We start from the raw sequence: 229,008 nt of genomic DNA on the forward strand, positions 1-229,008 counted from the left end.
GCCCCCCGTCCTTCCGGGAAAACAGCGGGGGCGGGGAAAGGATGACGAACCATGACCCGTAGACGGAGAGAACGGACGCGCGGCGACCTTTATGAGGAGGTTACCGCCCGGATCATCGCACAGATGGAGGAGGGCACGGTCCCTTGGGTTCAGCCTTGGACCAGTAAGGGACCGGGCAGCCCGGCCCTTGGCCTACCCCAGAACGCTGCCACACGGCGCCCCTATTCCGGGATCAACATTCTGCTCCTCTGGGGGGCGGCGCAGGAGCAGGAACGGGAAAGCCAGCTTTGGCTCACCTTCAAACAGGCCCTCGCCTTGGGCGGGGCAGTGCGCAAGGGCGAGAAAGGCACCACCATCGTCTATGCCGACCGGTTTACGCCTCAGCGCGAAAAGCAAAAGGCGGAAGAGAGCGGCGGGGCCGCGCGGGAAGTCGCCTTCCTAAAGCGGTACACGGTCTTTCACGTAGACCAGTGCGACGGGCTTCCCGACGACGCCGTCACAGGCCGGGTGCCCCTGCCCCCACGGCAGATCGAGCCCGACGCGGAAAGGCTGATCGAAGCCACGGGCGCGGATTTTCGGGTGGGGGGCGACCGCGCCTACTACGTGCCGTCGCAGGACTTTATTCAGGTCCCGCCGCAAGCGGCGTTCCGGGACCAGATCAATTATTACCGCACCTGCTTTCATGAGCTTGGCCATTGGACGGGCCACGCCACGCGGCTGGCCCGGGACCTCACCACCAATTTCGGGACCAAGGACTATGCCCGCGAGGAACTAGTCGCCGAAATGGCGAGCGCCTTCCTCTGCGCCGAAATGGGCATCGTGCCGACCGTGCGGCATGCGGACTATCTGGCAAGCTGGCTGGACATTCTGCGCGAGGACAAGCGGGCGATCTTTCGCGCCGCATCCCTCGCCTCGAAAGCCGCCGACTTCGTTCTGGCCTTCCGTACACCGCAAGAGACCGATCAACGCGCCGCCTGAGCGGCGCGCCCTTCTTCCCCATTCAATATAGAGGCCTTCCCATGACCTATGAGCCCTATCCCCTTTTCGCCCTCGCCATCGCCGCAGAAAATGTCCGCCACGCCTCGCTGCCCGATGACGGCATCCCGGCCTTGGCCCAGCTCATCGCGGATAGCGGCCTGCAGCAGCCGCTCTGCGGCTACAGGAAGGGGCGCACCAAGCTCCTCATCTACGACGGGCGGCGGCGCTTGCTTGCGCTCCAGCATCTCGCCAGTGAAGACCGTCTGCCCAAGGACTGCCTTAACGGCATTCCCTGCCGGATCGGCTCGAAGGCCGAAGCCCGCGCCGCGAGCCTCGGGGCGGGACTTGGCACCAAAGGCTTCCACCCGACCGAAGCCTTCCGGCAATTCGCGGCGCTGATCGAGGAGGGCCAGACCGTGCCCGACATCGCCAAGCGCTTTTCCTTGTCGGAGCGCGAGGTCGAACAGCGCCTGCGGCTCGCAAGGCTCGCCCCGCCGATCTTCGATGCCTTCGCGGAGGACGCAATCACCTTGGAGCAGGCCATGGCCTATGCCCTGATCGACGATCCCAACCGCCAGATGCGCGTCTTGGAGACGGGCGGCGCCGATCTATCGGCCCGGATGATCCGGCGCCAGCTGACGGACGGCGAAACACCGGGAACGGACAAACGGGTGCGCCTGATCGGCCTTGCCGCCTATGAGGCGGCGGGCGGACGCCTGCGCCGCGACCTCTTCGCCGATGAGGACGACCTCTCTGGCGTGACCCTGCTCGACGCAGCACTTCTCGATGACCTGACCCACGCGCGGCTGCGGGAGGCCGAGACCGCCCTCAGGGCCGAGGGCTGGTCATGGGTGAGGGCCTCGGTCCATGCCGATTACGACCTCTATCAGACCCACGGCCGGGTGCGGCCCGAACGCCAGCCCCTGCCTGAGGACGCACAACAAGAGCGGGACACGCTGGTGGCGCGCCGCGACGCCCTTGCCGGAACGGCGGAGCATGAGGACGAACTCGACGACGAGACATGGGCGGAGATCGAACGGCTCGATGCGGCCCTCGAAGACCTCGACGCACAGCATACGGCTCATTCCCCCGAGGACCTCGCGCGCGGCGGGGCCGTGATCTCCATCAGACCCGATGGCAGCCTCGACATCGTGTGCGGACTCGTCCCCCGCAAGGCGCTGACCCCCAAGGCCGAGAAGCCCGCTTTGCCCCACGCGGTGCACCGCCAGCTGACCGAACGGGCGAGCGAGGCCCTGGCGCGCGACCTCGCCAGCCATGCCGAAACGGCGGACCTCCTCGTGACGGCGGCCATGGCGCAGGCGGCATGGTCCTATGGCCCGATCACTGGGATCGGCCTCAGCGGAGAGATGCCCCGCTTCACCGAGGGCGGCACCTTGCCGCCCGACGAAGCCCTTGCCGCGCGCATCGATGCGGCGAAGGCGCGGGTGGGCCGATCCTTGGCGGAGACCGTGGAGAACGTCGCGGCGCTCGACGACGATCAGCGCGCGGGCCTCCGGCAGCTGGCCCTCTCCAGCCTCCTCGATCTGAGCGAGATACGCGGGGACACCCGCTCCGAGGACGGACGGTCCTTGGGCACCTTTCTCGCCCGGCGGATGGGGACGGACCTCACCCGCCACTGGCAACCGGATGAGGTCACTTTCGGGCGGCTGTCCCGGGACCAGATCCTCACGGCGCTGACGGAGATGGGCGTCCCGACCAAGGGGCTCGAGAAGGCGAAGAAGGCGGACCTCGCCCTCCTCGCCGCGCGGAAGGCACAGGAAGCAGGCTGGCTCCCCGAGCCCTTACGGTTCGCCCACGCCCCGGACGGGGCGGCGGGGTGACGACAGGCGAGCGGGAGGACGTGGCCGTTCTTCCGCCGGGCCCCGTCCGCCAGGGCGAGGGCGAGGAGGTCGCGGCCCCCGGTCCCAATCGCTTCCCTGAGGATGACAGCGCCGCGGCGTGAGGGCCGATCCTCCCGGTGTCCATGGCGGGCCGAGGACCCTGCCGAGGCGACCATGGACCTATGGCAGCCGCCGGGACCGCCGAAACCTCGGGCGGCGAAAGATTTCCCCTGCCGCGGCGTCCTTTGTCGCGCGATCCGGGCGGCGAACTGGTTCCCGTTTCGCCTGATCGCGCGGTCCGCACGCGGCATTCCTCGCGAAACAAATCTTCCGCCCCCTTCGGTCCGCCGCTGCGCTTCGGCCGTGAACGGTTCAGCGGCCCGGACGCCCGCCATGGCCGGTCCGTCGCCGGCAGGGATCAGCCCCGCCGGGTAACCCGAAAGGACCACCACCACCATGTCAGCCATCGGCTATGTCACCCACAATGAAGAGCGCGGCACCTATAAAGGCACGCTCCGGACCCTGACCATCGCGACCGGCATCGAGCTGGTGCCCAATGGCGAGAAGACCGACGAGCGCCAACCCGACTTCCGCATCTTCACCGACGAACGCACCGAGATCGGGGCGGGCTGGCACCGCAAGGGAAAGACCTCGGGCCGCCCCTATGTCAGCCTCACCTTCGCGGCGCCGGAACTCGGGCCCCGGAAGCTCTACGCCAATCTCGGGCCCGCCGCAGGGCAAGACGACCCTGCCGTCTTCGCGATCATCTGGAACCCCGAAGGTTGAGCCCGAAGGCGCTCGCCAGTCCCCTTCTGGCGGGCGCCACGGCCCCTTCTCTTCCCCACGGAGAGATCATCATGGACCTGATCCTGCCCGAGCAGGCGTCGCGCCTGCGCACCCAATTCGAAGACGAGAGCGTCGACCAGCCGCCCCTCGTCAAGCTCTTCTGCCCCTGGGGCGCCGGAACCTGGCTCCTCTCCGGGCTCACCGAGGACGACGCTCTCGGCTTAGGCCTCTGCGATCTGGGGCTGGGCTTCCCCGAACTCGGCTATGTGTCGCTCGACGAGCTTCGCCGCATCAAAGGCCCCTTCGGCCTCACCATCGAACGGGACCTCTCCTTCGAGGCCCTCACCACCCTCACTGTCTATGCCGAGGCCGCCCGCATGGCCGAAGGCGTGGTCGAGGACCGGGCTTCCTTGGAAGCCGCCTTCGCGAGACTCGAGCGCCGCGCCAAGGAGGACCGACGGGTCCTCAAAGCCCGGATGCTCTGACCCCCTGTAGCGGGCCGGGTCACCTCGGTCCGCTGCACGCCGCGCACTGCATCGGAGCCATCAACGCAGGGCGCCGTATTGCAATGTCATGCACTCTGCACTACATATCGGCGATCAGGAGGCCACCATGCTCGACATCGATCTGTCCGATCTCAGCCAGGACAAGGGCGCGCGGACGACCCAGCTGCGCCATGGCGACCGTTTGGCGGATCTCATCGACCGGGCCGTCGCGGCCCTCGGCATCGAAAAATCGACCTTCCTCCGGGCCGCCATCGCCAAGGAAGCCCAGCGCATCCTCGAGGAGAGCAGCCACCATGTGATGAGCGCCGAGGACGCGGCCAGATTCGAGGCCGCCCTTGACCGGAAGCCGACGGTCACGAGTAAGGCCAAGGCTGCCGCCAAGGCCTATCGCGCCCGGGTGGTGCATGCCGACTGAGCGGAGCGCGCCGCTTCGCATCGAACGCTTCGACCCCGCGCGGCATGACCGGTCAGGGTTCTCCTGCGGGGTGCCGCGCCTCGACAATTTCCTCCAGCTGACCGCGAAGAAGCAGCAGGCCGCCGACATGACCCGCGTCTATGTGGTGGTCGAAGACGGCGACACCCGCATTCTCGGCTATCACACCATCGGCATGGGGATGATGGAAGCCAGCCTCCTCAAGAAACGGCCGCGCGGCTCTCCCGACCATGGCGAACTTCCGGTCCTCTTCCTCGGTCAGGTCGCGGTGGATGAGCGCGCCCAAGGACAGGGCCTTGGCGGCATCCTGATGCACCATGTCTTCGAGAAGGCCAGATTGGTGGCCGATGAAGCTGGATGCTTCGCCCTCCTCCTCGACGTTATGACCGATGGCGGCGAGGAGGCGTTCGAGCGGCGTCGGGACTGGTACGCGGGGTTCGGGTTCGAACCCTTCACGAGCCGTCCGGCGCGCATGTTCCTGACCCTGAAGGATATGCGGGCGATCTTGGAACGATAGCGTGGAGGCTCGCAAGGTCGCGCGTCCCTGTTGGGGCTAAGCTCGTTAGACAACCGCAAAAGGTCTCGGCCCCGACACAGCCTCTGCTTCGGCTACGAAGCTTCGACCTTCTTCTTCTCGGAGGTTTCGAAGGCTCGAAATGCCGCCGTTTTCGTATGCTCGAATTTCCCGATCAATTTCGTCTAGTTCATCCTTGAACAGAACCCGCCGTGTGAACTGGCCCCCGTTTCGACCGGACAGTTGGCGTAAGCAGGAGGGCTTGAGGCTATCCTCAAGCACAGGCTTATGTCTGACGATTATCGCCGGATCGAAGTGATCACGGGAACGGCGCGGCGGCGCTACTGGTCCGCCGACGAGAAGCTGTCGATTGTGGAGGAGACCCTGCAGCCGGGACAGACGGTTTCGTTGGTCGCCCGTCGGCATGGCATGGCGCCGAACCTGGTCTATCGTTGGCGCCGCTTGATGAAGGAAGGGGGAGCGGTCGCCGTGGGATCGGATCAGAACGTCGTCGGCGAAGTGGCCGTCAAAAAGCTCGAGGCCCGCGTGCGCGAGCTCGAACGGATGCTGGGCAAGAAGACGATGGAGGTCGAGATCCTTCGTGAGGCCCTCGACCAGGCGCGGTCAAAAAAACCGATCTTGCAGCTGCAATCGTATCCGCAGGACGGTTCCCGATGAGCGCGGTCGCCAGGGCCATGGGCGTGGCGCGATCCCATCTTTACGACCGGACAAAGGAGAGCGGCAGCCCCAGCGGCTCCTATCGAAAGGACGGCGACACCGAACTGCTCGCCGCGATTGCGGCGGTGACGGACGAACGTCCCCACCTATGGCTATCGCCGTGTCACGGCGATCGTCCGGCGGCAGTTCGTCCGCGACAATAAGCCTTCGCCCAACCACAAGCGGGTCTATCGCCTGATGCGTCAACACGGCCTGCTCCTGCAGCCATGCACTGGCCGCCGCGAGGGCCGAGTGCATGACGGCAAGGTTATCGTCATGCGCTCCGACCTCCGGTGGTGTTCGGACGGCTTCGAGTTCGCCGCCTGGAACAGCGAGATCGTCCGCGTGGCGTTTGTCATGGATGCTCACGACCGGGAGGCTATCGCCCATGCCGCCGTCGCGAACTGCGGAATCAGCGGATCGGATGTGCGCGACATGATGCTGGAAGCTCTCAAGCGATGCTTCCGTACCATCAGGGCACCGCATCGCGTCGAGTTCCTGTCCGACATTGGCTCGCCCTATACCGCGAAGGCAACACGGCACTTCGCCATCAGCCTCGGACCGAAGCCCCGCTTCACGCCCGTTGCCAGCCCGGAGAGCAACGGCATCTCCGAAGCCTTCGTTAAAGCGTTCAAGCGCGATTACGTGCGTGTCCGGCCGATCCCGGATGCCCGAACCGCGTTGCCACAGATTGCCGGATGGTTCGAAGACTACAACGAAAACCATCCTCATTCCGGACTGAAATGGAAATCACCCAGAGAATTCCGTAACGTCCATCAACCTAGCCGACTGTCCGGTGAAACGGGGGCCACTCCACCGTGTAAGGCGAAGTACGACTAGGATGACGAACCCAGAGCCAATGAAGGACGCCGCACTGCGTTGGAGACCGGCCGCAATTTCAACCGCGAGCCCACCCTCGAATTCGATACTCTCGATCAGCTGCGTGGTGAAAAGGCTCTCAAAAATGCGACCGACATTTTCGAGTGCCGCGACCAGACCATCCTGAACTGAAACTTGCGCGAGCTGCGCCTCGAGGCCGGCGACCATGCCGGTCACGCCGATGACCGCAAGTATCCCGAAAACCACGTACTCCCTAAAAACGGTTCCCCAGAACTTCGAAGTGACACCCTGAATGACCTCTCTGACGTTTCTGAGTTTCGCCACATAGGCCTCCGCCGCACCAGAAGCCTTGGTATCGTCGCCCGAAGAGATTTGTGCCTGTGGATAGTTCTTTCGACGAAGCCGGCCACTCGGAGTAACGGTCACGATATCCGAGCCTTCTGATTGATCAAAATACTTCTCTGCGAGCCGCTGCAAGACTGTGGGACGCCGAAGGGCCGCAATCCTCCAGATCGAGAACGCGCAAACAATCGTTGACAAAGAAGCTACGAGTAGGTTGGTGCTCATCCCAGATCCCCAAGCTGCCCCTACACGTTAGGTGAAGAGGCGCACGGTTCCAACGTTCAACAATCTTGGCCAAGCCTGATTACTTGCCAACCCTCAAACACGCGCGTACTGTAGTCGGGCTTTCCAAGACGACGCGTTCCGGTCTCCCGCTCCGGTAGGAGACATTCCGTGAACCACGTGCATCTCATCGGTCGGCTCGGCGCCGACCCACTTTCCACCCCCTATGCCAGTGATCTCGGTCGGGACGATCCGAAGATCCTCGTCCGCTTCGACCTCGCGGTTGGTGCGGCGAGCAGCCGAAAGGCGGAGGAGACCCCGCCCATCTGGGTGCCGATTGTCCTCTTCGACGGGCAGCCCGCGCGCTTCGCCGCCGAGCATCTGACCAAGGGCGATCTCGTTGCCCTGTCGGGACGGCTCGACCTCCGCCGCTGGACCGATGAGGACGGCAGAGCCATCCGTCGCCTCCAGGTCATCGCGAGCGAACTGCGGAAGCTGACCCCGCGCCGGTCGCCTGACGACGAAGGCGCCGATCCTCCGCCAGAAGACGACATCTCGGCCACCAATGTGGTGCCCCTCAGCCATGAGCGGACCCAGCGGCGGGAGCGTCTGCAATGACCGCTGCCGTTGGCTCTTTCACCTCCCCGTTCGGCGACGATGCCGGACGGGTCGGAACGGCTTTGGCGTCGGACCGATCCGGTCCCTGTTCTGCAAGTCTCGCCAGCCCCGCCCGCAATTGTTCCGGGGTCCAGCTGTCGAGCCCGGCCTCCATGACGAGGCTTCCGAGATACCGCGCCGCTTCGTCCTGCAGGGCCTTCTTGCGTTCTTTGAGTTCCGCTTCCCTGGCTTCGAAGCCCTTGAGTTCGGCGAGCGGGTCTTTCTTCCGTGGCATGATGGCCTCCTTCCGGTGTGGATGGGACCATCGTGACGGGCAGCGCTCGTCCCGTCGCGGGCTACAATGGGGCTCGATCGCGCGAAAGGGTTCCGGCGTCGGTGGAGCCGTCATCGCGGGAGCCCGGTCTCCCCGAAGAGAGGGAACCGGGATGGTCCTTCAGGGCCCGGAGGGCCTGACTTGCCCTATCACACACGACGCACAGGGTGCCGGGGCGGCTCTAGGCCAGTCTTCATGCGGGGTTGCGACCAAGTCCGGAAAAACCGGCTTCTTGCAGGGGCGGGCTACGGCGCCCCTCGAACCCCAGCGTCTACGGAGGGTTGCGGGTAGCCCCCAGGACGACAGCTGTATCCGATCGCGCAACACCTCTGCGGAAACGGTGTTTTTCCGAGGTCTGGACCTCCCCTCCATCACCGGGAGGATCGCGCCATGACCGCGTCCTTCCGGGTGCAGTTCCGCCTCAGCAAGGCACGGACGCAGGCGCTGAGAGACCTCGCCGAGACGGAGGGCGTGTCCCCCAACCTCATGGCCAAATCGCTCTGCGAGACCGCCCTCGGCCAGCAGGAACCCGACCCGAAGTCGGTCGAGCGGGATCTCCTCATCATCCGCGCCGGGATGGAGCAGCTCTTCCGCCGGTCCGGCCGAGAAAGCGAACTCGATGCCGCCATCGATGCGCTTGAAAAGCACCGAACGGCCACCGCCCGCACCGTGCAGCGGGGAGGCCTGTCATGAGCGGGAACGCATCGGGCCCCTTCAAGACCTTCCTGCGCGGCGGGCAGGTCACCCTCCACACGCTCCGCATGTTCGGTCAGGTCATGCGGTTTCTGAGCTTCGCCATGGTCTCGCTGATGCTGGTCATCGCTTGGGCGGGCGTCATGGTGAACACCGCGCCCGAGGACCGCCATTATGCGATGAAGCGATATGAGGCCTGGGCGTACCGGGCCGCCGGGTTCCGAGAGAGCCTCGAGCTCAACATGCGGACAGCGGACGGGAGCCATGCGCCCTTCCCCATCGGCACCATCCTCACCCATCCGGCCGTGGCCGAGCATGAGAAACGGTTCCGCCGTCAGCTCTTCGTCTGGGGGCGGATCGGCGGGCTTGGCGGGGGCTTCGGTTTCCTCCTTCTGACCGGCCTTTTCGTTGGCCGGGGCAGCACCCTGACCCGCACCAATGTCAAACGCGGCGCCGCCATGGCGTCCGCGCAGGAGCTCAAGGCGCAGATCGGTGCCCACAACCGCTGGACCGCGATGAAGCGGAAAGAGCTCCGGGGGCGGCCCCGCTATGCCCTTGCCGGCATCCCCTATCCGGTCGGTTCGGAGGTCCAGCATACGGGGATCTCCGGCACCATCGGTTCGGGCAAGACCCAGGCGATCGCCGCCCTTCTCGACCAGATCCGCAAGGCCGGTGACCGAGCCGTGGTGTTCGACCTGACCGGCGGGTTCATCGCGCCCTTCTACCGCGAGGATCGCGACACCATTCTCAACCCGCTCGACCGGCGGGCCCCCGCCTGGTCGGTGTTCGACGAGGCGAAGACCAAGGCGGGGTTCGACGCCATCGCAGCGGCCATGATCCCCCGGGCCCAGAAGGCCGATCCGGTCTGGGCCGACTCGGCGCGGATGGTGTTCTCCACCGCCGGTCAGCTTCTCCTGGGGGACGGCCGGGCGAGTAACAAGGAGCTCGTCGATCTCCTGCTGAATGCGGAACTCAGGACGCTGGCGCCCTTCTTCGCCGGGACCCCCGCGGCGTCGATCATCTCGGCAGACACGCCGCGCATGACCAATTCCGTGCGGATGATGCTGTCGACCTATCTCGACGGCTTGCGGCTCCTCCCGAGCCGGGGCGACCGCTTTTCGATCACCGAGTGGATCGAGAACGACCGCGCGGGGTCGACCCTCTTCCTCTCCTCAAGAGCGGACATGCACGAGACCCTGAGGCCGCTTCTCACCGTCTGGATGGACACGGCCGTCAGAGCGCTGATGTCCCGACCGCGCGACCCGAACAGGCGGATCTGGTTCATCATGGACGAGGTCGCCGCGCTCCAGGAGCTTCCCTCCATCATGGACGGGTTGGCGCGGGGCCGTCAGTTCGGGGCAGCTTTCGTCCTCGGCATCCAGGCGCAATCGCAGCTCAGGGACATTTACGGGCCCGACGGCGCGCAGACCCTTTCCTCGGTCTGCCGGACCAAGTTGATCCTCGCCGCCTCCGACGCCGACACCGCCAAATGGTATGCGGACTTTCTCGGGCGGCAGGAGACCTCCCGCTCCAACGAGAATGTCTCCTTCGGCGCGAACACCATCCGGGACGGGGTCATGCTGGCCCGGCAGGAGCGGATCGAGCATCTCGTCATACCCGAAGAGATCATGAATCTCCGTTCTCTCGAGGGCTATCTCAAGATGCCCGAGGGCTTCCCCCTGGCGAAGGTGAAGGTGCCGCTGGTCCTGCGCGAAGACCGGGAACCGGCTTTCCTGCCGCGAGAGGATCAGGGCCTCCTCATCACCCGGGCGCGGGCGCCGCACACGGTCAAAGCCATGCAGGCCACCGCGCACCGACCTGGCAGCGAGGATGGCCAGCGGGACATGTTCAGCGAGGCCGAACGGGACGGCATCGACGAGTTGATCGATCCCGACACCGGCGAGGTGTCGGCGACGACGCGAGTGGAAGGCGTGGCGCAGGACGGGGCCGAAGGGGCCGATCCCCCCTCACCGCCCGATCGTCCACGCCCCCGTGACATCGGCCAGGACTTTCCCGATTGGGGGTTTGAGCCCTGATGGTCGCCTCGATCGCCGCCGTCTCCTCGGCCTCCGCCGGGGCGGCCTATTACGGCAAGGACAATTACTACGCGAAGGGCGGGGACGCGCCCGAACCCTCGTCCTGGTTCGGCAAGGGCGCCGCCAGCCTCGGCCTCAAGGGCGGGGTCGAGACCGAAACCTTCGAACGGGTGCTGAACGGCGAGACGCTCGACGGTCGCCGAGTCGGTCAACGCGAAGGCGAGACCGCCGAGCAGGCCCAGGCCCGCGCCCACCGGCCCGGCATCGACCTCACCTTTTCGCCGCCCAAGGATGTTTCCCTCCTCCTCTATATCGGTGGCGACAAGCGCATTCTCGGCGCCCACCGGGCGGCGGTCGACCAGACCCTCAAATGGGCCGAGAGAAACCTGGCGGGGACGCGGATCCGGACGGGGCCCAGTGCGACCCCAGCGGTAAAGACCGGCAATCTCGTCATCGCCAGGTTCGAGCACGACATCTCGAGGGACAAGGACCCGCAGCTCCACACCCATGCCGTCATCGCCAATATAACGAAGACGGATGACGGGCGCTGGCGGGCGCTCCACAATGATCCCTTCTTCGCCCATCGGAAGACTCTGAGCCTCGCCTATGACGCGACCTTGCGGAACGCCCTGCGGGAACTCGGCTATCGGGTGAAGCTCGAGGACGGCAAGTCCGGGCGATATTCCGTAGACGGTGTTCCCGACGGGGCACGAGCCGAGTTCTCGAAAGGCAAGGACCGGATCGACAGTGCCGCCGTCGGACTCAAGCACCCGACGCCGTCCGCCCGGGACAAGCTCGCGGTCAAGACGCGGCCCGCCAAGGACGAACTCCGCCAGGAGGAACGTGTGGCCCTTAGGGAAACCCGCGGGGCGCCCTGGAAGGCGACGTTGGAGCACACCGTCGCCGTATCAGTAGAGCGACAGGCGCAAGGCCATCTACAACGACCGCTCGATGACCGGGCCGTTGGGCGCGTCGGCATGGAAGGTCTCGCGCGGCGGATGGCGCAGAACCTGTTCCGGCCGACCAAGACCCTCCGCCTTTCCGAGAACGATCCGTACAAGCTCGAACGCGCCGCCTCCGAGAAAGGTTATTCCGCACGCGCTGCCGTCAGCTTCGGCCTGCGCCACCACGAAGAGCGGGAAGCCGCCTTCTCTCTCCACCATGTCCGGCGCACCGCGCTCGAACACGCCGCCGACGGGGTCACCTTGCGCGACATCGACAGGGAGCTTCGTTTCCTCAGGGCGAACCGAAAGCTGCTGGTGAACGCGAAAGACCCGAACGCGGAGAGCACGACGAAGCGGAGCCTGACCCATGAGGAGCGCACGCTCTCGCTCTTGCAGGATGCCGGACGCACCGGTCCGCTGGTTCCCGAGCAGACCCTGAGGAGCGCTCTCGAGAGCACCCATCTTACCGGTGGCCAGAAAGCCGCTATCGGCCTGATCCTCGGCGGTCCAAACCGGCTTGTCGGCGTGCAGGGCTATGCTGGGACGGGCAAGACCACCATGATGCGCCAGACGGCAGCGCTCGCCCGCGACCTCGCGCCGCTCGCGAAGAAGGACGGCTATAAGGTGCTAGGCCTCGCCCCTACCCATTCGGCAAGGAAGACGCTCGAGGAGAGCGGCGGCTTCGACAGCCGGACCGTTTCGGCCTTCCTAAGGGAGGCAGGGGGCGGGACGCTTCCGCCGGACATTAAGAACACCATCGTCCTCATCGACGAAGCGTCTTTCCTCTCCACCCGGAACATGAACGCGCTCCTCGAACGCCTGATCGCCCTGAAGCCTGCCAAGATCGTCCTCTCGGGTGACCGGCGGCAGCATGGCGCGGTGGAGGCCGGGCGGCCCTTCGACATCGCGCAGCGGGCGGGCCTACCGACCGCGATCATGAAGGATATAGTCCGCCTGCCGAAGGACGAAGGGCACCGCGATCAGCGGGCGGCGGTGGAAGCGGCAGCGCAGGGCAAGGTCGCCGTCGCCATGAAGCGGCTGGGGGCCAACATCGTCGAGCGACCCGGCAACCTTGCCGGCGGTGCCGTCGAGGCATGGCGCGCCCTGCCGAAGGACAAACAGGACAAGGCGCTGCTCGTCGCCCCGAGCCACCGCCTGCGAGAGGCGATCAATCAGGGTATCCGATCGGAGCTGATCGCCAATGGACGGCTGAGCGCGGAGACAATGACCATCTCGGTGCTGCGGTCAAAAAACCTGACCCGGGCCGAGGCGATGAGCCCGCGCAGCTATGCGGCTGGCGACATCCTCCAATTCCATGCCCGGCTCGATGCCATCAACGCGAAGAAGAATACGCGCCGGCTCGTCACCGCAGTTGACGAAGAGCGCGGCCGCCTCACCTTGCGCAATGCCCGCGGAAAGGATCAGACGGTGCCGCTCTCGCGCCTTCAGGGTCGCTATGAAAACACCCCCTACTCGCTTCATCGGGAGGAACCGCTCGAGCTGCGCCGCGGCGACAGCGTGATGTTCACAAGGTCCAATCCTGACGCGGGCCTGTCCGCGATGGACGCGGCGAAGGTGGTCGGCTGGGACCAGGAGAGGGTTTCGTTGAATGTGAGCGGAACGCAGCGCCAGTTCGGGCGCGACGATCCAGCGCTCCGCTCACTGACCCATGGCTATGCGATGACCTCCCATGCCGCTCAAGGCCGAACGGCGAAAGACGTGGTCGCCGTGATGGATTCGAAGGAACGGGCACTCACGAGCCAAGTCGGGTTTTACGTGTCGATCAGTCGGTCAGCCGATACCCTTGCGCTCATTGTGAATGACAAAGAGCGTGTACTGAACACGATGCAGCGACAGACGGGACTGAAGACGTCGGCGATGGAGACGGAAGGACGGATTGGGGATTTGACCGATCTCGGAACGCATCAGGGCACGGGCACGACAAGCAGTCTGTCGGTGCCTGCCTTAGCAGCCGACCAGAGAAACGAGGCAACCGGCAACGAGCAAGACAGCTCTCTCGATCAAGGTCTGTCGCTCTGATCACGTTTGGAAACGCCACCTCATTGCACGACCAAACCGATCGTAGATTTCAGGTTTCGGCCGAAGCCCCTCGTGTTAGATGCTGTTCAGTATCTCTCCAGCAAGAGGCGGCAGAGCTCCCAGGTTGAGCCGCGACGATTTTGCATCCGCCAACAGAAGATCTCGACTTAGGTACGGATGAAATTTCTCGAAGCTGAGCGCTGTAGCTTGGTCACTGAGGTCAATGGTCCCGCCCGCGCCGAGGAAGTCGAGCACGTCCCTCACCTCACGTTTGGTGTCCCGTCCGTCGATCTCAAGAAATCCATCGTAGACCGACCATTTGAAACCCTCGGCGCCGAAAGCGAGGCCTAAGGACCATGTCTTCGCCGTTCCGCACCAAGTCGCGAGAAGCGCGCTGTTGTCGCCAGTATCGATGATACGTTTCTTGCCCAACTCGCTGCGCGCAAAAGCGGTGCGAGCATCCGTGAGAAGCTCCCCCGCCGTGTCGTCCAGATAAATCGGCAGCTGGTCATCAGTGAAGAGCACGCGCATTCGGTCAATGACCTCATCGTGGATATCACCCGGATCCCCGCCGAAAAGCGGCGCAACGCCAGCGTGGGACTGCCTCACCGATATGACTTTCTCCAAGTCATCGACTTCAATCACCTCCCATCGGCGGCCGGAAAAGATGATTGTCATGCCGGGGGCGAGGACATCGTCTACCGGCAAGGTACCGAGGTCGCGTCCTTCCGCGAGGATACGGTATTCTTCAGGCGTCATAAACACCGCATAGAAACTGTAGTGTTCAACGAGCTTCTCACCCACCTTGCCGAGAAGGATGGAGCCGTCTTCGCTTTGCTCGATCAGGCTGACATCAGGATGCCCCAGCTGTCTAAGAACCCGAGCGAACAGATCAGGTGTTACAGCCGAAAACGGGCCTTTCTCGCAAAGGGTGACGAAAAGGCGCCTCGCGCTCGCCCCGCCTCGTTCCGCGATCACGGACAAAATCTGATGAACGAGCGTTGAAAGGTGCAAGCTTTGAGCCTTGGGCGGTTCGCACCATCCCTCGAGCAGGAGCTCGATCATGGCCACGCTTCGCACGAGGCTCAGTTTGAGTCGGTCGACTAACGCGCTCTGGTGGTCGGTTGCTTCTTCAATGGCATACTGACGAAGTATCGCCGGATGACCGGCCCGCCGACCCGATCGCCCAAGGCGCTGGCGAAGCGCAGCAACCGTGAAGGGGGGGCCGATCTGCGCAACACATGCGACATCGCCAATATCGATGCCAAGCTCGAGAGTGGACGTACAAACGGCCGTGGTCGGCAATCGATCGTCTTTCAGTCGCTGCTCAACGAACTCGCGATGCTCCTTCGAAAGGCTCGCGTGGTGGGGATAGAACTCCTGCGGCAGGTGCATCTCCTCGGTCATCCGCCGCAGACGATCGGCATAGACCTCGACTGAACCGCGAGAGCCCGCGAAAACTAGGTTGTCCCGTCCTCGTAGTTTCTCGAAGAGATGCGCCGCGACGGCCTTCTCAGCCGCGTCATCTTCTGACCCGCCCTTCAGATAACCACGCAGCTGAAGTTGCAGTTCGGCATTACCCCCGTCGGCCTTCACTACGGTGACGCCCTCCTCCGCACCGGGACGAAGGTACGCCCGCGCAAGGTTCATATCACCCAAGGTCGCCGAAAGGCCCACCCTGCGGATACTTCGGCCAACGGCAAGCTCAAGACGCGCAAGCAGCGACCTGAGGTGTACGCCCCGTTCCGTATCGAGCAGAGTATGCAGCTCATCAATGACGACGGCGCGGACGCCGCCGAACAGTTGCGGGATCGTCTGTCCACGCCGAATAAAGAGCGCTTCGAGAGATTCAGGCGTGATGAGGAGAACACCCCGAGGGCGCTTGATAGCCTTGGCCTTCACCGAGACCGCCACATCGCCATGCCAAGGCGTCACAGCGAGTTCTGTTTCTAAGCAAAGCGACTCCAGACGCCGCTGCTGGTCGTTGATCAACGCTTTGAGCGGAGCAATATAGACAAGATCAAAGCCGGCATCCCGCGATACTTCGAGATTAAGGATCTCCGACAACAAGGGGAGGAACGCGGCTTCGGTCTTCCCACCTGCGGTCGCCGCGGCGATGATTGCGTCGTCGTTGCCACCGAGCAGCGCTTCAATCGCTTCGGATTGCACCGGACGCAGCTCGGACCAGCCTTGCATCCGGATCCATTTCTGGATCGGTCGGGCCAATCGGTTGAAGCTGCTCACTAGAGCTTGAAGCTGGAGAGATCATCGTCGGGGGTCGTTGCTGCATTGCCCGTGGAGCCGAGATCTTCGATGTCGCTTAAATCGTCGCCGCCGTCGACCTCGATGTCTATGGCCTCAATGAGGTCTTGCCACGCTGCGCCCGGATTTTGTTCGATAACAGACAGAAGGTCGACAAAGGCTGTGACCGTATTGCGGGGCGTCCGGAAGTAAGCCTCGCCGATCCGAGCAGCACAATGGTGCATGAACGCTTCGATCGCTTCGTTAGGAACGCTCTCCTCATGTTTCATGACCCGGCGTACGTTCTTGAGAAGGACGAAAAGATCTTCGGGGCTAAGATTCGCGAGGCGGACTACAGGTCCAGACAGATCGACAAGACCGTCCCGAGCGAAACTATTCTCGGCTAGGCGACTTTGCAAAGCTTCATAGCTGTAGAGCCCCCGCCGGGTATGCATCAGGAAGTCCGGTGTGCCGCCAAAGAGAAAGCCCAAATGGGCAGCGGATCCTTGAAGCACATCGTTAAGAATACGCAAGATTTGCTCATAGTTCGCGTTTCGCGCTTGCGACGACGTCAGCTTATAGAGATTGACCATTTCATCGAGTGAAATGACGAGCCCTTTGTAGCCAGCTTCGCAAACGAATGCGGCCATCAACTTGAGGTGGTCGTAGACGCTCGCATCGTCGATGATTGTTCGCACACCAAGGGCTTTGCGTGCATCCGTTCGGGTTGCGAACTCCGCCCTTAGCCATCTCAATGCCGATGTCTTGAGATCCTCATCGCCAGTCTCATGGCCCTCCCAATACTTTCGAACAACCTCAGAGAATTCGAAGCCGCCGGTCAGTTCCTCTAGATGCGCAAGCCGTTCACGAATAACCTCACCAACGCTGCGATCCTCTTCTTCCGCGGTGCGATAGGTCTGCGACACAAAACGTTCGACGACGCTTGCCAGGGCTCCACCATCCGGTTTCGTCCGTGTGGCGCAATTGCGCGCCATTTCGGCATAAAGACTTCGGGCCTGCCCACCGGTGGCATGAAGTCGACGATCGGGGGCCAAGTCGGCGGACATGACAACAAGGCCCTTTTCGAGTGCCACCAGACGAATGAGATTGATAAAGAACGTCTTGCCCGACCCGTAATCACCGATGATGAACCGGATCGCAGCGCCGCCCTCGGCGATCCGCTCCATGTCCTTGACTAGTTCCTCGATCTCCCGAGCGCGCCCGACTTGGATGTGCTGGAGCCCAAGGCGCGGTACGACGCCGGCCCGCAGAGCTTGGATGATTGTGTCCCGTTCCCGTCGCTTAATCTCTACCATTATGAGTGCTCCGCCATTCTCTCCTTAAGGGCCTCGGCAATCGCTCCGTTGACGTCGTACCCATCATACTCTTCGATTAGCGCATCGTCGAAATGCTTAAACGCCCATTCATTGATGGCTTCGAGTCCTCCTTGCATCATCAGGCCACGGCGCGCAGCTAGGGCAGCAATCTCGTCTTCCGCCCAATGCGGACGCTCAAGAAGTTCCGTAGCCAACGAGGCATGCTTTGGATCGAGCCCATCGAAGATACTCGTCTCCTCCTCTTGTAGCGCAAGATCTTCATCGTCGGCTTCATCCCCACCCAGGATACTCCCCAAGACCTTCGATGCCTGTTCCGTTTGTCGAGAGATCTCGGCGATCCTGCTTCGATCAAGAACAAGGCCCGTGCGGTTCGAGGTCTCGGGAGGAATAGTTTCGCCGGCCGGCGCAGAGACAGCTGGGCGCACAGAGACGGGTTCGTCAGCCATCGCACCCACATGAAGATCGCTGTAAACCTCGCTCGGGTCTAGGCCCATGACGCGGTAAATCTTCTCGATGCTCGCAATCTCGTCGCGATGGATAACGCCGTCCGCGTTCGCAATCGCCACAATAATTCGTCTTACGACGGCGACCTCGCCATTGGCAGCCTCCTTTAGGCGTTTGCGAAACAAGCTAAAATCCGGTGGGACGCTTAGCAACCAGTCGAGATTAGCTTGGAGTCGGGCACGCTCATGCTCGTCAAGCTGGGTATTGCCGTGGATGGTCTCAGCGAGAGCAGTCTTCTCGGCCGGCGCGATGGTCCCATCTGCGTGAGCAATGAGCGCCGCCAGGCCGAGTTCGAGAAGGGCTGCTTTGTAGGCGTCGCTCGCCCCATCCGCGAGATCATATCCCTCTGGCAAGGGAAAAAGGATGACGGGCTCATTGATTTTCGGTGGGCGGAGCGCATAGCGCGGGTCGGGAGCCAACCCGTAACCGATGAGCGCTAAGGCATCGGCGGCCCCGGTCAAATGGCGCCGGGTGACCTTCTCAGGACGATTGCCTTCAAGACGAACCAAGAGGTCGCCCAGCGACACACCGCCCTGTTTTACGGTTTCGCCTGCCCAAGCGCGAAGCCGTTCAATATCCGCAGAACCATACAGAGGTCTGATGGATGGCGGAAGAAGCGCAAGCCCCTCCAGGGTGCCACGTCCCTCTGGATTGCGGCCCAGAAGCCGGCTGTACTTGTCGAGGGCGTCCATTGCCTCGTCTGCCACTACTTGGATTGCCCGAACCGGCGTCTTAAGACCCGAGACATCTGGAAGCGATCCCTGCGCGTCAGACATTGTAATGGTCGCGCTAAATTCCCCGGAAGCGGCCTGATAGGAGGGCGTTAGCTCGCGTTTCGGGCGGCGGACCGGCAGTCCCTTCGGATACCTGTCTGCGAATATCTGTTCGAACACGGCCCTAAATTCCGGCGCGCAGCGGCGGGCCGGTGTCCTGAGCTGACGTTCCGGGTGGCAAAGAAGCCAACTCAAGGCCCAATCGCTGGGGATGTTCTCGCCATTGGCAACTCGAAGGCCGAGCGCGACGGACAGAGACAGGGGGAGGTCGAACCCCTTGTGATCGAAGATCGGCTCGAGATCGCCCTCGGCTTGGAGCACCCGCCCGATGTCCAGAAACGCAGATAGGTAGCGGTGAGCCGAGTGATTGCTACCGAACAACCCGAGGAGCCGATCGACCTCGTCAAGGATCTGGGTCTTTTCCTCTGTATCGGGACTGTCTTTGAAGAACCTTCTTTCTAAGCCATAAAAGTATAAGAACATGTAGCCGACGTTGGCGCGCGTATCTGATCGTCCGGAAGCCAACCAGTCGAGGTAAGTTGCACGTGACGTGGCTGTGATCTCGTGGTACTTTGGCCAGTAGCCCATCCCTTCCCCAGCGAAGTCGTCACCGCGCCTTGCGACACTTAGGGACGGATCGATGAACGCACCGGATCGCGTGCCGTAACCATCCAAGCGTGGCGCAACTCCAACATAGACCATCCCACCAATCTCGCGGCCTGCGACTTTGCGCGACCCTCCCTTGGGCACCCAGCCGGACTTTGGGTCCGACGAGAGGACCTCGCGGTCGGGTCTGTGGGGCGTCTGTCGAGGAGCATCGCTTTCGAGCTCTCGCGCGTTTTTCAGCCGAAATCGTTCGGCACTTGAACGATCTACCGCTTGCGGTGAAGAAAGCGCCTGATTGGAGACGTTCCGAGCAGTGTCCTCCAGATCTCTCGCATTCTTCAGTCGGAACCGGTCTGAGGACGATCTTACGACAGAATGAGGAGACGACGTTGGCTTTTCAGGATCGCGCTTGAAAGCCGCTGCCACCGCCTCGCGCGTTGGCGACAAATGAGAATTGATGGCTGCACGTGATTCAGTCATGGAGCTAGATCCCGAGCTCATCGCGCGGCGCTGAGACCGGCGGGCGAACCGGATGCTACCGACAGCAGCGATCGCGACCAGCAGGCCAAACGCGGTCCAGGCACCCTCCGCGGGCAACGATGGCGCCTTGGCGGACGGCGCCGCAGAGGTTTCATAGTCTATATCCGGCAAAGGCGCCGGGGCGACGGAAGGCGCCGACAGCCGCGCGACAGTCTGGTCATCGAGCTCGCCCGACACAACCAGGTCTTGGTCCCGTTGGAAGGCCTCAATCGCGGAGACGGTGCGCGGCCCCGAAAACCCGTCAGCAGGGCCAGGCTCGTAGCCACGCTCGAGAAGTTGCTCTTGAGCAGATCGAATCGCTGGGTCCTGAGCTGATGCGGTCGGCATCATGGCTACGGCTGCAATTAGTACAGCTGTCGCCGCGATGACCCGCTTTGCTAGGATGTAGCAGACCACCCCTGCCCCTTTTGTGAGTACCACTTTAGCGCCCCCATAAATTCTCGCTCGGTCCTACAGGTTGTTGGTCCTCCGGAACACCCGACTTGAGCGACCGGTTTCTGCAGATACACGGAAAATCAGGCAGCGCGACACGACCCGTTTTTGGTGCACGGCCGCGTTCGCGGTTAGCCGCCACCCGGCATTACATCGCCAAAACATTCCGCAGGAGCTCATGAGCGACCTAGCCGAGCGGTAGCGACGTGACCGGTACGCCGAATCTCAGCACTTCGAACAAAGCAAAAGCGGCAGAGAAATAGTAAGCGTTAATCAGCAACCCCCTTCCGTCGGAGGACGGACTCCGGGCAGGAAAGACAAAGGTTCTTGTGGGCTCAGGATATTTCGATCCGAATGGAGACGTTGAGTTAGGATATCACTAGTGCCAAAGGTTTGTGACACTACTCTGGGGCAGTGCAGCCGCAACTCGCAGATGGGCGCGTACCTTACGTGTGAGATAAGAAACACGATTCTTGCTGCAAAGACGATGGAAGCGATGAGCGCGGGTGCGCCAGGAATACGATGAAATTCGTCGTCAAATTCCTGTCGGGCGAGTCACCGGCCACAAAGCGTTACCCGCACGCGGTGCTTACACAGAACAACTGGGACGACTACGGCTACAAGACCACGTTTCAAGTCACCCTGCACGTAACGGCTGACGAACGCCATCACCTCGGCAATATCAAGATCATCGAAGCCCATCGCACTGGGGGCTACACCGAAATGCCGGAGAAACCCTTCAGCCGATTGTCGGCGGGCCATGCTTCGCTTGCCGCAGAGCTCGACTACTATGAAACGCTCTATAAACTAGGACGAAGCATCTACGAACCCTTCCTGAAAGGCCTGCGAGACGTCGCATTCGATGACGAGATAAAGGCCGAAGTCGAGGATAGCGAGGCGTTTGAGGTTTCCCTGCTACGCTTCGTTGGAGCGAAACGAACACTCGCTGATGCCGCTCGGTTGTTTCGAAAAGATGGGCTACCGGCTAAGCGGCGAACCAGGGGATTTAAGGTTAAGTTCAAGACGCGAACAGCGCGCACATCCGATTCGTTTGTGATTGAGTTCGACTTTCGGCGCCAAGGACGGCTGCCTAACCGGATCAACGCTCTGATTGGATATAATGGGACAGGTAAGACCCGAATACTCTCCAACCTCGCTATCGTCGCGAGCGGTTATGGCTACGGCAGCAAGAGAGAGATTCTTGAGAATGCTGCAGGGCGGTTCGTCGGTAATGCCCCACCGTTCAAGACGGTCGTCGTGGTATCGTACAGCGCGTTCGACACCTTCGTCATTCCGGGAAGCACGGAACAGGAAAAGGAGAGGCTTGAGGATAGCGGCGAGATATTTGGATATGTCTATTGCGGTCTTCGTGTGCGCTCTGGCGACGAAGATGCCTCCGCCAACGAGCGGCCGTATCGATTGCGCACACCGCTGGAGGTCGAAGCAGAATTTCTGGATGCTCTGAATCGCGTTCGAAAAGCTGAACGGTTGGAGACCTTACTGGAGGTGCTGAAGCCGCTCCTTAGGGACCCATCGTTCCAACGGATTGGGCTAACACAGTTCTACACTAATCGCGATGACGATGCATTGGCGGAGCTCTTCCGGGGACTGAGTAGCGGCCACAAGGTCGTCTTGAAGATCGTTACCGAGCTAACCGCACATATTTCGGGTTCCGAACCCACACTGGTTTTAATCGATGAACCTGAAACCCATCTCCATCCTCCCCTGCTCGCTGCGTTTCTGAAGAGCATCCGGGCTTGCCTTGAAACCTTTGACGGCTACGCGATTATGGCGACCCATTCACCCGTCGTATTGCAGGAAACCCCCGCGAAGTACGTACACGTTTTGCGTCGACATGCTGACGAGTCGCGAGTCGTATCACCGAGTGTCGAAACCTTTGCAGAAAGTATCGGCGTCATCACGCAGGAAGTATTCAATCTCAACGATGGATCGACAGACTGGCACGAAACACTGCAGGAATTGGCCCGTCGAAACAGCCTCGAGGAGATCGAAGAGGCATTCGGACGGAAGTTAGGCTTCGCAGCACGGTCCTACGTCCTAAGTGTTCGCGATGAGATGGAGGGCTAGCGGAATGCGCTCCATCCCGCTTCTCGCCGTCGACGCGACAGGTGTGTTCGACGAAATCGCCGCCGCAAAACGTCAGCCTAGGCGGCAACGGATCCAAGCCGTGCGCAGTAAAGTGCTAACGGCATACGAAGCGTACAATAACGTCGTTCCGGAGGTCGGTGGGCTTGCTAAGGTGCAGATGACCGACAAACAGAAGCACGCTATGCGCCACGCCTATACGGTAGAGACCCAGCCGATGACAAAGCTCCGCGGAGAGCTTTTGGAAAGGACAATTGTTGCACGATGCCCCTTCTGCGGGATCGGCGAAACTTCGACACTGGATCACTATCTTCCGAAGGAGGAATATCCGGAGTTTTCGGTCTTCCCGAACAATCTCGTCCCGAGCTGCTCTGTATGCAACACGCACAAACGAGTTTTGATCGTTGACGAAGGGACGAGTGTGAGGATGTTTTTACATCCCTGCTACGATTCGATACCGGACGAGAATTTTCTGTCGGTGCGCGTACGAATGGAGGCGGACGCGCTGATTCTGTCGTATGGCCTGCGCCAGCCAATCGGTATGGCGCTGGTTGTATTCCAACGTCTTAGAACGCATTTCAGCGAACTCAAACTGGCGAACCGCTACCGGCGCATGGCCTTTGAGCACTTGGGAGGACAGTACCGCTCCCTTCGGCGAACCTATGGACCAAACAAGAATCCCAAGCGCGTGGCTGAGCAATTAATCGAGGGTGCGGGCGATTTCGAGGACCGGTTCGGTCCAAACTACTGGCTGGCCAGATTATACCGAGCGCTAGCAGCTGATGCCGAGTTTTGTGGTGGAGGCTTTGAAGCCCTCCAAGTTCATGCTCAGCAGCAGTAGGCCTCCAGGTATCGATCTGCGAGACCGTCAAGCTCTCTTAAAGCGTCAATGACGTTCCTTTGTGGCCGGGGTTCAGAGATCGGAGTGCTCGCCCGACGAATAAATAGGCGCGCCGGCCAGAAGATCTCTGGCTCATGCAGAAGCGTCGAACACTTTGATAGAGCGAAAGCCGTTCAAACGAAGGCTTCCGCACAGTTGAATACTTGCTGGTAAAACGCACCCTTACAGGAATTGCGAACCGGATCGAGCGCGAGAATGGTTGGTTCCGAATCGCAAGAACATCCACAACGTTTAAAAAGCGTCCGTATGCGAGACGTAGAAAAAATTGGTCGAGGCGACCGGTGTGCTGTCATCAGCATACGCAACTCGTATTCTGCAAGGCGAAGGCAACCATATTCTAACTTAAGAACCGCAACTTATACGCGGGCATGCTCATACTAGGTCACGCGGGAGTCGGTAATACCGTTAGTTTACTCGAGGTCGAAGTCGAGGAGGAACTAGCACTAATGCAATGGAATTAAGCTGTAGCTGCCGTCAACCGGAACCGACATAACCGGCCTGCGACAACTGTCGGGAGGGAAAATCAAGTCCGCGCTTTATCCCAAGAATCTGTGATATTCTGCTTTCGCCTTTCGTAAACACCCGTTTGCGGAATAGGCGCAGCCTCGACAGCAGCGTTGTAGTCGCCAAGAATCAACATCAGATCAGCGGTCTTGTTCGGCTTGCCTTTCAGCGCCTCAAGCCGTTCAAGGACGAGACACACTTCATGCTGCGCCATCGAATAGTTGAAAGCGTCGCCGAGCACTTCGCGTGACACAAGAACAGTCATCACCACCAGAAAAATCCGTGAGAGGATGATATCCAGATCTTCCGAAAGAAACGGTACAATTGTGACAATCACGAGGATGGCAGCGAACGCTAGCCCGGCAAATCGTACCCAGGCTGTCCTCGCGCTGTACTTGAACAAATCGGCGGACCAGAAGGCGCTCTCATAAAGATTTTCGATCAGCCGATCCTCGCCTGGCGGTAGCCTACTTGCATAGTAATTGGTGTCGGCTTTGGCAGTGGCGCGTTTGCGGTCGCCGCCAAACGTCGCTTCGATGCTCTGATACTCATGAGCTGAGAGCTCATGCCCAAGGCCCTTCGCCAGTAATGTCGCCCGACGAACGCGCTCACCGTATCGGCGAAACCCTTGCTGCCGAAAACGGAGGCACGCAATGGCTGCTGCACCAACCAGTGACAGGCCCGCAGCCACTATGGCCAACTCCTGACCGGGCAGGAACACAGCGACGACTGCGATAACCGCCAAAACCCATTGGAGCCTTGAACTCCATCCCTGTGCCGTCTGCGCCGTATCGAACGCCTCGCGCGAAAACCCGATTAAATCCGTCAGTTTCTGGTCGACATCCGCCATCCGAATCACCTCTATTGTGCCGTAAGGCGCATTTTGTTGCGGACCGGCGTTGAACAAGATATGCTGAGAACACATATAGAACTATCGCTATATAGTGTGTTTTTCGGCGATCGCCCGTTCGGTCGCAATTTTTCTCGCGAGCTCGAACATGATCGATTGCCACAAGCATGTCGTCGCCTACCATAACGACGAAATCACCCTTCCTGAAGCTGAACGCGGCGAAATGCGCAACCGCCGGAACGCCAACCGAAACCGGATCAAGACCCGGCTGAAGGCGAACGAAAAGCCCGCGCCCGCGTTTTTTGCGAGCCAGGGCTCCTATGCCGATAAGACGATGGTTCAATATCCGGACAAGGACTACGACATCGACGACGGCGTCTATTTCCGCAAGGAAGACCTCCTAGGCCCCAACGGCGGTGAGATGACCGCCTTGCTGGCTCGCAAAATGGTCTTTGACGCAATCAATGACGGCTCGTTCAAGACCCCACCCGAGTTGCACACCAACTGCATTCGTGTCCTCTACGCCGCCGGCTACAATGTGGACGTGCCCGTCTATCGGATCGTCACAGAGACCGATATCTTCGGAAACGAGACCGCATATGTCGAACTTGCAGGAGCCGACTGGATTCGCTCGGACGCGCGCGACGTCTCTACATGGTTCGACGACGTCAACCAGTCCCGCAGTCCCGATACCGAAAACGGACGGCAATTCCGGCGTATCGTCCGGGATATCAAGAAACTGACCAACAGCCGTAAAAGCTGGCGCAAGCGTATTCTCTCCGGATACGGCGTCACGATCCTGGCCGCCGAATGCTACGTTCCGTTCGCCGGACGCGACGATTATTCTCTGCACGCCACTTTGCGCGCCATGCATAATCGGCTCAAATTCTCACTCGCCCTTCAGAGCCCGGTCGAGCCCTACGACCACGTCGCGGACCATGACGACGCCCGGTCGAAATATTTCAGGGCCAGGCTCGACGATCTGGAAAGCTGTCTCGACGACATCGCGGCGGCCGAGACCGAAGACGAAGCGCTTGACGCCTGGTCGGACCTTTATGGCGACGACTATTTCTCCGATCGCAAAGCAAAAGCGCAGACCGAAGCCCTTGAGACCAAGTCCGCGGATGGCTCCCTTCTCGGTCTTGGTCTTGCCGCCGCGGGAATCGCCGCCGGCGCTGCGGCTCTTTCAGCCGCCCGCGCCAAACCGTCATGGGAGCCCAGCCAAGCTGTCTCCAAGGGCGGCGGACGCACCAATGCATGACGGCGGGCGGAGTTATCAGCGAAGCGCGCACGGCGCTCGCCGACAGGCTCGGCGCCTATCTCCTGTCTGCCTTTGACGCTCAGCCCTTCAGCGCATCCGATCTTCAAGCCTATAACGGAAAAAAGGTCGATCGCGGCTGGCGCCTTCCGGGCGATCCGCCGCTTCATCTCTTGCTCGATCCCGAGTTTCCCTATGCGCCGCCCAGGATCGCGCTCCCTGACGAAACTCAACGTCTCCTCTGGCCGCATGTGGAAACCGCAGGTCTTCTCTGCGTCTTTCCCACCCAGACCAATATTGACGCCTTTGAACCGGAAAAAGTCGCCACCGCTCTGATTACAGACGCACGCGACTTGATTACCCGTAATCAGTCCGGCGATCTCGATGAGGAATTCCGAAAAGAGTTCCAGTCCTATTGGACCCTCGCGATCGATGACAAAGCTCCCTTCTATCGGTCACTCGTCGTGCCGCGCGGCCCGACGCGAAAGGTCAGGGTCTGGCGCGGCCAACAGAAATCCAAACTTATCCGTATTTTTGGCGACACCGATGAGGCGCTCAACTTGTGGCTCTCGAACGCATACGGATCGCCACCCAAGGAGGGGTGGCGCTTATACGACGCGTTGCTGATATGGCTGGAGCGTCCCCTCATACCGTCAGAATATCCCAATTCCGCGCGCGACATCGAAGCGTTGTTATCGTCCAGCGCGCCTCGAGCCGGTGACATCCTGCCCCTGCTTGATATCTCTCAGTCTACTGACGTGTTGATCGGAGCGCCTTCTGAGGTCGGCGCCTGTTTCGGCGCCGTCCATCTCGATAAACCCGATGCCAAAGCAGTTCAGAAAGGCTTTCGTCCAGGTCGTGCGCCGGCTGCACACGTAAAACGTCACGCCACCTCCCCCGCCCGAAAAGCTCGCAAGGGCATGGTTGAGCGGGTCGATAGTTCCTGGGTTCACGGTCGAGACTACAATGAAGATATCAAACGCCTGACTGACACTAACGTGATAGTCATTGGCTGCGGCGCTCTTGGCGCCAGTGTCGCCGTTCTGCTTGCTCAAGCCGGCGTCGGGAAGATGCGCCTTTTTGACGGCGAGAAGCTCGACCGTCCAAACACCTCAAGACATCCGCTCGGCGCGCGTCAGATTGGCGAAAACAAGGCCAATGCGCTCGCCGAACATATCTCTGGGCGGTTTCCGCATATGCGCAAAATCGAAGCTGTCCCCGAAGACTTGGTGGCGACCAATATCGATATCTATGCGGATATCAGCGAGGCCGATCTCGTGGTTTCCGCGACCGGCGAGTGGTCGTCGATGAGCCTCATCGCCGATGCCGCAGGCTTCTGGGGCGCGCCCTTGCAAACGATCTGGCAAGAGCCGCAGGCGCTTGCCGCCCATAGCGTTGTCACTTTTCGCAAAGGCCCCTGCCTGAGATGCGGTTTCAATCTGCTCGGCAAACCTCATTTCGAAGCAATCTTTCAGAATGAAGCAGATGTCTGGCGTCAGATTCCCGCCTGCGGCGGCGCCTTCACGCCTTATGGTGCGACGGATCTTGCCTACACCAGCGGCTTCTGCGCGGCTGAAAGCCTCAAACTTCTCAGCGCGACCCCCGTCAGAGCCCGCCATGCCCTATGGGCCGCCAGCGAGGATCGCCTCGCCCAAGTCGGCACTCGTTATACAGAGAATCTCATTGCGGCTTTCCATCCCTCCCCGCAGGGAGGCGTTTTGACTCGCGACTGGCCCGAATCCGCCTCGTGTCGGGTGTGCGCTGCATGACCTTTCCTTCCGCAATGTACGATCTGCCAAAACGGGCACTGGGCCCGCACGCCAAACGCCTCATCTTCACCCCCAAAACTTTGAAGGTATTGTATTCGGAACGCCAGTTGAAGCCGTATCAAAGCGAATCCGGTGGGCAGCTTTTCGGCGAATTCGCGAACGACGTTGTCACTGTTACAACCGCGTCCACGCCGTCACCCAAAGACCAGCGTAGCCGCTACAGATTCACGCGATCCCGCAATACGGAACAAGCAGAGATCGATCACGAGTTTTCAAATGGGCTTCACTACATCGGCGATTGGCACACTCACCCAGAACCAAGACCGGCACCGTCTTCTAAGGATCACTCCGGGGCCAGACGTCTCTTTCGAACATCTCGGCATGAATTACCGAATTTCCTCTTGGTAATAGTTGGGACAAGTGATGACCCTGCGGATCTGTACGTGGCTCTGGTGAACGGTCGCAGGTTAAAACAGCTTAGCTGAGCGCTTTCGAACGGGTCCAGACTGCCTCCGTGCGCAGGCAGCAGATGCACCTGGCCAGCGACTGCGCTACAATAACGTCCATGGCGCAGGATAATTCTCAACACGGCCGCCAATTCTTGACGGCGCACCAACCTGAAATCGAGCAAACGCTCGAAGGCGTCTACGCGTGGAATTCAGAGACCGCGAAGTACGGCGTCCTCTGGGTCTTCCTGACCTGGACATTCAGAGCTGCAGCTCTCATCGGGGCGCTTACCTCGACAGCAATGGCGCTCGTGCTCCTAATTTTGGGTAGCGACATTCAAGTTTTCGCCTTTGATCCCATTCGCCACCACACCTGGTTTCTTTGGGGTGCTGCGAGCATGGCATTTCTCGTCGGTTTTACGTTTTTCTCGCTAATCCACAGCGCAGTTCGCAAGTCCCACCAAGTTTCAATTGAGCTAAGCAAGCGGCGCTAGCAAACACGATTAGTCAGCCGTGAGACGGTCGGCGCCCGTCTTGAAATGTTCAATCTGACCGAAGGGTTGAAAATCGGGCATTCGTTCTTCATCTGACCGCTGCTGCTCTCCATCCACCGGCGTACTTCCCACCCCCGGAGACCGCTTCGCCTTCCGCCAGATATTCGCCTCGTCCTCCGACATCTCGTCGGGATCCTGCCGCGCGAACTCGTCCCACTCGGCATCACGGCTGTCCTGAACGCGGGACTGGACCGTCAGTTTGCGCAACCGCGCCAATTCTTCGTCATCACCCCGCATGGCCGCAACGCTCTGCTCGTGACGTTGGCCCGTCCAGTAGGCAGTGCCTTCGATTTGCTCCGCTCGAGCGGCGTTGAAAGTGACGTCCGATTGTGCCTCCGCGTCGGATCGATACTCAGCCCCCACCTGATCGATTGCTTCAAAGTCTGAGGGGCTTCCACCGGGACCCTCCGGCATGCGGAAACCTCCGAGTTCCGGCCGATCGAGAAGATGGGCTGCCTGATCCTCAATGAAGTTTCTTGCCTCGGCCTCCACCCACATGCGATCGGCGAGGTCGCCGCTGGTCCAGCGCCGGGCGGCTTCGTTGACGCCGATGACATGTCCGTCGCCACGCTCCTGGGTGGCCATGTGGTTGAGGAAGGCATTGTCCCAATTCGCGGTGAAGCCGGAGCCTTCGCGTTCGATATGGCTTGCGAGGTTTCGGGCGGCATCGGATCTGGCCTGGTAGTGTTCGAGGTCGCGGCTGGCGGTCTGGGACTCCTGGAGGTTTGCGGCGAAGGCTTCCCGCCAGGCATTGGTCTCCTGCCCGCTTTCGGAGGAAGAGCCCCGCTCGAAGGTCGAGACCACATCGTCGTATGTGTCCTGACTGCCATCGGTGCGGACGGCTTCCCGCGCGGCCTCGTAGATTTCCGAACGGCGCGCTTCCCAGGCGGCGGAGGCCTTCCCGCCCGCCTCGACTTTGGCCGAACCAAGAAGCGGGACGGTCACCCCCTTGCTTGCGGATGCCGCGATATAGGCCTCTATGGCCATGCGCGTGTCCTTGCCTTCGGCGAAGCGCTCGGCGAACCGGCTGGCATTGGTGAGGAGCTTGCTCGCCGATTCCGCCATGCGGGTGTCCTGACCATAACCGGTCACGTCCTCGAAACTCCGTCCCTCGTTCATCTGCCAGGTGAGGTCGGCGACGTTATGGGCGAGTGCCGTGCGGGCCTCGCTCGAGCGGTTGGCGGCGGCGTCCCGCTGCTCGAGGGACCAGCTCGCCTCGGATTGAAGCGCCGTCGAGAGACCGCCCTGGTAGTCGACATGGGTCGCGCCGCGGGAGATGGCACCCATGCCGTCATAGACCCGCGCCCCGCCAGCAGTCATCCGCATACGGCCGCCTTCGGGGGTGTTCCAGCTCCCCTCGCCCGTATCAACGAAGCTCGACGTCGCCAGCCGGTTCCCGTCCACGGAGTTGAACCGGTGGGTGTCGAAGCTCGTATTGCCGAGGCTCATATTGCCGGTGGAGGTTTCGCGAGCGGCGGACTGCGCCGCCATCTGCGCTGGGTGCAAGAAGCTCTGGCTCAGCCCCGCGAACGCCATGGCGCCGCGGCCGAGCGCGCCAGCGGCGAAGGGCACCATCAGGGTCATGTAGCCCGCGATCATGGCGATGTCGGAATGGACGGTCTCGATCCCCGTCTGGGTGACCAGCGTAATCGCCTCCCCCGAGGTCGGCGTGTAGGCGGCGCCGGCCGACCGAAAACCTGCCGTGCCCATCATGATCCGATGGAGGATCACATAGATCGGTCCCCAGGCCATGAGGGTGACGAAGCCCCCGACATAGCCGCGCAGGAACCGCTCGCCGATCGAGGGCAGGAGGAAGATCGGGAACAGGACCGGGAAGAGACCGTAGAAAAGCGCCTCGGCCACGGTCCGGAAGAGCGGCACGAAGCGTTCGGCGAGGCGTGAGCCCTGCCGGATGGCGTGCGCCATCTCGCTCTCCATGCGCGCCTGGCCATAGGCATCGAGCAGTGCGTCGGCACCAAGCTCCGCCCCCTGATCGCGCACCGCCTTGTCGATGAGATTGCCAAGGGTCGCCTGACGAATCTGGTCGGAGGCCGACCGGGCAGAGCCAAGGAAGAAGTCATGGGCTTCGGCGAGGGAGCCGAGAATCAGCGCCTGCGCCGCTGCCTCGGTGAGGTTGGGCGCCACCTGCTTGCCGTAGATCTGCGCGATCCGGTTCGCCTCCCCCGCCCAAAGGCCGTCGAGGGTCGTCGCCGCCTCATCGCAGGATTTGACCTCCGTCGCGCCGGGGCCAGTGACATATTCATAGAAGCGGGCCGGGTTCGGTGGCTGCGTGACAGTGACAAAGGTCCAGAGATCGTCCGTCTCCCGCAGATCCGTCACCGAATAGCGGTGCTCGAGAAGGTCGTAGAAGACGCAAGTCCGGATGAAGCCCGAAAGGTTCTGGCCGAAGGTCGCGTCGGTCACCCGGAAAGACATCGAATCCTTGAAGAGCTTCGAGCCATAGATGAAGCCGTTCTCCTGATATTCGAGGTCGGTGGGAAGCGCGAAGGCGGTCTCGGTCACTTCGGTGAACCGGTCGCCGACGGTGGTGGTGAGGCTCGCAATAAGCGCGAGACCGAGGGGCACATTGGCAACGGTCGCACCGGGCAGCCCGGGGTCGAAGCGGTCCGTGATCTGCACTTCCACCTTCGGAACGAGGAGGCAGAGATAGATGATCAGGCTGGTGACGAACCAGCGGATGGTCGTCCAGAAATTGAGCGAGAAGGCGGTCTGGAAGAGAACGAAGAGAAGGCCGAGGACGAGGGACAGCCTGAGGGCCGAGGCGAAGGCGCCCATGCCGACCACGGCCGCAACGGCGTTGAACATGTCGCGGATGAACTCGCCGCCGCCATAGGTGATGACCTCCATTCACCGCTCCCCTAATAGCTCGCGTTCCGCGAGAACTGATACGCGTCAGCGAGATCCTTGGAGAGCCGCCCGGCGAGCTGACGCTCGATCGCCTGGGTTCTGGCGATCACCTGTTCGATGACCTCGACGCGCGCATTGTTCTCGAGCTGATACTGGAGCAGGAATTCGCGCTGGCGGGTCAGCTGCTCCTTCCAGGCGACCACGCTGTCCCTGGCGCCCGACGTCGCCGTCGAGCCCGCCTCGCTGAGCATTTCGGCATAGCCTTCGAAGAGGCCGTAGAGGAGATCGATAGCGATGATCTCCGCATAGGACTGAATGGTCTGATCGGCGAAGACGCCTTCATAGGCGGCATGGACGTTGATCATCTTGTAGACCGGCAGGCTCGTCACATTGAGAAAGGCCTGCTCATCCGCCGTGAGGGCCGTCCGGGTCCGGACCTTGCCCATGATGTCGGCCAGCATCTGGCTGACCCGGGCTCTAAGTCCGTCACTTGAAGCGATGGTCACACTGCCGCCGGTCGTCGGCGCGAGACAGAGATCGTCCGGGTCCGTTTCGCATTCATAGATATCGATGGTGCCGCCATCGAGGAAAGCGGAGATGACCCCCGGATCGAGCATTTTGGACGGCAAGAACTGATAGCTTTGCGCCGCGTCGTCATCGGCGCCAGCGGTCAGGATCTCCGTGCCCGACAGGGTCATCAGGAACTGCATCAGTTCCCGGTCGCCGGAGATCACGGGGTGCTTCTTCAGTGCATCCCAGGCGATGTTGATGTTCTGGGGGATCGACGCCTTTTCCTCGACGCTCGCGCCGGCCAGCACATTCGACCGCTCGCCTTCCGAGCCGCACCCATGGCGAGCGGCGACCCAGTCGGGATAGAGGCCGCGACGGGACGCTGACGCCTCGCAGATGACACGGCTCGCCTGATCCGATTGGGGCCAGACAGCCGCGACGGCCAGCTGACCGCTCTCACAGGAATTGATCGCCATCTGATTGATCCGTTGGGCGACGGACTGAAGCTCGCCCACCTTCTCCGCGATGACGGGGCTGATGGTTTCGAGCGCCACCTGGAAGGCGAAGCTCGCCGCATTGTTCGCGACCGACTTCATGAAGGCGACGAGTTCGGCGGAGTTCACATAGGAGAAGCCGCCGCCATAGATGTCGATGCCGCCGCACCCCGCCCGGTAGCCGGGCATCTGGATGTTGACCGGTGACAGGCTCCGCTGCGGCGTCCGCACATAGACATTGCCGAAGGTGTAGTAGCCTGCCCGCTGGCCTTCGAAGCTCGACGGACCGGTGACATTGGCCGCGACGCCGAGATCGTTCCAGAACTGGTTCATCTCAGCATTGACGTCGGCGGCGGCGCTTGTGGGCATCGAGAGGCCGTACACGAAAGAAGCGACAGCAGCGGGCAGTTTCAGGAAACGGCGCATGGCAGGATCTCCTCGGGTTCAAGAGTGCGTTCGCCAAAGGCATCGACGAGGGCGAAGCCTTCGGCATGGATGAAGTCCGCCATGTCGCGGACATGGGCGCCGCGGCAGGCCGAGACGGCCGGTGCCAGGGACCAGAGGGCGACGAGGCGCAGGGCCCGGCGGCGCGGCAGGTCGCCCTTAAGGAGAAGCCGCAGCCGCGCGGCATCCCGTTCCTCGCGCGATATGGGCACGAGCGCGACGCCCTTGCTCGTCAGCCACGCCTCGGCCGCAGTTTCGAGATCAAGGAGCGTCATCAATAGTCCTGCCCCATCTCTTTCTGGGTGAGGACGAAGATCCGGTCTTCGAGCTCAGCATGGGACACGATCCCGAAGGCGACCGGCGTCACGGCCCTCGTCTCGGTGTCGAAGAGCACAAGGGCGGGCGTCGGCGAGCCTGCCAGACCGAGCCGCTCCATCTGCCCCCGATCGATCACAGCGTCGGGGAAGGACGGGTTCGGCCCCCCATCGAAGCTGACGGCCTTCACCGTCAGGTGATGGGTATCGGCAAAGGCGCGCAGGATGGGCGAGAACTCCGTGCACGCCGAACAGCTCGCCGCGTAGAAATAAAACAGCCCGTAGCGGTCCCTGAGATGGGCGAGGGTTGCCCGACGATCTTCCTTCCGCCCATCGAGCCAGGCCTGCTTGGCGATACCGCTGACAGGCCTCAGGAGATTGTAGTCGAGGCTGGGATCGGTCCAGAGGAGCCGCCGCCAGACGTCCGAAAAGGTGCTCGCCCGGTCGAGCTGCTCGCGCTGATAGACGATATAGTCGCGGACGGCCGCTTCGGTGGGACGCAGCACCGCTTCGGCGCGCAGTTCCTCGAGCCGCTCCCGCACGCCCGCCATTTCCTCGATCGCCGAGACGGGTGCCGCCGGTGCATCAGGTGTGGCGCGCTCGGGTTCCTCGGGCCGCTCACAGTAGAAATAACGACCCAGCTGGCGCTCTGCGCAATAGAGCGGATCCTCCTGCGCTACGGCGGACGCAAGCAACAAAGCGGCGGCCAGCGCCGCCTCAGCAATTGGGCGGGCACGCAAAGGCATCGATGATCCGTGTAGTGATGGCAGCAGAGGTGGCGTCCGTGTCCGGCCCGACAAAGGTATCGAGAACGCCGTCATAGAATTCGGAGAAGTCCATGAGGCTGAGATCCAGGGATTGGAACAGGGCGACGGTGTAGCCGGAGCAGTCGGGCGTCTTGGTGCTGCCCCAATCCCATCCGACCTGCGGCCGTCCCTGCTCGTGAATGAGACGGGCAAGGACATTGTTGAAGCAGCAGAAGGTCTTGCGCTTTTTGAGGCAGATCCCGAACAGCGTCCGGTCGCTGCAATAGGTGCCAACATAGTGGCAAAGGCCGGCGGATTGCTTGTTGGCGAGCGCCCGATCATCGGCGGAGCAGTCGAAGCCGATATCGGTCAGGAACCCGTCATCTCGGCAACAATTCTGGAGCCCGGCGATGGCCTTGTCGCATTTGTGGTACTCACCGGGAAAGATGGTGAGGGTGGCGTCATCGACATCATCCTGAAGCTGACCCATCATCGAGAGCGCAGAGACGGCTTCGGGGAACTCGTCATTCTGCGGACGGGTCAGGGTCTCGCAATCCCCATCGATGCAATAGACATCCTCTTCGCAATAGCCGACCGCCCCGCCCGGTGCGCCCGCCGTCTCGCAGACATATTGATACTCAGTGGCCCGGCACTCTCCGGTCAGGTCGTCCGTGGAGAGACAGGTTGACCCCTCGAGGATGCAGCCCGCCGGCACATCGCAATCGGTCACCTCGCCGCCCAGGCTCGAACAGGTATAGGTTCGTTCATAAGCCCAGCAGTCGCGGGTGATGTCGACGCCGCCGATCGCCCGGGTCTCGGGTCCCTCCACGCAGGTCTCGCCGAGAAGCGTGCAGTTCGGGTCGGCCGTGTTCGCGTCGCAGGCAGCTGTGTTCCACGCCTCGACGGGCGTGCCTGGCACTGTGCGAACAGGCGACCGGCCGTCGATCAGATCGATGTCGCAGGTCGTACGGAAGCGGCGCGGTGTGCAGATCGTGACGCCCGTCTTCCAGTCCGGGAGGCAATCGCCGCCCCCGTGAAAGGCGAGCGGGCCGCAGGACGCCTCACTGCCGAGGGTTGCGCAGAAGGGCTCAGGCTCCCAAGAGAGGTCGCCGTCCAGGAACGTCCACAAGCATTCGAATTCATGGCGGCTCGGAACCGTGACGTCGAGCGGGACCCGGCAGCGATCTTCAAAGCTCAGAAGCGTCTCACCGGAATTGCAGCTGTAACGGTAGCGCGCCCCGCCGGTCCCGCCCGAGACGGTCACCGTGCAGTCGCCATAGGTGCCGGAATATTCCGACACAATGCTGGTCGCATCGCCTTCGATGGCGAGTCCGTTGGCCGTCCAGGTGGCAAGCTCCGCCAGGGTCACCACCGGACGGGAGACGATCGCCGTGCTGACGACCTGACCCTCCTCATGAATCGCGAGGGAGCTGAGCCCGGCGGATTCGAGACCTTCGGGGTTGGAATAGTGGCCCGTCTCCGCCGGATCGCCCGTGACAAAGCTCGGCACACTGTCCGCATCGACCGTTTGCGTGGCGCTGGCTTTTACCTCTCCTTCGAGACCCGCCGCGAGGTCTTCGGCTTCCGCCCTGGCCTCGTCGCGGGTCATGTCCTGGGCGCTGACCGTGGCGGGCACGACAAAAAATAGGATGGCCCCGGCGACGCCGATCATGATCTTGGCGAAGGCCGCCGTCGCCGGCCATTTGGGAAAGGCCTGAAGCCAGAGCGTTATGCCTGCCGCAATCGTCGACAGGCAGCAAAGACCCAAGGGGCAGAGATAGACGCTCATGGCTGTGCCTCCCATCGCTTTAGGGAAGCACGCGCCTGAAGCGCCGCGTCGGTGCCCTCGGATGCGAGCGCCGACAGGGCCGCGCCCAGTGACATGTTGCCGGCGATCCGGTCATGGGGCGGCGGAGGCGCGTCGCAGTCGAGACCATCGCAGTCGGGGAGTGGCGCCCTCGTCGCGATGAAGGCCGGGACTTCGGTCACCCGGAAGATCCGGAAGGCCCGCGGATCGATCACAACCCCGCCGAGAAGATCCTGTCCTGTGTCGGCCCCGAGCAGTGCTCGCATGCGGGTGGCGGTCTCCTTGAGGGAGCCGCCCACGAAGCCCTGAAGCAGCACCGGCACCTGGGCCTTGTGCGCGTCGAGCACCAGCTGGCGGAGACTTTGCTCGGGCATCGAAAAACTGACGAAAACGAGGACGCCAGCAGGGCCTGACGTCTCCTGCCGCGCGGCACTGACCACACCGGCATCGGCCACCATTGCGTCGAGGTCTACCGGCTCTGTCGTGTCACTGGGCGCAGCCGCCTCGCCCCATCGTCCGTGGACGGTCTCGGTGAGCGCCCTCGCCTCCTCGGCATAGGCCTCGGCCCGAGCGGCGACTTCAGCGGCGAAGGCCGCCGCTTCGGCTTCAGCGTTGCGAACTGCCTCCTCGATCGCCTTCCGATCGATCCCATCCTGCGCCTGACCCGGAGCCACGGACATCAGCGAGGCGCAGAGGATGGCCATCCCTATCCGGTCAGAAGACACAGCAATTCTCCTTCTGCCAGACGAGAAAGCCGTAATCCTCTCCGATCACCGGGATGGTCCTGCCGATCTCGTAGAGGACGTTGGAGGCGCCCAGGGTGGGGCAGGCCCACCGCCCGGCGACGTTCGGCACAGGATTGACCAGCTGAAGTCTGTATTCGGACTTCTTGATCATCGGGTTCGGCCAGTTCTGGCAGACATGGCCGGAGCCCGAATGCTGCCAGCCGATCCCCTGGCGATGGAGCTTGTAGAGAAACCGTTCGGCCGCGAGGCTCGCCCCTTGGACATGGCCGTATTCTGCGGCGATGTTGCCATCCATGGGGTACATCGAGCCATGGCACCCCGCGCACCAGAAGAGCTGGTCCACCGGCAGATGGGCTGACGCGGCGACACAGTCGGCGGCGCAGGCCGCCTGAGCGATCGGGTTGGCGAAGACGACCGCTTCGGGGTTGAGGAGAAAGGTCAGCTCGTCATTGTTCCAGAGGGGATCGATCTCGGTCAGATAGAGAAGATCGAAATCGGCCGTCTGCATGCACCCGAAATCGGTCAGGAGCTCGAGCCAATAGATCAACGGATACATGTAGTAATGGACGTGCCAGGAGCCGACATCGTCCTCATTGTCGGACTGACCTGAGGACTTCGCACCGATGGAGAGGCCAAGGTCGATCCGTGTGCCGCCGAGATTGGCGAAGCAATAGGGCTTTTTGGTGACGTCCATCAGTCGGACGGGCTCCCAATAGCCGATGGAAAGCCCGATCCGGACAAAGGGCGGCAACGGGATCGGACAGGTGCAGATGGGGCTCGGCGGATTGGCCGTGTCGGGCCGCGAGGACGGCCAGATCGGCGCCGCACCGAGGGAGATCGGGAAAAGACACGACCAGCAGATATCCGTGATCGGATTGACGAAGGTGCCGCCGCAGGTGGGAGCATCGGCGCGCGCCGGAGGCGTCATAAGGTACGCGATCGCAGCGAGGATCAGAGCCGGCCGTCTCATGGCATCACCTCCTCGACGAGGAGCAGGTCGCCTTCGCGGGATACCCGGGCGGGAACTTGCGTGATTCCAAAACGGGTGGTCAGCGTCCCGCCCTGATCGAAGAAAATCTGCCGTTCCCAGTCCCGGGTCAGCTCGAGCACAGGTCCGGCGACGAGGATGAGCGAGAGGAGCGCCTCTCCGTCGTGCATCCGATCTTTCGCCCAGGCGACCTGCCGCTCGTCATCGCCGTCGAAGAAGAGAAGCGTCTGCCGCATCGGCACATAGTCGAGCGGATTGAACCGTTCCCCTGCCCGCGCGATCACCTGACCGTCCGGCGTGACGATATCGTCGAGCACCGTGATCGTCGGGTCGACATGGAAGCGGCGCGGGGTGTCCGTCCGGGTCAGGCCGGGCACGGGTGACGGTCGCTCGGCGGAAGCCAAGGCTCGCTGACGGAGCCTCTCATTGATCCGATCGATCTCGCCCGCCGCCTCGAGCCGCGCGAGCTTACCGGCAATTTCGGCGAAGAGGTCTGGTTCGGTGACGGGGAAGACTGCGCCCCTGACCCCGAGATCCTTCGCGGTTGCCTCAGAAGAGAGGGCGAGCCACGCCGCGAACGCGATCGCGCGGTACATAGCCAATCTCCTGATAGCGAGAGTCGAAGGAATCCTTGTGAGGTGTCAGGACGAAATAATGCCCGTCCGGCACCACCCCGCAGGGGCCGAGATGGAGGATATCGCCGGCTTGGCTCACCTCCTTGGCGAGGGCGATCTCACGGCCCTCAAAGAAGAATCGGCGGCCGTCGCAGGTGATCAGATCGCCCGGTCCCGCCACCACCTGCTTCACAAAGGCAATGTCGTCATAATACGGATTTTCCGGCGGCCAGAAGTCGATATAGTCGCCGACTTGCGGCTCAGCCCGCTTGTCGACGACGAAGGCCCAGAAGGGCAGAGACTCCGTCCAATTGATCGAGACATACCAGCCGCGGTCCCAGGCCAGCGCCGCTCTGGTCATGGCGAGGAGGAGGAGAAGCAGGGCCAACAGCCCGAGCTGCCGCCAGCGCTGATTGGTCTTCATCCGGCGCGGTAGCGCGCTCATGGTCTTTCCTCCGCTGGCGGACGGAGGTTGGCGGCAACGGCCAGCGCGTCGAGGTCGCGTTCCATCCCTTGAAGAAGCCCGGTGGCGCCAGCGCCATCATAGGTCGGCGGCATGGCGCCCCGGCGCGCGGCGAGATCGGCCGCATAGGCACGGGCCCGCAGGCGCACCTCCTCGGTGAAGTCGGGGACCTGCGCGCCGAGGACGGCTTCCGACGCAAGAACAATTACCCCCTCCTCCGCGGCGAGTTCGCCAATCGCCACATCGAGGGCGCGGGAGAATTCCGCCGTACGGGTCTCCGCCTCGAAGGGCGTCACCTCCGGGCCAAGGGTCGAAAGCATATGCTCCTGGACCAGCGACCGCAGGGACACCGAGATGAAGACCGGCGGATCGGGCTGACGCAGCGTGAGGGTCAGGGCTGCGGTGCTCAGCGAGACCGCGACAGCCATCCCAGCAAGCACTAGACGCTTGGTGGTTTTGTCCGTCTCGCGGATGAGGATGGCGGGCGGCGTCGCATCAGCCATGACGCGCCCTCCTCTTGGTCATCCGATCGCCCCAGCGGACGATCAGCACGCTCGTCAGATTGATCCCGAAGACAAGCGTCAGAAACTGCGTGAACGCGCGCTGGCGATCCGGCTCGGCGCTCAGCATACGGCCGGTATAGTTCTCCACGAAGAGCGCCGTCGAATGGGCATTGAAGCCGTTCAGCAGCAAGACCAAGAGCACCATCACTCCGAGCGCGAGAAGCACCGCATGCAGCCCCTCGCCGAGGACCGTCCCGGTCACGCGGCGTACGCGCCGGAGGTGCCGAGTCGCTTCACTCCGCGGCATGGCGCACCTCCTTGTCTTGATGGCGGAAGGCGACGCGCTCGACGGCCTCCGCTACTGTGAGACCCTGGGCTTCCAGCGCCTCGATCTCGGCAAAGGTCCGGGCATCGGACGAGAAAAGGGTCGCCGAGAAGGGATCGAGCACCAGCCGGCCCACATGGCGGCCATGGGGTCCCATGATCAGCATTTCGGAATATTCGCCTGCGGAAACCGACAGGGAGCGGATGATGTCGGCGGTGTGCGCGTCGATCGACAGGCGCTCGGATTTGAGGACCAGAGCAATCGCCTCGGGTTTCAGTTTGAGGACGATGCACCAGTCGGAGTTCTCAAAGGCTGCCTTGGCCCCTTCGGTGCGGTAATAGTCGTCGATCCCTTGGGTGCCGGTGATGATGGCGCCGCCATATTTGCGGCAGCGACGGGCGAACCCCGCGATGAACTCTCCGGCAGCCCCGCGCCCGAGAAGCGCCCAGGCCTCGTCGATCACCAGCGCCATCTTCTCGCGCCGATCCGCCATCATGCGCTGATTGATCAGGAACATGAGCGCCAGCATGACAACGGCGCGCAGTTCGGGCTTGGCCTCGAGATCCTTCATCTCGAAAACCGCCAGCGGGTTGTCGATGACGAGGCTCGCCTCGCCGTTGAAAAAGGGGCCGTAGAGCCCGGCCGTCGTGTAAGGACGAAGGGCGTTGGCAAGCTTCACCCCTTCGGCGCCCTGCTCCTTCAGTGCCGCGGCGACATCGTCGATCCCGGCGAGGATGCCCCTCGCCTTCCAGACCTCGGCCACGGCACTGTCGATGAGACCCCGCTCTTCGGCCGTGGCGCGCTCCTCGCCCTTGGCCATCTGTTCGATCATGGCGCGAACGAGGGTCAGGCTCTCGGTGGCGTAGTCGCCGTCTTCCTTCGCCTTTCGCTCGTCGAGCAGCGAGAATGGGTTGAGGCAGACATCAGCCTCGAGGGTGAACTTCACATGCCGTCCGCCAAGGGCCTCGCACATATGCTTGAAGCTCTCGCCATCGTCGATGACGGTGACATTGGTTCCTGCGCCTCTCAGCCCGGTCACCAGTTCCTGCATCAGGACCGATTTGCCGGACCCGGAGGATCCGATGATCGCGACATTGTGGTTGCCCGCCCCCTGATTGCCGAAGGGCGACCAGAAGAAGGGCTGGCCCCGCCGCCCCAGAAGCATGAGGTCCGGGGTGGACATACCGAGATATTCGCCCTGGAGCGGCGCAATCTGGACGCAGGTGTCGGTGACCATGAAGCGAAGACGCCGAAGCTTCTGAAGGTCCGCGCCGAGCCCGTCGGCTAGGGTCAGGGGCAGACAGGCGCCCAGGGTCTGGGTGGCGACGAACCGGTCCTTGGCGAGTTCCCACCCCATACCGCGATAGAGGGAGCGGACGGCCCGCTCGGCGGCTTCGGCCTCGCCTTCGGGTGCCACCATGATCAGGAAAGATCCGGCGCGCACGAGCCTTGCGCCATCGCGCACCCGCTCGCGGACCCATTTCCAGTCGTCAGCCTTGTCTTTGAGCTCGGGCAGGAAGCGGACCATATTGGTCGCGGCCTGCTGCTCCGCCCGCCCGAACTTCGCCGCCGCGAGATCGTTCGAGCTCTCCTTCGACCCGAACGCGATAGCGAGGCAGGAGAGCACCGGACAGGGAAGCCGCAATTGATCATTGAGCGGATGGCCGATGGCAAGGGCCATCCCGCCCTGGTCGAAGCGCTCTGGAAACTTCCGCGCCGAAAAGGCCCGCACATCGAAGCGCCCGGTTCGGTAGTCCTCGAGCTGGGTGGTGCCTGGCGCTTCGAAGGGGGACCGGTCGGCCGGCGCGATGGTCTCGAAGAGGAGGCGGTCGGCCTCCACCCGGAGGCTCGTGTCGGGCCTGACGATCTGCCGGTCGAGGAGCTCGGCCGGATCGTAGCCAGCGCTTGCCCGCGTCACCGCGAATTGCGGGTTGAGGACCTCGTCGAGAAACCGGATCAGACCGTCCGGTGCGACAGGCCGTGATGCGACGCCCAAGGATTTGAGGGCCTGGGCGACATTGCTCCTAAGCCCCTCGAGCTGGTGGCGCACCTCCGGTGACGCATCGCCCTCCACGCCCAAGGCGACGAACACCCGGAACTGCCGTGCGAGGAAGGGGGCGTGGGCGGACAAGGAGCGGAAGGCGCCGCGGCGCAGATGATCGACCCGGTGGAGGGCCAGCGTCTTGAAGACGCCCGCCTCGCCGCCCCTTGCTGTCGCCCAGCTATCGAGGACAGGTCCGATCCGCGGGCTCGCCCAGTTCAGGATCTGAAGATAGGCATTGTCCGGAATGCCGTCGGAGAACATCTCGGCCAGCACCGAGACCACCGTCTCGTCGGCGCCTAAGAATGGAACGACCTCCAGGATCCAGCCCGTGGACGCGGCATTGAGGTAGAGCGCTTTTTCTTCGTCCCAGAGCCGGTAGGGCAGCATTTCCGAGAGCCGGTCGAGGCTGGTCTCGCGGCGGACGCCATCGAAGAGCGAGCCTTCGCCCGTCAGCGCCGCACCGACGCGATTGATGAGACCGAGCGGATCAGTCGTCACGATCCCCTCCTTCGGAGGCGAGCCGCGTGCGCGGCTCCGTCGGCAGCGGCGCGGTCGCAGCAATGGAGGTGGCCTCCGGCCTGGCGACCGGCGTGCGCGCCCATCCCCCCGTGCTCATGACGGCATAGATCACACGGCTCGCATGATAGTGGCCATGGGCGTCGATCATCGGCGCCAGGACGATCCGCGCCACCTCATCCCCGGTGCGGGTCAGGGCCATGCCGTCCTCTTCCAGGCCGACGGTGACGAGGGGTGAGGACGGTGTGGCGGGGCCACGGATCGGCAACGGCCCGGTCTCGCCAACTACGCTGCGGTCGATCGCGGCAATGTCGGCGCAGACGCCATCGACCCGCGGACAGCTCCACGTGCCGGCAACATTCTCGAGGCGCATGGTGCTGGAACAGCCTGTCACAGCGAGAGCGAAAAGCGGGATGATCAGGGCACGGGTCATTGGACCGTCTCCTCGGCCTGCCCTTCGGCGATCCAGGCGCGCAAAGTATCGATGTCGCGGAAGCCGGCCGTCACCGCGCCGTCAGGCCTTAAAAAGGTCGGCGTGCCGGTGAGACCGATGCGCTGGGCCGCTTCTCTCGCTGGCGCGACGATATCCCGGTCGCAGCTCCCGGCAGGAAGGCTGCGCGCGGCATAGTAAGCCGCGAGCGCGGCTTCGGGATCCTCCGCGCAGCCAATGGCGCGGCTTGGGCCTTCCGACTGCGCCATGCCGACCAGAAACTCATGGGCTTCGATATCCGGGGCGTCGTGCAGCGCCGCGGAGAGGCGCTGGCAGTAGCCGCAATGAAGGTCGGAGAAGACGGCGACCTTCAGCGCACCGCCTTCATTGCGGATAATGGCGCTGTCCCAAGGCAAATCGGCCCAGCGGAGCCCGACGGCGGGCGCCCCCTCGATGTCAGCAGACGGCGCAATCACGGCGAGGGTCCGCTCGGTCAGGTCGACCTTGGCCTCGAGATCATAGACGCGGCCGATAAAAGCGTGCCGCACCGCCTCGTCGACATAGAAGACAGTCCGACCGGCGATGACCTGGCAGAGCGGGCCGAAGCCCTCGCAGTCGACCGCATCGACCGCCGTATCGGTAAAACGCTTGGCGACCTTGCCCTGAACGTCCGGCGTCTCCTGCGCGAGGCTTGGCGAGGCCAGCGTTACCGCAGCGATCATCACGCCGCCTACGGACAGATTATGTCTCAGACTTCCCATTCGGTCCTCCATCCTCTCGAAGTCTTTGCGGCGAGGACGACGGTCGCGCCGCGGTGGAAGGCGCGCTGCACATCGGCAGGCGCGGGGCCTTGCCGACCGAGCCTGACGATGAGGGCGCCCATGAAGGGTTGCAGAATGCGCCGGACGGGTCCGGGCGTGGGGAGCGGGCGCCCGGTGGGGGCAAGGCCAGCCGGCGCATTCTGCAATGGGGTGCGACGGAAGCGGATCATTGCGTCCCTCGCGCATAGAAGCCGGACAGGAAGACGATCTCGACATCGATGCCGGTCGGCATCTCGATCACCGGCTGGTACTGCTCGGCGCGATCGATGAGGTAGTCGGAGACCGTGTCGGCTGCCGTGGCGAGCCCTTCGCCAAAGCCGCCCGCGGCGATCTCCCCGGCCGACAGATTGTCCTGACCGATGATGGTCGATCCGCCCGCGGTGCCCGCCGCGAAGATCTGATCCGTGTTGCGCGCGATGCCGCGGCCAAACCCGCCAACGACGCCAGCCACGAGCGCCTTGGAGACGATGTCCCCTTCCCGCGAGACCACCCGGCCCCTGACCCCAACCTTGCCAAGCTGGGCAATGTACCCTTCGACCGGGCTCTCGGCGACTTCGCCGTCACCCCGGTCACAGGTGATCTTCTGGAGCTTCACATAGACCCGCTCGGAGGACAGCTCCGCATGGGCCGCCCCATTGACGAGACAGCCGGTGAGATCGACGTCCAGTTGGCGTCCGTTCTGCAGCACAGACCGCGCTGGCCCGGTAATCCGTAAAAGGACGGGTTTGGGATCGGCGGAAAGACGGACGCCGGTCGACATGTCGACGCCCACCAGCACATGTGCCGGGGCATAGGCGTTGGGCGGGACGTAATCGCCCTCATCGAGCCGGAACACCGCGGGCTCGAGGACCCGTGTGTCGAGGGCTTCCGTCGCCGCCGCGAACTGCAGGACCTGCACGGTCCGCGGGATGACCGGCTCGACGCTCAAGGGTTGGGGCGCCGCGCCCGAAGGCAGGACGCCCCGCCGCCCGAAGGGATCGCCGATGGCAGAGGGTTCGGACGTCGGCAACCCCAAGGCGGGTTCGGTGCGGGTGCTGACCGAGGCAACGCGGCCCGCCATGTCCTCCACCATGGCGGCGGCATCGTCGCGGGTCTTCTGGAGGTCGGCGCGGGTCGCGGCGAGTTCGAGGTCGCGGGAGCGCAGGGCCTCCTTGAGGGATGTGTTGTCGGCCTCGAGCCGGGAGATGGCGCCCTCCACGGCGGCAAGCCTTGTCCCGGTTTCGGAAAGAAAATCGTCCGCCATGCCAGGCGGGTTGATGACGTCGGTCATCGCCTTGCGCCGCCGTAGATCCTCCGCACGGGTTTGATTATCGGCCCCGTCGCCGGAGAAGATCCAGACGCTGGCCGCCGCGACGGCGGCCGCGCCGGCGCCGTACATCAGGAGCCGTTGCCGGGTGAGGCGCTTCTTGTTCTCCTCGCTCACGGCTGCCCCCGATCGACGATGAGGACGGGGACGGATGCGCCGGGACCGAGAACACGCGGTCCTTGGATGGTCACCGCCGCAACGCCCGGCGCCAGGAACAGGCTTTCCTCGATCGCCACGTCACCGCGGCTCGGATTGCGGGCAATCAGCACACGTCCCTGAAGCGCGTCGCTTTCATAGGTTGCCCGGACCGCGAGGCGCAGCGTCCCGGCGGCCCGCTCGCGAACAACCGGCCGCTTGATCTCATAGCCGTCGAGCAATGCACTGGCCCACATGGCGCGGGTCAGGGCGACGACTTCCTCATCGAGCGACGTTTCGGCAAGCGCCCGTTCCGTCTGGCGGCGGGCAAGGTCAGGGTTTCGCACCTCGATCTGGGTGGACGGCGTCGCCTTGGCCGCAAGCTCGACCTGATAAGTGTATCCTGCCCGCGTTGTGACGAAGAAGCTCGCCGCGCCGACGGCCTCGCCCTGGCGGGGCAGCCGACCGAGGGTCAGATAGAGATCCCCCGTGGCGGGCTCGTGCTGGATCGAGAACCCGGCCCCCTCTCCGCCTTCGGCCATCTGGACCGACGCCGCGGCATCGCTCGTAAAGCGCAGCCGCGTGATCCCACTGGCGCTCACATAGCCGGTGACGACACCGCCATCGGAGGCTTCGACGATTTGTTGGGCATGGGCCGCCGCGCTAAGACAGGCCGCACTGGCGGCGGAGATAAGGAGGGTCCGAATCATCGCGTCGTCTCCGCTTTGATAAGCGGCGCCTTGGGCGCGCGCGCCTCGTCGGCCGTGATGGGATAGAAATCCTCGAGCCAGAGCCGCATGGCCTCGAAACGCCAGTCGGCGGCATAAAGCGCGGGATCGGAGGAGACCCGCTCGGGGCCCAGATAGGTGTGAAGCTCGCCGCGGATTTCGGAATAGAGCGTCAGCGGATCGACATAGATCTCCGCCGGATAGAAGACCGTCGCCGTCTTGGTGGCGATCAGTCGCCGTTCGGTCTCCATCAGCGCCGACTCGATCTCGCCATGGGTCGAGGGGTGCGCGAGGCGGAGAATGTTCTCTCTGAAGTAGGAGAGATTATGGGGGTGCCGGTTGAGGAACAGCCCGGCCACGTCGCGGGTCACCTGTTCAAGATATTCAGGCGACGGTGCACGGGCGCTGATCGCCGTATCGGACAGCAGCGTCGGCGTCAGGATGACATGCCGGTCGCGCGTCGCGATGAGATAGGTCTGAAGAAGGCCGGTGACGCCGAGGAGCAGCGTGAAGACAGCCAGGACGTTCCGTTGGCGGAGGGCCGTCTTGAGGCGGGTATAGGAGACGTTCGTGTCCATGGTCAGCCCGCCAGGTCCCGCTTGTAGGAGGACAAGGTCCGCTTGAAGGCGAAGAGGCTTGAGGGCAGCACCCAATAGGCAGCGTATCGTAAGAGGTTGAGGCTCTCGCCCTTCTTGAACTTCTTGAGCGCCCAGACACCGACAAAGCCGGCGAGGATCCCTTCGACGAAGCGCGACAGGACGATCCCGAGCATGAAGCCGCCGATCAGGACGATAAATTCGTCGATCGTCCAGAAGGCGAGCTTTTCAGGCTCGTCGAGGGTCGCCGGGATACGGGTTCTGTCCGTCTGCGCCATGATACTTGCTGCCGGATGCCGGATGTCGGATCGAGCACGCCCCCTCTGCCATCTGGCCCGGCGCCCTCTTTGCTTTCCGAGATGAAGCGTCCGATCTCGCTCCTTTGGTTCTAGGGTTGATGAAGGATCAGATGAGCGCGGTGACCGAGGACTGGACGATCGGTCCACCGATCCCGGCCGAAACACCGACGGCAATGGGCACGCCGACATGGCCGAGCGACCAGCCGCTCGTTGCCATACGGACGATGCCGTAGCCGAGGGACACAAGGGCCGCGAGCTTGCCAGCCGAGCCGTTGATGTAACCGGTGATGGTCGTGACCGCCGTGTCAAAGGTGGTATCGGCACCGGCAAGGGCCGGTGCCGCCATCACCGCGGCGGCGGCGACCAGCAGCGCGCCGGCGACGACGGTCTGGGCCGCCCTCTCCGTACGCTGATGGGAAACGAAAGACTGCATGGATGGGTTTCCTTATGATGACGCCGGAACCGTTCCGGCCCGCTCATCAAGAAACAGAATTCCCAGACGATCAAACTGTTTTGTCTACGGAATATATGGCCTGAACGGCCACGATCTGGCCGTCTGGGCAAGGCGTTCACGTAAACCGGGCCGTGAAAATCGGACCACACGCTGAACGCGAAAATACGGGGCGTTTGCGGCGTTTCGTCTTGCCGCCACGGCAAGACCCTTTCGCTCAGCGAAAGGTGCTGGCCCTCACCGCCTCATCACAAATCATTACAGAGCCGTCGGCGTGCGGAACGGCGCAAGCTGCGCTAGGATATGGCCGGGTACGCGACATGAGAGAAAGAATCGCGGCCTATGGAAACGTCCAGACTGGAAAGGGCATCGCGCCCATGGAGACCCATCAGATCCGCCTGTCCGCCGACGGGGACTTTCAGTCCTGTCTCCAGGCGGTGCGGCGGCGGGCCTGCAGCCTCGGGGTCTCGACGGGAAAGATCACGGACATCGTGCGAGCAGCGCTTTTGAGCGCGTCGGGGCCCGAGCTGATCCGCTTTGGGAAGCGGCATGACTGCACCTCTCTAACCGCGCCAGCTCGCGCCCCGAAAGCGGCATCGGTCGAAGTCTCTGGACCGTCGGCCATGAAGCTCAAGCAGCTCCTGGGCGAACTCATCGGCGAAGCGCCCTTTGACGCATCCCTCCGGGTCGTTGTTCATGCGAGCGTCCGCCTGCTCGCCGAGCGCGACGATGACGCCTTCCGATCTGCCTTCACGCGCAAAACCTGATTCAGCGGACTTTGCTGATTCTACTTGTCAAGATTTTGTTTTCCCCAGATACTTTGCGGCGAAGCAGGGTTGAGGGATGGAAGGACCAGCCGATATTTGCCCAAGCGCGGCGCGCATTGCCCAGAGACTGGGAAACAGACTTCTCATGGCGCGCCTTCGCCGCGGGCTCTCGCAAACCCATCTGGCCGAGATGGTCGGGATCGGTTCTGGGTCCACCATTGCCAAGTTTGAAGCTGGCAAACGTCCCCCCTCTCTTCCTACACTGATCAAGCTCGCGGCCGCGCTCGAGATCGAGACCCCTGCGCTCCTTGACGGGCTCGACGACCGACAGCTTCCGGCCGAAGACCCCTCTCCTCTCGACGGCGCGATCGTGCTGGAACTCATCCGTAGGCGCGCGGTCACCCTCGAGAGCCCTCACATCCGAAAGGTCGTCTACAGCAATCTCGACAAGCTCGATGACCGGACACTGCGGCGTCTCCTTGAAGATCTAGCGGGCGGTGGGCCTGGATCGAACGATGGCAGCCACGCCGCCTAGGCCGACCCGTGGTCAGGGCATTGCGGACAGGGCGAAAGGTGCACACGCCTCTTCGCGACCTTGCGCTTGCCGACCTCGTCCCTCGAAAGGATCGCAACCTCGTAGTAGATCGGCGACCAATTATAGACCTTGCCGATCAGCCGGCAGGGCTCGCCGGGGATCGGCTCCCGCGCGATCGGTGCCTGAAGGCCCTGATATTCTTGCGGCGTCGCTGGCTTGGAGGAGCGACGCATCGAAGGGGTCGGGTCCGGCATGCCGGATCGGTCGTCGGGCACACCGGTCTCTCCCCGTGTTGAACAAAGGCCACTCGCGCTAAAATTGCGCTCATCCGTTGATAAAGCACGGACCAAACCGGACGGATTAGGGCGTCGGCATTTACCAAGCCGGTAGCCCGCGACGCGACGGACCCGTCTCCATAGGATCGCACGGCTTTCCTCGCTGCGTCCGCTCGACGTCGTCATGCCGCGCGAACCCGACAGTCTTGAGCGCCTCTACGAAGCCCGGCGCATTGCTGCCCATGTGGTCCGCTGTTGCGGCCCCAGCTATCGCGGCCTTTTCCAGCGCCTCGACCAGGAAATCGCCCAGCGCGAAGAGGAAGAGACCCGGCTCATGGCCTGCCTCAGCGCGACGCGACCTCATCATCGAGCCGCTCGAAGATCTCGGGCGAGAACGGGTGGGCGATCTTGAGAAGCTCATCCCGCCGATAGGCGAGTGAACCGCCATCACCGTAAACGGGCCGGGTCGTCTTATGCCCCATCAGGAGGCAACGCAGCCCATAGTCGATATTGGCCTCCTGCATCCGCTTCTCGAAGGCGTGCCGGAACGAATAGATGACATGATCCGGTGTCGGAAAAAGACCGCGGCGTCGAAATCCCTTCATCATATTGGCGGAGAAGAGCTCGCTCTTGTCCTGATAGCGGGGGAAGCCGCCCCGGGCACGCTTGGCCGCCTCCAACGCGACACCGACCAGCGGAATCTCGCGGGCCGAGGTCAGCGTCTTGATCTCGCGGCTGGTCCGGGCCCGGATGGCGATGTGAGGCACAGCCGCCTCGAGCACGATATCCTCCAACTGCAGATTGATGATCTCGCTCGGGCGACATCCGGTTTCGATCAGCATATAGGTGATGACCTGGAGGTCGAGATTGAGACCGAGCAGCGCACCTGGCTTCAGGATCCGGCTCCGGACCCAGTCATTCTCGAAGGGCGGCACTTCGGTCCGCGACTTCGCCTTGAAGTGGATGCCGCGAAAGGGGTTCGGACGCTCTTCCTCGCCGATATGCTTGAAATAGGACGTGTACAGCGTCCGGATATTGCCGATATGGCGGTTCGCCGTGTTCGGTGCCACGGGCTTGGCCTTGGGATCGGTGGGCTTCACCTGGGCCGACCACCAGCGCTGATAATCGAGGGCATGGTCTCTCGTGATCTCGGTGAGGACGAGATCGCCGACCTGGTCGATGAAGTAGCCGATTGAGGTGCGCTTGGTCTTCTCCCAGCTGTAGCGCTGGCGGGGTGACTTGTAGAGGGTGTCGTTGAAGGCGATCTCACGCAGATAGATCTCGAACGCATCGGAGACCCTGACCGGCGGCTGCGGGGCACCGCCCAGAAGCGCCTCGGCTTCCCGCGGCGCGATGTCATCGCTGTGGCTCCGCTCCCGGACGGCGAGCAGCCGCTCGACCAGGTCGTCGAGGTCGGGGGTCGCAGCGAGGCGGTCGACTGTCCGGTAGGTGAAGCCCGCCGCCAGCGCCCGGGTCTGGGCGGCCTTGTGCCGCTGACGCAGCGCCCCCAGGGCCTCGGCTCCACCCTCCCCGGCAGCGGCCAGGGCCAGCCCTTGCCAATAGGCATCGTCGGCCTCGGCCAGATGGTCACGGCGCAGGCGAGCCACTTCCAGAGAGTCCGTCCCCAGACTTTCTCTGATTGTGCCGCGGGTATCGAGATGGGCAAAACGGGTCGGGACGCGGCGGCAATACCACCATCTCCGGCCGCGTGATTTGAGGTAGCGATCGGCGTCGGACCGGCTCACCATGAGCAGCGGTGTAGCACGTTTTGTAGCCATTTTGTAGCACGATTTCCCCGGTTGGGGCGCGCCACTCACGCGGAGCAAACGAGAAAACCGTTTGCTTTCAATACTTTGGCCAATTTCTGATTAGCAGAAAATGGCGCGAGTGACGGGGCTCGAACCCGCGACCTCCGGCGTGACAGGCCGGCACTCTAACCAACTGAGCTACACCCGCGCATTGCACCTTCGTGCGAGAGCCGAGTGCTAATGATCGCGGCCTCTCAGGTCAAGCGGGATCTCGCGCGTTTCTCGCCCCAAATCAAAGGCCCCCCAGCCGCCCCTATCGGACCACCAATAAGGGTCTCCCGCCGTGGGGGGGCGCCTTTCCATCTGGCGGGCCTTCTTTACAGCGATCGTTATAGGCCCTAGGGGGCTGACACTATCGGCGCGTCCTTTGCGACGCTCTCCTGTTCAAAGACTTTTCGCTGGTTTGGGGACCAAAGGCCTTCCTCTTGCACAGACAGCGTCGTGACCATGCCTTAGATAAACCGTGACCGAAAACGACACCGATCAATCGCCCAAGACGACACCGACATTCTCCGAACTTGGTCTCGATACCAAGATCCTGGAGGCGTTGACGGAGTCCGGCTATACGCATCCGACCCCGATCCAGGCCGACGCGATCCCCGAGGCCCTCCGCGGTCGCGACGTGCTGGGTATCGCGCAAACAGGGACCGGAAAAACGGCCTCCTTTGTCCTGCCCGTCATTCATCGACTGGCCAGGGGGCGGGCCCGGGCGCGTATGCCACGGTCGCTTATTCTCGCGCCAACCCGAGAACTCGCCGCCCAGGTCTCTGAACAGTTCGAGAAATACGGGAAGAACCATAAGCTGAGCATGGCGCTGCTGATTGGCGGGGTCTCGTTCGCCGATCAGGACGCCAAGCTGACCCGTGGCGTCGATGTGCTTATCGCGACCCCCGGCCGACTGCTCGACCATCATGAGCGGGGCAAATTGCTGCTCACCGGACTAGAGGTGATGGTGGTCGACGAGGCTGACCGCATGCTCGATATGGGGTTCATCCCGGACCTTGAGCGGATCTTCAAACTGACCCCCTTTACGCGGCAGACCCTGTTCTTCTCCGCCACAATGCCGCCGGAGATCCAGAGACTGACCGACCAATTCCTGTCGGCCCCGGCGAGGATCGAAGTGGCAAAGCCCGCCACCACCGCCAAGACGATTACCCAACGGATCGCCCGCCTGCCGAGCGGGGAGGACAAGCTGAAGCGCGCCGCCCTTCGGCATCTGGTGGAAACAGCCGAAAATCTCAAAAACGGTATTATCTTCTGCAATCGGAAGAAAAATGTCGATGTCATCGCCAAGTCTTTGCAAGAGCATGGCTTCGATGCGCGACCGATCCATGGCGATTTACCGCAAAGTTTCCGCACGGAAACCTTACAGATGTTCCGCGATGGGGGGCTGAAGCTGCTTGTCGCATCGGATGTGGCGGCCCGGGGGCTCGACATCCCCGATGTCAGTCACGTCTTCAATTTCTCGGTGCCGATCAATGCTGACGATTATGTCCATCGCATCGGACGGACAGGACGCGCCGGCCGCCTGGGTCACGCGGTCATGCTGGTCACCCCAGACGATGGAAAAGCGTTCGATGCCGTCCTGAAGGTCACCGGTCTCGACAAGATCGAAGAGCACGATATCAGCGCGCTGCTCGACGATTGGAACGGCGCCGCGCGCCCCCCCGAAAAGGGCCGGAACAACCGGCGCGGCGGCCCCAACAAGAAAGAGGCGAGCAGCAGTCGCCCGACGAGCAATAAGGGGCGTGACCGACGGGATGACCGTCACGACGATGGACCCGCCGACCCGGTCGTTGGCTTTGGCGATCACACACCGGATTTTCTTCTGAAAGAAATGTCCTAACGGCGCCCCTGGCCGCCCCCCAATGCCTCGTTGAGAGCGTTGGCCGAGGCCGATTGCGGCCATGCCGAGAACTGATTGTTGAACCAGGTGGTTTGGCGCTTCACCAGGCGGTGGGTGGCCGTCACCGCCGCCGACACGCCCTCCTCGAGGGACCATTCCCCCGCCAAGACCTTGGACAGCTCCCGCACCCCGACCGCCTTCATGATCGGCAAGGACAGCGACAGATCCCTGGCCAACAGCGCCGCCACTTCTCCCATAGCGCCCCTCTCCACCATGGCGGCGAAACGGTGCGCAGAGCGGGTCCGCAAGGTTTCGCGATCTGGCATCAATACGCCCCGCGCCCACTCAATCGTGAGAACCGGCGTCGGGGGCACCCGCTGCCATTCACTCAGCGGCGTCCCCGTGGCGGTCGCCACGGTCCAGGCGCGCAAATGGCGCTGTCGGTCCGCCGGCGCCAAAGCCTCCATCGCAGGATCGAGGTTAAGCACCTCACGGCGGAAGTCCTCCGGCCCCAATTGCGCCCAGCGCGCCGCCGCCGCTCTCCCATAGCTATCGTCGATGGGGGGGATGGGGGACAGGCCGTCGGTCAGCGCCTTCAGCCACAGGCCAGTGCCACCGACCACGATTGGGCGCCGGCCCCGCGCCAGAATATCGTCGCAGAGGGCCGCCGCCTTGCGGGCGAAGAGACCAGCCGACCACCGCTCCTCCCCCGGGACACAATTATAGAGGTGGTGGGGAATTTGGGCCCGGTCGACAGCGCTCGGCGAGGCCGTCAGGATCGGCAGCTCGCGATAGATTTGCATCGCATCGGCATTGACGATCTCGCCGTCGAGCGCGGCAGCGATCTCCAAGGCCGCGGCGGATTTGCCGCTGGCCGTGGGTCCGGCGATGATCACCCCTTCCATCTGTGTCTTCCGCCCAATAGCTCTAGGAATTCGCGTCACGCCGCTTAGGTGATGAACTGAAGACACCACCCACGAGGAGAGTACACCATGACCGCATCCGCCCGAGAGGAAATCGACTCGGCCATCAAGTCGAACGACATCATGCTGTTTATGAAGGGAACGCCGCAATTCCCCCAATGTGGATTTTCAAGTGCAGTGGTGCAGATCCTCGACTATCTCGGCGCCGACTATGGATCGATGAACGTTCTTGAGGATCAAGAGATCCGGCAGGGGATTAAAGACTATTCCGATTGGCCGACGATCCCCCAACTCTACGTCAAAGGGGAGTTTGTGGGCGGCTGTGACATCATCCGCGAGATGTTCGAGCAAGGCGAACTTCGGCCTTTCCTCGCAGAAAAAGGGCTTATCACCGCCGAAGCGTAAGGCCCGCCCACGAAAAAGGCGCCGCTGATCGCGGCGCCCATTTCTCGATTTGCGATGGCCTGCACCATTTGGCGGTCGCGCCGACGCGCGGCCCCCGCGTTCTTAGGAAGCGTAGTACTCAACGACGAGGTTCGGCTCCATCGTCGCGGCGTAGGGCACATCGGAGAATTCAGGGACCCGAACCAAGGTTGCAGTCATTTTCTTTGGGTCGACATCCACATAATCGGGGATATCACGCTCAGGCAGTTGGAGGGCCTCAAGGACGAGGGCCATATTCTTGGATCGTTCGCGAACTTCCACGACATCGCCGGGCTTCAGGCGGTAGGAAGGGATATTCGTCCGCACTCCATTCACCTTGACGTGACCGTGGTTCACGAATTGCCGCGCGGCAAACACAGTGGGCACGAATTTCGCCCGATAGACCACGGCGTCGAGCCGGGATTCCAAAATGCCGATCATCAGCTCGGCGGTGTTCCCCTTCCGCTTCGCCGCCTCGTCATAGATCCGCTGGAACTGCTTTTCGGAGATGTTGCCGTAATAGCCCTTGAGCTTCTGCTTGGCCATCAATTGCTGGCCAAAGTCGGACATCTTGCCGGCGCGGCGTTGGCCGTGCATCCCGGGCTTATATTCACGACGATTGAAGGGAGATTTCGGGCGACCCCAAATATTTTCGCCGACCCGACGGTCGATTTTATACTTTGCGTTCTGACGCTTTGACATTCTCGTACTCTGTTTTCCGCGCGGTCCGGTCCGGTGGACACCCCACCGGACGATTGCAACGGCGGTGATCGCGCGCCCCGTCATGAAGCGGCGGCCTCTAATCCAAGCGCCTCTCTCTGTCAATCAAGGCCGCCGTCGGGCGCCCCCAAAAAGGTCGGCAGCGTTAGAACCGATACGGCGTCCGGAGACGTTGGATATAGAGTGGGGTGCGGCTCGGCTGCATCTGGATTTCCCAAACGGGATTGGCGCCGCGTTGCGCCTCGAACCGCTCTTCGGTGATCTGATAGCCCTCGATCTCGATACGGGCCGCGAGGGACAGCGTGTCACGACCGGGAACGCCCGGCAAACTGGTCGAGAAGTACATCGCATTATCGCGGTAATCGACTTCGGCGCCGGAATTGCGGAACAAATTATAGGTCGTCCGGGTGCCTTCGACGTTAAGGCGCCCACGGAGCCCCCCTTGGATCGCCATTTTCGAGATGTCTTTGGAAATCCCGTTCGGCAGCACAACTTTGATCCGCAACTCATAAGCGCGAGCGCGATTGGTCTCGGCGTCCGTTGTCGTGGATTGCGTCTGTGAAAAGGTCAGGGGCACCAAGCGCGCCCCGCCATAGGGGCGGAATGAGATCTCATCGGTGGCGATGTTTCCGCCATCCCCAGCAGGGGGCAGATCATCGATGAAGTTCGAGGTCGGCAGGGCCCCGGTCAGCCCCGGCAGGGGAGCCCCCATATCGGACGGGGCAATCGTCATGATCGCCGCTAACGCGCCAAACCCTTGGGCAAAGGCGCCCCGGAAGGTGATGGGCTGAAAATAGAAGATCGACAGGGCCCCAATCAGCATGAGGAGCAAAACGACGACATAAAGAGGAATAGGGCCGAGACCGACGGCATTACTGATCCTGGTCACCCATTCGCCGAATAAAAACAAAGCCGACGCCTCGTTCGACTGCGTCATATCGATGAAAGTTGCGACAGCGATGCCCAGAGCCGCGGCGATACCGAAGCCGAATTTGTCAAAAACCCCGTACCCACCGTCAAGACGGTGCGTTTTGCGATCACCATATGCCATGGCCGATATTTCCCCAAAGACCTCGATCGAACAATATCACGACGGTTAACGCCCGACAATCAAGCCGGCGCGCCCTGTGGTCGGGCGCCGTCGAAATCGATATCGAAGAGATGCTCGAGACTGGTTTTCCGCAGTCCCGCTTTCGAAACATCATAGGCCGTGACATTGACCGCCTTGATGATGGTGCGCGTGATCTCGACCCCGCCATGCGTGTCTGTCACCACGTCGAAATCGAGGACATTGATACACGCCAGATCCTGCTCGAACGCGCCGACCCCCTTGAGCCCGGCCCCGCTGACCCGGGACAGCAGCAAGCGATTGATCCCGTCATGGGCGACCAACAGCGCCTGGCGCCAGCGATAATCGGTAATGAGCGAAGAGAGGCCACGGCCACTGCGCTCGAACGCGTCGGCGAAGGACTCTCCCCCCGGCAAAAAGGTTGCGTCTTGGTCAGCCGCCGCTTCGAGGCTGAAAGCCAGCCAGGCAGCCAGTTCCTCACGGGATTTTGCCACGACCTTGCCGCCGGCAAGCTCCTCGAAGGTCGGCATATTGATCGGCGTGGGCCCGGCCCGGTCATTCTGCTCAAGGACGAGCCGCGCGGTTTCCTGGGTCCGCGGCAAGCCTGAGGTAAAGACCGCATCAAAGGAGATGTCGGATAAAAGAACTCCAGCCGCCCGCGCCTGCGCGCAGCCATGCTCGGTCAGCGGCACTTGGCGAAAATCGGTCAGGCCCGGCGCGAAATAATCCACATGGCCATGGCGCATGAGATAAAGTCGGCGTCGACCGATCATGGGCAATTGAGGATCGTCTTGGGTCATAATGGGCGGCGGTCCGGCACTTCAATTGCTCTTTCGATTGAGGCGCGATAGCCTACTTATCGCTAGGATGCGACGGCTAGAGCCGCCAAAGTGGCGCATGCCCCGTGGGAGCGGTGGTCTGACCTCGTGGGCCCTATGCAGGCGAAGGCCTGCGCAAGGGGAGCCCTCGGCGGACCGAGTATGGGGCAATGAGGGGGAGCGCAAAGGTGCGACGCAGCGGACGGGAGATACTCGCCCTCTTTCTGTTGATTGCGTCAGGGGTTTACGGCCTTGGCTTTTGGAGCCTCGTCACCTTCGACCCCGACAGCGCATGGACCCGATATGAGCTGCTCGATGAGAGCGGCCGCACGGCGAGAGCGGCATGGCACGGCAGTAAAGCGATCGCGCTGCGCCTCGAAGACGGGCTGGACGGGCCTGAGACGCAGAATATGCAGCTCATCGTGGCAGGGGCGCACGACCGCGCCGGCGATCCCGATGAGGCGATCCGGCTTTATCGAGCGGTGCTCGAGGGCCCCATGGGGGAAGAAATGCGCCCCGCCGACGAGATGGCCATCGTCTACCGGATAGCCGATCTTCATCTCACCCAAGGCCGGGTCGTCGAGGCGGCCTCCCTCGCCGTTCGGATTGTCGAGGCCGCAGGGGCCGGTCACGTTGCCCATAGCCGCGTGCCAGACGCAGAGACCGCTCTCTACACAGACTATCTTGACAGGTTATCGACTGACCTCCGGGGGCTCCTGCCCCCGAATGATCGTCGCCCCCCCATAGCGGGTGAGACCCCCGATTTGCTGGTGGCCGCGGAAAACATGACTACCCTCGGCGCCTATTATGCCGCAAGGGGCACGCCCCCGGAAACCGCGGCGGGGCTTTTGTCCACCGCCTATGACCTCAGGGCCTCTCTGTTGGGCATCGATCATCAAGATACGATCCATTCTGCCCTGCTTCTCGGTCCCGTGTACGAACGGATGGGACAGGTCGACAAAGCCGTGCCGCTCTATCTCGACGCTTTCCATGCCCAAGAGAGGACCTATGGGGCCAATCACCCCGTCCTGAGCCTATATATCCGTCTTTTGGTATCCGCTTACGAAGAGCAGGGCCGAATGACAGAGGCAGAGGCGCTGAACCTCCATATGCGGAATATCTTCAGTGATGCCTTTGGCGCGAGGCGCTACGCTGCCAACCAGGACCGGGACCGCACAGCGGACATCAACCGGCCCGTGTCCGAGGCGTTTCCCCTCCCCGCCTCTTACAAGCCCGACGATTTGGTGGCCGCGGGCGCCGAGGCAATCCCCCTATCGAAACTGCCCCATCTCGACGAAATGAAAATCCGCATGGCCAGCATCGACGAGACGACATCGATGCCGGCTTCGCTCTCGGCTCTCCTTTCCCAATGCGAACAGCCGGGGGAAGCGCTTTCCTTACGGTCCGGCTATCGCAGCTACGATACCCAGGCGCAGCTCTATCGCCGCGCCGGACCCAAGGGCCGGGTAACGCCGCCAGGCACCTCCGAGCATCAATTGGGCTTGGCGGCCGATATCGATGTCAACGGACGGTTCATGCGCGCCAGCGATCGGGCCTATCGGTGTTTTGAGGAAAATGCGTTCCGCTATGGGTTCATCCTCACCTACCCCCAGGGCAACGATTATTTGGGCGCGGATGACGGGTTCGAGCCGTGGCATTGGCGGTTCGTCGGCCCCCGCACGGCCCTGCTCTATCGAGAAATCGGTCCCTTGGGGAAACCGCAGGAGTTTCTTGCCGCCCTCCCCTGCTATGAAGAGCGAGCGATGTCGGGTCTGTTCTTGAGCGTCGAGGGGCGTGATGTATGTCTCGATACCCTTGCATCGGAGACGACAGCGCAAGATGATAAGGCAAAAGGGCGGGGAGAAACCGGTTAATTTATGGGACATCAGGAATATCTCCGCCGCACAGCCTTTGTGCGATGCCTCTTCATTGAGCCGCCAAAGGATGTGGTCCGCGCCGCGGCAGACCACCCAATAGAGTTCGTCGGAAGCGAACGTCAGCCCGATATCGTTCTGGCCGATCTCCGCGAGATCCCCGACGAGCAGCTCGCGGGGCGGATCGCGACGGCCCAACAGGCCGCAACCGGCACGCCCCTCCTGTTCTTGATCGGCGGGGACCAACGCCGCGCCGCGCCGATCCTCTCGGCCGTCTCAATCGACACCGTCGTGATGAGCGCACCGGGAGAGGCTTTCCTGATGACGGCGATCAAACGGCGGGTTTTGCAGGCTGATCGCGCCGAAGAAGTCGCCCTTCGCCTTGAGGCAATGGCGGCCCTGGGACGCGGCGCCCTACCCGTCCCCTGCCTGCGGCCTCAACCTCGCGCGCTCTTCGTCGGGTTGCCAGGGGCGTTGAGCCTCAAAACGCTGACCGGATTGACCCGTCTGACACCGACAGGGGCCGCCCTCAGCCGGCATCAGGCCCTCACGCTGTTGGAGATGAAGGCTGCGGACCGCGTCTTTATTCAGCCCCACAAACAACGGCGCCAGATGACCGGTCTTGTCCGGCTGATCCGTCGGCATTCCGAGCTCAGCTCTCTCCCGGTCATCGTCCTTGAGAAACACGCCAAGGGGCGACATCGCGCCTTTTGGGCCACGGCAGGGGCCAATGCGGTGGTTGAAATCGACGACCTGCCCCTGGCGGTGGGCATGGCCGAACAGCTCAGCCGGGAAAGCCAGCTTGCCAAATCGGTCGAGGACAACCTCGCCGATCTCAGCTTTACCGATGACGGCACTCAAAGTCGTCTCTGCGGCGGGCGCTTTTTTGAAGCCGTTCTCGCGCAACGCTGCCGCTCGGCGCACGCGCCCTTTTCCCTTGGCGCCGTGCGGCTGATCCCCCAGTCCTTGGGGACACCGCATCCAGCCATCTTCTCCGAGCCTGCCGTCTATGCGGCCATGGGCGCGACCAACACCGATCTCATTATGCGCGCAGCGCCCGATCTTCTGCTGATCAGCCTCCCGGGCAGCGACCGGATCGCCGCGCGACGGACCCTCCGCCTTTTGGCGACCCTCATCAGTGATCTGAAATTTGGAGCGACCGAGGAGGCTCGAACCTTCGCCACCCGCACCGCGGTGGTCTCTGCCCGTCAAGGGGCGGACCCCAAAACGCTTATCCGTCAATTGGTGGCCGCAGTGGGCGAAGAGCGCGCGGAAACAAGAGAGCTCGCCTGACCCTCAGGCGTCTTCTTCGGCAATTTTCGCAAGGATCGTCAGGATTTTTCGGCATCCTTTCAACCGAAAGGTCTCGTTCGGCCATTCCTGTTTGAACACAAGTTTCTGGTCGGCCCTGACCTTGAGGTCGAGGGGACTTGAACTGAGATAATTGACGAGGCCGATCGGATTGGGAAAGGCTTCTTTGCGGAAGCCGATGACTGCCCCCTTCGGCCCGGCATCAATCTTCTCCACATTCGCCCGCCGACAGAGCATCTTGATGCCGACGATCTGGAGCAAATGGTCCACCTCGCTCGGCAACGGCCCGAACCGGTCGATCAGTTCTGCGGCGAAAGCTTCGATCTCTTCGGACGCCGTTAAATCCGAGAGCCGACGATAAAGAGACATTCGGACGTCCAGATCGGCGACATAATGATCGGGGATCAGGACCGCGGTCCCAATATTGATCGTCGGTGACCAGGTCTCATCCGTCTCGTCATTCCCGTCGCGCAGATTGGCGACCGCCTCTTCCAGCATATGCTGATAGAGTTCGACGCCCACATCTTTGACATTGCCCGATTGCTCTTCCCCCAAAAGGTTGCCCGCCCCACGAATATCGAGGTCGTGACTGGCGAGAGTAAATCCCGCCCCCAGCGTATCGAGGCTCTGAAGCACTTTCAGTCGCTTTTCGGCGCCCTCGGTCATCTTCTTTCGCGGTGACGTCGTCAAATAGGCATAGGCCCGCTGTTTCGAGCGGCCGACCCGCCCCCGGATTTGATAGAGCTGAGCGAGGCCGAACATATCCGCACGATGGACGACGAGGGTATTCGCCGTAGGCACATCGATACCGCTTTCGATAATCGTCGTTGCCAGCAGCACATCGAATTTGCCGTCATAGAAGCCGTTCATCACGTCTTCGAGTTCCGTCGCGGACATCTGCCCGTGGCCGATTTCAAACTTGATCTCCGGCACTTGATGGCGAAGGAAGTCTGCTACCGTGTCGATATCGGAAAGTCTGGGCACCACATAAAAACTTTGCCCCCCGCGATAATGCTCACGCAACAAGGTCTCCCGCGCCACGACCGGGTCAAAGGGGCCGATCGTCGTTCTGACGGCCAAGCGGTCCACCGGCGGGGTGGCAATCAGGGACAGATCCCGAATCCCCGCCATGGAGAGTTGCAAGGTCCGGGGGATCGGCGTCGCCGTCAGGGTCAAGACATGGGTGTCGCCGCGAAATTCCTTCAGACGCTCTTTGTGCTTCACCCCAAAATGCTGTTCTTCATCGATAATCAGGAGGCCGAGATCGCGAAACGCCACGTGCTTGCTCAACAAGGCATGGGTCCCAATCACGATATCGACATCGCCATTCTTGATGCCCTCGCGCGTGGCGCTCGCCTCCTTGGCGCTTACGAAGCGCGACAACTGCCGAATCTTGACCGGAAACCCCTGAAAACGTTCGACGAAACCGCGAAAATGTTGACGCACCAACAATGTCGTCGGGGCGATGACCGCCACTTGCCGACCGCTCATGGCGGCGACAAACGCCGCCCTTAAGGCGACTTCGGTCTTCCCGAACCCGACATCACCGCACACCAATCGGTCCATGGGTCGTCCGCGGCTGAGATCGCTGATGACATCGTCGATGGCGTTCAATTGATCGTCGGTTTCGGTATAGGGAAAGCGAGCGGCAAATTCGTCGTAAGCCCCCGAGGGCGGCGCGAGCTCCTCGGCCCGGCGGGCGGCCCGTTTCGCAGCGATGGCAATCAATTCCTCCGCCATCAGCCGGATACGCTCGCGCATTTTCGCCTTGCGCGACTGCCAGGCCCCCCCGCCCAGGCGGTCGAGGGGATGACTTGGGTCATCAGAGCCGAAACGGCTCAACAACTCGATGTTCTCCACCGGGAGGAAGAGCTTGTCTCCCTTCTGATAGGTGAGGATCAGACAATCATGGGGCGCGCCGCCAACCTCAAGGGTTTCAAGCCCGTCATAGCGACCGATCCCGTGATCCACATGGACGATCAAATCACCGACGGACAGCGATGACGCTTCGGTGAGGAAATTATCCGCCCGCTTTGTCTTGCTTCGTCGAACGAGGCGATCGCCGAGAATGTCTTGTTCGGCGATAAAGCACAAATCATCCGTCTCAAAACCGTTTTCGAGGGGGAGAGCGACAACCGGCAAAGGCTGGTCCTTGGCCTCCGGCCAGGACAGGGCGGACGTCATGCCGTCGACGTCGTGATCGGCCAGAACGCTTTTCAGTCGGTCCGCAGACCCAGCGGTCCATCCCGCGATAATGACCTTCCGGCTTTTTCGCATGGCGGCGATATGCGCCGCGACGGCTTCGAAGACATTTTGTCCCGCAGCCCTCTCGGCGGTAAAGGGCCGTCCCTTCTTGGCCCCAAAATCGAAGGCTCTCTTCCCCTCGGGCGCCGAAAAGGGCGTTAACGGACGAAGGCGGGTTGCCGTCAATGCCGCATCCCATTCCGCCGGGGTGATATAGAGCCTATCCGGCGGCATCGGCCGATAGGGCACGATATCGAGGCCGCCCTTTTGGTCCTCCCGCGCGGTCATGTCCTCGCGGCGGGTCTCATAATAATCGGCGATTTGATCGAACCGCTCGCGCGCCGCCTCGTCCCCCAGATGGTCAACGAAGACGAGGGCGTCGCCGAGGTGATCGAAAACCGTTTCGAGACCGTCATAGAACAGCGGTAACCAATGCTCCATCCCCGCCTGACGGCGACCGGCCGACACCGCTTCATAAACGGGATCGTCCCCTGGGGCACCGAATTGCGCGAGATAGCCGGAACGAAATCGCGAAATCGTCTCATCATTCAGCAACGCTTCGGAGGCCGCCGAAAGGTGCACATCCTGTCGCTGATGCGTCGTCATCTGCGTATTGGGATCGAAGGCGCGGATCGTCTCCAGCGTATCGCCGAAAAAGTCGAGACGAAGGGGCTCGTCCGTTCCCGGCGGGAACAAATCGATCAATCCCCCCCTTACGGCATAATCACCAGGCTCCCTGACCGTCGAGGCGCGGGCATAGCCGTTCATCGTCAGGAAACTGATCAATTCGTCCATTGAGACGGATGCGCCGGGACGGGCCGAGAAGCTGGCCGTCGAGATCAATGCCTGGCTGGGCACCCGCTGGGTCATCGCGTTCACAGTCGTCACGATGACCAGCGGCGTCTTGCCATTATGGGCATTGAGGGTCGAAAGCGCCGCCATTCGGGCCGCCACAATCTCCGGCGACGGCGACAGCCGATCATAGGGCAGACAATCCCATGCGGGAAAGCGCACAATCGGCACCTGCGGCGCGAAAAAAGCCAGGCTCCCCGCCAAAGCCGCCGCACGACTGGCGTCCCGCGCAATATGCACGATAAGCCCCCCCGCCTGAGACACCGCCTGCGCGATGATCAAGGCGTCGGCGCCCTCCGGGGCGCCATGGACGGTAAGGGGCCCCGGTTCCTGCCACGCCCGCTCGGCGGAGATAGAAGACGTCGCCGAAACAAGCGCCATGGTCATTCCTTCCCGACAGAAAAGCGCCCAAGGGAGGATTTCGCTCCCTCAGGCGCTCACCTGATTTAAACGGCGTGACTGATAGCTAGCCCCCGCCGCGGCGACAAGGGAGGAGCGACGCTTAGTCGTCGATAGAGCTTTTCAGCATCCACCGCATTTTTTCGTGCGCGGCGATCAAGGTACTGAGCAAATCCTCGGTCCCCGTGTCACCCACATCGGAGGCTTCGTCGAGGGCGCCTTCCGCATCCTCAAGCCATGTTGTGTGATCTGAGACGAGGTTTTGCAGCATCGTGTCGGCGCTCGGCACCGCGTTATCGTTCTCCTTGATCGACGAGGCTTCGGCCATTTCCCGCGTGGAGAGCGGCGCTGTCACGCCAAGCGTGCGAATCCGCTCGGCGATATCATCGAGGCTCTCCCACATTGCGCGATAATGTTCCTCGAACAAATTATGCAGAGCGTGGAAGCGCGCGCCGGTCACATTCCAGTGATAGCTGTGGGTCTTGCCGTAGAGCACATAGGTGTTGCCAAGCACCTGAAGCAGTTTTTGGGCGATGGTTTCGGTCGTAGCCATGGTCAACCTCCTTATCGGTCGAAATCACTCCTCCAATGTATGGGGATTGCCGAACACCGCCGCAATTCAGTCCGTCAGCATGGCGTTTCGATTATTTCGGTGGAACAGCATGGTCCATGACCTCAGGCGCAAAAGCGTTTGAGACGTCCCATTGCCTCCTCAAGGACGCTATCGGCCGCGGCAAATGACAGGCGGACAAATCCCGGCGCCCCAAAGGCGCTCCCCGGCACGAGGGCCAGCGCCTCCTCATCTAATAGGGCCGTGCAAAAGGCCGTGTCATCCGCCAGCCCCTTCCGCTTCACAACGCCGTTGATATCCGGAAAGACATAGAACGCCCCGCTGGGGGAAAGGCAGCTGATCCCCTCAATCCGGTTGAGCGTGCGAACGACGAGGTCGCGACGGGTCCGCAACGCCGTCCGCCAATCGGTCAAGAAGGAAGGCTCCATCCCAAGCGCAGCGACAGCCGCGGCTTGACTGATCGAACAGGGGTTCGAGGTTGTCTGTCCCGCCACCCGGCGGATCGCCGCCATAAGGGGGGCAGGACCGGCGCCGAAGCCGAGACGCCAGCCCGTCATCGCATGGCTCTTGGAAACCCCGTTCACCGTCAGCGTCCGCTCGCGCATCCCCTTCATCTTCGCAAAGAGCGGACCGGGCGGCGATGCGTCAAACCGGATGAGTTCATAGATATCGTCACTCAGAACCAGGGCCCGGGGGTGCGCCTCGATGACCTCGGCAAGGGCTGCCGCATGCTCAAGAGGAAGGGTCGCGCCGCTGGGATTGTTGGGGAAATTGAGAAGAATCCAGCGCGTCTTCGGCGTCATGGTCGCCTTAAGGGTCTGGGGATCGGGCAAAAACCCCTGCCCCGCTTGGGTGGCAAGGATTACCGGCACGGCCCCGCACATCCGGACGATCCCGGGATAGCTGACCCAGTAGGGCGACGGAATGATCACCTCATCGCCAGGCTCTAACGTCGCCCGGAGAGCGGCATAGATCAGGAATTTGCCGCCGGTCGTGGCGACGATTTCCTCGGGCGAAAGGAGAAAATCGTGATCTCGCCGATATTTTTCCGTGATCGCCGCTTTGAGCGCAGGTGTCCCGTCCACGGCCGTATAGCGGGTCTCCCCCGCCGCAATCGCCGCGATCGCGGCCTCTTTGACCGGCGCAGGCGTCTCAAAATCGAGCTCCCCCATCGACAAGGTGAGGACATCTCGCCCCGCCGCTTGGAGATCTCGTGCTTTTTGCGTAACCGCCATTGTCGCCGATGGGCCGACACGCGCTATGTCGCCGGAGAGAGATATTTCCATGGTGGGTCGTCAATGCGGCGACTGCATCGCCCTGACAAGCGCCGAATGGCCGGGAACCCCCCTGTCCTCGTCGCTTGTTGGGTAAACTGTTGAGAAATGGCGGGGAACATTCATGCGGTTTCACCTGATTCAAGCCCAGGCGGATCCTTCAGTAACGGTTGACGGCGTGGTGTCGTCCGTCACCCAATCGGCGCAGGAGACCTGGTCGTGGCTTCTTGGGTCCGGCACGCAATGGGCCATCTGGGCGGCCGTCGCGGTGGGAATCTTCCTCGTCTTGCGCCTATTGCGGTCGATTCTCTCTGGCATTTTCCAGTCGTCAAAATTGCCGCAGAAATCGGTCCGCAACATTATCTCACGCCTATTCGCCGCAACGAATTCGTTGTTCTTGCTGGTTTTTTCATTCGTCGTCACCCGCCCATTCTTTATCGATGATTTGTCAGACCGCTGGTCTGCCGTCATCGGCTATGTCTTCATCATCGCAGCGGCGCTCCAGGTGGCCTTCTGGGCACGGGTGATCGTCAAGGCGCTGCTGAACAGTCTCGTTGCCAATACCGCCGAGGAAGAATCGACCCTCGAAAACGCCCGGTCGCTGATCACCCTCTTCGCGAATTTTGCGATCTTTGCCATTGCGGTCATCTTCATCCTCCAGAATTTGGGGCAGGATGTTGGCGCCTTGATCGCCGGCCTCGGGGTTGGGGGGCTTGCCATTGGTCTTGCGGCCCAGAGCGTCTTTCGGGACCTCTTTGCGAGTCTGTCGATCATCCTCGACAAGCCCTTCGTGAAAGGGGATTTCATCGCTTGGTCGGGCTTTCTGGGGACGGTTCAAAAGATCGGTCTTCGCACGACCCGGCTGACCTCCCTGTCGGGAGAGCAGCTTGTCGTCTCGAACGACGACCTGCTTTCCAATGTGATCAAGAATTTCCGTCGCATGAATGAGCGGCGGGTCGTGCAAACGCTTGGCGTGACCTACCAAACCCCTCGGCGGGTGCTCGAGATTTTGCCGGAGCGACTGCGTGAGCTGTTGGAAGGACGGGAAGGCGTGCGCTTCGATCGCAGCCATATGTCCGGATATGGCGACAGCGCGATCACATTCGAAACGGTCTATTACGTGCTCTCCCGTGATTACGCCCAGCACATGGATCTTCAGCAGGATATCCTCCTCGACATCCACAAGCTTTTCGAGGACCTCGGCGCAGAATTCGCCTATCCGACGCAAACCCTCTTTATCGAAGGGGAATGGGCGACCGGGCAGAGCACCTGACCCCGCGATAAGGCGCCGCAATTTTGTGGGGCCATCCCTTTTCAGAAGGCGCCCCGTTTAAGGGGAGACAGCGGCCCGAGAGCTCTTTGGGAAGAGGAAGGGAACCGTAAGCGCCGGGCCGCTGCCATGGAGGATGCGTCCTCCGGGTACCGGTGGGGCTGAGGAGGGCAAGGCACGAGGGGAGCTGCCTTTGATCCCTACCACCGATATATGTAGAATAATGACCACAATCTTTACGAGTGGTTAATCGCGCAAAAGGTGCTCCCGAAAAGCGCTTGTCCTCGCAGCGTTTTTTTGCTTCACCCCGCCTTCGCATGAGCGGCGGTCGCTTCCCACCGGGATGGTCCCAACGGGTATGTCGAGCCGAAGGCGTCGCGCGGCCCTCCAGCCCCGATGTCTCCGCCGCCAGAAAAGGAGTGACCATGCCTCTATACGAGCATGTCTTTGTTGCGCGTCAGGATATCAGTCCGGCCCAGGTTGAGGCGCTGACCGACGAATTGCAGACTATCATTCGCGAAAACGGCGGCGAGATCCGCAAATCCGAATATTGGGGTCTGCGGAACCTTCAGTACAAGATCAACAAGAACCGCAAAGGCCATTACAGCCTGATGAATATCGACTCTCCCTCCGAGGCGATCGTCGAACTTGAGCGGCAAATGCGGATCAAGGAAGATATTTTACGCTTCATGACCCTGAAGGTCGAAGAACATGACGATGAGCCCTCGCCGGTCATGTCGCGACGCGACCGCGATTAAGGGAAAGGACCTCCAAAATGGCTAAAACATTTTTCCGTCGTCGGAAAACCTGCCCCTTCTCCGGTGAGAAAGCGCCGAAGATCGACTATAAAGATCCCAAGCTGCTCGGCCGCTATATCTCGGAAAAGGGCAAGATCGTGCCCTCCCGGATTTCCGCCGTCAGTGCCAAGAAACAGCGCGAGCTGGCCCGTGCCATCAAACGGGCGCGGTTTCTCGCCCTTCTCCCTTACACGACGGAGTAATCCATGCAGGTCATTCTCCTAGAGCGGGTTGAAAAGCTCGGCTCCATCGGCGACGAAGTGAGCGTCAAAGATGGGTTCGCCCGAAATTTTCTCCTTCCCCGCAAAAAAGCGCTTCGCGCCACGGACGCCAATCGCAAGGTCTTTGAGGCACAGCGCGAAGCCATTGAGCAAGAAAACGCCGAGGCGCGCGAGAAGGCCGAACGCCTGTCGTCGTCCATCGCGGACAAAACCTTTGTCGTCATCCGGTCCGCGTCGGACATGGGTCAGCTTTACGGATCCGTCAGCGCACGGGATATTGCCGAGATTGCGACCACGAAAAAGCTGAAGCTTCAGCGTAATCAGGTCCTTTTGAACGCGCCGGTCAAGGAATTGGGAATTTTCCCCGTTCGCGTGATGCTTCACCCTGAAGTCATTGTGAACATCAAGATCAATGTGGCGCGCAGTCAAGAAGAGGCTGAAGCGCAGGAGCGGGGCGAAAACATTCTCGCCAAGAAAGAAGAAGGCGTCGAACAGGTCGTTGGGACTGGTGAATTCGACGAATTCGGCGAGGCGCCGGCCGAGACCCCGGCGGCCACCCAAGGGGCGGATGCGCACAGCGATGAGGCCGAAGACCGCGCCTGACGGGCATTGTTCATCTTTGGTCTGAACTCGTTCGCTTAACTGACCGAACTCACATCAAATACCGAAGGCGGGCTACGGCCCGCCTTTTCTATGCGGGTCTGCGGCGCACTCCCGTGGTCCGGGGGGCGGTCTATTTCCGCTTTCAGAACGATGACCACCTTCCCTCGATTCTCCTCTTCCTCGGGGGGTCGGTGGAAAAGGGGGACTTTCCCACCTGCCCCTCCCCTCCTACGCTTGTCCTATGGCAGATGGCAGCTCTCACACAGGTTTTGGTTCCGACGCGAAGGTCCCCTTTTCGATTGAGGCGGAACAAGCCGTTCTAGGCGCGATTTTATTCGACAACGAAGTATTTTATCGCGTCTCGTCTTTTCTCAAGTCCGATCACTTCTATGACCCGGTTCACGGACGAATTTACGAGACGATCGAAAAATTGATCGTCGGCGGGCGTCTTGCCAGTCCGGTGATCCTGGCGACCTTCCTCGAACAGGAACCGGCCTTCAAAGATGTTGGCGGCGAGGCGTATTTGAGCGACCTGGCGCGCGCGGTTCCCTCGACCGTTGGTGCCCAGGACTATGCCCGGGTGGTCTTCGACTTTGCCACCTCTCGCGGATTGATCCGTCTTGGAACGGATATGATCGAAAAGGCGCAGGCGGTCGATCTCGACGATGATCCGCAGGAGCAATTGGCCGCGGCAGAGGCGAAACTCTACGCGCTGGCGGAAACCGGCCGCTTCGGTAGCGGATTTGAGAGCTTCGAGAACGCCCTCAAGACCGCAATAGAGCTGACAAACGCCGCCTATCAGCGAGGCGGCGGCCTTGCGGGCGTGTCCACCGGCCTCCGTGATCTCGATGAAAAGCTCGGGGGCCTCCACCCCTCCGACCTGATTATTCTCGCTGGACGTCCCTCCATGGGGAAGACCGCGCTGGCGACCAATATCGCGGTCAACGCGGCTAAGGCCTATTTGCCCGAACGCCAGGCCGATGGCAGCATCAAAGCCAAATCCGGCGGGGTTGTGGGGTTGTTCAGTCTAGAGATGTCGGCCGAGCAGCTTGCCGGTCGTATTCTGTCTGAGTTCTCGAATATTCCGTCGGAGAAAATCCGCCGCGGCGATATCGATCAATCCGACTTCGAACAAATCTACGAAGCGGCGCGCCAGTTGAACGATATCCCGCTGCATATCGACGATACCGGCGGCTTGTCGATCGGCCAGGTCGCCGCGCGGGCCCGACGCCTGAAACGTCAGCATGGGCTCGATCTTCTCGTGCTCGACTATCTCCAGCTCCTCTCTGGCTCCAAAAAGGCCGGCGATAACCGTGTGCAGGAGCTGACCGAGATCACCACGGGGCTGAAAGCCCTGGCGAAGGAACTGAATGTGCCGATCCTCGCCCTGTCGCAATTGTCGCGGCAGGTCGAAGCGCGGGAAGATAAGCGGCCCCAGCTGTCCGATCTTCGGGAATCGGGGTCGATCGAGCAGGACGCCGACGTGGTCATGTTCGTGTTCCGCGAGGAATATTATCTCGGTCGCGCCGAACCCAAGGAAGGCACAGCCGAACATGTCGAATGGCAGGAGAAGATGTCCGATGTGATGGGGCAGGCGGAGGTGATCCTTGGCAAGCAGCGCCACGGCCCCATCGGCACCGTCAAGCTCGCCTTCGATCCGCGCCGCACACGCTTTGGGAATTTGGCCAGTCCCGACCGCTTTCCCGATCCTGGTCTTTGAGCCGGCCGACGAGCAAGGCATAAAAGGGGTATGTCCTCCCCCCCGGCTTCCCCGACCCTCACCGTCGATCTCGGCGCTCTCGGTCGTAATTACGACGAATTGAAACGCCGCACCGGCGGCACCAGTGCCGTGGCCCCCGTGGTCAAAGCCAATGCCTACGGGCTTGGCATGCACGCCATCGCCCGGACGCTCTATCGGGAAAAAGGGGCCCGCCTCTTCTTCACGGCGACCTGTCGCGAAGCCCTGGCGCTGCTCGTCGACGGCCAGCGGTTTTTCGATGACGCACCGCCGCGGGTTTACGTTCTCAATGGCTTTGATGGTGACAGAGCCCTGCAGGAAAAAGTCGGTTATCTCCCGATCCTAAGCGACTGGCAGGATGTCGGCGACTGGGTGGCCGGCGGCGGGGGACCTTGCGGAATCTCCGTCGATATCGGCATGAACCGACTGGGCATGAGCTTTCAGGACGCCGGCGGCCTGCCCCAGGACACCCGTCTCAACCCAGACGATGTGCAGCTGATCATGATGCACTTGTCCCATAGCGGCGACCCCACCGCCCCGGAAAACGAGCTCCAGGCCGAGAAGTTCTTTACCTCAGGGATGATGCTCGCCCGGCTCTATCCGAAGGCGCAATTCTCCCTCTCCAATTCCGGCGGGATCCTGCTGGGCCTTGCCCCCGAACAACAGATCGTTCGCGCCGGCTATGCCCTCTATGGCGGGGCGCCCAACGGCCTGCCGGGTCAGGGCCTCGATCAGGTCACCACCTTTGAGGCATCGGTGCTGCAAGTCCGCGATATCGGGAGCGGCGAGTCCGTCGGGTATAATGGGACCTGGCGGGCCGAGCGCCCCACCCGCCTTGCGGTGCTGGGGGCGGGCTATGCCGACGGCATCCAGCGGGCCTTGTCCAATCGCGGGGCCGTGTGGCTCGGCGGGGGCCTGTGCCCCATCCGAGGGGCCGTGTCGATGGATCTTGTCACCGTCGATATCACTGATGCCCCCTCTCCCGTCACACGGGGAGACAAAGCGGAAATTTGGGGGGCACAGATCGATCTCGATCTCGTGGCGCGCCAGGCAGGGACCATCGGCTATGACCTGTTGACGGGGGTGGGGTCGCGGGTCGAGCGCATCTATCGGCTCGCCCCCCAGGCGCCTCGCCCCCCCGCCGGATCAGGGGGTCAATGACGCAAAGCGGAGCGTATCCTCGAAGTCGCGCCTTAGGCTCGCCTCCCTGATCGCCGCCTCGGCATCGATGCCCCAGCGTTCGGCCTGGAAGGTTTCATCGAGGCGCGACGCCGCGAAAATCTCGTGCGCCGGGGCGTCCTCGTCGAGGGCGGCAAGGGCGAGCACCGCCGACCCCGTCATTTCGGTCAGCAGTTTCGCCGCATATAGGCGCTCAAGGGAATAAGGGTCGAGATACGCCTCGATCGCCGCCAGGCTCTTGGGGTCCTGCTCCACGGCGATGATCCCTTCAGTCACCGTCAGGGGGGCGCCGACCCTTTCGGCGAAGCGGGCCAGAAAGGGATCCCATATCTCTGCCTGCCGGGCCGCCAATCCCGTCTCCGGGGCGCGGTAGCAAAGAAGGTCCGAGCCGGCATAGGCGAGGATCGTTTGCCTCCAGGGGCCCCGCGCGTCCTCCCCGCCGTCGCGGGCAAAGCCGGTCAAGCGGGTGAGCGGCATCGTGGTGAGGTCGATGATATCTTGCTGTTGGGACCATTCCGCAGCCAGCGCCTCGGCGAGGATTTGGCTTTCTGCGCCCAAAAGGTGCCGTCCCGGTGTCTTGGCCGGCCGCCCGTCGAGCTTGATGACATAGACCCCGTCCTCGGCCGCGACGGTCACGGTCTCATAAAAGCGCTTCGGTCCCGCTTCACTCATCGGGCCACTCCAAATCGTCCGGTCGCGAAAATCCGAAAATCGACCATGATGTCGCCATTCCTCCGGTGAGGTCCGCCGTGACCACCAAGGGCGGTCGCCCCCGCCGAGGCACATGCATTTGCCGACAGAAGAGATGCATCTGGTTCGGCAAGCCCTCAAGCACCGCTCCGGCTCCCCCATATTTCCGGTCACCGACAATCGGGGTGCCAATCGCCGACAAATGGACGCGGATCTGATGGGTCCGGCCGGTGTGGGGTCGAAGGGCGAGAAAGGCCGCCTTCTGTCCGGCGGTTTCCACCGTTTGATAATCCGTGAGCGCAGATTGACCCTGTTCGGTTCCGCGCATTTTTTCCCGCCCCGGCTCGCCGGCTTTTTCGATCCGCATATCGATACGACCGAACAGGGGATGGGGAACGCCTTTGGTGATCGCCCAATAGGTCTTGCCGATGCGATGTTGTTGGAAGGCAAGGCTTAGCGTCGCCGCGACGGCCCGGCTCTTCGCCAAGAGGAGCACCCCGCCCGTATCCCGGTCGAGGCGGTGCACCAGGCGGGGGCGCGCCTCCCCCTCCCCGAAGACATCGAGCATGCCGTCAATATGGATCAGGGTTTTCGCCCCCCCCTGAACGGCAAGGCCAGCAGGCTTGTTCAGGGCGAGGATGTCGTCATCCTCATAGATCACAAGGCCGCGCATCATCTCGGCCTCGGCGGGGCCCACAACAGGGCGGGACGGCGGCGGGGCGGCGGCTTCGGGATCGATCGGCGGCACCCGCACGACTTCTCCGCTCTCAACCCGGTGATCGGCTTTTACACGCCCCCCATTGAGCCGGACCTGCCCTTTACGCAGCCATTTTTGGACTTGTCCCTGGGTGACGCCAGGGAACCGCCGTTTCATCCAGCGATCGAGGCGCTGACCCGCCTCCGCCGACGTCACCGTCACTTCCTGAACACCGCTCACGGACGCCCCCATCGCAGGAGCTGATGGCCGAGGAGAAAGCCGGCGATCGCCAGTCCCACCGACAGGCCGACATAAAGGCCGGCAAGGGTACTGCCGCGCTCCTTGTAAAGGGTCACCGCATCGAGGGCGAAGGTCGAGAAGGTCGTGAAAGCCCCCAAGCATCCCACCAATAAAAACGCGGCAAGAGGCGACTGGCGGTCTTCGAGGACGGTAACGGCCATCCCAAGGCCAAAGGAACCAAGCACATTGATGGCTAGAACCGACCAAACGGGCTCCCCGCCGTGCCACGCCGTAAGGCTGCGTATGACGCCAAAGCGGGCCACCGCGCCAATGGCGCCGCCGATCGCAACGGCCAGATAGGTTTGAAAAGCCATGGAGACGCATAGCTCCCCCACCGCCCGACGCCAACCGGCCCCCCGGGCTTTCGTCCGATGCAGAGGTTCGCTATCAGGTGAGACCCGCGCAAAGTTCGAAGTGATGACGTCCCCCTCCCCCCGTCCCTCCTCGCTGACCATCTCACGACCCGTCGTGCTCATCGGCTTGATGGGCGCGGGGAAGACCACGGTGGGCCGTCGTCTTGCCGAGCTCTTGGCTCTGCCCTTCAAGGATGCCGATGAGGAGATCGAGGACGCGGCGAATATGTCCGTCGCCGATATCTTCGAGACCTATGGCGAAGGCTATTTCCGAGAGGGCGAGCGAAAGGTTATCGAGCGCCTGTTGTCCGAAGGGCCGATGGTCCTGGCCACCGGCGGCGGCGCCTTTATGAACGCCGCGACCCGAGAGTTGGTGAAATTGAAGGCAATCAGCATATGGCTGCGGGCCGATCTCGACCTCCTGGTCAAAAGGACCGCGCAAAAAGCCACACGGCCGCTCCTCCAACAGGGCGACGCGCGGGAGATCCTGGCGCGTTTGCTGAAAGAACGGGCACCGGTCTATGCCGAAGCGGACATCGTCGTTGACTCCCTTGAGGGTCCCCATCTCAAAACCGTGAACCGGATTATCAAAGCCCTCGACCGTCATGCCGAGGGCGGAGCGACCCTATGACCCTCCGCCGTGTGCCCGTCGCCCTTGGTGAGCGTTCCTATGATGTCGTGATCGGACCTGGGGCCCTTGGACAGTCGGTCGAACGCTTGAGAGAGATTGTCGGCGGTGGACAGGCCGCCATCGTCGCCGACGACACTGTCTGGGCCCAGCATGGCCATCAGGTTTCGGCCCTGTTGGCTGAGGCCCCCGTCATCACCGTCCCCCCGGGAGAGGGCTCAAAAAGCTTCGCCTCGTTCGAGCGCGTGGCCGAGGCCCTCCTGGCGGCCAATGTCGGCCGTGATGGGACGGTCATCGCCTTTGGCGGGGGGGTGGTCGGCGACCTTGCCGGATTTGCCGCCGCGACCTTACGGCGCGGGTGCCGGTTTGTGCAGATCCCCACGACGTTGCTCGCGATGGTCGATAGCTCCGTCGGGGGAAAGACCGCCATCAATGCGCGGGCCGGAAAGAACCTGGTCGGGGCCTTCTACCAGCCTGCCCTCGTCGTTGCCGATACCAGCCTGCTTCACTCCCTGCCGAACAGGGAATTGCGCGCGGGCTATGCGGAAATCCTCAAATATGGCTTCCTCGGCAATCGGGCCTTCGCCGATTATCTCGAAACCAACGGCAAGGTCATTCTCGATCAGTCGCCAGACGAATTAGCCTATGCGATCGAGGTTTCGGTCCAAGAAAAAGCGCGGATCGTCGCCGCCGACGAGCGGGAAAAGGGCGAACGCGCGCTCCTCAATCTCGGGCATACCTTCGGCCATGCCCTCGAAGCGGCGGCGGGATATGATGGGCGTCTTCTGCACGGCGAAGGTGTCGCGGTGGGGATGACGCTCGCCGCGCGCTTTTCCGCTGACTGCGGGATGATCACCGAGGCCGAGGCCAAGCGTGTGGAGCGGATGATCGCCGATAGTGGGCTGCCCACCCGCCCCCAAGACATTCCGGGGCTGATCACCAGCGCCGCCGAGCAACGCGCCTTCATGCAACAGGATAAGAAAGTCGAGGCCGGGCAATTACGCCTTGTCCTGCTTGAGGCCATTGGCGCGGCCCGGCTTGTCCGCAGCGTCGATGAGACGGCATTGATGGCCTTTCTGACGACCGCCTTTTCGACCGTATCGAGCGCTTCATGACCCTCATTCTCATTCTGTTCCTGCTCTGCCTGTCCGCCTTCTTCTCAGGATCGGAGACGGCGCTGACGGCGACGTCGCGGGCCCGCATCCGCACTCTTGAGCTGAAAGGTTCCCGCCCGGCCGCCGCCGTGCTCAAACTCACGGAGGACAAGGAACGGCTGATCGGCGCGATCCTTCTGGGCAACAACCTCGTCAACATTCTCGCCTCGGCCCTGGCGACGAGTTTCCTCGCGTCGATCTTTCCCGGCGGTCTTGGCGTTGCCCTCGCAACGGCGGTGATGACCATCCTCGTCCTGGTCTTCGCCGAGGTGATGCCAAAGACGGCGGCAATCTCCCGCCCCGATCGGTTCGCTATGGCCGTTGCGGTGCCGATGCAGGTCCTCGTGCGATTATTCGCCCCCGTCACCGCCGTGGTCCAGGCGGTGGTTCGGGTGACCCTCAGTACCCTTGGCGTCGATGTGTCAAACACCCACGTCCTGTCCCCCCATGAGGAACTCAAAGGCGCGGTCGATCTGCACCACGAAGAGGGCCAGATGGAAAAAGAGGCTCGGGACATTATCCGCGGTGCGCTCGAGCTCGACGACATCACGGTGGAGGAGATCATGATCCACCGTAAGAATATCGAAATGTTGGATGTCGACCAACCCAATCGCGATATCGTCGAAGCCGTTCTGCAATCGAAGTTTACCCGTATTCCTCTCTATAAGGACAATCCCGACGATATCATCGGGGTCCTTCATGCAAAGGATCTGCTTAGGGCCTTATGGGCGCACGAAAACGACCCTGACCGCATTTCGATCCGAGAACTGGCGATGGAAGCGTATTTCGTGCCCGAGACCACGACGCTTCAGGAACAACTCGACGCCTTCAAAGCCACACGGCAGCATTTCGCCATGATCATCGATGAGTACGGATCGATCCAGGGCCTGGTAACCCTGGAGGACATCTTGGAAGAGATCGTCGGTGAGATCGAGGATGAATACGATGCCCCGATCATCGGGGTGAAGCGCCAGGCCGACCGATCGGTCATCGTGGACGGGACGGTCACCATTCGCGATCTCAATCGGATGATGGATTGGCGGTTGCCCGATGAAGAAGCCGTGACCATCGCCGGCCTGGTCATTCACGAAGGACGCTGCATCCCCGATGTCGGACAGATCTTCTCCTTTTTCGGATATCGGTTCGAAGTCCTCAAAAAAAGGCGAAATCAGGTGACAAGCCTGCGGGTGGTGCCCCTGGACGCCGTTAAACGATGAGCGCTCCAGCCCCTCGCCGGGCGCTTGTCTTCATCTTTATCACCGTACTGTTGAGCATGATCGGTGTGGGCATCATCCTGCCCGTCATGCCCGCGCTGTTGACCGACCTGACGGGCTTTGCGGAGGGGGAGAGTGCCCGTCTCTACGGTTATCTCATGTTCGCCTATGCGGCGATGCAGTTCTTGTTCTCGCCGGTCATCGGCGCGCTTTCCGACCAATACGGTCGGCGCCCCGTCATTCTGGTCTCGTTGTTCTTCTACGGCATCGATTTCCTTCTGATGGCCTTTGTCCCGACCTTTGGGTGGCTGGTCCTCGGTCGGCTTCTCTCCGGGGCGACGGCAGCGACATTCAGCACCGCCGGGGCCTTCATTGCCGATGTCTCGCCGCCGGAGAAAAGGGCCCAAAATTTCGGGATCATCGGTGCCGCTTTTGGCCTTGGGTTCATTATCGGACCGGTTCTTGGGGGACTAGCCGCCGCCTACGGCCCTAGTCTCGCCATTCTCTTCCCCAGTGATAGCGGGGTTGCCTCTGCGCTGACGGCCTTCGGTCCCCGCTATCCGTTTCTGCTGGCCAGTGTCGTTATCTTCGCAAATTTTATCTTTGGGCTGACCGCCTTTCCCGAATCCCTACCCGTGGAGCGTCGGCGCGCCTTTGATTGGCGTCGGGCCAACCCCATTGGGGGGCTGATCTCCGTCAGCCGGAATCGGACGGTCCTCGTCATTATGGGGGCCTATTTCCTGATGCAGGTTGCGCATCATTCTTTTCCCGCCGTCTGGGCTTTCTATACGACGGCCAAATTCGGCTGGTCAGCCCTCTCGATTTCCCTTTCCCTTTCTTATGTCGGGATCACGGCCGCGGTCGTTCAGGGATATCTGACCCGGAAGGCGATCCCAGCCCTCGGCGAAACCCGGGCGGTCGTGATCGGCAGCGTGGCCATGGCTCTCTCCACCCTCGGCTATGCGTTCTTCACCCCGGCCGGACCGTGGGTCTATGTCTGGATCACCGTCGGCGCCCTTGGCGGTTTCATGATGCCCGGCATGCAAGCAAAGATGACCAAGGCCACCGCCGAAGACGCCCAAGGGGAATTGCAGGGCGCCATCGCCAGCCTGTCCAGCATCACCATGGCCTTCAGCCCTCTGATGATGACCCAGATCTTCGCAGCTTTCACCGATCGTACGGAGGGACAGGATTTCCCCGGCGCGCCCTATGCGGTGGCGAGCCTGTTTCTCTTCGCCTCCGGCGCCCTGTTTCTCTGGGGTGCCCGAAGGAATCGCCCCGCGCCGCCTGAGCCGATTGCCGCCCAAGACGCCGGGACCGCCTAACAGGCGAACGGGGCCTCTAGTCGGCCGCCGCGCCCCGCGCCTCGACGGAAAGGGCATGGACCGGCCCCGCCAGTTCCTCGGCGAGGACCTTGGTGATCGCCCGGTGACGGGCGAGGCGGGACAGGCCGTCAAAGGCGGCGGCCACGATCACCACGCGGAAGTGACTTTCCCCTGCCGCCCCGGCTTCGCTGTGGCCGGCATGGAGGTAACTCTGATCGATGACCTGAAGCTCGATCGGCGCGAAGGCATGCTGCAATTTCTCGGTAATCCGATCCGCCACACTCATGCTCAATCTCATTTTTCGCAAAACCAGCTACCACGCACGGGAACGCCCATATAGTCAAGTCTGGTACGAAAAAGCGGCGCGTCCCATACTCTCCCAATGCCAGATGACGGGTACAAATATAAACCTCGCATGGGTTTCGATATTCGGGTGAAACCGACGCGTGGGGGATCGAAGCGGCGGCGGCCGGTGGAAGAGACGGCCACTCGTCAGTGTGAGCACGAGGACTGTGCCGAAGTCGCCTCGGTGCGGGTCGCCAAATCGCCTGACCAGCCGAATATCCATATCTGGCTGTGCCAGGCCCACGCCCGGGAGCACAATAAGAATTGGAACTTCTTCGAGGGCAAAACCGATGCCGAGGCGGCGGCGATACGGAATCAGGCCCGCTATGGCGATCGGCCAACCTGGAAGATGTCCAAGAACGGTCGCGCCGCCGCCGCGGCAAAGGCAGCGATGGGGGGCGCGCAGGGCGCCGCCGAAGATCAACTCGGCCTCGCCAGCGATCGGCCACAGCCACAGGATGACGGGATCTATCGCGAAGGACGGCGTTTGACCCGACTTCAGGTTCAAGCCTTCAGGACACTGAATCTCAAACCGACCTCGTCCAGCGGCGATATCCGCAAGCGGTACGCAGAATTGGTCAAACGCTTCCACCCCGACTCCAATGAGGGGGATCGCTCAGCAGAGCATCAGCTCCAAGAAGTAATCAAAGCGCATCAGATTCTCAAAAAGGCCAACTTCATTTGAGGGGGCAAAAGTCGGCGAGAGGCGCGGGGAGCCTTTCTGCCCTTCGTCGATGGGGGGCCTTCTTTGTTCTCGCTCTCCTCATCGCCGGATGCGGGGCGACCGGTGGGGGCCTCGGGCTGACGAACAATGTTGCGCCAACGCCCAGCGACACACTGCCTCCCCTCCTCCTGATCCATCCCCCCTTCGCCGAAACCTATGCCTGTGCAGAGCATTGGGAGGGGGAGCATAAGAAACGCGGCGATGCCCTCGGCACCGATTGCTTCGTGATCGGCCAGGTGCCGACCCCAACGGGTGGCGTGATCCTTTCTCCCTTCAAAAATCGTGGCTTTGAGAATAGCGATTGGTTTACTTACCGCGCCGCTATTCTGGCGCCTGTGGCGGGCACCGTTGCGCGCGTCGTCCGACGGACCGAGCCCAATCAGCCGGGCATCATTGGCGCCGCCCCGGCAACCTATGTCGAAATCGTCGACAGGGATGGAGTCCACATTGTCGTCGCTCATATCGAGGCCATCACCGTCGCCAGCGGAGACGAGGTGACGGCGGGCCAGGTGATCGGCCGGGTCGGCAATAATGGGCTTTCCCGAGCGCCTCATATCCACATAGGGGCGTGGAAGGGCCGAACCGCCTATCAGCTGCGTCACGATCAGCAGGCGATGCTAGGAGGCCGAGGGCAGGACTGATCTTGCCCCGCGGCGCGCGGCGGATTAGGCGGTCGCCATGACCGACGATCCGATCGATACTGACGGCGTGAGCCTGACGACCATCATATACGGCTTGTATCTCATCGCCCTTTTTACCGGCTTTCCTTTCTTTATCGGCGTGATCATCGCCTATGTCGCCCGCGACGGCGTTACCCCCGCAGCCCGTAGCCATTATGATCACCAAGTGCGGATCTTTTGGACCGTGCTGATCACGGGGGTCGCGATTGCCATCCTGATCGCGACCTTCTTTCTGGCGCCGCTGGCCTGGCTGCTTGCCGCCTATATTTGGGTGTGGGTATTCATCCGCTGCATTCGCGGCCTTCGGGGGTCGAGCCGGGGCGATCCCTATGAGGGGCCAAGGGGCGCCCTGCCCTGAGGGAGGGGAGGACGTTCCTCTTCCCCGCACGGCGAGGCCATAGCCATGCTTCACATCAATGACCTAACCTATCGGGTGGAAGGGCGAACCCTCTTCGACCAAGCCACGGCGATGATCGCGCAGGGGTGGATCGTCGGCTTTACCGGCCGGAACGGCACCGGGAAATCCACCCTGTTTCGGCTGATCCAAGACCAGATCAGCCCCGATGGCGGCAGCCTTTCGCTCACCCCCGGTCGCCGCATTGGCGGGGTCGCGCAGGAAGCCGCGGCAACCGAGGATACCCTGATCGAAACGGTGCTGGCCGCCGACACCGAGCGCGCCGACCTTCTGCACCGGGCCGAGCACGCCACGGACCCCCATGAGATCGCGAGAATTCAGACCCGCCTGGCCGATATCGATGCCTATTCGGCTGAGGCACGGGCCGCCCAGGTCCTGTCCGGTCTTGGCTTTGACAGTGTCGATCAACGGCGTCCCTGTGCAGAGTTTTCAGGCGGGTGGCGGATGCGTGTCGCCCTCGCCGGCGCGCTCTTTGCGGCGCCGGATCTGTTATTGCTCGATGAGCCCACCAATTATCTCGATCTGGAAGGCGCCGTCTGGCTTGAGACCTATCTCAAGAAATATCCCTATACCGCAATTGTGATCAGCCATGATCGCGGCCTTCTCAATCGCTCCGTCAGCCATATTCTCGCCCTTGAAGGCGGAAAGCTTTCGGTCCACCCCGGCGGCTATGATACCTATGCCCGGCGGCGGGCGGAGCAGCAGCGACTGGCCGAAGCGCAGGCCCATAAGACCGAGGCTCAGCGGGCCCATATGCAGGCTTTTGTCGACCGCTTTCGCGCCAAGGCCAGCAAAGCGAAGCAAGCCCAAAGCCGTCTTAAGGCCCTTGAAAAGCTCAAAAGCAGCGATGTGCCCTTGGACGAAAGCACAACGCCGTTCGTTTTTCCGGCGCCAAAACCGGCCATGGCCCCGCCCATCGTCCGTCTACAAAGTGCCGACCTTGGATATGAGGAGGACCGTCCGGTCCTGCGCGACCTCACCTTACGGATCGACGAAGATGACCGGATCGCGATCCTTGGGACCAACGGGCAGGGAAAATCGACCTTGGTCAAAGCGATTGCCGGCCGCCTCTCCCCTCTCAATGGCAATGTATATGCCCATAAAAAGCTCAAAATCGCTTATTTCGCACAGCACCAATTGGACGAGTTGCGCCCAGACGAAACCCCTTATGACCATGTCAAAGCCCTGATGCCCGAGGGGACCGAAGCGCAGATCAGGGCCCGTACGGCTGGGTTGGGCTTCGGACCGGAGAAGGCCGATATCCCTGTACGGAACATGTCCGGGGGAGAGAAAGCCCGATTGCTCCTTGGCCTGATCGCCTTTGAGGGGCCACATCTCATGATCCTCGACGAGCCAACGAACCACCTCGATATTCAAAGCCGCGAGGCCTTGATTGCGGCTCTCGACGCCTATCCGGGCGCTGTGCTGCTCATCACCCACGATGCCCATCTGGCCGAGGCGACGGTGGACCGCCTGTGGGAAGTGAAAAACGGCGCCGTTCATATCCTGGACGAAGATATCGACAATTACCGCGCCCGCATTCTGGCCTCGGCGAAAGCCGCCGGTGAACAGAAAAAGACCTCGGGGAAGACTGGGCCCACAGCCCCGACCCCTGCCGATCACCGACGCGAAGCGGCCGCCCGGCGGGAGGCTCTCAAGCCCCTTCGGGCCCATATTACCGGGCTCGAAGGCGAGATCGCCCGCATCGATGGGGTGATTGCGCAGATGGATGATATCCTTGCGACGCCGGGCTTGTTCGATACCGATTTAGCGCGCGCCACTGATATCAGCCAAAAGCGGGCCCGCGCTGAGGAGAAAAAAGCCGCCCTCGAGGAAGCGTGGTTAGAGGCGTCCTCCCAGTATGAAGAGGCCATCGCGGCCGATTAAGGACGGCTTTCGGCAAGAGCGGTCTTTGTCTTGAGGTAATCGCGCCGGGCGATCTGAAACGCTTGTTCAGAATCGCGCTCCTCCCGCCGCAGGGCGCTCATACTGGACCGCAGCAGGGCGCTCCGATCCTCCAGGCGCTCCGCCTCCTGCAACAGCGCCGCCCGCCTATCGGCGTCGCGGGTCTGCCTGAGCTGGCTGAAGAGCCCGTTGAGCCGTTGCTCATTGAGGGCGAGAGCGGCCTCCGCATCGGCGATGGCCGCCGAGGCCCTCTCCTTCGCCGCCTTCGCCGTGGCATAGGTCGTCCCCACGGCGTAGACTTGACGATTATAGCTGTCCGACGCCACCAGCGCGACCAGTTGGCGACGGGCCCCCTCCTCCGCTCCGCGCTGGGCCTGAAGACGGGTGATCTCATCTCTCAGGTCGCCCCGCCGAAAGGCATCGTCTTCGCCCTCAAGCGCCTGGGTCAGCGCATCGATCTGCCCATCGAGCGCCGTGAGACGATCATCGTAGACCTTGACGGTCGCCGCCGCCATTTCTTTGCACAAAGCCGGGGTCACGCTCTCTTCGGTCTCGCCGAGGCTGGCCGATCCGGCTTCGAGGAGGCCCATCGGCTCACAGGCCGTAAAAAATCCCGCCTGCCAGCCATCGAGAAACGCGGGCCCCAGGCGCCCATCAGTTGAGGGGCGGGAGGTCGAAAACAGTCTCGGAAATCGGCATTTGCTGAGGAAAAGCTCTCTTGCATCCACGGGATGGCGGGCAAAGGAGCCCGCAAGGAAGCCTTCTTGCCGTGCCGTTTCGACGGTACAGACGCTCCCCAAGTCCGATGATTGTGTCGCAGCCCCGAATAGAGCGGTGACGCCGACGATCAGATGACTGACACCCACCGCTTCCCCCGAATGCCTTAGGCTCGGCGGAGCTTATCTTCGTTAAGGGTCCGGCGGCAAGGGCCCGTCGCGACGACAGGCCCTTTCCCGTGCAAGGGTCAGTCGGTCAACGCGGCGGCGGTGACTGACTTGACCTCATCGAAGCTCACCCCGGGGGCCAGTTCGACAACCTTCAAGGTCTTGTTTTCCTTGAGGACGTCAAAAACACCCAGATTGGTGATGACGCGATCGACGCAGGACACGCCGGTCAGCGGGAGCGAGCATTCCTTCAGCAATTTTGGTTCACCGGACTTAGAGGTGTGGTCCATCAGCACCACGACGCGCTTCACCCCTGCGACGAGGTCCATGGCCCCCCCCATGCCCTTCACCATTTTACCGGGGATCATCCAATTGGCGAGGTCCCCAGCCTCGGAGACCTCCATGGCCCCAAGGATCGACAAGTTGATGTGTCCCCCCCGGATCATGCCGAAACTGTCGGCGGAGGAGAAATAGGACGTTTTCGGAAGCTCAGTGATGGTTTGCTTTCCGGCATTGATGAGATCGGCGTCGAGCTCATCCTCATAGGGAAAAGGCCCCATGCCGAGCATGCCGTTCTCCGACTGGAGCGTCACGTCCATGCCGTCGGGAATGTAATTGGCAACCAGGGTGGGAATGCCGATCCCCAAATTGACGTAGAAGCCGTCTTGCAGCTCTTTCGAGGCGCGCTCGGCCATATTGTCGCGTGTCCAAGGCATAATCGTTCTCTTTCCTATGCCGCCCGCTCACGGGTGGTGACCCGCTCGATGCGTTTTTCCTGATCCGCTTGAAGAATACGGTCGACGAAAATTCCCGGTGTATGGATCATGTCAGGATCGAGTTCGCCCGGTTCGACCAGATGTTCGACCTCGGCGATGCAGACCTTGCCCGCCGTGGCCATCATCGGATTAAAGTTACGCGCGGTCTTGCGATAAACGAGATTGCCGAGCGTATCGCCTTTCCATGCCCGCACGATGGAGAGATCGGCGATCAGCGCGGTCTCCATGATGTAGCGCTCCCCGTTGAACTCCCGCTCCTCTTTCCCATCGGCGATGATCGTGCCGACCCCGGTCTTTGTGTAGAAGGCCGGAATGCCCTTGCCCCCGGCAGCGATCCGCTCAGCGAGGGTCCCCTGTGGATTGAACTCCAGTTCGATCTCACCCGACAAATATTGCTCTTCGAAGATTTTGTTCTCACCAACATAGGATGAGATCATCTTCTTGATCTGCCGGGTCTGGAGCAGCAGCCCAAGTCCCCAATCGTCAACGCCGCAATTATTGGCAATGACGGTCAACTCTTTGGCTCCGCTGTCCCGCAGCGCCAATGTCAGCGTCTCTGGAATACCGCAGAGACCGAACCCTCCGGACATGACGACCATCCCGTCGAAGGGGACCCCCTCGAGGGCCGCCTCAGCGTTTTCATAGACTTTATTTACCATGGCATCCGTTCCTCCACCCCTGCGCACACGGGTCGTTCCCCCCGCTAGGGACGACACGCAGTGTAGGGGCTTTCCGCTTGGCAAAGAACTGTAAAGAACATCGCAACGCGAGGGGGGGGGCCAACGGAAAAGCCCCCGTCTGGCCGCGGCGCGGGTCTGAGCCACATGGTCGAGTATGTCTCAATCATCGATGTTCCCCGAAGCTGGGGCCGCCCCCCTGGCCTATGCCTCGTCCTTGGCCTTTGTGCCGACACGAGCGGCTGCCCTTGCGCGACTCGACGCCTTCGCACCCAATATGGGCAGTCTTTATGCGAAAAATCGGAACCGCGACGATGGACCTGCGGATCGACGCTACGTTTCCTGTCTGTCACCTTATCTTCGGCATCGGCTGATCACCGAGCAGGAGGTCATTGCCGCCGCTCTCAACCGGTTCGCCTTTTCCACTGCGGAAAAGTTCATTCAGGAGGTCTATTGGAGGACTTATTTCAAGGGCTGGCTGGAGCGTCGCCCCTGGGTCTGGGATCTCTATACGGATGACCGAGACCGCCGGCTTAATGAATTGAGCGGCGATCAAGCCACGGCCTATCAGGCGGCAGTCGAGGGCCGTACCGGCATTGACGGTTTCGATGCCTGGACAAAGGAACTCATCGCCACCGGCTATTTGCACAATCACGCGCGGATGTGGTTCGCCAGTATCTGGATCTTTACCCTTCGCCTCCCTTGGAGTTTAGGCGCTGACTTCTTTCATCGGCATTTGCTTGACGGCGATGCCGCCTCCAATACCCTCTCCTGGCGATGGGTCGGCGGACTGCATACAAAGGGCAAAACCTATCTCGCCCGTCCAAGCAATATCGAGAAATTCACCAATGGGCGTTTCTCTCCGTCGCCGGAGGACCTCGCCAAGGAGGCCCCGGCCCTTGAGGATGATTGGAACGGTGAGCCTGGCGATCCGCCCGGCGACTTACCGCTGACGAGCCGCGACCCGGCTTTTTTGTTGCTGCATGAGGAGGATCTGGGATTGGAGACCCTTCCCGTGGAAAAGGCACGCCTTGTCGGGGTAGGCCTGTTCGTCGATCCGGCATGTCGCAGCGCGGCACCGGTGGGGGGTCTTGTGTCTCAATTCACCCAAGGCGCGATCGACGATACGCGCCATCGGGCCAAAACGGTGGTTGGTTGCGATGCCGTCATTGTACCGGACGAGGACAATCTGCTGGAAGCGGTCACCGCCGCCGGCGCCAACACCGTCATCCTGCCCTATCTGCCCGTAGGCCCATTAAGAGGTCCCGTAGCCAGAATGACAGGAAGGCTTGCCGCGGAGGGATTTCGCGTGGAGACGATGCTACGGTCCCACGACCGCCATGCATGGCCCCACGCGTCAAAGGGCTTTTTTAGACTCAAGAAAAAGATCCCCTCACTGATCGCGCGAGAGCGAACGCCGTCCCTCCTCTGACGAAAGGGTTAGCGGTCCCAGCCAGGATTGGTGCGGGCCAGTCGTCGCATCAGGCCAGGCCAAACCAATTTATCGCCTATGCCAGGGGCCCATGCGGGTTGGCTCTGGCGTCCGACGAGCTGGGCCAGATCGGGTCCCGCATCGCGAAGCGTCCCCCCCGCTTGCGCCAGAATTTGCGCGTGACAGGCCCGTTCAAGGAAATACATCCGTAAAAAGGCGATCGCGCAATTGGGCCCTGTAGTCAGCGTGCCATGGTTCCGAAGAATGAGAAACGAGCGGTCGCCCATATCCGCCACGAGACGCGCCCGTTCCTCCGTGTTTGTCGCAATCCCCTCATAATCGTGATAGGCGAGATCGTCGTGAACCTGCATCGCAAATTGGCTGTAGCGGCCAAGCCCGCCTTCCTGGGCGGCGACGGCAACGCCATAGGGGCTGTGCAGGTGGAGAACCGCGCCGGCATCGTGCCGCGCCCCGTGGATCGCTGAATGAATGACAAAGCCCGCGGGATTCGCCTGATACGGACTTTCGTCGATCTTCCGGCCGTCGAGATCGATTGTGAGCAGCGCGGAGGCGGTCATCTCCTCAAAAAGGACGCCATAGGGGTTGATCAGGAAACGAGGATGTCCCTCCATTTCCGGCAGACGCACAGAGATATGGGTAAAGACGAGATCGTCCCACCCAAAGAGTGCGACCAACCGATAGGTCGCGGCCAGCTCGCACCGTAACCGCCATTCTTCCTCGGTGACGATGCCTTTTACGCTCGGCAAAGACGCCGGGTCGATTTCCTGTGGCGTGATTTTTGCCATTGGGTCATCGACCGTTGAGGCAGACTGAGGCATGTATTCCTCCCCCGGCCGTGTCGGTTCGGCATCGGCCGGCCAATATTGTTTGCGCTTACCTTATGGGTCAGCAACAGACGCGGCAACAACCGCCGCGGCAGAAAGGACACCGGGGATTGCGATGGGGATCGAAACCACTCCCGGCAGAATTGCCTTCGTCGCGGGCGATCGTCCCGATGCCCAGGACGCCTTCGCAAGGCTAACCGCCCTTTACGGCCAAACGACGACCGAAGAGGCGGATGTCATCGTTGCCCTCGGCGGTGACGGCACGATGCTGGAAACCTTGCGACACGCGCTGCCGCTCAATGTCCCCGTCTATGGGATGAATTGCGGGACTGTCGGCTTTTTGATGAATGCCTATGACCCCGAGGGGCTGCTCGACCGTCTTGCCGCGGCAAATCCCGTCGTGATCAACCCGTTGAAGATGACCGCCGAGGATCGGCGAGGGCAAATTCACGAGGCCATGGCGATCAACGAAATCGCGCTTCTCCGCGAAACCCGCCAAACGGCACGGATTGCGGTACGGGTGCAGGGCAGGACGCGTATGGATCAATTGATCTGCGATGGCATCTTACTGTCGACCCCTGCCGGCTCCACGGCCTACAATCTTTCAGCCCACGGCCCGATCCTCCCGATCAACTCCAACTTGCTCGCGCTCACACCGATCAGCCCGTTTCGCCCGCGTCGCTGGCGCGGGGCCTTGCTCAGCTATGATGCGACGGTGGAATTCGAGGTGCTCGAACCTGACTTTCGGCGCGTCTCCGCCACGGCGGACAATATGGAAGTCCGGGATGTCTATAAGGTGACGGGAAGCATTTCTTCCGATGTGCGTATGACCCTTCTCTTCGACGCAGGCGCAGGCCTTGAAGAACGCGTGCTAGAGGAACAATTCGCCTATTAAGGTTTTTGTCCCGAGGGGCGCGGCGTTCAGGCTGTGTTAACCGATGGGGCTTTAACGTTTCTTGCCAAACCGTTTGCTCTCGGAGGATGCATGGGCGCCCAAGCAGTCCGGCTCACCAGCATCGATATTGATAACGCGCTCACCAACGCGCATCTTGAACTCGCCTTTCAGCCCATCATGGCGTTGCAGTCCCGCGCGGTCAGTCGTTACGAAGCTTATGTCCGTTGGGATCATCCTGGCCTTGGCAGTCTGCCTCCCGGCGCCTTCCTGTCGTTTTTCGAATCACAAGGGCGGATCGGCGATCTCACCCGCTATGTCCTTCGGCATGCCGTCCGCGAAGCGAAAAAAGCCAATATCACCGCCCCCGGCGGCGTCTCGATCAATCTTGCCTTCGGCGATCTCGTGGATGAGCGGTTGCCGGGCGATATCGCCGAAATTCTCGACCGTTATGAATGGGCCCCGGAGAGGCTGACCCTCGAATGCCCGCAATTCTCGCCGGAGGTCTCCGCCGACGAACAGGCGGAAGCCTATGGCCGGTTTCGGGAATTGGGCTGCGAGCTCGCCCTCGAAGTCAGAGGGCGCGCCAGCGATGCCATGAAGACCTGGTCGCCTTTCCCGTTCCAGGAAATCAAGACCGGCGGCCCCGGCGTGTTACGCCAAGTCCGCTCTCGCCGGGGCGCACCGGGCCTCAGTACGCTGTCCGAACTCCTCGCCTTTGCCAAACAGCGGCAGGTGCGGATCGTCGCGGTGGGGGTCGAGGACCTGCAGGCGGCGCACGCCCTGACCCAGCTTGGCTTCGATCTCGGCCAGGGCAATGCCTTGGGACGGGCCGCTGCGCTCAAACCCGAAGCAGCAGCCGAAGGACAGGACCCGGCAACCTATCTGCCGAAAATCTCCCCCCTCGATCTCTCCCAGGAGGAGGAGGCCCACCGCCGCCAGGCGGCAGGGCGCGAAGCGCAAATCGCGGCGGCGAAACGGGCGGCTTTGCGGCGACTGAAAACCTCTCCCTCCCTCAATCGGCCGAGCGACCCGGCACACCAAGCCGTCACGGCGGCGCGCAAGCTACAGGTCCGGCTGGAAACAACCTTCGAGGCGGCCGACAGGGCCCCTGCGGCGACCGGGGGGGCAAGTCATGCCCCGAAAAATGCCGCGGCCACGGCGACGAAAACCGAGACGCCGATTGATGCCCCCCCTTCCGCCACAGCGCCCTCCGCGCAACCGGAAAAGGGGGGCAGCTCTGCTCTCCCCGCCGCTGCGCCTTTCGGTCTCTTCCCCCCCGACCCGGTCTGTCTGACCGGTCCCGTGGACGGTCGGACTCTGATCCTTACCGTGCCCCCCGCGCACAGCTTGCCGATCGATTGGGCCGTCGATGCCGCAGCCCATGCCGTTGACGGCGATTCGATCAGCCCCGGGCCCTTGTTGCGGGCGGCGCTCGCCGAAACGGCAAAGGGACAGGTCGATGTCGAAACGGTCGACCTTGGGCGAGAAATGAGGCAGACGGACCTTGTGAATGACCTTGCCGAAGATACCGTCGACCCCGCCGACCTGTTGGATGCGCTGATTGCTGAGTTACCTGAAGTCCGGGACGAGGACGCAGGCGCCGCAGACTCGCGCGCTGATCTGCCCCCTGTGGAGGCCCCGGCCTTCCTCGCCCGTGGGCGGGTACAGAGCCGAGATCACTTGGTCCTCCGTCTGTTGAAGCGGAAATACCGGATCACCCATTTCTGGCCCCGCTCATTCAAGCGGGCTCTCAAGGCCTATAAAGCGCGGAAGGCCACCGATCAGACGCAGGACACGCTCTACCGTGACTGGGGTCAGCAGAATGCCGTTCCGGTCATGACCGTAGGCCACGATCAAGCGCGGATCATCCCCATGGAGGCCTATCAGCGGGGTGCCCGTGGCGAGGGCGGGACGATGGCCGTCGAACCGCGCCAGGATGCGCCGGCCCTCAAGGTCGGGCAAGAGAGCGACCGCCCGCTCCCACAGTCGGGCTAGCGCGCCCTCCTCGGCCATGGCGGGTTCCTCGGTTGCGCCCACATAGAGGCGCCCATCCGCCTTGGGACAGAAATAAAGGTCAGCGGTGCGCACCACATGGCGGGTGGGAAATCCCGGCCATTCGACCAGCACAGCCCTGCCCCTGACAGAGGTCAATTTGGGCAGATCTCCCGCTAACAACGCCGCGCTTCCGACCCCGGCCGCGATCACGAAGCGTGCGGCCGATACCCTCGATCCGTCGGAGAGGAGGGCCGCCCCCGCCTCAAGATCCAACGCCTCCACGCGCCCTCCGCGCCGCTGCCCCCCGGCCTTTGCCAAAGCTGTGGCCAACGCCCCATGCACCCGCCGGGGATCGACCTGTCCTTCATCGGCGATCAGACAGGCGGGCCCTAGCGTCGCAAACCCTTCGGGAACGGCAATAGGCGGACCCGCGACCGGCGGCGGCGCTTGTCGATCGGCAAGGGCGATAATCCCCTCACGGCGATAGTCGAGGGTCAGCCCCGACGCTTTCACCAATCGATCGTGAAATCCCGACCAGAGCGTCAAACTCTCATATAATAGATCCGCAAGCCCCGGCGCCGCCCGCGGATGCTGCGCCTCGAACGAGGGGGCCAACATCCCGGCGGCGGCGAGAGAGCCCGTCATCTCGCTCTGTCCCAGCACGGTCACGGTCTGGCCCGCTTCGGCAAGCGCCCAGCCGACAGCCATCCCGATCAGTCCGTCCCCGATGATGAGCGTATCCGTCGACATCGCTCAGCCCCTGCGCGCCGATACCGGTCAGCGCAAGCCGCCGATCAGTCGCGTTTTCACCGCGCTCTCGGCCGAGGAACCGAAATAGTAATTGACCACCGCCGCGGTCATGGTGGCGAGCGCCCCGAGCATAATGGAGAACATGGTTCCCGCCCCCTCCGGCACCGGCAATGCCACCATAAAGATCAACGTCACGAAAAACCCAGATATGATTCCCATGCCCAGAATGGCGGGGGTCGGATCTTTGGTCTTCACCTCCCGCGCCCGGGCATCGGCCCGGTCCGCCGCCGCTATGCGCGCAAGGTCGATGCGGCTGTCCAATACGGCGTGGCGGAAGGCGATCTCCGCCTCCTTAATGGCCCCTACGGTTTCAGGATCGCCCCGTCCCGTCGCCTCAATGATCGGTCCCCAGTCATCCGCCGTGCTCGGCTGGCCGCCGAGGACCCTCTTAGACAGGATGTCCGCCGCTGCGCCCGCCAGGGGCCCCCCAAGAGCGGCCGCGAGACTGGGCGCCACCTCCCCAAGCAAACGCCGCAGCGGAGCGGGCGGCGCAGGGGCCGCAGTGAAATGGTTCATCAAGCCCTCCCCTTATGGCGTCTGTACTATAGGCCCGCCGCACGGAGGGGGGATGAATTTGCGACGGGGGAAAAAGCCCCTTTGCGCCAATCGCCAAACGGGCCCAGTCTGTCTCATTGGTAGAAGAGAAGTTCGGGCCCCTGTGTATGTCGTCCTCATACCTATCGTTCTGATTGGTCTGTCGATCGTCATCGCCAGGCGGGGCCTGGTCGCCCCGCTTCTCCGACGCCCGATCACCATCCTCGCGGCGGGATCGGCGGTAGGATTCCTGCTGAATTGGGCGGAAATCAATATCGGCACCAGCGTTCCCATGGCGGTCGCCAGTCGGTTCGTCCTCGGCATGCTGGTTTTCACGGCCGCCCTCCAATGCCGCCTGTCACGTCTGCCCAAAGTCTCCGGGATCGCAACCCGTCTGATTGCGATCTGCTTTCCCCTGACCGTGATCGTTTACTGGATTGCCGGGATTGTCATCGTTCCGGACACCGCCTTTTTGTCGGCCATGGCGGTCGCCATGGCGGTATCCCTCAGCGGTACGCCCACCCCCGCCTCCGCTCTCCTGACGGCGCCGGTCGATCCGCGTCTGGTGGTGAGCAGCCGTGTCGAAGCCGGGGCCATGCTCCCCCTTGTGCTACCGCTGATTATGACGGTCATCGGGATCGGGCTCGACCCCGATCCGCAGCGCGGCTTTTTCGGCAATGCCGCGGTCGCTGCGGTGATGAGCTTTGCGGCGGGGGGCAGTCTGGGCCTCCTGGCCGCGTGGTTTTTCCCCCTCGACAGCGGTGATTTTCCGATCGCGCCCCTCGCCCTTGCCCTTGGGGCCTATGCCTTGGCCCTGATTTTCGGGTTTGAGCCCGTGACGATGATGGCGGCGACCGGCCTTCTTTACGCTGAAGAAGCGGATCTTTCCGCCCCGGTCCGCACCCGCCTCTGGCGGGTCACCGAAAGCGTTGCGACACCCTTTATTCTTGCGCTGTTTGGCCTGGCAGCGGTTCCCTATGCCATTCTCGGCGGGGGGGCGAGCGTCTGGATTCTCGCTCTCATCGCCTTTCTTGTCGCGCGCCGCGCCGCCCGATTCTTCACCCTCAATACCGCTCGACTGGCCGCCCACGAGCGCCAATTCCTCACTTGGTATGGCGGCGCGCCGGGGCATTTAACGGCGCTCGTGGTGACCTATATGGCAGTCGCGGGACTAGGGATCAGCGACCAGGCCTTGTCATTCGGCGTTGCGGTGGTGGTCGTTGGCCTGGTGGTTGGGCGTCTGCTCGACCGCATCCTTATACGGCGGCTCGTGCAACAAACCGCCCTGGCCGAAAAACGCCGATACGGCGTCGCCCTATAGACGCCCTCCCCGGAATTTGTGAATAACGCCGATAATACTGGGGAAAGTTCGGCTCTAGAGAGCCGAATCGCTCTGCAAAGAGTGCACACCTCAACGACCTCTTAACGCTGTCGGTCCACGGAGCGGCACCGGGAAGGAGCCTTTCGGCGATGTCGACGCCTGCCAGCCAGGATCCAGCAAGCGATGACGCGCTCAGCGCCGATGGCGCCCCCCCGCCGCATGAGACGGTCATCCCCCTGACGGCGCCGGAACGATCCTGGTCGACCGCCCCCTTGGCGGAGGAGGCAGAGGGACCCCACGGCGCCCCCTGGACCGGGGCGAGCCGCCGACTTTGGACCAGCGCGAAGATTACCGCGATCGGCCTTGTCCTTCTCTTTCTCATCGGGTGGCCCCTGGGGACTGCCCTTGCCCATTTCCAGGCGACCGGTCTGTGGCGGCTGCGCCTTGGATCGACGATATCCACCCTGCCCTGGCTCCTCACGGTGAGCATTCTTGTGCTCGCGCTGGGCTATGCGGGGGCGATTGCGTTGCGGCTTGAGCGGGCCGCGTCTCGACTCACGGCGGGGATTGCCCGGGGGGGCGATGATATCGGCGCGGCCGCCCGCCACCAGGTCACGGCGCTGAATGACGAGATCGATCGCGCCCTGGCCCGGCTTGCGGACGCAGAGCGTCTGATCCGCCATCAGGTGGCGGCCATCGACAATGCGGGGGCGGCCATCGAAAAGGGGGCAGCGGCGGGCACCCAAAAGCTATCCGAGGAGCGGGAGGCTCTTCTCGCCCTGGCCGAGGATATGAACGCCACGGCCGATCAAGTGGCGGAAAAAATCGCCGAGAAGACCCAGGCGGCCAATGAGGCGCAATCCGCGTCCTCCGCTCAGTGGCAAGCCCAGGAGCGGGAACTCGACCAGCAAATCAAGCGGCTCGAGGCCATTTCCACCGAGAGCTATGCGCGGTTCGAAGCCTTGGCCGACGCCATGGAGGAGCAGCGAGCCACCGATGCGGCCGCACAGCAGGAGGGCCGGGCGGCGGAGACCGAGCGGCGCCACGCTGTCGTTGAGTCCCATGTCGACAAAATCGCTGCCGCCCAGACCGCCTTGAAAGAACAATCAAGCCGCCTTGAAGAGCTTATCGCCGAGCAGCGGGCGCGGGCCGACCGCCTGGCCGCCGCCATCAGTGCCCATGCCGAGCGGCTGGGCACGGTCGACCTCCCGCCGTCTCCCGAAACGACGCCGGACACTGATCAGGGCTGGGCGCCGCGGGCAAAGTCATGGAAGGCGATCCTGACCGGGGTCAAGGCACAGCAGGAGATGCCGTCGGAATCCCTTTCCCTCCCGCCCCCCCCTAGCGCCCCCCTCGCCCTTGAGACCGAAGAGCCGGCGCCGCCGGCGGCCCCCTCGCCCCCCCAAGACGACCCCGCCCCCGTCGCGGCGGATCTGTTGGAACGCTGTCTCCTCCGGGCGCAGAATTACAGTCTCGCCCTGCAAACCCAGCTATTCGGCTCCCCCTCGAAAGATGATTTGCGCCGCTTTGAGAAAGGGGAGCGGCATCTGTTCGCCAAAATGCTGAATGCCCGGGACAAGACCTTGCTGAAAGCGCGCATCACGGCGGAACTCGACAGCAATAACGTCTTCCGTGGCCGCAGCCTCGCGTTTTTAAGAGACTTCAGCCTTCTGGTCGAAGCCCTGCCGGAGGCGGCGGGAAATCCCGACATCGTCGAAAGCTATCTCAACACGCCCCTCGGCCAGCTCTATGTCCTGATCGGCTCCCTATTGGACGCGCGCCGGGGCGGCGCCAACGGCCTCGGCGATGAGGTCGAGCGACCAGGAGATGACGTCGTCTGAGGCATCGATGGCAACGCGATTGAGCGCTTCGACCGCCCCCTCTCGCCCCCGCCCTTCGATGGGGATCGTCCTGTCGATGATCCGTGTGCCAAGGGTTCCCCCCTGCGCATCGACCAGCCGCGCCCCAAAGCTGAGCCGGGCGGCTTCGGGCGATACCGTTCGATCAAGATAGAAAGCGCGGAGATCGGTCTTGAGCTCGAAATCTGCGCCGACCGGCAGATCGGAACGATCGCCCACCGCCGTCAGGGCCCCAACATTCTCAAAGCGGCGTTCAAGATAGGTCCGAAACAGGACGGGAACTCGGTCGGTCCATTCGGATCCGTCAAGATACTCGAACTGATACGGCGCCGTTTTCACGGCGACATTAAAGGTGTTGAGGACGGCCTCTGCATCCGGGTCGGCAATCACGAGCGTGGCATCGATCGGCCGAGAGGTCATTTCGACAGGTATATCGACGTCAAGGGTAACCCGGGGGGGCAAATCAGCGGCATCCGGCAGGATACTGACGCAGCCGGCAAGGGCGGCGGCGGCAGCGGGGAAGAGCAAAAAACGGTTCACGAACACAATGATCACCTTGCTGTAGGTCGGCCTTCGCCAACAAAGAATGCCGCCGGATTACGATCGAATTCGAGCAAGATTGCCTGGGTCGTATCGACCAGCCGGCTGGCTTTGTTCACCATTGCAACAGCCGCGCCGAGTCCTTCGCGGGTGAAGCTCCTGATCGCGCCCCGGTTCTCTTCGAGGACCTCGCGCATCTCGACAATCAACTCTTGCAGATCGACCGCCGCATCGGCGAAAGCCTCGGTGGCTTGGCGAACATCGCCGTCAACGACCGTTTCAACATCGGCCAAGACTGCATCGAGGCGGGCCGACGCGGCGCTGATATTCTCCGCCGCCACCCGCATCTCGGTGCTGACCGCAGCGGCATTGTCGATGATAAGGCCGATCTCGTTTTCGCGGTCGGCGAAGATGTCGGTCAGACTTTCGACATCGGCGAGCACCCGCCCCACCGCTTCGGCATTGCGCTGACTGATCAGGCGCTGAAGGTTCAACGCCAGCTCCCCTGAGGATTCAAGGACCGCCGCGACACCGCCGAGATTGGCATCGATAGTCGGGATCCGCTCGGGACTGACATTCTGCAAGAGAGGCGCTTCGGGCGATCCGCCGGTAAACTGGATAACGGCAAGGCCGGTCACCCCAGCCAGTTCCAGCTCAACCCCGGTATCGGTCTTAACAGGGGTGCCCTGATCAACCCGAACGAGGGCGAGAGAGCGATTTGGATTCTCCTGATCGAGTTCGAGGGACGCGACCTCTCCCACAGGGATCCCGTTGAATAGAACATTGGCGCCTTCTTGCAGCCCGGAGATCTTTTGCGTGAAGATAATCCGGTACTCATCATATTCGCTCCGCGCAGAGCCGAGCCAGAGGGTGAACAGGACCGTCAGGACGATCCCCCCCAGCATGAAGGCACCGATCAAGACATAATGTGCTCTGGTTTCCATGGGTCTTTCCCTCCTAAGCGTCCAGGCCGGGACGGGTCGGGGTGGCTGATGACTGGGGGGTGCTGAGAAACGCGGCGCGCCCCCGGGGGCCGCTGAAATAGTCCTTGATCCAGGGGTGATCGAGGGCGCTGACTTCGCTGATCGGGCCGGTGGCGATCACCTTTTTTTCGGCCAGAACAGCGATCCGGTCGCAATCCCGGTAGAGACTGTCGAGATCATGGGTAACCATGAAGACGGTGAGGCCAAGACTGTCGCGCAGCCCCAGTATCAATTCGTCGAACTTTGCGGCGCCGATCGGGTCGAGACCCGCTGTCGGCTCGTCGAGGAAGAGAATGTCAGGGTCAAGAGCGAGCGCCCGCGCCAAAGCGGCGCGTTTGCGCATCCCGCCGGAGAGCTCGCTTGGATATTTTCCCCCGGCCGACATATCGAGACCGGCCATGGAGATCTTCATCGCGGCGATTTCCTGAGCCAGCCGATCGGAAATCGACAAATGTTCTCTGAGCGGCGCCATGACATTCTGGGCGACGGTCATGGAAGAGAAGAGCGCCCCGTCCTGAAACAAGATCCCAATCCGCTGCGTCAGCAACGCCTGCGCTTCCTCGGTCAGACGCGTCACATCCTTGCCAAGAAGCTGGATCGTTCCCCCCTGGGGTGACCGCAGCCCGACAATGGCCCGCAAGAGAACCGACTTCCCCGTCCCCGAGCCCCCTACGACCCCGAGAATCTCCCCCCGGCGCACATCGAGATCCAATTGGTCGTGGACGCGGAATGGGCCGAACTGGTTGACCAATCCCCGCACTGAAATCACCAGGTCGCTTTGCTCCGCCATCATATGTCGAGCTCCAAGAACAGCATCGCAAATAGGGCATCGAGCAGGATGACGAGAAACAGCGATTGGACAACGGCCATGGTCGTGCGACGGCCGAGTTCTTCAGCGGAATTTTCGACGCTCATCCCATGGTAACAGCCGACCACCGCGATAACGAAGGCGAAGAACGGCGCCTTGACCAAACCGACAAAGAGATTTTCGACGGTCACAATCTCTTGGAGGCGCCCGATAAAGAGCTGTGGCGGAATGTCGAGGGCGAGCCATCCGACCACCCCGCCGCCGAGAAGGCCCAAAAACCCCGCCAGGAAGGCAAGGACCGGGAGGGTCAATACCAGAGCGATCGTGCGCGGGAGGATCAAGGCATCAAGGGGGCTAATCCCCAGGGCCCGCATCGCGTCGATTTCCTCACGGAGTTTCATCGAGCCGATCGAGGCGGTAAATGCGCTCCCCGATCGGCCGGCAATCAGGATCGCCGTCAACAGAACACCGAACTCCCGAAGGACCGAAATGCCCACCAGTTCGACGGAGAAGACCTCCGCGCCGAATTCCGAAAGAACCCGGGCCCCCATAAACGCCACCACGGCGCCGATCAGAAATGACATCAGGCCGACGATAAGCGTCGAATTCAGGCCGGCTTCCTCCATATGGGCGACCGTTGCGGTCAGCCGGAAGCGGGCAGGCGACATGATCGTCCCGGCCAGGCGCGCGACGACGGATCCGACAAAACTTAAAATCGCCAGCCCCTCATTGCCGACAGCGATCGTCCCCTGGCCCACCCGGTTCAGCAGGAGAATGAAGGATTTCCGCCGGGGCGGATCCCCCTCGCAATCGGCGATATGCGCCGCCATGCGCTCCATCAATTCGTGCTGGGGGTCGGTCATGCCGGTCAGCGTGGCAATGGCTTGCGGTCGTCCTTCGCCCATGCATCGATGGCGCAGACGCTGGAGCATCAGCGCGCCTGCGGTGTCCAGCGCCTCGATTTGCGAAAGGTCGATTTCGGCGAGATCTTCGCGCGGACCGAAATTCAAGGCTCTGATCTTTGAATCAATTTTCGTCAGGCCCCCACGAAGGGTCCATTCGCCTTTGGGGATGAAGCGTTTTTCAGTGGCTGACCCCGACAGATCGAAACTCGCTATCGTCATTGCCTTCACTAACTTAGGGCGGACCCGCACATCGTATCCTATTCACCATGACACAGGAGCCTGAACGGGGTCTGAAGACGAGCGAAATCGTGCCAAACCATTGCTGTAGCGGCCAGTGACGTGCGATGGGCCTTATCCGCGGCATGCGTGTTTTAACCTTATTGAAGTAGGACGGCCGAATGCTCGAACAACGGCTCCAGCAACGGCTTCGTCTCCTGGCCATCCCGGCCTTCACCTTGGTCGGGATTTTGGCGTTGACCGCCTTACTCTCCTCCCGGATGCACGGCGTGCAGCCGCGGGAAACCTTTTTCGACCTCTTCTTACAGGCCGCCCCCGCGCCGCTTGAGCAAGCCGAAACGATCGCCCTGATCGATATCGACCAGGCCAGTCTCGATAATTTAGGGCCCTGGCCCTGGCCGCGAACCGCCATCGCCCGATTGGTCGCCGCCGCCGAGCGCGCCGGCGCGCGGTCGGTCACTGTCGCCCTCCCCCTAGAGGGGCGCGACCCCCTATCACCGGACAATCTTGCCGCCTTTCTGCCGCGCAACGAGGAAAACGGAGATACCATCCGCCAATTGCAGGCCATGCCGACAACCGATGCAGCCCTTGGCGCGGCGGCCCGGGCCCTCCCCACCGCCGTCAGCGCCGGGGCCGGGGCGCGGTCCTGGATCGGCTGGCAACGCGCCGACTTTGAGGGCACCCCCTGGCTTCGCGCCATAGACAATGACGGGCGCTCAGGGCTTGCCCTGCCGATTGCCCCTCTCTCCGCGGGGATCGAGCGTGCCCTGACCGACACCTCCGCACCGGTGGTCGGTACCTGGCTCAAAGACAGTGATGGGCAGGTCCGGCGGCTCCCTCTCTTATGGGCCACGGCCCAGGGCCCCATGCCTGCGACGGCGCTCGCCCCCTTTGCCTTATCGGGGGGCGTAGCGGTGGATCTCGCCGCCACCCGGCGGGAGACCGGCGCGCCCCCCCCGACCGCCCTGACCGTCGGCGGGGCGAACAAGATCCTCCTCGGTCCGAAGGTGGACCTTCGCTATTGGCCCGGACGCACTGACACCCTCGATACCGTCCCCGCCTGGCGGGTCCTCGAAGGCGGGGCGCAATGGTCGACGATGCTACGGGATCGTGATGTCTTTATCGGGGAGAGTGTCACCAGCGACGGCGTGGCCCAAACCCCGTGGGGGGAGATCAGCTTCGCCCATCTTCATGCCCATATGGCCCGCCAGATCGTCGCCGGCGATGTCCCCATACGGCCGGTGGTCAGCGGGGTCACGGAATTCGTCCTGACCCTTCTGGCCGGGGCGATCACGATCGCCGCCGCGATCTTTGCCCGCCCCCTCGCCGCCATCATTGTCAGCGTGGTGGTCGCCCTTCTGTCCGTCGTCGTCTTCCTCTGGATCTTTAGTGAAACCGGCCGACTGTTCGACCCAAGCTTCATTATTGGCGCGGCCCTTGGCGCCCCTCTGGTCATCTTTATCGTCGTGGTCGGCAATATCTTGATGCGTGACGATGCCCTGCGCGGTGCCTTTCACGGCAATCTGCCGCCGGCGACGATGGAGCGTTTACAGAAATCGACGAGCGGTCCCTTGCTCAACGGGGTACGCCGTGAAGTGGTGGTTCTGTCCTGCGGCTTCCGCCTGCCCGAGGGCCTTGAAGCAAAGTTTCATGCCCGTCCTGATGATTTCGTCCGGTTCTGCGGCGCTGCGAACGATGCCCTAAGGCGGACGATCCTTAGCCATGGCGGTACCGTCGATTTCGCCGAAAACGGGCGACTGATGGGATATTGGAACGTTCCCGAAGTCCTGCCGCATCCCATCGAGAAGGCCTGCGCCTGTGCGCTCGCCATGATCGACGAGATGAACAATCTGACGGAAAATGTGCAGACCGCGGCCTTTGCCGCAGGCGGACTATTGAGCGATACCGAAATGAGTTTCGCGGATGCCAGTGTCGAAGTCGGCATTGCCGTCGGTGAATGCTTTGCCGGACCGATCGGACTTGGCACCCGCAATCGCTATGGCGTTGTTGGCCCGGCCGTCACCATTGCGCGTCAATTGCGGAGCCGCTCTGGATTTTACGGTCCCGCCATCGTGACCGATGATCGTATATTTGAGGCGCTGCGGCATCATTATGCCTTTCTCGACCTCGATGTGCTGCGCTTCTCCGAGGACGATACGGCGCACACGATCTATGGTCTGGTGGGCAATCCTTTCCTCAAAGCCTCCAAAGCGTTTCGGGAGCTTGCCGACGTGCAGCGTGAGATGGTCGGCGCCTGGCGCCTCGGGGAGTACGCAAAGACAACGATCCACCTGCAACGGTTACGCGGCTTTCCCGGCGTGCCGGATGGGTATGTCGAGCGCTTCGACGCTCGCTTAGCCCAGGCGAGAGGCCAGCGGCGGAGCCTGGACCGCGGAGACCATATCGAATGCCTCAAAGCATGACCCTGCGGCTCTGCTCGACCGGCCCAGGGCTTGAGGATAGGCTTGAGGATGGATCCACCGCCTAGAACCTTATCAGGTCTATCGGCTGCGAGAGGCGCCTCTGGACCTTTAGGTTGATCGCATTGTCGTCACCCGAACCGGTGCCCCCTTCGCCAGCAAATGCTCAAGAGAAGTCTTGGGGGGTCAGATCACGAAAGCGTGCACGACCGCGCCCACCGCGCAGGGCCCTTCTTCTCCCTTGCGAGGCTCGCGAGGGCGTCAGGCTATATGGGGAAAGCCCTCGACAGCGTCAGCGCTGACCGCTTGTCGTTCCGGGCTGGGCGTAAACAGTCCGATCGCCGGTCTCCGCCACGCGAAGGGCGACCAGATCCGCCATCTGAGAAAGGTCGCTGATGGTCTGGCTATAGGCATCGCGCAGGTCGCGAATCAGCGCCGGTGACACATCCGCCCCCTCCCGCTCAAGCACTTCGAGCGAGGACACATAAAGCCGACGACAAAGCCGGGCGTCGCCGATCGCCCGCTCCACCGCCGCAATATCCGCCGGCAGGGGCAGGATCGCGTCGGCGGTCTGGCGACTGACCTCCACCACCCGGCGAGCATCCGACAACGATTTGTCAGCGTCCATCACGACGGCCTCAACAGGATCCTCATGGGAGATCTGAATGGCGTCGACATAGGCGTCGATCGCGGCTTGTCGTCCAATCTCTGCGTCGGTTCCGAAAACAAAGGACACAAACCCGCTACCGGATACATCTTGCCACGGATGATCGGCCAGTTCTTCGGTCGCGGCCTTGAGCGCCAAATGCTCCGACGCGGCGCGCGAAAGGGCCGTCTTATTGGTCTCATAGCCGGGCACGGCGACCTTGACCGAAGCACAGGCAGAGAGGGCAAAGACGGGAGACAGAGTGATGAGAAGTCGGCCGAGCGATCTTCCTTTCCCCTCACGCATATGCCTACTACGCCTCACAAGCCCAATAATCCTCAACTGCCACATCATTACTCAGGCGTGAACCTGAGAAGTTACTGATTTCTGACCCTTAGGGAGAGTATGACTGCTCAGATGGTGCAACGCAAACTCTATCCACCCCATGATCCCATTGAACGCGGCCGTCTCCGCGTCTCCGCCCTCCACGAAATCTATTACGAGGTGAGTGGTCATCCCGCCGGGCGCCCCGTCGTGGTTTGCCATGGCGGGCCGGGCGGGGGCTCTACCCCCTCAATGCGGCGATTTTTCGACCCCCATCGGTACCGAATTGTGTTGTTCGACCAGCGAGGATGCGGGCGCTCGACGCCCCATGCGGAATTGCGGGACAATACAACCTGGGACCTCGTCTCGGATATGGAGGCCTTGCGCGCCCATTTAGGCATTGATCGATGGCAGGTCTTTGGCGGATCCTGGGGGTCGACGCTGGCCCTGGCCTATGCCCTTACCCACCCCGACCGTGTGAGGGAGCTGGTGCTCCGGGGGATCTTCACGCTGCGGCGCGCCGAACTCCTTTGGTTCTATCAGGAGGGCGCCAATTGGCTCTTTCCCGAAGGCTGGCAAGCCTTTCTCGCCCCGATCCCTGAGGAGGAACGCGGTGATATGATGGCCGCTTATTACCGACGTCTGACCGGATCGGATCGCGCCACCCAGATCACGGCTGCCAAAGCGTGGTCGGTCTGGGAGGGCTCAACGGTATCGCTTCGCCCCTCGCCTGAGCGGATGGCGGGCTTCTCGGCGGAGACCTTCGCCCTCGCCTTCGCCCGGATTGAATGCCACTATTTCGTCAATGGGGGATTTTTCGCGCAGGACGACTGGATCCTCGACCAAGCGCCTCGGCTCGCTGAGCTGCCCGGCGTCATTGTGCAAGGCCGATACGACGTCGTCACGCCCATGCGCACCGCGTGGGAGCTGCATCGCCGATGGCCGGGCAGTGAGCTCGACATCGCTCCAGAGGCGGGTCATGCCGCCAGCGAGCCGGGGATTGTCGATCGCCTGATCCGCGCCACAGACCGGTTTGCCGATCTCGACGCCTAGGGGCCCTCACCGCCCGTGGGGGCACAAGGCCTCAATCGAGCAGCGGGACGATAATCGCCCCATACAACAGAACGAGGCCCACGGCGATCGGCGCCACCCACCGCACCAATGTCTGCCACAGCGCAAAAGTGCTGTCATTATCGAAGCGCAATTCTTCCTTTGCGGCGGAGGTGGAAATCGCCCACCCCGCGAAGAGCGCCGTAATCATGCCGACAAAGGGCTGAAGAACTGTCGTGGCGAGGGCATCGATCGCATCAAGGAAGTTCATGCCCTGAAAGAGCGGGATCGCATCGAGGGGAGACCAATCATTGAAAAAGGTCGCCGCTACGGTCTGGGGCACCTGGCTCAGCGCGTGACCGATCCCGATCAGAAAGGCGAGCCCCCCAAGACAGATCGCCCCGATAACCCGCCGACGTGCCTTTTGAGCAGGCGGGACATCGTAATCTCCATCGGCCCATGACACCGAGGTTTCGAGCAGCGCGATGGCCGAGGTCAGGGCGGCAAACAGCGCCATGACAAAGAACGCCAGGCCGAACAGGCTGCCGAAAGGCATGAGGTGGAACGCGCGCGGCACCGTGACGAATAGGAGGCCAAGGCCGGGATCGTTGTCCCCCATCACATCGGCACTGAGCACCGGAGAAGCAAAAACGATCGGAAATAAGGCGAGCCCGGCAATCAGTGCCACCGCCGTATCGGCTGTGGCAACGATCTGCGAGGAGCTCTTAATGTCCGTCTCACGGCTGAGATAGGTCCCGTAGGTCAACATCATCGCGGCGCCGAGGCTGAGAGAGAAAAAGGCTTGCCCCACCGCCCTCAACAGGGTCGAGCCGGTCAGTTGGCTAAAATCGGGGGTGAAAAGGAAAGTAAGAGCCTGCATCGCCTCCCCCGTCACGAGACTGAACGTCGTCAGGCCAAGCAGTAGCACGAAAAAGATCGGCATCATGACATTGGCCGCCGCCTCGATCCCGCTTTTCACCCCACGGGAGAGAATGAACACGGTCGCCGCCATGAACAGCGCGTGCAGAACGATCATCCGGCCCGGCTGGCTGAGAAGCTTTGGAAGGATCCCGCCGATCTCCTCATCGCTCTGCCCTTCGAAAGCGGGGGCGGTCAGCGCGACAGGGCCCTCCGCGACGAACCGACCGCCAATATCGACGGCGAACACCTGGATGAAGTGCAAAATCCAGCCGGCCAGGACGGAATAATAGCTGACGATCAAAAAGCTCGCCAGGATACCGAGGATTGGGAAAATCACCCATGCCCGAGTGCGTCCCTCGGTCCTGGCCAGACGGCTGACCGCCGCAATGGCAGAGCCGCCGCCGCGCCGACCGATCATGAACTCAGCAATAAGAACGGGCACCCCGATAAACAGGATCGTGGCCAGATAGACGAAGATAAAGGCGCCCCCGCCGGAATCCCCTGCGACATAGGGAAAGCGCACGAGATTCCCAAGTCCGACCGCCGAGCCCACCGCCGCAAGGATGAAAGCGGCCCGTCCTGACCAATTCTCGTTACTCTGTCCGGTCCCAGCTACTGCCATTCGATCGAATTCCTTTACTCAGCGCCAACGCTCGTCTCGAGAGAATTAGCCGTTCTTTTACGCCGCTTAGCAATACTCGCGAGGTCATCAATCGCGGATAGACGGCGAAGCCGACGGAGAATGTCAATCTATGACGACGGAACAGCACGCGGTCATCGACGAGGACCAGCTTGGTGGCCTGGCCGAAGTGGCCGGGACAGAAGCCGTCCAAGCCATTCTGGACGCCTTTTGGTCGTCGACAGAAGAATTATCCACGGAGCTGTCGACAGCTTTGCACGATGCCGATGCGGAAAACGCCATTAAACTCGGCCATGCCCTTAAGGGATCGTCGGCAAATGTCGGCGCCGCGGCGATGGCCGCCCGGGCCAAGGCCATCGAATTGGCAGCGCGCGAGGGCGAGCTTGATGTGGCGCAAAAAGCGTTCATCGAATTCGCCAAGGACATCAATGCAACCCGTCTCGCCATGGACAATTTGCTGATCCGCTACGGGTGACGCCGCCGGATTAGGGATGGATGAGACGGTCGGTCTTCCAGCCCCGGGTCCGCAAGGTATCTTGATCGCGGTCAATCCAGGTCGAAAGAACAAGACCAAAGCCGCCCATCATCGCCAGCATGACCGTGCCCCCATAGGACACAAGCGGTAGGGGCACCCCCACCACGGGGGCGAGCCCCATGACCATGCCTGTATTCACCAGGACATAAAGGACAAGGGTCACCCCGATACCAAGGCTCATCAGGCGGCCGAAATGACTGCGCGCCGATCGGGCGACATGCACGGTCAGGAGGAAAACGGCCAAATACGCCCCCAACAGGAGAAGCGCCCCCCGCAGACCGAATTCCTCTCCGAAAATCGTAAAGATAAAATCCGTGTGCTTTTCGGGCAGGAACCCAAGCTGACTCTGCGTCCCCTCAAGCATCCCCTTGCCCTCGACACCGCCCGACCCGATGGCGATCTTCGATTGGTTGGCGTGGAAATTGGCGCCCAAAGGATCGTAGGTAGGATCAAGAAAAGCGGTCACCCGCTCCCACTGATACGCCTTGACGAGACCGGTCTGGATCCCCCCCGCAATACCGAAGAATGCCGCGAAAACGCCCACCAAAATGTATCGCCAGCTCAGCCCGGCGAGGAGAATCATCGCGACCCCGGAAAACCCGATCAGCAACGCCGTGCCGAGGTCAGGTTGAATAAAGACAAGCCCCACGGGGACAGCAATCATCCCCAAGGGCGCGAGAAGACCGCTGATCGTGGAGACGCGCTCGAATTCGAGCCCGTGATAGTACCGGGCCAGGGCCATGACGAGGGCGATCTTCATCATCTCCGAGGGCTGTAGGCGAAACCCGCCAATGGCGATCCATCGCTGCGAGCCATTCACCACTTCGCCGAAAACCGGCACCATCAGCAAGAGAACGATCCCGGCGGCATAGAGGGGATAGGCAAGGGAGAGCCACACCCGCAACGGGATCATCGCGACAATGAACAGCCCACCAGCCCCAATAAAATAGCGGATCAAATGGGTCTTGGCATATTCATCCATGTCGCCAAGAGACACGGAATAAAGCGTGAGAACCCCCGCCCCGGCCAGCCCGGTCAGCACCAGGATCAGCGGCCAGTGCAACCGGGCGATACGCGGGCCCAGCTCAACAAGGGAGCGGCGACCAAGGCTTGGCATGGATTGAAAGACGCCCATCATGTCTCTCTCAGTCCAGCCATACGGCGCTGGATGACCGCACCGGGCTCATAGAGGTCATGCTTGGACGGATTACCAGGATCCTTATCCAGCACCGCTCGCATAAGGTCGCGCGCCCGCGGTGCGGCTGACCGGGACCCCGAGCCGCCATGTTCGACCACAACGCTGATGGCGTAACGCGGGCTTTCAACCGGGGCAAAGGCAATGAAGAGCGCGTGGTCACGCTCGTTCCACGGCAATTGGTAGTTTGAGAATGGCTGCCCGGTTTGCGGATTGATCCGTAGGCTTCGGACTTGGCTGGTCCCGGTTTTGCCCGCCATACGGTAGTCGGGCAGCAGTCGCGATCGCGCCGCCGTCCCCCACCGGTTCACCACCGCATCAAGACCATCGCGTACCGCGGCGAGATGCGAAGCTTCCACCCCGATATCCTCGAAATCTTGAACGGGAACGGAGTCGGTCGCGACCCCACGGACGATCCGCGGCATGACCCGTTTGCCTGAGGCGATCCGTGCACTCATCACCGCGAGTTGAAGCGGAGTTGCAGTGGTCGCCCCCTGACCGATGGCCACCGAAAGGGTTTCGCCGGGGAACCATGTCTGGTTCGCCGGATTTGTCCGATAGCGGGTTCTCTTCCATTCCGTACTGGGAACGATTCCGCTCTTTTCATTCTGCAAGCCGATATCGAATGTCTGCCCCAGACCAAACCGCTGGGCGACATCGGCAATCTGATCGATCCCAAGGCGAGCGCCCATATTATAGTAATAGACATCGCAGGAGTGCTGGAGCGACCCGACCAGGTCGACCGAGCCGTGCCCTTCACGCTTCCAACAACGAAAGCGCTGCCCCCCGTAATAGTAATAGCCAGGACACCGGAACCGGGTTGTGGGAGAGATCCCCGCTTCGAGGGCCGCAATCGCGGTAATCGCCTTGAAGGTCGACCCGGGGGGATAGACCCCAGAGACCGGCTTTGAGATGAGCGGATTTTGGGGGGAGGTCGATAATTCCCGCAAAGTGGCAGGATCGACATCGGTGGCGAAAAGATTGGGGTCGAAAGCAGGCGTCGAGGCGAGGGCCAGAATATCTCCCGTGACAATATCGAGGACAACCGCGGCACCGCTGGCGGCGCTAGGCCGCTCGGTCCCTTCAGGATATTCCTCATAGTCCGCCGACATGATCTCCATCGCCTTGGCCTGGATCTCATCGTCAATCGTCAGGGCAAGAACTTTTCCAGGGACTTGCGGCCGTCCACGCTCATCCTCCTCGGCAAGAACGCGCCCAGCAGCGGTCACCTCAATCGTTTGCGACCCCGCCTCTCCCCGCAGCACCTCGTCATAACTCCGCTCAAGCCCGTTCTTTCCAAGGCGAAATCCCGGCTGGAGGTAGAGAAGGCGCTCTGTCCGTTCTGAGACCCCGGCGAGGTCCTGGGCCGTCGCGGCCCCGACATGTCCGAGGAAAGGCGCAACCACCTCCCCATCGGGGTAATAGCGGCTTTCCCCAACCTCCGACGAAATCCCCTTCAGGCGAGAAGAATGATAATTGACGGCGGCATATTGTTCCCAGGTCACATCGTCGCGAACAGTAATCGGCACGAAGGGCTGATTGCGCGTCCGCTCGACCTCACGCAGCGCCGCTTTGATTTCCTCATCCGACAGCGGAATAAGCGCCGCAAGATTGACCAGCGCCGTCCGTTCATTCTCCGCTTCCTCAGGGATCAGCAGAATTCGGAAGTTCTGCCGGTTGGTGGCCAACACCTTGCCATAGCGATCGACGATATCACCGCGACCCGGCACCACAATTCGCTGCTTGAACCGATTATTGTCCGCCTTCGCTGCGAATTCATCGTATCTTTTCACCTGCAGATCCCACAGACGATAGACGATGCCTCCGAAAAGCGCCGTCACTCCCCCGGTGACCAGGGTGGCTCTGCGGGTAAAGGTCATCTGCCGCTGGGTATCGAACGGTTCAACTTTCACGCGGGACTTGGTCCTCTCTCGGAACGGCGGACTGTCAAAAAGACGTAGGCGCAAGCGGGGTACATTAGGATCGTCACCAGGAGCTGAACCGCCAGAGGCCGCACAGGCAAAACCTCCGCAAAGACGAGGGAGCTCAGCCCCCAGAGGATCGCCCCCACCGCCGCGACGAGCATCGCGAATAAGACCGCAATGACGCGATGGAGACGCCCTTTCAGATAATCATGCTGGGCGAGCACCGCATAATGAAGAGATAGAAACACGGTCGCCCAAAGGCCCAAGGGACTGGCGAACAAGAGATCCTGCAACAGACCGGCGGCAAAGGTGATCGGGGCGGGCAGCGCATTCGGTGCATAGGCGGCGTACAGGAAAATCACGATGAACGGCGCCAGAGGCAGCGGGACACTATGTCCGAAGACCTTGAGAGGCGTAATCATCAACAGAACGGCCGAAAATAATATCAGCCCGGGGGCCGCAGCCGTGAGGAGCCGACTGAGAAGACCGCGCTCGTCACCCATCATCGGCCTCCGGCGGACGGCCAGAGAGGATTTCCTCAAGCTCGACATCGCTGGGGAAGGCGTAATCGACCACCCGCACCAAATCCGGGGTCGTAAAATTGCCGAACAGCTCGACCCGAGGCCGCCCCTTGCCGTCGCGTCCTGCGGTAACGACGCCCACCGGCAAGCCGCGGGGCAGCATTCCATCCGCGCCGGAGGTCACGACTCGGCTGCCGGGGGGCACGCGCTCAATATCAGCGTCGGCAAAGACATCAAGGACCGGATCCCCTGCGGAACGTCCGGCAAGGATTGCCTGAACCTCGACTTCTTCGATGAACACCGGCAGTCGACTTTGCTGATCTGTGAGCAAGAGGACCCGCGCGGCGGACCGGCCCGCGGACACCACATGCCCCACCATGCCGCCATCGTCGACGACGGCCAGCCCCAGCTTGACCCCGTCATTGCGCCCCGCGCTCAAGATCAGCGATCGATCAAACGGCCCCTGGCTCTCACCGATGACGCTGGCATCGACGAAGGTCGCAGGCGTTGGCAGCTTGGTATCGAGCAAGCTCTCATAATACGCCAATTGCCGCCTAAGGGTTCGCGATTCCTCCATCCATACCCGCAATTCGGCGTTTTCCTCGCGGAGGCGCTTATTCTCCGCATAGATCCGAAAATAATCTTCGATATTCCCGATCCGAGAGGAGAGCCAGCGGCTCGGCGCCCCGAAAATACTGACGACCGGCTCGGCGATATCGAGCACCGTCTCCCGCGCGCGCTCGAACACACTCGCCTGCGCGCCAAAAAAACTCGATAGGGTCATCGTCGCGGACAACGCCAGAAGGAAGACAATCCCGTATCTCTTGGGGCGCCCTCTGACGCCCGCCCCTTCTCGGCGCAATTCGGTGTATACGGTCATGACAAGGCCTTTGCGGCGAAGGGAATGTCACACCACGACATTTCCGATGATTAGGCGGCTTCCGGCCCTCGTTTCAAGACGGCAGGGATTAGCCGGCCGAGGCGAATATCGATTGCCGCTTATTTTCCTCAAGGACCTTACCGGTGCCGAGAGCAACGCAAGAGAGCGGATCTTCGGCGATCGATACCGGCAAGCCGGTTTCCTCCCGCAGGACCGCATCGAGATTTTTCAAAAGAGCTCCCCCGCCGGTTAGCATAATCCCGGTATCGACGATATCCGCCGCCAGTTCCGGCGGAGTCGCCTCAAGCGCAACTTTGACGGCTTCAAGGATCTGCCCGACCGGCTCCTTCAGCGCGTCGGCCACCTGCGAGGCGGTGACCCGCACCTCTTTCGGCACCCCATGCATCAGATCCCGGCCCTTGATCTGAATGGACTTTCCGTCGCTTTCTTTATCCGCCCGCGCCGAGCCGATCTCGACTTTGATTCGCTCGGCGGAGGCTTCGCCGATCAGGAGATTATATTCTCGCCGGACATAGCTGACGATCGCCTCGTCCATCGTATCGCCGCCGACCCGAACCGAGCGAGAATAGACAATGCCGTCGAGGGACAGAACCGCGACCTCTGTGGTGCCCCCGCCAATATCCACGACCATTGAGCCGGTCGCTTCGGAGACCGGCAAATTCGCCCCATAGGCCGCGGCCATCGGTTCCTCGATAAGATCGACCCGGCGCGCCCCTGCGGACAGGGCCGATTCCATGATGGCCCGCCGTTCAACCGCCGTGGCGCCCGACGGCACGCAAATCACGATCCGTGGACTGGCAAAGGCCCGCCGATTGTGCACCTTACGGATGAAATGGCTGATCATCGCCTCGGCGACCTCGAAATCGGCGATCACGCCGTCCCGCATCGGACGGATCGCCTCGATCGCGCCGGGGGTGCGCCCCAGCATTTCCTTGGCCTCGTTCCCCACCGCGCGGACAATCTTACGGCCGTTTCGGTGTTCAATGGCCACGACCGAGGGTTCGTTGAGGACCACGCCCCGCCCCTTTACGTAAACGAGGGTATTCGCGGTCCCCAGATCGATCGCCATGTCGGCGGACAATAATCCAAAGAATGAAGAGAGCATCGAGTTTTGCGATCCTTCACAGCCAGCATGCGGACCGTCCTGGGCGCAGTACCCTTGCGTCCACCGCGCCGGGTCTTCGCATACATCGCCTCAAGACGGGTTAACCGTTCAGCCTGCAATTGCCCCTAGCCGTCCAGCCCTTGCAATGTCGACTGCCGCAAGCGCCGGAAAATAACGCGAACAACCAATAAAAAGCCCAGCCACGCCAGCAATAACAGGCCGATGGTCAATAAGTCCCTCGGATCTCGGCTTTGAAAGAACCCCAATAATTCGTCGACCTGCTCGGTGAAGACCGAGAGGAAGAGGATCTTCGGGGCAATCCCTATTCCCGTCCCCAGCCAAAACTTCCAGATCGCAATATGCGCCGCCCCGCAGATCGCATTGATCACGATAAAGGGGGCGGAGGGGGTGACCCTGATGAACATACTGGCCAATAATCCATGCTGGCGCACGACCTCGATCATCGTTGCCGCCCGCCCGGCACTCAATTTTCTGACGAACCGTCCGCCGAACACCAATCCCAGAACGAAGGTCAGCGTGGCTGAGCACATGGTGGCGATCCAGCTGTTGAGGGCCCCCGTCACCGGCCCGAACACGGCCACGGTTCCCGCGATCAGAAGGGTCTGCGGAAATCCCACCAGGGCGAGCGCGCTAAAAACCGCGATGACCCCTATGAGGGCAAACGGACTCGCCGCGACCCTATTCATGATCTGGTTGAGGCTAGACTGATCAATCCCCAGCCAGTCGGCGCCGAATACGATCAAAACGGCAATGATCGCGATCAGCAGCAAGGTGACCAAGAGGGAGCTAAGGGCCCGCGCATCCATATTATTGAAGAAATGCGCAAGTTTCTGGAACAGCGTGACCATTGGGCCCCCGGGGAAGAAAACAACACTCAACACAAAGCCGCCCACCGGCTCTTCCAAGACGGGCCGATACCAGCGGAAGCTCTGCACGGACAGACCCGCCCGCGCGATGCGTCCTACTCCGTCTCCTGGCGCGAGGTCGAGAGCGCCGGATCAGGCTCCCGGGAATTCGCCCCGCCGAACGGTTCAAATAGGCGCCGCAAAATCCCCGGTGTCAGGGCCGCCGCCGAATTCACATCGATACGCACCTCATCGAATTCCCCCGTCACCCTGTAGGCAATGGCGAACATCCCCTCCCCCTCCCGCGAAATGAAGAGGTCTCCGATCCCTGGAATTTTCCCCGCAAGACTGTTGACGGGATAGGCCGGGACAACCGACCCGAAGAGCGCGACCTCCTCCTCGCGGAAATCGACCTGACCGCCGGCCGTAAGGCCAAGGGAGGAGCCGGTCATGCGCGTTTCGGAGAGGGAAAGCATCCCTTCGGCGAGGCTGAGCTGTCCCACCAATCCGTCAAAGGCGATCCCCTCTCCGTTGAGGATATTTTCGAGCCCATCGAGGGAGGCGATCGACAATAGCCGTGCCACCGTGGGCGCCCGGCGCAGGATGAGATCCCCCGTGCGGAACTCGCCATAAAGGCCGCCCTCGGCGGGGAGGGTGGCCTCAAAAGCGGCCGCCGCCCCCCAGACCGATTCGATCCCGAAGAGCCCCCGGAGCAATTGGCCGAAATCGGAGGTCTCAACCATCAATTTTGCGTCCTGCCCCTCACCGGCGGGGGCCAGTCGACTGGCGAACGTCCCCTCTCCAAGGCGACCATCGGCGATAAGGCGCTCGACCCGCTCACCATCGAACAGCCCCGATACGGTAAGATCATGGAGAGCGGTCCCGGCCTTCAGATCGACTTTATCAACATTGAGATCGAGGCTGACTTTTCCGGGCAGGCCAATCGTTCGCCGAGGGCGGCCGGACAGGCGCCGCCCAATCAACGGGGTCGCGTCGACATACCGGCCCTCCGCTTCGATCACCAGGCCATCTTCGATCCGCTCGGCCCGCAGCGCTAAATCCGCCGCCCCTGCAATCCACAGCCGGGTGAGTTTGAGATCGTCCAGCCCCCCGGTCGGCCCCATGCGCAATTGTCCTTCGGCGATCGCGCCGGGGGTTTTGAGGCTGAAATCCTCGATCGACAGCGCCCGTGACCCCGCGTCCTCCGGTCCGCGGGCGACGGACAGGTCGATCGTCCCCCCCTCGCCCGCCGCTTTGAAGATTGTCCCGTCCGGCCATAGGAGCGTGGCGCGCTTGAGATCGGCCCCGATCGTCAAATGATCGAAAGCCGTATGTTGACCGTATCCTTCAATTCTTGTGATCACCTCGCCGCGGACAAAGCGACGCAAAGCCAGCCCGAAGCTCTCCCCCGCGCTGGCCGACAGACGCATTGAGGCGTCAAGGGTTCTGAGGCTGCCCGCGGCAAACCCGCGATGCCAGCGAAATTGCGTCGGCATGCCGTCGGTCTCGACATCCCCCGCGATGGTCAATCCCTCGGGGGCCAGCGTGACGGTGCCCTCCCCGCCGCTCACGCGGACGCCCGCGAAAATGTCAGGATAGGAAAGATCGCTGAACACCCCGCTGCCGGAGAATCGATAATCTTCGATAGGGACAAAGACCTTCATGGGGCGGACAATTTCGAGATCGAACCGCGTCTGTCCGCCGAAATTGCGCGGCACATAGCCGGCCGTGGTGAGGAACCGTTGCGGCGCCTTATCGACTTCGCTGAGGACATCTCTCAAGGACCCCTCGATCTGCACGGCAAAGGTCGCGGGCGCCTCCCTCGGGATCAGTTGCGGGATGTCGACACTGCCGCCGGTCACCCGCGCGGCCCCCAACCGCCCCGAAAACGCCTCGAAGAGAAGTCGGTTATCGTGAATCCGAAAGCGACCGGAGAGATCGGTGATCGGGCTCATCGTTGGGACATGCCGTACCGTCGTATCGTCCGTCCTGAAGGAGAGATCGACAACGGCCTGATCGGGTGTGGGCGGATAGGCGGCGGTCATGGCAATATCGGTCACCGTGCCGGCCAATATGTTGGCCTGCGCCCAGCGTCGAACGCCATCGGCGGCCGGGAGGGGCCAGGCCCTTAAGATATCCTGCGGGGAGAGGGGGCCGGGGATCCCCGCCTCGGCCGCCACCCGGAGCGGCGCGTCTTGGGGGAGGGAAACCTCGACATTGCCGGTCAGGACAGATCCTAAAACCCCCGCCTTAAGGGTGGTCACGGACAACAGCCGATCGGTCCAATCATAGGTGCCCATGAGGCGCACCGCCTCAAGCGCGAGGGGCCCCTCCAAATAGGCATCGGCGGTGATATCCACCTTCGGCGCGCTCAGGGCGAAACGGTGAGCCGCGCCCCCCTCCAGCGGGGTGAGGCTGCCGGCAAACCGGCCCTGCCCCAAGGGACTGACAACACGAAGATCCAAGATTTCCATCCGTCGCTCGCCGGGGGTGGCGACCCCCACAAGACCGATCTCGTCAAAGGGGAATTGCCGATCCTGCGCCGTGAGGGTCCCGTCATGAAGGCGGAGGTCGATGTGTGTCGTCGCCGGCTGCCCTGGGCGGGGAAGCGAGGCGTCGATCTCGCCATTGAGGGTGCCCGACACGGCAACCGGCAGATCTCGGCCGATCAATTGCTCGATCGCCTCATTGGCAACGACCCGATCGAGCTCCAGCCGCACCGAGCCGTAACCGTCAGGCCCCAACAGATCCGCCCGTAGACGGGCCGCGCCGCCCCCCTCAAAGGGGATATCCATGCTCAGCGCCGGCGATCGCCCATCGACCGAGAGGCGCAGATCCCCCGACAGGGTCCCCGCAAGGCCCGCCTCGGCCGTCCCATAATCAACCCGGAAATCGCGAAACAACGCCCGATCAAAGTGTCCGCCAAGCCGATCCCACAGGGTCATCACGCGGCCAAGGGCTTCCACAAGGTTGAGGGAGGGGCCCGCCCGCTCACCGCCGAGGGATACCTGCCCCCCATCGACGATGAGATCGCTGATCGCCACCTGCCCCCCGATCAGGGCCCGAACATCAAGCGCTATGGTCGCGTTCGGAACACTCAGACGGGTGCCCGTCCCGGTGGTAAAATCAAGCCGTTCGGCCTTCAGGCTCAATAAGGTGACGGCATCTTCGTCATGTATCAGGCGCAGAGCTTCGAAGGCCAAATCGGACTCCGGCATGGCGGCGCTGAGGGCGCCTCTGATCGGCCCCTCAAAGGGCGCGAGGGACACCCCGTCCCCTGAGAGGGTCTTCGCCGTGAGAATGACAAGTCCGACGACGCCGCCAAAGATCAGAGCAAGACTACGACCGAGCCGACAGAAATGATGAGTGAGGCGCTGGCCCATTCCGATGTCGTTATCCTCTCCGGTCCGCCTCGGTACAGCATTGTTGTTATTTTCTCACTTCTAGGCTGGAGGATCACCACCGCCCAAGCCCTGCGCCGCATTACAAATGCGATGGTTGTCGCTAAACACCCGCGGGCAACCGGGATGGTGATGCCCTCACCCCCCAGAAAGTGGAGGATTATCATGGTCGAGATCGGAAACGCCGCACCATCGTTTGAATTACCATCGGAGAATGGTAATGTTTCTCTAAGCGATTTCAAAGGGAAGTGGCTGGTTCTTTATTTTTATCCAAAAGATGACACGTCAGGCTGCACCAAGGAAGCGATCGGCTTCTCCGAGCAATTGGATGCCTTTCGCGAGGCCGGGGCTGAGGTCTTGGGCGTCTCCAAAGATTCTGTCGCAAAGCATCAAAAATTTCGGGAAAAGCACGACCTGACCGTGCCCCTCGCCTCCGATGAAGGCGGGGACATAATCGACCTCTATGGCGTGTGGGTCGAGAAGAGCATGTATGGCAAGACCTATATGGGCATTGAGCGCGCCACCTTTCTGATCGACCCCGAGGGCGTGGTCCGAGAAATATGGCGTAAGGTCCGTGTCCCGGGGCATGTCGACAAGGTGCTCAAAGCGCTCACCGATCATGCAGGATGAAAGGCGGCGGCGTCTTGCCGCCGTACTACTGACCTCGGACCCGCTCCTTAAGGTCGAACGGGCCCTTGCTGGGGTCGAGACAACGGATATTGACGGCCAGGCCGAGGGTCGGGACAGCGACCCTGCCGACCTCGACCCATGGCCATTGCCGGCCCGTCGAGCCCGTCCACCTCTATTGGATCCCGCTGACATGCCCAAAAGGGGGAGCGGCTCCGACCGGGGGCGCGCCGCGCTCTTGCATGCCATCGCCCATATTGAGATCAATGCCATCGACCTGGCCGCCGATATGGCCGGGCGCTTCACGCCAACTTTGCCCGCCGCAGACAGGCAGGCATTCCTCGATGACTGGACGGCGGTCATGATGGACGAGGCCCGGCATTTCCGTCTCCTTACGGAAAGATTGGTCGCATACGGCGTCAGCTACGGCGATCTCCCCGCCCATTCCGGCCTGTTCGATGCCGCCCTCAGGACACGGGATGACGTCGCTGCCCGTTTAGCGGTGGCCCCCTTGGTCCTGGAGGCGCGTGGCCTCGATGTGACCCCGGCGATGATCAATCGCCTGCGCCGGGCAGGCGATACGGAAAGTGCGCGGGTCCTTGAGGAGATCTATGAGGACGAGATCGGGCATGTTGCCGCAGGGGTGCGATGGTTCGAGCGGGTTTGTGCGCATCGGGGCCTCGCGCCCGCGACCGCCTTCCGTGATTTGGTGGCGGCATATTACGGCCCCGGCCTCAAAAAGCCCTTCAATCAAGAGGGGCGGCGGCGGTCGGGATTCCCGGTGACGTGGTATGACGCGCCCGAGTTGCAGAAGTCATTTACCACTTCATCCTAAACCGCGGAGAAACGTGACCAAAAGTTTCAACACCGTTTAATGAAATTCCGGTACGACTGCCTTGGAAGTCTTGCGCCAGCCGCCCATTGTGTGTGTTATTGTAACAGTCAGGGTAAATGGGTTCTGGCCTGCTTTTTGTGTACCGATTGAGGTACGCATCAGTCGCCAGCCTACGGGGGCCAAATAATGGGCCGAGATTCAGGCCGAATGGGTCGCAAGATCGGACGTTTTTTCCGTGAGCGGCAGATTTATCATCGTTCTGAAGGCGTCGTTCGCTTTATCAAGCTGTCGGCGCGCACTCAAATCGCCATGGCGACCATTCTGGGCACGGCCCTGCTCTGGGTCGCCTATGCGTCGGTCAATGTCGTCTTTAAGGAACAGATCATCGTCGCCAAGGATCAGGAGCGACGGGATCAAGAAGCGGCCTATCGGCGGCGATTGCAGACCGCCGAAGGCGCCTATGAAGAAATCCAAGCCCTCAATTACGCCTATGAGCGGGAATTCGACGCGGCCATCACCGGCCTGACCCGCGAATATGAAGCCCTCAGATCCTTAGTCGAGAACAAGGCGGCCGTGGATCGTCGTTTCCAGGCCCTGGCCGAGAACCTCTCCGCCGCGGGCGCCCCCGGGGGAACCCGTCGTCAGTCGACCAATCGCTTGATGATCGATCCGGTCGGTCGCGAACCGACGCCAAGGCAATCCCGCATTTCCGCCCTGCGGGAGGAGGCACTGAATTCCGTTCAGGGGAACAGGGTCGCCGCCGGGATCGACGATGCGGTGTTGCAGCGGGTACGCCAGGACTCCGCCGCCCTTTCCGCCCGCCAAGTGGTGCTGATGGCCAGCCTCGAAGAAGATATGCGGCGGGCTATTCGCGAGCGTCAGCGTATTTTGGGACATACCGGGGTCGACCTCTCCCCGATGGTCTCTTCCGTTCGGCAATCCACTGCCGACGCCCAATATTCCGCTGTCGCGCCGGCCCCCACTGATGACGGCAGCTTTATCGGGCAAGGGGGGCCGTTCATTCCCGCCGATCTCGGGAGTGACGCGTCCCCAACCGACCCCACGGCTTATTTTCGCAGTGCCGCGCGGGTCCACGATACCTTCACCGAGCTGGTGACCCTTAACGAAGCCCTGTCCGCCGTCCCGCTCTCTCAACCGCTCAAAGTGCCTCACCGCATGACGTCCCGTTTCGGGATCCGGTGGGATCCGATGCGTCGCAATGTCAGGGCCGCCCATAAGGGCCTCGATTTCGCCGCCCCGCGGAACAGCCCCCTTTTGGCGACCGCGCCTGGTAAGGTCACTTTTGCCGGCTGGCGCAGTGGGTTTGGACGGACCGTCGAAATCGACCATGGCAACGGGTTCAAAACGCGCTTCGCCCATATGAACCGCATTAAGGTCAAAGCGGGGGATGTCGTTGAGTTGCACGATGTCGTCGGCCTTATGGGCAGCACCGGCCGGTCGACAGGGACCCACCTGCACTACGAAATTCACTATCGGGGACGGCAGGTTGATCCCCTGAAATTTATCGAGGCGGGACGGTATGTTTTCGAGAGTTAAGAGTCAGCGCCGGGCGCAGGAGCCCTCGTCCCTTCCTGACGAGGTACCCGACCCCTCCCAGCCGTCGCGTAAAGCCTCCGCCAAGCCAAAGACCCAGCGTACCAATCGTGGCCCCAGCGTCCCCTCGATCATCAGCGGCGATATGGCCATTCGCGGTGTCATCGAGAGCACCGGAGAGGTGCAATATGACGGGCAACTCGAAGGCGATATCCACGCAAAGACACTGATCGTGGGGGACGGGGCCAGCGTCGAAGGGGAAATCACCGCTGAAAAGGTGCGGATTTCCGGCACGGTCAAAGGGGCGATCAAGGCGATCGAGGTCGAAATGGCCAATACCGCCATCGTCACCGGTGACATCACTCACAAATCGCTGATGATCGAAAGCGGCGCCCGCTTCGAAGGGAAATGTCAGTATAGCGATGAGCCGCTCGGCACGGTGACACCGCAACTGGCACTCTCAAGTCCGCCTGCGGACAATGCCCAGCCGACGGAAGCCGGGGGCACACGGCCATCACTGGCGGCGCCCGATACCAATCGTCTTGAGAGCGCAGCGCCGCCGCGCCGTCGTCCCACGCCGCTGACCAGCGGGACGACGACCCAGGGCAGCCAACGGCAATTTGTCAAACGTCCAACCAACGCGGCAACGCTGCGCTAACCCGCCCGATTGCCTCACGACTGATGAATCGCCGAGGGGATCACTCCTCAGGCGAGGCGCCAGCGACCATGAGAGCCATATCGATCAATCGGAGTCGCGAAATGGCTCTACCGGAAATCGATCCGCCGCAGGCGCCCCCCATCCGCCGTGTTTTCCAAAAGGGCAAAGGTTGAAAACCCCAAGGTCCCGCCACGCATCCGCCCCGCGAGAAACAAGAGATGCTCGCCGTCGCCGTCATCGTCGAAATCGGCGTGGCCAATATCGGTGATCCGCATATCGAGGGCAGCGCTCTGGGCCGACCATCGAGGCGGCGTCCCCTCTAGGGCCGTGATCGCAGGGCGCATGGCCCGCTCATCGGGAAGGGTTGGCCAGTCCGCTTCGGGAACGTCTTCGAGCAGCGCCCCCAGGGGGGTCCCGTCAAAGCGGCTCCGCTCAGCAGGTTGGGCCAGGGCTGCCAGACGCCGTAATCCGCAATATCGCAGGAACCGAGCTTCATCGGCGCGGTCGGCGGTTGTCAGCCCTCCCCATCCCTCCGCCCACAGCTCGGCAAATTGCTCACAGGTTCGCACCATTCTCACCGGCGCTTCATAATCAGTGGGGTGGACAAGCGAGGCGGTCACGGGCCGCCGCTGTCCATCCGCCGTCAGCATATCGGTCGGCTCCGGTGGAGAGGAGAGCAGCGAGCTCCGCGACGCACAGGCCCCGCCCGGTAAAGTATCGGGCAGGCACAGGGTCACCTCCACCTCGGTTTCACCGACAGCGCCCGCCTTCGCCGCCGGAAGATCCGCCTTCAGATCGACGACAAAAATCTCTCCGCCATTCTCCTTATAGGGAGAAAACACTCCCCCCTCTTCCCTCGCCTCCGCATCGCCACCGCGCGGCGTGCGATGATCGGCTCGGTCCGTGCCGCCCTGGAGGGCCACTCGCAACCCGATCGTCGCGACAAGCCCCATGGCCAGAATGATCACTGCTTCCTTCCGCATATGCCCCTCACCTCCCCCAAAAGGGTCCCAAGCCCCTGTTTCTTCATAGCGATAAGCGCGGCAGGATGCGACCGCCTTGGCGCCGCAAGCCTTGGTCAGAGAAGGCCAAGGTCGGAAAGAGACACCCGCAGCTCAGCGGGCAGGCGCGCGCCCTGATCGTCCGACGACATATCCTTTGGGGCGTCCTCCCCGGCGAGGTAACGCCAGCCTTGAAAAGGCCGCCGTGCAAGGGCCCGCACGGGGATCAAGGTCGGATCGAGGTCGAGGCGACAGGCCGCGCGTCCATCATCAAGGGTGACGCGCTCGATCCCCACAATTCCCTGACGGCAGGCGAAGTGCCCCTTGATCACCCAATAGAGCGAGCCGCCCGACAGGATCTCGCTGGCCCGGCGCGGCATCATGCGCGTGATGTGAAAGGGATTGGGGCGACCGCCATGGCGACGCAACTGCCGCTGACGGATGCTGAGCGCTTCGAGATCGTCGATCCCCACCGCCAATTTCATGAGATGAAGGGTCAAGACCGGCCGTAAACCCGCGCCACCTCGACGGCCCGTCGCCGCTTCATACTATGCCGCGACGCCCGCTTCGCAATGACATAGGCGATGAAATAGAAGGCCACGCCCCCTGCCCCCATCAGCCAGAGGGGAAGTTCGGCATGCACCCTGTCCATCATGGCCGCATCGAGGCCCAGGGGCGTCAACAGGCCAGGCCAGGATTGGTCAATCAGCAGGACACCGCTGAGACCGATGACGAACAGGATCATCAGGCCCGCCACCGCCGCCCCGATGGTCACCCCGATATCTTCACGCTCCTCGGCCTTGGAAATGATCATCTTACTCGGGTCACCGGTCAGCGCCTGTTGGGCGTGGAAGAGGGCCTGGAGCCGCATTTCCCGCTCCTCCGGCGTGAGGTTTTTGTCCCGGCTGCGACGGAAGGCATCGAAATCAAATAGCGGCGCATTGGTGACCTCCGCCGCCTCTCGGATCGCCCCATCACATTCGGCCGCAGGGCTGATTTCCGACGTGGGCACCACCAATTCCGCGTCGGTGGGCATGAGGAAAAGCGATTTCTCCGCGGCCCGGCGGCGGACCAGGCCATCGAGCTTCACCAAGCGACCATCGACCCGCGCCCGGCTCCACCGCTCAATAGCGTCCGCCGCGGCGAGCTTGTCGCCATCGTTCAGCTTGGCGAGCACCGTCGAGCGGCGAAAATTCTCCTCCCCGATATTGAAGATCAAAGAGACAAGGGCGTCGTGTTCGTTCTGGTTGAGGGGGCAACGTACCGTCGATTGGATCAGCCCTTCGATCGGGCCAATGTCATCGGCGAGCAGCCGCGCGGCCTCCTTTTCGGTGACCGTCATGCCTTGAGCGGCCGTTTTACGGTGACCATAGCCAACCGACCAAAGCCGTTCGCCGTCCGGCAGCGCGGGCTCGGCCTGCGCTGTCAGCCGCAAGCCCTCATAGGCTTTGATCAAATTCAGCCCGGTCTGACCCGTCTTCATGGTCGAGAACTCACCCTGCACCCCCCGCAGATCGGAGATATCTAACACCGATGTTAAGAGGTACCACGGGCCCGCCCGCTTGAACAGACAGGGACATTAACCTTCTGGCCGCAGTGACGTGACACTCCTATATAATTGGCCTAGTGTTTGCAGTATCTTAACCGGTCGCCAACGGGGCGATTGCAGATAAGGTCGAGACTCTCTGGCATGCGAAACAATGTATTGCGTTCCCTTGCTCTCCTGGCCATTGGCGGCCTCGGCGCCCTGGCGGGGTACGGCGTTGTCCAAATGACCGATGAGACGGCGCCCATTGCCGATGAAACGGCGGCGGCCGACATGACCGCTGAGAACACGGCGACGACCGACGAGTCTCCCACTGAGACACAGGATCTGTCGCAATTGGGCGCGACCCTGCCCGGTGAAGACGAGGCCAGCGCGGTCGATGTCGCGGCGGCGGATAGCTCATCCACCGAGGCGACCGCGGCCGATGGGCAAGCCTCCGCCGAAGGCGACACCTCTTCCCCTGAAGAGGGAGAGACACCGACAAACAGCTTCACCAAAAACCCCGTGCGCCTGGCGAAGCGGGATGATGGCACCTATTACTCGGCGAATCCTGTGCGCCTCGCAAAGCGAGATGACGGACGGTATTATACCGAAGCCTCGCCCACCAAGGTCTTCGACCCCTGCACCAAGGCGGACGGCACCCCCTATGTCGGGCCGGGGACAGCGGTGAACGCGTTCGCCCCCGTCAATCCGTGTCTGCCTCAGGCGACCCAGGTGGCCTTTGCCGGCCAGCCGACGCCGGTCGTCCCGCCAACGGCGACCGCCATTGATATCAGCTATCTCGACCCCAGCTTCGGTGGACCGCTGATCCCCGGCGGTTTTGGGCCGGAGCCCCCTGCGGGTGATCCGGGGTCTGATTACAGCGCCCTTTAGGCGACAACGCCCATTAAGCAACAGGCGCCCGGTCGGGTGCCTCAGCTTTTGCCGACACCGTCTCAGCCACATCGACGAGCCAGGCCGGGCACGCTTTTGCCGATCGCCCCTCCTCAGAGAGCTGACGGCGCCATGTCTTCGCCCCTGGCTGTCCATGATAGAGCCCGAGCATATGCCGCGCATAACGCCAAATCGGGACCGCCTCCGCTGCCGCCCGGTCGGCCACCGCCTCGACGATTTCAAGGCGTGAGCGCGCCGCCGGGGGGGCGCCGAACAGGCGCTGATCGACCTCACTGAGGAGGAAGGGCTGCTCATAGGCCGCCCGCCCCAGCATGACCCCTGGGAAGGTGGTGAGCCATCGCTCGGCCGCCGCGCCCCCCGCAAGACCGCCATTGAGAATGAACGACAGGGCGGGACGTCGCTGCGCCTCCCGCACCACCAGATCGTAATCGAGGGGGGGGATGGTGCGGTTCTCCTTCGGGCTCAGCCCCTCAAGCCAAGCCTTCCGGGCATGGACGATCACGGTTCTGACGCCGGCCGCTTCAACGGCGTCCAAAAAGCGGGGCAACGCCTCTTCAGGGGACTGATCGTCGATGCCGATGCGGCACTTGACCGTCACCTCGCAAGGAACCGCCGCGGCCATGGCGCGCACCCCCTCCGCCACCGTCTCCGGCTCCGCCATCAGACAGGCGCCGAACCGCCCCGACTGCACCCTGTCGGAAGGGCAACCGACATTGAGATTGATCTCATCATACCCCGCTTGCGCGCCGATGGCGGCGACCTCGGCCAGCTTGCGCGGGTCGCTCCCGCCGATTTGCAAGGCAACGGGATGCTCGGCGGAATCAAAGCCCAGCAGGCGATCCCGATCGCCATGCAGGATCGCTTCGTCCACGACCATTTCGGTGTAAAGCCGCGCCTTTGCCGACAACAAACGGTGGACCCACCGACAATAGCGGTCGGTCCAGTCGATCATCGGCGCGACGCAGAACCGATGGCTATGATGACCGTCCTTGGGGCTCATTCCGCAAGGTCGTCGAGGGCCTTTTCAAGGGCCGGCATCGTCGGCTCATGGGTAAAAGCCAGGTGCAGCGGCGTGACGGCAACCAGGCCATCATAGATCGCCCGGAGGTCGGTGCCCGCCGGCGGCTCTTCGGGCGTCCCCTGAAAACCGAACCAGTAATAGCGGCGTTGGCGAAGATCGGTCCGTTCCTCGGCATACAGCTCAACATTCGCTCGCCGTCCCTGATGACAAACGGCAACGCCGCCGACCTCCTCCGGTCCACGATTGGGAAAATTGACGTTCATCACGACATCGTCAGGCCACCCCACATCGAGAAGCCGTTTCAAGACTTTGGGGCCCCAGGCCCTCGCCGTATCCCAACGCGGTTTGTTACGATCCATGCGTGCCTGGGAAAAGGCGACCGAGGGAATTTTGTAGGTCATGCCGTGCAGCGCAACGGCGATCGTGCCCGAAAAAGAGACATCTTCGGCGAGATTATGCCCGTTATTGACCCCGGAAAGGACGAGGTCGGGGCGACGGTCGAGAAGATGCCCCACCGCGAGTTGGACGCAATCCGTCGGCGTCCCATCCACAGCGAAGCGCTGGTCGCCTTCCTTCCGTATCCTGAGGGGTCGGGTGAGCGTGATCGACCGCGACATACCGGATTGATCGATTTCCGGCGCGACCGTCCAGACATCGTCTGACAGGGTCCTGGCAATATCCTCCAGCGCCGCAAGGCCGGGGGAGTGAATACCGTCATCGTTCGAGCACAAAATACGCACTGATCAGTCTCCGTCTGAACGGGGGGCCGCAGAGAGGTCGCAACGGATCCCGTCCGGGCCGATATCGGCCACATTGCCTTTGCCGCAGACCCGTTCCGCCTCGCGCTGAAGGACACGGTCGGTATCCCGCTGAAGCCCGAGGGCCGCCGCCGCGGCAAGGGCGCTCACCGCCAGCCCGACCAAGATCAGGGTCCGTTTGCTCATTCCCCCATCGCGGCCCGGCGGCATCGGCACGATCATGACGCTCTCTCTATTCGGCTCTGACCGATATAGGGTTGAAGCGCGTCGGGCACACGAATGGCCCCGTCGGCCTCCTGATAATTTTCAAGGACGGCGACCAAGGTCCGTCCCACTGCCAGCCCCGACCCGTTGAGGGTATGCACGTAAAGCGGCTTTTTCTCCCCCTCCCGCCGGAACCGGGCATTCATGCGTCGCGCCTGAAAGTCGCCAACATAGGAGCAGGAGGAAATCTCTCGATAGGTATTCTGAGCGGGCAGCCAGACCTCAAGATCATAGGTCTTGAGGGCGCCGAAGCCGATATCGCCGGCGCAGAGCGTGACGACCCGATAGGGCAGATCGAGGCGCTGGAGAACCGTCTCAGCCGCCTGTGTCATCCGCTCATGTTCCTGATGGCCCTCCTCTGGGGTCGTAATCGAGACCAGTTCGACCTTGCTGAATTGGTGGAGCCTGATCATGCCGCGGGTGTCACGCCCGGCCGATCCGGCTTCGGAGCGGAAACAGGGCGTGTACGCCGTATATCGGCGCGGCAAGCTGTCTTCCTCAAGCAAGCTGTCCCGGACAAGATTGGTGAGCGGAACCTCGGCGGTGGGGGTCAGGTAATGCCCCGAGGTGGTTTTGAAGAGGTCTTCCTCGAATTTCGGCAATTGCCCCGTGCCAACCAACGCGTCGTCCCGCACGAGAACCGGCGGGCTGACCTCGATGTAGCCGAACTCATGGCGGTGCAAATCGAGCATGAAGGTGGCGAGGGCCCGCTCCAATCGGGCGAGATCCCCCGTTAAGAGGGCAAATCGCGACCCGGATATCTTGGCGGCCGTCTCGAAATCCATCTGACCAAGTCCCTCGCCAAGATCGACGTGATCCTGCGGGGTTGCGATATCCGGCGGGGTGCCCCACCGGCGGATCTCGACATTGTCGTCTTCGCTCTCCCCGTCGGGCACATCGGGCGCCAGGCGATTGGGGATGGGCAGCAAGGCCGCCCGCAACTCATCGGACAACCGCCTGTCGTCGGCTTCACGCTCCTGAACGCTGGCTTTGAGGGCGGCGACCTCCGCCTTGAGCGCTTCGGCCTTCGCCTGGTCGCCCGCCCCCATGGCTTGCCCGATTGCCTTTGACGCCTGTTTCTGGGCGGCCTGGGCCTCGTTCATTGCTTTGGTATTGGCCACCCGCCGCTCATCAAGGGCGATCAGATCCGCCGCTTTGATGGCAACCCCGCGGCGCGACATCGCCGCATCGAACCCGTCGGGATCGTCCTTAATGGCCCGAATATCGTGCATTCTTTCCGCCTTTTGCGCTTGGCCCGCACCATAGTGGCATCATCTCGCCCCGCAAGCGTCGGCATGGCCGTGAAGAGGGCTATATGGGACCCATGGCCGATGGATCCTCCCCCGCCCCCACGATCGACCTCGTTCCCGCAATGGCCGAGATCGACAAGGGATCATGGGATGCCCTGACCCAGAGGGCGGACCGCCCTTCCTATCCCTTTGCCAAATGGGATTTCCTTGAGGTGCTCGAGCGATCGGCGGCCGTGCGTCCCGAAACCGGCTGGGGCCCTCGACATCTGGTGGTCAAGCGGGGAGCGGAAATGGTGGGGGTCATGCCGCTCTATCTCAAAGCTCATAGCCGCGGCGAATTCGTCTTCGACCACGGCTGGGCCGACGCCTATGACCGGGCGGGGGGACGCTACTACCCCAAATTCCTCGCCGGTATCCCCTTCACCCCCGCCACGGGCCCCCGTCTCCACGCCGCGACAGCCGACGCCGAACGCCTCCTCATCGAGGGCGCCGCCCAGGCGACCGACCAACTCGGCCTTTCCTCCCTTCACATCACCTTTCCCGTACCCGAGGAGGTCGAGCGATTGCGGGCCGCCGGTTATCTCATCAGGACGGGCACGCAATATCGGTTCGAGGACGAAGGGTTTGGCGATTGGGACGGCTTCCTCTCCGCCCTCGCCTCCCGCAAGCGAAAGGGGTTGCGGAAGGAGCGCGCCGCCATCGCCGAAGCCGGGATCGAGATCGAATGGATCACCGGCAGCGGGATTACCGAAGATGTCCTCGATCATTTCTGGACGTTCTATCAGGATACCGGTGCCCGCAAATGGGGCACCCCCTATCTGACCCGCAGCTTTTTCTCGATGATCGCCGAGGTGATGGCGGATGAGATCCTGTTCGTCTTCGCCAAGCGGGCCGGCCAAGCGATTGCCGGGGCGATGAATTTTATCGGCGGGGATACGCTTTATGGCCGATATTGGGGGTGTACCGAGCACGTCCCGTTTCTTCATTTCGAGGTCTGCTACTATCAGGCCATCGATTTCGCGCTCCAGCACGGTCTCCGCTTTGTCGATGCCGGCGCCCAAGGCGAACACAAGATCGCCCGTGGCTATCGTCCGGTGACCACCTATTCTGCGCATTACCTTCCGAACCCTTCCTTTCGGGAGGCGGTGGAGCGCTTTCTCGACGCTGAGAGGCGCGAGGTCCAAGACGCCATCTCCTATCTGTCCGATTTTACCCCGTTCAAGAAAACCGAGGGGCCGTGAAGGAAATCGCGCGGTTCTACGACCCCGAGGAGGCCCTGATCGCCGCGGGCTTTCTCCGTGCGCAGGGGCTCAGCGTCCACCTGGCGGATGAAGCCACCCTCGCAGCCCAGCCCCATTTGCGCATCGGGCTCGGCGGCTATCGTCTGCTCGCCGATCAACGGGACGCGCATATGGCGCGTATCGCCCTCAATACCATTGCGGCAGCTTCCTCCTCGCCCGACACGCCCCCGGCTGAGAGAAGTGACGGCGCTCCCGATCGTTGCCCGCAATGCGGCGGCCCGCTGCGCCGCCGTCGGCACCGGCTGCTTCCGGCTCTTTTGCTGCTGACCGGGGCCCTCTTTCCCTTTTCCCGGGCCGGCAAGGAATTGCGTTGCGGCACCTGCGGCCATAAACAGCAGGCCCCGTAAGGAGTGGCTATGGACCTTTCGACCCCCTACGACCCCGAGAATGTCTTCGCGAAGATCCTTCGCGGCGATATTCCGGCTGCGGTGATTGCCGAGACCGATGACACCCTCGCCTTTATGGACGCCTTTCCCCAGACGAAGGGCCACAGTCTCGTGATCCCCAAGTCACAGGCCACCAATCTGTTAGAGATCGGCGAGGCCCCCCTCGCCGCCTTGATCGCGGAGACCCAGCGCATTGCGCGGGCCGTCCACCGCGCTTTGCAGCCCGATGGCATTCGATTGATGCAATTCAACGGCAGCGCGGCGGGCCAATCGGTCTTTCACATCCATTTTCACATTCTGCCGATATGGGCGGATCAGGCCCCCGGCCCCCATGGCCAAGGCCAGGCAGACCCTGAGACCCTGAGCGCGCTGGCGGAGGACATCCGTGCCGCCCTCTGATCAACTACGCCTTATCCTCGTGACCGGCGCGTCCCGCGGCATTGGCCGGGCCCTGACCGTCGCCCTGGCGGCGGCGGGTCATCACCCCATCGCGCTTGCCCGCACCCAAGGGGCCCTCGAAGCCCTCGACGACGAGATTACCGCCGCCGGGGGCCGGGTGACGATGATCCCCGCCGATCTGACCGATCGCGAGGCCATGGCCCGATTGCCCGAAGCGTTGGCGGCGCGGTTCGGTCGCCTCGACGGGTTCGTCGCCAATGCCGGGAGTCTCGGCGATCTGACACCGATTGCGGACATTCAAGAGAAGATGTGGGACCGCACGATGGCCCTCAATGTCACGGCGAATGCATTCTTGCTGACAGGCCTTGATCCCCTCCTCCGTCAATCGGCGGCGGGACGGGTGGTCGGGATCACCTCAAGTCGTGCGCGGAAGTTCAAACCCTTTTGGGGCCCTTATTCGGCGAGCAAAGCGGCCTTCGAAGCGGTCTTTCTGACCTATGCGGCGGAGACGGAGGAGAGCGCCCTCAGGGTCAATCTCGTCAACCCAGGTCCAATGCGCACGGCCATGCGGGAGAAAGCCATGCCGGGGGAGGATCCAGCGAGCCTGCCGCCCCCCGCAGCACTGGCTCCACTGGTCCTCGACCTTCTCTCTCCCGAAGAAGACCGTCACGGTCAGCTGGTGACCTTCTCGGCCTGAGGCCCCAGGGGCGCGGGCGCGCCCTTGGGGTCCTGAGGGTCAATTATAGTTGAAAGCGGATCTGGTCGGCCCAGAAGCGCTCAAGGCGTTCGAGGGTCGTATTGGTGGTGTCCATCATCTCGGCATGGACATCGCCCACCTTTTCCACCGAGTTCAGGTGACGCTCGAAAAGGCCGCCAATGATCTCGCGGATCTCGAACCCCTTATCCGTAAGGGACACCCGCACGGACCGCCGGTCCGCATCGGACCGTTTATGGGAGATGTATCCCGTATCGACCAATTTCTTCAGATTGTAGGACACGTTCGAGCCCAGATAGTGCCCCCGTGTCCGCAACTCGCCTGCGGTCAATTCTGCATCCCCGATATTGTAGAGGAGCAGCGCCTGGACGGCGTTAATATCGTCAAGGCTCTCGCGCTCCAGCTCATCTTTGATGACCTCGAGCAATTGCCGGTGAAGGCGCTCGATCAGGGTTAACAGCCGCAGATAACACGAATGAATATCAAGCAGATCATCCTGATCTTTATTGGGGAAGGCTAGCCCGGCTTGCATAACTAGAACTCTCGGTTGGACTTAAGCATAAGACGGTCTAGCGAACGGACACTAAACCCCGGTAAAAATGTGAGTACAAACAACTCACACTTCCGAAACCAAGGATCCCATGCCCGCTTACGTTTTTCCCGGTCGTTTCCCCTCCACCCGTCCGCGTCGATTACGCAGCGCCCCGTGGATCCGTGACCTTGTGGCGGAAACCGCGCTCAGACCTCAGGATTTGGTGCTGAACCTCATTTTGCGGGACGAAACAGCCGCCGCCGGCCCGATCCCGGCTATGCCGGGGATCGCACGCCATACGGTCGACGAGGTGGTGACACGGGCCGAAATCGCCTGGGAAGCGGGGATCAAGGCTCTAGCGCTCTTTCCGTTTACCGGCCCCGACAGTCGGTCACCGGGGGGGGAGGCGGCCCTTGATGCCGACAATTTGATGTGCCGTGCCGCCCGGGGGATCAAAGCATCGCTGCCTTCCATCGGGTTAATCGCCGATGTGGCCCTCGACCCCTACACCGATCACGGCCATGATGGGCTTCTTGCCGACGGCGAGATCCTCAATGATGAGACAGTTGCTGTCCTGTGCGACCAGGCCGCGCTGCTTGCCCAAGCGGGGTTCGATACCCTTGCCCCTTCCGACATGATGGACGGACGGGTCGGCGCCATCCGCCGGCGCCTCGACGATGACGGCTACACCGATCGACTGATCCTGTCCTACGCGGTCAAATACGCGTCGCGCTTTTACGGCCCCTATCGCGATGCCATCGGGTCCCGCGGCGTCCTGTTGGGGGACAAAGCGACCTATCAGATGGATCCGCGGAATGCTGACGAGGCCCTGAAAGAGGCCGCCCTCGATTGTGCCGAAGGCGCCGACATCCTGATGGTCAAGCCGGGCCTGCCCTATCTCGACCGTATCGCCGCGGTGAAGGCGACTTTCGGCCTGCCGGTCGCGGCGTTCCAGGTCTCCGGCGAATATGCCATGCTGCGCTGTGCGGCCGATCAGGGGGCCTTTGCCTTCGCCCCGGCCGCCCTCGAAGCGCTGATCTGCCTCAAACGCGGCGGGGCCGATATGATCTTCAGTTACTATGCCGACGAGGCGGCACGGTGGCTGTCAGATGGGCTGCCGTCCTGACCCCTCCACACTTAGCTGATGACCGGACCGGAGAAATAATGTCGCCCTGCATAGACGAGGGGGGCGCCTTCCCGGCTGTCGAAATGGACGACTTCGCCGATCAAGATGACATGGTCGCCTGCCTCATGCCGCGTTACGATCTTGGTATCGAAGCCTGCCACCCGGCCCCTGACGAGGGGACAGCCGGTGATCGCCACCTCCCCCGTCTCGGCCGGAAAGCTGTGCCGGCCGGGCGTGGCAAACTGGTTCGAGATGGATTGCTGATCGGCGGCGAGAACACTCACCGCATAGGCTTCGCTCTCGGCAAAGGCCTCGAACACGCTGGCCCGCCGCTCTATACACCAAAGAACAAGGCTGGGATCCAGGGAAACGCTGGTAAAACTATTAACGGTAATGGCCACAGGCCCGCCCTTTGCAGGGAGGCAGCTGACCACCGTGACCCCCGTAGGATATCGAGAGAATGCGGCCTTAAGATCGAGGAATGGATCATTCATCGCGACGGATTAGACGACGCCAAGCCCAAGGACAAACGTCGTTTGCGAAAACCCCCTGCAGGATTATGGCTTTTCGACGCGATCCCCCCCAAACAGAACGGCACCGGATTTCGGCAGATTGGCTAGGGACGTAATGGAAGGTCTTGTCGTCACATGGCAAATGTGGGTCGTGTTCGGGACGATTTTCGCCGCGATCGTGGCGTATTCGAGCGACCGCGTCAGCCTTGAGGTGGTCAGCGGCTGGGTGATTGCCGGGCTGCTCGTCTTCTTCCACTTTTTCCCCGTTTATGGCCCGGACGAAGCCAATCGGCTGAGTTCTGAGAGCCTGCTCTCCGGCTTTGCCAGCCCCGCCCTCTTTGCGATCCTCGGTCTTCTGATCGTCGGGCAGGGGATGTACCAGTCTGGGGCCCTCGAATTACCGACGCGAATGCTGCTGCGGTTGTTCGACCGGGCGCCCAAACTGGCCGTCTCCAGCATGTTCATGTTCGTGATCACGGTCAGCGCGTTCTTGAACAATACCCCCGTGGTGGTGATGTTCGTCCCCATCATTTCGGCCATGGCGGTTCAGTCCAAAATCGCGCCGTCCCGGCTGATGATGCCGTTGAGCTTCGTGTCGATCCTCGGCGGGATGCTGACCACCATCGGGTCGTCGACCAACCTCCTCGCCGTCGAAATCTTCGAGCAGGAGACAGGCGAAGCCATCGGCCTTTTCGCCCTGGCCCCTCTGGGCCTGGTCCTTGCCGTTGTCGGTCTTGGATATCTCGCCATTGCGACGCGGTACTTTCTCCCCAACCGATTGGGGGAGATCCAGGCGACCGCTGACGGGCGTCAGTTCCTTGCGCAGATTACTCTGGAGCGCGGCAGCCCGCTGATCGGAGAGACCGCCGCCGCCGGTCAGTTCCCCAGCCTCAAAGATGTGACGGTGCGCCTGGTCCAGCGCGGCGATGACCTCATCTTGCCGCCCTTTGACGACACCACCTTGCGCCTGCGGGACAAGGTCGTCATTGCCGCCACGCGAGAAACGCTGACCAAGCTGCTCAAGAGTAATGTTGGGTTGCGCGCGAGCTTTTTATCCGAAGTCTCCCCCCCCGAGGGCGGGACCGGAGAATTGAGCCTCATTGAGGCGGTAGTGGCCCCAGGCTCGCGTATCATCGGCCGCTCGATCAATCAGATCCGGTTCCGGTTCCAGACCAATTGTGTGATCCTAGGTATTCAACGCCGTAGTCGGATGATGCGGGGCGATATTCAGGACATTCGCCTCGACGCCGGTGACGTGCTGCTCATTCTCGGCGACCGACAAGACATCCGACGCCTGAGGAGTGACCGGGACATCCTGATGCTTGAGCAATCGATGACGCAATTGCCCGACCCGGATCACGCCCGCTTTGCCGGCCTGATCTTTGTCGGGGTTGTCGGCACCGTCGCCTTTGGCCTGCTCCCGATCGCCATCGCCGCGACAGTGGGGGCGGCGGCCATGGTGGCCACCGGGTGCCTCAATGTGCGCCAGGCTTCGCGGGCAGTGGACCGTCGCGTCTTTTTGCTGGTCGGCGCGGCGATCGCCATGGGCACGGCCCTGCAGGCCACGGGGGGGGCCATTTATATCTCCCAATTGCTTGAACCGCTCAGCCAGCGCCCCAATGGCGCGGTCGTCCTCCTCTCCGCTTTTTTCTTACTGACAGCCCTTCTTACCAATGTGCTGTCGAACAACGCCACCGCCGTCTTGATGACGCCCATCGCCGTCAGTGCCGCCCAAGCGGCGGGGATACCGCCCATGCCGCTGGTCCTGACCGTGATCTACGCGGCGAATTGTTCCTTTGCGACACCCGTGGCCTATCAGACCAATTTGTTGGTGATGGCCCCGGGGAATTATCGCTTTCGAGACTTCATCGTGATAGGAACTCCGCTTATCCTCTTGCTTTGGCTGGTCTTTACTTTTGTCGCACCGAGTTATTTCAGAGCTGTGGGCCTTCTCCCCGTTGGATAATTGCCGCGGCATCGATCTTGAGAAGCGGGAGCGTGCATGACGAAACCGTTTCAATCCGAGAGTAAGGAGTTCTTCCTGACGTCTCCGACCCCCTGCCCCTATCTTCCGGGGCGGCAGGAGCGGAAGATCTTCACTTTCCTCGGCGGCAAGGACGCCGAAATCGTCAACGCCGATCTGAGCGAGCGGGGCTTTCGGCGATCCCAGAATATCGCCTATCTCCCCGCTTGCGACCGATGCCGGGCCTGTCGGTCGGTACGCGTTCCCGTGGCGGATTTTTCTTCCCGCCGGTGGAAAAGACTGATCGGGCGCAATCGTGATCTGGTCAGGACCGTTCTGCCCGCCAAGACCACCGCCGAACAATTCGGTGTGCTGAGAAGCTATCTCGATGCCCGCCATGCCGAGGGGGGAATGGCGGACATGACCGCCCTCGATTACGCCGCCATGGTCGAACAGACGCCTGTATCGACGGAGGTGGTGGAATATCGCGAGGGGGGCGAATTGATCGCCTGTAGCCTCCGCGATCGGTTCGAGGGCGCACTCTCCATGGTCTACAGCTTTTTCGATCCGGCGGCGTCGAAACGCTCGCCCGGCACTTTCATGATCCTCGACCATATTATCGAGGCGGCGGAGACAGGGCTCGATTATGTCTATCTGGGCTATTGGATCGAGGGGTCACGGAAGATGGACTATAAGCGTCGCTTTACGCCCCTCGAAGCGTTGACCTCGACGGGATGGCAAACACTCCCGCGCCTTCCGAGGAATCGCCCTTAAGGCCGGGGCCGCTCAGTCCGACTGGGCGACCTTTTGGGCCATCACGGCGAATTTCATCGTTTGCTGGTTTCCCTCGACAAGACGTTCCGCCCCCGTCTCATCGGTAATCTTCTCCCAATTCTCGGCAATCGCCTCGGCATTTTGCTGCGATGTCGGCAGCGCAATGCCGCGGGTCTCCTCAATATAGGTGACGGAATAGCCGCCCGCCGTCGCATTGAGGATCGTACGATTGGGGCTGTCCTCGGAGACAAGATAAACAGCGGCGGGGGTGACGGAGTCAGGGGTCAGAAGCGCATCCGCCCCAGGGGGCAGCAACCCTTCGGTCATCCGTGTCGCGGCGGCGGGACAGAGAGCGTTGACCCGTATGTCGTATTTCTTCCCTTCAATGACCAATACATTCATCAACCCCACAAGGCCCATCTTGGCCGCACCGTAATTCGATTGGCCGAAATTTCCGTACACCCCCGAAGATGATGTCGTCACCAGCACGCGACCATAGGCTTGATCCCGCATGATCGGCCAAACAGCCTTCGAACAAATCACCGCGCCCATCAAATGAACGTCCACGACCTTTTCGAAGTCTTCGATGCTTCCCTTATGGAAGCTGGCATCCCGCAAAATACCCGCATTGTTGATGAGGATATCGATACGGCCCCATTTCTCCATCGCCGTCTCGACCATATGCGCGACCTGGTCGGCATTCGTCACGTCCGCCCCGTGAGCGATCGCCTCGCCCCCCGCCGCAGCGATCTCGGCGACCACAGCTTCTGCTGGACCCGAAGAGCCGCCGCTGCCATCGACGGCCCCACCGAAATCGTTGACGACCACTTTGGCGCCGCGGCGGGCGAGGTCGAGGGCGTGGGATCTGCCAAGTCCCGCCCCTGCACCGGTTACGATGGCCACGCGGCCGTCAAACGAAATCGCCATGGTCAAATCCTCTTCGATGGCCTCGTATTCTCCCAGAGAGTAGGCCAGCATTTGCGCGCCGTCACGGGCGCCGCCAAACAAAACCCCCCGCTGCGCACAGCGGGGGGTGAGGGTGTTGTTGGTCGCCTTGAAACGGGTGTCCCCGTCTCCTGCCCTTAGGCGGAGCTCTTGGCCGCGACCTGGCTGTCCTTTTCGCCGTAGACGTAAAGGGGATCGCCCTTGCCTTCGACGACTTCGGCGTTGATCACGACTTCCTCGACATTTTCGAGGGTGGGCAGATCGAACATGGTATCGAGCAGAATGCCTTCCATGATCGACCGAAGGCCCCGCGCCCCGGTCTTCCGCGTGATCGCCTTTTTGGCCACCGCCACCAACGCCTCGGGTTTGAAGGTCAGCTTCACGTCTTCCATCTCGAACAGACGCTGATATTGCTTCACCAACGCATTTTTCGGGCTGGTCAAAATTTGAACCAAGGCCTCTTCATCGAGGTCTTCGAGGGTGGCGATCACCGGCAGACGACCGATGAATTCAGGGATCAACCCGAATTTCAGCAGATCCTCCGGCTCGACTTCGCGCAGAACGTCGCCGATACGCCGATCTTCGAGTTCCTTCACCTCGGCGTTGAAACCGATCGATGCGCCATCGCCGCGGGATTGGATCACTTTGTCGAGACCTGCGAAGGCCCCGCCAACGATAAACAGAATATTGGTCGTGTCGACCTGCAGGAATTCCTGCTGCGGATGTTTCCGCCCGCCCTGGGGCGGCACGCTCGCCACTGTGCCTTCCATGATCTTGAGAAGGGCTTGCTGAACCCCTTCCCCTGATACGTCGCGGGTGATCGAGGGATTATCAGACTTGCGGCTGATCTTGTCGATCTCGTCAATATAGACGATCCCGCGCTGGGCCCGCTCCACATTGTAGTCCGCTGACTGAAGAAGCTTCAGCACGATGTTCTCGACATCTTCGCCGACATAGCCGGCTTCGGTCAGCGTGGTCGCGTCGGCCATGGTGAACGGCACGTCGAGAATGCGCGCGAGGGTTTGCGCCAGGAGCGTTTTCCCCGATCCGGTCGGTCCCACCAAAAGGATGTTCGACTTTGCCAGCTCCACGTCGGAATTCTTTTGCGCGTGATTGAGGCGCTTGAAGTGGTTATGGACCGCCACCGACAGCACACGCTTCGCATAGGCCTGGCCGATGACATAATCATCGAGCACGGAGTGAATGTGCTGGGGAGACGGCACCCCCTCCCCCGATTTGACGAGAGAGGTCTTGGACTCCTCACGGATAATATCCATGCACAGTTCGACGCATTCATCACAGATGAAAACCGTCGGCCCGGCGATCAGCTTACGGACCTCGTGCTGAGATTTTCCACAAAACGAGCAGTACAGCGTGTTCTTTCCATCGCCACCGCCTGTGGTACCCGTCGGGCCGGCGCCCGATCCACCTTTATTACCGACTTTGCTCATGCAAGGCGCCTCCTGGGCCAGGCCACCGAGCTGATCTCAATGGCCGTCTCGATCCGTCTTCTTACTTGCCACAATCCTGCATGAAGAGGACCAGTCACGCAATCGCGGCTTAGCCCCAAGATTGCGCGGCTTTTGTTACTATCTCGTTCGCAATGAAGCGTTAATCACTAATTCATCACCCTTAAAGATGGGCTACTCACCCCTCATCGCCAGAGGCGACGGCGCGTTTTTCCAGAACCTGGTCGATCAGGCCGAAATCCAGCGCGTCTTCGGGGGTCATGAACGTATCGCGGTCGAGGGTGCGCTCGATCGTCTCATAATCCTGGCCGGTATGCTCAACGTAAATTTCGTTCAGACGCTTTTTGGTTTGAATGATGTCACGCGCATGGCGCTCAATGTCAGACGCCTGCCCCTGAAACCCAGCGGAGGGCTGGTGCACCATGATCCGGGAATTCGGCAGCGAAAAGCGCATCCCTTTGTCCCCGGCCGTTAAGAGCAACGACCCCATGGAGGCGGCGAGCCCCACACACATGGTGGAAATCTGCGGCCGGATATATCGCATCGTATCGTACATCGCGAGACCGGCCGTCACCGACCCGCCGGGGCTGTTGATGTAGAAGGCGATGTCCTTTTTCGGATTGTCCGCCTCGAGAAACAAAAGCTGCGCCACGATCAAGGTCGACACTTGATCGTGGACCTGCCCGGACAGGAAAATGATACGTTCCTTGAGCAGTCGGGAATAGATATCGAAGGAGCGCTCCCCGCGGCTGGTCTGTTCAATGACCATAGGGACCAATGTGTTCATATAGATGTCGTGGGGATCACGCATGGATAACTCCTGTGAGGACAGCGTCGACGGACGTCGGCGCCAATAGAGGTAAGATCTCCCGCCTGGGGATCAACGCCTTCCGAAGAGAGCATCGTGGGAGACGACAAGACCCCTGACGCTTAGCCTCAGGCCCTCAAACAAACCGTTACCCGGGCAGGACCGAAAACCACAGAAAAGGCTGACGGCAAGCCCTATGTCGCGCCCCCACGGCACCGAAGCAATCAGCGGCGGCGGGCGATGCGCCGCACTTCTTCTTCGACCTTTTCCTCAACAATGCGCGGCAAATGCGTGTCGAGCCACTGACGCACCATGGGCTGCAACATCGTCTCAACCAGGTCTTCTATCGTGCGCGCGCCCTGATTGGTCAGGCGCACATTTTCCTCAAGGGCGCCAAAGGCGTCGGCAGCGGCTTCGGAAGCTTCGGCACCGACCAGTTGATCTTGAAGGGCGGGAGCGGCGGCTGCGGTCATAGACACGGACTCTTCTTGCGCTGACGGAGAGGGAGCTGGGGGTTCGTGGTGATCGTAATCGTCGAGGGGATCGCTCACAACCTCGGCGGTCGCCTCGGCAGGCAATTCTTCTTCGGCGGCGGCCGCGGGGCCGTCGGCCTCAAGTGCCTCAGTCGACTCCTTGGCCTCGGCCATCGGCCTGTCCGCCCCTTCGACAGCGTCCTCTTCGGCCAATTGAAGGGTCTCGAGTTGCGCCTGCTTTTCTATGGATGGTTGATCGTCCTCGGCGATAATCCGCCTTATCGAGGCGAGTATCTCATCCATGCTCGGTTCGGTATTTGGTTGCGCCATTGGGGAGCGATACCCTTCTGTCTGGTCTATGAAACATTCCCGCATTCGCCTTGCGGGGCAACCCGCGGAAGAAAGAATAACGCCGCGTTAAAATACGAAGGCGCGTTCTTTTTCGAACCCCGGCAGAATACCCGCTGGATACGCTTCGAAAAGGATCCTGTGCCCCCTTTTTTCCCCATGCCGGGTCCAAAGGGTGGCGTGCCCCACGCCGTCTTCGCACATGATCGCGACCAATCGCCCGCCATTCGGCTTCAATTGCGCAAACAGGGTGTCGGGCAAGGTTTCGATACCGCCCTCAATGACAATGACATCATAGGGGCCCTGCTTGGGACACCCCTCAGCCAGCGTGCCCTGCACAAACGCCACCGTGTCGTAGCCATGGGTGCGGCAGGTTTCCGTGGCCCGCTCGATCGGGCGGTCATCAGCCTCAAGTCCCACCACGACACCGGCGAGAAAGGAGATCACGGCGGAGGAATATCCATAGCCGCAACCAATATCGAGCACCAGGTCGCCAGGCTGGATCGTGGCCCCATGCACCAGCTTGGAGAAGTCGCGTGCCTTGAGCAGCCATCGCCCATCAAATAACGGGACATCCTTTTCGACATAGGCGAGACTTCGGCGATTGGTGGGGACAAAGGCCTCCCGCGGGACGGTCGACATGGCCCGCACCAAGGCAGGGTCGGTGACGTCATTCGGCCGAACCTGGCTGTCGACCATATGTTTGCGGGCCTCTATCGTATCCATCATCGCTCCAAAGGCTTTGGTTCGTTGGAATAGGCCGCCCCGCGCCGTCAGGAAAGCCCCCGTCCGACCGGAAATGCAGGATGCCCCCTCGCCCCATGCGCACGCCCTGGCGGCCCCTAAGAATGCGCAATGGAACAGCGCATCACGGGGCCACAGCGGCGCGCAGTTTTCCTTGCGGCGCGAAGACTGACAGCGTAAGGCCCGGTCTCTCGTCTCGGCGAGGCCACGTGGCGGAGTGGTGACGCAGCGGATTGCAAATCCGTGTACCCCGGTTCGATTCCGGGCGTGGCCTCCAGGTCTTCGACCGATCCTTTTATATCTCTCTTCTATCTAACGAGCCTCTCTTCGTCTGATCCTCAGATATCCCAATCTTTCACGGCCCCGCTTGTCCCTTGTGCCGCGCGCTTGAGGAGAGAGACACAGGTGACCAGCACGCCGATAACGATGCACCGCAATATTCCGAGAACAATTCCCCCGTTTTGGCGAAACTTTACGACATAATGTGACACAAAAGGCGCGTTCGAGCGGATGACACAGTGTCCTCCGTCCTTTTAAACTAAAACCAATCGGTCCTCGTTTATGATGACCGAATGATGGGATTTCTTATGGTGAGCGGAGCAGGGGAGCGTTGCCGTTTTGGCGCGGTCTGGCCCGGAACGGCAGCTCTTTTGATGAGCGTTGCCGCCTGCGCCACCGTGCCCGCCGAACAAGCCCTCGACGGGATTTCCACCCCACCGAGTTGGACTGCGCTGACGGATGATGCCCCGGCCCAGGCCGTCACCGAAAACTGGCTTGCCGATCTTGGGGATGCGCGGGCGGATGCCGTGGTCGCCGAAGCGTTGGCCCGGAACAAGGATCTGGAGAACAGCGCGTCCCAGGTGGGGGCGATCCTCGCCAATGCCAGGGTCACCCGGGCGTCACTGCTGCCGCAAGCGCAATTCGGCTTTACCGCCTCGAGCGTTCGGACACCGGCGGGGGATCCGCAGTTCAATCCCGAAACCGGCGAATTCGAGGGGGGTGGGGAAGCAAGTTCCTCAGACTCCTATCGCCTCTCCACGTCATTATCCTGGGAGCTCGATGTCTGGGGACGGCTGACGGATCAAACCCGTGCCGCCTATCTGGATGTCGAGGCGGCGCGGCTCGACTTCGCGGCCGCACAATTGTCTCTCGCCGGGGCCGCCGTCCAAGGGCTCTACGGGCTGACCGCCGCGACCCTTCAGCGTCAATTATCCGAACGCGATGTCGAGACGGGGGAGAACAACCTTCGGGTCATTGAGCGGCGCTATGAACGCGGGATCTCGACCAGCCTCGACGTGCGCCTTGCACGGTCGTCCCTGGCCCAGTCCCGCGCCAATCTCGCCCAGCGTCGACAGACCGAGATCGCCGCGGCGCGGCGGCTCGAAACCCTGCTCGGCCGCTATCCCGCGGGCCAGATGCAAGGGCTTGGCACCCTGCCCGGCTTGCCGACAATCCTTGACGAGGATGGCGCCATTACGGGGGTGGGGGAACCGGGATGGCTGCTCGTCAGACGCCCCGACATCCTTGCCGCCGAAGCCGATATTGAGGCGTCCGGCCTCAGGGTTGCCGCCGCGCGAAAAGCCTTTTTGCCCAGCCTGTCCCTTTCCGCCTCAGCCCAGAGCCTTGTGGCCGACAGCTACGACGATGTCTCATACGACCCCGACGACCTGATCGCCAATCTCGTCGGCAATCTCGTCCAGCCTCTGTTTCAGGGCGGTCGCCTGCGGGCCAATGAAAAGGCGCGGGAATTTCAGTTAAAAAGCAGTCTCGCGCAATACGGCCAAACCGTTCTCAGCGCCTATGAAGAGGTGGAGAACGCCCTTACGGCGGAGCACCTGCTCAGCACACAATATACAGCCCAGGCGCTGGCCCTCGAAGAGGCGAAGGCGGCTGAAGCCTTGACAGTCCGACAATATCTGGCCGGCACCGCGACGATCTTTGACCTGATTAACGCGCAGCAGCGGGCGATTTCGTCGGAGTCTCAGTTCATCACCGCCGCCGAGGCGCGGTTGTCCAACCGCATCGACCTTTACCTCGCCCTTGGCGCGCCCTTCCACCCCCAAACCGATCCTGACCTCATCGCTTTCGATCAGCCGATCGGGTCGTCTAAGGAGGGGTCATAATGATCCGCAAAATTACCGTTATCTTCGGCAATCTCGCCGCCGTCCTCGTCGTCGTGGCGATCTTCGCCGTGATCCTTGGCTTCCTCAAAGCCGGTCAACCAAAGGCCGAGCGCCAGGCGCCAACGGCCTTCGATCCGACGGTCTTCGTCGAGGAAGTCGCTTTCGGCGAGGCCAAGTTGAATGTCGCCGCCCAAGGCGAAGTCACGCCCCGCCAGGATATCAGTCTGGTGACCCAGGTCAGCGGAAAAATTCTCTCCGTGTCGCCCGATTTCGCCCCCGGCGGCGCGGTCACCGCGGGGCAAGAATTGGTCAAGATCGAGGATTCCGACTATCGTCTGGCAGTGTCCCGCGCGCAGGCCGAGGTGGCCCAGGCGCGGACGGAGCTGGAGATCGAGCGGGCCGAATCCGCCCTTGCGCAACAGGACTACCAAGATCTTTTGGGCGATACCGGATCAGGTCCCTCAGACCTCACCCTTCGCCGCCCTCAACTCGCCCGTGCCGAAGCCAATTATCAGGCGGCCCTCGCCAATCTCGAGGAAGCGCGGCTGAATATAAAGCGCACGACCGTCACCGCCCCCTTCTCGGGCCGGATCCGATCGATTGCGGCGAATACCGGTCAATTCGTCAATGCAGGGGCAAGCTTGGGGCAAATTTTCTCCACCGAGATTGCGGAGATCCGCCTCCCGCTATCGGACAGCGATCTGGCAAAGCTTGGCATTTCCCTCGCCTTCGACAGCGACGACGACCGCCCCAAGGTCACGCTCTCGACGATTGTGGGGGGGCGCCTCCATCGCTGGGAGGGGCAGATCGTTCGCGTTGACGCGGCCATCGATCCCACCACGCGTCAGGTGGCGGCCATCGCCCAGGTCCCCGACCCCTATGGTCGGAGCGCCGATGGCGGGACCCCCCTGGCGATCGGCCTCTTCGTGGATGCCCTGATCGAAGGCCCACGGGTTGAGCGCGCCGTCACATTGCCGAGGGTCGCGATCCAAGAAGAGAATACGGTTTATGTCCTCGACGAGGACAATGTGCTCACTGCCCAACCGGTCGACATCGCAGCGTTCACCGACCAGGGGGCGATCATCACCGGCGGCCTGAGCGAGGGACAACGGGTGGTGGTCTCTCGCGCCGCGGTGCCGGCGGGCACGACAGTTCGGCCTCTTATGCGGGGTCGAGATACCGCCGCCCTCGGCAGCTTAAGCGGCTCGTCGGAGGGCGAGCTTGCATCGGTCCCAGGGACCAGCGGCGGGCGGGGCGCGCCATGAACGGGTTCGTCGCCTGGTGGGCCCGCAACAGCGTTGCCGCCAATCTCCTCATGGTGCTGATCCTGGTTGCGGGGATGGCCACATTTTTGTTCCAGATCGAGCGGGAGGTCTTTCCGACCGCCTCTCTCGACCAAGTCAATGTGAGCGTCTCTTGGCCCGGCGCCTCTCCGCGCGACGTTGAGGAACAGATCGTCCTCCGCATCGAAGAGGCGGTTTCCGGTCTCGACAATGTGAAGGAAATCAGCGCCCAGGCCCGTGAAGGGTCCGCACAGGTCACCGTCGAAATGGAGGACGGGGCCGATTACGATTCCTTCCTCAATCTCGTGAAGGCGCGGGTCGATGGGGTGTCGAACCTGCCCCCCTCCTCCTTTCCCCCCGTCGTCAGTCGCCCCACGGCCGATACGCCCATCACCTTTGTCTCGGTCACCGGCGACCCGGCGCAGATCAGCGAAGTCGAGCTCAACCGATTGGCCCGTCGGTATCGGGACGAATTGGCTCAGATCCCTTTCAGTAGCCCCCTCATCGAGGTTCAGGGCTATCAGGAGGAAGAAGTCGCCGTCGAGATCACCGAATCGGCCCTGCGCCGCTATGGTCTGACCTTCGACGAAGTCGCCGCCGCCATCGGCAGCACCTCGGTCAATCGTTCGATGGGTGAAATTCGCACCACCACCGGCAATATCCCTATTGCGACCCGTCAATTGGCTGACACCGCCGATGAGTTCGAGGCCCTGGTCATCCGGCGCAACCAAGATGGCTCCGTCGTCCGTGTCGGCGATGTCGCCACCGTCACGGACGGCTTTGCCGAACGGAACTCGATCTTTCGGATCGACGGCAAGCCCGCGCGCCTGATCGAAGTTTTGCAACCGGAGACGGTCAATATCGTCAATACCAGCCGGGCGATCTCTGACTGGATCGACGAAAAGCAGTCTTCCCTGCCCCCCGGCGTGGAACTGAAGGAGCAATACACACTCGCCGAGCTTTATTTCGGTCGGATGAAGCTGGTCAGCGAAAACGCCGTCGCGGGGCTCATCCTGGTTCTGATCATCCTGTTCCTGTTTTTGCGCCCCACCGTGGCCATATGGGTCTCGGCCGGGATCGGCATTTCCTTTATCGGCACGTTTATTTTCCTGCCGATGGTCGATGTTTCCCTCAACATGCTGTCGCTGTTCGCCATGTTGCTGGTGATCGGGATCGTGGTGGACGATGCCCTCGTGGTCGGCGAAAGCATCCACCGGCAGACCGAGATCGGAAAACAAGGTCTCGATGCGGCCGTTCTCGGCACCCAAATCGTTTTGAAGCCGGTGGTCTTTGCCGTCTTGACCACCATGATCGCGTTCTCTCCCTTCCTGCTCATCGGCGGTGTCTGGGGCGATTTCACCAAGCATATCGCCTGGACAATCATCCTTGCTCTGACTTTTTCTCTCATTGAAAGCTTCCTCATCCTGCCCGCTCACCTTGCTCATTTGAGCAAACCAAAGTCCGGGGGACTGCTGAGCTTTCAAGGAAAGATCGCCGACGCCTTGGTGACCTTCGGCGACATGATTTATCGGCCGGTCCTGCAACTGGCCCTCGCCTCTCGCTATGTGACCGTTGCGATTTTCCTCGGTCTTTTCGCGGTTAGCGTGGCATTGCTGCAATTGGGGTATGTGAAATTTCAGTTCCAGCCCGATGTAGAGCAGCGCCTCATTATGCTGACCGTCGATATGCAATCGGCAACGCCGATGTCGCGTACCGAGCAAGTGCTGGAGCAGGTGGAAACGGCGATCGAACAGCTCGACCAGGAACTTCTCGACCGCAATGGTCAGGATACGGTGTTGTCGGCCACCGTCGCGGCCTGGCCGGGCTGGATCAATGTCACGCTCATCATGAGCCCCTCGGATGCCCGAGACCAGACCTTGGGCACGATCTCCGAACGACTGCGCACACTGATCGGCCCTGTTCCGGACTCTGAGGACATTTCCCTTTCCACGAATTTTGCGAATGATGGGGGCGATCGGTTTATCGTCGGCCTGCAATCGGCCGACATCGATGAATTGAGCGCCGCCGTAACCGAGGTCAAAGCCTTTATCGGCCAGTTCGGCGAACTCTACGATGTCGGGGACAGTCTGCAATCAGCCCAGGATGAGCTTGTTTTCGAACTCAAGCCCGGGGCCGAGCGCTTTGGGCTGAGCATCGGCGAGGTTTCCCGCCAGGTCCGCCAGGCCTTTTACGGCGAGGAGGCCCAGCGCCTGCCCCGAAACGGTCAAGATGTGCGGGTGATGGTCCGCTATCCCCTCGAGACCAGAGAGAATTTCGAAAGCCTGTCGAGTATGCGCATTCGGCTTGCCGATGGGCGCGAAATTCCCCTCAGCGCCGTTGCGGACTATCGGTACGGTCCCGCCGTCCGCCGGATCGACCGGGTCGATCGGGAACGGTCCGTGCGCGTCTGGTCACGCGTGAGGGAAGGCGCCGATGCGGGCCCGATCCGCGCGGATTTCTACTCAACCTTTGTGCCGCAATTACTGGCCAAATACCCGTCCGTCGAAATCAAACGGCGCGGCAATGATGAGGAGCAGCGTGAGTTCCAGCAAAATGTAACCGTGCTCTACGGCCTTGCCCTCTTCTGCATGTATATGCTGCTGGCCATTGCCTTCTCGTCCTATTTCCAGCCGCTGATGATCATGTCGGCGATTCCCTTTGGATTTATGGGGGCGTTGTTCGGGCACCTCCTATTGGGGGAAAACTTTGCCATGTTCTCGATCTTCGGGATCTGCGCCGCCGGGGGCGTTGTCGTGAACGACAATCTGGTTCTCGTCGATTACGTCAATCGCCTCCGACGAGAAGGCGTGGGCGCCGCCGCTGCCCTGGTCGAGGCCGGCGTCGTGCGTTTCCGTCCCATCTTGCTGACCTCTGTGACGACCTTTGTGGGCCTCGTCCCGATCCTGCTTGAGGACAGCTACGACGCAAAGTTCCTGCGCCCGATGGTCATCGCCCTTGCCTTCGGGGTGCTGTTTGCCCTCTTCGTCACCTTGATCTTCGTCCCCGCCCTCTACGCCGTGGGGGTGGACATCGCTCGTTTCTATCGGGGGTTGTGGACCGGAGAGGATCAGCCCAGATTGGGTCATGAGGGGGGGCTGTCGGGACCGACACCGCACCATCCAGAAATCGATGACGACCGATTACATCCTGCGGAATAATTCTCATCACGCCGTTTACTCGCCGTTAACCTTAACGGCTTAGGCATTAGGTATCTTCTCTCCCAGGAAGATACCCACCATACCCCCAAGTTGGCCCCGTCTCCCCAAGGCGGGGCCATTTTTTGTCCTTCCGCCGGTTTTCAGGCTGGATTTGCCCCTAGGAGATGAGTAAGGCAGCGGTCCACGGCATTCCGGAGTAGCTCAGTGGTAGAGCAAGCGGCTGTTAACCGCTTGGCCGGGGGTTCGAATCCCTCCTCCGGAGCCATTTTTCAGCCCAAATCCCGCATTAAAGACAGGCGTTCGGCGGAAATCTTGAGAGTGACCGGCGCCCATAACGGCGCATGGGCACAACACACGATCCTTACCGACAGTCCCACGGCCGCACCCGGATGACCCTGCGGGGGCCGCAGACCCACATCGGGCAGATTTCCGTCGGGCTGGTCGGCCGGATCGGCGAAGGAACAGGTATTGCTAGCTCCCCTCAAGGTCTCAGAGCCATCGAGCCATTAAGACTATCTGTGACTCCCCCTTGTGAGAATTCGATTTTCCGGCCAATCTCCTAGGGTAATCGCCTAAACGAGGTTAAAGAGGTGTCTCAACACACCCGCCGCCAGAGCGAGAGGAAACATAGCGCTATGTTAGAATTAGCTGTCTCCAAATCTGAGGTTTCCGTTTCGGAGCGTCTCGACACCATTTTGGAAAAGCAACAGGCGGCGTGCCGACGTCAGCGGGTGCTGAGCGCCGACCAGCGCCGCGATGCCATCGCCCGTGTCAAAAAGATCGTGACGCATCATAAGGATGCCCTCATCGAGGCGGTTAATCGGGATTTCGGCCACCGCTCACGCATGGAAACCGAACTGTGCGAGCTGATGCTTGTGGCGACCGCGGCGGACCATGCGAGGAGCCACGTCAAAAAATGGATGAAACCGCGACGCCGCGGGGTCAATTTGACCTCACTCCCGGGCTCGGCATGGGTGCAGCATGAGCCGCTCGGCGTCCTTGGGATCATCTCCCCCTGGAATTACCCGCTGCTCTTGACCCTTTCCCCCCTGATCGATGCGCTGGCCGCGGGGAACCGCGTCATGATCAAACCGTCCGAATTGACCCCCCAGACATCGGCGCTGATGGCGCAATTGATCGAGACCTATTTCGATGAAGAAGAAGTTGCGGTGGTGACCGGCGGGATCGATATCGGCGCCTATTTCTCCACCATGCCTTTCGATCATCTGCTGTTCACGGGCTCGACCTCAATCGGACGGCGTATCGCCCTTGCCGCGGCGGAGAATCTCACCCCCACGACCCTTGAATTGGGCGGGAAATCACCGGCCATCGTCTGTGACGACTACTCCATGGATAAGGCTGTGCGAAGCATCGCACTGGGCAAGTTCATCAATGCCGGCCAGACCTGTATCGCCCCAGACTATGTGCTCGTGCCTAAAGGGACCGGGACGGCGTTTGCCGAGGCGTTGATCGCGGAGGTCAAGCGCGGCATCCCCGATCTGGCCAGCGAGACCTACACGGGGATCGTCAATGAACGGCATTTGGAGCGCCTTGAGCAGATCGTGACCGAGGCCGCGCGCCTTGGGGGCAAAGTGCTCACCGCCGGGCAAGCCCCCGTGGGCAAAATGAGCCCGACCGTGATTCTAAACCCGCCCAACGGGGTGGCGATCTTAGAGGAAGAGATTTTCGGGCCGGTCTTACCGATCGTGGAATATAGCGACCTCGACGATGCCCTGCGCTTCATCAATGATCGCACGCACCCTCTCGCGCTTTATGTCTTTACCAAGAACAAATCACGGGAGAAGCAGGTGCTTTCGGGGGCCATTTCCGGCGGGGTATCGGTCAACTCGACCCTGCTCCATCTAGTTCAGCACAATTTGCCCTTTGGCGGCGTGGGACATTCCGGCTCCGGTGCCTATCACGGGGAGGATGGCTTCAAACGATTCTCCCATGCCCGCTCGGTGTTCAAGGTCGGTCCCCTGAATAGTTTCGAGATGCTTGGCCCTCCCTTTGGACGTCTCGCCAAGCTGACGACGAATTTCTTCTTACGGAAATCCTGAGCCCTCCATCTGGGGCGCGCGCCTTCGTTACGTCTCCAATGGCATGAGGCGGGCGAGGCCCCCTGACGATGATCGAAAGAGTGAGGGTGTCACATGCCTCCCTCGCCGGACCGGGCGGAATCAGGACAAGGCGCGCACCGGAAGCAGCGCGCCGTGGATATCCGCCGCCGCCTCCGAGGCGAGGAAGCACATTGTCCGGGCCAGTCGATCAGGGGAGACCCATTTTCCCCAGTCCGCATCGGGCATGGCCGCGCGATTGCCCGGCGTGTCGATGATGGTGGGGAGGACGGCGTTGACATTCACCCCGTGCAGACGCTCCTCCGCCGCCGCAGTCTCCGTCATCCGCATAACGACGCTTTTGGCGGCAATATAAGCCCCCATCTCCGCCTGACCGGAGAGCGCCGCATAGGCCCCCACCGTGACAAACGCCCCGCCTCGTTCGCGCAGACGGGGGAGGAAATGCCGCATGACGACGCGGCAGGTGTCGACATTGGCGCGCATCATTGCGTCCCAACGGTCCGAGGCCGGATCGCTGAGGCGTTCTCCCATATCGAAGCCGCCGGCGATGGCAAACACAGCGTCGACGGTCTCCACCCGGGCGGCTAACGCCGCCACCGCCGCATCGTCGGTCACATCGAGTTCGGCCATCCGTTCACGGTCAGATAGCTCTGTGAGCGTTCGATCGACAAGGAACGGCCAGCCCCCATTGGCCTCCACAGCCTTTACCGCGGCTCTGCCCAGCGCTCCCCCCGCGCCTGTAATGACAACGGATTTTCCTTCGAGCATAAGACCGCCCCTCTCTGATCAGATCGCTGTCCGCCCTTAGGGTAGAGGAAGTTCCACCGCTTCGACAGAAATTTCATGGGCATTATCCGCAAGGGGCAGGGTCGCCCCATAGCTGATCAAAAGGCGAATACGGTCGGGAAGGGGCATCTCAGCAGCAAGGCCACAGGCCCGCCGCGGCCCGCCATGATCGGCGAGAGAATGGTGGTGGCGGAAATCCGTCGGGCTGGGGGCATTGGCCGTCGGTGACCAGCGACAGGACCAGATATCCCGCCCCAAAGGGCCCGACACAACCGGCCCGGAGAGAAAATAAAGCCGATCACGGAGAAAACTCATCGCATGAATGCCCCCTCCCCCCAGATCGCAGGTCAGGATATCGGGATGTCGCTCCCCCTCCTTCGGGAATTTCAAGCGACCTTCCGCCTTCTCCGCAATCGGCCATCTGACCAAAATCGCCTTTCCGTCGATGACGGGGCCCTTCAGAGCGAAAATCACGGAGGAAGAGGACGGCTCCATCATGACACCGCCCACCGCAAGGCCGTTATCGCCCTCGGGAAGTCCGGCAAAAGGCGTCAGCAATGGGTGTGACGCCAGGCGTTGACGGATGACGTCACGCCCCTCCTCCATCGGGATCGATGCTGCCTGGCGCAGCGGAAAGCCGAACGGCGCCACCGCGCCCACGACCTCGAAAACCCCCTTTTCGCGCTCCAGCAGAGGCACCCGACCGAAAAAAGCCTCATCCGCACACCAGTGAAGATCCGTCAGCGGCGTATCTCCATCTTCACCAGAAGGGCGCCGAAGACTTTGCGTCGCACAGACCCACAAATATCCGTCGGCAATGGAAAGTCCTGCCAGCCTCACGCCCTTTCCGGTCACACTTGGAAACGAAAAGACCGTAGAGAGATCGTAGCGCTTATGTCGATGAAAGCGATCCCCCCCCGGGGAGAGGACAAGGCGGTCCACAAAAGCCCCAAGGGCGGGCGCAAGGAATAAGGTCTGCCCGATGCGGATCATTGACCCCGCCGTGGCGACGGACGGCGTCCCTGTCCGCCCCCCAAGAATCAGGGGATCGAAGATCAAAGGAACAGTCGTCCGTTCGCCTATTTGGAGCACCTTGCTCAACGCAAGGACACCGCCGTCCCATTACATGAGACCATCAGCATAGAGCCTTTATTCGTGTCGACCGCCTCATAATCGATATCGATGCCGACCACGGCATCGGCCCCGAGTTGCAGAGCCTCCTCAACCATGTCGGCCATGGCGTGATCCCGCGCCTCTCTGAGCGCCTTTTGATAGCCGCCTGAGCGGCCCCCAATAATATCGCGCAGCCCTGCGAACAGGTCCCGAAAGATATTCACGCCGAGGATCGCTTCGCCCGCCACAACGCCTTTGACTTCAGTGACTTCGCGCCCCGCTACGCCTTCGGTGGTCGCAACGATCATCCTGGTATCTCCCCTATCGCTCTATGCCTCTGGCAGGATAATCGTTATCGATGACAAATTCGAGCCCGGACAACAGATCGTCCAAGGTCGGTCGTGCGAACGGTACCGACTGAAGATACGCCGCGAACAAAGTCCCGTCAGGCTTGATCATAAAGATCCCGGGCTCCGCAAAAATGGCGGGCTCTTCTTCCTTGATGGCGGTCGACAGGAATAGCCCCCAATCGGTGGCCCTTTCGGCGCTCAGCCCATAGCCAAGCGGAACGTCGTCAATCGCCCATTCCTCCGCGGTTTGCTGGGCCCGCTCTCGACTATCCATGGAAAGAGCGAAAATCTCCGCCCCGAGATCAGCAAAACGACCGATCATCTTATTCAGCTTTTCCAATTGTTCTTTGCACGCAGGACAATGAAGCCCACGATAAACGAGGATAATTGTCATCGCATCCGGTGTGCGGCGATCAAGAGACCAATGATCGCCCTTTAGAGTCGGGATGTCGAGCGACGGCGCCTTCCGGCCGGGATGAAGCAGCATACGAACCTCTTTTGTTCGGGCGTGTCACAGAAGAACACAAAGCCCCGATGCACGGTTCCGCCAGCGAGAGGCAGTTTCAGACTCACGGTTGAGGTTTCAGGCGGGCAGCCGGGCGAAGGGCCGATCCTTGCCGCGGTAGAGGACGAGACGGCCCTCGCCGCCGTAAACCCGATCCTCTCTGGCAAGACCGTCTCCGCCGATGGCACAGAAAGGATCGTTCTGATGTGCCAGGGAACCTCTGGGACATAGGCCGTTTGTGTGTTTCAGGATTTGGCATGAGGCCGTGGGGGGCCACCCCACGGCCTGTTGTCAATTTAGCATGTGGGTTGGGGGGGATCCGGCATCGGATGTCGGCACGGTCCCGAGGGAGAAGGCTTTCCGACTCGTCAAATGCTCCCCATCGAGAATTAACCCCGTATCATCCGCAGACAGATGCAACGTTGCTCCATCGGAAATGCGGCCCGCCAATAGACGCTCTGCAAGCGGGTCTTGCACGGCCTTTTGGATCACCCGCTTGAGCGGGCGCGCACCGAAGGCTGGATCATATCCCGATTGCGCGAGCCACTGCCGAGCCGCGTCATCAATCTCGATAACGATCTTTCGATCATCGAGAAGCGATTGTAGCCGCGCGATCTGGATATCGACGATACCGCCCATCTGATCTCGCTCAAGACGCGAGAAAAGAATGATCTCATCGAGACGATTGAGGAATTCCGGCCGGAACGCACTTCTGACGGCGGCCATCACCTGCTCCCGTACCGTCTCTACCGTCTGTCCTTCGGCAAGGCCGGTCATATACTCCGCGCCAAGATTGGAGGTGAGGATAATGATCGTATTCTTGAAATCGACCACCCGCCCCTGACCATCCGTCAGGCGGCCATCGTCCAAGACCTGAAGGAGGATATTGAATACATCCGGGTGCGCCTTTTCCACCTCATCGAACAGGATCACTTGATAAGGGCGCCGACGGACAGCCTCGGTCAACACGCCCCCCTCCTCATAGCCGACATAGCCGGGAGGCGCGCCAATCAGGCGACTGACCGCGTGCTTTTCCATGAACTCCGACATATCGATCCGCGCAATGGCCTGATCGTCATCGAACAGAAACGCCGCCAAGGCCTTTGTCAGCTCGGTCTTGCCAACCCCTGTCGGGCCCAGGAAGAGGAACGATCCAAGGGGACGGTTAGGATCCTGCAATCCCGCCCGCGCGCGCCTGACGGCGGCGGATACGGCGGTCACCGCCTCCTCCTGTCCGATCACGCGAGAGTGGAGAACCTCCTCCATACGGAGGAGTTTGTCACGCTCCCCCTCAAGCATCTTGTCGACGGGGATACCGGTCCATTTCGAAACGACCTGCGCGATCGTTTCGCTATCCACGACCTCTTGCACAAGACCTGAATTGACCCCGTCCGCATCCTGACGGCCCTCCGCCTCCTCAAGCCGACGCTCCAGGGCCGGGATCTGGCCATATTTCAACTCTGAGGCCTTGGCCAAATCGCCCCGCCGTTCGGCGTCCACCAGATCCTGCCGGGCTCTGTCGAGCTCTTCCTTGACTGACGTGGTCGAGGCCAGCGCCTCTTTTTCCGCCTGCCAGGCGGCCGTCAGCTCGGCCGACCGCTCCTCAAGCGCGGCAAGGCCCTTCTCCAAATCCGTCAACCGATCTTTCGACGCGGTATCGTCCTCTTTGAGAAGGGCCTCCCGCTCGATCTTCATCTGGATGATCTGCCGATCGAGGGCATCGAGCTCCTCGGGCTTTGAATCCACGGCCATACGGAGCCGTGAGGCCGCCTCATCGACAAGGTCAATCGCCTTATCGGGCAAAAAACGATCGGTAATATACCGGTTCGATAAAGTCGCCGCGGAAACAATCGCGCTGTCGGCAATCCGCACGCCATGGTGCAACTCATATTTCTCTTTCAGCCCACGAAGGATAGAGATCGTATCGGCAACCGTTGGCTCACTGACGAACACAGCCTGGAAGCGACGCGCAAGGGCCGCATCCTTCTCGACATATTTACGATATTCGTCGAGGGTTGTCGCGCCGATGCAGTGCAATTCCCCGCGGGCCAGCGCGGGCTTCAGCAGGTTGGAGGCATCCATGGCGCCGTCGGTCTTCCCGGCCCCCACCAAGGTATGCATCTCATCGATGAAGAGAATGATTTGCCCCTCCGCCGATGTCGTCTCCGACAACACGGCCTTCAGCCGCTCCTCGAATTCACCCCGATATTTGGCCCCCGCGATGAGAGACCCAAGGTCGAGGGCGAGGAGCCGTTTATCCTTGAGGCTCTCAGGCACATCGCCATTGACAATCCGCAAGGCCAGCCCCTCGGCGATGGCGGTCTTACCCACCCCCGGTTCACCGATCAGAACGGGGTTGTTCTTGGTACGGCGGGACAGGATTTGCATGGCTCGGCGGATTTCTTCGTCACGGCCGATGATCGGATCGAGCTTCCCTTCGCGCGCGGCGTCGGTAAGATCACGCGCATAGCGTTTGAGCGCGTCATATCCCTGCTCCGCATTCGCATTATCCGCTGTACGACCTTTGCGGATTTCATTGATGGCTGTATTGAGTGATTGAGGGGACAGCCCCGCCTTTTTCAAGGTCGCCGCCGTTTCCCCCTCAAGCGCCAGAGCGACGAGTAGACGCTCTGCGGTGACATAGCTGTCGCCCGCCTTTTTCGCGATATCCTCGGCCTGGGTAAAAATACGGGCGGTGGGCTGGGCCATATAGACCTGTGCGTTCGCCCCTTGAACGGTCGGCAATTTTGCCAATGCCTGATCGACGGCGGTAAGCGCCAGATCAGGGTCGCCCCCGGCACGGCGCATCAGATTCGCCGCAAGCCCTTCACTGTCGTCAAGCAATGCCTTCAGAACGTGGAAGGGCGTAATCTGCTGGTGATTTTCCCGGATCGCAATGGTCTGCGCCGCCTGGACCAGGCCCTTGGCGCGGTCCGTGTATTTGTCAAAATTCATGACTGACCTCATTTGAGCATCAATACGGATGATCGCTCCGAAAAGCGGCAACGATCATAGTCATAAATGAGAACCGGCCCCTCGATTTCAAGCAGGCAACGCGGCGGGACTGGACGGCGCTTGATATCGATCAATATCAGTTTTCGACGGGGACAAGAAAAAAGCGTGCCCCAGCCAGCGATGGACGGAGACGACAATGCCATTAGAATTTGCCTTCATTGCCGGGACTGTCATTTTAGCCCTCGGTCTCGCTTATGGGGTCGCAAGGACGCGGGCGCGGACGGAAGACGAGATCGCGCTGACCGAACAGGCGACCAAGGACCTCTATAAGCGGCGGTCCTGACAATTTGACGGCACGGGGGCGAGTTTTGGGCGTCCGTCTGTTTGCGCCGCGCCGTAAAGGGGGTAGTCTGGCACCGTAGTTGAATGCAGGATCTCATGCTGCCGAAACCTCTCGCCGACCTCGCCCCTAATACTTTCGAGTACGAGACCTTGCCCAAGGTCAAAGCCACCGGCTTCCGCGAATATGATGCGCGGTGGCTTTTCGAGAAGGAAATTAACCTCCTCGGCATCCAGTCTCTCGGCGCGGGCCTCGGGACGCTCATCCATGAATTGGGTAAACGGCCTGACATTGTCGTCGGGCACGATTTTCGCAGTTATTCCGCCTCGATCAAACAAGCGTTGATCGTCGGGCTGATGGGGGCTGGCGTACGGGTTCACGATATTGGCCTGGCCGTCTCGCCCATGGCCTATTTCGCGCAATTCGACCTCGACGTTCCCTGCGTCGCAATGGTGACAGCCAGCCACAATGAAAATGGCTGGACCGGTGTGAAAATGGGCGTGGATGCACCGCTCACCTTTGGTCCCGATGAAATGGGCCGACTGAAAGAGATCGTGCTCAGCGGCCAGACGAAAGCTCGGGAAGGCGGCGGTTATCGCTATGTCGAAGGGGTGCGCGAGCGCTATATCGCCGACCTGGTGAAGGACGTGAAAATTGCCCGTCCCCTCAAAGTGATCGCCGCCTGTGGTAACGGGACCGCGGGCGCCTTCGCACCGGAGGCTCTCTCCCGTCTGGGGGTCGAGGTCATCCCCATGGATGACGAGCTTGATCATACCTTCCCGAAATATAATCCGAACCCCGAAGACATGAAGATGCTGCACGCCATGCGCGATGCCGTTCTGACGCATAAGGCGGATCTGGCGCTAGGTTTCGACGGCGACGGCGACCGTTGCGGCGTGGTCGATAATCGCGGAGAAGAAATCTTCGCCGATAAGATTGGGGTGATGCTGGCCAGAGATCTGTCCAGCCGCCACGATAATGCCGTCTTCGTGGTGGATGTGAAATCCACCGGCCTCTTCACCGCCGATCCGGTGCTCCAGAAACAAGGGGCCACGACGCATTATTGGAAGACCGGCCATAGCTATATCAAGCGCCATACGACCGATCTCAATGCGATGGCGGGGTTTGAGAAATCAGGGCACTTCTTTTTCCGGGAGCCCTATGGCCGGGGCTATGATGATGGGTTGGTTGCCGCCATCGCCATTCTGAAAATGCTCGACAACAACCCAGAGAAGTCTCTGGCCGAGCTCCGCGAAGATCTGCCCACGACCTACCAATCGCCCACCATGTCGCCGCATTGCGACGACGATAAAAAGTACGGCATCGTCGAGAAAATCGTCACGCATTTTGAGGGCCAGAAAGAGCTGATCGGGCAGAAGGTGTCGGACGTCAATACGGTGAACGGCGTTCGCGTCACGGTCGAAGACGGGACCTGGGGACTGGTCCGTGCCTCCTCCAACAAACCCGAATTGGTGGTGGTGGTGGAAAGTCCGGTCTCGGAGGAGAACCGTAACAAGATGTTCGCGGAGATCGAGCAGGTCATGGCCGGCTATCCCGAAATCGGCGCCTTCAATCAGAAATTATAAGGATCAATCGCCCCCGTGACCGACCGTCCCTTTGACAGCATTCCGCTCCGGACGATCGCGGGGGACCCACTGTCCCTCGCCGATTTTGCCGGAAAAGTTATTTTAATCGTCAATGTCGCCTCAAAATGCGGCCTCACGCCGCAATATGCGGCGCTTCAGGCTCTTTATGAGGCCAAAAAGGATCAGGGGCTCGTAATCCTGGGCGTGCCGGCGAATGATTTTGCCGGGCAGGAGCCGGGGACGGATGAAGAGATCCAGACCTTTTGCGCGACAACCTATGATGTCGACTTTCCGCTTCTGTCGAAAGCGGTCGTGACCGGCCCCAGCAAGCATCCTCTTTATGCGGCATTGACCGATGCGCAACCGGTCAAGACGGGGGATGCGGACGGCTTTCGCGCGAAATTGCGATCCTTTGGGTCCGAGCCGACCGAAGACCCAGAAGTGCTCTGGAATTTTGAGAAATTCCTTATCGGAAAAGAGGGCAAAGTGATCGGACGATTTGTCCCGACCACAGCCCCCGATGACCCCGCATTGATCTCGGCCATCGATGCGGCCCTGGCCGCTTGACCCTATGGGCCGGGCCCTCTGCCTGAGACCAGCAGAGCCAGAGCCTAAAAGGGTCGCCCCCCTCGCAGCATTAGGCGGTCAGCGCATCGTCGCGCATCGGCCCAATGTCATGTTCGACCTCCCCCACCCCGTCCAGGACCAGCCGGAGGCGGTCGCCCACCCGCAAGGTACGGCCATTCTCCATGCCGGACCCGCCGGGCAATGTGCCGGTGGCAATCAGCTCGCCCGGATAAAGCGGTTCGTCGACGGAAAGATAGGCGAGAACCTCGTCGATCTTATGTTCCATGCCGACGCTTGAAACCTCGGCGACAATGTCCCCATTGATCTCCACCCGCCCGGTCAATCGATCGATCTGCGGCCAGATTGCCTCGGAAGTCACCAAACTGTCCGACATCGAACTGCCAAAACTCTTCGCTTTTTGCGGACCAAGCCCCGTCTGCATTTCCGCCCGTTGAACGTTACGGCACGTCAGATCATTGACCAAGACAAAGCCGCCAATGGCCGCCCGGGCGTCCTCAACGCTCGCATTTAACAGCGGTGCAGAGAGAACCACCCCGAGCTCCAGTTCATAGTCGAGGACAGAGGCGTATCTGGGCCAAGGAATCGGGGTCCCGCTGGCGATGATCGTGGAATGATTGCCGAAATAGAACAGGGGTTGCCGCTCAAAGAGCGGGCTTGGGGTAAACGCTGGAAACGGGTGCCGCGTGATGGCCTCATAGATTTGGGTCAGGGGGAAAAGGCGCGGCAGAAACCGCTTGGTGAACCCCCGCGATGAGTCGATCCAGTGCTGACGAAACAGCATGCAATCGCGGAAAGACCGCGGCGCAAACGGCAATTGCCGTCCCTCTGCCGGCGGCATGCTTGCCTCTAAGGAAAGAAGCCAGTCTGGGACTTCGTCCCGACCGGCAACCCGCCATACCGATTGACGATCGTCATCCTCAGCGGCGACCTCAAAGCGCTGCACAAGGGAGGGACCATTCCACCCAGATTGGCCATGCCGTCGTCTGATCTTCACCATGACAATGCCCCCCCCGGAAAGGCAGATACGGGCCTATTGCCGCCCCATGACGATCCGCCCTCTCGAGATCCGGTTCCCAGAGAGCCGACCCTCAAAGATCAAGCATGACCCAGACGAAAAGCCCCTTAAGGCCCCGGCGACCGGCCCTTACCGGTCGCCTCAAGGGAGAGGGGTCAGCTCAAGAGGTGCTCAACCGCGGCGCGCTCCTCGCGGAGTTCGGCTTCCGTCGCGGCTATTTTTTCTTTGGCAAAGTCGTTCAGATCGAGGCCTTGGACGATCTCGTACTTGCCGTTCGCGCAAGTGCATGGATAGCCGAACATGATCCCCGGCTCGATGCCGTAGGATCCATCGGCCGGCACCGCCATCGACACCCATTCGCTGCCTTCGGTGCCGAGGGCCCAGTTCCGCATATGGTCGATCGCCGCCGAAGCCGCAGATGCCGCCGAGGATGCGCCCCGTGCCTTGATGATCGCCGCGCCCCGTTGCTGAACGGTCGGGATAAAATCATCCTTATACCACTCTTCGTCGATTTTCGAGAGCGCTTCGGCGCCGCCGACTTTCGCATGGTACAGGTCGGGGAATTGGGTCGAGGAGTGGTTCCCCCAAATGGTCACGCCACTGATATCGGTCGTCGCGGCCCCGGTTTTTTCCGCCAATTGGCTGATCGCCCGGTTATGGTCGAGACGCATCATCGCATTGAAGCAGGAGGGGTCGAGGTCCGGCGCGTTGGCGGACGCGATCAAGGCGTTGGTATTGGCGGGGTTCCCCACCACCAGAACCTTCACATCGCGGCTGGCCCCCTTGTTCAGGGCCTTACCCTGCGGCCCGAAGATGCCGCCATTCGCCGATAAGAGATCCTTGCGCTCCATGCCCTGCTTACGCGGCATTGCGCCCACCAGCAGACCGTAATCGCATTTATCGAAGGCCCGTTCGGCATCATCCGTTGGGTTCAGCCCCTGCAGCAGCGGGAAGGCACAATCATTGAGCTCCATCGCCACCCCTTCGAGGGCGCCCATGGCGGGAGTGATCTCGAGCAAATTGAGGATGACGGGCTGATCCTTGCCCAGCATGTCCCCCGACGCGATGCGAAAGAGAAGCGCGTAGCCGATTTGGCCTGCGGCCCCGGTGACAGTCACAGTGACGGGAGATTTCATATCTTAAGTCCTTTCTCGATCGCGGCAGCGGAGAAGGAGCGCCCGGTCGCGCGGCCCTCTCCGGTATCGTCCCCTGCCCTTTGGCCGATTGTGATCGACTTGCGAAGGCTCTTCGATCAGTTTTGCGGGCCTTGGGCCTGATTTTGCGCTTCGATCAATGCCTGATCACGCGCCTTGGCGCGCTTATAGGCCGGACGGTCCCTCAATCTGGCCGCATAAGTGTCGAAGGCCGGGCGCGACGGGATCGTGCCAAAGGTCAGCCCCCAATCGACCTGGGACCCAACATAGACATCAGCGGCCGTAAATCGCGCGCCACACAAATAGTCGCGCCCGCTCAAGGCCCCCTCAAGGACCGACATTGTGAGATCATAATTGCCAAAGCCGGCCATGACTTCTTGATCGGGCTGTGGGGAGAACCCCATGGCGCGGGTGGTCACCGCCGCCTCCACCGGCCCCGCGGCAAAGAAGATCCAGCGATAATAGTCCGCCCGCTCATCCGGATGCGGCGCGAGATCCGCCTCTTGCGCCATCTCCGCAAGATAGACGCAAATGGCGGCGCATTCCGTCACGATCCTCCCCTCATGAACGATGGCAGGAACCTTTCCCATCGGATTGATTTGGCGATAATTTTCGCCCTTCATCTCAGGGCCGTACGCAACGATCTTTTCCTCATAGGGAAGACCGCTTTCCTCCAACATCCACCGGACGATTTGACCGCGCGACATCGGGTTCGTGTAAAAATCGAGTGCCATCGCCCCCTCCTTGTTCACCCTTTGTCCACATTCGTCGGCGCGGAATCAAGGGGAAAACGCAGTCCTCTCAGGCGAGACGTCGCTGGGGCAGAATGGCCGAGCGCAGATAGTCGACAAGCCCCGTCAACGGCACCTCCTGCTTGGCGCCGGTGCGACGATCCTTGACCTCCGCCTGCCCTGCCTCAACGCCGCGTGGGCCGATCGTGACGATCAGGGGCAGACCGATCAGGTCCATCCGCGCAAACTTCTCCCCGGCCCGATCCCCCGAATCGTCGAGCAGCACATCAAGCCCGGCCGCCACGGCTTCATCGTAAAGGCGGTGACAGGCCCCATCGGTGCCGTCATGCCCCGTCTTCAAATTGACGAGGCCGACCTCATAGGGCGCCACGGGGACAGGCCACCGGCACCCCTGGTCGTCGTGATGGGCCTCGATCAAGGCCCCCACCAGCCTAGAAACGCCGATACCGTAGGACCCCATCTCCACAAAGGCCCGACCGTCCGGTCCCTCCACCGCGAATTGCATCGGCTCTGAATATTTTGTGCCGAAATAGAAGATGTGGCCGACCTCAATCCCCCGCGCTTGCAAGCGTTGGTCTTCCGGCAGGGCGAGGAAGGCGGCCTCGTCATGCATTTCATCCGTCGCGGCATAGGTGCCAGTCCATTCGGCGAACAAGGGCTCAAGATCGCCGTCATAATCTAAGCTCGTCGGCGGTGGGGTCTTCTCCACCAGACCTTTGGCGGTGAAGACCTCGCTTTCGCCGGTCTCGGCGAGGACAACGAATTCATGGGACAATTTCCCCCCGATCGGGCCGGTATCGGCACGCACGGGAATCGCCTTGACCCCCAGTCGCGCGAAGGTCCGAAGATAGGCGGCGAAAAAGCGCAAATAGCTGCGCCGCGCGGCCTCGGGAGAAAGGTCAAAGCTGTAGGCGTCTTTCATCAGGAACTCTCGCCCCCGCATGACGCCGAAACGCGGCCTCACCTCGTCGCGAAATTTCCATTGAATATGGAAGAGGGTCTTGGGCAATTCCTTGTAGGACTTGATCCCGGCACGAACCAATTCGGTGATCATCTCCTCATTGGTCGGTCCGTAGAGCATGTCCCGACCGTGGCGATCCTTCAGCCGCAGCATTTCCGGCCCATAGGCATCGTACCGGCCCGATTGGTGCCACAGGCTGGCCGGCTGGATGGTCGGCATGAGCAATTCCGCCACCCCTGCCCGCTCCTGTTCTTCGCGGACGATCGCCTCCACCTTCTTCAAGACTTTCAGACCGAGGGGCAGCCAGGCATAGATCCCGGCCGCCTGCTGGCGGACCATACCTGATCGCAGCATCAGACGATGCGAGGCGATCACCGCTTCGGCCGGCGTTTCCTTTAACAAAGGCAAATATGTACGGGACAGCTTCATCTTGCCGGCGGATCTTCTCTTGGACGAATAAGACGAGGTTAGCCCTGCTCCCTGGGGCACACATATAAGGGGGGTCAAGCCATAACGGCCCTTGGCGGGCGAGGGGCGTTAACGTTTCTTCTTCACAAAGCGCAGACTAAGTCACCGATCATAGTTAAGGCACTCAGTAAGACTCTTCGACTATGCTAGGCTTATGACCCATGCTGCCCCCGAAGACCGTCGCTCCCATCGCCGCTTGCCGCTTCGGTCAGCGGCGCGTTTCCTTCTCCCAGAATATGGGGAGAGCCAGGCGCTGGTGACCAATGTGTCACTGAGCGGCCTTGCGCTCAAATCGCCCTCCCGCCCGCGATTGGGCGTCCCCTTGATCGTCTATGTCGATGCCTTGGGGCGCCTCGAAGCTGAGGTTGTCCGTCACCTCTCCGACGGCTTTGCGCTGGTGTTCAAGTTCACCAAGGAAAAGACGCGACGGATCGCAAGAAAGATCCTTGCCTTTGCGCTCAACCAACGACGCGGTAGCGGACTGGCCTCGCCGACCCTCGCCCGCGCCACCTCCCCCATCCGCTACGAGGATGGGCGGGAGGAAGCCTGTAAATTGCGCGATTTTTCGATCCTGGGCGCCATCGTCGAGAGCGAACGGCGTCCCTTTTTAGGGGCGACGGTCATCGTCCATGGACGGCTCGAAGCCACAGTGGTCCGTCACCTGAACGATGGATATGCGGTGGAATTTTCCCAATACTGGCAAAGCATTCCAAAATTCGCACAAAGGTCGTTGGCCTAAAAATTTGCAGCTTTAGAGAGTTGTTCAGTTCGAAGTGATACAAATCATAACAGGCGCCTAGTCGGTGCCATAGCCTGCACCAGCAGACCTCTCATGGAGCGAGTGATGCACAATGATATGCTAACGATGTCCCGGAGCGCCCCAAAGCCGACATCGATCCCTAATTCCGATCAGCAACGATCCGCTCCTCGCGCACTCGTCCTGGAAGATGACGGTTTCGACGCCGCCGTCACCCGTGAGCTGCTAGAGAAATTCTGCACCCGAAAATATCAAGTGACCGTCGCCTCCTCCGTGCAGGAATCGATTCGTCACCTATCCCGAGAAGTCTTCTCGGTGGCCCTTGTCGACATGAACGTCATCGACAGCAAGGGACTCGAAACCGTGCAGGACATCGTCCGATCGAGCAGCGATACGCCAATCGTCGTCTTGACGGGAGATGAAGATATCGACACCGCGACCGAAGCTCTCCGCCTCGGCGCCCAGGACTACATTCCCAAATCACAGCTCGACAATCGCACTCTCCAACGAACCATTGAATACGCCATACAGCGAAAGGCCAAAGAGACCGAATTGACGATGCGCGCCTATTATGACGGGCTCACCGGCTTGGCCAATCGGGCGCATCTCTACGAACGGTGGAACCGGTCCCTTGCGCGGACCGAGCGCTCTGGCAAGGATGCCGGCTTGATGATCGCCGATCTCGACCGGTTTAAAACGATCAATGACCATTACGGTCACGATGCCGGCGACGACTTGCTCAAGCATTTCGCCAGTGTTCTCCTCGACTCCGTACGGGAAAGCGATGTCGTGGCCCGCCTCGGAGGGGACGAATTTATCGTCGTACTGGAAAGCCTTCAGAACAAGGATGAGCTTGATCGCGTCCGGCAGGCAATCTTTGATAATATCGGCGGCGGGTTCAATTATAGGGGACAGGTCATTCCCTATACGGTCAGCATCGGCGGAACGCTGACATCTCCCAAGGATCAAGAAGACCTGCTGGCGGTCATCAAGCGCGCCGACATCGAAATGTACGAATTCAAAGCAAGCTCTCGTGTGGCGGCAAAGAAAATCGACAACTAGAGCATTTTCAATACGATTTGGGAAACGGTTCGTACCAAGAAAATATTCTCAAAAAAGACTTGGAGATATTTCGCGCCGCCGATTGACGTGAAATGGCTCTTAGTTCTCTCCTCCTCTCTCCCCCCTCTGCGGCTCTTCGGAGCCGCCTTTTTTTTGCGCTTTTGACCACTGAAGGGGGGAGGCGATGGCTCAAGACAAGCCGGCAGCGCAAAGGCGCTGTGGCCCGGCGCAATTGGTCGGAGGGTTAATGGACCTCGGCAGTCGACCGCCTTTGGATCATCACCTTGGGCAAAGTGACGTGAAAGGCCGACCCGCGATCGGTCACCGGCGACAGGATCCACAAATGTCCCCCAACGCTTTCCACCAGCTTCTTGACGATCGCGAGCCCGATGCCGCTGCTCTTCTCCGTCGTGCCAGGCTGACCAAAGGTCTGGAACATCTTGAAAATGCGAGGCTGTACGCTTTGCGGGACTCCGGGGCCATCGTCTTCGACGATGAAATGATGCTGCTCGCCTTCGTCCAGATAGTTGACCGTGACGGTTGGGTCGGTGCCATCGTGATGCTTGATCGCATTCCCGATGAGGTTCGTGAAGATTTGTTCGATTAGTGTCGGGATTGTTTCGATGACCGGCAATCCCTCCCCCCATTCAACACGGGCCGATGTCCCCTCCGTCGTCCAGGTCGCGATGTCCGCTAACATCGTCCCCATATCGACAGGCTCGGGATCGCCGTCCAACTTACCCGCCCTCGAATACGCAAGAACATCGGTGAGAAGGCGGTTCATGCGCCCGACGCGGCCGCGGAGGAGCAATAATTTTCCCTTGGCATCGTCGATCTGTCCGTTCTCAAGATCTTCTTCGATCCACTGGGCGACATTATCCATCCCGCGAAGCGGTGCGCGCAAATCATGGGACGCGATATACGCGAAATGATCGAGATCCTGATTGGTTTGTTCGAGCCATTTTGTGCGTTTACGGATCTCATCTTCCATAAGACGACGACGATTGATGTTGGTGGTCGACCCAATCACGCGAATGGGTTTTCCGCACTCGTCCCACTGTGCCTGACCGGTGGTCATCATCCACTGATAGCCTTTGGTAGCGTGGCGAAGCCTGTACTCGATCGAGAAGGGCTGGCCGAACTCCAAGTGATTGTTCAAGGCAGATCGGGCCATCTCCAAATCATTGGGATGGATGAGATCATGAAAATCGGTCCGCTTGAGCTCTCGAGGATATGTCGGCAGTCCCAGATTCTCAAGAAAGTGCTCCGAACACCAAATCTCGTTCGGTTGCGCCAGTTTGAACTCCCAAATGCCGACACTCGACCCCTTTGCCGCGAGCTCGAAGCGCTGCTGGCTTTCCCGCAGTGCCTCCATCGATTGATGAAGGCCAATCTCATATCCCACCCATTGGGCCAAAAGTGCGACCAGATCTCGCTCCGGCTGGGTGAACGGGCCGCCGCGCGCGTCGTGGGAGGAGAAATTGATCGTCCCAAATCGCACGCCATCGACAATCAGTGCACAGCCAATATAGCTCTCAAGGCCATGGATCTGATAACAGGGATGAGATTGAAGGCTCGTTTCACCGGCCTTGTGATAGGCCACAACCTCGGTCTTATTGTAGGTGTGGTAACAATAGGTGGTCTCAAAGGGGAGGAGGCTTCCTTGGGGGATCGCCTCCCCCGTAGTCACGGCCTCGACCACCCGATAATTCGGGCCGTCAATATGGCTGATAATCCCCGTTTCTAATCCGAGGTAATCCGAGGCCTGTTTGAGAAGACAGCGCATCTTTTGCGGGAAGTCGAGCGTCTCGGATTTCAGTGTCGTCCATAAATCGTTCTTGGTCCGCTCGGTCCTGAGGCTTTCGGTAACATCCTGAAAGGTGCCGGCGAACACGATATATTGCTCTTTTTCGACCCGGCCGCCCGTCAATTTGATATCGGCATAGGTGCCGTCCGTCCGCTGGAACCGGCAGATCAGGGTCTCTTCCCCCTCCCCCATTTTCAGGCGATCGACAAAGCGGTCAAAGGCAGCCCGATCGACGGGGTGAAGCCGCGTGATCGGATCACAGGCGCCCGGCGCTTCGCCCAATAGAGGGAGGAGATGGTCCGACCATTTCACCTGATGCGTAGCAGGATCAACTTCCCAAATGCCGACTTTGGCTGCTTGCGACGCCAATTCGAACCGGGTTTCGAGCCATGCGACCTTTCTACGGTTTTCGACTTCGTCCGAGATATCCGTGAAGGTTCCCACCGCCCGGCGAGGCGCCCCATCGGGCGTCCAGTCAACCACTTTCCCCTGGCGCAGGATCCAGACCGTATGCCCCTCCTTATGCGGAAAGGGAATTTCCACAGAAAACGACTTGCCGGTACAATGACGCAAATAATCAGCAAACGCCTCATCAACCTGGGCCAAGGTTGTGCGGTCAAGCAAGGCCCGCCAGGAGGACGGTCTGGCGGCATCTTCCTCCCCGCCATAGCCGATGAGACGCCAGAACTGATCGGACGTTTCCTCCACTTCCTCGGCGATGAACCATTCCCAATAGCCATTGTGATTAGCGTCGAGAATGGTTTCGAGAAGAACGCTTGTGGCTTTGAGTTGCTGCTGGTGCGCTACGTCTTCGGTGACATCCTGGAACGTACCGAACATCCCCGTGGCCCTGTCCTCCGCATCCGTTGTACAGATACCGCGGCTGCGAACGACCCGCACCTCGCCGTCCCGACGAATGATACGAAGGTCGAAGGCAAACGGTTTTCCCTTTCGCTGCGCCTCACGCACATAGGCGTCGACGCGATCGCGATCCTCGGGATGGTAAAAGTCGATCCCTTCGGACAGGCTGGGGTGATAGCCCGGTGGGACCCCATGTATCCGGCAAACTTCGTCAGACCAGAATACCGACCCAGATTGGAGATCGACATGCCAGTGTCCGACCCGTGAATATTTCTCGACCAGCTCCAACAAGCGTCGTTGCAGCGACAAATCGTCGATGACGCTTTTATCCACCACCGTCTCGACAAAAGCGAAGCTGAGAACGGCCGGCATGCCCTCCTCCGAGGGCTTAAGGGTGGTCGCGGTCGTATGTAGCGGCCGCCAACGGCCGTCCTGTTGACGCAGGCGAACGACCCTGCCGCAGGACTTTTTGCCCTCCCCGGCCAATTGCTGCAGGATCGCGCCGTCCTCTTCATGGACATAGCGGCTGCAAAATTCTGTCAGCGAAAGTCCCAGCTTCAGATCGTGCCCAATGAGATCGAGCCAGTTCCCCGCTGCGAGGACCTGATCGCAATCCGCCGTGCAATGAAGCACGGCACAGCGGGGGAGAGATCTCTCCGACTGATTGTGCTCGGACAGCCACTGACCGAAATCGACAACCGTGTTAGACATCAAATGCTCCTAGGCCGTCGTTGAAGGGCCAAGCAGCTGTTGTATCGCGTCTTCGACCGCCCGGAGATCAATCACACTTCGCTTTGAGAACAGCACATTGCTGAGCGCCTCCCGCTCTTCTCGAGAGGCTCGGGTACAGCAGGTCAAAAGACGGATCATTGAGACACAGGGCGGTTTGGTGAAATAGGCGATGACATTGTCAAACGACCGAGCTTGTTCGCGATCCTCGGCGAGGTCGGAGGTCGACATGATCACCGTGGGGAACATCTCAAGATCGAGGGTCGGCGAGTCCTCGATTGCGCGGAGGAAATCAAAGCCGGACATGCCCGGCATATTGATATCCAGAAAGATCAACTCAGGCCGTTCGCCGCTATCCAACACCTCAAGAGCACTTTGGGCGAAGGAGAAATTAACGGCACGCTCAACCGCAGCTGACCGCTGAAAGACCCGTTCGTACATTAAGATATCGAGTTCATCATCGTCGATGACGAAGACCGTCGATAGGGGCGCGACGGGGAAGGTTTCCTGCGGCGCCAACGCATAGGGACGGTGCTCTGTGATCTCAGCCGACGACACAGGGGCGAGCGCAGGACGAGAGGGAACCGGCGCGCTCGCCTGCAAAAACACCGTTTCGAGCACCATTTGGTCCTCGGCATGGTCAATCGAGACCGTCACCTGACGGGTCGCGGCGGCGGTGTTTTTTCTTTTCTGATTTCGTACCGGCTCGACCACGTTCCCGCCCACCTTAGACAGCTGTCACAATGACTTAGCGAGAGAATGCTTGTGGACGGTTAAGTAGTCGTACGATCAGAAAAAATTCGCTCAACCTCTGTCAACCATAGCGCCCAGGAGGCGCGCGCACCGCGACAGAGACCGCGATAGAGCAAGACGGGCCGCGCCCTCCCGCGAGGGGCGCTCGCGTTATGTCGCCCCCATCGTCGACATCGTCTCAGCGCGGCCGACGACCATATGATGGACCTCATCGGGACCGTCCGCAAAGCGCAAGGTACGCGCCGCTGCGTACATCCCGGCCAGGGGGGTCCAGTCGGACACCCCCGTCCCGCCATGGAGTTGAATGGCCTCGTCCAAAATCCGGCATACGGTTTCCGGGACCATCGCTTTCGCCATGGAAATCCACACCCGCGCCTCTCGATTGCCTTGCACATCCATGGCCCTGGCCGCTTTCAGGACGATGAGCCGCATGGCTTCGATATCGATGCGCGCGCGGGAGACGATTTCGAGGTTCTTCCCCAGTTTGATCAGGGGCTTTCCAAAGGCTTCCCGAGTCACCCCGCGCCGCACCATCAATTCGAGCGCCTTTTCGGCCTGACCGATGGCCCGCATGCAGTGGTGGATACGGCCGGGGCCCAAACGAAGCTGGGAGATCTCAAACCCCCGCCCCTCACCGAGCAACATGTTCTCTTTTGGGACACGTACATCCTTGAGCCTGATATGCATGTGGCCATGGGGGGCGTCGTCGTGACCAAAGACGGTCATTGGCCCGACGATCTCGAGGCCGCCTGCCTCCATTGGCACCAGGATCTGGCTCTGCTGCTGGTGGGGGGGCGCCTCCGGGGAGGTTTTGACCATGCAGATCATGACTTTACACCGAGGATCGCCGGCCCCCGAGATCCAGTATTTCTCGCCATTGATGACCCACTCATCGCCGTCCAGCTCCGCCCGCGTCGAAATATTGCGTGCATCGGAGGAGGCCTGGCCGGGCTCGGTCATCCCAAAGCAGGAACGGATTTTCCCCTCAAGCAGGGGGGTCAACCACTGCGCTTTTTGCTCAGCTGTCCCGACCCGCTCCAGCACTTCCATATTGCCGGTGTCCGGCGCCGAACAATTCATGGTCTCTGAGGCGAGGAAATTCTTGCCAAGCTCGATGGCGATATAGGCGTAATCGAGATTGGAGAGCCCCTCCCCCGTCGCCGCATCGGGCAGGAAGAAATTCCACAGGCCGCGGGCTTTGGCTTCGTCCTTCGCCCCCTCCAAAAGGGCGAGCTGCTCGTCCGTATAGGCCCAGCGGTCTGGCCTATTTTGTCCTGCTTTTTCAAAAGCTTCCGACATGGGATCGACGATTTCACCGATAAAGCTCTTGACCTTCTCCAGCAGCGGCAAGGCCGCTTCGGACATACGCAGATCGTGCATGTCATCGCGGGCGGAAAAGCTGTAGAGGGAGGGGGTGTCGGTCATTTTGGGCGTCTCCAGCAGTGGTGAGGGATCGGGAGAGGTGATCTCTTCTTCTAACTCTTCTTGGGATATGTCGGCGACCCTCGCCAGTTGGCGTCAACTTCGCAATAGTCCGAGGAGCCTAGGCCTTGGCAGGGCCTTGTGGCTATGTCAGGCTGTATTAGCGCGCGTTATAATGGCCGCATCAGACGGTCATTGAACAGAATGAATGAAAGGGAGTCCCATGGACGGTAGTGCATTTCCGAGCCCACAAGAGCCCGGCGGCGGGCGGCCCGAAGGCGATGAAGGCCAATATGATGTGGTGATTGTCGGGGCGGGGATTTCCGGCATTAATGCCGCCTATCGTCTGACCGAATCCGATCCGACCCTGACCTACAAAATCTTCGAGGGGCGGGAGCGTCTGGGCGGCACCTGGGACCTGTTCAAATATCCCGGCATTCGCTGCGACAGTGAGATGTCCACCCTCGCCTTTCCCTTCCGCCCGTGGGAGGAGAAATCGCTGATTGGATCGGGATATGAGATCCGTGATTATCTCGAGGACACGGCGCGGGAAAACGGGATTTATCCGCGCATCGAGTTTCAGACATATGTCAAAAGCGCGGCCTGGTCGTCCGAGGAAAATCTCTGGACCGTAAAGATCGTCAACGCGGCGGGAACCGAACGCACCGTCAAGGGGCGCTATATCTATCTCGGGACCGGCTATTACGATTATGGCAGCGGCTATACCCCAGACTTCCCGGGCCTTGAGTCCTTCGGCGGACAGATGATCCATCCCCAGCACTGGCCGGAGGATCTGCCGCTGAAAGACAAAAAGGCCGTCATCATCGGCAGCGGCGCCACCGCCATCACCCTGGTCCCCGCCATGGCGGACGAGGGCGCAGAGGTGACGATGCTGCAACGCTCCCCCACCTATGTGATCGCGATGCCGAGTTCCGCGGCCCCGGCCCGTGCCCTTCGCGCGGTGTTCGGCCGCAATCTTGGTAACAAGATTGAGCGCTGGCGGAGCCATTTCCTCGGCGATACCTTTTACAAGGCCTCCAAGGCGTTTCCGGGGCTGATCCGGAACATCCTTCAGCGTCGGGCCCAATCCCTTTTGGGTAAAAATGTTTCGGTCGACCCGCATTTCACGCCGAAATACAATCCTTGGGATCAACGGCTTTGCCTCGACCCGGACGCGAAATTGTTCAAAACCCTTCGCAAGGGCAAGGCAAAGGTGGTCACCGACCATATTGAGCGGTTCGACGAGACCGGCATTCAGCTCAAATCGGGTGACCATCTTGATGCAGATATCGTCGTCAGCGCCACCGGCCTCAATGTGAAAATGTTCGGGGATATCGACCTGTCCGTGGATGGGCGCCCCATCGATCCGGCCGATCACTTCGTTTACCGGGGGATGATGCTGGATGGTGTGCCGAACTTCTTCCTGGCCATCGGCTATGTAAATGCCTCCTGGACCTTGAAGGTGGATCTGACCGCCCAGCTGGCGGCATCGGTCATCGGGCGGGCCAAGGCCGGCGGCCACCAACGTGTTGCCGCCATTCCATTGAGCGATATGGGGAAAGAATCGCCACTGCTCGACCTCACCTCCGGGTATGTCCAGCGGGCGCTTGAGCGTCTGCCGCGACAAGGGGCGGAAGAGCCCTGGGTTGTCCATCAGGACTTCAAGAAAGATATCAAGTCTACCCGCGAAGGCATGAAGGGAGACGAAGCCGTCAAATTCGATCCGAGCCCCGATCAGCTAAAGCCTTTTCAACCTCGGACACCTTCAGCCACCGCCCCCGAACTCCAGGCGGCGGAGTAACACACTTCTCCTAGGGGATCATTCGATCCTCCCGACTTGCCGCCCGGCGCACCGCGCCGGGCGGTTTTTTGTATCCGCCAGCCCCATATTCCTGGGCGCACCGCCCAGGGCTAAAACGACCTCAACGACAAAAAAGGTCCGCCAAGAGATCATCTCTCAGCGGACCAGTGGGGGGAGGAAGTATCAGTCTTTAGGACGAACGCGCCGCCTATTATTCTGCGGCGTAGGCCAACGCCTCAGGCAAGGGCGAGAGGCGAAGTTCAGGTGCGACGACTTCGCCCTCCTTCATCATCTCTGCATCCTCACTGTAATTGAAGGTCATCTCCCATGGGAAGGCATCCCCCTGTCGGGGCATCTTGTCGATCGCCCGCCGAACATATCCAGCACCAAAATCGAGGAGCGGCCGCAACTCCATGGGACGATCGGGCAATTCCGGGGTACACACCGCCATCCCCCGACGATCCATCTCCGCGAACAGGCGGCAAAGATATTCGCAAAGAAGGCCAACCTTAAGCGTCCAGGAGGATTGGGTATAGCCGAGCGCCATCACGAAATTCGGGATTCCGTTATACATCATCCCCTTAAAGACGACCCGCTGCGACCAATCGATTTCTTCACCGTCCACGGTGTAGGTCACGCCCCCCAGAAGTTTGATATTCAATCCGGTGGCGGTCACGATGATATCGGCCTCGACTGTCTCACCCGAACTCATCTCGATCCCTTTTTCAGTAAACCGAGCGATCGTTCCCGTGACGATTGAGCATTCCCCTTTTCTCAATGATTTGTAGAGGTCGCCGTCAGGAACGGCACAGAGACGCTGATCCCACGGATCATAAGGGGGGTTGAAATGCGTATCCACGGGATAGTGGCTTGGCAGATAGACCTTGTTCACAAGGCGGATGAATTGACGCATCATGCGCGGAAAACGTCGGCTTGCCCCCCAAAGAAGTTTCTGCCGGAGAATATTTTTCGCCCGCATCAACCGGTGGAGCGTATTCTTCGAGACAAAGGGCCTGAATAGATACTGCCAGGGATCGACTTGCGGCACAGGCAACACATAGGTGGGCGTCCGCTGAACCTGGATCACATGAGCGGCTTTTTCGGCAAGGGAGGGAAGGAGTGTCACCGCCGTTGCCCCCGAGCCGATCACCGCGATCCGTTTGCCGCTATAGTCGAGATCTTCGGGCCAATGCTGGGGATGAATGATCTCGCCTTTATAGGCGTCTTCATTGGGGAAGGAAGGCCGATAGCCCTTGTCGTAGTCGTAATATCCGGTCCCTGAGAATATCCACCGTCCGAAAACATCGCTTTGCTCGCCGGTCTTTGTATTCTCGACACGGACGGTCCACAGAGCTTGTTGGGAGTCCCAGGAACAGGACAGGATCTTGGTATGGAATTGAATATGGTCCTTGACGTCAAATTCCTTGGCGGTGTCGTCGAGATAATCCTTGATCTCGTCGCCCCGGGCGATCGACCGTTTGCGGTCCCACGGCTTGAACTCATAGCTGAATGTATAAAGGTCGCTGTCCGAGCGGATGCCGGGATATTTGAAGAGGTCCCAGGTGCCGCCAAGATCGTGCCGCATCTCTAGGATGGTCCAGGTCTTTTCGGGACTTTTCTGCCGAAGCGTGGCGGCACAGCCGATCCCTGAGACACCGGCCCCAAAAATCAGCACGTCATAGATTTGTTTCTTATGAATGGGGGTAACTGACATTTTTCTTTCCTCCTGCCCTTTGATTACCTCGCCCCTTCGGACAGAGTGAGTGGCAAAATGCCCAGATTGACGACGAAAGAGACGCAAAATGCCCATCACTCCCGATCGTCTCGCCTATTTGATGCGGGAAGCGGCCACGCGGGCCCGGCTGAACCCTGATAAGAGCCTGAAAATGATCGACGATGCGGTCCTCAACGCCATCGACCAAACGCAAGACCCCCTGCTGGTTGCCCAAATTCGTCTCGCCAACAGGCTGAACATGGATTACTGGCTCAACCGGGCATTTCAGGCGCCGGAAAAAATCCCCGAGCCCAATCTCTCTCCGGAGATCCTTCGCTCGGTCCACGAAAACGCCCGGGTGGGTCTAGGGGAAACGGCCCTCGAAGCGTTCAGAGCCGGCCAGAACGCGGCCTTCATGATTTGGATGGAGGTCGTCTTTGAGCTGACTGACGATCCCGAGGAATTGAAGGCCGTTCTCGACCATTCCTTGCGGTCGATCTCGTCCTTTGTGGAAGAAACCGCGCGGGCAATTCGCATTGAGAATGCCAAAGGCCTCGAAGACGCAGCCCAAGGGTCCCCTGCCCAACGGCGGGTCCTGGTCGAGCGGCTATTGGAGGGCGAAACGTTCGATGCCCCCCTGGCCGCGCGCCGTCTTGGCTATCGCCTAGACCAACGTCATCAGGCGGTCATCTTTTGGATTGACCGGATGGAGGGAGATCCGGACATCCTTGCGGATTTCGCCACCAGGCTGACCACACTGACCCCGGGGAAATCCATTCTTCGGATCGACGAGGACAAATCGCGGTTGTGGCTCTGGTTCACCGACAAGATCGACAGCAAGATGTTGGCCTCTCTCCGGCCCGAGACGGTCTATGTGGCGATCGGACCTGTCCTGTCCGGGGTGGAGGGGTTTCGGCGCAGCCACCTTGATGCGCGAACCGCCGAGCGCCTTATTGCCGAGGGCCCAGGTGACCGGCGAATAGCCACTTATGAAGACACCCGACTCGCCGCGCTCATGGGGACGAATTCGGCCCTGCGGGATCAGTTTCTTGAGGAAGTCCTCGGGCCTCTTTCAACGGCTCCCCCCCATTTCGCCCAATCCCTGAGGGCCTATTTTCTTCATGGTGAGAATGTCAGCCGTACCGCAGAGGCCCTCGCCATTCATCGGAATACCTTGATGCGCCATTTGGAAGGGGCCGAGGATTTGCTTCCCCGCCCCCTCTCCGAAGCGCGGATTGAAGTGGCAGCAGCCCTAGAGGCGCTCCATTGGCGACGCCGCGACGGATCCGCCGCGGCGTGAGCTGTTGGGAAAGCGCGCGGCCCGGGACAGGAACCGATATCGGCGGCTTTTTCATATGAGCCGGAGCGCCCGTAAGATCGGGGCCGGCCATTCATTGGAAGTATGGTGGGCGTACCAAGGATCGAACTTGGGACATCTACCGTGTGAAGGTAGCGCTCTACCGCTGAGCTATACGCCCTGAGCGTGGGGTAATAGGCGACGCAGCGCGGCGCCGCAACGGCAAAGGATCATTGCTCGATCGGATTTTCGGCCAAGGGCGACTTAGGCCGCGGCGAGCATCCGATCGACTTCGTTCACCAAATCTCTGAGATGGAAGGGCTTGGACAGCACCTTTGCCTCGGCGGGGGCCTTGTTGGCCGGGTTCAGGGCCACGGCCGCAAAACCGGTGATGAACATGATCTTCATATCAGGATCAATGTCGGTGGCCCGACGGGCCAGTTCGATCCCGTCCATGATCGGCATGACGATATCTGTCAGCAAAAGGTCGAATTCGCGCACCTGCAACTCGTTCAGCGCATCGTCCCCTTGCGCGGCGTCGACAACGATATGACCAGCCTTTTCAAGGGCTTTCTTCAGGAAGCCCCGCATGCTGTCATCATCTTCCGCCAAGAGAATGGCCGCCATACCGTCGCCCCTTAGAAAATCTTCGCCACTTCATAGCGGAAACGCCGTTAAGGTGACCTTACTTTAGATCATTCTAGCGGAGTAGCCCATCGCAAAAATTTCGGCGGCGCCAACGCTGATCGATTAAGGGAGACGGCATGGTTGCGAAAATCGTAAAGCCCTCATTTCCAGGCCATGCCATTGCGATTCCCGATCTATGGTCGGCCCCTTTCGTTTTCGCTTCTCCCCATTCGGGCCGTCACTATCCCCAACGGTTTCTCTCCATGAGCGCGCTTGATCTGCGTGACCTACGCCGCTCCGAAGACGCCTATGTCGACCTTTTATTGCCAAAGGCGTCCGACACAGGGGTGCCGGTCCTCACGGCGCGATTCCCCCGCGCCTTTGTCGACGTTAATCGATCGCCGCGGGAAATTGATCCGACGGTATTTACCAGCCCGCCCTATGACGATCTCGACACTCAATCCCCCCGGGTGGCGGCGGGTTTTGGCCTGATCCCCAGCCGCGCGGCGACGGGCGCGGATATCTACACGCGCCTCCTGCCAGCCCAGGAGGGACGGTCACGCATGGACCGATGCTACACCCCCTACCATAACGCGTTGAGCGAATTGCTTGGCCTGTGTCGTCACCGCTTCGGCCACGCGATCCTTGTCGATTGGCACTCCATGCCGTCCATGACCCTTGGACGGGAGCATCTACCCGACGTCATTCTCGGGGATCTGCACGGCCAGGCCTGTACTGCGGATCTGCGCGATGTTTGGGAGCAAGGGTTCCAAAGCTTTGGGTTCTCGGTGGGCCGCAATCTGCCCTATGCCGGGGGGTATGTGACCCGCCGCTATGGTCGCCCCGCCGAGGGGATCGAGGCGATCCAGATCGAGATCAATCGTCGCCTTTATCTCGATGAGGAGCGGACGACCCGTAACGCCTCCCGCCATCGCGCGCTACAGGCCCGCTTGGCCGCCGTGATCAGTACGGTGATCGGGGCCTATGAAACCCCCCTCCAATGGGCCGCGGAATAGGATCTTTCGTCCCCGACGGCGCTTTTCTCATTTAACCCCATTGATCCACGAAGAATACTAGTAAAGAGTAAATGCCTGGGGGAGGCTCTATTCCGTGAATTCACGACATTATTTGAGAGAAATAAAATCAATCATCGATGAAGTTTGTGGTGAAGCCACTTTGCATGTGTGCATTGAAGCTTCGCATCCTTCCACCTTAGGACGACCATCTGACCAGCTCGTTGAACTCTTAATGAGTGAAAATTTCGGCAGCACCAATGGGATGAAAGTACATTTCATTCCAGATCGTCTCTCTGTGCCCCCACTTGAAGGCCATATTCTTTCCATAGGCGGACCACGCTCTAATGTTATTTCTCGTATCGCGATGGAGTATGAAGTCAATTTTCTAAATGAAACACCATTTTATCGGCGCTACACAGGTGCTCGCTTTGACCTCGATTACATACATACAACAAGAAGAGATTACGAGGGACGACTTCTTTCAGATGTATCTACGTTAGACGATACTGCAATTTGGTCTGCCTCCCGAAAAGTGGTCCGGTTGATGTGTTAGACTTGGCTCCATGGAAGGAGCTGAGGAATGGGACGGAAGAGACGAACGGCCGAGGAGATCATCGGTCATTTGCGAGAGGTCGAGGTGCGCCTGGCGAAGGGCGAGACCATCGGGATTGCCTGCCGGGCGATCGGTGTGACCGAGCAGACGTACTATAGGTGGCGACGGGAGTATGGCGGTCTGAAGGTCGATCAGGCGAAGCGGCTTAAAGAGCTTGAGAAAGAGAACCAACGCCTACGGAAGGCTGTGTCGGATCTCACGCTGGACAAGCTCATTCTTTCTGAGGCCGCAAAGGGAAACTTCTGAGCCCCGACCGCCGTCGGAAATGCGTCGATCACGTCACGAAGGAGCATGGCGTCTCAGAGCGCCGTGCCTGCGAGGTGGTGGGTCAGCACCGTTCGACCCAGAGGAAGCGTCCTTCGGGCCGTCCTGGCGAGAAGGCGCTGACCGGTGCCATCATTCAGCTAGCTGAGCAGTATGGCCGCTATGGCTATCGCCGGGTGACTGCATTGCTCCGGCGCGACGGATGGCACGTGAACCAGAAGCGGGTCTATCGCATCTGGCGGCGGGAGGGGCTTAAAGTACCGCAGAAACAACCGAAACGCGGGCGCCTATGGCTGAACGATGGGTCGTGCGTGCGGCTTCGGCCGGAGCGCCCGAACCACGTCTGGAGCTACGACTTCGTCCAGGACCGGACCCATGATGGAAGGGTCTATCGGATGCTCTGCATCATCGACGAGTTCACGAGAGAGTGCCTCTCGATTCGCGTCGAGCGAAGGCTCAACTCGCAAAACGTGCTCGAAGAGCTCTCTCAGCTGTTCCTCATCCACGGGCCACCGGAGAACATTCGCTCCGACAACGGACCAGAGTTCATCGCTACGGCTGTCCGGGGATGGCTCGGCAGGCTGGGCGTGACGACACTGTATATCGAGCCTGGCTCACCATGGGAGAACGGCTATTGCGAGAGCTTCAACTCGAAACTCAGGGACGAGTTCCTGGACCGGGAAATCGTCTATACACTGAAGGAAGCGAAGGCCCTCATCGAGTGGTGGAGGCGCCACTACAATCAGCTGCGGCCACACTCATCGCTGGGGTACAACCCGCCCGCACCGAAGACCATCTTGCCCGCGGGGCTCCCGCCGCCTTACTATGAAGGTGCGGCGGCATGAGCCCCGCTAACCTGCCAGGTCTAACGCTACCGTTGGACCACCTCGTGGGGTCAGGCCAGCCCATTACTATTTTGATAAGATACGAGCATTCAATTCTAAATTTGATGACGGTAATTCATCTAGAGGCATAAATTTATTCAGCGTTGCACGAACGATCAATTGTGGAACAAAATCTCTACCTTCTCTATCCGCCTCCCTAGATATCCCAGGTATGTCAAAAATTAACGACTTTGTTATTTATGACAATTTTGTTGAAACAGTGTTGCCAAATGTTTTTTCTGACAATTTCAATAATAATGTTTTGATAATACTTGCAGGATTGAGAGATTTGGGAACATTAACTTCGGTTCTACAAATATCTGAGTTTCAATATTACTCGCAACTACGCCAACATTTGATAAAATGGCATTCAGAAAATCGCCAAACCGCCATTCAGCGCGCATGGAGCGTGATTCGCCCGCTGAGCAATTTATTTATTGATTCAAATGTGAAACATTCACTTCGTGATAGTGGTCATTTTGACGAAGGTAATTTCACTGATGATGATCCGATCATCGATGACAATAATGTATTAGACGCACTTAGTAAGCGCAGTAAATACAGAGAGATAAACAAGAGATCAGTCAAATATTATGTATCCCCTCACCCCCACCCGAACGCATCCACTTCGCCGGTAAAACACAAAGTAAAGAAGTATAATCAGGCTGAAAAAAACAAAGAATTCCACAAAGAATTAAAAGATCAATACTACACTAATGCTGCTAGCAATAATATATCTGTAAAAATTGATGTCATCAATCATCAACAGATCTTAGACGCAATGTCCGTTCAACGTGATGATTTGCTTAGAAGACATGATATTTACGCGCTGGGCTGTTTCGAAAAAAAGAAAACTGTTTATACACAGCAGGCCCGCGCACTTACTTTAATTCACGCCCTTTTTAAGGCTGGTAAAATTGCGAAGGGAACGAAAATTGGAATTGTGGGAGGGGGTATTAGCGGGATCGCTGCTGCGATAGCCGCCAAAAAGGTTGGCGCGCGCGTGGTCGTGGTTGAAAAAGAGGAAAATCTCATTCCTATACAGCGGGACTGCTCACATCGCTACCTCCATCCACATGCATATGACTGGCCCGCAGCTTGGTGTAATGAAAATAATTCTGGTCTTCCGATTGACGAATTGAACTGGGAAGCAGGCACGGCCAAAGAAGTCACCGAAACACTCGAAGATAAATTCAAGAAATTTGTAAATAAGTCCAACGAAACGGGCGATTTAAAAGAAATCACATTCTATACGTGCTGGCCAGCACGAATGCTGCTGTTCGATCGCGTCAATAAAAAACACGTTCTGTCAAAACGAGCATTTGATCGTGATGGAGAAAACTGGCGGCTTTTCGAAAGGGACCCTAGTTGGTCTGGTGTGGTAGACGAATGCACTCCAATAAGTGACGAATTTCGTGCCGAAAGAGAGCAATGGAAATCTGCTGCCAGTAAGCTTATCCGTAGAATTCGGCATGGCGATATCTCGCTACCCCCGCCATATCTCTCCCCGAAAGGAAGAAATGGTATAAACGGGCAAACTCCCATATTTTGGAATGGACAAGAACATTTCACCTTTAAAGGAAAAGAAATATCCGCAAAGGCATTTCCCGATGATGATATCAATCCTGATTTTATTGTAGATTGTGATATACTTATATTTGCGACTGGTTTTGGCATTGAGGACCCACGAGATTCCATCTTAAATGATCTTAAAAATCATTTCGGTCACAAAAAAGAATTTGACGAAATAGTTGAAAAAAGAATCAATAAACTTCCATTAAAAAATAATGGATATTGGGAAAAAGACCGCATCAATGAAGAAAAGAGTCTTACTAATACAATTCATGAGACGGACATAAAAGAAAATACACACGACAAACCGCCAAAGCTGTATGTTGTTTCTGGCAGCGGAGACGGTGCGTTAATAGATATACTAAGATTGCTTATCTTAGATTTTACGGGCCCTGAGTACCATCGAGATTTATTAGACAAGCTCAACGCTTTACTCTTTCCGAGACAAGCTGTTGGAGTGTGGCTGAGTCAAAAAGATGTGCTTGTTTACGCTGAAGCCCTGAGGCGTCTTTTTAACTCAGATGATTTCAAGCGTACTGAAGGGGAGACGGATAGACTTAGCATGATAGGGCGAACGATGGCAGGGTTTGATATAGACGCATTCCTTGATCATTTCAGCATCAATTTAGCAGACGCAGAAGTTTATAATGTTTCAATTGACCCCCAACCATTCTGGACCCCTGCATCGGTAGCGCACCGATTACTCGTCTGGTGCTTGCACAAAAAAGGGCGCGTGAGATTCGTTAGGGGGCGTGTCATCAGATATGCTGACAAACGAAGCGCTATCCAGCGAACTGTCACTGGCAAATGGCGAGATGTTGGTAACAGCGCTATCGTCGCGAGACATGGGGTCGCACGACAATCAGAAGCTTTTTTGAGAATCCAAGGCGTCTTGATCAATACGACGAGAACGCCTGGTGAAGTCGCCGCCGACGGGCGCCGATTGGTGTCTCTGCTGAGATTATCGGATCGCCTCCATCCTGAAACCGAAAAGTTCTTCCGGCACACAATCAAGCATCTGAGGTGAGGCACAATCCACGCGTGGACAGGTCTTCGCTAGCGGTCACCAGCGGCAAGGACAAAAAAAAGGCCGCGGCAGCGCCGCGGCCAGTTGTAGGGAGGAAACGCCCAAAAAATTGGGCAAGCGGCCTAGCCGCAGACCTGATCTAGACAATGTAATGATCGGGTTCAATAGGTTTTTGCACTGGCGAATAAAATGCAGCTTTATCCCGCTCCTGCCGGCACAAATCGAATCAAATGCCAATACGCACCAATTTGTTGCAGGGTTTAGCTCTTTGTGCCTTTGTCGATGAGGCCGACTCACCGGGCGAAGGCAGAGCGTTGCAGAGCGTAGCGGCGACCGAGACCCAAAGCCTTCGCGCCCCTCCCCTTTCGCCCAATAGGCGCTTCACAATTGTCTCCGGCCGGGCACCCTCATATGTGGTCGCTATGACAGATCAAGAAAACATGCCCCAGGGCCGATCCCATCGCATCAAAGATCTCGGGGGGCGGGTCCGCAGTTTGACCCGCGCCCGGCAAAAATTCGAAATGCCCAATGCCGAGTCGCCGAACCCCCAATCTGGCCTGAAGATCGTCATCGCCACCGATGCGTGGAAACCGCAACTCAATGGGGTTGTCACGACCCTTGATACGCTGGGGCGGATTTTGACCAAATTCGGGAATGAGGTCCTCTACATCACGCCTCAGGATTTCAAGTCGATCCCCATGCCGACCTATTCGGAAATCAGGCTTTCGCTGTTTCCGAATCGCAAGGTCGCCTCCATGCTCAATAAGTTCAAACCCGACGCCATTCATATCGCGACGGAAGGCCCCATCGGTCGGGCGACGCGGCGTTTTTGCCGCCGGCGGAAATATCCCTACACCACGAGCTTTCACACCCGCTTTGCGGAATATGCCCATGAGCGGACCGGGTTCCCCATCAGTTGGGGATACGCGCTGCTCAAGGATTTTCACAAACACGGCGAAGCGATGATGGTGGCCACCCCCGGCCTGATCGAAGAATTGTCGGGTCGCGGCTTCGAGAATATGCGGCTGTGGGAACGCGGGGTCGATACCGACCAGTTCCGGCCACTCGACAGCGACGTGCTCAAGGACCTCCCCCGTCCCATCTTCACCTATGTCGGCCGGATCGCCGTCGAGAAGACCCTTGAGGATTTCCTGGACCTCGATCTTCCCGGCTCGAAGGTTATTGTCGGCGCCGGCCCCCAGGAAGCGGAGTTACGACAAAAATATCCGGCGGTGCATTTCGTCGGCAAACATTTCGGCGACGATCTGGTGAAATATTATTCCGCCAGCGATGTGTTCGTCTTCCCCTCTCGGACCGATACTTTCGGCCTCGTCAATGTGGAGGCGCTCGCCTGCGGCGTGCCGGTGGCCTCCTATCCCGTGAGGGGGCCGCTCGAAATCCTGGCTGACGCCCCCCCCGGTTGCGGCTGTCTCGATGAGGACCTGAAGACCGCCTGTATGACCGCACTTGAGACCCGAGATCCCGAGGCGTGCCGGGCCCATGCCTTGACATTCAGTTGGGATGCCGCCGCCCGTCAGTTCATTGCCAATCTCGAAATTCCGGGGTTCGATGATCAATTCTGGCTGCGCTCCGCCAAGATGATCGAAGATCCCATCCTGCCCACGTGAGTATTGCGGCCCTGGTCGCCCCACCGCAGCGACCGGAGCCACTGGGCAGGGAAACAGAAGCCCTGTAACGACAATTTCTGTCAGTGCGCGTCCGGAGGTCAGCCATGTCGTCAGGCCCGAATTCCCCATCCAATATCCATATCGCCCTCGATGTGATGGGCGGCGATGCCGGACCGGACGTCATGCTCCAGGGGCTGCGCCAAGCGCGAGAGACGGGCTTTGACGCCGAGGTTACGCTGCATGGGCGACAGGCCGATATTGAGGCCGCCCTGGAGGCGGCGAACATTACCGACCGCGTCCCGGCGATCGCGCCCGCGGAGGATGTGGTCACGATGGAGGACAAGCCGACCGATGCCCTGCGTCGGCGCCGGGGCTCCTCGATGTGGCAAGCCATCGCGCAGGTGAAAGAGGGGAACGCCAAGGCCGTCGTCTCCTCCGGCAATACCGGCGCCCTGATGGCCATGTCGGTCCTGCAATTGCGCAAGATCGAAGGGATTGACCGGCCCGCCATCGGCGCGTTGTGGCCCACGGTGTCGAGCCGCTGCGTGGTGCTCGATGTCGGGGCGAATGTCGAAGTCAGCGCCAATCAGCTCGTGCAATTCGCGATTATGGGCGAAGCCTATGCGCGGGCCTTGTTCGGGCATGACCGCCCTTCGGTCGGGCTGCTCAATGTCGGCGCCGAGGAACTCAAAGGTCATGGCCTGATCCAGACCGCCGCCAAGATCCTTCGCGAAGCCGACCCGGAAATGGCTTTTATCGGTTTCGTCGAAGGGAATGACATTTCCAAAGGCGTGGCGGACGTTGTCGTCACCGACGGGTTCAGCGGCAATATCGCCCTCAAAACCGCCGAAGGGACGGCCAGAATGGTCGGCGGCTGGGTGAAAGATACCCTGACGGCAAATCTCCGGGCCAAAATGGGGGCGGCGTTGATGATGGGCGCCCTCAAGGATCTCAAGCAAAAAATGAACCCGTCACGGGCCAACGGCGCCCCCCTTCTTGGGGTCAATGGCCTCGTCATCAAAAGCCATGGAGGCGCGGATGCCGATGGCGTGGCGGCGGCGCTGATGACCGCCTTGGCTCTCGCCAAACATCCCTATCTTGAGGAAATTCAACGGACTGTGGCGAAGGTCAATCGTCGGGTGGAGAGCGGCGCGGTGGCCGACCTCGATGGCCATGATCTGGCAAAGGCAGCGCAATGACGGCAGCACTTCCCTTCAGGCCCCTTTATAGGGGCTGCGGCGCCGCCCTGCCCGACAGGATCCTGACCAATGCCGAGCTGAGCACCCGGGTCGAAACCAGTGACGAGTGGATCCGCAGCCGAACGGGCATTCAGGAACGGCGCCTTGCGGGACCGGAGGAGACAACCGCCGATCTGGCGGAACGCGCCGCGCAAAAGGCCCTCTCCGATGCGGGGATGTCGGCGGATGATATCGACCTTCTCGTGCTGGCCACCGCCACGCCGGATCTCACCTTTCCCTCCACCGCAACGATCGTCCAGGGGCGGCTGGGGATGACCAAGGGGGCCGCGTTCGATGTCCACGCGGTTTGTACGGGCTTTGTCTATGCCCTCGCGACCGCCTCGAATTTCTTGAGTTGCGGCCAGCATCGGCGCGCCCTCGTCATCGGTGCCGAGACGTTCTCTCGCCTTCTTGATTGGACCGACCGGACAACTTGTGTCCTGTTCGGAGACGGGGCCGGCGCCATGGTCCTTGAGGCCGTGCCGACCGAGACGGCGGGCGATCGCGGCGTGCTGTCAACTTATCTTTGTTCGGATGGTCGGTTGACCGACCTGCTCTACGTCGACGGCGGGCCGTCACGCACCGGGACCGTCGGTCATTTACGGATGCAGGGCAACAAAGTGTTCAAAGCCGCCGTCATTCGCATCGCCGACGCCATGGCCAAGGCGGCCGAACGCGCCGATATCCCCTTAACTGAGATTGACTGGTTTGTCCCGCATCAAGCCAATGAGCGGATTATCGGCGGTGTCGTAGACAGACTAAACCTTGACCGGAATCGCGTTGTCTCAACGATTGCCCGTCATGGGAATACTTCAGCTGCGTCGATCCCCCTTGCCTTTGAAACAGCGCGACGCGACGGGCGTCTCAAAGACGGCGATCTCGTGGCGATCGAGGGGATGGGCGGCGGCTTGACTTGGGGGGCAGGATTGATGCGATTGTAGAGGTGAAATTATTGCGCCTTTCTCATCGCAATTTCATACAAACTCCTTTAGGTTTCGACCGTTGGGCTCCGGAGAATAAAGACGGAAGATGACCAAGACACATACACGCGCCGATCTTTGCGACACTGTTTACGAGAATGTTGGGTTGTCCAGACAAGAATGTGGCGAACTGATTGAGTCGGTACTTGAGAAGATCGCTCAGCACCTTGAAGAAGGCGAGCAAGTCAAACTGAGCTCCTTTGGCACGTTTCAAATCCGCGAAAAGAATGAGCGGATTGGACGTAACCCTAAAACGGGTGAACAGGTCGCCATTACACCCCGTCGTGTCCTGACCTTCCGCGCCTCCCATGTGCTGAAAGACCGCGTGGACGATGGCCATAAGGGTGGCCACAAAGGCAGTCACAAGAATGGCGGGCAGGCGGAGTGACAAAGGCCCCAGATGCCTTTCGAACGATCTCTGAGGCGTCAGAGGAACTCGGCCTCGCTCAACATGTCCTGCGTCATTGGGAAGACATGTTCGGAGCCATTCGCCCTATGCGACGGGCGGGCGGGCGTCGGTTCTATCGACCGCAGGACCTCCACCTTATCTACGGGGTCAAAATCTTGATCCACGAAAAAGGATTCACGACCAAGGGCGTCCAGCGTATTTTTGCCGAAAAAGGCGCGTCCCACATCACCGATATCGGCAAGCGCGCGCTTGAGGGGGCGCCCGAATCTGCGGCCACGACGCCAGAGACGGTCAGCCTCTCCCATGAAAGCCTTACCCTGGTTCTGAACCGCGTGCGGTCCGCCCGACACGCCCTGTCCACTATGCGACGGGGCGCCGAGAGAGAGAGCTCAGACGCGACCGCTTTGCCGACGAACACCGCTTGAAGAGCCCCCTGTCTTTGGGCTAGAGGGGCGGTCTCGCTTTAGCGAGGCTCGTGATGTCGGAGTGTAGCGCAGCCTGGTAGCGCACTTTACTGGGGGTGAAGGGGTCGTCGGTTCAAATCCGGCCACTCCGACCACGGCGAGCCAACAATTCCAGTAACGAACCCAGTAACTAACGATGGGCGCACGCCGGGCCCATAAAAGCTGCTGGCCAGAAAGGTGCGGGCCAGAAAGCTGCGGGCCAGAAAGCTGCGGGCCCGTAAACGGTGTTCCGGGTCAAAATCGGCTCACCATTCTCAATCTCGCACGGCAAAAGCCATCCCGGCTGGGCAGCACAGCCCCCTTAGACGTTCTCTGCGACCTTCACGCTAGAAGACCTGACAAGCGGGGCCCCTCCTGAATTTATCGGTCGAGGATCTCGGGCCAATTCGCATCGGCGGTCTCGATCAACCCCGCGCGATCCCGATCCCACAAGGCCTGCACCCCCTCGTCGTAATTGAGATAGAGCTTGCCCCCGACGATCGCCCAATATCTGGGGTCGCCTTTCGACAAGGATCCCTGGGCGACGGCCCAGGCGCAATAGCCGCCATATTGCGGCACATACGCCTCCGGGTCGGCGGAAAACCGTTCGAGGTTTTCTTGATTGGCGAAGCGGAATGCCGCCCCGCGATAGGTGCGGCTGATCTGGCGATCTCCCCGCTGCGGCGTCCCGTCGAAATAGCTGACTGGGTCATAGCCCCCCACAGCCACATTGCTGAGGCGACCGGTGAAGAAGGGGGAGGATTGGGCGGCCGCGACACCGAAGCAAAGCACACATAGCGCGGTGAGCGCGGCAATCAGGTGTCTGGGCATCCCTGTCCCTCCGAATGACGTTACCTCTTTATTCGCGCCGCGGGAGGGAAAGGTTTCGATCCCTCCGCTATTCGTTCGCGCCCCAGCGATTGAGGAGGGGATAGCGTCGATCGCGGCCAAAATTTCGGACCGTTATCTTCGGTCCCGGCGGCGCTTGGCGGCGCTTATACTCCGAAAGCAGGAGAAGGCGGCGAACTTTTGTCACAAGAGCGGGGTCGTGGCCACGCGCGGCCACGGCTTTTGGCGAGAGATCCTCCTCCACGAGCCCGGAGAGAATATCGTCAAGAATATCGTAAGCCGGCAGGGACTGGTCGTCCCGCTGGTCGGCCCGAAGCTCCGCCGAGGGGGGTTTGGTAATGATCCGCTCAGGAATAACCTCTCCCCGCGGACCGAGACCGCCCGATGGATGGTTGGCATTGCGCCAGCGGGCAAGGCGGAAGACAACGGATTTATAGACGTCCTTGAGCGGATTATAGGCGCCATTCATATCGCCGTAGAGCGTCGCATAACCGGTGGCCATTTCGGACTTGTTGCCGGTTGAGAGAAGGAGACACCCGAACTTATTGGAAAGCGCCATCAGCGCGGTCCCGCGGATCCGGGATTGCAGGTTTTCCTCCGTCACATCGGCGGATCTCCCCGCGAACAGGGGCGCCAAACTGTCCGTGAAGACCGCGATCATGGGCTCAATCTCAACCCGGTCCAACGTCACCCCCAGGGCCTTTGCGCAGGCCGCGGCATCGTCGAGGCTCTCGGTACTGGTATAGCGGGAGGGGAGCATGACGCAGCGGACATTGTCCGGCCCCAGGGCATCGACGGCGATGGCGGCCACCATGGCGCTGTCGATACCGCCTGAGAGACCGAGCACCACAGAGGAGAACCCACTCTTCCGCACATAGTCACGGGTTCCCGTCACCAGCGCCGGATAGATCAGCGGCTCCTCAACGGGCCAGTCCTCCGATGGCCCCGTTTCGAAGCGGAGGTGCCCCGCCTCATCCCGCCGCCATACCGTCCGCGTGATCCCTCGCGCGAACAGGGGACCACGATAGACCCCCTCATCCCGATCGACGGCGAACGCCCCCCCATCGAACACAAGCTCATCCTGGCCCCCCACCTGATTGGTGAAGACCAAGGGACGCCCGGTTTCCCGCACCCGCGCCTTAGCGTGGAAGAGACGCTCCGCATGGGCCGTCAATCGGAAAGGGGAGCCATGGGGCGCAACGAAGATTTCCGCCCCCCTCTCCGCCAGATCCGCCGCCGGGGTCGGGTACCACATATCCTCACACGTCATCAGCCCCAGCCTGACGCCGGCCACAATCCCAAGGTCGGGGATGGCGGTCGACGCGGAGAAGGTCCGCGGCTCGTCAAACACTCCGTATTCGGGCAAATATCTTTTATAGGCGACGGTCTGGACCTTGCCATCGGCCAGCAGGACCGACGCATTATAGGGTTTCCGCTGGCGCCCTTCCGCCGGCCATGGCGTGCCGACGACCAGCGCTGGTCCATCCGCCGTCACCTGTGCCAGGGCGTCGACCGCTTCGCGGCACCTGATCGCATAGGGCGCGTGCAGCACCAAATCTTCGGGCGGATAGCCTGAGACGCAGAGCTCGGAACACACCACGAGGTCGCAATCGGTGGCCTCTTTATGGGCGGCCTTGATCCGCTCGATATTGCCGGCGACATCCCCGACCGTCGGGTTCAGGACAGCAAGCGCAATCGATAATCGCCCTGTGGTCACATCATCCCCCGCAGACCTCTTTCTTGGCCGCTTTGAAGGCATCGCAGACAAAGTGGGCCTGATCGTCCGTCAGATAGGGGTGCATCGGCAAGGAGAGCACCTGGCCCGCGGCCGCTTCGCACCCGGGCAGCCCCCCCTCCGGCGCCAAATGCGCAAAGGCGGGCATCTTATGGAGGGGCGTCTTATAATAGATCGCCGTGGGGACGCCGATTTTCGTCATCGCCTCACGGATCGCATCCCGTTGAACGGTTCGGATCGTGTAATATCCATAGCCGCTCTCGATGCCGGGCGGTATTTCCTGGGGCGTCGCAAAGCCATCAAGGTCGCTGGCATAAATTGCGGCGATCTCGTGGCGCCGCTTCAGCTCATCCCAAAAGATCGCTTCTTTTTCCAGAAGGACCGCGGCCTGAAGGCTGGCCATCCGGCCGTTGATCCCCACCCGAACGGAGATGGCGCGATCATTGTCCGTTCCGTGCCAACGGATCGACCGGCAAAGTTCGGCCATCTCGTCATCGTCGGTGAAGGTCGCGCCCCCATCGCCATAGGCGCCGAGCGACTTGCCGGGAAAGAAACTGCAGCCGGTGACGGAAGCAATTGCGCCCACCCAGCTGCCCTGGTGTTTCCCGCCAAAGCTTTGCGCGCCATCGGCGAACAGCGTCAGCCCGTGGGAGGCGGCAATCGTGCCGATCGTCATATAATCCGCCGGCGCCCCAAACAGATCGACGGGACAGACGACCCTGGGGGTCAGTCCCGCTTGTTTCGCTTCGTCGATCCGCCGATCGAGATCGTTCGGACACATATTGAGTGTCGAGGGATCGATATCCACGAAGACCGGGCGTCCCCCCGCGACCAGGACGGCATTGGCGGTGGCGTTATAGGTGAAGGCGGGGATGAAGACTGCATCGGTCGGCTGCAGTTTAAGTCCCATCATCGGGATCAACAGCGCGTCGGTCCCCGAACTGCACGCGATACAGTGCTGAACCCCGACTTTATCGGCGAGGGTCTTTTCCAACTCATCGATCTCCGGCCCGGCGATATACCGACCATGATCGAGGACATCGAGGAGCCGTTTTTCGATCCGTTCACGAATGAGCTTCTGTTGAGCCTTCAGGTCGATGAACGCAATCGTCCCGACACGGGTTTCCCTCTCAAGGGCCAGATTGGCAACGCCGTTCATGGGCGCCCTCCTCTTACGATCTCATTCGCCGCCCGTTCGATCTCGACGGCCAGGGCCAGGGCGCGACGTCCGGCCCGGCCGCCCACAGTGGGCTCCTGCCCCGTCGTCACGGCGGCGACGAATGCTTCGGTACCGAACCGCAAAGGATCCCGATAGGCCAGCGGCAGCGTCGCCGCGGACAGATCGATCCCCAAGGGCTGGTCAGTCGTATTTTCGAAGGTTCGGGTCAGGAAATCGAGCAAGACACTCCCTTCCCCATAATCGAGGAACAGATCCCTGACCGGCCTTTGCTCAAGACGGGAGGCCGACAATTCCGCCTCAAGCCCCCCGGCTAGCTGCAAGTCGACCCGCACGAAATCCGCCAACGTCCCATGGACGGCCTTCGCCTCAATATTGACGATTCTCGCCTCATGGGTGCCGGTGAGGATCGCCAGAAGGTCGAGATCGTGAATCATCAAATCGAAGACGATCGAGACATCCATGGCGCGTCCCGAATAATTGTTGAGACGGCGGGAGCGCACGCGGTTCGGGATGCCGCGCTCGAACAAGCCGAACGCATCGGCGACATAGCGTTCCTGATGGCCGACCTGGAGGATCAGCTCATTGCGCTCAGCGAGGGTGATGAGCCCATCGGCCGCCGCAAGATCGAGGGCAATCGGCTTTTCCACCAGCACATGCCGGCCCGCCGACAAAGCCTGCTCGACCAGGGCCGAATGCGTGGTCGCCGGGGTGGCGACAGTGAGAATATCGACCGCGGCGAGGAAATCGTCGAAGGCGGCATAGGGCGTGACCCCGCGTTCCGCTGCGGCCTTGGCCGCCCGTTGCGGATCGGCATCGAAGATTCCGACGAGATCGGCCCCGTCGACTTCGAGATATTTATTCGCGTGATAGCCGCCAAATACACCGGCTCCGGCAACGCCTGCCCGCAACTTATCCGTCATGGCCTTGCTCCTACCGCGAACCGGCGATCCTGCATCACACGAAAAGTGACAGCCGATTACGGGGCCGTCGACGACCCGATTTCAGCGGATTGTCGATCCTCGCGCAGTTTTTCGGCCAGGATAAAGGCCAATTCGAGGGACTGGCTGGCATTGAGACGGGGATCGCAATGGGTGTGATACCGCAAGGAGAGGTTTTCTTCAGAGATCGCCTGACCGCCGCCGATACATTCGGTCACATCCTGTCCGGTCATTTCGAAATGCACCCCGCCGGGATGGGCCCCCTCGCTACGGCAAATGTCGAAGAACTGCGTGATTTCCGCTGCGATATTGTCGAAGGCGCGGGTCTTATAGCCGCTCTGCGCCTTTTGCGTGTTGCCGTGCATCGGGTCCGAGGACCAGACGACATGGCGGCCCTCCTCCTCAACCCGCCTGATCAATCGCGGCAAGCCATCGCCGACCTTATTGGCGCCAAACCGTGAGATCAGCACGAGGCGTCCAGCTTTATTGTCGGGGTTGAGAATGTCGATGAGCGCGATCAGGTCATCGGGCTCCAGCGTGGGGCCACATTTGATCCCGATCGGATTTTGAACGCCCCGGCAGAACTCGACATGCGCCCCATCTGGCTGGCGGGTCCGGTCGCCGATCCAGATCATATGGGCGGAGGTATCGTACCAGTCACCACTGGTCGAATCCTCACGGGTCATCGCCTGCTCATAGCCAAGCAAGAGGCCTTCGTGGCTGGTGTAGAACTCCGTTTCGCTGACGCTCTCATCGCCGCTGCCGGTGATCCCGCAGGCCTCCATAAAGGCCATGGCCTCGGAAATCCGATCCGCGAGGGCACGGAAGCGCACCCCTTGCGGCTCATTGGTGAATTCCAGCATCCAGCGATGGACGTTCCGCAAATCGGCGTAGCCGCCCTTTGCCAGGGCTCTTAACAGGTTGAGGGTCGCCGCGGCCTGTCCATAGGCTTGTTGGAGCCGACGGGGGTCGGGGACGCGGGAGGTTTCGTCGAAGGCCATCCCGTTGATATTGTCGCCGCGATAACTCGGCAGGGTCACCCCCCCGGAATCTTCGGTCGGTGAGGAGCGAGGTTTCGCGAACTGACCGGCGATGCGTCCCACCTTCACCACCGGCATGGCGGCGCCATAGGTCAAGGCAACCGACATTTGCAGCAGCACCCGGAAGGTGTCGCGGATATTGTTGGGGTGGAACTCCTTGAAGCTCTCAGCACAGTCCCCGCCTTGCAGCAGAAAGGCCTTTCCCGCGGACACATCCGCCAAGCGGCGGCGCAAGGTCCGCACCTCCCCCGCAAAAACGAGAGGAGGAAAGCGTGACAATTCTTGCTCCACGGCCGCGAGAGCCTCGGGATCGGGATAATCGTCGGGAATGTGTTTTGCGGGCTTTACGCGCCAGCTATCGGGTGTCCACATCATGGCCTTAGACCGGTCCTGTTCTCGGAATTGAGCGCCTACCCGCCTCAACGCGTCGGCGCAAATCCCCTCCGGCTCAAAACGCCCCTTGGCATCGGCCGAAACTGCAAACAAATCGAGAAATAGGGGCGCGCCGGTCTATATGCTCCCCTAACACCGTTAACTGCGTAGAGGTTCTTCATGTCCCCCATTCTCGCCGCCCTATTCGCGACGACCGCCCTGACCGTACATCCCGCAACATTGCATCCCGCAGCCCAAGAGGCAGCCCAAGGGCAAGGCAGCCAAACGACCCCGGCGACGCCCGAGAGCGAGCTGCGCGATCTCGGCGATGGTCTTTACATGATCACCGGAGAAGGCGGGAATATCATGGTGTCGACGGGCGCCGACGGGGCGTTCGTCATTGACGACCAATTCGACCGCTTAGCCGAGAAGAACCTCGCCCTGATCGAAGAGGTGTCCGAAGAGCCGATCGTCTTCGTTCTCAACACGCACTATCACGGCGACCACACCGGCGGGAACCTCGCCTTCTACAATGCGGGCGCCACCATCATCGCGCACGAAAATGTCCGGCGCCGCCTGGCTGAAGCGGCGGACAAGGAAGACGGCGCCCTGCCCGTAATCACCTTTTCCGAAAACGTCACTTTCCATTGGAACGATCAATCGATCCGGGTCATGCACGTTCCCAACGCCCATACCGACGGCGACTCGTTCGTCTTTCTGCCACAGGCGAATGTCATCCACTCCGGCGATCTCGTCTTCTCCAGCATGTATCCTTATATTGACGTTGAGGCGGGCGGCTCCGTGGACGGCATGTTGAGCGGCCTCAACCGTATTCGCCAATTAGCCAACAGCGAGACCCAGATCGTACCGGGACATGGCCCCCTCTCCGACGAGGATGACGTGACCGCGCAGATCGACCTATTGCGTACCGCCCGTCGTCTGGTCCGTGAGCAGATGATGGAAGGCCACGATGTCGAGGCGGTGGTCGAGGCCGACCCGCTCGCCGACTATAATGAAGACTGGGCCTGGCGCTTTGTCTCCGGCGAAAAGATGGTGCGTCAGCTCTTCGCCGACTTAATGGCAACGGATACCGACGCCAAGGCGGCCGTCGAAGCCGGCTCCACCGCCGACGCCGCCGAGACCACGGCAAGCGCCGAGCCCCCCGAGGAAACTGCGGCGGCAGAGGAGACCGAGGAGGCGCCCGAAACCGAGGAGACCGCCGCCCCCGCCGCGGACGACGCCTCCGCCGCGGACGCGCCGGTTCCGGCCAATCGCGACGCGGCCCTTGACGCCGCTGTGGCCGACACCTCCGACACGTCCGATGCGCCCGAAGAGGAAAACACCGAGGACGGACTTGGCCTTCAGGATCGCCTCGAAGACGCCCAAAATGCCGCGCAAGCCGCTGCGGCCGCGGCACGACGCCGGGCCGAACAGGCGATCGACGCCGTTCGCGGTAGCGGGGCTGAGGAAGAGGCGGCATCCGCCGAGGAAAACGCCGATCCCGATGCCTCCGACGCCGAATAATCTCCTCCCCGTCCTGAGGGGCACTTCTCTGCCTCTCAGGACGAACCGAGGATGCTTCATGGACAAAGACCCCCTAAGAGGTGCGCTTGCCTGATCTCACCACGCCATCTCTCCGGCTCGATCGGTGGCTGTGGCATGCGCGGATCTTCAAAACCCGCGCCCTTGCGGCGCGAATCGTCTCGCAAAAAGGGGCACGGGTCACCCGGGCGGGGAAGACGCAAAAGACCACCAAACCAAGCTTTGCCATCCGGCCCGGTGATACCCTGGCGATCGTTCAAGCCCAGCGGGCGATCATCCTTGAGGTCGTGGCCCTCGGCGACAGGCGCGGCCCCGCTCGTGAGGCGCAAACCCTTTACCGCATCAGCGACGACAGCCCGGCGACACAGGGCAATGGAAGGACTTTCCCATGCTAAATCGCCTCTTTGCCGCCTTTCAAGGCGCCCCGCAGGACGAGACCGCCGCCCCCCAGATGGAGCCCGCCATCGCCGCCTTACTGGTCGAGGCCGCCCGCGCGGACGACATCTATACGGAGGATGAAAAGCACCTCATCGACACGCTCCTCTCCAAACGCTTCGCGTTGTCTGCGGACGCGGCGGCGGATCTCAGAGCTCGGGCGGAGATCGCCCAGGCCGAAGCGAACGATCTTTACGGCTTCTCCCATATTGTGAAGTCGGAACTCGACCGCGAGGGGAAGATGTCCCTTGTCGAGGACCTATGGCGCATCGTCCTCTCGGATGGCGATCGGGACCCCCATGAGGAAATGCTGATCCGTCGCTTGGTCGGGCTCATCTATCTGGAGGATCGCGACTCGGCCCTCGCCCGTCAGCGGGCCGAAAAGGCGCTGGAAAGCGGCCAGTGACTAGGTAAAACTGAGGGCCCATGCGCCCCGCCGAACTCAACCGATACTTTGCCGATCTCACCTCATTACCGGGCGTTGGGCCGAAGACGGCCGCCCTTTTACAAAAAGTGGCCGGCCCACGGATCATCGATTTGCTCCTGACCGGCCCCACCGGGCTGATTGATCGCAGCTATCGTCCCAAGGTTGGGGAGGCGATCCTCGGGCGGGTCGCGACGGTGACGGTGACCGTCACGGCGCACACACCGCCGCCGACCGGGCGCCGCTTGATCCCCTATCGCATCCTCACCGCCGACGACACGGGCTATCTCACGCTGGTCTTCTTTCGGGCAAAGCGCGAATGGCTGGAAACCCGCTATCCGGTGGGCACGAGCCTGACGGTCAGTGGGACGATCGACGACTATGGCGGCGCCCGGCAAATGACGCACCCAGATTATATGCTGCGCCCAGACCACGATGAGACGCTGCCCGAGGTTGAGCCGGTCTATCCATTGACCGCAGGCCTCACCCTCCCGACCTATCGGCGGGCGGTGGCCGCGGCGTTGAGGCGGGTGGCGCCCTTGGCCGAATGGCGGGCACCGCCGCTTGAGGGCGATGGCGCGCCTCCCCTCCCCGACTGGGCCGACGCCGTTCGCACCCTGCACGCGCCCCAGTCCGAGCGGGACCTGTCCCCCTCCTCCCCGGCGCGCCGCCGTCTCGCCGCGGACGAATTGCTGTCGAACCAGCTAGCGCTCAGCTTGATCCGCCATCGGCGCCAGCAAATTGCGGGACGCGCGCTGCCCGGCGATCCGACATTGATGGAAGGTGGGCGGGCCGCCCTGCCGTTTCGCCTTACCGCCGCGCAGGATCAGGCCCTCGCGGAGATCGTTGCCGATATGCAGTCACCCGCTCGCATGGTTCGCCTGCTCCAGGGGGATGTGGGCTCTGGCAAAACCATGGTGGCCTTTTTCGCGCTCCTCCAGGCCATCGGCTCGGGGGTACAGGGCGCCCTGATGGCGCCGACGGAGATCCTGGCCCTTCAGCACGAGGAGACCCTCCGCCCCCTCTGCGATCGCCTGGGCCTGTCGCTTGTCACGCTGCTCGGCCGCGATAAGGGACCGGAACGGGCAGCCAAGCGCCGGGGGGTTGCCGAAGGCTATGTCCCCCTCGTGATCGGCACCCACGCCCTTTTGTCCGAGGACGTTGTTTTTCGCGACCTGGGCCTGATCGTTGTCGACGAGCAGCACCGATTTGGGGTCACCCAGCGATTGAGCCTTCAGGAAAAAGGGCGGCGGGCGGATATTTTAGTGATGACGGCCACGCCAATCCCCCGCAGCCTCGCACTGACCACTTACGGCGATATGAGTGTCAGCCAGATACGGGAAAAACCCCCCGGACGGAAACCCGTTGCCACCCGTGCCCTTCCCACCACGCGCCTCGATGAGGTGATGTCAGCCATAGGGCGCGCTGCCGCCCGCGGAGACCAAATCTATTGGGTATGTCCCTTGGTCGAGGAGAACGACCAATTGGCCCTGACCTCCGTCACCGAGCGAGCCGCGTCTTTGGCAGACGCAACCGGCCTCGACATCGCTGCGGTACACGGACGAATGTCTCCGCAGGAGAAGGATGCCGTGGTCGCCCGCTTCGCGCGTGGGGACGCCGATGTCCTGGTGGCCACGACCGTGATTGAGGTGGGGGTGAACACGCCAAATGCCACGATCATGGTCATCGAACATGCCGAACGGTTCGGCCTCGCCCAGCTTCACCAATTACGGGGACGGGTTGGCCGCGGGGACAAGCCCTCAAGCTGTCTGCTTCTTTACAGCACCGGCGACGGGGAGCAGCTCGGCAAAACGGCAAAGGCACGGCTTAACACGCTGCGGGAAACCGAGGATGGGTTTGTGATCGCCGAAGCGGATCTCGCCCTTCGCGGCCCCGGCGATGCGTTGGGGACGGCACAATCTGGGCAAGCGCGCTTTCGGTTCGGCGATCTTTCCGCGCACAAGGATGTGCTGGAATGGGCCCATCAAGAAGCAGCGGACATCGTCCGTCATGACCCCTATCTCGACACGAAAAGAGGAGCGGCCCTGAGGACGCTCCTCTATCTATTCGGTCAGGACGAGGCCGCCCGCCGCCTGCGGTCCGGCTGAAGCCTGCTCAAGCGAGGGGGCGAACCGGTGCGCTTGAAACCGCTCAGGCGCGCTTTTGACGCCGCCGCCAGGCGATCGCCCCGCCGGCAAGGCCAAAGCCCGTCAGGGCAAGACCGAGGGGCTCAGACACGTGCGTCGTGGTTTGGTTCTCGGTGTCGAACCAGCTCTGCGCATCGGGGCGGAACGCTTCGATCAGATCTCCATCGGTCCGGAACACATCCAGCGACGAGAAATGCAGCCAGACGCCGATTTCGTCCTCAAAGGAGACGCCTGTCCACTCGCTCCCGAAAACGCCCGGCGCCAGGGCCGAAACATCGAGATCGTTGAACGAAACGGTCACACCGCGGCGCTGGCTAAAAAGACCGTCATAATCCACGTCGAGCACGTTCTTATAAGTTGTGATATAATTGTCACGGTCGAAATAGGAGCCGGACCCCGAATCCACCTGGCCGTTTTTGCCCTCATAGCGATAGGCGTAGAGATCGCGACCGGCGAAATCCATGTAGAAGATCGCCAGTTGATCATCGACGGCCGACGGCATCGGGCCGGGACTGACGACGAACCAGCCGAATTCAGGCACATCGTTGCGCGACGGCGTGGGCCCCAAGCTCGCCTCAAAACTCAGGCGATCACTCGTATCATAAGAAATTGAGACATACTCGATAGCGCCCACATCAGTCTTCTGAGACGTATCCTCGACCGTATAATTGTAGACGACGGATGCATAAGCGGCCGGTGACAGTATAGCTGCACTCGCAATGGCCGATACCAATACCCGCATTGGATTTCCTCCTATTATTAACAAATCATTACGACACACGGCCATGAAGTGCAAAGGCTGGGCCAAGTACCGTTAACGATTTAATTGGAGGTATTAGGAAGATGCTACCGACTTTTTAGTCGGTTTTTTGGGGTCAGTTTGCCCCTCATCCACCTGTTTTCGTCCGAATAGCGAAAAGGTTTTCCCGCCATTCCCCTCTTCAGGGGCCGACCGCTCCTGTCCCTCCATGGAGGTTACGTCGAAATTGGGCGCAACGAGACCCGCCGAAAAGATCTTCTTCGCCCCGTCTTCCACGGACATATCGAGGATCCGCAACTCCGATCGCGGGACGAAGAGCAAGAAGCCGGAGGTCGGATTGGGGGTCGTCGGCACGAAAACATTGGTCATGTCCTCGCCACGATCGGCCAGGGCATGACGAACCTCGCCTTTCGTCGACGTCACCACAAAACAAAGCGTCCAGAGGCCGGGGCGCGGATACTCAATCAGGGCCACCTCTTTGAAGGATTGCTCTGACTGCTGCAGCGCCATCTCAAAAACATTTTTGAAGAACCCATAGAGGCTGCGAACGATGGGTACCGAATCGACCGCCCGTTCACCGAAACCGATCAGCGAGCGGCCGATGAAATTCTTCCCGATGATCCCAAGGACGGTGAGGAAGATGACAGCGATCAACACCCCAAGCCCGGGCAAGATGGAGATGTCTTCGGGCAGGAATTGCTGGGGAATATTGTTGCGGACAAATCCATCGAGGCGCCGGAGGGGACCGGTGATGAACCAGTAAAGAACCGCAAAGGTAATGAAGAGCGGCGCGGAAATGACAACGCCGGTGAGGAAGCTGTTACGCAGCGAGGCGAACGGCCCCGGTTTTGGCAAATGCGGCACTCCGAGGGGCGGGACATCCCTAGATGATTGGCGTTTCCTCAATGTCCTTCACTCCTGGCAGGACCGCCCAGCGCATGGGGGTCTTCGACATTAAGCATGATCAACCGTTACTGTTCGCTCAAATCGGCGGATTGATGGCGAGTTGTTTTTCCGTTGCCACTGATCCCCAGGGCCTTGAGTTTGCGGTGAAGGGCCGACCGCTCCATCCCAATAAAGGATGCGGTGCGCGATATGTTCCCTGCAAAGCGGGCGATTTGGGCGGCGAGATATTCCCGCTCGAACTGCTCCCGTGCCTGGCGAAGCGGCAGAGAGATCACCTGTTCCAGTCCTGTTCCTGCGGACAAGGTGGCCCCCCCGCGCACGATTTCCTCCGGCAGGTCGGCAATGCCCATCGGCTCTTTGTCCTCACCGGCCCTTAACAGAATAGATCGTTCAAGCGCATTGCGGAGCTGTCGCACGTTGCCGGGCCAATCATAGGCTTGCAGGGCCGTGATCGCCTCATGACTGATCTGCGGCAGGGGGCGACCGGCCCCCTCGGCAATCATGGTGAGGAGATACTGGACCAACTCCGGCACATCGTCAGGACGCTGACGAAGAGGCGGCAGCTTGAGATGAACGACGGCCAAGCGATGGAAAAGGTCTGCCCGAAAGCCCCCTTCCCCCCCATCGGACAACAAATTCCGAGAAGTGGTCGAGATGATCCGGGTGTCGATCGCCACGGGTGCGGCCCCCCCCAACCGGGTAAAGCGCTGATCGACAAGGACCCGCAACACCTTGGCCTGTGTCGATAGAGACATTTCTCCGACTTCGTCGATCAACAAGGTCCCGCCATGGGCCCGCTCGAACACCCCAATCGTTTTCGGCGTCCCATCCGGCGCGGTGGACCCGAAAAGAACTTCCTCCATCGTGTCAGGCTTGATCGTTGCGGCACTGACGACGACGAAGGGTCTGTCGCGGCGTGGGGACAGGCGATGAATTTCCCGTGCCGCGGTCTCCCGCCCCGAGCCGACCTCTCCCTCGATCAGGACACGGGACCGTGCCTCCGCCACTTTGAAAAGAGCCTGGCGGAACTGTTGTATGGCGGTCGATTGCCCGCGCAGCGCCTCATCCGCCGCCTTGGATCTCAGACTGTCATTTTCCGTCCGTAGCGAAGAGGCCTCCAGCGCTCGCCCAATCGTCAAAATCAGTTTCTCGGCATTGAACGGCTTTTCGAGAAAATCGTAGGCCCCGCGCCGGATCGCCGCGATCGCCGTCTCAATATTTCCGTGTCCCGAAATAATGATCACGGGCATGTCGGGATAGAGTTGCTTGAGCGCATCGAGAATATCGAGCCCATCCATGCTTGAGCCCTGGAGCCAGATATCAAGGATGACCAGCGCTGGACATCTCTCGCGCAGCGCTGCGAATACCGCGTCGCTGTCCGATGCCGTCCTGGGGGTGAACCCCTCATCCTCGAGAATCCCCGCGATGAGGTCGCGGATATCCCGTTCGTCGTCGACAATGAGAATATCGATCGACATCGCGCTACACTGCCTGCCTTGTAGGGGGCTCATCGCCCTGCTCATACGACGACCGTTTGGGCAGGACGATCCGCGCCACCGCGCCGGGGGCGCCGTCCTCCGCCCCCCGATCGATCAGGGAGAACTGGCCTGAATGCTCCTCTACGGCCTTGCGCACGATGGCGAGGCCGAGCCCGGTCCCCTTGACCCGGGTGGTCATGTAGGGATCGGTCAGCCGGGCCCGATCTTTCTGCGGAAGGCCCCGGCCATTATCGGTGATGCTGATCACGACATTGGTCTCCCCTTCTTCAAGTGAGACAATCATCTCACCTTTCTTTTTGCCGCTGCCCTCGTCTTCCGTAATGGCCTCCACCCCGTTTTTCACAAGGTTCATGATCGCCTGGCGCATCAGCCGACTGTCGCAGCGCATCGGCACGGGGCCATCGGGTAAGATGTAGCGGAAGGAAATGGTCGGATAGGCAATCGCGAAGGTTTCCGCAGCGGCCCTCACGGTCTCACGCATATCGCATTCAGAAAGCACAGGGGCCGGCATTCTGGCAAAAGAGGAAAATTCTGCGACCATTCGGCCGATATCGCCGACATGGCGGACAATGGTGTCCGTGCACGCCTCAAATACCTCTCGATCCTCGCCGATCTTGTCCCCATATCGCCGCTTCAGACGTTCGGCGGAAAGCTGAATAGGCGTCAGCGGGTTTTTGATCTCATGGGCAATCCGCCGCGCCACCTCTCCCCAAGCGGCATTTCGCTGGGCCGCCACCAATTCGGTGATGTCGTCGAGCGTAATCAGCGTGCCGCGGGGCCGGTCCTTGTCGTCCGGCCGCACTTGCACATTGATGATCCGGGTCTGCCCGCGCCGATTGATTTCGATCTGATTTTGGGCTTCCCGCCCCGCCAGCGGGGAGGTTTCCTCAAAGAAAGGCGCCAATTCCGGGGCAACGTCAAGAAGCTGGCGCCCGGTGAGCGCCTCTCCCTCCGGAGAGAGGATCGCGTCGGCGGAGGGATTGGACAGCGCAATGGTCCCTTCCCGGCGGACATTCAAAACGCCGCTCGGCACCCCCGACACGACGGTTTCGATGAAGCGTCGGCGTGCCTGAGATTGGCGGTTGGCGAGCAGAAGCTCCCGCCGTTGAAGCGCCAGCTTTTCGGTCATGTCGTTAAAGATCCGCCCCAATTCGCCCAGCTCCCCCTGGGCGGTCTCAAGATCGGGGTGCCGGACGAGATGCCCACGGCTCACCGCCTCCGCCGCCGTGGCCAATTGCCGGACCGGGCGAATGATCCCGTTGGCGACCATGATGCCGATCCACATGGCGGTCAAAAGGAGCAGGATCATCACGAGGCCAAAGCCGATGGTGAAAGTCCCGGTCAGCTTCTCCAGACGTTGCCGTATTCCGATCGTCTCATCTCTGAAGTTCCGCACCCTTAGCAATTGCTCTGCAAGCGCGGCGTTCTCCGCCTTGTAGGCCACGATGAATTGATCCTGCGGCGAATAGAGCAGCGCATAGGCGGCATCGAACACCCGCTTGTCGTGGGCGTCGTATTTGAACGGGATGGCGCCCGGCGTGCTGACATCCTCAAAATAGCGCAGGGGCGGCAGTCTGAAGGGCTGACCGCTCCGGCGATTGACCTGAACAATGACATTAAGGTCGCGGTCGAGAATCGTCACGGCGGTAAAGTCCCGAAGAATCGCCTGGCCGAGAAGATACTTGCGAAATCCGATCGGCTGCGTTTCCGGATCGAGCCCCGCGCGGGCTTGCAAGGCGAGGTCGGCGGCCAATTGGACGACCTGCGGACCGATCTTGCGGCTTTCGGCGGTGAAATATCCATTGGCGAAGTCCCGGGCCACGGCGTTGGCGGCCGTGACACGTTCAACGAAGAACTCTTCCGAAAAAGTCTTGAGCACGGTCCCAGCGAGGACGAAAGCCGCCATTGCGGGGACCACCGCCACCCCAAGAAGCAAGGCGACGAAGCGTTTTTGGAGCCGCGCCCCCCGCAAATGCCCTCGATCCTCGACGAACACCTCGACCAGCCGGGCCAGGACGAGGACACTCAGCCCCATGGCCCCAACCGCGACTAGCCCAAAGAGGCCACGCACCGGGGCCGACACCCCCTCAACGACATTCGAGAGGCCGTAAGCCGTCAGGATGAAGACAAGAATCGCCGCCCCGGCGAGGGCGACAGGCGTCAACCTACTGCGGAGATGGGGGAGCCTTGATACCGCCCCCCCGCCGCGCGGCGAGGCTGTCGTCTCGGCCCCGGTCGTTGGGAGATAACGATCTGGGCTGCTGATCATTCGGCGCACCCTACAGAGTTGCCCACACGCAACACTACTCCGTCGGCACCGGGTTGTCACGCAGCGACGAACGCCACGCTTTGGGTGCCGACGGGGGGCACGGGACCGTCAGCCAGCTGGCTCAATAGGTCCACGACCCGCGTCGGATCGTTCTCGGCACAGAGAACGCGCCGCCACTCCCGTCGCGCCGCCGATGACCACGGAGCCGGAGCCCCATCGATAAAAGCGGCGAGGTGTTTTCGGGCCATGCGCGCCCCCAATTGCCGCCCTTGCGCCGCCGACCGGCCGTGCCCCGCCGCATAATGCGACAGGGTCTCGTCATAGAGGCGCCGCACCCCCTGTATCTGATCGACAAAAGAGGGAGCGATCATCGGCGTTCCCGACGCCAGGGCCTCGGCGAGGGCGGCGGGCAACCAAGGACGCCCTTCGGCCGCCCGACCGATCATCACCCCCGCCGCCCCCGACTGGGCAAGGGCGGCCCGCGCGGTCACGTCGTCCACGATATCGCCGTTGACGATGACCGGGACAGAGACCGCCTCAACCGTCGCCCGGACCGCCCGCCAATCCGCCGTTCCCTTGTAGAATTGTTGACGGGTCCGTCCGTGAACGGTGATCACGGCCACCCCGGCATCGGCCGCGCCCTTGGCGATTTCCGGCGCGTTCAGATGGCCATGGTCCCACCCCAGACGCATTTTTAGCGTCACCGGCCGGGAGGTCCCCGACAGGGTCGCCTTGATCAGCGATAGGGCGTGGTCGACATCCCGCATCAGGGCGGACCCGGACAACAGGCCCGTCACCTTTCGGGCGGGGCAGCCCATATTGATGTCGATGATGTCCGCCCCAAGCGCTTCAGCCTTGGCCGCCCCCTCGCGCATCCAGCGGGCCTCTCGTCCCGCAAGCTGAATGACGTTGAGACTGTCCCCCGTCGGCAACGCGGCCCGCAAGGCAACATCGGGACGCTCCCTCACCCATTCCTCAGACGCCACCATCTCGGACACCACCAATGGCGCCCCCGCCCGCAACGCCGCCCGGCGAAAGGGCAGGTCCGTTATCCCTGACATGGGCGCCAGTATCACCGGTCGCTCTAGCGGATGAGGGCCGATCGACAGCGGCGCCAAGACGGGCGAGGCCGCCGCCACAGGGCCGTTTGCCCGCTGGCCCATGTCAGCCGCGCCCTTTGGTCGGCATCCGCATCAAATGGGCGGACCAGTTCAGCACCGGCGCCCCCGCCGCGGTGACGAGCCCGCGAGTAAAGAGGCTGCGCCCACCTGCGCGAAGGATCTCTCCCTTACACCGCAGAACGCCACCGATTGGCCCCGCCCCGACGAAGTCACAGGAGACCCCCACGGTGACGGCTTTCCAATCCGGCACCTCGGGGGTGATCGTATGAAACGCGGCCATGTCCACAAAGGTCATCAAGGCCCCGCCATGGCCGGTCCCGCCGAGATTTTGGTGATGTGCGGCAAGCGCCATGGCGGCAACCGGCGCGTTATCCTCTTCATCGAACGAAAAATAGAAAGGCCCGGCAAACTGCGCGAAATTCGGCGCATCGACGAGGGTATACCACCCCTCGAACTCGCCGCCTTCGACCCGCGCCAGAAAGGGGGGCATGCCCCCCGGCCAGTCACCCATCATCGCCTCCCTCGTCGAGAGAGACCAAGCGCCATCGCGCTCGGTCTCCGGCGCGGCTTACATATTGGGATAGTTCGGCCCTCCGCCCCCTTCGGGGGTCGTCCAGACAATGTTCTGCATGGGATCTTTGATATCGCAGGTTTTGCAATGGACGCAGTTCTGGGCGTTGATCTGAAACTTGGTCTCACCACCGTCTTCGACATATTCATACACCCCCGCCGGGCAATAGCGCGCGGAGGGGCCGGCGAATTCAGGCAATTGGATCTGCGTCATCATGGACGGATCCTTCAGCTTGAGGTGGATCGGCTGATCCTCCTCGTGATTGGTCGCCGAGAACGAAACATTGGTGAGCTTATCAAAGGTCAGCACCCCATCGGGTTTGGGATAATCGATGGGCTTGTGTTTCGACGCCTTCTCCAGGCTCTCCGCATCGGTCTTGCCATGCTTCAAGGTCCCGAACAGCGAGAAGCCGCCGGTCCTTGTGGTCAGGGACAGCTCAAGACCGTTAAGGACCAGCGCTCCAAGGAACGTGCCGTATTTGGACCAAAGGGGCTTGGCGTTCCGCACCTTATAAAGCTCATCGCGCACCCAGGAATTGTCATAGGCGGTTTGATAGGCGACCAACCGGTCGGCCTTGCGCTCCTCGCTCACGGCCTCGAAGGCCGCTTCCGCCGCCATCATGCCGGTCTTCATGGCATTGTGGTTGCCCTTGATCCGAGGGACGTTCACAAACCCCGCCGAGCAGCCGATCAGCGCCCCGCCGGGGAAGGTCAACTCGGGCACCGACTGAAAGCCGCCCTCGGTGATCGCCCTTGCGCCATAGGCCACCCGCTCTCCGCCTTCGAGGAAGGGGCGCACCTCGGGGTGGGTCTTGAAGCGCTGGAATTCTTGATAGGGCGCCAGATAGGGGTTTTTGTAGTTCAGATGGACCACAAAGCCGATCGAGACGAAATTATCGCCGAAATGGTACATCCATGACCCGCCGCCCGCATCGTTCGGCAGCGGCCAACCGAAGGTGTGCTGCACCAGTCCTTTGTGGAACTTCTCGTCCGGCACCTTCCACAGCTCTTTGATCCCAATGCCGTATTTCTGCGGCTCAGCATTCTTGTCGAGACCGAATTCCGAGATCACCTGTTTGGACAAGGAGCCGCGCACGCCCTCCGCCAGCAGGGTATATTTCCCGCGCAATTCCATGCCCGGCTCATAGCTGTCTTTCTTTTCCCCATCCCGGCCAATGCCGACTTCGCCGACGATCACCCCCGCAATGGCGCCATCCTCGGTCCTGATGAGTTGGCTGGCCGCCATCATCGGGTAGATCTCGACCCCCATCGCCTCGGCCTTTTCAGCCAACCAGCGGCACACACTCCCCATGGAAACCGCGTAACACCCGTGGTTCTTGATCATCTTCGGCATCGCCCAGATAGGCAGGGGCATGGAGCCGGCCGACCCCAGATAGAGGAACTTTTCATCGGTGACCGGGGTGTCGATGGGGCACTCCGCATCATCGCGCCAGTCGGGCAGCAATTCATCAAGGGCCTTTGGATCGAGGACGGCGCCGGAGAGAATATGCGCCCCCACCTCGGACCCCTTTTCCACAACGACCACGGAAAGGTCCCCGCCCTTTTCCTGTTCGAGTTGTTTGAGTCGGATCGCCGCGCAAAGCCCCGCCGGCCCAGCGCCGACAATAACCACGTCGAACTCCATGCTCTCCCGTTCGACAGGCGTATCGTCAAACATCATAAACTCCTTGCTCGGGCGCGATGGCCAGGTTGCTGAGTCGCCGGGGGAACCGCGGCGACGGTACGAACACTCCATCTATGGGAGCTGTGGCTTTTGGACAATGCGCCCTGTTTTCGCATAGCTTTGCAAGGCCCTAGGTATCGGCTTTCCGCTGAGCCGCCGGGCGGCTGAGGCCGCCGCAGCTCCTGTCGGCGCGCCTTTTCCCTGTCCGCGAGCCTTTTCAAAGACGGGGGAGGTCGCCAAGAAAAGGGGATGAGCGCGCCCCCCTCTTCGGCCCCCCCCTCTTCGTCCCTAGCGTCTTCGGCCCGTGTCTCATTGGATCGCGCGACGGCCCTTGCCCTGTTGGCGTGGTATCGGGCGAGCGGGGTCGACACCGCCGAGAGCGCCGAGCCCTCAGATATGCGGGACTGGCCGACCCATGGCTTTCCCGTCCCCCGCGCCCTTGCCGGGGGCGAGCGCCGCCCGCCTTTGCCTCCCGGCAACGAGGTCGCGCCGACAGCAAAGCCCCCCTCCTCGGCGGGGGGCAGCGACGAAGCTGTAATGGCCGCTACCGCCCTCGCTGAGGCAACGACGACCCTTCCAGCCCTCGCCGACGCCATTGCCGGGTTCGACGGCTGCCCCCTCAAAGCCGCGGCGCGCCGCACAGTGGTTTATGATGGGGTCATTGGTGCCCGTCTCCTGATCATCGGGGAGGGGCCCGGCCGGGACGAGGACCGCATCGGCAAGCCCTTTGTCGGCAAGGCCGGCGGCCTCCTCGACCTTATGTTGCACGCGATTGGCTATAGCCGGACCGAGGCGGATGGGCGCGGCGATGTCCTCATCACCAACGCCGTTTATTGGCGTCCTCCGGGCAATCGGGCACCGACGGGCGAGGAACAGGCCATCTGCCTCCCATTCCTGCGCCGGTTTATCACGCTCGCCGCCCCCGAGGTGATTATTTTGATGGGGAATGTCTCGACCCAAGCGCTCTATCCCGGCGCCCCGGGGATTACGCGAACCCGCGGGAGCTGGCGGGAATGGCCCCTCTCGGACGGACGCCAAGCCGCCGTGCTCCCGATGTTCCACCCCGCCTTTCTCTTGCGGGCGCCGGCACAAAAGCGCCTGGCCTGGGCGGATTTGCGCGCCGTGGCGGCCCGGCTGGCGGCGAGTTAGGGCTTCTCCCCGCGACCAGTCATTGGTACCAGTTCTGCATGATCGGGTTGGAGAGCTGAAGGGCGAGCCATGGCAGGGCAGGGGCTTCATTCAGGCAAGCGCAGGGCATGGGGGGCTTGGGTCCCCGGACGAAGGGTCGTGCGCGTGCTGGCGGGGATCGCCATCGGCCTGTCTTGCGGCCTCTCCGGCGCCCTCTCCGCCGCCGCCGCGCCGCACACCCCCCTCTCAAACGCCGATGCCGCGCGCTATGAGAAGATCTTCGCCCTCCAGGCCGACGCCAAATGGACCGAGGCGGATCGTCTCATCGCCGCGCTCGATAACGATATCCTGCTCGGTTATGTGCTGGAGCAACGATATTTCCACCCCACGGCTTACCGGTCGAGCTATCCCGAATTGAAAAGATGGCTCAGTGCCTATGCCGATCATCCCACCGCCGACCGGGTCTATGACCTCGCGATGAAACGCCGGACCGGCGCCCCGCCACGGCGTCCTCAGGCGCGGCCCTGGCGGTCCCGGGCCCAAGTTCCCCTTCCCCCCGCGCTGCTCACCGACTACCGCGAGACGCCGATCGACCGTGGTCGGGTCGACACCATTGAACGTCACTTGCGGGCGCTGTGCCGTCAGGGAAAACCGGCTGAGGCGCTGAATTATTTAATGGCCCCCGCCCAGTTCAACGACCTCACGGCGACCCAGACCGATCGGGTCCGTGGATGGATCGCCGCCGCCTTCTATTACGACGGCCAGCTGACCCGCGCGGCCCAGGTGGCACAGCAAGCGACCCAGCGATCGGGAGACGATGCGATCCTTTCTCATTGGATCCTCGGCCTCATTCATATGCGGCGTGACGATCCGGCCACCGCCTTTGGCCATTTCGCCGCCCAGGCGCGCAGTCCGTATCAGGAAGACAGCCTTCGCGCCGCAGCGGCCTTTTGGGCGGCCCGTAGCGCCCTTCGCAGCGGCTATACCGGTCAGGTGACGGATCACCTCAGCCTCGGCGCGGCCTATCCCTTCACCTTTTACGGCCAATTGTCGCTCGCCATGCTCGGGCTCGAATCGGGAATTGACTGGTCGATCCCGCCCCTCACCCAGCGCCAATTCGATCAGCTGGTGGCCAAGAACCGGCGGGTGGAACGGGCCGCCGCCCTCGCCCAGGTCGGCCGCCGCGATGAGGCCGAGACCGAACTCAAATGGGCGCAGGGGGAATTGAGCGCGGCGGACGATCTCGCGCTGCTTTCCCTCGCCCAGGCGGCGCGTCTGCCGAATGCGCAATTGCTGATCGCCCATCAAGCCGCCGCCGAGACGCCGGCGAATGCCCATTTGCGCGGAGGATTGTTCCCTGCCCCGCCTTTTGCGCCGTCGAACGGGTTCGAGGTCGACCGCGCCGTGCTGTTCGGTCTGATCCGGCAGGAATCGAAATTCCTCCCCCACGCCTCGTCCCGAGTCGGGGCCAGGGGATTGATGCAATTGATGCCCAGGACCGCCTCCTATGTGGCGGATAAAGCAAATCTCAGCGCGGTCCACGCCAGCGAGCGCCTGCTCGACCCCGGCTATAACATGCAGCTTGGCCAATCCTATGTCCGGGATCTTCTTGAAACTTATCACGGGGGCACCGGCGACCTGATCGGCATGGCGCTCAGTTATAATTGGGGACCTGGCAATTATGCCCGCTGGAAGACCGCGACGGGGATCGACGATCCTCTCCTGATGATCGAAAGCGTGCCGAATGATGAAGCCCGTCACTTTGTGGAGACGGTCTTGACCAATTTCTGGCTCTATCGCGACCGGTTCGGCGAAGCGGCACCGTCACGGGACAGCCTCGCCGCGGGCGGGGACGCGGTCTATGTCAGCGTCGCTCAAGCGGGGCGGTAAGCGCCCCTCGCTGTTTCCCTTTGACCGAACAGCGGGGGCATTGTACGCCGCGCCTCCATTGGGTTCGGGGCGTAGCGCAGCCTGGTAGCGCATCTGCTTTGGGAGCAGAGGGTCGCAGGTTCGAATCCTGCCGCCCCGACCATTGGGGGCCTCGCCATGGTCCCCCCCCCTCGTCACGTCGCTTTCTGTGAGGTTCGGCCCGGCCTGCCAGGGGGCCTTTATCCCTAGCGTCCCTGCGCCGATCGGCGTATGTGCGTCCCATGCTCGCTCGTATCTACCGCCCCTCCCGCACCGCCATGCAGTCCGGCAAACGCAAGACCGAGCTGTGGGTCCTGGAATTTGAGGGTCGCAGCCCGCGCAAGACCGATCCGCTGATGGGCTGGACCTCCTCAGCCGACACGCTGGGGCAGGTTAAAATGACCTTCGACACCAAGGAAGCCGCCATCGCTTATGCGAAGGAACAGCGCCTTCCCTATCAGGTGCTGGAAAAGCCCGATCAGGCCCCCGTGCCGAAATCCTACGCTGACAATTTCGCCTTTCGTCGTCGGACGCCCTGGACCCATTAAGGGCCCCACTGCGCGGTTAATCGAAGGGGAGCCATTCGGGCGCACCAGGGTGTGACGCGCCAGCGCCCGCCGCTGTCGTGCCCCCTTGGGGGACAAGGCGACAACGGAACTCGGCCCCCCGGCCCTCGACCCACAAGCCTCGCCCCCTCCCCCCGTCCGTCCGGTTCGCGCCCGCCGCCAGCGCCCTTTCCTGGCGGGCGGCCAGATCGTCGAGGGGCGCCGAGAGGCAGGGGCCAAGATCGAAGGGATCGAAATGACCGTCCGTGGACAGCCCCTCCTGTTGCAGGAGCGCGAGGGCCGCACGACCGTCAGGGTGCGGCACCCCCACAATCTCCCTGACCCGTGGGGGGAGAAGCGAAAGATAGAGCGGATGGGCGGGCAGCAGCGCCTCGATAAACGCATTGCCCGCGGTCGCGTTGAGATGATCGGCCTCAAGAAAGCTCATGCCGAAAAAGGGCATCACTATATCGTCCCAGAACGGACGGTCGCCCGACGGGCCGACCCATCCGCGCATCTCCGCCATCAGGATATCGGCAAACGCCTCCCGGTGGTGGCGACAAAAGGCGATCGCGGCGGTCACCAGCGCCCGCCCGAGGGAGAGACCCCGACCGGCGGGGGAGACAAAGAGAGCCGCCAATTCCGAGGACGTACGATGGGCTGTCGAGACCTCGAGGATCTCATGGGCGAACGCCTTGCCCAGCGCCGGGAAGGCCTGAGGCGCCGTGGCAAGACGATAGGTCACAAAGGGACCACCGCTGCCCGAAAGCGCAAAGAGGGCCACACTGCCGAGGGGGACGCCCTCCCGCTCCGCCAGCAGATAGAGGGAGAGCGGCGGCTCACCGGCGCCCCCTCGCCCCGCCAAACGCTGCAGGCCCTGGACGCTCCGCTCGACCCGCGCGGTCAGGGCGTCGCCATCCTCGGGCAGGCTGGTCATGCCCCCGCCGCTCGCCCGGGCGAGGGCCAACAGTGCCGCCTCATCGCCATCACGCACAGGCCGCAGGGTAATGACCGAAGATGTCATCCCCGCCTCTTAGCATAGGCTGAGCGAAAGAGATGTCGCGGACGGGGCTTTGGCCCAAATGGCGACCCCTGCAGGACTCGAACCTGCAACCGTCGGATTAGAAGTCCGGTGCTCTATCCAGTTGAGCTAAGGGGCCGAAGCCGCCTCCTTATCGCGCGCCGTTGCCGGTTTCCAACAGGGATTGGCGATTTGCGCGCAAGGATCGACGCAAGGGCAGCGGCAGGGCGGGGAGGCGCCGCATCGCGCTGATCCCCACGGCCATGACGATCAAGGCGCCCCCGACAATGTCGCCGGTGCCCAACGCTTCGCCCACCGCCAGGCCAAGGGCCCCTGCCCAGAGAGGCTCCGTCGCATAGAGTAAGGAGGCCCGCTCCGGGCTGATCCGCGCCTGTCCCCAGCCCATAATGGTCTGGCTGTAGGCCGTGCCTATCCCAAAGATCGCGACCACGGTCAGAAGCGAGCCGTCCCACCGGGGCGCGGCCTCCCCCGACAGGCTCGCCACGCCGCCCGCCATCAGGGCAATCGCCAAGACCAGGACAAAGCTTACCCGCAGCGGATCCGCCCGTCGCATCACGAGACCAAGGAGGAACACTTCGGCGGCGATGCTCACGGCGCTGAGGGCGGCCAGGCCGTCCGTCGCGCTGAGGCCGAGATGGGCGCCGCCATGGGACATCGCCACAATGCCGCCCAGGGCCAAAAGGGCGCCGATAAAGACCGGCGCGGCCACCGGTCGCCGCCACACCACAAGGCCGATCACAGGGACGATCGGCACATAGAGCGCCGCGAGGAAGGCGACCCTGGCACTGGGCGCCGTTTGCAGCGCCACGGCCTGGGCCCCGTAGCCGACCAGGGCGACGGCCGCGAGGAGGATCCCGGCTTTAAGCTCATAGAAGGTGATCCGGCGGATCTGCTGAGGTCGCAGGGCCGCAAGGATCAGTGCCGCGGCCCCGAACCGCAAGGCGACGATGCTGAACGGGCCGGCGCCGTCCATGCCCATTTGCGTCAGCAGAAAAGTGGCGCCCCAAAGGGCCGCCACACTGGCCAAAGCAAGGGAGGGCCACAGCCCCGCCGCCGGATGCTCGATGCGCATAGGATCTCCATGAATGAAGAAGCCGCACAACTTGCGGCCCTGATATTCAGTAGATAAGGGATGTTGCGCCGTATGTGGCGCGCTTCTTACCGTCATTCGCCGCATAATCTGCGGCAGGAGAGGCCGATGCCCGCAGAGCGTTCGCTTGACAGAATCGACCGCGCCATTTTGGCCGAGCTGCAACATGATGGCCGCCTCACCAATCAGCGATTGGCGGAAAAGGTGGCGTTGTCCCCCAGCGCCTGCCTTGCGCGGGTGAAGCGGCTCGAGGCCGCCGGCGTCATTCGCGGCTATACGGCCCGCGTCGCGCCCAGCGCCCTTGGCCTGCCCGTGACCGTGTTCGCGGAGCTGACCTTGGCGACCCACGATCTGCGCCGGGTGCGGGCGGTGGAAGTCGCCCTGCGCGCGATGCCCGAAGTCGTCGAAGCGCTCCAGGTTTCGGGCTCCTACGACTATCTCGTCCGCTTCGTTGTTTCTGATATGGATCGCTGGTCCGTCCTGGCCGACAGCCTGTTTGACGGCGATCTGCCGCTGCAAAAAATCGTCACCGTGGTGATGATGAAAGAGATCAAGAGCGGCGGCATGCTCCCCATGGACACGGGCGCCCTCCCGTAAGCTACGCGCGCCCTTGAAGGGTCGAGGCGGTGGGCGATCACCTGGGGGCGGAGGAGAAAGCCCGCCATGTTGAAGGCGAGCCTCGGCCCCGCTGGCAGGCTATGTGTTGCACCGCAGCAATATCGACGGTAAGGCCTGCGTCTCCGACCAGCGACAGGACTTACCATGATCCAATCCGGCTTTGCCGCCTTGGCCGATCGGCTGTCCGCCGTCACCCGCACCCGTCCGAGCGATCTGGATTCTGGCCAGATCCGGATCGAACTCCTATCGGGCCTGACCGTGGCCCTGGCCCTGGTGCCCGAGGCCGTGGCCTTTGCCTTTGTGGCGGGGGTCCATCCCCTGGTGGGGCTTTATGCGGCGTTCATGGTGGGCTTGATCACCGCCATTTTCGGCGGCCGCCCCGGCATGATCTCCGGGGCAACAGGCGCCCTGGCCGTGGTCATGGTGAGCCTGGTGGCAGAGCATGGCGTAGAATATCTGTTCGCGACCGTCATTTTGATGGGCGTATTACAGATCGTCGTCGGCGCTTTGCGCTGGGGGAAATTCATCAGGCTGGTCCCCCATCCTGTTATGCTCGGCTTTGTGAACGGCCTCGCCATCGTGATCTTCATGGCGCAGTTGGGCCAGTTCCAAGTTCCCGGCACCGCCGAAGCCTCCGGTCACGGCATGTCCGGGGGGGAGTGGCTGTCCGGCCTGCCGCTGGCCATCATGCTCGGCCTGGTGGGCCTGACCATGGTCATCATTTGGGGATTGCCGAAATTGACCACAGTGATCCCGGCCCCTTTGGCGGGCATCGGCATAACCGCCATTCTGGTCATCCTGGTCGGCATTGAGACGCCGCGGGTGGGGGATTTGGCCTCCATCGAGGGGGGCCTGCCAAGCTTTCACATTCCCGCTGTCCCCTTCACGTGGGAGACGCTCGAAATCATCCTGCCCTATGCCGTGGTGCTTGGCCTGATCGGCCTCATTGAGAGCCTTCTGACCCTCAATCTGGTGGGGGAGATCACCCAGCAGCGGGGCGGTGCGTCGAAAGAATGCGTCGCCCAGGGCATGGCGAACACCGCCACCGGATTGTTCGGCGGCATGGGCGGCTGCGCCATGATCGGGCAGTCGATGATCAATGTCCGCTCCGGGGGCCGGATGCGGCTGTCCGGGATCGCCGCAGCCCTCTTTTTGTTGTCATTCATCCTCTTCGCAGCACCGCTCATCGAGCAAATCCCCCTCGCCGCGCTGGTGGGCGTCATGTTCATGGTGGTTATCGGCACCTTTGCCTGGCACAGCTTCCGTATCCTGCCGAAAATTCCCAGAACCGACGCCTTGGTGGTGGTGCTCGTCACGGTCGTCACCGTGTGGCAGGATTTGGCCGTGGCCGTGGTGGTGGGGGTGATCGTTTCGGCCCTCGCCTATGCCTGGAATAATGCCCGCCGGATGCACGCCAACATCGTCGATCAGCCGACGGGCAGGGTCTATAAACTGGAGGGGCCGCTGTTCTTTGGATCGGCCGACGGTTTTCGGGATCTTTTCACCCCACAGGACGATCCTGAAAATGTTGTGATTGATTTCGCCCGGAGCCGTGTCGTCGACGGCTCGGCGTTACAAGCGATCGAAGATGTCGCCGCGAAATACGAGGCGGCGGGCAAGCACCTGCAGCTCCGCCATCTCTCCCATGATTGCCATCAATTGTTGCGCAAGGCGGAGCAATTGATCGTGGATGCCGATGACGACCCCGAATACGGGATCGCTGTCGATTATTCGGTCAGGACCGGCGCCATGGGCGGCGGCCACTGAAAACCACCGCCCCTGGACAGGGGCAGGGAGAAAGACGTGGCCCAAGCCCCTGTGATCAAGGCCCTCGACCTCCCCGCCTTTTTGCTTCTCCTTTTCCTGTCGCTCCTATGGGGTGGATCGTTCTTTTTCGTCGAGGTGGCGCTGACAGCTTTCAGCCCCCTGACGATCGTCGCTCTGCGGGTCTCCCTCGCGGCGGTGATATTATGGCTGTGGGTGGTGCTGCGGCGGATGCCAGTGCCTCGCAGTGCCGGCATATGGGCCGCCTTCGCGGTCATGGGCGTGGCCAACAACGCCATTCCCTTCATCCTTATCGTCTGGGGGCAGACGACTATTTCTTCTGGGCTCGCCGCTGTGCTGAATGCCACAACGCCGTTCTTTACGATCCTGCTTGCCGGCCTCCTGCTCCCCGATGAACGATTGACCCTGCGAAAGTTGCTTGGGGTCGCGGTCGGGTTGAGCGGGGTGGCGGTGATGATCGGTCCCACCGCCCTTCAGGGACTAGGCGGCGCCCTATGGGGGCAAATCGCCATTCTTGGCGGCACCTTCTCCTATGCCTGCGCCAGTGTGTTCGGTCGCCGGTTCGCCGCCATGGGCGTACGGCCGACCGTGACGGCAGCGGGCCAGGTGACCATGTCGTCCCTCCTGCTGCTCCCCCTCGCCCTAAAGGTCGACGGCTCATTTGGGCAATCCGTGCCCGGATGGGGGCCGGTATTGAGCATTATCGGGATTGCCAGTCTTTCCACCGCCCTGGCCTTCATCATCTATTTTCATCTGTTATCGACGGTCGGGGCGACCAATCTCGTGCTGGTCACCTTTCTGATCCCGATTTCGGCAATCATCCTGGGCCTCCTTTTCCTCGGAGAAGCCCTGACCGCCCCACAAATCATGGGGATGGCGATCATCGGCATCGGGTTGAGCCTGATCGATGGTCGCCTTTATCGTCGACAAAAAGTCGTCTGAACCGCCATGAGCGGCACCGCTCAGATATCAAGCTCCGCCGCGAGGGCGTTTTCCTGAATGAACTCCCGCCGCGGTTCCACCACGTCGCCCATCAGACGGCTGAAGATGTCATCGGCCTGATCGGCTTCCTCGATTTCGACCCGCAGCAATTGCCGCGCATTGGCATCAAGCGTGGTTTCCCAAAGCTGCTCGGGGTTCATTTCCCCAAGACCCTTATAGCGTTGGACGGAGATCCCTTTTTGACCCGCCTCGCGGATCGCATCCAGCAGGCGACCGGGGCCGAACACAACGAGCTCGTCGTCTTTCCGCAGCAAAAACGCCGGCTGTTCGAATACCGGCACAAGGGGCGCGATCGCATTGGCGAGGCGCCGGGCATCGCCACTCTGCAAAATATTGCCGGTGAGATGATGGCGCTCCTCAACGCCGCGCAGGGTCCGGGAGATGACGAGCCCGTCCCCTCCCTCAATCGTGACCGCCCATCCGCGTTCATATTCTTCTGACGTCATATCAAGGCGATCGATGAGTTTCTGCGTCAACGCTTCGGTCAGCGGGGTGCCCCCCATCAATCCCGAAAGGGCCGTTTGCACGATCACCTTGCGCGGAAATCTGTCGGGAAAGGCGGCAACGGCCTGCATCGAGGCCCGGGCGGCGGTGACGACGGCAGCGAAATCCTGCCCCGCCCGCTCCTCACCGGACCCAAGCCGGAGCTTGGCCCCATCCATCCCCTCAGAATACAGATGTTCGGCAAGAGCGCTTTCGTCGATAAGATATTGCTCGGACTTCCCGCGACTGACCTTATAAAGAGGCGGCTGCGCGATATACAAATACCCCCTACGGACAATTTCCGGCATCTGGCGATAGAAAAAGGTCAATAACAGGGTGCGGATATGGGCGCCGTCGACATCGGCGTCGGTCATGATCACGATTTTGTGATAGCGGAGCTTGTCGATATTGAAGTCGTCCTTGCCGATCCCGGTGCCCAGCGCCGTGATCAGGGTCCCGACCTCCTGGCTTGACAGCATCTTGTCAAAACGCGCGCGTTCCACATTCAGGATCTTCCCCTTCAAGGGCAAGATCGCCTGGTTTTCCCGATTGCGCGCCTGTTTGGCGGAGCCGCCCGCGGAATCGCCCTCCACCAGGAATAGCTCGGATTTGGCGGGATCCCGTTCCTGGCAATCGGCCAATTTCCCGGGAAGGGAGGAAATGTCGAGCGCCCCTTTGCGGCGGGTCAATTCCCGCGCCCGTCGGGCGGCTTCCCGTGCGGCGGCCGCCTCGACCACCTTTTGGGCCACCCGCTTCCCATCCCCGGGATTTTCCTCGAACCAGATATTGAGGGCCTCGCCCACCGCGCTTTCCACGACGGGGCGGACTTCAGAACTGACGAGCTTGTCTTTTGTTTGAGAGCTGAATTTCGGGTCCGGGACCTTGACGGACAGGACGCAGGTGAGCCCTTCGCGCGCATCGTCCCCCGATAGGCTCACCTTCTCCTTTTTCAGCAATCCCGAAGATTGCGCATAGCTATTGACGACTCGCGTCAACGCCGCACGAAAGCCCGCAAGGTGGGTGCCCCCATCCCGCTGGGGAATATTGTTGGTGAAGCACAAAACTTTTTCGTGATAGCTATCGTTCCACCACATCGCGACATCAACGACGAGCCCATCCTTTTCGGTCGAAAACGAAATGGGCGCGCCCATGATCGCCGATTTTGCATTGTCGAGATACCGGACAAACGCTTCCAGCCCGCCTTCGTAATAAAGCTCCTCCACCACCGGATCGACATGTCGACGATCGGTGAGCACGATCTTGACGCCGGAATTGAGGAAAGCGAGCTCCCGCAGACGTTTCTCCAGGGTCTCGAAATCGAAATCCGTGATGGCGAAAATATCTGCCGACGGATGAAACGTGACTTCAGTTCCGCTTTTATCCGTCTCCCCCATGACGGCGAGATCGTCGACAGGGTCGCCATTCTCAAAGCGCATCTGGTGGCGCTTTCCCCCCCGATAGATCACCAATTCGAGCCAGTCGGACAAGGCGTTCACAACGGACACGCCCACACCGTGAAGGCCCCCCGAGACCTTGTAGCTGTTCTGGTCGAACTTTCCGCCGGCGTGCAATTGGGTCATGATGACCTGTGCGGCGGACACCCCTTCCCCCGTATGGATCTCCGTCGGAATGCCGCGCCCATTGTCTGAGACTGACACCGACCCGTCCGCGTTCAGCGCAACCGTCACGGTATCGCAATACCCGGCCAAGGCCTCATCGATGGCGTTGTCCACCACCTCATAGACCATATGATGAAGCCCCGATCCGTCATCGGTGTCCCCAATATACATCCCCGGACGCTTTCTAACGGCGTCGAGTCCCTTGAGAACCTTGATCGATTGCGCCCCATACTCGGAGGCGGAGGTGGCGCCGTCTTGGGGGCCACTCGGTGCTTCACTCATACCTATTCATATCCGAAAATCGCATGGGGTAAGCTAGCCGATTCCGGCACGAAAAGCCAAGGAAAGCCGCAATGTTTCGACCTCGAATCGACGTCCATAAGATATTGATAATATTGAGGTTTTTTCGACAACACCAAGCCGGCATCATTCGCTGCCCGGCACCGTGTTACGCCCGTCAACATGAAGCCGGTCCACCCGGTCCCCCCACGCATCGAAAAGCGCTCGGTCAGTGCCTGTCATGAAGACGCAAATCGCCAGCTGGTCGAGCATCGCCGCCAGCGCCGCGCGCCGGTCTTCGTCCAAATGCGCCGCCACTTCGTCGAGCAGCAGAACGAGAGGCGCCTGCGTCGCCGCCAAGCTCGCTGTGGCGTGGGCGAGAACGAGGCCGATCAGAAGCGCTTTTTGCTCTCCGGTGGAGCACAGTCTCGCGGGCTGATCCTTACCCAGATGAACGACCTCAAGGTCGCTACGATGGGGACCCAAAAGCGTTCGGCCCGCCTCCCGGTCGCGGCGGCGGCCCCGTTCCAGAAGATCGGCATAGCTCTCCCGGCGGGCGGCCAAGGTCGGTATTCCGGCAATGTCCTCGAACGGCCCTGACAGGGACAGCCCAGCACGGGGAAAGGCGGTTTCTTGCACCCGCTCATAGTTCACCTGGAGCGCGGCCAACGTCTGTCGCCGGGCCTCGTCGATGGCGATCCCCGCTTCGGCCATTTGCGCCTCGAGCGGTTCAAGGATCGCCGGCGGCCACCCGGCCTCAAGAGCAGCCTGACGTTGGCGCAAGGCATTCTCAAAGGTCAGCGTGTCTCGACCATGGGAAGGACATCGCGCCAGGACCATCCGGTCGAGAAACCGCCGACGCTCGCCTGGGCTATCCGTAAACAGACGGTCTTGGGCCGGCGTCAACCATTGAAATCGGACACTGTCTAAAAGAGTTCCGGTCGAGCGCACGGGCTCACCGTCCACCTGCACATGGCGTTTCAGCGGCACCCCCTCAGCCCGCAGCGCCAACCGGCGGCGCCCTTCCCCTGTGCCAAGATCGACCCCTATTCCCCAACCGCCGTCCGATCCTTGGCGGGTCAAGTCCCCCAGGGCGGCACGGCGCAGGCCGCGCCCGGGCCCCATGAGGGATAAGGCTTCAAGGATATTCGTCTTGCCCGCGCCATTCGGGCCATAAAACGCCGTCTGACGCTTTTCGAACCGCCATTCCGCCGATCGATAGGAGCGGAATGAGGAGAGCGCGAGGCGGGTCACCCGGTCTTGCGTGATCGTCACACCCGCAGCGGCATGAGAACGTAGAGCGCCCCCTCATCCTCTTCATCGGTGACCAGGGTCGGTGACGCGGCATCGGCGAAATGGAAAACCGCCGTCTCGCCGCTGATCTGGTCAGCGATATCGAGGAGGTAGCGTGCATTGAACCCGACCTCGAGGTCGGTCGATTTGAAATCCACCGACAGCTCATCGGTGGCGCTCCCCGTTTCGGGGTTATTGACCAGGAGCGTGAGTTGATCCTCGGTCAGGGAGAGTTTCACCGACCGGGTCTTATCGGCCGACACCGTGGAAACGCGGTCCACCGCCCGGCGAAAGGCATCATTATCCACTTTCATCACCCGGTCATTGCCGGACGGAATCACCCGCTGATAATCAGGGAACGTCCCATCGATCAATTTCGAAACCAGGACGATATCACCAAAGGCAAAGCGGATCTTGGCGGGCGTCACGGTGACCGCCACATCGCCGTCGGCATCATCGAGCAGTCGGCGCAACTCCAGCACCGCCTTTCGCGGGATGATCACACCGGGGATCGCTTCGGCACCAGGGGGGAGGGGCGAGTCGAGACGAGCGAGACGGTGCCCATCGGTCGCCACAGCGCGTAGGCTCGGCGCGCCCTCCCCTTCGGTCAGCGCATGCAGGTAGACCCCATTGAGGTAGTATCGGGTCTCCTCCTGACTCATGGCAAAACGGGTACGATCAAGCAGCCGGCCAAGGGCATCGGCACTGATCGTAAAGGTGGCGCCCGCCGCCTCGTCCGACAGGGTCGGGAAATCGTCGTCAGGCAGGATCGACAGCTGAAATTCCGACCGGCCGGATTTCAGCATCAATCGGGAGGATCCCGACGATTTGTTGAGGCTGATCTGCCCGCCATCCGGCAATCGCTTGACGATGTCGTAGAGGGTCACCGCCGACGCGGTGACGCCCCCCTCTTCGGCAATCTCGGCCGGCACGGTCTCGGCAATTTCGATATCGAGATCCGTAGCGGTCAGGGCGAGAGACCCGCCCTGCGCGCGCATCAAGACATTGGACAAAATCGGAATGGTATTCCGCCGCTCCACGACACTTTGGGTGTGATGGAGGGCCTTGAGTAGCGTTGCACGCTCTATTGTGACTTGCATCGGATCCTCGGACCCCTTCGCTGAAGGTGGGGCGTTACCAAAGCACACCCCGCCCTTCGGCGCCAGAACCCGCGCCCATCAATCCATGGGTCAGGACGGAATTACTGTTCGAATGCCTCAAAGATTTTACTGATCTTCTCGCCGAACGCCTGATCGCTCTCGGCGAGGATCTCGCCTTTCGTGATCGAGTTGATGACCGTCGTGTGATCGCGCTGCAGCATGCCGCCGATCGCCGCCAGGGGTGCGTCCGTCAGACGACGCGCAGCCAGGGCAAAGGCGTGTCGAGCATGCACAAGATATCGTTTGCGCGATTTGCCCCGAAGGTCGTCCTTGCCGACACCGAATTGATCGGCGGTTACATCGAACACATCGTCGAGGGTTGTCTCTCGACGCCGTGATTTCAGCACCTGCGCCAGATGAGCCTGGGTCTCCTGGTCATCCTTAGACAGAACGGTTGGATCGAGTTGCACCGACAATTCATAAAAACGCATTGCGCCCAAGAGCTCCCGAACACATCCTTCGCTCTTCCGCGCAATATACTCAATATGACGCCGGGGCATTTGCAGACCCGTGCGCAGCGTGAACACATCGCTGCACCGCTGGGCGATCTTCAGCCGCAAATCATAGTCCGGCCTGTTGAGGGGAACCCTGGCCCCGCCGCCCAGCCGATCCGTCAGCCGACAGAGAATACCCGTCTCGGCCAGCTCTTTCGGCGACACCGCGCCGGTGACCAAGATTGGTTTCCCCATCTGCTCAAGCCGCTCGATCAGGCAGGCCAGCTCTTCCTGCGTTCTTTTCCGACCACGGAGCATATGAACGTCATCGAAAATCAGAAGATCCGTATCACGCAGATGGGCGCGCAGCTCCTTCAGGCTCCGCGAGACAATCGCGTCGGACACATCCGCCACGAGACTGTCATAGGTGAGGAAGATCAATCGACGGCCGGGATAGCGACGCAGGAATTGGTTCGCCGCGGCGCTGAGGAGATGAGATTTTCCCCGGCCAACACCGCCATAGATATAGGTCACCGGGGACCCCGCCCCTTCGATGATCTGCTCAATGGCGAGAACCGCCATGCGGTTGGTGTCATTCACCGAAAATGACTCGAACGTCTGGCTCACATTGAAATTGTCGTTGAACCGTTCCGACCCTTCCCCTTCCGAGGTCGTCGGCTCGGTCGCTGTATGGCGGTCGGTCTCCTTCGCCACAGGCGATGTCGCCATCGATTTGCGGGGAGGCAATTGGGGCGTCACCGGCCGACTGACGGCCCGATCCGCACGCCGCGCCACACTCAATTGCACTGAGGGCCGAGCTCCCGCACTTCGGCTGGCCTTTGACTTGGTGATCACGGATCTCATTCCGGCACCGCCAGTCAGTTCAATTTCCTCCACGCGACCACAATGGACATCCCACGTCGAAATAAATTCGTCTGCATACCAATGGGTAATGCGCTCGGCCTGGTATCGGTTATCCGTCGCGATCACCGCCCGTTGCTCGGTCCAGTCACGCAATGTCAGCCCTGCAAAATAACTCTTGTAAGTCATTTCACCAAACCGCGTTTCAAGCCCCCTCTTGAACGCAGCAAAGCAAAGCTCTTGATCGTCCGTGCTCATTATATTTTTTCTTCCCACGACAACAGTATCTGCAGCGTACCCGACACGCCACAATACTTCCGACAAAAAAGATGAAGATACGCGATACTAAAAGGCGACCTCAGCCAAGGCCGAAAACCCATATGCCGCCCTAGGACGGCACCCCACTAACAGATGAGTCAATAGTTGCCACAGGAGCCGCTGCCGTTTGGGTTAGACGATAGTCGGAAATTCGATCCGTCCACAGCCGAAACAACATACTCGCTCCCCACCTGCCTTCGATCGAGCATCTCACCGAAAAATGATGCCCTACCCGTTGTGACGAGACTATGACTTTTAGCTCAGCGCGCGCAAGTGTGATTCGTGAGGAAAAACTCGTTGACAGGGAACTGATTCGTCGACGTTGGTAAGCACACCGCATAACTGCTTGGGTTTGAAATCACGCAAGCCGGAAAATATTTTTTTCAGCCCTAATTATCCACAGCAATCGCTCCAATTCCGCAAAACAATTGGTGTTTAGACATTGCCTGAGGAGTCGAGACTAACGCACCCAATGCGCCCCTCGGACCAGCACCACTAGATCGATAGATACCAAAAAGCCCGGCCAAAGGCCGGGCGTATACCAAATTGATCGTGCAATGATTACTAAGCTGCGATCGCCTTGATACGACCCGACAAACGGGACAATTTCCTCGACGCCGTATTCTTATGGATGATCCCATGGCTGACAGCGCGCTGGACCTCGGAGGTCGCTTCGGCAAAAGCGGAACTCGCCGCCGCCGCATCGCCGTTGGCAATCGCCTCTTCGACACGCCGCAAAAATGTCCGTACACGGCTGCGGCGCGATTTGTTAACCGCGGTACGCCGTTCGATCTTACGAACCATTTTTTTGGCGGATGAAGTATTCGCCATCGAAACTCTCCAAATGAAAATGAGCAAATGGCCCTACGCACCAAGCAGGGCGTCGTCAATCCTATCTTTGGCATGTGGTGCAGGAAAATGTCGATCGGCCCGATTGCGCGAACCGACTGATCGATCGACCACATTGCCGGCAGGGCTCGCCCTCTCTGTCATAGACATCGAACCGATGTTGGAAATACCCCATCGCCCCGTCTGCGGCGTGGTAGTCCCGTAGCGTCGATCCCCCCGCCTCAATGGCGTCTTCCAGCGCGTCTTGAATGGCCGCGACCAAGCGCGTCGCCCGTTTTGGCCCAAGACTCGCCGCGAGGCGGCGCGGGGAGAGACGCGCCCGCCACAGGGCTTCACACACATAGATATTGCCAAGCCCCGCAACCGTCGACTGATCCAGAAGAAAGCTCTTCAGCGGCGTGCGGCGCCCTCGCGCTTCGGCCACAAGGTGATCTGGCGTGAACGCCTCACTCAGCGGCTCTGGCCCCATCTGCGCAAAGTGACGGCAGGTGGCGAGTTCGCCGCTCGCCACAAGGTCCATAAAGCCAAAGCGACGCGGGTCCGCATAGGCGACATGCCCCCGCCCCTCCGCCGGGATCTGCAACGTAAACCGCACATGGGTGTGCGCAACATCCCCTGCGCTTGCATGATAAAAGCGACCTGGCGCGCGCTCACCGCTCACCAGAAACCGGCCGGACATCCCCAAATGCATGATGAGCGTTTCTCCGGTGGAGAGGGGCAAGGTCAGATATTTGCCCCGCCGATCCACAGATAAGATCCGATTGCCCTCCAGGCGCTGGGAAAAGCCGTTGGGGAAGGGAAAGCGGAGATCCGGGCGCCGAAGCTCAACCCGCTCGATCATGGCACCGGCCATTGAGGGGGCAAGGCCCCGGCGGACCGTTTCGACTTCGGGAAGCTCAGGCACAGAAGAGGGTCTACTGCCCCGCTTTTCGATGTCGAGCGTAGATCGGCCCATCTTCCCGCGTCACGAGGACCGTCACAGGGAAAGAATGGCTTTCAGTTGCCCTTTTTGTGTGATGGTCAGGCCGGGGAGGTCGTCGATCAGCCGCGCCGCTTCGGCGGGGGTTGCGCGGCCCGTTTGAATATCCCCATTCAGCCTGACCACGCTCGACGCGATGCCTGAGCTGACGGTGTATTGCCGGTCTCCCTCGCCTGAGACAATTTCCCTCAAATCCGAAAGGATCGCGCCCGCCGCCAGGCCCTGAATAATTTCCGGTCGATCGTCACCGATCTCAATCGCTATCGCTGCGCCCTGACGATCGACAATGGCCATGGTCACCCGGCCGTCGAGGGTCGCCGCCAGGACTTCGTAGGGCCGATCCTCGGCGACCGCCGTGCCGGACACGGCCACCGCGCCAACCGTCAGGCCGATGAGTCTTCGCAACCGCATAACGTTCCTCCAACACGCCTTATTATCTGGCGCTTGATCAAAAAATGTTACGGCGAGAAACGAATTTCAACTGAAAAATGGAGTTGACTTGACGCCGGGTAATGATGCGCCGCGAAGGGATGAGGGGTTTATCAAGCCTATGTCGGTAAATCGCCATCGCTGTGGGGACAGGGTTGCGATAGCTTCGCAAGGATGGGGCCAAAACACTGCCCGTGTCGAGGCGATGAAGGGGAAAAGTCTATGCGCGCGGTACGAGCCGTCTTTATCGGAGCAGCCGCGCTTCTCACCTTTCCCTTTGCCGGGTGCTCGTCAGGGGGCGGGGGCGGCGGCGATGACGGTGTGGCCACCAGCCCGACGCCGATGGACGATGGGGGGAGTGGTGGAAGCTCGCCCCCCCTCAGCGCCGGCGACCCTCAATGGCGTGCGGGAGAGTATCCCCCGGCCGATGACTTCAAGGATCGATGTGCCGCCCCCCGTAGCGGCGTCGACAGCGAGGGGAATGTCTTCCCCGATCAGCCGGGCAGCTTGAGGGATGAACAATTCTGGCTCCGTTCCTGGACCCACGAGACTTATTTGTTCAATGATGAAGTGATCGATCGGGACCCTGCCGATTTCCCGTCGGCGGCGGCGTATTTCGATGTCCTGAAGACCGAAGAGACGTTCCGTCCCGGCAAGCCAAAGGATGAATTCCACTTCTCCCAGCCGACCGCGGACTATCTCGACAGTCGCAACGCCGTCGCCTCAATCGGCTACGGCGCCGCGATCACCGTGGTGCGCCCCACCCCGCCGCGGGAGATAAGGATCACCGCCACGCAAGAGCGGGCGCCCACTGCTTTCGTCCCCGGCGCTCAACTGGTCGCGGTGGACGGCATTGATCTCGTACACGGCATCACCACAGAAGCAGAGCGCCGCACGGCCCTTGCCGCCCTCTATCCTCGGGCGGCAGGGGAGGTACATCATTTCCACCTTCGGGTCCCCGGCGAAGCCGCTCTACGCACCGTCACCGCCCAGGCGATTCCGGTGAAAGGGGGGGCCGTCGACGATTTGCAAACCTTCGCCACCACCGAGGGGCGCACCGGCTATATCCGGATTGGCACCTTCGGCACCTATCAGGCCGAACGCGACATCTTCGATGCGATGAGTACGCTCGAAGCGGCGGATATTGAGGAGCTCATTCTCGATCTGCGGTACAATACGGGCGGCATTCTCGCCATCGCCTCACAGCTCTCCTACATGATCGCCGGGACCTCACGCACCCGCGACAAGGTGTTCGAAGGCTTCCGCTTCAACGACGATGCAGGGGAGTTGAACCCCACCACCGGGGACCCCAACACGCCCTTTCCGTTCTATGATACGGGGCTTGGCTTCAGCCTTACGGCGACAACCGCTCTACCGACCCTCAACAATCTCGACCGGGTCGTGATCCTCACATCGGGGGAAACCTGTAGCGCCAGTGAGTCGGTGCTGAACGGGCTTCGCGGCATCGACTTTCCCATCGTGGTGATCGGTGGCGGCACATGCGGCAAGCCCTTCGGCTTCTTCCCCACGGATAATTGCGGGACGACCTATTTCACCCTGCAATTCGAGGGGATCAACGATAAGGGTCAGGGGGGATATATCGATGGGTTCATCCCCGCCGATTCTCCCGCTCCCTATGGCGAGCGACTGCCTGGATGTGCCATTGAGGCCGCCCCCTCCGACCCGATCGGTGAGGCCGGGGATCCCCTCTATGATGCCGCCCTCACCTATATCGAAACCGGCAGCTGTCCGGCGACGCCGACAAGTCCCCTCGCCAGCGCCATGGCCGCAGGTCCCCAGCGCAGCGGCGCGGTGGCGACCCGTGCCGCCATCGGCCTCCCCCTCATTCCGGATCGAGGCATATCGGCGGGGCGCGCCCGCGATGTGGTAAGGCCCGCCAAATGACACCGTCCCCGCTGCGCCTTTGCCTGCTTTTTGTACTTGCCGTCGGAAGCGCCGCCTGTGCGGCGTCACCGGCGGGCGGGACCGACGCCCCCCTTCTCACGCCGGCTTTGCTGATCGGCGATGAGGACGACGCCCGAGCGGTGATCCGCCAAACGCTCGCCGAGGCTCTCGCGCGGCCAAGCCTGGCGCTGGGCCCCACCGAGCTCCATCGCTCGTCCTTGATCCCCCTCCTCCCACCGCCCTCGGCGAATGCCCCCGGCAAGAGCCTGGCCCGCCCGCAGACGGTGACCCTGGCGCACAGCGAGGCGCAATGCTGGCTGACCGGCGGGCCTTTGCCACGCCCCCTACGCCTCCCTCCTCTCCTTCGGTGTCGCGCCGAGGGCTGATAGTCGGCATCGAAGGGAGAAGGCTGTAGGGAGAAAGCCGAAGGGAGAGGCTGGGCTTACAGCAAGTTCATCGACATTGCCTGAACCAAGTCCTCTTTCGCCGGTTTATTCGGCGGAAGCAAAAAATGGAGGCTTTCGTGATGAATAAAGATTACAAAAACACCGCCATCGCTCTTCTTTCCTTGTCGGCAGCGTCACTGTCGACATCCGCTCTTGCCGCTACGCTCCAAGATAGCGACGGCCCTGTGGAAAATTACTTCGAAAAGCGCGCCGAGCAGGCTGAAAACTTCGGTCAGAAAGCGCAAGAGACGTCGCAGGCCGGCAGCGAAAGCCTTGACGACCGGGCCGAGCGTCGGAGCGATCTGGCACGGGAGCGGGCCGCCAATCGCGGAGAGGCCGTTGAGCAGTTCGGTGACAATGTCGAGGAGCGCCTGAACGACAATGGTCAGAAAGCTGATCAGTTCGGTGACAACATCCAACGGCGGGCCGAAAATTACAACGACGCGACCCGGGAGCGAGCCGAAGATAAGGCCGAGCGGCGCGACAATGCCAATGAGGCCCTCGCCGACCGCGCCGAGAATTACGGCCAAAATGCTGAGCAGCGCGCCGAAGAGCGGTCCGAGAACCGTAGCTGGTTTGCCCGTTGGTTCGGCGACTAAACCGCTGACGACACCCAAGAGAGCGCCCGAGCCGCGATAGGCTCTGCGCGTTGCCCTTTCTACCCCCCCTCGGGATCTGCCGATCTCGAGGGGGGTTTTTGACGCCTATTGCCCCCCTCGGATTGGCCGCCGAGCACAAGGCTGATCTACACAAAAAAAGCGGACCGCCGAGGCGATCCGCTTCAGGAGTATCCATCAGATGGCAAGCTTCCTTGCCATCGGGGCGCTTACATCATGCCGCCCATGCCGCCCATGTCGGGCATACCGCCACCGGCACCGCCGCTGTCTTTCTTCGGCGCTTCGGCGATCATGGCTTCGGTGGTGATGAGAAGCCCCGCCACGGAGGCCGCATCTTGCAGGGCGTGACGGACAACCTTCGCCGGGTCGACGATGCCCATGTCGAGGAGGTTGCCATATTCCTCAGTCTGCGCATTGAAGCCGAACTTGGTGTCGTCCTGCTCGAGCAGCTTACCGACGACGATCGAGCCTTCTTGTCCGGCGTTTTCCACGATCTGCCGCAGGGGGGCCTGAACCGCCCGACGGATGATGTGAATACCGGCATTCTGATCGTCATTGACCCCTTCGAGGCCATCGAGCGCGCGCGCCGCATAAAGAAGAGCGGTCCCGCCGCCGGGGACGATGCCTTCTTCGACCGCCGCACGGGTTGCGTTCAGCGCGTCGTCGACACGGTCTTTCCGCTCTTTCACTTCGACTTCGGTCGCGCCGCCGACTTTGATCACCGCCACACCGCCGGCGAGTTTCGCCAGACGCTCTTGCAGTTTTTCACGATCGTAATCGGAAGACGTGTCTTCGATCTGCTTGCGGAGTTGAGCCGTCCGGCCTTCGATATCGTCCTTATCGCCCGCCCCATCGACGATCGTGGTCTCGTCTTTGGTGATGGTCACCCGCTTGGCGGTGCCGAGCATGTCGAGGGTGACGTTTTCGAGCTTGATGCCGAGATCCTCGGAGACGACTTGACCGCCGGTCAGGACCGCGATGTCTTCGAGCATCGCCTTACGACGATCCCCAAACCCTGGGGCTTTGACCGCCGCGATTTTCAGTCCGCCGCGGAGCTTGTTGACCACGAGGGTGGCCAGCGCCTCCCCTTCGACGTCCTCAGCGATAATCAGCAGGGGTTTACCCGACTGCACCGCGCTTTCGAGAAGCGGCAACATGGACTGAAGATTGGAGAGCTTCTTCTCGTGCAGGAGGATATAGGGGTCCTCCAGCTCGGTGGTCATTTTCTCGGCGTTGGTGATGAAGTACGGCGAGAGATACCCACGGTCGAACTGCATCCCTTCGACCACATCGAGCTCGGTCTCGGCGGTCTTGGATTCCTCGACGGTGATGACCCCTTCATTGCCAACTTTTTCCATGGCTTTGGCGATCATCTCACCGATCTCTTTTTCGCCATTGGCGGAGATGGTGCCGACTTGCTCGATCCCGGCGGAACCGGAAACCGGCGTCGCGTTCGAGCGGATTTGCTCGATGACTTTCGTCACGGCCAGATCGATCCCGCGCTTGAGATCCATCGGGTTCATGCCGGCGGCCACGGACTTGGCACCCTCACGAACGATCGCCTGCGCCAGAACGGTCGCGGTGGTCGTGCCGTCACCGGCCTCGTCATTGGTTTTCGAGGCGACTTCTTTGATGAGCTGCGCGCCCATATTTTCGAACTTGTCTTCAAGCTCGATTTCCTTCGCCACGGACACGCCGTCCTTGGTGGTGCGGGGCGCCCCGAAGGACTTTTCGATCACCACGTTACGGCCTTTGGGGCCGAGAGTGACCTTGACCGCATTGGCGAGGATGTCGACGCCTCTGAGCATACGCTCACGGGCATCGGCTTCGAAGCGGACTTCTTTCGCTGCCATGTCTGTTTCGTTCCTTAAAATTCAGTGTGAAGAGAAAAAACTGTTGGTCCCTGGCTGGCCTCAATCGAGGATGCCGAGGACGTCCGATTCTTTCATGATGATAAGGTCTTCGCCGTCGACTTTGACTTCGGTGCCGGACCATTTGCCGAACAGGATCTTGTCGCCGGCTTTCAATTCGAGGGGCACGATCTCGTTATCGTCGCCGCGGGCACCGGACCCAACAGCCACGACTTCCCCCTGCTGAGGCTTTTCTTTGGCGGTATCGGGGATGATGATTCCCCCAGCGGTTCGTTCGTCTTCTTCGACGCGGCGCACAAGCACACGGTCGTGAAGGGGTCTAAAAGCCATCGATCGTTCTCCGAGACTTATGTGAGGACACGTAGACCGCGCCCTCCTACGTGAATGGATGTGTTCCCAGCCGGAGCGAGATTAGCACTCTCTCCCCTCGGCTGCTAACGATTGGCAAGTAGGAAGGGGGCAAGACCGCGTCAATAGGCGCGCTGTGCAAATTTGGCCCCCACCCCCCGACGAAAGGAGGGCTTAACTTTGCCCCCAAGACAAGCGTAGATTGTCCCAAAATGATAATAATAAGGGAGAGCGCCCATGGCAGCGCATCACACCGAATCGCTAAGGCCGGAGGGCGAGGCGGAAGCCTCAGAAGCGTATGCCGGTTCCGCCAGTGAGCCCACCACCAAGACGAGTGACCCCTCCCCCGCGACAGAAGCCCGACACCGCCGATGTCGGCGGGCCGCGCTTCTCGACCGACCCGCTTTAGACGAAGCCTTTGGGATGTGTCAGCGCGCCCCGGCAGGGTGCCATCTCCTCCGCGACCGGCCGTCCCTCTCCACATGCCTGGCCGACCGGGACAGGTTATCCGCCCTGCCGCGGGGCACGCTGGGGCGGGCCTATTATGTCTTCACCGAGCGTGAGGGACGGACCGCGCCTCTGACCACTCTCTCGACGGCGGAAGAGCGCGATGGGGGGGAGGAGGCCGGCGAGCTCAGCTATATGCGCGACCACCTCTACCATGCCCACGATCTCCTGCATGTTCTGACCGGTTATGGGCGGGATACGATCGGCGAGCTGTGTCTATTGGCCTTTGTCCGACCGATTGGACGCCCTGCGACCAGTGGCGCTCCTTTTCCAGCGTCCGCCGAGCCCCCCCGCGCCCGGTGGCTAGCTTGGCTTGGCGGGCTTGGCGCTTTCAAACGCTTTGGAGGCCTGCCATTGTTCCGATGCCTTAATGAGGCGCGGAAGCTCGGTCTTCAGGCGGAGGCCCTCTCCACACTCCCTTGGGAAAAGCTCGTCGAGCACCCTTTGGAGATGATCCGTCGCCGCTATGGGGTCGGCTCGCCGACGCTCTACCTGTCGATCAAGGACCTGGCCGAAAAAATTGACGGCAACACCTGTCCGATGCCGACTCCCGTGCTATCGGCCGCGTAATCACACAATTTCTCAAGGCCTCAAGAAGGAGACCCGGTTGCCGCGCGGCCCCACCGAGTGCTCTCTCATCTTGACCCTTAGCGAACATTATACAGATAGAAGAGTATGTCCGGAGAACACCTGTCTGACCAAGCCGAGAAAGGGGCGTCCGAAGCCGCCCGCAACGGTCGAGAAGCCCTCATCGCCTCTGCCCTCTCCCTGGTGAAGGAACGCGGCTACGCGGCCCTCAGCGTCAGTGCCATTTGCAAGCGCGCGGGGGTCTCCGCCCCCTCCCTCTACCACCATTTCGGCGATAAGGCGGGTCTCCTCCTCGCGCTGATCGAGGAATGTCTGGCCCAGGACGCCACCGCGATGATGTCGAAGATTGAGGGCAAAGAACCGCCGCTTCAGCGACTTCAGAGATTTATTGCCATTTTTCGTGAGTTCTTTACCGGCCGCACGGTGGATACCGCCACCGTCGTCTTCGCGATTTCGCAAGGGCGGGGGGAGAGTGAGGCCATCGCCAATGCTGTGGACAAGGCGCAGCGGGCGATCGTGACCTTCACCGCCGCGCGATTTGCCGACATCCTGGGCATGAAAGATGCCCAGGTCTTTGCAGATTTGTTTTTGAGCTTTGCCGCCTATCTGTCGCAAATTGCGCAGACCTCGGCGCCGGATCGAGACGAACGTCTGCACCGCGCCGTTAAGCATTTTGAGCGGTTCTTCATTCTCGGCATCGGGGCGGAACGCCCGGAATTTCTTAAAGATGCCGACTTTGCCGCCGCCCATGCCAAGGCGGCTTCACCTCAACTGGCCTAACCCCGAAAGACGGAGCCCCGCCCCCATGTTTGACGGTCCCTATCAAGCTTACAGTCAACATCGTCGGCCGCTCTCCGCCCTCGCGGCCGTCGCTCGGCTGATCAAGAATAAAGAAGATACAGCGCAGGTATTCCGGATCATCGCGGCCCTCGATGGCCCCTCTCTCAATACGGCCTTCGAGCGCTTTGCCGAGAGTGAACAGGGCCGACATTATCTCAAAACGCGTCCGTGTTTGCGCACAGCCCTGATGGACCATGAATGGCTCGCCAGTTTACCGGCGGAGAGCTTTGGGCGGGCCTATTATGACTTCATTTCTAAAGAGGGGTTGTCCGCCGACGGGCTGCAACACGAAATGGACCATAGTGGGGAGCGCTTTGACGAGGCGGGCCCGGACCGACAATATTTTGCCTATCGGATTCGCCATTCCCACGATCTCTTTCACATACTTACCGGCTATGGGCGCGATGCGATCGGTGAGGTCAGTGTCCTGATCTTCACAGTGCACTCCTCTTCGAAAGCCTCGGCCGATGAGAAACAGGTTCGAAGCTATGGGATCAGCCTTATCGCCGCGCTCGGGCGGCTGAAGATCCGGCGAGAATTCCCCAACTTTCCGGTTGAAAAATGTCTCGCCGAAGCGCGGGCCCTTGGCGATGCCGCGCGCCCCTTGACCCTTGCGCCTTGGGAAGACCTGCTCGACCAGCCACTCGAAGAAGTCCGTGCCCGGTACAACATCGCCCGTCCGCAGACCTATCTTTCGATCAAGGACAGTATTTCAGCCGCCGATGAGGAATATCGCGACCGGCTGGCCGCAGCGGCGTGAGGGACCCCACGCCTTAGACAAAACCGTCTGGACGGTCAGTGTATAAACCACCATCGCCCTGGTGATCTGCCCATGGCAGACATTTCCCAAGGGCGTCCGGCCCTCCCCCCCGGGCCTACCCTTTAAGGCGAAAGACGCCCAAGGTCTCCCCAGTTCTCTTCTCCTATTGGTTGTGTTGCGGCGCCGATTGAACAATCGGTTAATGTCAATTAACGTTAAGCGTGTCAGTTAACTCGCAAAACACGTTGATACTCATGGTTTATAATGGTCCCTACGAAGTTTTTACGGAGAAACGGCGGCCCGTCGACGCGGCGATCTCGGCCTTTCGGCTCGTCTATAACAAGGAAGATACCAGCAAGGTTTTCCGCGTCATCGCCGCCCTCGATGGGCCGGCCCTTGAAATGGGCTTCAAGCGATTTGCCTCCACGCCCTATGGCCAGCACCTCCTCGCCGAGCGGACTTGCCTGCGCGAAACCTTGATGCGGCACGACTGGCTGGCAAGCCTGCCCGAGGGCAGCCTCGGACGCGCCTATTACGACTTCATGGCCGCCGAAGGACTGACGGCGGACGGCTTTCAGGAAGAAATGAACCGAACCGGCGAGACGTTTGAGGCGGCGGGGCCGGAGCGGCGCTACTTCCTCTATCGGATGCGCCATGCCCACGATCTCATCCATGTTCTGACCGGCTATGGGCGCGACGCCATTGGCGAATTGTCTATCCTGCAATTCACCGCCAATCTCGGCGCCAACAAAATGCCCAAAGGCAAGCTGCACAATGCCGGGGTGAAGCTGATTGTCCTCACCGGCTGGCTCAAGGCGCGACGCATGTATGCGCGATTTTCCATGGATCGGTGCCTCGCGGAGGCCAAGGAATTGGGAGCCAATGCCAAATCCCTGTTTCTTGCCCCTTGGGAAGACCTCCTTCCCCAACCGCTTGAAGCCGTGCGCGCCACCTATCGGATCGGCCGACCGGATTTCTACCTCTCGATGAAGTCAGCCCTGGCCGATTTCGATGTGATGCGCCGGGCGCAATTGGCGGCGAAGGCGCACAAAAAGACCCAAACGGCGGAGGCGGCGTAGCGGCCCCCACCGCGCCGTGCCATCGGTTGGGGTGGGGGGCGGTCATCCCCCCTCATCAGCGTCCATCGACCAAGGGCGGGGAGTGCGAAAGCCGCCCCTGCATAAGGGCATGACGGCGACGATCCATGGGCTATAGTCATGAATCTAAAGATCGGCCGCCATGTCGGCAGAATGGGAGATCCGCCACATGTTGACTGTGCTCGCCCTTACCTTGCTTGAGGCGATTAGCCCCCTGGACGTCGAAGGCACGTGGCAGACCGAAGATGGCCGCTCGAAAGTCGAGATCCGCCTCGAAGAGGGCGAGAAACCGGTCGGGCGCGTGGTGTGGGTCGACCCCCAATCGCTGGACCCGGCACGGGCGGCGGGGCCGATCTATGATCGGCACAATCCCGATAGCCAAATGGCCTTGCGTCCGATCATCGGTTTACCGATTATCTATGGCTTCGAACGATCGGAGACTGCCTGGCGACGGGGGGAAATCTACGACCCCAGCCAAGGGGCCACCTATCGCGCACGACTCCAACGGGTCGATCAGGACACGCTGATGGTCAAGGGATGCGTTGCCGTCCTCTGCCGTGAGCAAATCTGGACAAAGAGCCCGCTTCTCGCCCAACACGAAGCTGAGGCGCTTGCCCTCAGCCCCGACCCCCAATAGACGCGCCCGCTCCCCGGGTGACGATCGGGCTGGCGTCCATGCGCCTCCCCCCTGAATGACAAAGGAGATCCCCATGCGAGTCATGCGCCTTGGCAGCCCTCAAAAACTCGAAAATCTGGTGCTCGGAGATCTCGACGATCCCGGTGCCCCGGCCGCCGGAGAGGTGCGGGTCAGGATCGAAGCCAGCTCCCTCAATTTTCACGATTATTCGGTCGTGAAAGGCATGTTGCCGACGGAGGATGGGCGAATCCCCCTCTCCGATGGGGCCGGAACGGTCGAGGCCGTCGGTGAAGGCGTGACCTCTCTTTCGGTCGGCGACCAGGTTGTCTCCGTCTTCTTTCCGCACTGGCAAGACGGCGCCCCGGCGATCGGTGATTTCTCCACGACCCCCGGCGACGGCGTCGACGGATATGCGCGAACAATCGTCAATCGTCCGGCGACCTGGTTCACCAAGACCCCCAAAGGCTGGTCCGCCGCCGAATCCGCGACCCTGACCACCGCGGGGCTGACCGCCTGGCGCGCCCTATTCGTGGATGGATCATTGAAAGCGGGCGACACCCTCCTGTGTCTGGGCACCGGCGGCGTCTCGATCTTTGCCCTGCAATTCGCCAAGGCGGTCGGGGCGCGGGTCGCGATGACCTCCTCCTCCGACGAAAAGCTCGCCAAGACCGAGGAGATGGGCGCCGACTTTACGGTGAATTACAAATCCAATGAAAAATGGGGAAAAGCCGTTGCCCAATGGACGGGCGGCACCGGCGTTGACCACGTGATTGAAGTCGGCGGTCCTGCGACCCTGTCGCAGTCGATCACCGCGACGCGGATCGGCGGGCATATCCATTTGATCGGTGTCTTGACAGGAATCCAGGGCGAGATCCCCACGGCCAATATGATGCGTAAACAGATTACCCTTCAGGGCCTAATCGTCGGCAATCACCGGCAGCAACGGGATATGATCAAGGCGATTGATGCCACGGGGCTCAAACCCGTGATCGATAAGACCTTTGATCTGAGCGAGCTGGCCAGCGCGTTCCAATATGAGGCCGATGGGAAGCATTTTGGGAAGATTGCGATCTCCATTTGATCCGCCGACGGTTTGCCAGGCCAGGTCAGCGACCTGGCCGACAGCAAAAGGAGGCGGCAGAGAGGGGGCGGCCCTGCGGCCGCTCAGCCCTTAGCGCGTGGACCTGGAACGGCAGTGCCCCTCCCCTCGACCGTGGGGTCAGTCCTCAAACCGCAGATCACCGATCCGAACATCATCAGTCTTGCCCCTGACCACCACATTGCCGCGATAATCGGCGATGCGCACCGTGCCAGAGCCACCGATCCGAACGGAGGGATCCGTTGCAAGGCCGCCAAAGCGCACATCCCCCGATCCGTTGATCATCAGCGACGTGGCCGTGGTTTCGCCTTCGCCAATATCGATATCCCCCGATCCGTTGACGGCGATCGACAGCGGCCCCCCAATCCGGGTGGCTTCGAAATCTCCCGACCCGTTGATCGCGATGGTGGCGCCATCGGCAATGGCCCCAAACCGCACATCGCCCGACCCCCCGATATGCAGGTCCAATTGTCCCAAGCCCTCGCCGATCACGTCCCCCGACCCGCGAATATCGATCGACGCCGTTTCAGCGACGGGGCCCAGTTCGACCTCACCGGATCCTCGCAGGACCACCGAGGCGGATTGCGACGGACCGGCGTGCACCGTGCCACGGCCGGCGATGGAAATGGCAAGGTCGCCGTCGACGGCGCCGAGGCTCAGATCGCTATTCCCTCTGACAGTCAGTCGCGCCGAGCTCGCCGACCCTATCGTTCCATATACTTCGAATATATTGTCCAGCGCCAGCGCAGCCAGGGGGAGCCCGCCCCCGTCGATGAAGAGGGCTGAGGTTTCGATGCTGAGCGGCGTGCCCGGCGGGAGCGACAGCCGCATCACCGGATAATCCGAAAGAAACTGGACGAAGCCTTCCTGGCCTTCGCCCGATCGCCCCCGCGCCGACCAGGCCCGCCACCGCGCCTGGTAAATCGCATCGATCGCCGCTTCATCCCCTTCGATCACCAAACCTTCCGCCGGGCTTGTCATGTCCAAGGGTCCCCCCAGGGGGGCCGCCATCACCTGGACGGCGAGCTGATCGCCTTCTTCGATCACGAGGCGACCGACGAAATGCCGGATCGTCACCGCGCCGTCCCCTGCCGAGATCTGCGCCGGCTCAACCGGGGCCAAGGCCGCCAGAGCGGGCGATGGGACGAGGGAAAGAACCGTTAGGGCGACACCCGCGATGATCGAAACAGAGGCCATTCCCCTCCCTAATCGCCGCATTTCACGCGCTCCCCTCAAAAAAACTGACATCTTATCTGACCAAGGACGGCGCCCTGAAACAAGGCGCTGC

206 protein-coding genes, 7 tRNA genes and 2 pseudogenes are annotated in these 229,008 nt (G+C 61.4%); 101 read left to right on the forward strand and 114 right to left on the reverse strand.

Features of this window, described 5'->3' with window-relative positions; translation table 11 throughout:
• Positions 1-51 precede the first annotated feature (51 nt).
• The 8 genes and pseudogenes from PB2503_RS00005 to PB2503_RS13565 all read left to right on the forward strand — a co-directional run bounded on the left by PB2503_RS00005 (position 52) and on the right by PB2503_RS13565 (position 6,615).
• Positions 52-978 carry an ArdC family protein gene (locus PB2503_RS00005; RefSeq protein WP_013299154.1) on the forward strand — a complete coding sequence of 309 codons (927 nt, stop codon included), beginning with the start codon at positions 52-54 and terminating at the stop codon, positions 976-978.
• 41 nt (positions 979-1,019) lie between these two features.
• Complete coding sequence (locus PB2503_RS00010; RefSeq protein WP_013299155.1) at positions 1,020-2,819, forward strand: ParB/RepB/Spo0J family partition protein; 1,800 nt, start codon at positions 1,020-1,022, stop codon at positions 2,817-2,819.
• Entirely contained in the window at positions 2,816-2,941 is a 126-nt protein-coding gene (locus PB2503_RS15015) for a hypothetical protein (RefSeq protein ID WP_013299156.1), read from the forward strand. The genes PB2503_RS00010 and PB2503_RS15015 overlap by 4 nt, the downstream gene beginning before the upstream one ends.
• Positions 2,942-3,275: 334 nt before the next feature.
• Entirely contained in the window at positions 3,276-3,605 is a 330-nt protein-coding gene (locus PB2503_RS00020) for a DUF736 domain-containing protein (protein WP_013299158.1), read from the forward strand.
• A 71-nt stretch (positions 3,606-3,676) separates the two neighbouring features.
• Complete coding sequence (locus tag PB2503_RS13560; RefSeq protein ID WP_013299159.1) at positions 3,677-4,090, forward strand: DUF2958 domain-containing protein; 414 nt, start codon at positions 3,677-3,679, stop codon at positions 4,088-4,090.
• A gap of 88 nt (positions 4,091-4,178) precedes the next feature.
• On the forward strand, positions 4,179-4,526 hold the full coding sequence (locus PB2503_RS00030; RefSeq protein ID WP_202944387.1) for a type II toxin-antitoxin system TacA family antitoxin: 348 nt from the start codon (positions 4,179-4,181) through the stop codon (positions 4,524-4,526).
• Positions 4,516-5,061 (forward strand): GNAT family N-acetyltransferase, encoded by a 546-nt coding sequence (locus PB2503_RS00035; RefSeq protein ID WP_013299161.1) that lies wholly within the window; start codon positions 4,516-4,518, stop codon positions 5,059-5,061. The genes PB2503_RS00030 and PB2503_RS00035 overlap by 11 nt, the downstream gene beginning before the upstream one ends.
• A gap of 285 nt (positions 5,062-5,346) precedes the next feature.
• Positions 5,347-6,615: pseudogene (locus PB2503_RS13565) on the forward strand (IS3 family transposase).
• Here the strand turns inward: PB2503_RS13565 and PB2503_RS14460 are convergent.
• Positions 6,526-7,041, reverse strand: coding sequence for a hypothetical protein (locus tag PB2503_RS14460; protein ID WP_148235130.1), 516 nt, complete (start codon positions 7,039-7,041; stop codon positions 6,526-6,528). The pseudogene PB2503_RS13565 and the gene PB2503_RS14460 overlap by 90 nt on opposite strands.
• 309 nt (positions 7,042-7,350) lie before the next feature.
• Here PB2503_RS14460 and PB2503_RS00055 point away from each other — a divergent pair, with 309 nt between their 5' ends.
• Complete coding sequence (locus PB2503_RS00055) at positions 7,351-7,797, forward strand: single-stranded DNA-binding protein (RefSeq protein WP_013299167.1); 447 nt, start codon at positions 7,351-7,353, stop codon at positions 7,795-7,797.
• On the opposite strand, the gene PB2503_RS00060 is transcribed toward PB2503_RS00055, so the two are convergent.
• Positions 7,757-8,071 carry a DUF6437 family protein gene (locus PB2503_RS00060; protein WP_013299168.1) on the reverse strand — a complete coding sequence of 105 codons (315 nt, stop codon included), beginning with the start codon at positions 8,069-8,071 and terminating at the stop codon, positions 7,757-7,759. The genes PB2503_RS00055 and PB2503_RS00060 overlap by 41 nt on opposite strands.
• Positions 8,072-8,500: 429 nt before the next feature.
• Here PB2503_RS00060 and PB2503_RS00070 point away from each other — a divergent pair, with 429 nt between their 5' ends.
• From PB2503_RS00070 to mobF, 3 genes are read left to right on the forward strand one after another with little or no spacing between them, the layout of a single operon-like run.
• Positions 8,501-8,803, forward strand: coding sequence for a hypothetical protein (locus tag PB2503_RS00070; protein WP_013299170.1), 303 nt, complete (start codon positions 8,501-8,503; stop codon positions 8,801-8,803).
• A complete protein-coding gene (locus PB2503_RS13570; protein WP_013299171.1) occupies positions 8,800-10,839 on the forward strand; it encodes a type IV secretion system DNA-binding domain-containing protein in 2,040 nt (679 codons plus the stop codon). Before PB2503_RS00070 ends, PB2503_RS13570 begins: the two co-directional genes overlap by 4 nt.
• Positions 10,839-13,823 carry a MobF family relaxase gene (gene mobF / locus PB2503_RS00080; RefSeq protein ID WP_013299172.1) on the forward strand — a complete coding sequence of 995 codons (2,985 nt, stop codon included), beginning with the start codon at positions 10,839-10,841 and terminating at the stop codon, positions 13,821-13,823. The genes PB2503_RS13570 and mobF overlap by 1 nt, the downstream gene beginning before the upstream one ends.
• A gap of 75 nt (positions 13,824-13,898) precedes the next feature.
• On the opposite strand, the gene PB2503_RS00085 is transcribed toward mobF, so the two are convergent.
• From PB2503_RS00085 to PB2503_RS00095, 3 genes are read right to left on the reverse strand one after another with little or no spacing between them, the layout of a single operon-like run.
• Positions 13,899-16,019: a DEAD/DEAH box helicase gene (locus PB2503_RS00085; protein WP_013299173.1), complete on the reverse strand. Its 2,121-nt coding sequence runs from the start codon at positions 16,017-16,019 to the stop codon at positions 13,899-13,901.
• Between the two features lie 47 nt (positions 16,020-16,066).
• Positions 16,067-17,380 (reverse strand): ATP-binding protein, encoded by a 1,314-nt coding sequence (locus PB2503_RS00090; RefSeq protein ID WP_013299174.1) that lies wholly within the window; start codon positions 17,378-17,380, stop codon positions 16,067-16,069.
• Positions 17,380-20,154: a TerB N-terminal domain-containing protein gene (locus tag PB2503_RS00095; RefSeq protein WP_013299175.1), complete on the reverse strand. Its 2,775-nt coding sequence runs from the start codon at positions 20,152-20,154 to the stop codon at positions 17,380-17,382. The genes PB2503_RS00090 and PB2503_RS00095 overlap by 1 nt, the downstream gene beginning before the upstream one ends.
• Before the next feature lie 624 nt (positions 20,155-20,778).
• Here PB2503_RS00095 and PB2503_RS00100 point away from each other — a divergent pair.
• On the forward strand, positions 20,779-22,344 hold the full coding sequence (locus tag PB2503_RS00100; protein WP_013299176.1) for an AAA family ATPase: 1,566 nt from the start codon (positions 20,779-20,781) through the stop codon (positions 22,342-22,344).
• Between the two features lie 4 nt (positions 22,345-22,348).
• Complete coding sequence (locus PB2503_RS00105; protein ID WP_013299177.1) at positions 22,349-23,203, forward strand: HNH endonuclease; 855 nt, start codon at positions 22,349-22,351, stop codon at positions 23,201-23,203.
• Between the two features lie 583 nt (positions 23,204-23,786).
• On the opposite strand, the gene PB2503_RS00110 is transcribed toward PB2503_RS00105, so the two are convergent.
• On the reverse strand, positions 23,787-24,617 hold the full coding sequence (locus PB2503_RS00110) for a hypothetical protein (RefSeq protein ID WP_013299178.1): 831 nt from the start codon (positions 24,615-24,617) through the stop codon (positions 23,787-23,789).
• A 148-nt stretch (positions 24,618-24,765) separates the two neighbouring features.
• Here PB2503_RS00110 and PB2503_RS00115 point away from each other — a divergent pair, with 148 nt between their 5' ends.
• From PB2503_RS00115 to PB2503_RS00125, 4 genes are all read left to right on the forward strand, one after another.
• Complete coding sequence (locus PB2503_RS00115) at positions 24,766-25,878, forward strand: cyclic GMP-AMP synthase DncV-like nucleotidyltransferase (RefSeq protein WP_148235131.1); 1,113 nt, start codon at positions 24,766-24,768, stop codon at positions 25,876-25,878.
• Positions 25,875-27,644 carry an E2/UBC family protein gene (locus PB2503_RS00120; RefSeq protein WP_013299180.1) on the forward strand — a complete coding sequence of 590 codons (1,770 nt, stop codon included), beginning with the start codon at positions 25,875-25,877 and terminating at the stop codon, positions 27,642-27,644. Before PB2503_RS00115 ends, PB2503_RS00120 begins: the two co-directional genes overlap by 4 nt.
• A 14-nt stretch (positions 27,645-27,658) precedes the next feature.
• Entirely contained in the window at positions 27,659-28,129 is a 471-nt protein-coding gene (locus tag PB2503_RS15110; protein ID WP_420798265.1) for a Mov34/MPN/PAD-1 family protein, read from the forward strand.
• A gap of 80 nt (positions 28,130-28,209) precedes the next feature.
• A complete protein-coding gene (locus PB2503_RS00125) occupies positions 28,210-28,584 on the forward strand; it encodes a hypothetical protein (protein WP_148235132.1) in 375 nt (124 codons plus the stop codon).
• Between the two features lie 9 nt (positions 28,585-28,593).
• On the opposite strand, the gene PB2503_RS13575 is transcribed toward PB2503_RS00125, so the two are convergent.
• The 20 genes from PB2503_RS13575 to PB2503_RS00225 form a co-directional block, all read right to left on the reverse strand.
• Entirely contained in the window at positions 28,594-31,512 is a 2,919-nt protein-coding gene (locus PB2503_RS13575; protein ID WP_013299182.1) for a conjugal transfer protein TraG N-terminal domain-containing protein, read from the reverse strand.
• A gap of 11 nt (positions 31,513-31,523) precedes the next feature.
• Positions 31,524-32,942, reverse strand: a complete 1,419-nt coding sequence (locus PB2503_RS00135; protein ID WP_013299183.1) for a conjugal transfer protein TraH — start codon at positions 32,940-32,942, stop codon at positions 31,524-31,526.
• A complete protein-coding gene (locus PB2503_RS00140; RefSeq protein WP_013299184.1) occupies positions 32,927-33,235 on the reverse strand; it encodes a hypothetical protein in 309 nt (102 codons plus the stop codon). Before PB2503_RS00140 ends, PB2503_RS00135 begins: the two co-directional genes overlap by 16 nt.
• A complete protein-coding gene (locus tag PB2503_RS00145) occupies positions 33,235-34,020 on the reverse strand; it encodes a conjugal transfer protein TraF (RefSeq protein ID WP_013299185.1) in 786 nt (261 codons plus the stop codon). The genes PB2503_RS00140 and PB2503_RS00145 overlap by 1 nt, the downstream gene beginning before the upstream one ends.
• The gene (traN, locus tag PB2503_RS00150) at positions 33,992-35,809 is read right to left on the reverse strand and encodes a conjugal transfer protein TraN (protein ID WP_013299186.1); all 1,818 of its coding nucleotides are present in this window, start codon (positions 35,807-35,809) and stop codon (positions 33,992-33,994) included. Before traN ends, PB2503_RS00145 begins: the two co-directional genes overlap by 29 nt.
• Complete coding sequence (gene trbC / locus PB2503_RS00155) at positions 35,806-36,552, reverse strand: type-F conjugative transfer system pilin assembly protein TrbC (RefSeq protein WP_148235133.1); 747 nt, start codon at positions 36,550-36,552, stop codon at positions 35,806-35,808. Before trbC ends, traN begins: the two co-directional genes overlap by 4 nt.
• On the reverse strand, positions 36,542-37,543 hold the full coding sequence (gene traU / locus PB2503_RS00160) for a conjugal transfer pilus assembly protein TraU (protein ID WP_013299188.1): 1,002 nt from the start codon (positions 37,541-37,543) through the stop codon (positions 36,542-36,544). The genes trbC and traU overlap by 11 nt, the downstream gene beginning before the upstream one ends.
• The gene (gene traW, locus PB2503_RS00165; protein ID WP_013299189.1) at positions 37,540-38,157 is read right to left on the reverse strand and encodes a type-F conjugative transfer system protein TraW; all 618 of its coding nucleotides are present in this window, start codon (positions 38,155-38,157) and stop codon (positions 37,540-37,542) included. The genes traU and traW overlap by 4 nt, the downstream gene beginning before the upstream one ends.
• On the reverse strand, positions 38,111-38,620 hold the full coding sequence (locus tag PB2503_RS00170) for a S26 family signal peptidase (protein ID WP_013299190.1): 510 nt from the start codon (positions 38,618-38,620) through the stop codon (positions 38,111-38,113). The genes traW and PB2503_RS00170 overlap by 47 nt, the downstream gene beginning before the upstream one ends.
• The gene (locus PB2503_RS00175; protein WP_013299191.1) at positions 38,617-39,141 is read right to left on the reverse strand and encodes a TrbI F-type domain-containing protein; all 525 of its coding nucleotides are present in this window, start codon (positions 39,139-39,141) and stop codon (positions 38,617-38,619) included. Before PB2503_RS00175 ends, PB2503_RS00170 begins: the two co-directional genes overlap by 4 nt.
• Positions 39,134-39,448: a hypothetical protein gene (locus tag PB2503_RS00180; RefSeq protein ID WP_013299192.1), complete on the reverse strand. Its 315-nt coding sequence runs from the start codon at positions 39,446-39,448 to the stop codon at positions 39,134-39,136. Before PB2503_RS00180 ends, PB2503_RS00175 begins: the two co-directional genes overlap by 8 nt.
• The gene (gene traC / locus PB2503_RS00185; protein WP_013299193.1) at positions 39,435-42,008 is read right to left on the reverse strand and encodes a type IV secretion system protein TraC; all 2,574 of its coding nucleotides are present in this window, start codon (positions 42,006-42,008) and stop codon (positions 39,435-39,437) included. Before traC ends, PB2503_RS00180 begins: the two co-directional genes overlap by 14 nt.
• Entirely contained in the window at positions 41,998-42,459 is a 462-nt protein-coding gene (locus PB2503_RS00190; protein WP_013299194.1) for a TraV family lipoprotein, read from the reverse strand. The genes traC and PB2503_RS00190 overlap by 11 nt, the downstream gene beginning before the upstream one ends.
• Complete coding sequence (locus PB2503_RS00195) at positions 42,456-43,217, reverse strand: DsbC family protein (RefSeq protein WP_013299195.1); 762 nt, start codon at positions 43,215-43,217, stop codon at positions 42,456-42,458. Before PB2503_RS00195 ends, PB2503_RS00190 begins: the two co-directional genes overlap by 4 nt.
• Complete coding sequence (locus tag PB2503_RS14630; RefSeq protein ID WP_041534831.1) at positions 43,205-43,447, reverse strand: hypothetical protein; 243 nt, start codon at positions 43,445-43,447, stop codon at positions 43,205-43,207. Before PB2503_RS14630 ends, PB2503_RS00195 begins: the two co-directional genes overlap by 13 nt.
• Positions 43,444-44,700: a TraB/VirB10 family protein gene (locus PB2503_RS00205; RefSeq protein WP_013299196.1), complete on the reverse strand. Its 1,257-nt coding sequence runs from the start codon at positions 44,698-44,700 to the stop codon at positions 43,444-43,446. Before PB2503_RS00205 ends, PB2503_RS14630 begins: the two co-directional genes overlap by 4 nt.
• On the reverse strand, positions 44,697-45,428 hold the full coding sequence (locus tag PB2503_RS13580) for a type-F conjugative transfer system secretin TraK (RefSeq protein ID WP_013299197.1): 732 nt from the start codon (positions 45,426-45,428) through the stop codon (positions 44,697-44,699). The genes PB2503_RS00205 and PB2503_RS13580 overlap by 4 nt, the downstream gene beginning before the upstream one ends.
• A complete protein-coding gene (locus PB2503_RS00215) occupies positions 45,425-46,024 on the reverse strand; it encodes a type IV conjugative transfer system protein TraE (RefSeq protein WP_013299198.1) in 600 nt (199 codons plus the stop codon). Before PB2503_RS00215 ends, PB2503_RS13580 begins: the two co-directional genes overlap by 4 nt.
• 2 nt (positions 46,025-46,026) lie before the next feature.
• Positions 46,027-46,320, reverse strand: coding sequence for a type IV conjugative transfer system protein TraL (traL, locus tag PB2503_RS14635; protein ID WP_013299199.1), 294 nt, complete (start codon positions 46,318-46,320; stop codon positions 46,027-46,029).
• Between the two features lie 127 nt (positions 46,321-46,447).
• Entirely contained in the window at positions 46,448-46,774 is a 327-nt protein-coding gene (locus PB2503_RS00225; protein ID WP_013299200.1) for a hypothetical protein, read from the reverse strand.
• Between the two features lie 338 nt (positions 46,775-47,112).
• On the opposite strand from PB2503_RS00225, the gene PB2503_RS00230 reads away from it, so the two are divergent.
• Complete coding sequence (locus tag PB2503_RS00230; RefSeq protein WP_148235134.1) at positions 47,113-47,559, forward strand: hypothetical protein; 447 nt, start codon at positions 47,113-47,115, stop codon at positions 47,557-47,559.
• A gap of 76 nt (positions 47,560-47,635) precedes the next feature.
• Positions 47,636-48,094 carry a helix-turn-helix domain-containing protein gene (locus tag PB2503_RS13585; protein WP_083810912.1) on the forward strand — a complete coding sequence of 153 codons (459 nt, stop codon included), beginning with the start codon at positions 47,636-47,638 and terminating at the stop codon, positions 48,092-48,094.
• Here PB2503_RS13585 and PB2503_RS00240 read toward each other — a convergent pair.
• The 4 genes from PB2503_RS00240 to PB2503_RS00255 all read right to left on the reverse strand — a co-directional run bounded on the left by PB2503_RS00240 (position 48,091) and on the right by PB2503_RS00255 (position 50,325).
• On the reverse strand, positions 48,091-48,369 hold the full coding sequence (locus PB2503_RS00240; RefSeq protein WP_013299204.1) for a hypothetical protein: 279 nt from the start codon (positions 48,367-48,369) through the stop codon (positions 48,091-48,093). The genes PB2503_RS13585 and PB2503_RS00240 overlap by 4 nt on opposite strands.
• Before the next feature lie 100 nt (positions 48,370-48,469).
• On the reverse strand, positions 48,470-48,736 hold the full coding sequence (locus PB2503_RS00245; protein WP_148235135.1) for a hypothetical protein: 267 nt from the start codon (positions 48,734-48,736) through the stop codon (positions 48,470-48,472).
• Positions 48,714-50,147 (reverse strand): DUF6538 domain-containing protein, encoded by a 1,434-nt coding sequence (locus tag PB2503_RS00250; RefSeq protein WP_238525789.1) that lies wholly within the window; start codon positions 50,145-50,147, stop codon positions 48,714-48,716. The genes PB2503_RS00245 and PB2503_RS00250 overlap by 23 nt, the downstream gene beginning before the upstream one ends.
• Positions 50,148-50,248: 101 nt before the next feature.
• Positions 50,249-50,325 (reverse strand) — tRNA-Asp (locus PB2503_RS00255).
• 315 nt (positions 50,326-50,640) lie between these two features.
• On the opposite strand from PB2503_RS00255, the gene PB2503_RS00260 reads away from it, so the two are divergent.
• Entirely contained in the window at positions 50,641-52,023 is a 1,383-nt protein-coding gene (locus tag PB2503_RS00260; protein WP_013299206.1) for a DEAD/DEAH box helicase, read from the forward strand.
• Here the strand turns inward: PB2503_RS00260 and miaA are convergent.
• Positions 52,020-52,928: a tRNA (adenosine(37)-N6)-dimethylallyltransferase MiaA gene (gene miaA, locus PB2503_RS00265; protein ID WP_013299207.1), complete on the reverse strand. Its 909-nt coding sequence runs from the start codon at positions 52,926-52,928 to the stop codon at positions 52,020-52,022. The two genes, PB2503_RS00260 and miaA, sit on opposite strands and share 4 nt — an antisense overlap.
• Positions 52,929-53,015: 87 nt before the next feature.
• Here miaA and grxD point away from each other — a divergent pair, with 87 nt between their 5' ends.
• Positions 53,016-53,351 (forward strand): Grx4 family monothiol glutaredoxin, encoded by a 336-nt coding sequence (grxD, locus tag PB2503_RS00270; RefSeq protein WP_013299208.1) that lies wholly within the window; start codon positions 53,016-53,018, stop codon positions 53,349-53,351.
• Positions 53,352-53,453: 102 nt separating this feature from the next.
• On the opposite strand, the gene rpsD is transcribed toward grxD, so the two are convergent.
• From rpsD to PB2503_RS00285, 3 genes are all read right to left on the reverse strand, one after another.
• A complete protein-coding gene (gene rpsD / locus PB2503_RS00275) occupies positions 53,454-54,071 on the reverse strand; it encodes a 30S ribosomal protein S4 (RefSeq protein WP_013299209.1) in 618 nt (205 codons plus the stop codon).
• A 163-nt stretch (positions 54,072-54,234) separates the two neighbouring features.
• Positions 54,235-55,140 carry a hypothetical protein gene (locus PB2503_RS00280; protein WP_013299210.1) on the reverse strand — a complete coding sequence of 302 codons (906 nt, stop codon included), beginning with the start codon at positions 55,138-55,140 and terminating at the stop codon, positions 54,235-54,237.
• Between the two features lie 59 nt (positions 55,141-55,199).
• Entirely contained in the window at positions 55,200-55,958 is a 759-nt protein-coding gene (locus PB2503_RS00285) for a histidine phosphatase family protein (RefSeq protein ID WP_013299211.1), read from the reverse strand.
• A 206-nt stretch (positions 55,959-56,164) separates the two neighbouring features.
• On the opposite strand from PB2503_RS00285, the gene PB2503_RS13590 reads away from it, so the two are divergent.
• Positions 56,165-57,850: a D-alanyl-D-alanine carboxypeptidase family protein gene (locus PB2503_RS13590; RefSeq protein WP_158305808.1), complete on the forward strand. Its 1,686-nt coding sequence runs from the start codon at positions 56,165-56,167 to the stop codon at positions 57,848-57,850.
• A 3-nt stretch (positions 57,851-57,853) separates the two neighbouring features.
• Complete coding sequence (locus PB2503_RS00295; RefSeq protein ID WP_013299213.1) at positions 57,854-59,143, forward strand: hypothetical protein; 1,290 nt, start codon at positions 57,854-57,856, stop codon at positions 59,141-59,143.
• 3 nt (positions 59,144-59,146) lie between these two features.
• Here the strand turns inward: PB2503_RS00295 and mfd are convergent, their stop codons facing one another.
• The 3 genes from mfd to PB2503_RS00310 all read right to left on the reverse strand — a co-directional run bounded on the left by mfd (position 59,147) and on the right by PB2503_RS00310 (position 64,513).
• A complete protein-coding gene (gene mfd, locus PB2503_RS00300; protein WP_013299214.1) occupies positions 59,147-62,638 on the reverse strand; it encodes a transcription-repair coupling factor in 3,492 nt (1,163 codons plus the stop codon).
• Between the two features lie 121 nt (positions 62,639-62,759).
• Positions 62,760-63,209, reverse strand: coding sequence for a Dps family protein (locus PB2503_RS00305; protein WP_013299215.1), 450 nt, complete (start codon positions 63,207-63,209; stop codon positions 62,760-62,762).
• A 122-nt stretch (positions 63,210-63,331) separates the two neighbouring features.
• The gene (locus PB2503_RS00310) at positions 63,332-64,513 is read right to left on the reverse strand and encodes a pyridoxal phosphate-dependent aminotransferase (protein ID WP_041534835.1); all 1,182 of its coding nucleotides are present in this window, start codon (positions 64,511-64,513) and stop codon (positions 63,332-63,334) included.
• 112 nt (positions 64,514-64,625) lie between these two features.
• On the opposite strand from PB2503_RS00310, the gene PB2503_RS13595 reads away from it, so the two are divergent.
• From PB2503_RS13595 to PB2503_RS00340, 6 genes are all read left to right on the forward strand, one after another.
• Positions 64,626-65,774, forward strand: coding sequence for a mechanosensitive ion channel family protein (locus tag PB2503_RS13595; protein ID WP_013299217.1), 1,149 nt, complete (start codon positions 64,626-64,628; stop codon positions 65,772-65,774).
• A 422-nt stretch (positions 65,775-66,196) separates the two neighbouring features.
• Complete coding sequence (gene rpsF, locus PB2503_RS00320; RefSeq protein WP_013299218.1) at positions 66,197-66,529, forward strand: 30S ribosomal protein S6; 333 nt, start codon at positions 66,197-66,199, stop codon at positions 66,527-66,529.
• A 17-nt stretch (positions 66,530-66,546) separates the two neighbouring features.
• Positions 66,547-66,771 (forward strand): 30S ribosomal protein S18, encoded by a 225-nt coding sequence (gene rpsR / locus PB2503_RS00325; protein WP_013299219.1) that lies wholly within the window; start codon positions 66,547-66,549, stop codon positions 66,769-66,771.
• Positions 66,772-66,774: 3 nt separating this feature from the next.
• Entirely contained in the window at positions 66,775-67,392 is a 618-nt protein-coding gene (gene rplI / locus PB2503_RS00330) for a 50S ribosomal protein L9 (protein WP_013299220.1), read from the forward strand.
• Between the two features lie 241 nt (positions 67,393-67,633).
• Entirely contained in the window at positions 67,634-69,112 is a 1,479-nt protein-coding gene (locus tag PB2503_RS00335) for a replicative DNA helicase (protein WP_013299221.1), read from the forward strand.
• 30 nt (positions 69,113-69,142) lie between these two features.
• Positions 69,143-70,291 carry an alanine racemase gene (locus tag PB2503_RS00340; RefSeq protein ID WP_013299222.1) on the forward strand — a complete coding sequence of 383 codons (1,149 nt, stop codon included), beginning with the start codon at positions 69,143-69,145 and terminating at the stop codon, positions 70,289-70,291.
• Here PB2503_RS00340 and PB2503_RS00345 read toward each other — a convergent pair.
• From PB2503_RS00345 to PB2503_RS00355, 3 genes are read right to left on the reverse strand one after another with little or no spacing between them, the layout of a single operon-like run.
• On the reverse strand, positions 70,277-70,981 hold the full coding sequence (locus PB2503_RS00345; RefSeq protein WP_013299223.1) for an ATP12 family chaperone protein: 705 nt from the start codon (positions 70,979-70,981) through the stop codon (positions 70,277-70,279). The two genes, PB2503_RS00340 and PB2503_RS00345, sit on opposite strands and share 15 nt — an antisense overlap.
• Positions 70,974-71,936 carry an RluA family pseudouridine synthase gene (locus PB2503_RS00350; protein WP_041534836.1) on the reverse strand — a complete coding sequence of 321 codons (963 nt, stop codon included), beginning with the start codon at positions 71,934-71,936 and terminating at the stop codon, positions 70,974-70,976. The genes PB2503_RS00345 and PB2503_RS00350 overlap by 8 nt, the downstream gene beginning before the upstream one ends.
• On the reverse strand, positions 71,933-72,310 hold the full coding sequence (locus tag PB2503_RS00355; RefSeq protein WP_041535046.1) for a fluoride efflux transporter FluC: 378 nt from the start codon (positions 72,308-72,310) through the stop codon (positions 71,933-71,935). The genes PB2503_RS00350 and PB2503_RS00355 overlap by 4 nt, the downstream gene beginning before the upstream one ends.
• Before the next feature lie 103 nt (positions 72,311-72,413).
• On the opposite strand from PB2503_RS00355, the gene PB2503_RS00360 reads away from it, so the two are divergent.
• The 4 genes from PB2503_RS00360 to PB2503_RS00375 are packed head-to-tail and all read left to right on the forward strand — an operon-like array spanning position 72,414 to position 76,670.
• Positions 72,414-72,980, forward strand: coding sequence for a shikimate kinase (locus PB2503_RS00360; protein ID WP_013299226.1), 567 nt, complete (start codon positions 72,414-72,416; stop codon positions 72,978-72,980).
• Positions 72,977-74,092 carry a 3-dehydroquinate synthase gene (gene aroB, locus PB2503_RS00365; RefSeq protein ID WP_013299227.1) on the forward strand — a complete coding sequence of 372 codons (1,116 nt, stop codon included), beginning with the start codon at positions 72,977-72,979 and terminating at the stop codon, positions 74,090-74,092. The genes PB2503_RS00360 and aroB overlap by 4 nt, the downstream gene beginning before the upstream one ends.
• On the forward strand, positions 74,089-75,348 hold the full coding sequence (locus PB2503_RS00370) for an HlyC/CorC family transporter (RefSeq protein WP_013299228.1): 1,260 nt from the start codon (positions 74,089-74,091) through the stop codon (positions 75,346-75,348). The genes aroB and PB2503_RS00370 overlap by 4 nt, the downstream gene beginning before the upstream one ends.
• Entirely contained in the window at positions 75,345-76,670 is a 1,326-nt protein-coding gene (locus PB2503_RS00375; protein ID WP_013299229.1) for a TCR/Tet family MFS transporter, read from the forward strand. Before PB2503_RS00370 ends, PB2503_RS00375 begins: the two co-directional genes overlap by 4 nt.
• 16 nt (positions 76,671-76,686) lie before the next feature.
• Here the strand turns inward: PB2503_RS00375 and PB2503_RS00380 are convergent, their stop codons facing one another.
• The gene (locus tag PB2503_RS00380; RefSeq protein ID WP_013299230.1) at positions 76,687-76,956 is read right to left on the reverse strand and encodes a BolA family protein; all 270 of its coding nucleotides are present in this window, start codon (positions 76,954-76,956) and stop codon (positions 76,687-76,689) included.
• A gap of 129 nt (positions 76,957-77,085) precedes the next feature.
• Here PB2503_RS00380 and PB2503_RS00385 point away from each other — a divergent pair, with 129 nt between their 5' ends.
• The 4 genes from PB2503_RS00385 to PB2503_RS00400 are packed head-to-tail and all read left to right on the forward strand — an operon-like array spanning position 77,086 to position 80,721.
• Complete coding sequence (locus tag PB2503_RS00385; protein WP_041534838.1) at positions 77,086-77,700, forward strand: DnaJ domain-containing protein; 615 nt, start codon at positions 77,086-77,088, stop codon at positions 77,698-77,700.
• Entirely contained in the window at positions 77,697-78,380 is a 684-nt protein-coding gene (locus tag PB2503_RS00390; RefSeq protein ID WP_013299232.1) for a M23 family metallopeptidase, read from the forward strand. Before PB2503_RS00385 ends, PB2503_RS00390 begins: the two co-directional genes overlap by 4 nt.
• A 37-nt stretch (positions 78,381-78,417) precedes the next feature.
• The gene (locus PB2503_RS00395) at positions 78,418-78,777 is read left to right on the forward strand and encodes a DUF4870 family protein (RefSeq protein WP_013299233.1); all 360 of its coding nucleotides are present in this window, start codon (positions 78,418-78,420) and stop codon (positions 78,775-78,777) included.
• A gap of 45 nt (positions 78,778-78,822) precedes the next feature.
• A complete protein-coding gene (locus tag PB2503_RS00400; protein ID WP_013299234.1) occupies positions 78,823-80,721 on the forward strand; it encodes an ABC-F family ATP-binding cassette domain-containing protein in 1,899 nt (632 codons plus the stop codon).
• Here PB2503_RS00400 and PB2503_RS00405 read toward each other — a convergent pair.
• From PB2503_RS00405 to PB2503_RS00415, 3 genes are all read right to left on the reverse strand, one after another.
• Positions 80,718-81,605 carry a hypothetical protein gene (locus tag PB2503_RS00405; protein ID WP_013299235.1) on the reverse strand — a complete coding sequence of 296 codons (888 nt, stop codon included), beginning with the start codon at positions 81,603-81,605 and terminating at the stop codon, positions 80,718-80,720. The genes PB2503_RS00400 and PB2503_RS00405 overlap by 4 nt on opposite strands.
• Before the next feature lie 98 nt (positions 81,606-81,703).
• Positions 81,704-82,339, reverse strand: coding sequence for a CoA transferase subunit B (locus PB2503_RS00410; protein ID WP_013299236.1), 636 nt, complete (start codon positions 82,337-82,339; stop codon positions 81,704-81,706).
• 14 nt (positions 82,340-82,353) lie between these two features.
• Complete coding sequence (locus PB2503_RS00415) at positions 82,354-83,058, reverse strand: CoA transferase subunit A (RefSeq protein ID WP_013299237.1); 705 nt, start codon at positions 83,056-83,058, stop codon at positions 82,354-82,356.
• 175 nt (positions 83,059-83,233) lie between these two features.
• Here PB2503_RS00415 and PB2503_RS00420 point away from each other — a divergent pair, with 175 nt between their 5' ends.
• Positions 83,234-84,508 (forward strand): FAD-binding domain-containing protein, encoded by a 1,275-nt coding sequence (locus PB2503_RS00420; protein ID WP_013299238.1) that lies wholly within the window; start codon positions 83,234-83,236, stop codon positions 84,506-84,508.
• An 8-nt stretch (positions 84,509-84,516) separates the two neighbouring features.
• Here PB2503_RS00420 and PB2503_RS00425 read toward each other — a convergent pair whose 3' ends face one another.
• Positions 84,517-85,314, reverse strand: a complete 798-nt coding sequence (locus PB2503_RS00425; RefSeq protein ID WP_013299239.1) for a class II aldolase/adducin family protein — start codon at positions 85,312-85,314, stop codon at positions 84,517-84,519.
• Between the two features lie 154 nt (positions 85,315-85,468).
• On the opposite strand from PB2503_RS00425, the gene PB2503_RS00430 reads away from it, so the two are divergent.
• Both PB2503_RS00430 and PB2503_RS14900 read left to right on the forward strand, forming a co-directional pair.
• Positions 85,469-86,248, forward strand: a complete 780-nt coding sequence (locus PB2503_RS00430; protein ID WP_013299240.1) for an NAD kinase — start codon at positions 85,469-85,471, stop codon at positions 86,246-86,248.
• Positions 86,249-86,338: 90 nt separating this feature from the next.
• Positions 86,339-87,064: pseudogene (locus tag PB2503_RS14900) on the forward strand (EAL domain-containing protein); the annotation flags it as partial.
• A 918-nt stretch (positions 87,065-87,982) separates the two neighbouring features.
• Here PB2503_RS14900 and PB2503_RS14905 read toward each other — a convergent pair.
• Together PB2503_RS14905 and PB2503_RS13600 are read right to left on the reverse strand one after the other, a co-directional pair.
• Complete coding sequence (locus PB2503_RS14905) at positions 87,983-88,993, reverse strand: NAD(P)/FAD-dependent oxidoreductase (RefSeq protein ID WP_013299242.1); 1,011 nt, start codon at positions 88,991-88,993, stop codon at positions 87,983-87,985.
• A 27-nt stretch (positions 88,994-89,020) separates the two neighbouring features.
• Positions 89,021-89,569: a hypothetical protein gene (locus tag PB2503_RS13600; protein ID WP_013299243.1), complete on the reverse strand. Its 549-nt coding sequence runs from the start codon at positions 89,567-89,569 to the stop codon at positions 89,021-89,023.
• A gap of 142 nt (positions 89,570-89,711) precedes the next feature.
• On the opposite strand from PB2503_RS13600, the gene PB2503_RS00445 reads away from it, so the two are divergent.
• Positions 89,712-90,908 carry a cation:proton antiporter gene (locus PB2503_RS00445; RefSeq protein ID WP_013299244.1) on the forward strand — a complete coding sequence of 399 codons (1,197 nt, stop codon included), beginning with the start codon at positions 89,712-89,714 and terminating at the stop codon, positions 90,906-90,908.
• Positions 90,909-91,057: 149 nt separating this feature from the next.
• On the forward strand, positions 91,058-92,749 hold the full coding sequence (locus PB2503_RS00450) for a coiled-coil domain-containing protein (protein WP_013299245.1): 1,692 nt from the start codon (positions 91,058-91,060) through the stop codon (positions 92,747-92,749).
• Here the strand turns inward: PB2503_RS00450 and PB2503_RS00455 are convergent.
• From PB2503_RS00455 to PB2503_RS00470, 4 genes are read right to left on the reverse strand one after another with little or no spacing between them, the layout of a single operon-like run.
• Positions 92,675-93,313: an ABC-type transport auxiliary lipoprotein family protein gene (locus PB2503_RS00455; protein WP_148235138.1), complete on the reverse strand. Its 639-nt coding sequence runs from the start codon at positions 93,311-93,313 to the stop codon at positions 92,675-92,677. The genes PB2503_RS00450 and PB2503_RS00455 overlap by 75 nt on opposite strands.
• A 5-nt stretch (positions 93,314-93,318) precedes the next feature.
• A complete protein-coding gene (locus PB2503_RS13605) occupies positions 93,319-94,251 on the reverse strand; it encodes an MlaD family protein (RefSeq protein ID WP_013299247.1) in 933 nt (310 codons plus the stop codon).
• Between the two features lie 13 nt (positions 94,252-94,264).
• Entirely contained in the window at positions 94,265-95,083 is an 819-nt protein-coding gene (locus PB2503_RS00465) for an ABC transporter ATP-binding protein (RefSeq protein ID WP_013299248.1), read from the reverse strand.
• Complete coding sequence (locus PB2503_RS00470; RefSeq protein WP_013299249.1) at positions 95,080-96,222, reverse strand: MlaE family ABC transporter permease; 1,143 nt, start codon at positions 96,220-96,222, stop codon at positions 95,080-95,082. Before PB2503_RS00470 ends, PB2503_RS00465 begins: the two co-directional genes overlap by 4 nt.
• A gap of 179 nt (positions 96,223-96,401) precedes the next feature.
• Here PB2503_RS00470 and PB2503_RS00475 point away from each other — a divergent pair, with 179 nt between their 5' ends.
• Positions 96,402-98,663, forward strand: a complete 2,262-nt coding sequence (locus PB2503_RS00475; protein WP_013299250.1) for a CHASE2 domain-containing protein — start codon at positions 96,402-96,404, stop codon at positions 98,661-98,663.
• Positions 98,664-98,952: 289 nt separating this feature from the next.
• On the opposite strand, the gene PB2503_RS00480 is transcribed toward PB2503_RS00475, so the two are convergent.
• Entirely contained in the window at positions 98,953-99,612 is a 660-nt protein-coding gene (locus tag PB2503_RS00480) for a hypothetical protein (protein WP_013299251.1), read from the reverse strand.
• Between the two features lie 99 nt (positions 99,613-99,711).
• Between PB2503_RS00480 and pip the strand changes: the two genes are divergently transcribed.
• On the forward strand, positions 99,712-100,683 hold the full coding sequence (pip, locus tag PB2503_RS00485; protein ID WP_041534839.1) for a prolyl aminopeptidase: 972 nt from the start codon (positions 99,712-99,714) through the stop codon (positions 100,681-100,683).
• A 31-nt stretch (positions 100,684-100,714) separates the two neighbouring features.
• Here the strand turns inward: pip and PB2503_RS00490 are convergent, their stop codons facing one another.
• Entirely contained in the window at positions 100,715-102,223 is a 1,509-nt protein-coding gene (locus PB2503_RS00490) for a sodium-dependent transporter (RefSeq protein ID WP_013299253.1), read from the reverse strand.
• Positions 102,224-102,353: 130 nt separating this feature from the next.
• Between PB2503_RS00490 and PB2503_RS00495 the strand changes: the two genes are divergently transcribed.
• A complete protein-coding gene (locus PB2503_RS00495) occupies positions 102,354-102,716 on the forward strand; it encodes an Hpt domain-containing protein (protein WP_013299254.1) in 363 nt (120 codons plus the stop codon).
• Positions 102,717-102,726: 10 nt separating this feature from the next.
• Here the strand turns inward: PB2503_RS00495 and rodA are convergent, their stop codons facing one another.
• From rodA to PB2503_RS00530, 7 genes are all read right to left on the reverse strand, one after another.
• On the reverse strand, positions 102,727-103,914 hold the full coding sequence (gene rodA, locus PB2503_RS00500; protein WP_202944388.1) for a rod shape-determining protein RodA: 1,188 nt from the start codon (positions 103,912-103,914) through the stop codon (positions 102,727-102,729).
• Positions 103,911-105,884: a penicillin-binding protein 2 gene (gene mrdA / locus PB2503_RS00505; protein WP_013299256.1), complete on the reverse strand. Its 1,974-nt coding sequence runs from the start codon at positions 105,882-105,884 to the stop codon at positions 103,911-103,913. Before mrdA ends, rodA begins: the two co-directional genes overlap by 4 nt.
• Complete coding sequence (gene mreD, locus PB2503_RS00510; protein WP_148235139.1) at positions 105,881-106,402, reverse strand: rod shape-determining protein MreD; 522 nt, start codon at positions 106,400-106,402, stop codon at positions 105,881-105,883. The genes mrdA and mreD overlap by 4 nt, the downstream gene beginning before the upstream one ends.
• Positions 106,392-107,297, reverse strand: coding sequence for a rod shape-determining protein MreC (mreC, locus tag PB2503_RS00515; protein WP_013299258.1), 906 nt, complete (start codon positions 107,295-107,297; stop codon positions 106,392-106,394). Before mreC ends, mreD begins: the two co-directional genes overlap by 11 nt.
• A gap of 88 nt (positions 107,298-107,385) precedes the next feature.
• Positions 107,386-108,423 carry a rod shape-determining protein gene (locus PB2503_RS00520; RefSeq protein ID WP_013299259.1) on the reverse strand — a complete coding sequence of 346 codons (1,038 nt, stop codon included), beginning with the start codon at positions 108,421-108,423 and terminating at the stop codon, positions 107,386-107,388.
• A 125-nt stretch (positions 108,424-108,548) separates the two neighbouring features.
• Positions 108,549-109,379 (reverse strand): TVP38/TMEM64 family protein, encoded by an 831-nt coding sequence (locus PB2503_RS13610; protein WP_148235140.1) that lies wholly within the window; start codon positions 109,377-109,379, stop codon positions 108,549-108,551.
• A gap of 26 nt (positions 109,380-109,405) precedes the next feature.
• Positions 109,406-112,672, reverse strand: coding sequence for a YhdP family protein (locus PB2503_RS00530; RefSeq protein WP_013299261.1), 3,267 nt, complete (start codon positions 112,670-112,672; stop codon positions 109,406-109,408).
• 183 nt (positions 112,673-112,855) lie between these two features.
• On the opposite strand from PB2503_RS00530, the gene PB2503_RS00535 reads away from it, so the two are divergent.
• The 4 genes from PB2503_RS00535 to PB2503_RS00550 all read left to right on the forward strand — a co-directional run bounded on the left by PB2503_RS00535 (position 112,856) and on the right by PB2503_RS00550 (position 116,364).
• Positions 112,856-113,320, forward strand: coding sequence for a peroxiredoxin (locus PB2503_RS00535; RefSeq protein ID WP_041534840.1), 465 nt, complete (start codon positions 112,856-112,858; stop codon positions 113,318-113,320).
• Positions 113,310-114,152, forward strand: a complete 843-nt coding sequence (locus tag PB2503_RS00540; protein ID WP_013299263.1) for a ferritin-like domain-containing protein — start codon at positions 113,310-113,312, stop codon at positions 114,150-114,152. Before PB2503_RS00535 ends, PB2503_RS00540 begins: the two co-directional genes overlap by 11 nt.
• Positions 114,153-114,359: 207 nt before the next feature.
• Positions 114,360-115,709: a M23 family metallopeptidase gene (locus tag PB2503_RS13615; RefSeq protein ID WP_013299264.1), complete on the forward strand. Its 1,350-nt coding sequence runs from the start codon at positions 114,360-114,362 to the stop codon at positions 115,707-115,709.
• Positions 115,693-116,364: a bactofilin family protein gene (locus PB2503_RS00550; protein ID WP_013299265.1), complete on the forward strand. Its 672-nt coding sequence runs from the start codon at positions 115,693-115,695 to the stop codon at positions 116,362-116,364. Before PB2503_RS13615 ends, PB2503_RS00550 begins: the two co-directional genes overlap by 17 nt.
• 107 nt (positions 116,365-116,471) lie before the next feature.
• Here the strand turns inward: PB2503_RS00550 and PB2503_RS00555 are convergent, their stop codons facing one another.
• From PB2503_RS00555 to PB2503_RS13620, 3 genes are all read right to left on the reverse strand, one after another.
• Positions 116,472-117,347, reverse strand: coding sequence for a hypothetical protein (locus PB2503_RS00555; RefSeq protein ID WP_013299266.1), 876 nt, complete (start codon positions 117,345-117,347; stop codon positions 116,472-116,474).
• Between the two features lie 95 nt (positions 117,348-117,442).
• Complete coding sequence (locus PB2503_RS00560; protein WP_013299267.1) at positions 117,443-117,865, reverse strand: DUF1489 family protein; 423 nt, start codon at positions 117,863-117,865, stop codon at positions 117,443-117,445.
• Complete coding sequence (locus PB2503_RS13620) at positions 117,862-118,848, reverse strand: lysozyme (RefSeq protein WP_049781950.1); 987 nt, start codon at positions 118,846-118,848, stop codon at positions 117,862-117,864. Before PB2503_RS13620 ends, PB2503_RS00560 begins: the two co-directional genes overlap by 4 nt.
• 207 nt (positions 118,849-119,055) lie before the next feature.
• On the opposite strand from PB2503_RS13620, the gene PB2503_RS00570 reads away from it, so the two are divergent.
• Positions 119,056-119,784 carry a hypothetical protein gene (locus tag PB2503_RS00570; RefSeq protein WP_013299269.1) on the forward strand — a complete coding sequence of 243 codons (729 nt, stop codon included), beginning with the start codon at positions 119,056-119,058 and terminating at the stop codon, positions 119,782-119,784.
• A 13-nt stretch (positions 119,785-119,797) separates the two neighbouring features.
• On the opposite strand, the gene dusA is transcribed toward PB2503_RS00570, so the two are convergent.
• Genes dusA through serS form a run of 4 tightly spaced genes read right to left on the reverse strand, consistent with a single transcriptional unit; the run spans position 119,798 to position 123,080 of the window.
• Positions 119,798-120,805: a tRNA dihydrouridine(20/20a) synthase DusA gene (gene dusA, locus PB2503_RS00575; RefSeq protein ID WP_013299270.1), complete on the reverse strand. Its 1,008-nt coding sequence runs from the start codon at positions 120,803-120,805 to the stop codon at positions 119,798-119,800.
• Positions 120,802-121,566, reverse strand: coding sequence for a 5'/3'-nucleotidase SurE (gene surE / locus PB2503_RS00580; protein WP_013299271.1), 765 nt, complete (start codon positions 121,564-121,566; stop codon positions 120,802-120,804). Before surE ends, dusA begins: the two co-directional genes overlap by 4 nt.
• A 3-nt stretch (positions 121,567-121,569) precedes the next feature.
• Complete coding sequence (locus PB2503_RS00585; protein WP_041534841.1) at positions 121,570-121,806, reverse strand: hypothetical protein; 237 nt, start codon at positions 121,804-121,806, stop codon at positions 121,570-121,572.
• On the reverse strand, positions 121,803-123,080 hold the full coding sequence (gene serS, locus PB2503_RS00590; RefSeq protein ID WP_013299272.1) for a serine--tRNA ligase: 1,278 nt from the start codon (positions 123,078-123,080) through the stop codon (positions 121,803-121,805). Before serS ends, PB2503_RS00585 begins: the two co-directional genes overlap by 4 nt.
• Before the next feature lie 83 nt (positions 123,081-123,163).
• Here serS and PB2503_RS00595 point away from each other — a divergent pair, with 83 nt between their 5' ends.
• Genes PB2503_RS00595 through PB2503_RS00610 form a run of 4 tightly spaced genes read left to right on the forward strand, consistent with a single transcriptional unit; the run spans position 123,164 to position 125,881 of the window.
• Complete coding sequence (locus PB2503_RS00595; protein WP_013299273.1) at positions 123,164-124,339, forward strand: GNAT family N-acetyltransferase; 1,176 nt, start codon at positions 123,164-123,166, stop codon at positions 124,337-124,339.
• Positions 124,336-124,746 carry a hypothetical protein gene (locus PB2503_RS00600; protein WP_013299274.1) on the forward strand — a complete coding sequence of 137 codons (411 nt, stop codon included), beginning with the start codon at positions 124,336-124,338 and terminating at the stop codon, positions 124,744-124,746. Before PB2503_RS00595 ends, PB2503_RS00600 begins: the two co-directional genes overlap by 4 nt.
• A 9-nt stretch (positions 124,747-124,755) precedes the next feature.
• Complete coding sequence (locus PB2503_RS00605) at positions 124,756-125,184, forward strand: HIT family protein (RefSeq protein WP_013299275.1); 429 nt, start codon at positions 124,756-124,758, stop codon at positions 125,182-125,184.
• Positions 125,171-125,881 (forward strand): SDR family NAD(P)-dependent oxidoreductase, encoded by a 711-nt coding sequence (locus PB2503_RS00610; protein ID WP_013299276.1) that lies wholly within the window; start codon positions 125,171-125,173, stop codon positions 125,879-125,881. Before PB2503_RS00605 ends, PB2503_RS00610 begins: the two co-directional genes overlap by 14 nt.
• Positions 125,882-125,924: 43 nt before the next feature.
• Here the strand turns inward: PB2503_RS00610 and ldtR are convergent, their stop codons facing one another.
• Positions 125,925-126,431, reverse strand: a complete 507-nt coding sequence (gene ldtR, locus PB2503_RS00615) for a transcriptional regulator LdtR (protein WP_013299277.1) — start codon at positions 126,429-126,431, stop codon at positions 125,925-125,927.
• Between the two features lie 109 nt (positions 126,432-126,540).
• On the opposite strand from ldtR, the gene hemB reads away from it, so the two are divergent.
• Entirely contained in the window at positions 126,541-127,557 is a 1,017-nt protein-coding gene (gene hemB / locus PB2503_RS00620) for a porphobilinogen synthase (protein WP_013299278.1), read from the forward strand.
• A gap of 11 nt (positions 127,558-127,568) precedes the next feature.
• On the opposite strand, the gene PB2503_RS00625 is transcribed toward hemB, so the two are convergent.
• A complete protein-coding gene (locus PB2503_RS00625) occupies positions 127,569-128,051 on the reverse strand; it encodes a flavin reductase family protein (protein WP_013299279.1) in 483 nt (160 codons plus the stop codon).
• A gap of 133 nt (positions 128,052-128,184) precedes the next feature.
• Here PB2503_RS00625 and PB2503_RS00630 point away from each other — a divergent pair, with 133 nt between their 5' ends.
• Both PB2503_RS00630 and PB2503_RS00635 read left to right on the forward strand, forming a co-directional pair.
• Positions 128,185-130,035 (forward strand): SLC13 family permease, encoded by a 1,851-nt coding sequence (locus PB2503_RS00630; RefSeq protein WP_013299280.1) that lies wholly within the window; start codon positions 128,185-128,187, stop codon positions 130,033-130,035.
• Positions 130,036-130,071: 36 nt separating this feature from the next.
• On the forward strand, positions 130,072-130,806 hold the full coding sequence (locus tag PB2503_RS00635) for an arginyltransferase (protein ID WP_013299281.1): 735 nt from the start codon (positions 130,072-130,074) through the stop codon (positions 130,804-130,806).
• 12 nt (positions 130,807-130,818) lie between these two features.
• Here PB2503_RS00635 and PB2503_RS00640 read toward each other — a convergent pair whose 3' ends face one another.
• The 5 genes from PB2503_RS00640 to PB2503_RS14205 all read right to left on the reverse strand — a co-directional run bounded on the left by PB2503_RS00640 (position 130,819) and on the right by PB2503_RS14205 (position 135,578).
• On the reverse strand, positions 130,819-131,733 hold the full coding sequence (locus PB2503_RS00640) for an SDR family NAD(P)-dependent oxidoreductase (protein ID WP_041535060.1): 915 nt from the start codon (positions 131,731-131,733) through the stop codon (positions 130,819-130,821).
• Between the two features lie 155 nt (positions 131,734-131,888).
• Positions 131,889-133,202 carry an ATP-dependent Clp protease ATP-binding subunit ClpX gene (gene clpX, locus PB2503_RS00645; RefSeq protein ID WP_013299283.1) on the reverse strand — a complete coding sequence of 438 codons (1,314 nt, stop codon included), beginning with the start codon at positions 133,200-133,202 and terminating at the stop codon, positions 131,889-131,891.
• 196 nt (positions 133,203-133,398) lie between these two features.
• Complete coding sequence (locus PB2503_RS00650; RefSeq protein WP_013299284.1) at positions 133,399-134,031, reverse strand: ATP-dependent Clp protease proteolytic subunit; 633 nt, start codon at positions 134,029-134,031, stop codon at positions 133,399-133,401.
• A 221-nt stretch (positions 134,032-134,252) separates the two neighbouring features.
• On the reverse strand, positions 134,253-134,831 hold the full coding sequence (gene popZ / locus PB2503_RS00655; RefSeq protein ID WP_013299285.1) for a PopZ family protein: 579 nt from the start codon (positions 134,829-134,831) through the stop codon (positions 134,253-134,255).
• A gap of 87 nt (positions 134,832-134,918) precedes the next feature.
• The gene (locus tag PB2503_RS14205; RefSeq protein WP_013299286.1) at positions 134,919-135,578 is read right to left on the reverse strand and encodes a protein-L-isoaspartate O-methyltransferase family protein; all 660 of its coding nucleotides are present in this window, start codon (positions 135,576-135,578) and stop codon (positions 134,919-134,921) included.
• 218 nt (positions 135,579-135,796) lie between these two features.
• Here PB2503_RS14205 and PB2503_RS00665 point away from each other — a divergent pair.
• The 6 genes from PB2503_RS00665 to PB2503_RS00690 all read left to right on the forward strand — a co-directional run bounded on the left by PB2503_RS00665 (position 135,797) and on the right by PB2503_RS00690 (position 144,217).
• Positions 135,797-135,870: transfer RNA gene (locus tag PB2503_RS00665), tRNA-Cys, on the forward strand.
• A 295-nt stretch (positions 135,871-136,165) separates the two neighbouring features.
• Positions 136,166-137,716: a TolC family protein gene (locus PB2503_RS00670; RefSeq protein ID WP_083810915.1), complete on the forward strand. Its 1,551-nt coding sequence runs from the start codon at positions 136,166-136,168 to the stop codon at positions 137,714-137,716.
• Positions 137,716-138,981: an efflux RND transporter periplasmic adaptor subunit gene (locus PB2503_RS00675; protein WP_013299288.1), complete on the forward strand. Its 1,266-nt coding sequence runs from the start codon at positions 137,716-137,718 to the stop codon at positions 138,979-138,981. Before PB2503_RS00670 ends, PB2503_RS00675 begins: the two co-directional genes overlap by 1 nt.
• Positions 138,978-142,157, forward strand: a complete 3,180-nt coding sequence (locus PB2503_RS00680) for an efflux RND transporter permease subunit (protein ID WP_013299289.1) — start codon at positions 138,978-138,980, stop codon at positions 142,155-142,157. The genes PB2503_RS00675 and PB2503_RS00680 overlap by 4 nt, the downstream gene beginning before the upstream one ends.
• Positions 142,158-142,347: 190 nt before the next feature.
• Positions 142,348-142,422: transfer RNA gene (locus tag PB2503_RS00685), tRNA-Asn, on the forward strand.
• Between the two features lie 370 nt (positions 142,423-142,792).
• On the forward strand, positions 142,793-144,217 hold the full coding sequence (locus tag PB2503_RS00690; protein WP_013299290.1) for a coniferyl aldehyde dehydrogenase: 1,425 nt from the start codon (positions 142,793-142,795) through the stop codon (positions 144,215-144,217).
• Positions 144,218-144,337: 120 nt separating this feature from the next.
• On the opposite strand, the gene PB2503_RS00695 is transcribed toward PB2503_RS00690, so the two are convergent.
• From PB2503_RS00695 to clpB, 5 genes are all read right to left on the reverse strand, one after another.
• Positions 144,338-145,003 (reverse strand): SDR family NAD(P)-dependent oxidoreductase, encoded by a 666-nt coding sequence (locus tag PB2503_RS00695; protein ID WP_013299291.1) that lies wholly within the window; start codon positions 145,001-145,003, stop codon positions 144,338-144,340.
• Between the two features lie 36 nt (positions 145,004-145,039).
• Complete coding sequence (locus PB2503_RS00700; RefSeq protein ID WP_013299292.1) at positions 145,040-146,080, reverse strand: DUF3616 domain-containing protein; 1,041 nt, start codon at positions 146,078-146,080, stop codon at positions 145,040-145,042.
• A 38-nt stretch (positions 146,081-146,118) separates the two neighbouring features.
• Positions 146,119-146,442: a YbjQ family protein gene (locus tag PB2503_RS00705; protein ID WP_013299293.1), complete on the reverse strand. Its 324-nt coding sequence runs from the start codon at positions 146,440-146,442 to the stop codon at positions 146,119-146,121.
• 13 nt (positions 146,443-146,455) lie between these two features.
• Positions 146,456-146,971: a peroxiredoxin family protein gene (locus PB2503_RS00710; protein ID WP_013299294.1), complete on the reverse strand. Its 516-nt coding sequence runs from the start codon at positions 146,969-146,971 to the stop codon at positions 146,456-146,458.
• Positions 146,972-147,280: 309 nt separating this feature from the next.
• Entirely contained in the window at positions 147,281-149,944 is a 2,664-nt protein-coding gene (gene clpB, locus PB2503_RS00715) for an ATP-dependent chaperone ClpB (RefSeq protein WP_013299295.1), read from the reverse strand.
• A gap of 196 nt (positions 149,945-150,140) precedes the next feature.
• Between clpB and PB2503_RS14640 the strand changes: the two genes are divergently transcribed.
• The 3 genes from PB2503_RS14640 (at position 150,141) to PB2503_RS00725 (ending at position 152,437) form a co-directional block, all read left to right on the forward strand.
• A complete protein-coding gene (locus PB2503_RS14640; protein WP_013299296.1) occupies positions 150,141-150,287 on the forward strand; it encodes a hypothetical protein in 147 nt (48 codons plus the stop codon).
• A gap of 95 nt (positions 150,288-150,382) precedes the next feature.
• On the forward strand, positions 150,383-151,870 hold the full coding sequence (locus tag PB2503_RS00720; protein ID WP_041535064.1) for a phosphomannomutase/phosphoglucomutase: 1,488 nt from the start codon (positions 150,383-150,385) through the stop codon (positions 151,868-151,870).
• 15 nt (positions 151,871-151,885) lie between these two features.
• Positions 151,886-152,437, forward strand: a complete 552-nt coding sequence (locus PB2503_RS00725; RefSeq protein ID WP_013299298.1) for a glutathione peroxidase — start codon at positions 151,886-151,888, stop codon at positions 152,435-152,437.
• A gap of 70 nt (positions 152,438-152,507) precedes the next feature.
• Here the strand turns inward: PB2503_RS00725 and PB2503_RS00730 are convergent, their stop codons facing one another.
• From PB2503_RS00730 to proS, 4 genes are all read right to left on the reverse strand, one after another.
• Positions 152,508-153,455, reverse strand: a complete 948-nt coding sequence (locus PB2503_RS00730) for a fumarylacetoacetate hydrolase family protein (protein ID WP_013299299.1) — start codon at positions 153,453-153,455, stop codon at positions 152,508-152,510.
• Between the two features lie 173 nt (positions 153,456-153,628).
• Positions 153,629-154,609 (reverse strand): malate dehydrogenase, encoded by a 981-nt coding sequence (locus tag PB2503_RS00735; protein ID WP_013299300.1) that lies wholly within the window; start codon positions 154,607-154,609, stop codon positions 153,629-153,631.
• A 116-nt stretch (positions 154,610-154,725) separates the two neighbouring features.
• Positions 154,726-155,361, reverse strand: coding sequence for a glutathione S-transferase family protein (locus tag PB2503_RS00740; RefSeq protein WP_013299301.1), 636 nt, complete (start codon positions 155,359-155,361; stop codon positions 154,726-154,728).
• Between the two features lie 67 nt (positions 155,362-155,428).
• Entirely contained in the window at positions 155,429-156,769 is a 1,341-nt protein-coding gene (proS, locus tag PB2503_RS00745; protein ID WP_013299302.1) for a proline--tRNA ligase, read from the reverse strand.
• A 193-nt stretch (positions 156,770-156,962) separates the two neighbouring features.
• Here proS and PB2503_RS00750 point away from each other — a divergent pair, with 193 nt between their 5' ends.
• Both PB2503_RS00750 and PB2503_RS00755 read left to right on the forward strand, forming a co-directional pair.
• On the forward strand, positions 156,963-157,547 hold the full coding sequence (locus PB2503_RS00750) for a PilZ domain-containing protein (RefSeq protein ID WP_013299303.1): 585 nt from the start codon (positions 156,963-156,965) through the stop codon (positions 157,545-157,547).
• 126 nt (positions 157,548-157,673) lie between these two features.
• Complete coding sequence (locus tag PB2503_RS00755) at positions 157,674-158,627, forward strand: GGDEF domain-containing response regulator (protein ID WP_158305809.1); 954 nt, start codon at positions 157,674-157,676, stop codon at positions 158,625-158,627.
• 244 nt (positions 158,628-158,871) lie between these two features.
• Here PB2503_RS00755 and PB2503_RS00760 read toward each other — a convergent pair whose 3' ends face one another.
• The 3 genes from PB2503_RS00760 to PB2503_RS00770 all read right to left on the reverse strand — a co-directional run bounded on the left by PB2503_RS00760 (position 158,872) and on the right by PB2503_RS00770 (position 164,202).
• Complete coding sequence (locus tag PB2503_RS00760; protein ID WP_013299305.1) at positions 158,872-162,006, reverse strand: PAS domain-containing protein; 3,135 nt, start codon at positions 162,004-162,006, stop codon at positions 158,872-158,874.
• A gap of 9 nt (positions 162,007-162,015) precedes the next feature.
• Entirely contained in the window at positions 162,016-162,738 is a 723-nt protein-coding gene (locus PB2503_RS13625) for a response regulator (protein ID WP_013299306.1), read from the reverse strand.
• Between the two features lie 189 nt (positions 162,739-162,927).
• The gene (locus tag PB2503_RS00770; protein WP_013299307.1) at positions 162,928-164,202 is read right to left on the reverse strand and encodes an acyl-CoA dehydrogenase family protein; all 1,275 of its coding nucleotides are present in this window, start codon (positions 164,200-164,202) and stop codon (positions 162,928-162,930) included.
• 220 nt (positions 164,203-164,422) lie between these two features.
• Here PB2503_RS00770 and PB2503_RS00775 point away from each other — a divergent pair, with 220 nt between their 5' ends.
• The gene (locus tag PB2503_RS00775; RefSeq protein ID WP_013299308.1) at positions 164,423-166,000 is read left to right on the forward strand and encodes a flavin-containing monooxygenase; all 1,578 of its coding nucleotides are present in this window, start codon (positions 164,423-164,425) and stop codon (positions 165,998-166,000) included.
• Positions 166,001-166,211: 211 nt separating this feature from the next.
• Here the strand turns inward: PB2503_RS00775 and PB2503_RS00780 are convergent, their stop codons facing one another.
• A complete protein-coding gene (locus tag PB2503_RS00780; protein WP_013299309.1) occupies positions 166,212-167,714 on the reverse strand; it encodes a flavin-containing monooxygenase in 1,503 nt (500 codons plus the stop codon).
• An 88-nt stretch (positions 167,715-167,802) separates the two neighbouring features.
• On the opposite strand from PB2503_RS00780, the gene PB2503_RS00785 reads away from it, so the two are divergent.
• Positions 167,803-169,014 (forward strand): PucR family transcriptional regulator, encoded by a 1,212-nt coding sequence (locus PB2503_RS00785; protein WP_013299310.1) that lies wholly within the window; start codon positions 167,803-167,805, stop codon positions 169,012-169,014.
• Positions 169,015-169,117: 103 nt separating this feature from the next.
• Here PB2503_RS00785 and PB2503_RS00790 read toward each other — a convergent pair.
• Together PB2503_RS00790 and cpdR are read right to left on the reverse strand one after the other, a co-directional pair.
• Positions 169,118-169,192 (reverse strand) — tRNA-Val (locus PB2503_RS00790).
• An 83-nt stretch (positions 169,193-169,275) separates the two neighbouring features.
• A complete protein-coding gene (gene cpdR, locus PB2503_RS00795; RefSeq protein ID WP_013299311.1) occupies positions 169,276-169,638 on the reverse strand; it encodes a cell cycle two-component system response regulator CpdR in 363 nt (120 codons plus the stop codon).
• A gap of 137 nt (positions 169,639-169,775) precedes the next feature.
• Between cpdR and PB2503_RS00800 the strand changes: the two genes are divergently transcribed.
• The 10 genes from PB2503_RS00800 to PB2503_RS00845 all read left to right on the forward strand — a co-directional run bounded on the left by PB2503_RS00800 (position 169,776) and on the right by PB2503_RS00845 (position 179,828).
• Positions 169,776-170,654, forward strand: coding sequence for an N-formylglutamate amidohydrolase (locus PB2503_RS00800; RefSeq protein ID WP_013299312.1), 879 nt, complete (start codon positions 169,776-169,778; stop codon positions 170,652-170,654).
• A gap of 94 nt (positions 170,655-170,748) precedes the next feature.
• The gene (locus PB2503_RS14465) at positions 170,749-171,207 is read left to right on the forward strand and encodes a hypothetical protein (protein ID WP_148235141.1); all 459 of its coding nucleotides are present in this window, start codon (positions 170,749-170,751) and stop codon (positions 171,205-171,207) included.
• Between the two features lie 27 nt (positions 171,208-171,234).
• Positions 171,235-172,376, forward strand: a protein-coding gene (locus tag PB2503_RS00810; RefSeq protein WP_148235142.1) for an IS3 family transposase whose coding sequence is annotated in 2 segments (ribosomal slippage) — positions 171,235-171,499 and positions 171,499-172,376 — 1,143 coding nt in all. Because the reading frame shifts where the segments join, the coding sequence is not laid out codon by codon here.
• A gap of 211 nt (positions 172,377-172,587) precedes the next feature.
• Positions 172,588-175,014: an NAD(P)-binding protein gene (locus PB2503_RS00815; protein ID WP_148235143.1), complete on the forward strand. Its 2,427-nt coding sequence runs from the start codon at positions 172,588-172,590 to the stop codon at positions 175,012-175,014.
• Between the two features lie 422 nt (positions 175,015-175,436).
• Positions 175,437-176,642 carry a glycosyltransferase family 4 protein gene (locus PB2503_RS00820; RefSeq protein ID WP_013299315.1) on the forward strand — a complete coding sequence of 402 codons (1,206 nt, stop codon included), beginning with the start codon at positions 175,437-175,439 and terminating at the stop codon, positions 176,640-176,642.
• A gap of 104 nt (positions 176,643-176,746) precedes the next feature.
• On the forward strand, positions 176,747-177,841 hold the full coding sequence (gene plsX, locus PB2503_RS00825) for a phosphate acyltransferase PlsX (protein ID WP_013299316.1): 1,095 nt from the start codon (positions 176,747-176,749) through the stop codon (positions 177,839-177,841).
• A complete protein-coding gene (locus tag PB2503_RS00830; protein WP_013299317.1) occupies positions 177,838-178,821 on the forward strand; it encodes a beta-ketoacyl-ACP synthase III in 984 nt (327 codons plus the stop codon). The genes plsX and PB2503_RS00830 overlap by 4 nt, the downstream gene beginning before the upstream one ends.
• A gap of 88 nt (positions 178,822-178,909) precedes the next feature.
• Positions 178,910-179,248, forward strand: a complete 339-nt coding sequence (locus tag PB2503_RS00835; RefSeq protein ID WP_013299318.1) for an integration host factor subunit alpha — start codon at positions 178,910-178,912, stop codon at positions 179,246-179,248.
• Positions 179,245-179,694, forward strand: a complete 450-nt coding sequence (locus tag PB2503_RS13630; RefSeq protein ID WP_013299319.1) for a MerR family transcriptional regulator — start codon at positions 179,245-179,247, stop codon at positions 179,692-179,694. The genes PB2503_RS00835 and PB2503_RS13630 overlap by 4 nt, the downstream gene beginning before the upstream one ends.
• Before the next feature lie 57 nt (positions 179,695-179,751).
• Positions 179,752-179,828 (forward strand) — tRNA-Pro (locus PB2503_RS00845).
• Between the two features lie 265 nt (positions 179,829-180,093).
• On the opposite strand, the gene PB2503_RS00850 is transcribed toward PB2503_RS00845, so the two are convergent.
• The 5 genes from PB2503_RS00850 to PB2503_RS00870 all read right to left on the reverse strand — a co-directional run bounded on the left by PB2503_RS00850 (position 180,094) and on the right by PB2503_RS00870 (position 185,829).
• Entirely contained in the window at positions 180,094-180,543 is a 450-nt protein-coding gene (locus tag PB2503_RS00850; RefSeq protein ID WP_013299320.1) for a YHS domain-containing (seleno)protein, read from the reverse strand.
• Positions 180,544-180,610: 67 nt separating this feature from the next.
• Positions 180,611-182,278, reverse strand: a complete 1,668-nt coding sequence (locus PB2503_RS00855) for an NAD+ synthase (protein ID WP_013299321.1) — start codon at positions 182,276-182,278, stop codon at positions 180,611-180,613.
• Between the two features lies 1 nt (position 182,279).
• The gene (locus PB2503_RS00860; protein ID WP_013299322.1) at positions 182,280-183,455 is read right to left on the reverse strand and encodes a DegT/DnrJ/EryC1/StrS family aminotransferase; all 1,176 of its coding nucleotides are present in this window, start codon (positions 183,453-183,455) and stop codon (positions 182,280-182,282) included.
• Positions 183,452-184,396 carry a Gfo/Idh/MocA family protein gene (locus PB2503_RS00865; RefSeq protein ID WP_013299323.1) on the reverse strand — a complete coding sequence of 315 codons (945 nt, stop codon included), beginning with the start codon at positions 184,394-184,396 and terminating at the stop codon, positions 183,452-183,454. Before PB2503_RS00865 ends, PB2503_RS00860 begins: the two co-directional genes overlap by 4 nt.
• Positions 184,397-184,452: 56 nt before the next feature.
• On the reverse strand, positions 184,453-185,829 hold the full coding sequence (locus tag PB2503_RS00870) for a class II 3-deoxy-7-phosphoheptulonate synthase (RefSeq protein ID WP_013299324.1): 1,377 nt from the start codon (positions 185,827-185,829) through the stop codon (positions 184,453-184,455).
• A 177-nt stretch (positions 185,830-186,006) separates the two neighbouring features.
• Here PB2503_RS00870 and PB2503_RS13635 point away from each other — a divergent pair, with 177 nt between their 5' ends.
• The 4 genes from PB2503_RS13635 to recG all read left to right on the forward strand — a co-directional run bounded on the left by PB2503_RS13635 (position 186,007) and on the right by recG (position 190,335).
• A complete protein-coding gene (locus PB2503_RS13635; protein WP_013299325.1) occupies positions 186,007-187,350 on the forward strand; it encodes an MBL fold metallo-hydrolase in 1,344 nt (447 codons plus the stop codon).
• 80 nt (positions 187,351-187,430) lie between these two features.
• Positions 187,431-187,763, forward strand: coding sequence for an RNA-binding S4 domain-containing protein (locus PB2503_RS00880; protein WP_013299326.1), 333 nt, complete (start codon positions 187,431-187,433; stop codon positions 187,761-187,763).
• Positions 187,757-188,209 carry a tellurite resistance TerB family protein gene (locus PB2503_RS00885; protein ID WP_013299327.1) on the forward strand — a complete coding sequence of 151 codons (453 nt, stop codon included), beginning with the start codon at positions 187,757-187,759 and terminating at the stop codon, positions 188,207-188,209. The genes PB2503_RS00880 and PB2503_RS00885 overlap by 7 nt, the downstream gene beginning before the upstream one ends.
• A gap of 20 nt (positions 188,210-188,229) precedes the next feature.
• On the forward strand, positions 188,230-190,335 hold the full coding sequence (gene recG / locus PB2503_RS00890) for an ATP-dependent DNA helicase RecG (protein WP_013299328.1): 2,106 nt from the start codon (positions 188,230-188,232) through the stop codon (positions 190,333-190,335).
• Between the two features lie 43 nt (positions 190,336-190,378).
• Here the strand turns inward: recG and PB2503_RS00895 are convergent, their stop codons facing one another.
• From PB2503_RS00895 to PB2503_RS00925, 7 genes are all read right to left on the reverse strand, one after another.
• Positions 190,379-191,116, reverse strand: coding sequence for a hypothetical protein (locus PB2503_RS00895; RefSeq protein ID WP_013299329.1), 738 nt, complete (start codon positions 191,114-191,116; stop codon positions 190,379-190,381).
• Between the two features lie 93 nt (positions 191,117-191,209).
• Entirely contained in the window at positions 191,210-191,998 is a 789-nt protein-coding gene (locus tag PB2503_RS00900) for a DUF502 domain-containing protein (RefSeq protein WP_013299330.1), read from the reverse strand.
• A gap of 107 nt (positions 191,999-192,105) precedes the next feature.
• The gene (gene ntrX / locus PB2503_RS00905; protein WP_013299331.1) at positions 192,106-193,518 is read right to left on the reverse strand and encodes a nitrogen assimilation response regulator NtrX; all 1,413 of its coding nucleotides are present in this window, start codon (positions 193,516-193,518) and stop codon (positions 192,106-192,108) included.
• Positions 193,519-193,522: 4 nt separating this feature from the next.
• Positions 193,523-195,808, reverse strand: coding sequence for a sensor histidine kinase (locus PB2503_RS00910; RefSeq protein WP_013299332.1), 2,286 nt, complete (start codon positions 195,806-195,808; stop codon positions 193,523-193,525).
• Positions 195,809-195,864: 56 nt separating this feature from the next.
• Positions 195,865-196,971 carry a tRNA dihydrouridine synthase gene (locus PB2503_RS00915; protein ID WP_013299333.1) on the reverse strand — a complete coding sequence of 369 codons (1,107 nt, stop codon included), beginning with the start codon at positions 196,969-196,971 and terminating at the stop codon, positions 195,865-195,867.
• A 1-nt stretch (position 196,972) separates the two neighbouring features.
• Positions 196,973-197,443, reverse strand: coding sequence for a PaaI family thioesterase (locus tag PB2503_RS00920; RefSeq protein WP_083810917.1), 471 nt, complete (start codon positions 197,441-197,443; stop codon positions 196,973-196,975).
• A gap of 54 nt (positions 197,444-197,497) precedes the next feature.
• A complete protein-coding gene (locus PB2503_RS00925) occupies positions 197,498-199,177 on the reverse strand; it encodes an electron transfer flavoprotein-ubiquinone oxidoreductase (RefSeq protein WP_013299335.1) in 1,680 nt (559 codons plus the stop codon).
• A 255-nt stretch (positions 199,178-199,432) separates the two neighbouring features.
• Between PB2503_RS00925 and PB2503_RS00930 the strand changes: the two genes are divergently transcribed.
• The 4 genes from PB2503_RS00930 (at position 199,433) to PB2503_RS00950 (ending at position 202,767) form a co-directional block, all read left to right on the forward strand.
• Positions 199,433-200,332: a uracil-DNA glycosylase gene (locus tag PB2503_RS00930; protein WP_013299336.1), complete on the forward strand. Its 900-nt coding sequence runs from the start codon at positions 199,433-199,435 to the stop codon at positions 200,330-200,332.
• Between the two features lie 144 nt (positions 200,333-200,476).
• Positions 200,477-202,201: a lytic transglycosylase domain-containing protein gene (locus tag PB2503_RS00940; RefSeq protein WP_013299337.1), complete on the forward strand. Its 1,725-nt coding sequence runs from the start codon at positions 200,477-200,479 to the stop codon at positions 202,199-202,201.
• A gap of 65 nt (positions 202,202-202,266) precedes the next feature.
• Positions 202,267-202,343 (forward strand) — tRNA-Pro (locus PB2503_RS00945).
• Between the two features lie 118 nt (positions 202,344-202,461).
• Positions 202,462-202,767: an ETC complex I subunit gene (locus tag PB2503_RS00950; RefSeq protein ID WP_013299338.1), complete on the forward strand. Its 306-nt coding sequence runs from the start codon at positions 202,462-202,464 to the stop codon at positions 202,765-202,767.
• Positions 202,768-202,783: 16 nt separating this feature from the next.
• Here PB2503_RS00950 and PB2503_RS00955 read toward each other — a convergent pair whose 3' ends face one another.
• The 3 genes from PB2503_RS00955 to PB2503_RS00965 all read right to left on the reverse strand — a co-directional run bounded on the left by PB2503_RS00955 (position 202,784) and on the right by PB2503_RS00965 (position 204,878).
• Positions 202,784-203,788, reverse strand: coding sequence for a GNAT family N-acetyltransferase (locus PB2503_RS00955; RefSeq protein WP_013299339.1), 1,005 nt, complete (start codon positions 203,786-203,788; stop codon positions 202,784-202,786).
• 59 nt (positions 203,789-203,847) lie between these two features.
• Positions 203,848-203,924, reverse strand: a tRNA-Arg gene (locus PB2503_RS00960).
• Positions 203,925-203,936: 12 nt separating this feature from the next.
• Positions 203,937-204,878: a DMT family transporter gene (locus PB2503_RS00965; protein ID WP_013299340.1), complete on the reverse strand. Its 942-nt coding sequence runs from the start codon at positions 204,876-204,878 to the stop codon at positions 203,937-203,939.
• A gap of 126 nt (positions 204,879-205,004) precedes the next feature.
• Between PB2503_RS00965 and PB2503_RS00970 the strand changes: the two genes are divergently transcribed.
• The 3 genes from PB2503_RS00970 (at position 205,005) to PB2503_RS00980 (ending at position 208,241) form a co-directional block, all read left to right on the forward strand.
• Positions 205,005-205,493 (forward strand): Lrp/AsnC family transcriptional regulator, encoded by a 489-nt coding sequence (locus PB2503_RS00970; RefSeq protein ID WP_013299341.1) that lies wholly within the window; start codon positions 205,005-205,007, stop codon positions 205,491-205,493.
• Positions 205,494-205,658: 165 nt separating this feature from the next.
• Positions 205,659-207,281, forward strand: a complete 1,623-nt coding sequence (locus PB2503_RS00975) for a SulP family inorganic anion transporter (protein ID WP_013299342.1) — start codon at positions 205,659-205,661, stop codon at positions 207,279-207,281.
• A 36-nt stretch (positions 207,282-207,317) separates the two neighbouring features.
• The gene (locus tag PB2503_RS00980; protein ID WP_013299343.1) at positions 207,318-208,241 is read left to right on the forward strand and encodes a DMT family transporter; all 924 of its coding nucleotides are present in this window, start codon (positions 207,318-207,320) and stop codon (positions 208,239-208,241) included.
• 20 nt (positions 208,242-208,261) lie between these two features.
• Here PB2503_RS00980 and gyrB read toward each other — a convergent pair whose 3' ends face one another.
• From gyrB to PB2503_RS01015, 7 genes are all read right to left on the reverse strand, one after another.
• The gene (gene gyrB / locus PB2503_RS00985; protein ID WP_041534845.1) at positions 208,262-210,685 is read right to left on the reverse strand and encodes a DNA topoisomerase (ATP-hydrolyzing) subunit B; all 2,424 of its coding nucleotides are present in this window, start codon (positions 210,683-210,685) and stop codon (positions 208,262-208,264) included.
• Positions 210,686-210,829: 144 nt separating this feature from the next.
• Positions 210,830-211,957, reverse strand: coding sequence for a DNA replication/repair protein RecF (gene recF / locus PB2503_RS00990; protein ID WP_013299345.1), 1,128 nt, complete (start codon positions 211,955-211,957; stop codon positions 210,830-210,832).
• A complete protein-coding gene (dnaN, locus tag PB2503_RS00995; protein ID WP_013299346.1) occupies positions 211,954-213,075 on the reverse strand; it encodes a DNA polymerase III subunit beta in 1,122 nt (373 codons plus the stop codon). Before dnaN ends, recF begins: the two co-directional genes overlap by 4 nt.
• A 101-nt stretch (positions 213,076-213,176) precedes the next feature.
• A complete protein-coding gene (locus PB2503_RS01000; protein WP_013299347.1) occupies positions 213,177-214,688 on the reverse strand; it encodes a DnaA/Hda family protein in 1,512 nt (503 codons plus the stop codon).
• 624 nt (positions 214,689-215,312) lie between these two features.
• The gene (gene rpsT / locus PB2503_RS01005) at positions 215,313-215,579 is read right to left on the reverse strand and encodes a 30S ribosomal protein S20 (RefSeq protein WP_013299348.1); all 267 of its coding nucleotides are present in this window, start codon (positions 215,577-215,579) and stop codon (positions 215,313-215,315) included.
• A gap of 61 nt (positions 215,580-215,640) precedes the next feature.
• The gene (gene mutM, locus PB2503_RS01010; protein ID WP_013299349.1) at positions 215,641-216,501 is read right to left on the reverse strand and encodes a bifunctional DNA-formamidopyrimidine glycosylase/DNA-(apurinic or apyrimidinic site) lyase; all 861 of its coding nucleotides are present in this window, start codon (positions 216,499-216,501) and stop codon (positions 215,641-215,643) included.
• A 72-nt stretch (positions 216,502-216,573) separates the two neighbouring features.
• A complete protein-coding gene (locus PB2503_RS01015; RefSeq protein WP_013299350.1) occupies positions 216,574-216,987 on the reverse strand; it encodes a hypothetical protein in 414 nt (137 codons plus the stop codon).
• 240 nt (positions 216,988-217,227) lie between these two features.
• Here PB2503_RS01015 and PB2503_RS01020 point away from each other — a divergent pair, with 240 nt between their 5' ends.
• The 3 genes from PB2503_RS01020 to PB2503_RS01030 all read left to right on the forward strand — a co-directional run bounded on the left by PB2503_RS01020 (position 217,228) and on the right by PB2503_RS01030 (position 219,955).
• On the forward strand, positions 217,228-218,910 hold the full coding sequence (locus tag PB2503_RS01020; protein ID WP_013299351.1) for a S41 family peptidase: 1,683 nt from the start codon (positions 217,228-217,230) through the stop codon (positions 218,908-218,910).
• Positions 218,907-219,296, forward strand: coding sequence for a hypothetical protein (locus tag PB2503_RS01025; RefSeq protein ID WP_013299352.1), 390 nt, complete (start codon positions 218,907-218,909; stop codon positions 219,294-219,296). The genes PB2503_RS01020 and PB2503_RS01025 overlap by 4 nt, the downstream gene beginning before the upstream one ends.
• Before the next feature lie 137 nt (positions 219,297-219,433).
• Entirely contained in the window at positions 219,434-219,955 is a 522-nt protein-coding gene (locus PB2503_RS01030) for a hypothetical protein (RefSeq protein ID WP_148235145.1), read from the forward strand.
• Positions 219,956-220,182: 227 nt separating this feature from the next.
• On the opposite strand, the gene groL is transcribed toward PB2503_RS01030, so the two are convergent.
• Together groL and groES are read right to left on the reverse strand one after the other, a co-directional pair.
• Positions 220,183-221,826 carry a chaperonin GroEL gene (gene groL / locus PB2503_RS01035; protein WP_013299354.1) on the reverse strand — a complete coding sequence of 548 codons (1,644 nt, stop codon included), beginning with the start codon at positions 221,824-221,826 and terminating at the stop codon, positions 220,183-220,185.
• Positions 221,827-221,886: 60 nt separating this feature from the next.
• Positions 221,887-222,174, reverse strand: coding sequence for a co-chaperone GroES (groES, locus tag PB2503_RS01040; RefSeq protein ID WP_013299355.1), 288 nt, complete (start codon positions 222,172-222,174; stop codon positions 221,887-221,889).
• A gap of 255 nt (positions 222,175-222,429) precedes the next feature.
• On the opposite strand from groES, the gene PB2503_RS13640 reads away from it, so the two are divergent.
• From PB2503_RS13640 to PB2503_RS01070, 6 genes are all read left to right on the forward strand, one after another.
• Positions 222,430-223,269, forward strand: a complete 840-nt coding sequence (locus PB2503_RS13640) for a Coq4 family protein (RefSeq protein ID WP_013299356.1) — start codon at positions 222,430-222,432, stop codon at positions 223,267-223,269.
• A gap of 105 nt (positions 223,270-223,374) precedes the next feature.
• Complete coding sequence (locus PB2503_RS13645) at positions 223,375-224,067, forward strand: TetR/AcrR family transcriptional regulator (RefSeq protein WP_013299357.1); 693 nt, start codon at positions 223,375-223,377, stop codon at positions 224,065-224,067.
• Positions 224,068-224,092: 25 nt separating this feature from the next.
• Complete coding sequence (locus PB2503_RS01055) at positions 224,093-224,887, forward strand: Coq4 family protein (protein ID WP_013299358.1); 795 nt, start codon at positions 224,093-224,095, stop codon at positions 224,885-224,887.
• A gap of 254 nt (positions 224,888-225,141) precedes the next feature.
• Positions 225,142-225,966 carry a Coq4 family protein gene (locus PB2503_RS13650; RefSeq protein WP_013299359.1) on the forward strand — a complete coding sequence of 275 codons (825 nt, stop codon included), beginning with the start codon at positions 225,142-225,144 and terminating at the stop codon, positions 225,964-225,966.
• 160 nt (positions 225,967-226,126) lie between these two features.
• Positions 226,127-226,621 carry a DUF2147 domain-containing protein gene (locus PB2503_RS01065; protein WP_013299360.1) on the forward strand — a complete coding sequence of 165 codons (495 nt, stop codon included), beginning with the start codon at positions 226,127-226,129 and terminating at the stop codon, positions 226,619-226,621.
• 73 nt (positions 226,622-226,694) lie between these two features.
• Positions 226,695-227,702 (forward strand): zinc-dependent alcohol dehydrogenase family protein, encoded by a 1,008-nt coding sequence (locus PB2503_RS01070; protein ID WP_013299361.1) that lies wholly within the window; start codon positions 226,695-226,697, stop codon positions 227,700-227,702.
• A 138-nt stretch (positions 227,703-227,840) separates the two neighbouring features.
• Here PB2503_RS01070 and PB2503_RS13655 read toward each other — a convergent pair whose 3' ends face one another.
• Positions 227,841-228,917: a GIN domain-containing protein gene (locus PB2503_RS13655; RefSeq protein WP_013299362.1), complete on the reverse strand. Its 1,077-nt coding sequence runs from the start codon at positions 228,915-228,917 to the stop codon at positions 227,841-227,843.
• Positions 228,918-229,008 lie beyond the last annotated feature (91 nt).

This window comes from Parvularcula bermudensis HTCC2503 (assembly GCF_000152825.2).
Taxonomy (GTDB): Bacteria; Pseudomonadota; Alphaproteobacteria; order Caulobacterales; family Parvularculaceae; genus Parvularcula; species Parvularcula bermudensis.

What these genes read in the sequence shown, in the direction of transcription:
- cpdR (WP_013299311.1), bottom strand. Translation starts at nt 169,638, where the DNA reads ATGGCGGCCATTCTCTTGGCGGAAGATGATGACAGCATGCGGGGCTTC.
- PB2503_RS00625 (WP_013299279.1), bottom strand. Translation starts at nt 128,051, where the DNA reads ATGAATGATCCATTCCTCGATCTTAAGGCCGCATTCTCTCGATATCCT.
- rpsF (WP_013299218.1), top strand. Translation starts at nt 66,197, where the DNA reads ATGCCTCTATACGAGCATGTCTTTGTTGCGCGTCAGGATATCAGTCCG.
- PB2503_RS00775 (WP_013299308.1), top strand. Translation starts at nt 164,423, where the DNA reads ATGGACGGTAGTGCATTTCCGAGCCCACAAGAGCCCGGCGGCGGGCGG.
- PB2503_RS00245 (WP_148235135.1), bottom strand. Translation starts at nt 48,736, where the DNA reads ATGATGAGGTCGCGTCGCGCTGAGGCAGGCCATGAGCCGGGTCTCTTC.
- PB2503_RS00085 (WP_013299173.1), bottom strand. Translation starts at nt 16,019, where the DNA reads ATGCAAGGCTGGTCCGAGCTGCGTCCGGTGCAATCCGAAGCGATTGAA.
- PB2503_RS00705 (WP_013299293.1), bottom strand. Translation starts at nt 146,442, where the DNA reads ATGATCGTTGCGACCACCGAAGGCGTAGCGGGGCGCGAAGTCACTGAA.
- serS (WP_013299272.1), bottom strand. Translation starts at nt 123,080, where the DNA reads ATGCACGATATTCGGGCCATTAAGGACGATCCCGACGGGTTCGATGCG.
- PB2503_RS00100 (WP_013299176.1), top strand. Translation starts at nt 20,779, where the DNA reads ATGAAATTCGTCGTCAAATTCCTGTCGGGCGAGTCACCGGCCACAAAG.
- ntrX (WP_013299331.1), bottom strand. Translation starts at nt 193,518, where the DNA reads ATGTCGATCGATATTCTCATTGTCGACGACGAACGGGATATCCGCGAC.
- PB2503_RS00175 (WP_013299191.1), bottom strand. Translation starts at nt 39,141, where the DNA reads ATGGCTGATGCGACGCCGCCCGCCATCCTCATCCGCGAGACGGACAAA.
- rpsT (WP_013299348.1), bottom strand. Translation starts at nt 215,579, where the DNA reads ATGGCGAATACTTCATCCGCCAAAAAAATGGTTCGTAAGATCGAACGG.
- PB2503_RS00170 (WP_013299190.1), bottom strand. Translation starts at nt 38,620, where the DNA reads ATGAGCGCGCTACCGCGCCGGATGAAGACCAATCAGCGCTGGCGGCAG.
- PB2503_RS01065 (WP_013299360.1), top strand. Translation starts at nt 226,127, where the DNA reads ATGTCGGCAGAATGGGAGATCCGCCACATGTTGACTGTGCTCGCCCTT.
- PB2503_RS00915 (WP_013299333.1), bottom strand. Translation starts at nt 196,971, where the DNA reads ATGGGCCAGCGGGCAAACGGCCCTGTGGCGGCGGCCTCGCCCGTCTTG.
- mreC (WP_013299258.1), bottom strand. Translation starts at nt 107,297, where the DNA reads ATGACCGTATACACCGAATTGCGCCGAGAAGGGGCGGGCGTCAGAGGG.
- PB2503_RS00310 (WP_041534835.1), bottom strand. Translation starts at nt 64,513, where the DNA reads ATGGAAATATCTCTCTCCGGCGACATAGCGCGTGTCGGCCCATCGGCG.
- PB2503_RS00060 (WP_013299168.1), bottom strand. Translation starts at nt 8,071, where the DNA reads ATGCCACGGAAGAAAGACCCGCTCGCCGAACTCAAGGGCTTCGAAGCC.
- ldtR (WP_013299277.1), bottom strand. Translation starts at nt 126,431, where the DNA reads ATGCAAGCCGGGCTAGCCTTCCCCAATAAAGATCAGGATGATCTGCTT.
- PB2503_RS00095 (WP_013299175.1), bottom strand. Translation starts at nt 20,154, where the DNA reads ATGATGCCGACCGCATCAGCTCAGGACCCAGCGATTCGATCTGCTCAA.
- PB2503_RS00635 (WP_013299281.1), top strand. Translation starts at nt 130,072, where the DNA reads ATGACGAAACCGTTTCAATCCGAGAGTAAGGAGTTCTTCCTGACGTCT.
- PB2503_RS13640 (WP_013299356.1), top strand. Translation starts at nt 222,430, where the DNA reads ATGGCAGCGCATCACACCGAATCGCTAAGGCCGGAGGGCGAGGCGGAA.
- PB2503_RS00190 (WP_013299194.1), bottom strand. Translation starts at nt 42,459, where the DNA reads ATGACCCGTGCCCTGATCATCCCGCTTTTCGCTCTCGCTGTGACAGGC.
- PB2503_RS00400 (WP_013299234.1), top strand. Translation starts at nt 78,823, where the DNA reads ATGCTTCACATCAATGACCTAACCTATCGGGTGGAAGGGCGAACCCTC.
- PB2503_RS00380 (WP_013299230.1), bottom strand. Translation starts at nt 76,956, where the DNA reads ATGAGTGTGGCGGATCGGATTACCGAGAAATTGCAGCATGCCTTCGCG.
- PB2503_RS00520 (WP_013299259.1), bottom strand. Translation starts at nt 108,423, where the DNA reads ATGCTCTCTTCATTCTTTGGATTATTGTCCGCCGACATGGCGATCGAT.
- PB2503_RS00895 (WP_013299329.1), bottom strand. Translation starts at nt 191,116, where the DNA reads ATGCGGGTATTGGTATCGGCCATTGCGAGTGCAGCTATACTGTCACCG.
- PB2503_RS00340 (WP_013299222.1), top strand. Translation starts at nt 69,143, where the DNA reads ATGTCCTCCCCCCCGGCTTCCCCGACCCTCACCGTCGATCTCGGCGCT.
- PB2503_RS00970 (WP_013299341.1), top strand. Translation starts at nt 205,005, where the DNA reads ATGCCCGCAGAGCGTTCGCTTGACAGAATCGACCGCGCCATTTTGGCC.
- PB2503_RS00760 (WP_013299305.1), bottom strand. Translation starts at nt 162,006, where the DNA reads ATGTCTAACACGGTTGTCGATTTCGGTCAGTGGCTGTCCGAGCACAAT.
- PB2503_RS01025 (WP_013299352.1), top strand. Translation starts at nt 218,907, where the DNA reads ATGACACCGTCCCCGCTGCGCCTTTGCCTGCTTTTTGTACTTGCCGTC.
- PB2503_RS00530 (WP_013299261.1), bottom strand. Translation starts at nt 112,672, where the DNA reads ATGGGCCAGCGCCTCACTCATCATTTCTGTCGGCTCGGTCGTAGTCTT.
- mfd (WP_013299214.1), bottom strand. Translation starts at nt 62,638, where the DNA reads ATGGCGCTTGTTTCGGCGACGTCTTCTATCTCCGCCGAGCGGGCGTGG.
- PB2503_RS00955 (WP_013299339.1), bottom strand. Translation starts at nt 203,788, where the DNA reads ATGACATCTTCGGTCATTACCCTGCGGCCTGTGCGTGATGGCGATGAG.
- PB2503_RS00740 (WP_013299301.1), bottom strand. Translation starts at nt 155,361, where the DNA reads ATGGCACTCGATTTTTACACGAACCCGATGTCGCGCGGTCAAATCGTC.
- PB2503_RS00430 (WP_013299240.1), top strand. Translation starts at nt 85,469, where the DNA reads ATGGGGATCGAAACCACTCCCGGCAGAATTGCCTTCGTCGCGGGCGAT.
- PB2503_RS13650 (WP_013299359.1), top strand. Translation starts at nt 225,142, where the DNA reads ATGGTTTATAATGGTCCCTACGAAGTTTTTACGGAGAAACGGCGGCCC.
- rodA (WP_202944388.1), bottom strand. Translation starts at nt 103,914, where the DNA reads ATGATGGGCGTCTTTCAATCCATGCCAAGCCTTGGTCGCCGCTCCCTT.
- PB2503_RS00550 (WP_013299265.1), top strand. Translation starts at nt 115,693, where the DNA reads ATGTTTTCGAGAGTTAAGAGTCAGCGCCGGGCGCAGGAGCCCTCGTCC.
- PB2503_RS00470 (WP_013299249.1), bottom strand. Translation starts at nt 96,222, where the DNA reads ATGACGATAGCGAGTTTCGATCTGTCGGGGTCAGCCACTGAAAAACGC.
- miaA (WP_013299207.1), bottom strand. Translation starts at nt 52,928, where the DNA reads ATGGAAGGGGTGATCATCGCCGGACCCACGGCCAGCGGCAAATCCGCC.
- rplI (WP_013299220.1), top strand. Translation starts at nt 66,775, where the DNA reads ATGCAGGTCATTCTCCTAGAGCGGGTTGAAAAGCTCGGCTCCATCGGC.
- PB2503_RS00925 (WP_013299335.1), bottom strand. Translation starts at nt 199,177, where the DNA reads ATGTTTGACGATACGCCTGTCGAACGGGAGAGCATGGAGTTCGACGTG.
- PB2503_RS00585 (WP_041534841.1), bottom strand. Translation starts at nt 121,806, where the DNA reads ATGATCGTGCCGATGCCGCCGGGCCGCGATGGGGGAATGAGCAAACGG.
- PB2503_RS00395 (WP_013299233.1), top strand. Translation starts at nt 78,418, where the DNA reads ATGACCGACGATCCGATCGATACTGACGGCGTGAGCCTGACGACCATC.
- grxD (WP_013299208.1), top strand. Translation starts at nt 53,016, where the DNA reads ATGACCGCATCCGCCCGAGAGGAAATCGACTCGGCCATCAAGTCGAAC.
- plsX (WP_013299316.1), top strand. Translation starts at nt 176,747, where the DNA reads ATGTCGTCAGGCCCGAATTCCCCATCCAATATCCATATCGCCCTCGAT.
- PB2503_RS00605 (WP_013299275.1), top strand. Translation starts at nt 124,756, where the DNA reads ATGGACCTTTCGACCCCCTACGACCCCGAGAATGTCTTCGCGAAGATC.
- PB2503_RS00105 (WP_013299177.1), top strand. Translation starts at nt 22,349, where the DNA reads ATGCGCTCCATCCCGCTTCTCGCCGTCGACGCGACAGGTGTGTTCGAC.
- traU (WP_013299188.1), bottom strand. Translation starts at nt 37,543, where the DNA reads ATGAGACGGCCGGCTCTGATCCTCGCTGCGATCGCGTACCTTATGACG.
- traW (WP_013299189.1), bottom strand. Translation starts at nt 38,157, where the DNA reads ATGTACCGCGCGATCGCGTTCGCGGCGTGGCTCGCCCTCTCTTCTGAG.
- PB2503_RS00770 (WP_013299307.1), bottom strand. Translation starts at nt 164,202, where the DNA reads ATGACCGACACCCCCTCCCTCTACAGCTTTTCCGCCCGCGATGACATG.
- aroB (WP_013299227.1), top strand. Translation starts at nt 72,977, where the DNA reads ATGACCCTCCGCCGTGTGCCCGTCGCCCTTGGTGAGCGTTCCTATGAT.
- PB2503_RS00930 (WP_013299336.1), top strand. Translation starts at nt 199,433, where the DNA reads ATGAGCGCGCCCCCCTCTTCGGCCCCCCCCTCTTCGTCCCTAGCGTCT.
- PB2503_RS13655 (WP_013299362.1), bottom strand. Translation starts at nt 228,917, where the DNA reads ATGGCCTCTGTTTCGATCATCGCGGGTGTCGCCCTAACGGTTCTTTCC.
- PB2503_RS00640 (WP_041535060.1), bottom strand. Translation starts at nt 131,733, where the DNA reads ATGGCGATTTCGTTTGACGGCCGCGTGGCCATCGTAACCGGTGCAGGG.
- gyrB (WP_041534845.1), bottom strand. Translation starts at nt 210,685, where the DNA reads ATGAGTGAAGCACCGAGTGGCCCCCAAGACGGCGCCACCTCCGCCTCC.
- PB2503_RS00385 (WP_041534838.1), top strand. Translation starts at nt 77,086, where the DNA reads ATGGGTTTCGATATTCGGGTGAAACCGACGCGTGGGGGATCGAAGCGG.
- PB2503_RS00280 (WP_013299210.1), bottom strand. Translation starts at nt 55,140, where the DNA reads ATGGCATATGGTGATCGCAAAACGCACCGTCTTGACGGTGGGTACGGG.
- PB2503_RS13595 (WP_013299217.1), top strand. Translation starts at nt 64,626, where the DNA reads ATGCGGTTTCACCTGATTCAAGCCCAGGCGGATCCTTCAGTAACGGTT.
- PB2503_RS00870 (WP_013299324.1), bottom strand. Translation starts at nt 185,829, where the DNA reads ATGATGTGGACACCCGATAGCTGGCGCGTAAAGCCCGCAAAACACATT.
- PB2503_RS00735 (WP_013299300.1), bottom strand. Translation starts at nt 154,609, where the DNA reads ATGAAATCTCCCGTCACTGTGACTGTCACCGGGGCCGCAGGCCAAATC.
- PB2503_RS14630 (WP_041534831.1), bottom strand. Translation starts at nt 43,447, where the DNA reads ATGATCCGCTTCCGTCGCACCCCATTGCAGAATGCGCCGGCTGGCCTT.
- PB2503_RS00425 (WP_013299239.1), bottom strand. Translation starts at nt 85,314, where the DNA reads ATGGCAAAAATCACGCCACAGGAAATCGACCCGGCGTCTTTGCCGAGC.
- PB2503_RS13585 (WP_083810912.1), top strand. Translation starts at nt 47,636, where the DNA reads ATGGAAGGACCAGCCGATATTTGCCCAAGCGCGGCGCGCATTGCCCAG.
- PB2503_RS00375 (WP_013299229.1), top strand. Translation starts at nt 75,345, where the DNA reads ATGAGCGCTCCAGCCCCTCGCCGGGCGCTTGTCTTCATCTTTATCACC.
- PB2503_RS00410 (WP_013299236.1), bottom strand. Translation starts at nt 82,339, where the DNA reads ATGCCTTGGACACGCGACAATATGGCCGAGCGCGCCTCGAAAGAGCTG.
- PB2503_RS00140 (WP_013299184.1), bottom strand. Translation starts at nt 33,235, where the DNA reads ATGACGCTCCTTGATCTCGAAACTGCGGCCGAGGCGTGGCTGACGAGC.
- PB2503_RS00070 (WP_013299170.1), top strand. Translation starts at nt 8,501, where the DNA reads ATGACCGCGTCCTTCCGGGTGCAGTTCCGCCTCAGCAAGGCACGGACG.
- PB2503_RS00465 (WP_013299248.1), bottom strand. Translation starts at nt 95,083, where the DNA reads ATGATGGCGGAGCAAAGCGACCTGGTGATTTCAGTGCGGGGATTGGTC.
- PB2503_RS00370 (WP_013299228.1), top strand. Translation starts at nt 74,089, where the DNA reads ATGACCCTCATTCTCATTCTGTTCCTGCTCTGCCTGTCCGCCTTCTTC.
- PB2503_RS00145 (WP_013299185.1), bottom strand. Translation starts at nt 34,020, where the DNA reads ATGCCTTTGCGTGCCCGCCCAATTGCTGAGGCGGCGCTGGCCGCCGCT.
- PB2503_RS00750 (WP_013299303.1), top strand. Translation starts at nt 156,963, where the DNA reads ATGACCCATGCTGCCCCCGAAGACCGTCGCTCCCATCGCCGCTTGCCG.
- pip (WP_041534839.1), top strand. Translation starts at nt 99,712, where the DNA reads ATGACTGCTCAGATGGTGCAACGCAAACTCTATCCACCCCATGATCCC.
- PB2503_RS14905 (WP_013299242.1), bottom strand. Translation starts at nt 88,993, where the DNA reads ATGTCGACGGATACGCTCATCATCGGGGACGGACTGATCGGGATGGCT.
- PB2503_RS00035 (WP_013299161.1), top strand. Translation starts at nt 4,516, where the DNA reads ATGCCGACTGAGCGGAGCGCGCCGCTTCGCATCGAACGCTTCGACCCC.
- PB2503_RS00110 (WP_013299178.1), bottom strand. Translation starts at nt 24,617, where the DNA reads ATGGCGGATGTCGACCAGAAACTGACGGATTTAATCGGGTTTTCGCGC.
- PB2503_RS00135 (WP_013299183.1), bottom strand. Translation starts at nt 32,942, where the DNA reads ATGCGCCGTTTCCTGAAACTGCCCGCTGCTGTCGCTTCTTTCGTGTAC.
- PB2503_RS00120 (WP_013299180.1), top strand. Translation starts at nt 25,875, where the DNA reads ATGACGGCGGGCGGAGTTATCAGCGAAGCGCGCACGGCGCTCGCCGAC.
- PB2503_RS01070 (WP_013299361.1), top strand. Translation starts at nt 226,695, where the DNA reads ATGCGAGTCATGCGCCTTGGCAGCCCTCAAAAACTCGAAAATCTGGTG.
- clpX (WP_013299283.1), bottom strand. Translation starts at nt 133,202, where the DNA reads ATGAGCAAAGTCGGTAATAAAGGTGGATCGGGCGCCGGCCCGACGGGT.
- PB2503_RS00415 (WP_013299237.1), bottom strand. Translation starts at nt 83,058, where the DNA reads ATGGTAAATAAAGTCTATGAAAACGCTGAGGCGGCCCTCGAGGGGGTC.
- traL (WP_013299199.1), bottom strand. Translation starts at nt 46,320, where the DNA reads ATGGCGCAGACGGACAGAACCCGTATCCCGGCGACCCTCGACGAGCCT.
- PB2503_RS00180 (WP_013299192.1), bottom strand. Translation starts at nt 39,448, where the DNA reads ATGCCGCGGAGTGAAGCGACTCGGCACCTCCGGCGCGTACGCCGCGTG.
- recG (WP_013299328.1), top strand. Translation starts at nt 188,230, where the DNA reads ATGCGCCCCGCCGAACTCAACCGATACTTTGCCGATCTCACCTCATTA.
- PB2503_RS13615 (WP_013299264.1), top strand. Translation starts at nt 114,360, where the DNA reads ATGGGTCGCAAGATCGGACGTTTTTTCCGTGAGCGGCAGATTTATCAT.
- PB2503_RS13600 (WP_013299243.1), bottom strand. Translation starts at nt 89,569, where the DNA reads ATGAACCATTTCACTGCGGCCCCTGCGCCGCCCGCTCCGCTGCGGCGT.
- PB2503_RS00835 (WP_013299318.1), top strand. Translation starts at nt 178,910, where the DNA reads ATGACCAAGACACATACACGCGCCGATCTTTGCGACACTGTTTACGAG.
- PB2503_RS00225 (WP_013299200.1), bottom strand. Translation starts at nt 46,774, where the DNA reads ATGCAGTCTTTCGTTTCCCATCAGCGTACGGAGAGGGCGGCCCAGACC.
- PB2503_RS00755 (WP_158305809.1), top strand. Translation starts at nt 157,674, where the DNA reads ATGTCCCGGAGCGCCCCAAAGCCGACATCGATCCCTAATTCCGATCAG.
- PB2503_RS00720 (WP_041535064.1), top strand. Translation starts at nt 150,383, where the DNA reads ATGCTGCCGAAACCTCTCGCCGACCTCGCCCCTAATACTTTCGAGTAC.
- PB2503_RS00690 (WP_013299290.1), top strand. Translation starts at nt 142,793, where the DNA reads ATGTTAGAATTAGCTGTCTCCAAATCTGAGGTTTCCGTTTCGGAGCGT.
- PB2503_RS00595 (WP_013299273.1), top strand. Translation starts at nt 123,164, where the DNA reads ATGGGACCCATGGCCGATGGATCCTCCCCCGCCCCCACGATCGACCTC.
- PB2503_RS00850 (WP_013299320.1), bottom strand. Translation starts at nt 180,543, where the DNA reads ATGCCCAGACACCTGATTGCCGCGCTCACCGCGCTATGTGTGCTTTGC.
- PB2503_RS00115 (WP_148235131.1), top strand. Translation starts at nt 24,766, where the DNA reads ATGATCGATTGCCACAAGCATGTCGTCGCCTACCATAACGACGAAATC.
- PB2503_RS15110 (WP_420798265.1), top strand. Translation starts at nt 27,659, where the DNA reads ATGTACGATCTGCCAAAACGGGCACTGGGCCCGCACGCCAAACGCCTC.
- PB2503_RS00730 (WP_013299299.1), bottom strand. Translation starts at nt 153,455, where the DNA reads ATGGTGAAGATCAGACGACGGCATGGCCAATCTGGGTGGAATGGTCCC.
- PB2503_RS00675 (WP_013299288.1), top strand. Translation starts at nt 137,716, where the DNA reads ATGATCCGCAAAATTACCGTTATCTTCGGCAATCTCGCCGCCGTCCTC.
- PB2503_RS00090 (WP_013299174.1), bottom strand. Translation starts at nt 17,380, where the DNA reads ATGGTAGAGATTAAGCGACGGGAACGGGACACAATCATCCAAGCTCTG.
- PB2503_RS13570 (WP_013299171.1), top strand. Translation starts at nt 8,800, where the DNA reads ATGAGCGGGAACGCATCGGGCCCCTTCAAGACCTTCCTGCGCGGCGGG.
- PB2503_RS00680 (WP_013299289.1), top strand. Translation starts at nt 138,978, where the DNA reads ATGAACGGGTTCGTCGCCTGGTGGGCCCGCAACAGCGTTGCCGCCAAT.
- PB2503_RS13620 (WP_049781950.1), bottom strand. Translation starts at nt 118,848, where the DNA reads ATGAAGACGGGTCAGACCGGGCTGAATTTGATCAAAGCCTATGAGGGC.
- hemB (WP_013299278.1), top strand. Translation starts at nt 126,541, where the DNA reads ATGCCCGCTTACGTTTTTCCCGGTCGTTTCCCCTCCACCCGTCCGCGT.
- PB2503_RS00800 (WP_013299312.1), top strand. Translation starts at nt 169,776, where the DNA reads ATGGTTGCGAAAATCGTAAAGCCCTCATTTCCAGGCCATGCCATTGCG.
- mobF (WP_013299172.1), top strand. Translation starts at nt 10,839, where the DNA reads ATGGTCGCCTCGATCGCCGCCGTCTCCTCGGCCTCCGCCGGGGCGGCC.
- PB2503_RS00650 (WP_013299284.1), bottom strand. Translation starts at nt 134,031, where the DNA reads ATGCGTGATCCCCACGACATCTATATGAACACATTGGTCCCTATGGTC.
- PB2503_RS00965 (WP_013299340.1), bottom strand. Translation starts at nt 204,878, where the DNA reads ATGCGCATCGAGCATCCGGCGGCGGGGCTGTGGCCCTCCCTTGCTTTG.
- rpsD (WP_013299209.1), bottom strand. Translation starts at nt 54,071, where the DNA reads ATGTCAAAGCGTCAGAACGCAAAGTATAAAATCGACCGTCGGGTCGGC.
- PB2503_RS00355 (WP_041535046.1), bottom strand. Translation starts at nt 72,310, where the DNA reads ATGGCTTTTCAAACCTATCTGGCCGTTGCGATCGGCGGCGCCATTGGC.
- PB2503_RS00285 (WP_013299211.1), bottom strand. Translation starts at nt 55,958, where the DNA reads ATGACCCAAGACGATCCTCAATTGCCCATGATCGGTCGACGCCGACTT.
- PB2503_RS01055 (WP_013299358.1), top strand. Translation starts at nt 224,093, where the DNA reads ATGTTTGACGGTCCCTATCAAGCTTACAGTCAACATCGTCGGCCGCTC.
- groL (WP_013299354.1), bottom strand. Translation starts at nt 221,826, where the DNA reads ATGGCAGCGAAAGAAGTCCGCTTCGAAGCCGATGCCCGTGAGCGTATG.
- PB2503_RS00195 (WP_013299195.1), bottom strand. Translation starts at nt 43,217, where the DNA reads ATGGGAAGTCTGAGACATAATCTGTCCGTAGGCGGCGTGATGATCGCT.
- PB2503_RS13580 (WP_013299197.1), bottom strand. Translation starts at nt 45,428, where the DNA reads ATGATTCGGACCCTCCTTATCTCCGCCGCCAGTGCGGCCTGTCTTAGC.
- PB2503_RS00785 (WP_013299310.1), top strand. Translation starts at nt 167,803, where the DNA reads ATGCCCATCACTCCCGATCGTCTCGCCTATTTGATGCGGGAAGCGGCC.
- PB2503_RS00250 (WP_238525789.1), bottom strand. Translation starts at nt 50,147, where the DNA reads ATGGCTACAAAACGTGCTACACCGCTGCTCATGGTGAGCCGGTCCGAC.
- PB2503_RS00865 (WP_013299323.1), bottom strand. Translation starts at nt 184,396, where the DNA reads ATGACGGATAAGTTGCGGGCAGGCGTTGCCGGAGCCGGTGTATTTGGC.
- PB2503_RS00475 (WP_013299250.1), top strand. Translation starts at nt 96,402, where the DNA reads ATGCTCGAACAACGGCTCCAGCAACGGCTTCGTCTCCTGGCCATCCCG.
- PB2503_RS13605 (WP_013299247.1), bottom strand. Translation starts at nt 94,251, where the DNA reads ATGGAAACCAGAGCACATTATGTCTTGATCGGTGCCTTCATGCTGGGG.
- PB2503_RS00710 (WP_013299294.1), bottom strand. Translation starts at nt 146,971, where the DNA reads ATGCTGCTTCATCCCGGCCGGAAGGCGCCGTCGCTCGACATCCCGACT.
- PB2503_RS00230 (WP_148235134.1), top strand. Translation starts at nt 47,113, where the DNA reads ATGAGAGAAAGAATCGCGGCCTATGGAAACGTCCAGACTGGAAAGGGC.
- PB2503_RS00570 (WP_013299269.1), top strand. Translation starts at nt 119,056, where the DNA reads ATGCGAAACAATGTATTGCGTTCCCTTGCTCTCCTGGCCATTGGCGGC.
- PB2503_RS00815 (WP_148235143.1), top strand. Translation starts at nt 172,588, where the DNA reads ATGTCAAAAATTAACGACTTTGTTATTTATGACAATTTTGTTGAAACA.
- PB2503_RS01000 (WP_013299347.1), bottom strand. Translation starts at nt 214,688, where the DNA reads ATGAGCACGGACGATCAAGAGCTTTGCTTTGCTGCGTTCAAGAGGGGG.
- PB2503_RS00780 (WP_013299309.1), bottom strand. Translation starts at nt 167,714, where the DNA reads ATGTCAGTTACCCCCATTCATAAGAAACAAATCTATGACGTGCTGATT.
- clpB (WP_013299295.1), bottom strand. Translation starts at nt 149,944, where the DNA reads ATGAATTTTGACAAATACACGGACCGCGCCAAGGGCCTGGTCCAGGCG.
- mreD (WP_148235139.1), bottom strand. Translation starts at nt 106,402, where the DNA reads ATGATGGGTGACGAGCGCGGTCTTCTCAGTCGGCTCCTCACGGCTGCG.
- PB2503_RS13645 (WP_013299357.1), top strand. Translation starts at nt 223,375, where the DNA reads ATGTCCGGAGAACACCTGTCTGACCAAGCCGAGAAAGGGGCGTCCGAA.
- PB2503_RS00480 (WP_013299251.1), bottom strand. Translation starts at nt 99,612, where the DNA reads ATGCGTGAGGGGAAAGGAAGATCGCTCGGCCGACTTCTCATCACTCTG.
- PB2503_RS00335 (WP_013299221.1), top strand. Translation starts at nt 67,634, where the DNA reads ATGGCAGATGGCAGCTCTCACACAGGTTTTGGTTCCGACGCGAAGGTC.
- PB2503_RS01020 (WP_013299351.1), top strand. Translation starts at nt 217,228, where the DNA reads ATGCGCGCGGTACGAGCCGTCTTTATCGGAGCAGCCGCGCTTCTCACC.
- proS (WP_013299302.1), bottom strand. Translation starts at nt 156,769, where the DNA reads ATGAAGCTGTCCCGTACATATTTGCCTTTGTTAAAGGAAACGCCGGCC.
- PB2503_RS00495 (WP_013299254.1), top strand. Translation starts at nt 102,354, where the DNA reads ATGACGACGGAACAGCACGCGGTCATCGACGAGGACCAGCTTGGTGGC.
- PB2503_RS00215 (WP_013299198.1), bottom strand. Translation starts at nt 46,024, where the DNA reads ATGGACACGAACGTCTCCTATACCCGCCTCAAGACGGCCCTCCGCCAA.
- PB2503_RS00820 (WP_013299315.1), top strand. Translation starts at nt 175,437, where the DNA reads ATGACAGATCAAGAAAACATGCCCCAGGGCCGATCCCATCGCATCAAA.
- PB2503_RS00005 (WP_013299154.1), top strand. Translation starts at nt 52, where the DNA reads ATGACCCGTAGACGGAGAGAACGGACGCGCGGCGACCTTTATGAGGAG.
- PB2503_RS00920 (WP_083810917.1), bottom strand. Translation starts at nt 197,443, where the DNA reads ATGATGGGTGACTGGCCGGGGGGCATGCCCCCCTTTCTGGCGCGGGTC.
- PB2503_RS00885 (WP_013299327.1), top strand. Translation starts at nt 187,757, where the DNA reads ATGCTAAATCGCCTCTTTGCCGCCTTTCAAGGCGCCCCGCAGGACGAG.
- PB2503_RS00860 (WP_013299322.1), bottom strand. Translation starts at nt 183,455, where the DNA reads ATGAACGGCGTTGCCAATCTGGCCCTTGAGAGGGAAACCCGTGTCGGG.
- rpsR (WP_013299219.1), top strand. Translation starts at nt 66,547, where the DNA reads ATGGCTAAAACATTTTTCCGTCGTCGGAAAACCTGCCCCTTCTCCGGT.
- traN (WP_013299186.1), bottom strand. Translation starts at nt 35,809, where the DNA reads ATGAGCGTCTATCTCTGCCCCTTGGGTCTTTGCTGCCTGTCGACGATT.
- PB2503_RS13560 (WP_013299159.1), top strand. Translation starts at nt 3,677, where the DNA reads ATGGACCTGATCCTGCCCGAGCAGGCGTCGCGCCTGCGCACCCAATTC.
- PB2503_RS00975 (WP_013299342.1), top strand. Translation starts at nt 205,659, where the DNA reads ATGATCCAATCCGGCTTTGCCGCCTTGGCCGATCGGCTGTCCGCCGTC.
- PB2503_RS00830 (WP_013299317.1), top strand. Translation starts at nt 177,838, where the DNA reads ATGACGGCAGCACTTCCCTTCAGGCCCCTTTATAGGGGCTGCGGCGCC.
- PB2503_RS00630 (WP_013299280.1), top strand. Translation starts at nt 128,185, where the DNA reads ATGGAAGGTCTTGTCGTCACATGGCAAATGTGGGTCGTGTTCGGGACG.
- PB2503_RS00555 (WP_013299266.1), bottom strand. Translation starts at nt 117,347, where the DNA reads ATGCGGAAGGAAGCAGTGATCATTCTGGCCATGGGGCTTGTCGCGACG.
- PB2503_RS00345 (WP_013299223.1), bottom strand. Translation starts at nt 70,981, where the DNA reads ATGAGTGAAGCGGGACCGAAGCGCTTTTATGAGACCGTGACCGTCGCG.
- PB2503_RS00450 (WP_013299245.1), top strand. Translation starts at nt 91,058, where the DNA reads ATGTCGACGCCTGCCAGCCAGGATCCAGCAAGCGATGACGCGCTCAGC.
- dnaN (WP_013299346.1), bottom strand. Translation starts at nt 213,075, where the DNA reads ATGCAAGTCACAATAGAGCGTGCAACGCTACTCAAGGCCCTCCATCAC.
- PB2503_RS00910 (WP_013299332.1), bottom strand. Translation starts at nt 195,808, where the DNA reads ATGATCAGCAGCCCAGATCGTTATCTCCCAACGACCGGGGCCGAGACG.
- groES (WP_013299355.1), bottom strand. Translation starts at nt 222,174, where the DNA reads ATGGCTTTTAGACCCCTTCACGACCGTGTGCTTGTGCGCCGCGTCGAA.
- PB2503_RS00950 (WP_013299338.1), top strand. Translation starts at nt 202,462, where the DNA reads ATGCTCGCTCGTATCTACCGCCCCTCCCGCACCGCCATGCAGTCCGGC.
- PB2503_RS00420 (WP_013299238.1), top strand. Translation starts at nt 83,234, where the DNA reads ATGTCTCAATCATCGATGTTCCCCGAAGCTGGGGCCGCCCCCCTGGCC.
- PB2503_RS00490 (WP_013299253.1), bottom strand. Translation starts at nt 102,223, where the DNA reads ATGGCAGTAGCTGGGACCGGACAGAGTAACGAGAATTGGTCAGGACGG.
- PB2503_RS00670 (WP_083810915.1), top strand. Translation starts at nt 136,166, where the DNA reads ATGATGGGATTTCTTATGGTGAGCGGAGCAGGGGAGCGTTGCCGTTTT.
- PB2503_RS00020 (WP_013299158.1), top strand. Translation starts at nt 3,276, where the DNA reads ATGTCAGCCATCGGCTATGTCACCCACAATGAAGAGCGCGGCACCTAT.
- PB2503_RS00295 (WP_013299213.1), top strand. Translation starts at nt 57,854, where the DNA reads ATGGGACATCAGGAATATCTCCGCCGCACAGCCTTTGTGCGATGCCTC.
- PB2503_RS00695 (WP_013299291.1), bottom strand. Translation starts at nt 145,003, where the DNA reads ATGCTCGAAGGAAAATCCGTTGTCATTACAGGCGCGGGGGGAGCGCTG.
- PB2503_RS13575 (WP_013299182.1), bottom strand. Translation starts at nt 31,512, where the DNA reads ATGGAGGTCATCACCTATGGCGGCGGCGAGTTCATCCGCGACATGTTC.
- PB2503_RS00125 (WP_148235132.1), top strand. Translation starts at nt 28,210, where the DNA reads ATGGCGCAGGATAATTCTCAACACGGCCGCCAATTCTTGACGGCGCAC.
- dusA (WP_013299270.1), bottom strand. Translation starts at nt 120,805, where the DNA reads ATGAGCCCCAAGGACGGTCATCATAGCCATCGGTTCTGCGTCGCGCCG.
- PB2503_RS00360 (WP_013299226.1), top strand. Translation starts at nt 72,414, where the DNA reads ATGACGTCCCCCTCCCCCCGTCCCTCCTCGCTGACCATCTCACGACCC.
- PB2503_RS00010 (WP_013299155.1), top strand. Translation starts at nt 1,020, where the DNA reads ATGACCTATGAGCCCTATCCCCTTTTCGCCCTCGCCATCGCCGCAGAA.
- PB2503_RS13635 (WP_013299325.1), top strand. Translation starts at nt 186,007, where the DNA reads ATGTCCCCCATTCTCGCCGCCCTATTCGCGACGACCGCCCTGACCGTA.
- PB2503_RS00540 (WP_013299263.1), top strand. Translation starts at nt 113,310, where the DNA reads ATGCAGGATGAAAGGCGGCGGCGTCTTGCCGCCGTACTACTGACCTCG.
- PB2503_RS14640 (WP_013299296.1), top strand. Translation starts at nt 150,141, where the DNA reads ATGCCATTAGAATTTGCCTTCATTGCCGGGACTGTCATTTTAGCCCTC.
- PB2503_RS14205 (WP_013299286.1), bottom strand. Translation starts at nt 135,578, where the DNA reads ATGATGGATACGATAGAGGCCCGCAAACATATGGTCGACAGCCAGGTT.
- PB2503_RS00030 (WP_202944387.1), top strand. Translation starts at nt 4,179, where the DNA reads ATGCACTCTGCACTACATATCGGCGATCAGGAGGCCACCATGCTCGAC.
- PB2503_RS00305 (WP_013299215.1), bottom strand. Translation starts at nt 63,209, where the DNA reads ATGGCTACGACCGAAACCATCGCCCAAAAACTGCTTCAGGTGCTTGGC.
- PB2503_RS01015 (WP_013299350.1), bottom strand. Translation starts at nt 216,987, where the DNA reads ATGCGGTTGCGAAGACTCATCGGCCTGACGGTTGGCGCGGTGGCCGTG.
- popZ (WP_013299285.1), bottom strand. Translation starts at nt 134,831, where the DNA reads ATGGCGCAACCAAATACCGAACCGAGCATGGATGAGATACTCGCCTCG.
- PB2503_RS00535 (WP_041534840.1), top strand. Translation starts at nt 112,856, where the DNA reads ATGGTCGAGATCGGAAACGCCGCACCATCGTTTGAATTACCATCGGAG.